The 230,686-nt window shown below is 37.6% G+C and carries 215 protein-coding genes, 1 tRNA gene and 1 pseudogene (2 of these 217 cut by a window edge); 101 read left to right on the top strand and 116 right to left on the bottom strand.

Annotation, left to right across the window (positions count from 1 at the left end; translation table 11 throughout):
- Positions 1-373, bottom strand: the 5' end (the start) of a protein-coding gene (locus B5488_RS11365; protein ID WP_079735370.1) for a UvrD-helicase domain-containing protein. The gene continues 2,759 nt to the left of window position 1, outside the view; 373 of the gene's 3,132 nt are visible here — the first part of the coding sequence; the start codon lies at positions 371-373; its stop codon lies beyond the left edge, outside the window.
- A gap of 166 nt (positions 374-539) precedes the next feature.
- On the opposite strand from B5488_RS11365, the gene B5488_RS11360 reads away from it, so the two are divergent.
- On the top strand, positions 540-1,148 hold the full coding sequence (locus B5488_RS11360) for a superoxide dismutase (protein WP_079735369.1): 609 nt from the start codon (positions 540-542) through the stop codon (positions 1,146-1,148).
- A gap of 467 nt (positions 1,149-1,615) precedes the next feature.
- Here the strand turns inward: B5488_RS11360 and B5488_RS11355 are convergent, their stop codons facing one another.
- The 4 genes from B5488_RS11355 to purN form a co-directional block, all read right to left on the bottom strand.
- On the bottom strand, positions 1,616-3,514 hold the full coding sequence (locus B5488_RS11355; protein WP_079735368.1) for an amidophosphoribosyltransferase: 1,899 nt from the start codon (positions 3,512-3,514) through the stop codon (positions 1,616-1,618).
- 61 nt (positions 3,515-3,575) lie between these two features.
- Positions 3,576-4,499, bottom strand: a complete 924-nt coding sequence (locus B5488_RS11350; RefSeq protein ID WP_079735367.1) for a PfkB family carbohydrate kinase — start codon at positions 4,497-4,499, stop codon at positions 3,576-3,578.
- Positions 4,500-4,671: 172 nt separating this feature from the next.
- Positions 4,672-5,139: a ribonuclease HI gene (rnhA, locus tag B5488_RS11345; protein WP_079735366.1), complete on the bottom strand. Its 468-nt coding sequence runs from the start codon at positions 5,137-5,139 to the stop codon at positions 4,672-4,674.
- Entirely contained in the window at positions 5,139-5,738 is a 600-nt protein-coding gene (gene purN / locus B5488_RS11340; RefSeq protein ID WP_079735365.1) for a phosphoribosylglycinamide formyltransferase, read from the bottom strand. The genes rnhA and purN overlap by 1 nt, the downstream gene beginning before the upstream one ends.
- 148 nt (positions 5,739-5,886) lie before the next feature.
- On the opposite strand from purN, the gene B5488_RS11335 reads away from it, so the two are divergent.
- From B5488_RS11335 to pyk, 5 genes are all read left to right on the top strand, one after another.
- Positions 5,887-6,123, top strand: coding sequence for an acyl carrier protein (locus B5488_RS11335; protein ID WP_013069791.1), 237 nt, complete (start codon positions 5,887-5,889; stop codon positions 6,121-6,123).
- 16 nt (positions 6,124-6,139) lie between these two features.
- Positions 6,140-7,393: a beta-ketoacyl-ACP synthase II gene (gene fabF / locus B5488_RS11330; protein WP_079735364.1), complete on the top strand. Its 1,254-nt coding sequence runs from the start codon at positions 6,140-6,142 to the stop codon at positions 7,391-7,393.
- A 9-nt stretch (positions 7,394-7,402) separates the two neighbouring features.
- Positions 7,403-8,134, top strand: a complete 732-nt coding sequence (gene rnc / locus B5488_RS11325) for a ribonuclease III (RefSeq protein WP_079735363.1) — start codon at positions 7,403-7,405, stop codon at positions 8,132-8,134.
- A gap of 113 nt (positions 8,135-8,247) precedes the next feature.
- Positions 8,248-8,736, top strand: coding sequence for an IPExxxVDY family protein (locus B5488_RS11320; protein WP_079735362.1), 489 nt, complete (start codon positions 8,248-8,250; stop codon positions 8,734-8,736).
- On the top strand, positions 8,736-10,166 hold the full coding sequence (gene pyk / locus B5488_RS11315; protein ID WP_079735361.1) for a pyruvate kinase: 1,431 nt from the start codon (positions 8,736-8,738) through the stop codon (positions 10,164-10,166). Before B5488_RS11320 ends, pyk begins: the two co-directional genes overlap by 1 nt.
- A gap of 124 nt (positions 10,167-10,290) precedes the next feature.
- Here pyk and dinB read toward each other — a convergent pair whose 3' ends face one another.
- The gene (gene dinB / locus B5488_RS11310; RefSeq protein ID WP_079735360.1) at positions 10,291-11,397 is read right to left on the bottom strand and encodes a DNA polymerase IV; all 1,107 of its coding nucleotides are present in this window, start codon (positions 11,395-11,397) and stop codon (positions 10,291-10,293) included.
- 164 nt (positions 11,398-11,561) lie between these two features.
- Between dinB and B5488_RS11305 the strand changes: the two genes are divergently transcribed.
- From B5488_RS11305 to B5488_RS11290, 4 genes are read left to right on the top strand one after another with little or no spacing between them, the layout of a single operon-like run.
- Positions 11,562-12,227 carry an NAD(P)H-binding protein gene (locus tag B5488_RS11305; protein WP_079736595.1) on the top strand — a complete coding sequence of 222 codons (666 nt, stop codon included), beginning with the start codon at positions 11,562-11,564 and terminating at the stop codon, positions 12,225-12,227.
- Positions 12,228-12,695 carry a CYTH domain-containing protein gene (locus B5488_RS11300; RefSeq protein WP_079735359.1) on the top strand — a complete coding sequence of 156 codons (468 nt, stop codon included), beginning with the start codon at positions 12,228-12,230 and terminating at the stop codon, positions 12,693-12,695. It begins immediately after the preceding gene.
- A gap of 9 nt (positions 12,696-12,704) precedes the next feature.
- On the top strand, positions 12,705-13,205 hold the full coding sequence (locus B5488_RS11295; RefSeq protein WP_079735358.1) for a YciI family protein: 501 nt from the start codon (positions 12,705-12,707) through the stop codon (positions 13,203-13,205).
- 31 nt (positions 13,206-13,236) lie between these two features.
- Positions 13,237-13,518: a GNAT family N-acetyltransferase gene (locus tag B5488_RS11290; protein WP_079735357.1), complete on the top strand. Its 282-nt coding sequence runs from the start codon at positions 13,237-13,239 to the stop codon at positions 13,516-13,518.
- A 31-nt stretch (positions 13,519-13,549) separates the two neighbouring features.
- On the opposite strand, the gene trxA is transcribed toward B5488_RS11290, so the two are convergent.
- From trxA to B5488_RS11255, 7 genes are all read right to left on the bottom strand, one after another.
- On the bottom strand, positions 13,550-13,849 hold the full coding sequence (gene trxA, locus B5488_RS11285) for a thioredoxin (protein ID WP_079735356.1): 300 nt from the start codon (positions 13,847-13,849) through the stop codon (positions 13,550-13,552).
- A 233-nt stretch (positions 13,850-14,082) separates the two neighbouring features.
- Entirely contained in the window at positions 14,083-15,489 is a 1,407-nt protein-coding gene (locus B5488_RS11280; protein ID WP_079735355.1) for an efflux transporter outer membrane subunit, read from the bottom strand.
- A 2-nt stretch (positions 15,490-15,491) separates the two neighbouring features.
- Positions 15,492-18,653, bottom strand: a complete 3,162-nt coding sequence (locus B5488_RS11275) for an efflux RND transporter permease subunit (RefSeq protein WP_079735354.1) — start codon at positions 18,651-18,653, stop codon at positions 15,492-15,494.
- 9 nt (positions 18,654-18,662) lie between these two features.
- Complete coding sequence (locus B5488_RS11270; RefSeq protein WP_079735353.1) at positions 18,663-19,796, bottom strand: efflux RND transporter periplasmic adaptor subunit; 1,134 nt, start codon at positions 19,794-19,796, stop codon at positions 18,663-18,665.
- Between the two features lie 16 nt (positions 19,797-19,812).
- A complete protein-coding gene (locus B5488_RS11265) occupies positions 19,813-20,301 on the bottom strand; it encodes a GbsR/MarR family transcriptional regulator (RefSeq protein ID WP_079736594.1) in 489 nt (162 codons plus the stop codon).
- Between the two features lie 70 nt (positions 20,302-20,371).
- A complete protein-coding gene (locus B5488_RS11260) occupies positions 20,372-21,214 on the bottom strand; it encodes a phospholipase A (RefSeq protein WP_079735352.1) in 843 nt (280 codons plus the stop codon).
- Between the two features lie 132 nt (positions 21,215-21,346).
- Positions 21,347-22,423, bottom strand: coding sequence for an isoaspartyl peptidase/L-asparaginase family protein (locus B5488_RS11255; protein WP_079735351.1), 1,077 nt, complete (start codon positions 22,421-22,423; stop codon positions 21,347-21,349).
- A gap of 199 nt (positions 22,424-22,622) precedes the next feature.
- Here B5488_RS11255 and B5488_RS11250 point away from each other — a divergent pair, with 199 nt between their 5' ends.
- From B5488_RS11250 to B5488_RS11235, 4 genes are all read left to right on the top strand, one after another.
- On the top strand, positions 22,623-23,165 hold the full coding sequence (locus tag B5488_RS11250; protein WP_079735350.1) for a 3-hydroxyanthranilate 3,4-dioxygenase: 543 nt from the start codon (positions 22,623-22,625) through the stop codon (positions 23,163-23,165).
- 60 nt (positions 23,166-23,225) lie between these two features.
- Complete coding sequence (amaB, locus tag B5488_RS11245) at positions 23,226-24,779, top strand: L-piperidine-6-carboxylate dehydrogenase (RefSeq protein WP_079735349.1); 1,554 nt, start codon at positions 23,226-23,228, stop codon at positions 24,777-24,779.
- A gap of 256 nt (positions 24,780-25,035) precedes the next feature.
- Entirely contained in the window at positions 25,036-25,899 is an 864-nt protein-coding gene (locus B5488_RS11240) for a tetratricopeptide repeat protein (protein WP_079735348.1), read from the top strand.
- A gap of 73 nt (positions 25,900-25,972) precedes the next feature.
- Positions 25,973-26,365 carry a YkvA family protein gene (locus B5488_RS11235; protein ID WP_079735347.1) on the top strand — a complete coding sequence of 131 codons (393 nt, stop codon included), beginning with the start codon at positions 25,973-25,975 and terminating at the stop codon, positions 26,363-26,365.
- Between the two features lie 189 nt (positions 26,366-26,554).
- Here B5488_RS11235 and B5488_RS11230 read toward each other — a convergent pair whose 3' ends face one another.
- The 3 genes from B5488_RS11230 to B5488_RS18185 all read right to left on the bottom strand — a co-directional run bounded on the left by B5488_RS11230 (position 26,555) and on the right by B5488_RS18185 (position 28,551).
- Positions 26,555-27,559: an acyl-ACP desaturase gene (locus tag B5488_RS11230; protein WP_079735346.1), complete on the bottom strand. Its 1,005-nt coding sequence runs from the start codon at positions 27,557-27,559 to the stop codon at positions 26,555-26,557.
- Positions 27,560-27,722: 163 nt separating this feature from the next.
- Positions 27,723-28,451, bottom strand: coding sequence for a metallophosphoesterase family protein (locus B5488_RS11225; RefSeq protein ID WP_079735345.1), 729 nt, complete (start codon positions 28,449-28,451; stop codon positions 27,723-27,725).
- 1 nt (position 28,452) lies between these two features.
- Complete coding sequence (locus B5488_RS18185) at positions 28,453-28,551, bottom strand: DUF5929 domain-containing protein (RefSeq protein ID WP_317041986.1); 99 nt, start codon at positions 28,549-28,551, stop codon at positions 28,453-28,455.
- Between the two features lie 117 nt (positions 28,552-28,668).
- Between B5488_RS18185 and B5488_RS11220 the strand changes: the two genes are divergently transcribed.
- Positions 28,669-29,916 carry an IS4 family transposase gene (locus tag B5488_RS11220; RefSeq protein ID WP_079736478.1) on the top strand — a complete coding sequence of 416 codons (1,248 nt, stop codon included), beginning with the start codon at positions 28,669-28,671 and terminating at the stop codon, positions 29,914-29,916.
- Here the strand turns inward: B5488_RS11220 and B5488_RS11215 are convergent.
- Both B5488_RS11215 and B5488_RS11210 read right to left on the bottom strand, forming a co-directional pair.
- Positions 29,871-30,986, bottom strand: a complete 1,116-nt coding sequence (locus tag B5488_RS11215; protein ID WP_079735344.1) for a DUF5929 domain-containing protein — start codon at positions 30,984-30,986, stop codon at positions 29,871-29,873. The two genes, B5488_RS11220 and B5488_RS11215, sit on opposite strands and share 46 nt — an antisense overlap.
- A gap of 164 nt (positions 30,987-31,150) precedes the next feature.
- The gene (locus tag B5488_RS11210; RefSeq protein ID WP_079735343.1) at positions 31,151-31,900 is read right to left on the bottom strand and encodes an SDR family NAD(P)-dependent oxidoreductase; all 750 of its coding nucleotides are present in this window, start codon (positions 31,898-31,900) and stop codon (positions 31,151-31,153) included.
- A gap of 154 nt (positions 31,901-32,054) precedes the next feature.
- On the opposite strand from B5488_RS11210, the gene B5488_RS11205 reads away from it, so the two are divergent.
- The 11 genes from B5488_RS11205 (at position 32,055) to B5488_RS11155 (ending at position 44,312) form a co-directional block, all read left to right on the top strand.
- Complete coding sequence (locus B5488_RS11205; RefSeq protein ID WP_079735342.1) at positions 32,055-32,873, top strand: DUF4382 domain-containing protein; 819 nt, start codon at positions 32,055-32,057, stop codon at positions 32,871-32,873.
- 135 nt (positions 32,874-33,008) lie between these two features.
- Positions 33,009-34,013 carry an AAA family ATPase gene (locus B5488_RS11200; RefSeq protein WP_079735341.1) on the top strand — a complete coding sequence of 335 codons (1,005 nt, stop codon included), beginning with the start codon at positions 33,009-33,011 and terminating at the stop codon, positions 34,011-34,013.
- A 68-nt stretch (positions 34,014-34,081) separates the two neighbouring features.
- Positions 34,082-34,948: a DUF58 domain-containing protein gene (locus B5488_RS11195; protein ID WP_079735340.1), complete on the top strand. Its 867-nt coding sequence runs from the start codon at positions 34,082-34,084 to the stop codon at positions 34,946-34,948.
- Positions 34,949-34,954: 6 nt separating this feature from the next.
- Positions 34,955-36,589, top strand: a complete 1,635-nt coding sequence (locus tag B5488_RS11190; protein WP_079735339.1) for an LPXTG cell wall anchor domain-containing protein — start codon at positions 34,955-34,957, stop codon at positions 36,587-36,589.
- Positions 36,589-37,593, top strand: a complete 1,005-nt coding sequence (locus tag B5488_RS11185; RefSeq protein WP_079735338.1) for a vWA domain-containing protein — start codon at positions 36,589-36,591, stop codon at positions 37,591-37,593. The genes B5488_RS11190 and B5488_RS11185 overlap by 1 nt, the downstream gene beginning before the upstream one ends.
- Before the next feature lie 20 nt (positions 37,594-37,613).
- Positions 37,614-38,660, top strand: a complete 1,047-nt coding sequence (locus B5488_RS11180; protein WP_079735337.1) for a VWA domain-containing protein — start codon at positions 37,614-37,616, stop codon at positions 38,658-38,660.
- Between the two features lie 4 nt (positions 38,661-38,664).
- Positions 38,665-39,648, top strand: coding sequence for a tetratricopeptide repeat protein (locus B5488_RS11175; RefSeq protein WP_231919728.1), 984 nt, complete (start codon positions 38,665-38,667; stop codon positions 39,646-39,648).
- A 59-nt stretch (positions 39,649-39,707) separates the two neighbouring features.
- Positions 39,708-41,462, top strand: coding sequence for a BatD family protein (locus B5488_RS11170; protein ID WP_079735335.1), 1,755 nt, complete (start codon positions 39,708-39,710; stop codon positions 41,460-41,462).
- A 1-nt stretch (position 41,463) separates the two neighbouring features.
- The gene (locus tag B5488_RS11165; RefSeq protein WP_079735334.1) at positions 41,464-42,213 is read left to right on the top strand and encodes an SH3 domain-containing protein; all 750 of its coding nucleotides are present in this window, start codon (positions 41,464-41,466) and stop codon (positions 42,211-42,213) included.
- Positions 42,214-42,291: 78 nt separating this feature from the next.
- On the top strand, positions 42,292-42,582 hold the full coding sequence (locus B5488_RS11160) for a hypothetical protein (RefSeq protein ID WP_079735333.1): 291 nt from the start codon (positions 42,292-42,294) through the stop codon (positions 42,580-42,582).
- A gap of 170 nt (positions 42,583-42,752) precedes the next feature.
- Entirely contained in the window at positions 42,753-44,312 is a 1,560-nt protein-coding gene (locus B5488_RS11155) for a SulP family inorganic anion transporter (RefSeq protein WP_079735332.1), read from the top strand.
- Between the two features lie 45 nt (positions 44,313-44,357).
- Here the strand turns inward: B5488_RS11155 and B5488_RS11150 are convergent, their stop codons facing one another.
- Complete coding sequence (locus tag B5488_RS11150; protein WP_079735331.1) at positions 44,358-44,903, bottom strand: CvpA family protein; 546 nt, start codon at positions 44,901-44,903, stop codon at positions 44,358-44,360.
- 213 nt (positions 44,904-45,116) lie between these two features.
- Between B5488_RS11150 and B5488_RS11145 the strand changes: the two genes are divergently transcribed.
- From B5488_RS11145 to B5488_RS11135, 4 genes are all read left to right on the top strand, one after another.
- A complete protein-coding gene (locus B5488_RS11145; RefSeq protein ID WP_079735330.1) occupies positions 45,117-45,473 on the top strand; it encodes a hypothetical protein in 357 nt (118 codons plus the stop codon).
- A gap of 66 nt (positions 45,474-45,539) precedes the next feature.
- Entirely contained in the window at positions 45,540-46,559 is a 1,020-nt protein-coding gene (pheS, locus tag B5488_RS11140) for a phenylalanine--tRNA ligase subunit alpha (protein WP_079735329.1), read from the top strand.
- 42 nt (positions 46,560-46,601) lie between these two features.
- Complete coding sequence (locus tag B5488_RS17885) at positions 46,602-46,769, top strand: hypothetical protein (protein WP_154045352.1); 168 nt, start codon at positions 46,602-46,604, stop codon at positions 46,767-46,769.
- Positions 46,769-47,164 carry a hypothetical protein gene (locus tag B5488_RS11135; RefSeq protein WP_079735328.1) on the top strand — a complete coding sequence of 132 codons (396 nt, stop codon included), beginning with the start codon at positions 46,769-46,771 and terminating at the stop codon, positions 47,162-47,164. The genes B5488_RS17885 and B5488_RS11135 overlap by 1 nt, the downstream gene beginning before the upstream one ends.
- On the opposite strand, the gene B5488_RS11130 is transcribed toward B5488_RS11135, so the two are convergent.
- Positions 47,165-48,160: an NAD(P)H-dependent glycerol-3-phosphate dehydrogenase gene (locus B5488_RS11130; RefSeq protein ID WP_079735327.1), complete on the bottom strand. Its 996-nt coding sequence runs from the start codon at positions 48,158-48,160 to the stop codon at positions 47,165-47,167. It lies immediately after the preceding gene.
- Positions 48,161-48,605: 445 nt separating this feature from the next.
- Here B5488_RS11130 and lysM point away from each other — a divergent pair, with 445 nt between their 5' ends.
- Positions 48,606-49,109, top strand: a complete 504-nt coding sequence (gene lysM, locus B5488_RS11125; RefSeq protein ID WP_079735326.1) for a peptidoglycan-binding protein LysM — start codon at positions 48,606-48,608, stop codon at positions 49,107-49,109.
- A gap of 152 nt (positions 49,110-49,261) precedes the next feature.
- Here the strand turns inward: lysM and nadD are convergent, their stop codons facing one another.
- The 4 genes from nadD to B5488_RS11105 all read right to left on the bottom strand — a co-directional run bounded on the left by nadD (position 49,262) and on the right by B5488_RS11105 (position 52,339).
- The gene (nadD, locus tag B5488_RS11120) at positions 49,262-49,846 is read right to left on the bottom strand and encodes a nicotinate (nicotinamide) nucleotide adenylyltransferase (RefSeq protein WP_079735325.1); all 585 of its coding nucleotides are present in this window, start codon (positions 49,844-49,846) and stop codon (positions 49,262-49,264) included.
- The gene (gmk, locus tag B5488_RS11115) at positions 49,839-50,432 is read right to left on the bottom strand and encodes a guanylate kinase (RefSeq protein WP_079735324.1); all 594 of its coding nucleotides are present in this window, start codon (positions 50,430-50,432) and stop codon (positions 49,839-49,841) included. The genes nadD and gmk overlap by 8 nt, the downstream gene beginning before the upstream one ends.
- Positions 50,433-51,290 (bottom strand): YicC/YloC family endoribonuclease, encoded by an 858-nt coding sequence (locus tag B5488_RS11110; protein WP_079735323.1) that lies wholly within the window; start codon positions 51,288-51,290, stop codon positions 50,433-50,435.
- A gap of 62 nt (positions 51,291-51,352) precedes the next feature.
- A complete protein-coding gene (locus B5488_RS11105) occupies positions 51,353-52,339 on the bottom strand; it encodes a YheT family hydrolase (protein ID WP_079735322.1) in 987 nt (328 codons plus the stop codon).
- 55 nt (positions 52,340-52,394) lie between these two features.
- On the opposite strand from B5488_RS11105, the gene B5488_RS11100 reads away from it, so the two are divergent.
- On the top strand, positions 52,395-52,919 hold the full coding sequence (locus tag B5488_RS11100; RefSeq protein ID WP_079735321.1) for an acyl-CoA thioesterase: 525 nt from the start codon (positions 52,395-52,397) through the stop codon (positions 52,917-52,919).
- Between the two features lie 144 nt (positions 52,920-53,063).
- The gene (locus B5488_RS11095) at positions 53,064-53,519 is read left to right on the top strand and encodes a hypothetical protein (protein ID WP_106197162.1); all 456 of its coding nucleotides are present in this window, start codon (positions 53,064-53,066) and stop codon (positions 53,517-53,519) included.
- Here B5488_RS11095 and B5488_RS11090 read toward each other — a convergent pair.
- The 4 genes from B5488_RS11090 to B5488_RS11075 form a co-directional block, all read right to left on the bottom strand.
- Positions 53,516-54,511: an IS1595 family transposase gene (locus tag B5488_RS11090; RefSeq protein WP_079733415.1), complete on the bottom strand. Its 996-nt coding sequence runs from the start codon at positions 54,509-54,511 to the stop codon at positions 53,516-53,518. The genes B5488_RS11095 and B5488_RS11090 overlap by 4 nt on opposite strands.
- A gap of 167 nt (positions 54,512-54,678) precedes the next feature.
- A complete protein-coding gene (locus tag B5488_RS11085; protein WP_079735319.1) occupies positions 54,679-55,578 on the bottom strand; it encodes a DMT family transporter in 900 nt (299 codons plus the stop codon).
- The gene (locus tag B5488_RS11080) at positions 55,571-55,924 is read right to left on the bottom strand and encodes an arsenate reductase family protein (protein WP_079735318.1); all 354 of its coding nucleotides are present in this window, start codon (positions 55,922-55,924) and stop codon (positions 55,571-55,573) included. Before B5488_RS11080 ends, B5488_RS11085 begins: the two co-directional genes overlap by 8 nt.
- Before the next feature lie 12 nt (positions 55,925-55,936).
- Positions 55,937-56,728 carry a DUF3298 and DUF4163 domain-containing protein gene (locus tag B5488_RS11075; protein WP_170065328.1) on the bottom strand — a complete coding sequence of 264 codons (792 nt, stop codon included), beginning with the start codon at positions 56,726-56,728 and terminating at the stop codon, positions 55,937-55,939.
- Positions 56,729-56,816: 88 nt separating this feature from the next.
- Here B5488_RS11075 and B5488_RS11070 point away from each other — a divergent pair, with 88 nt between their 5' ends.
- On the top strand, positions 56,817-57,959 hold the full coding sequence (locus B5488_RS11070) for a trans-sulfuration enzyme family protein (protein ID WP_079735316.1): 1,143 nt from the start codon (positions 56,817-56,819) through the stop codon (positions 57,957-57,959).
- A 688-nt stretch (positions 57,960-58,647) separates the two neighbouring features.
- On the opposite strand, the gene B5488_RS11065 is transcribed toward B5488_RS11070, so the two are convergent.
- Positions 58,648-59,874, bottom strand: coding sequence for a cysteine desulfurase-like protein (locus B5488_RS11065; protein ID WP_079735315.1), 1,227 nt, complete (start codon positions 59,872-59,874; stop codon positions 58,648-58,650).
- On the bottom strand, positions 59,874-62,267 hold the full coding sequence (locus tag B5488_RS11060) for a S9 family peptidase (protein ID WP_079735314.1): 2,394 nt from the start codon (positions 62,265-62,267) through the stop codon (positions 59,874-59,876). Before B5488_RS11060 ends, B5488_RS11065 begins: the two co-directional genes overlap by 1 nt.
- 142 nt (positions 62,268-62,409) lie before the next feature.
- On the opposite strand from B5488_RS11060, the gene B5488_RS18290 reads away from it, so the two are divergent.
- Positions 62,410-62,544, top strand: coding sequence for a hypothetical protein (locus B5488_RS18290; RefSeq protein ID WP_262507322.1), 135 nt, complete (start codon positions 62,410-62,412; stop codon positions 62,542-62,544).
- Here B5488_RS18290 and B5488_RS11055 read toward each other — a convergent pair.
- A complete protein-coding gene (locus B5488_RS11055) occupies positions 62,530-63,525 on the bottom strand; it encodes an IS1595 family transposase (RefSeq protein WP_079733415.1) in 996 nt (331 codons plus the stop codon). The genes B5488_RS18290 and B5488_RS11055 overlap by 15 nt on opposite strands.
- A gap of 22 nt (positions 63,526-63,547) precedes the next feature.
- On the opposite strand from B5488_RS11055, the gene B5488_RS11050 reads away from it, so the two are divergent.
- A complete protein-coding gene (locus B5488_RS11050; protein ID WP_231919834.1) occupies positions 63,548-65,017 on the top strand; it encodes a M20/M25/M40 family metallo-hydrolase in 1,470 nt (489 codons plus the stop codon).
- Between the two features lie 164 nt (positions 65,018-65,181).
- On the opposite strand, the gene B5488_RS11045 is transcribed toward B5488_RS11050, so the two are convergent.
- The 4 genes from B5488_RS11045 to B5488_RS11030 are packed head-to-tail and all read right to left on the bottom strand — an operon-like array spanning position 65,182 to position 67,685.
- Positions 65,182-65,553, bottom strand: a complete 372-nt coding sequence (locus B5488_RS11045; RefSeq protein ID WP_079735313.1) for a hypothetical protein — start codon at positions 65,551-65,553, stop codon at positions 65,182-65,184.
- 43 nt (positions 65,554-65,596) lie between these two features.
- Positions 65,597-66,586: a DUF1028 domain-containing protein gene (locus tag B5488_RS11040; protein WP_079735312.1), complete on the bottom strand. Its 990-nt coding sequence runs from the start codon at positions 66,584-66,586 to the stop codon at positions 65,597-65,599.
- Positions 66,587-66,637: 51 nt separating this feature from the next.
- Positions 66,638-67,333 (bottom strand): DUF2490 domain-containing protein, encoded by a 696-nt coding sequence (locus tag B5488_RS11035; RefSeq protein ID WP_079736592.1) that lies wholly within the window; start codon positions 67,331-67,333, stop codon positions 66,638-66,640.
- A 52-nt stretch (positions 67,334-67,385) separates the two neighbouring features.
- A complete protein-coding gene (locus B5488_RS11030; protein WP_079735311.1) occupies positions 67,386-67,685 on the bottom strand; it encodes a hypothetical protein in 300 nt (99 codons plus the stop codon).
- A 120-nt stretch (positions 67,686-67,805) separates the two neighbouring features.
- Between B5488_RS11030 and B5488_RS11025 the strand changes: the two genes are divergently transcribed.
- From B5488_RS11025 to B5488_RS10975, 11 genes are all read left to right on the top strand, one after another.
- Positions 67,806-67,877: transfer RNA gene (locus tag B5488_RS11025), tRNA-Arg, on the top strand.
- Positions 67,878-68,135: 258 nt separating this feature from the next.
- Complete coding sequence (pnuC, locus tag B5488_RS11020) at positions 68,136-68,741, top strand: nicotinamide riboside transporter PnuC (RefSeq protein WP_079735310.1); 606 nt, start codon at positions 68,136-68,138, stop codon at positions 68,739-68,741.
- Positions 68,710-69,723: an acyl-CoA dehydrogenase family protein gene (locus B5488_RS11015; RefSeq protein WP_079735309.1), complete on the top strand. Its 1,014-nt coding sequence runs from the start codon at positions 68,710-68,712 to the stop codon at positions 69,721-69,723. The genes pnuC and B5488_RS11015 overlap by 32 nt, the downstream gene beginning before the upstream one ends.
- A 129-nt stretch (positions 69,724-69,852) precedes the next feature.
- The gene (locus B5488_RS11010; protein ID WP_079735308.1) at positions 69,853-70,521 is read left to right on the top strand and encodes a hypothetical protein; all 669 of its coding nucleotides are present in this window, start codon (positions 69,853-69,855) and stop codon (positions 70,519-70,521) included.
- A 297-nt stretch (positions 70,522-70,818) separates the two neighbouring features.
- Positions 70,819-71,022 carry a dodecin family protein gene (locus tag B5488_RS11005; protein ID WP_079735307.1) on the top strand — a complete coding sequence of 68 codons (204 nt, stop codon included), beginning with the start codon at positions 70,819-70,821 and terminating at the stop codon, positions 71,020-71,022.
- Between the two features lie 113 nt (positions 71,023-71,135).
- Complete coding sequence (gene aceE, locus B5488_RS11000) at positions 71,136-73,799, top strand: pyruvate dehydrogenase (acetyl-transferring), homodimeric type (protein ID WP_079735306.1); 2,664 nt, start codon at positions 71,136-71,138, stop codon at positions 73,797-73,799.
- A 13-nt stretch (positions 73,800-73,812) separates the two neighbouring features.
- Complete coding sequence (locus tag B5488_RS10995; protein WP_079735305.1) at positions 73,813-75,192, top strand: 2-oxo acid dehydrogenase subunit E2; 1,380 nt, start codon at positions 73,813-73,815, stop codon at positions 75,190-75,192.
- A gap of 18 nt (positions 75,193-75,210) precedes the next feature.
- On the top strand, positions 75,211-76,620 hold the full coding sequence (gene lpdA / locus B5488_RS10990) for a dihydrolipoyl dehydrogenase (protein ID WP_079735304.1): 1,410 nt from the start codon (positions 75,211-75,213) through the stop codon (positions 76,618-76,620).
- 269 nt (positions 76,621-76,889) lie between these two features.
- Positions 76,890-77,150, top strand: a complete 261-nt coding sequence (locus B5488_RS10985; RefSeq protein WP_079735303.1) for a hypothetical protein — start codon at positions 76,890-76,892, stop codon at positions 77,148-77,150.
- 60 nt (positions 77,151-77,210) lie between these two features.
- Complete coding sequence (locus B5488_RS10980; protein ID WP_079735302.1) at positions 77,211-79,352, top strand: glycoside hydrolase family 97 protein; 2,142 nt, start codon at positions 77,211-77,213, stop codon at positions 79,350-79,352.
- A 218-nt stretch (positions 79,353-79,570) separates the two neighbouring features.
- Positions 79,571-80,140 carry a GIY-YIG nuclease family protein gene (locus tag B5488_RS10975; protein ID WP_197686252.1) on the top strand — a complete coding sequence of 190 codons (570 nt, stop codon included), beginning with the start codon at positions 79,571-79,573 and terminating at the stop codon, positions 80,138-80,140.
- Here the strand turns inward: B5488_RS10975 and B5488_RS10970 are convergent.
- Positions 80,085-81,323, bottom strand: a complete 1,239-nt coding sequence (locus B5488_RS10970) for an IS256 family transposase (protein WP_079733433.1) — start codon at positions 81,321-81,323, stop codon at positions 80,085-80,087. The genes B5488_RS10975 and B5488_RS10970 overlap by 56 nt on opposite strands.
- Positions 81,324-81,418: 95 nt before the next feature.
- Between B5488_RS10970 and B5488_RS10965 the strand changes: the two genes are divergently transcribed.
- The 3 genes from B5488_RS10965 to B5488_RS10955 all read left to right on the top strand — a co-directional run bounded on the left by B5488_RS10965 (position 81,419) and on the right by B5488_RS10955 (position 83,781).
- Positions 81,419-81,820 (top strand): DUF4357 domain-containing protein, encoded by a 402-nt coding sequence (locus B5488_RS10965; RefSeq protein WP_079735301.1) that lies wholly within the window; start codon positions 81,419-81,421, stop codon positions 81,818-81,820.
- 34 nt (positions 81,821-81,854) lie between these two features.
- The gene (locus B5488_RS10960; protein WP_079735300.1) at positions 81,855-83,222 is read left to right on the top strand and encodes a short-chain fatty acid transporter; all 1,368 of its coding nucleotides are present in this window, start codon (positions 81,855-81,857) and stop codon (positions 83,220-83,222) included.
- Positions 83,223-83,310: 88 nt separating this feature from the next.
- Positions 83,311-83,781, top strand: a complete 471-nt coding sequence (locus B5488_RS10955) for a hemerythrin domain-containing protein (protein ID WP_197686250.1) — start codon at positions 83,311-83,313, stop codon at positions 83,779-83,781.
- 22 nt (positions 83,782-83,803) lie between these two features.
- Here the strand turns inward: B5488_RS10955 and B5488_RS10950 are convergent, their stop codons facing one another.
- From B5488_RS10950 to B5488_RS10940, 3 genes are all read right to left on the bottom strand, one after another.
- On the bottom strand, positions 83,804-85,033 hold the full coding sequence (locus tag B5488_RS10950; protein WP_079735299.1) for a hypothetical protein: 1,230 nt from the start codon (positions 85,031-85,033) through the stop codon (positions 83,804-83,806).
- Positions 85,034-85,235: 202 nt separating this feature from the next.
- Positions 85,236-88,823: a BamA/TamA family outer membrane protein gene (locus tag B5488_RS10945; RefSeq protein WP_079735298.1), complete on the bottom strand. Its 3,588-nt coding sequence runs from the start codon at positions 88,821-88,823 to the stop codon at positions 85,236-85,238.
- 127 nt (positions 88,824-88,950) lie between these two features.
- The gene (locus tag B5488_RS10940; RefSeq protein ID WP_079735297.1) at positions 88,951-89,400 is read right to left on the bottom strand and encodes a nucleoside deaminase; all 450 of its coding nucleotides are present in this window, start codon (positions 89,398-89,400) and stop codon (positions 88,951-88,953) included.
- Between the two features lie 95 nt (positions 89,401-89,495).
- Between B5488_RS10940 and dxs the strand changes: the two genes are divergently transcribed.
- Complete coding sequence (gene dxs, locus B5488_RS10935; RefSeq protein WP_079735296.1) at positions 89,496-91,274, top strand: 1-deoxy-D-xylulose-5-phosphate synthase; 1,779 nt, start codon at positions 89,496-89,498, stop codon at positions 91,272-91,274.
- A gap of 31 nt (positions 91,275-91,305) precedes the next feature.
- Positions 91,306-92,328 (top strand): DUF3078 domain-containing protein, encoded by a 1,023-nt coding sequence (locus B5488_RS10930; protein WP_079735295.1) that lies wholly within the window; start codon positions 91,306-91,308, stop codon positions 92,326-92,328.
- Between the two features lie 29 nt (positions 92,329-92,357).
- Here B5488_RS10930 and B5488_RS10925 read toward each other — a convergent pair whose 3' ends face one another.
- The 7 genes from B5488_RS10925 to B5488_RS10895 form a co-directional block, all read right to left on the bottom strand.
- The gene (locus B5488_RS10925; RefSeq protein ID WP_079736590.1) at positions 92,358-93,707 is read right to left on the bottom strand and encodes a deoxyguanosinetriphosphate triphosphohydrolase; all 1,350 of its coding nucleotides are present in this window, start codon (positions 93,705-93,707) and stop codon (positions 92,358-92,360) included.
- Between the two features lie 222 nt (positions 93,708-93,929).
- A complete protein-coding gene (locus B5488_RS10920; protein WP_079735294.1) occupies positions 93,930-94,862 on the bottom strand; it encodes a ribonucleotide-diphosphate reductase subunit beta in 933 nt (310 codons plus the stop codon).
- Between the two features lie 248 nt (positions 94,863-95,110).
- Positions 95,111-95,848: a hypothetical protein gene (locus B5488_RS10915; protein WP_079735293.1), complete on the bottom strand. Its 738-nt coding sequence runs from the start codon at positions 95,846-95,848 to the stop codon at positions 95,111-95,113.
- Positions 95,849-95,851: 3 nt separating this feature from the next.
- Positions 95,852-96,208 carry a DUF4870 domain-containing protein gene (locus tag B5488_RS10910; RefSeq protein WP_079735292.1) on the bottom strand — a complete coding sequence of 119 codons (357 nt, stop codon included), beginning with the start codon at positions 96,206-96,208 and terminating at the stop codon, positions 95,852-95,854.
- 11 nt (positions 96,209-96,219) lie between these two features.
- The gene (locus B5488_RS10905) at positions 96,220-97,035 is read right to left on the bottom strand and encodes a DUF4412 domain-containing protein (RefSeq protein ID WP_079735291.1); all 816 of its coding nucleotides are present in this window, start codon (positions 97,033-97,035) and stop codon (positions 96,220-96,222) included.
- Between the two features lie 209 nt (positions 97,036-97,244).
- Positions 97,245-97,808 carry a DUF3109 family protein gene (locus B5488_RS10900; protein WP_079735290.1) on the bottom strand — a complete coding sequence of 188 codons (564 nt, stop codon included), beginning with the start codon at positions 97,806-97,808 and terminating at the stop codon, positions 97,245-97,247.
- 158 nt (positions 97,809-97,966) lie between these two features.
- Positions 97,967-98,566, bottom strand: coding sequence for a hypothetical protein (locus tag B5488_RS10895; RefSeq protein ID WP_079735289.1), 600 nt, complete (start codon positions 98,564-98,566; stop codon positions 97,967-97,969).
- 353 nt (positions 98,567-98,919) lie between these two features.
- Between B5488_RS10895 and B5488_RS10890 the strand changes: the two genes are divergently transcribed.
- Together B5488_RS10890 and B5488_RS10880 are read left to right on the top strand one after the other, a co-directional pair.
- Positions 98,920-99,501: a MarC family protein gene (locus tag B5488_RS10890; protein ID WP_172840001.1), complete on the top strand. Its 582-nt coding sequence runs from the start codon at positions 98,920-98,922 to the stop codon at positions 99,499-99,501.
- A gap of 195 nt (positions 99,502-99,696) precedes the next feature.
- Positions 99,697-100,302 (top strand): FAD-dependent oxidoreductase, encoded by a 606-nt coding sequence (locus B5488_RS10880; protein WP_079735287.1) that lies wholly within the window; start codon positions 99,697-99,699, stop codon positions 100,300-100,302.
- Here the strand turns inward: B5488_RS10880 and B5488_RS10875 are convergent.
- The 4 genes from B5488_RS10875 to B5488_RS10860 all read right to left on the bottom strand — a co-directional run bounded on the left by B5488_RS10875 (position 100,297) and on the right by B5488_RS10860 (position 103,277).
- Positions 100,297-100,599 carry a hypothetical protein gene (locus tag B5488_RS10875; protein WP_079735286.1) on the bottom strand — a complete coding sequence of 101 codons (303 nt, stop codon included), beginning with the start codon at positions 100,597-100,599 and terminating at the stop codon, positions 100,297-100,299. The two genes, B5488_RS10880 and B5488_RS10875, sit on opposite strands and share 6 nt — an antisense overlap.
- Positions 100,600-100,611: 12 nt before the next feature.
- Positions 100,612-102,198 carry a S41 family peptidase gene (locus B5488_RS10870; RefSeq protein ID WP_079735285.1) on the bottom strand — a complete coding sequence of 529 codons (1,587 nt, stop codon included), beginning with the start codon at positions 102,196-102,198 and terminating at the stop codon, positions 100,612-100,614.
- Positions 102,195-102,626, bottom strand: coding sequence for a deoxycytidylate deaminase (locus B5488_RS10865; protein WP_079735284.1), 432 nt, complete (start codon positions 102,624-102,626; stop codon positions 102,195-102,197). Before B5488_RS10865 ends, B5488_RS10870 begins: the two co-directional genes overlap by 4 nt.
- A 63-nt stretch (positions 102,627-102,689) precedes the next feature.
- Positions 102,690-103,277, bottom strand: a complete 588-nt coding sequence (locus tag B5488_RS10860; protein WP_079735283.1) for a HupE/UreJ family protein — start codon at positions 103,275-103,277, stop codon at positions 102,690-102,692.
- 401 nt (positions 103,278-103,678) lie between these two features.
- Here B5488_RS10860 and B5488_RS10855 point away from each other — a divergent pair, with 401 nt between their 5' ends.
- Genes B5488_RS10855 through pncA form a run of 4 tightly spaced genes read left to right on the top strand, consistent with a single transcriptional unit; the run spans position 103,679 to position 106,852 of the window.
- Positions 103,679-104,242: a PAS domain-containing protein gene (locus B5488_RS10855; RefSeq protein ID WP_079735282.1), complete on the top strand. Its 564-nt coding sequence runs from the start codon at positions 103,679-103,681 to the stop codon at positions 104,240-104,242.
- A gap of 52 nt (positions 104,243-104,294) precedes the next feature.
- Positions 104,295-104,822, top strand: coding sequence for a macro domain-containing protein (locus tag B5488_RS10850; protein WP_079735281.1), 528 nt, complete (start codon positions 104,295-104,297; stop codon positions 104,820-104,822).
- A 12-nt stretch (positions 104,823-104,834) separates the two neighbouring features.
- A complete protein-coding gene (locus B5488_RS10845) occupies positions 104,835-106,238 on the top strand; it encodes a nicotinate phosphoribosyltransferase (RefSeq protein ID WP_079735280.1) in 1,404 nt (467 codons plus the stop codon).
- A 2-nt stretch (positions 106,239-106,240) separates the two neighbouring features.
- Positions 106,241-106,852 (top strand): bifunctional nicotinamidase/pyrazinamidase, encoded by a 612-nt coding sequence (gene pncA, locus B5488_RS10840; protein WP_079735279.1) that lies wholly within the window; start codon positions 106,241-106,243, stop codon positions 106,850-106,852.
- On the opposite strand, the gene B5488_RS10835 is transcribed toward pncA, so the two are convergent.
- Positions 106,839-107,618 (bottom strand): THC0290_0291 family protein, encoded by a 780-nt coding sequence (locus B5488_RS10835; protein ID WP_079735278.1) that lies wholly within the window; start codon positions 107,616-107,618, stop codon positions 106,839-106,841. The genes pncA and B5488_RS10835 overlap by 14 nt on opposite strands.
- Positions 107,619-107,821: 203 nt before the next feature.
- Between B5488_RS10835 and gdhA the strand changes: the two genes are divergently transcribed.
- From gdhA to B5488_RS10800, 6 genes are all read left to right on the top strand, one after another.
- Entirely contained in the window at positions 107,822-109,165 is a 1,344-nt protein-coding gene (gene gdhA / locus B5488_RS10830) for an NADP-specific glutamate dehydrogenase (RefSeq protein ID WP_079735277.1), read from the top strand.
- Between the two features lie 83 nt (positions 109,166-109,248).
- Positions 109,249-109,968, top strand: coding sequence for a DNA repair protein RecO (gene recO, locus B5488_RS10825; RefSeq protein ID WP_079735276.1), 720 nt, complete (start codon positions 109,249-109,251; stop codon positions 109,966-109,968).
- Positions 109,969-112,374: a TonB-dependent receptor gene (locus B5488_RS10820; RefSeq protein WP_079735275.1), complete on the top strand. Its 2,406-nt coding sequence runs from the start codon at positions 109,969-109,971 to the stop codon at positions 112,372-112,374. It abuts the gene before it with no gap.
- Between the two features lie 145 nt (positions 112,375-112,519).
- Entirely contained in the window at positions 112,520-115,921 is a 3,402-nt protein-coding gene (gene ileS / locus B5488_RS10815; protein WP_079735274.1) for an isoleucine--tRNA ligase, read from the top strand.
- 4 nt (positions 115,922-115,925) lie between these two features.
- Positions 115,926-116,309 (top strand): TraR/DksA family transcriptional regulator, encoded by a 384-nt coding sequence (locus B5488_RS10810; protein ID WP_070053052.1) that lies wholly within the window; start codon positions 115,926-115,928, stop codon positions 116,307-116,309.
- Between the two features lie 160 nt (positions 116,310-116,469).
- Complete coding sequence (locus B5488_RS10800) at positions 116,470-117,093, top strand: lipoprotein signal peptidase (protein ID WP_079735272.1); 624 nt, start codon at positions 116,470-116,472, stop codon at positions 117,091-117,093.
- On the opposite strand, the gene B5488_RS10795 is transcribed toward B5488_RS10800, so the two are convergent.
- Genes B5488_RS10795 through B5488_RS10770 form a run of 6 tightly spaced genes read right to left on the bottom strand, consistent with a single transcriptional unit; the run spans position 117,090 to position 121,870 of the window.
- Positions 117,090-117,512 (bottom strand): response regulator, encoded by a 423-nt coding sequence (locus tag B5488_RS10795; protein WP_079735271.1) that lies wholly within the window; start codon positions 117,510-117,512, stop codon positions 117,090-117,092. The genes B5488_RS10800 and B5488_RS10795 overlap by 4 nt on opposite strands.
- A 20-nt stretch (positions 117,513-117,532) precedes the next feature.
- A complete protein-coding gene (locus tag B5488_RS10790) occupies positions 117,533-118,981 on the bottom strand; it encodes a sensor histidine kinase (RefSeq protein WP_079735270.1) in 1,449 nt (482 codons plus the stop codon).
- Positions 118,982-119,029: 48 nt separating this feature from the next.
- Positions 119,030-119,599, bottom strand: coding sequence for a 5-formyltetrahydrofolate cyclo-ligase (locus tag B5488_RS10785; protein ID WP_079735269.1), 570 nt, complete (start codon positions 119,597-119,599; stop codon positions 119,030-119,032).
- Positions 119,592-120,572 (bottom strand): succinylglutamate desuccinylase/aspartoacylase family protein, encoded by a 981-nt coding sequence (locus B5488_RS10780; protein WP_079735268.1) that lies wholly within the window; start codon positions 120,570-120,572, stop codon positions 119,592-119,594. Before B5488_RS10780 ends, B5488_RS10785 begins: the two co-directional genes overlap by 8 nt.
- Before the next feature lie 3 nt (positions 120,573-120,575).
- Complete coding sequence (gene rimK / locus B5488_RS10775) at positions 120,576-121,448, bottom strand: 30S ribosomal protein S6--L-glutamate ligase (protein ID WP_079735267.1); 873 nt, start codon at positions 121,446-121,448, stop codon at positions 120,576-120,578.
- Entirely contained in the window at positions 121,445-121,870 is a 426-nt protein-coding gene (locus tag B5488_RS10770; RefSeq protein ID WP_079735266.1) for an ATP-dependent zinc protease family protein, read from the bottom strand. The genes rimK and B5488_RS10770 overlap by 4 nt, the downstream gene beginning before the upstream one ends.
- Positions 121,871-122,048: 178 nt before the next feature.
- Here B5488_RS10770 and uvrC point away from each other — a divergent pair, with 178 nt between their 5' ends.
- From uvrC to B5488_RS10715, 11 genes are all read left to right on the top strand, one after another.
- Entirely contained in the window at positions 122,049-123,854 is a 1,806-nt protein-coding gene (gene uvrC / locus B5488_RS10765) for an excinuclease ABC subunit UvrC (RefSeq protein WP_079735265.1), read from the top strand.
- Positions 123,855-123,875: 21 nt separating this feature from the next.
- Positions 123,876-126,104: a patatin-like phospholipase family protein gene (locus tag B5488_RS10760; RefSeq protein WP_079735264.1), complete on the top strand. Its 2,229-nt coding sequence runs from the start codon at positions 123,876-123,878 to the stop codon at positions 126,102-126,104.
- Positions 126,105-126,295: 191 nt separating this feature from the next.
- Complete coding sequence (locus tag B5488_RS10755) at positions 126,296-127,462, top strand: homogentisate 1,2-dioxygenase (RefSeq protein WP_079735263.1); 1,167 nt, start codon at positions 126,296-126,298, stop codon at positions 127,460-127,462.
- Positions 127,463-127,499: 37 nt separating this feature from the next.
- Entirely contained in the window at positions 127,500-128,642 is a 1,143-nt protein-coding gene (gene hppD, locus B5488_RS10750; RefSeq protein WP_079735262.1) for a 4-hydroxyphenylpyruvate dioxygenase, read from the top strand.
- A gap of 299 nt (positions 128,643-128,941) precedes the next feature.
- Positions 128,942-129,721: a DUF3108 domain-containing protein gene (locus B5488_RS10745; protein ID WP_079735261.1), complete on the top strand. Its 780-nt coding sequence runs from the start codon at positions 128,942-128,944 to the stop codon at positions 129,719-129,721.
- 4 nt (positions 129,722-129,725) lie between these two features.
- Positions 129,726-130,694: a tryptophan 2,3-dioxygenase family protein gene (locus B5488_RS10740; protein WP_079735260.1), complete on the top strand. Its 969-nt coding sequence runs from the start codon at positions 129,726-129,728 to the stop codon at positions 130,692-130,694.
- Between the two features lie 4 nt (positions 130,695-130,698).
- Positions 130,699-131,943, top strand: a complete 1,245-nt coding sequence (locus tag B5488_RS10735; RefSeq protein WP_172840000.1) for a M23 family metallopeptidase — start codon at positions 130,699-130,701, stop codon at positions 131,941-131,943.
- Between the two features lie 122 nt (positions 131,944-132,065).
- A complete protein-coding gene (pgi, locus tag B5488_RS10730; RefSeq protein WP_079735258.1) occupies positions 132,066-133,697 on the top strand; it encodes a glucose-6-phosphate isomerase in 1,632 nt (543 codons plus the stop codon).
- Between the two features lie 190 nt (positions 133,698-133,887).
- Positions 133,888-136,434 carry a TonB-dependent receptor gene (locus tag B5488_RS10725; RefSeq protein WP_079735257.1) on the top strand — a complete coding sequence of 849 codons (2,547 nt, stop codon included), beginning with the start codon at positions 133,888-133,890 and terminating at the stop codon, positions 136,432-136,434.
- A gap of 10 nt (positions 136,435-136,444) precedes the next feature.
- Entirely contained in the window at positions 136,445-138,160 is a 1,716-nt protein-coding gene (locus B5488_RS10720) for a hypothetical protein (protein ID WP_079735256.1), read from the top strand.
- A gap of 252 nt (positions 138,161-138,412) precedes the next feature.
- The gene (locus tag B5488_RS10715; protein WP_079735255.1) at positions 138,413-140,053 is read left to right on the top strand and encodes an Ig-like domain-containing protein; all 1,641 of its coding nucleotides are present in this window, start codon (positions 138,413-138,415) and stop codon (positions 140,051-140,053) included.
- 176 nt (positions 140,054-140,229) lie between these two features.
- Here B5488_RS10715 and B5488_RS10710 read toward each other — a convergent pair whose 3' ends face one another.
- From B5488_RS10710 to B5488_RS10700, 3 genes are all read right to left on the bottom strand, one after another.
- A complete protein-coding gene (locus tag B5488_RS10710; RefSeq protein ID WP_079735254.1) occupies positions 140,230-140,991 on the bottom strand; it encodes a TrkA C-terminal domain-containing protein in 762 nt (253 codons plus the stop codon).
- 247 nt (positions 140,992-141,238) lie between these two features.
- Positions 141,239-143,017: a vWA domain-containing protein gene (locus B5488_RS10705; RefSeq protein ID WP_079735253.1), complete on the bottom strand. Its 1,779-nt coding sequence runs from the start codon at positions 143,015-143,017 to the stop codon at positions 141,239-141,241.
- A 34-nt stretch (positions 143,018-143,051) separates the two neighbouring features.
- Positions 143,052-143,768 (bottom strand): energy transducer TonB, encoded by a 717-nt coding sequence (locus tag B5488_RS10700; RefSeq protein ID WP_079735252.1) that lies wholly within the window; start codon positions 143,766-143,768, stop codon positions 143,052-143,054.
- Between the two features lie 223 nt (positions 143,769-143,991).
- Here B5488_RS10700 and B5488_RS10695 point away from each other — a divergent pair, with 223 nt between their 5' ends.
- Entirely contained in the window at positions 143,992-144,429 is a 438-nt protein-coding gene (locus tag B5488_RS10695; RefSeq protein ID WP_079735251.1) for a hypothetical protein, read from the top strand.
- Positions 144,430-144,461: 32 nt separating this feature from the next.
- Here B5488_RS10695 and B5488_RS10690 read toward each other — a convergent pair whose 3' ends face one another.
- Positions 144,462-144,938 carry an endonuclease/exonuclease/phosphatase family protein gene (locus tag B5488_RS10690; RefSeq protein WP_317041985.1) on the bottom strand — a complete coding sequence of 159 codons (477 nt, stop codon included), beginning with the start codon at positions 144,936-144,938 and terminating at the stop codon, positions 144,462-144,464.
- Between the two features lie 31 nt (positions 144,939-144,969).
- Between B5488_RS10690 and B5488_RS10685 the strand changes: the two genes are divergently transcribed.
- Positions 144,970-145,965 carry an IS1595 family transposase gene (locus tag B5488_RS10685; RefSeq protein ID WP_079733415.1) on the top strand — a complete coding sequence of 332 codons (996 nt, stop codon included), beginning with the start codon at positions 144,970-144,972 and terminating at the stop codon, positions 145,963-145,965.
- On the opposite strand, the gene B5488_RS10680 is transcribed toward B5488_RS10685, so the two are convergent.
- On the bottom strand, positions 145,951-146,511 hold the full coding sequence (locus tag B5488_RS10680) for an endonuclease/exonuclease/phosphatase family protein (protein WP_146128731.1): 561 nt from the start codon (positions 146,509-146,511) through the stop codon (positions 145,951-145,953). The genes B5488_RS10685 and B5488_RS10680 overlap by 15 nt on opposite strands.
- A gap of 195 nt (positions 146,512-146,706) precedes the next feature.
- On the opposite strand from B5488_RS10680, the gene B5488_RS10675 reads away from it, so the two are divergent.
- From B5488_RS10675 to B5488_RS10665, 3 genes are read left to right on the top strand one after another with little or no spacing between them, the layout of a single operon-like run.
- The gene (locus B5488_RS10675) at positions 146,707-149,520 is read left to right on the top strand and encodes a carboxypeptidase-like regulatory domain-containing protein (protein ID WP_079735248.1); all 2,814 of its coding nucleotides are present in this window, start codon (positions 146,707-146,709) and stop codon (positions 149,518-149,520) included.
- Positions 149,521-149,530: 10 nt separating this feature from the next.
- Complete coding sequence (locus B5488_RS10670; RefSeq protein WP_079736588.1) at positions 149,531-150,913, top strand: DUF5689 domain-containing protein; 1,383 nt, start codon at positions 149,531-149,533, stop codon at positions 150,911-150,913.
- Between the two features lie 31 nt (positions 150,914-150,944).
- The gene (locus tag B5488_RS10665; protein ID WP_079735247.1) at positions 150,945-151,445 is read left to right on the top strand and encodes a hypothetical protein; all 501 of its coding nucleotides are present in this window, start codon (positions 150,945-150,947) and stop codon (positions 151,443-151,445) included.
- Between the two features lie 26 nt (positions 151,446-151,471).
- On the opposite strand, the gene B5488_RS10660 is transcribed toward B5488_RS10665, so the two are convergent.
- The 13 genes from B5488_RS10660 to B5488_RS10600 form a co-directional block, all read right to left on the bottom strand.
- Positions 151,472-152,200 carry a hypothetical protein gene (locus tag B5488_RS10660; protein ID WP_079735246.1) on the bottom strand — a complete coding sequence of 243 codons (729 nt, stop codon included), beginning with the start codon at positions 152,198-152,200 and terminating at the stop codon, positions 151,472-151,474.
- Positions 152,201-152,360: 160 nt separating this feature from the next.
- Positions 152,361-153,581, bottom strand: a complete 1,221-nt coding sequence (hflX, locus tag B5488_RS10655) for a GTPase HflX (RefSeq protein WP_079735245.1) — start codon at positions 153,579-153,581, stop codon at positions 152,361-152,363.
- Between the two features lie 164 nt (positions 153,582-153,745).
- Positions 153,746-154,639, bottom strand: coding sequence for a DUF3078 domain-containing protein (locus tag B5488_RS10650; RefSeq protein ID WP_079735244.1), 894 nt, complete (start codon positions 154,637-154,639; stop codon positions 153,746-153,748).
- Positions 154,640-154,738: 99 nt separating this feature from the next.
- Positions 154,739-155,251 (bottom strand): DUF2480 family protein, encoded by a 513-nt coding sequence (locus B5488_RS10645; RefSeq protein WP_079735243.1) that lies wholly within the window; start codon positions 155,249-155,251, stop codon positions 154,739-154,741.
- Positions 155,252-155,340: 89 nt separating this feature from the next.
- Entirely contained in the window at positions 155,341-155,664 is a 324-nt protein-coding gene (locus tag B5488_RS10640) for an iron-sulfur cluster assembly protein (RefSeq protein WP_079735242.1), read from the bottom strand.
- A gap of 1 nt (position 155,665) precedes the next feature.
- Positions 155,666-156,043: a SufE family protein gene (locus B5488_RS10635; protein ID WP_079736587.1), complete on the bottom strand. Its 378-nt coding sequence runs from the start codon at positions 156,041-156,043 to the stop codon at positions 155,666-155,668.
- Positions 156,044-156,086: 43 nt separating this feature from the next.
- Positions 156,087-156,515, bottom strand: coding sequence for an META domain-containing protein (locus B5488_RS10630; protein WP_079735241.1), 429 nt, complete (start codon positions 156,513-156,515; stop codon positions 156,087-156,089).
- 10 nt (positions 156,516-156,525) lie between these two features.
- Positions 156,526-157,764 carry an aminotransferase class V-fold PLP-dependent enzyme gene (locus tag B5488_RS10625; protein WP_079735240.1) on the bottom strand — a complete coding sequence of 413 codons (1,239 nt, stop codon included), beginning with the start codon at positions 157,762-157,764 and terminating at the stop codon, positions 156,526-156,528.
- A 48-nt stretch (positions 157,765-157,812) separates the two neighbouring features.
- A complete protein-coding gene (gene sufD / locus B5488_RS10620) occupies positions 157,813-159,129 on the bottom strand; it encodes a Fe-S cluster assembly protein SufD (RefSeq protein WP_079736586.1) in 1,317 nt (438 codons plus the stop codon).
- Positions 159,130-159,238: 109 nt separating this feature from the next.
- Positions 159,239-159,991: a Fe-S cluster assembly ATPase SufC gene (gene sufC / locus B5488_RS10615; protein ID WP_079735239.1), complete on the bottom strand. Its 753-nt coding sequence runs from the start codon at positions 159,989-159,991 to the stop codon at positions 159,239-159,241.
- A 43-nt stretch (positions 159,992-160,034) separates the two neighbouring features.
- The gene (locus B5488_RS10610; protein WP_079735238.1) at positions 160,035-160,436 is read right to left on the bottom strand and encodes a hypothetical protein; all 402 of its coding nucleotides are present in this window, start codon (positions 160,434-160,436) and stop codon (positions 160,035-160,037) included.
- Between the two features lie 9 nt (positions 160,437-160,445).
- On the bottom strand, positions 160,446-161,891 hold the full coding sequence (gene sufB / locus B5488_RS10605; RefSeq protein ID WP_079735237.1) for a Fe-S cluster assembly protein SufB: 1,446 nt from the start codon (positions 161,889-161,891) through the stop codon (positions 160,446-160,448).
- A gap of 90 nt (positions 161,892-161,981) precedes the next feature.
- Entirely contained in the window at positions 161,982-162,311 is a 330-nt protein-coding gene (locus tag B5488_RS10600; RefSeq protein ID WP_079735236.1) for a HesB/IscA family protein, read from the bottom strand.
- 274 nt (positions 162,312-162,585) lie between these two features.
- Here B5488_RS10600 and thiL point away from each other — a divergent pair, with 274 nt between their 5' ends.
- Positions 162,586-163,650, top strand: a complete 1,065-nt coding sequence (gene thiL, locus B5488_RS10595; protein ID WP_079735235.1) for a thiamine-phosphate kinase — start codon at positions 162,586-162,588, stop codon at positions 163,648-163,650.
- Positions 163,651-163,681: 31 nt separating this feature from the next.
- On the opposite strand, the gene B5488_RS10590 is transcribed toward thiL, so the two are convergent.
- From B5488_RS10590 to B5488_RS17880, 6 genes are all read right to left on the bottom strand, one after another.
- Positions 163,682-163,933 (bottom strand): hypothetical protein, encoded by a 252-nt coding sequence (locus B5488_RS10590; protein WP_079735234.1) that lies wholly within the window; start codon positions 163,931-163,933, stop codon positions 163,682-163,684.
- Positions 163,934-164,005: 72 nt separating this feature from the next.
- Positions 164,006-164,776 (bottom strand): alpha/beta fold hydrolase, encoded by a 771-nt coding sequence (locus tag B5488_RS10585; protein WP_079735233.1) that lies wholly within the window; start codon positions 164,774-164,776, stop codon positions 164,006-164,008.
- Positions 164,777-164,937: 161 nt separating this feature from the next.
- Positions 164,938-166,230, bottom strand: coding sequence for an aminopeptidase P family protein (locus B5488_RS10580; RefSeq protein ID WP_079735232.1), 1,293 nt, complete (start codon positions 166,228-166,230; stop codon positions 164,938-164,940).
- A 199-nt stretch (positions 166,231-166,429) separates the two neighbouring features.
- Positions 166,430-166,720, bottom strand: coding sequence for a chaperone modulator CbpM (locus B5488_RS10575; protein ID WP_079735231.1), 291 nt, complete (start codon positions 166,718-166,720; stop codon positions 166,430-166,432).
- The gene (locus tag B5488_RS10570) at positions 166,717-167,646 is read right to left on the bottom strand and encodes a DnaJ C-terminal domain-containing protein (protein WP_079735230.1); all 930 of its coding nucleotides are present in this window, start codon (positions 167,644-167,646) and stop codon (positions 166,717-166,719) included. Before B5488_RS10570 ends, B5488_RS10575 begins: the two co-directional genes overlap by 4 nt.
- Positions 167,647-167,702: 56 nt before the next feature.
- Entirely contained in the window at positions 167,703-167,840 is a 138-nt protein-coding gene (locus tag B5488_RS17880) for a hypothetical protein (protein WP_154045351.1), read from the bottom strand.
- A gap of 325 nt (positions 167,841-168,165) precedes the next feature.
- Here B5488_RS17880 and asnB point away from each other — a divergent pair, with 325 nt between their 5' ends.
- The 7 genes from asnB to B5488_RS10535 all read left to right on the top strand — a co-directional run bounded on the left by asnB (position 168,166) and on the right by B5488_RS10535 (position 176,871).
- On the top strand, positions 168,166-169,836 hold the full coding sequence (asnB, locus tag B5488_RS10565; protein WP_079735229.1) for an asparagine synthase B: 1,671 nt from the start codon (positions 168,166-168,168) through the stop codon (positions 169,834-169,836).
- A gap of 327 nt (positions 169,837-170,163) precedes the next feature.
- Positions 170,164-170,826 (top strand): succinate dehydrogenase cytochrome b subunit, encoded by a 663-nt coding sequence (locus B5488_RS10560; RefSeq protein ID WP_079736585.1) that lies wholly within the window; start codon positions 170,164-170,166, stop codon positions 170,824-170,826.
- A gap of 12 nt (positions 170,827-170,838) precedes the next feature.
- A complete protein-coding gene (locus B5488_RS10555) occupies positions 170,839-172,842 on the top strand; it encodes a fumarate reductase/succinate dehydrogenase flavoprotein subunit (RefSeq protein WP_079735228.1) in 2,004 nt (667 codons plus the stop codon).
- 68 nt (positions 172,843-172,910) lie between these two features.
- The gene (locus B5488_RS10550) at positions 172,911-173,657 is read left to right on the top strand and encodes a succinate dehydrogenase/fumarate reductase iron-sulfur subunit (RefSeq protein ID WP_079735227.1); all 747 of its coding nucleotides are present in this window, start codon (positions 172,911-172,913) and stop codon (positions 173,655-173,657) included.
- Between the two features lie 152 nt (positions 173,658-173,809).
- A complete protein-coding gene (locus B5488_RS10545) occupies positions 173,810-174,985 on the top strand; it encodes a methionine aminotransferase (protein ID WP_231919726.1) in 1,176 nt (391 codons plus the stop codon).
- Between the two features lie 457 nt (positions 174,986-175,442).
- A complete protein-coding gene (pdeM, locus tag B5488_RS10540; protein ID WP_079735226.1) occupies positions 175,443-176,078 on the top strand; it encodes a ligase-associated DNA damage response endonuclease PdeM in 636 nt (211 codons plus the stop codon).
- 1 nt (position 176,079) lies between these two features.
- Positions 176,080-176,871, top strand: coding sequence for a hypothetical protein (locus B5488_RS10535; RefSeq protein ID WP_079735225.1), 792 nt, complete (start codon positions 176,080-176,082; stop codon positions 176,869-176,871).
- A 36-nt stretch (positions 176,872-176,907) separates the two neighbouring features.
- Here B5488_RS10535 and B5488_RS10530 read toward each other — a convergent pair whose 3' ends face one another.
- The 3 genes from B5488_RS10530 to B5488_RS10520 form a co-directional block, all read right to left on the bottom strand.
- Entirely contained in the window at positions 176,908-178,266 is a 1,359-nt protein-coding gene (locus B5488_RS10530; protein ID WP_079735224.1) for a dihydrolipoyl dehydrogenase family protein, read from the bottom strand.
- A gap of 108 nt (positions 178,267-178,374) precedes the next feature.
- A complete protein-coding gene (locus B5488_RS10525) occupies positions 178,375-178,800 on the bottom strand; it encodes a putative toxin-antitoxin system toxin component, PIN family (protein WP_079735223.1) in 426 nt (141 codons plus the stop codon).
- 73 nt (positions 178,801-178,873) lie between these two features.
- Entirely contained in the window at positions 178,874-179,089 is a 216-nt protein-coding gene (locus B5488_RS10520) for a hypothetical protein (RefSeq protein ID WP_079735222.1), read from the bottom strand.
- Between the two features lie 185 nt (positions 179,090-179,274).
- On the opposite strand from B5488_RS10520, the gene mfd reads away from it, so the two are divergent.
- Positions 179,275-182,748 (top strand): transcription-repair coupling factor, encoded by a 3,474-nt coding sequence (gene mfd / locus B5488_RS10515; protein ID WP_079736583.1) that lies wholly within the window; start codon positions 179,275-179,277, stop codon positions 182,746-182,748.
- 189 nt (positions 182,749-182,937) lie between these two features.
- On the opposite strand, the gene B5488_RS10510 is transcribed toward mfd, so the two are convergent.
- Together B5488_RS10510 and B5488_RS10505 are read right to left on the bottom strand one after the other, a co-directional pair.
- Complete coding sequence (locus B5488_RS10510; RefSeq protein WP_079735221.1) at positions 182,938-183,738, bottom strand: NAD(P)H-binding protein; 801 nt, start codon at positions 183,736-183,738, stop codon at positions 182,938-182,940.
- A 151-nt stretch (positions 183,739-183,889) separates the two neighbouring features.
- Positions 183,890-186,205 carry a M28 family peptidase gene (locus B5488_RS10505; protein WP_079735220.1) on the bottom strand — a complete coding sequence of 772 codons (2,316 nt, stop codon included), beginning with the start codon at positions 186,203-186,205 and terminating at the stop codon, positions 183,890-183,892.
- 135 nt (positions 186,206-186,340) lie between these two features.
- Between B5488_RS10505 and B5488_RS10500 the strand changes: the two genes are divergently transcribed.
- A complete protein-coding gene (locus B5488_RS10500) occupies positions 186,341-186,808 on the top strand; it encodes a CBS domain-containing protein (RefSeq protein ID WP_079735219.1) in 468 nt (155 codons plus the stop codon).
- A 62-nt stretch (positions 186,809-186,870) separates the two neighbouring features.
- Here the strand turns inward: B5488_RS10500 and B5488_RS10495 are convergent, their stop codons facing one another.
- The 10 genes from B5488_RS10495 to B5488_RS10450 all read right to left on the bottom strand — a co-directional run bounded on the left by B5488_RS10495 (position 186,871) and on the right by B5488_RS10450 (position 193,183).
- On the bottom strand, positions 186,871-187,296 hold the full coding sequence (locus B5488_RS10495) for a putative quinol monooxygenase (RefSeq protein ID WP_106197084.1): 426 nt from the start codon (positions 187,294-187,296) through the stop codon (positions 186,871-186,873).
- Between the two features lie 61 nt (positions 187,297-187,357).
- Complete coding sequence (locus B5488_RS10490; protein WP_079735218.1) at positions 187,358-187,705, bottom strand: hypothetical protein; 348 nt, start codon at positions 187,703-187,705, stop codon at positions 187,358-187,360.
- Positions 187,706-187,823: 118 nt separating this feature from the next.
- A complete protein-coding gene (locus tag B5488_RS10485) occupies positions 187,824-188,249 on the bottom strand; it encodes a DUF4174 domain-containing protein (protein WP_079735217.1) in 426 nt (141 codons plus the stop codon).
- Positions 188,250-188,271: 22 nt separating this feature from the next.
- Positions 188,272-188,889, bottom strand: a complete 618-nt coding sequence (locus B5488_RS10480; protein WP_079735216.1) for a DEAD/DEAH box helicase — start codon at positions 188,887-188,889, stop codon at positions 188,272-188,274.
- A gap of 143 nt (positions 188,890-189,032) precedes the next feature.
- Positions 189,033-189,398, bottom strand: coding sequence for a cupin domain-containing protein (locus tag B5488_RS10475; protein ID WP_079735215.1), 366 nt, complete (start codon positions 189,396-189,398; stop codon positions 189,033-189,035).
- Between the two features lie 34 nt (positions 189,399-189,432).
- Complete coding sequence (locus tag B5488_RS10470; RefSeq protein WP_079735214.1) at positions 189,433-190,068, bottom strand: hypothetical protein; 636 nt, start codon at positions 190,066-190,068, stop codon at positions 189,433-189,435.
- Positions 190,069-190,147: 79 nt separating this feature from the next.
- Positions 190,148-191,347 carry a vWA domain-containing protein gene (locus B5488_RS10465; RefSeq protein ID WP_079735213.1) on the bottom strand — a complete coding sequence of 400 codons (1,200 nt, stop codon included), beginning with the start codon at positions 191,345-191,347 and terminating at the stop codon, positions 190,148-190,150.
- 67 nt (positions 191,348-191,414) lie between these two features.
- A complete protein-coding gene (locus B5488_RS10460) occupies positions 191,415-192,029 on the bottom strand; it encodes a hypothetical protein (protein ID WP_079735212.1) in 615 nt (204 codons plus the stop codon).
- A 95-nt stretch (positions 192,030-192,124) separates the two neighbouring features.
- Positions 192,125-192,529, bottom strand: a complete 405-nt coding sequence (locus B5488_RS10455; protein ID WP_079735211.1) for a hypothetical protein — start codon at positions 192,527-192,529, stop codon at positions 192,125-192,127.
- Between the two features lie 90 nt (positions 192,530-192,619).
- Positions 192,620-193,183, bottom strand: coding sequence for a sugar O-acetyltransferase (locus B5488_RS10450; RefSeq protein ID WP_079735210.1), 564 nt, complete (start codon positions 193,181-193,183; stop codon positions 192,620-192,622).
- Between the two features lie 184 nt (positions 193,184-193,367).
- Between B5488_RS10450 and B5488_RS10445 the strand changes: the two genes are divergently transcribed.
- Positions 193,368-193,700, top strand: coding sequence for a single-stranded DNA-binding protein (locus tag B5488_RS10445; RefSeq protein WP_079735209.1), 333 nt, complete (start codon positions 193,368-193,370; stop codon positions 193,698-193,700).
- A gap of 194 nt (positions 193,701-193,894) precedes the next feature.
- On the opposite strand, the gene B5488_RS10440 is transcribed toward B5488_RS10445, so the two are convergent.
- The 4 genes and pseudogenes from B5488_RS10440 to metG form a co-directional block, all read right to left on the bottom strand.
- Positions 193,895-195,664, bottom strand: coding sequence for a glycoside hydrolase family 9 protein (locus B5488_RS10440; protein ID WP_079735208.1), 1,770 nt, complete (start codon positions 195,662-195,664; stop codon positions 193,895-193,897).
- A gap of 152 nt (positions 195,665-195,816) precedes the next feature.
- On the bottom strand, positions 195,817-196,719 hold the full coding sequence (locus tag B5488_RS10435) for a histone deacetylase family protein (RefSeq protein ID WP_079735207.1): 903 nt from the start codon (positions 196,717-196,719) through the stop codon (positions 195,817-195,819).
- An 81-nt stretch (positions 196,720-196,800) separates the two neighbouring features.
- Positions 196,801-197,116, bottom strand: a pseudogene (locus tag B5488_RS10430) (GIY-YIG nuclease family protein).
- A gap of 108 nt (positions 197,117-197,224) precedes the next feature.
- Positions 197,225-199,312, bottom strand: a complete 2,088-nt coding sequence (metG, locus tag B5488_RS10425) for a methionine--tRNA ligase (protein WP_079735206.1) — start codon at positions 199,310-199,312, stop codon at positions 197,225-197,227.
- 157 nt (positions 199,313-199,469) lie between these two features.
- Here metG and B5488_RS10420 point away from each other — a divergent pair, with 157 nt between their 5' ends.
- Positions 199,470-200,039, top strand: coding sequence for a hypothetical protein (locus B5488_RS10420; RefSeq protein ID WP_079735205.1), 570 nt, complete (start codon positions 199,470-199,472; stop codon positions 200,037-200,039).
- Between the two features lie 58 nt (positions 200,040-200,097).
- Entirely contained in the window at positions 200,098-200,460 is a 363-nt protein-coding gene (locus B5488_RS10415) for a YraN family protein (protein ID WP_079735204.1), read from the top strand.
- Between the two features lie 289 nt (positions 200,461-200,749).
- On the opposite strand, the gene B5488_RS10410 is transcribed toward B5488_RS10415, so the two are convergent.
- The 3 genes from B5488_RS10410 to B5488_RS10400 form a co-directional block, all read right to left on the bottom strand.
- On the bottom strand, positions 200,750-202,819 hold the full coding sequence (locus B5488_RS10410) for a M13 family metallopeptidase (protein WP_079735203.1): 2,070 nt from the start codon (positions 202,817-202,819) through the stop codon (positions 200,750-200,752).
- A 137-nt stretch (positions 202,820-202,956) separates the two neighbouring features.
- Positions 202,957-203,439 (bottom strand): nuclear transport factor 2 family protein, encoded by a 483-nt coding sequence (locus B5488_RS10405; protein ID WP_079736581.1) that lies wholly within the window; start codon positions 203,437-203,439, stop codon positions 202,957-202,959.
- Between the two features lie 67 nt (positions 203,440-203,506).
- On the bottom strand, positions 203,507-204,067 hold the full coding sequence (locus B5488_RS10400) for a hypothetical protein (RefSeq protein ID WP_079735202.1): 561 nt from the start codon (positions 204,065-204,067) through the stop codon (positions 203,507-203,509).
- 221 nt (positions 204,068-204,288) lie between these two features.
- Between B5488_RS10400 and B5488_RS10395 the strand changes: the two genes are divergently transcribed.
- On the top strand, positions 204,289-205,248 hold the full coding sequence (locus B5488_RS10395) for an NAD-dependent epimerase/dehydratase family protein (protein WP_079735201.1): 960 nt from the start codon (positions 204,289-204,291) through the stop codon (positions 205,246-205,248).
- Between the two features lie 56 nt (positions 205,249-205,304).
- Here the strand turns inward: B5488_RS10395 and B5488_RS10390 are convergent, their stop codons facing one another.
- The 3 genes from B5488_RS10390 to B5488_RS10380 all read right to left on the bottom strand — a co-directional run bounded on the left by B5488_RS10390 (position 205,305) and on the right by B5488_RS10380 (position 209,956).
- On the bottom strand, positions 205,305-206,444 hold the full coding sequence (locus B5488_RS10390; protein ID WP_079735200.1) for a PepSY-associated TM helix domain-containing protein: 1,140 nt from the start codon (positions 206,442-206,444) through the stop codon (positions 205,305-205,307).
- 89 nt (positions 206,445-206,533) lie between these two features.
- The gene (locus B5488_RS10385) at positions 206,534-207,877 is read right to left on the bottom strand and encodes a hypothetical protein (RefSeq protein WP_079735199.1); all 1,344 of its coding nucleotides are present in this window, start codon (positions 207,875-207,877) and stop codon (positions 206,534-206,536) included.
- A gap of 21 nt (positions 207,878-207,898) precedes the next feature.
- Positions 207,899-209,956: a TonB-dependent receptor plug domain-containing protein gene (locus B5488_RS10380; RefSeq protein WP_106197085.1), complete on the bottom strand. Its 2,058-nt coding sequence runs from the start codon at positions 209,954-209,956 to the stop codon at positions 207,899-207,901.
- A 479-nt stretch (positions 209,957-210,435) separates the two neighbouring features.
- Here B5488_RS10380 and B5488_RS10375 point away from each other — a divergent pair, with 479 nt between their 5' ends.
- Entirely contained in the window at positions 210,436-211,410 is a 975-nt protein-coding gene (locus B5488_RS10375) for a helix-turn-helix transcriptional regulator (RefSeq protein WP_079735198.1), read from the top strand.
- 66 nt (positions 211,411-211,476) lie between these two features.
- On the opposite strand, the gene B5488_RS10370 is transcribed toward B5488_RS10375, so the two are convergent.
- The 4 genes from B5488_RS10370 to aspS form a co-directional block, all read right to left on the bottom strand.
- Complete coding sequence (locus B5488_RS10370) at positions 211,477-211,671, bottom strand: cold-shock protein (protein ID WP_037318850.1); 195 nt, start codon at positions 211,669-211,671, stop codon at positions 211,477-211,479.
- Between the two features lie 105 nt (positions 211,672-211,776).
- On the bottom strand, positions 211,777-212,016 hold the full coding sequence (locus tag B5488_RS10365; protein ID WP_079735197.1) for a hypothetical protein: 240 nt from the start codon (positions 212,014-212,016) through the stop codon (positions 211,777-211,779).
- Positions 212,017-212,020: 4 nt separating this feature from the next.
- Positions 212,021-213,811 (bottom strand): chloride channel protein, encoded by a 1,791-nt coding sequence (locus tag B5488_RS10360; protein ID WP_231919724.1) that lies wholly within the window; start codon positions 213,809-213,811, stop codon positions 212,021-212,023.
- Positions 213,812-213,980: 169 nt separating this feature from the next.
- Entirely contained in the window at positions 213,981-215,726 is a 1,746-nt protein-coding gene (gene aspS, locus B5488_RS10355; RefSeq protein ID WP_079735196.1) for an aspartate--tRNA ligase, read from the bottom strand.
- 229 nt (positions 215,727-215,955) lie between these two features.
- Between aspS and B5488_RS10350 the strand changes: the two genes are divergently transcribed.
- Entirely contained in the window at positions 215,956-216,315 is a 360-nt protein-coding gene (locus B5488_RS10350) for a toxin-antitoxin system YwqK family antitoxin (protein ID WP_079735195.1), read from the top strand.
- A gap of 57 nt (positions 216,316-216,372) precedes the next feature.
- On the opposite strand, the gene B5488_RS10345 is transcribed toward B5488_RS10350, so the two are convergent.
- The 5 genes from B5488_RS10345 to B5488_RS10325 all read right to left on the bottom strand — a co-directional run bounded on the left by B5488_RS10345 (position 216,373) and on the right by B5488_RS10325 (position 223,607).
- Positions 216,373-216,837, bottom strand: a complete 465-nt coding sequence (locus tag B5488_RS10345; protein ID WP_079735194.1) for a cupin domain-containing protein — start codon at positions 216,835-216,837, stop codon at positions 216,373-216,375.
- 132 nt (positions 216,838-216,969) lie between these two features.
- Positions 216,970-220,443, bottom strand: coding sequence for an efflux RND transporter permease subunit (locus tag B5488_RS10340; protein ID WP_079735193.1), 3,474 nt, complete (start codon positions 220,441-220,443; stop codon positions 216,970-216,972).
- 6 nt (positions 220,444-220,449) lie between these two features.
- Positions 220,450-221,622: an efflux RND transporter periplasmic adaptor subunit gene (locus tag B5488_RS10335; RefSeq protein WP_079736579.1), complete on the bottom strand. Its 1,173-nt coding sequence runs from the start codon at positions 221,620-221,622 to the stop codon at positions 220,450-220,452.
- A 22-nt stretch (positions 221,623-221,644) separates the two neighbouring features.
- Positions 221,645-223,000, bottom strand: coding sequence for a TolC family protein (locus B5488_RS10330; RefSeq protein ID WP_079735192.1), 1,356 nt, complete (start codon positions 222,998-223,000; stop codon positions 221,645-221,647).
- Entirely contained in the window at positions 222,990-223,607 is a 618-nt protein-coding gene (locus B5488_RS10325; protein ID WP_079735191.1) for a TetR/AcrR family transcriptional regulator, read from the bottom strand. The genes B5488_RS10330 and B5488_RS10325 overlap by 11 nt, the downstream gene beginning before the upstream one ends.
- Before the next feature lie 141 nt (positions 223,608-223,748).
- Here B5488_RS10325 and B5488_RS10320 point away from each other — a divergent pair, with 141 nt between their 5' ends.
- The 3 genes from B5488_RS10320 to odhB all read left to right on the top strand — a co-directional run bounded on the left by B5488_RS10320 (position 223,749) and on the right by odhB (position 229,060).
- The gene (locus B5488_RS10320) at positions 223,749-224,723 is read left to right on the top strand and encodes a polyprenyl synthetase family protein (protein ID WP_079735190.1); all 975 of its coding nucleotides are present in this window, start codon (positions 223,749-223,751) and stop codon (positions 224,721-224,723) included.
- Positions 224,724-224,940: 217 nt separating this feature from the next.
- Positions 224,941-227,709 carry a 2-oxoglutarate dehydrogenase E1 component gene (locus B5488_RS10315; protein ID WP_079735189.1) on the top strand — a complete coding sequence of 923 codons (2,769 nt, stop codon included), beginning with the start codon at positions 224,941-224,943 and terminating at the stop codon, positions 227,707-227,709.
- A 64-nt stretch (positions 227,710-227,773) separates the two neighbouring features.
- Positions 227,774-229,060 carry a 2-oxoglutarate dehydrogenase complex dihydrolipoyllysine-residue succinyltransferase gene (gene odhB / locus B5488_RS10310; RefSeq protein ID WP_079735188.1) on the top strand — a complete coding sequence of 429 codons (1,287 nt, stop codon included), beginning with the start codon at positions 227,774-227,776 and terminating at the stop codon, positions 229,058-229,060.
- Positions 229,061-229,311: 251 nt separating this feature from the next.
- Here odhB and B5488_RS10305 read toward each other — a convergent pair whose 3' ends face one another.
- A complete protein-coding gene (locus B5488_RS10305) occupies positions 229,312-229,749 on the bottom strand; it encodes a retropepsin-like aspartic protease (RefSeq protein WP_079735187.1) in 438 nt (145 codons plus the stop codon).
- A gap of 52 nt (positions 229,750-229,801) precedes the next feature.
- Here B5488_RS10305 and B5488_RS10300 point away from each other — a divergent pair, with 52 nt between their 5' ends.
- Together B5488_RS10300 and B5488_RS10295 are read left to right on the top strand one after the other, a co-directional pair.
- The gene (locus B5488_RS10300; RefSeq protein WP_172839999.1) at positions 229,802-230,569 is read left to right on the top strand and encodes a TatD family hydrolase; all 768 of its coding nucleotides are present in this window, start codon (positions 229,802-229,804) and stop codon (positions 230,567-230,569) included.
- Between the two features lie 49 nt (positions 230,570-230,618).
- Positions 230,619-230,686, top strand: the 5' end (the start) of a protein-coding gene (locus tag B5488_RS10295) for a 1-acyl-sn-glycerol-3-phosphate acyltransferase (RefSeq protein WP_079735185.1). Its footprint extends 1,075 nt past the window's final position; 68 of the gene's 1,143 nt are visible here — the first part of the coding sequence; its start codon is at positions 230,619-230,621; the stop codon falls past the right edge of the window.

Below are 230,686 nucleotides of genomic sequence, written 5' to 3'. Positions count from 1 at the left end.
AAGTTCTAAGCACCCTGTGTGTAAATCCGTCTATGGTAGAAACTTCAAAAGCTGCGTAATTATGGATAATACTTTTTAGGATCTTCGCAGCCCTGGTTTTAAGCTCTGCTTCAGATAAACCGATTTCCTCAGCAATAATTTTAAAAAGTGGGTTGTTTATAGACGAGGTTTCTGCTCCAGTAAAATCCCTTAGACTGCTTATAATTCTGGACTTCATTTCATCTACCGCTTTATTAGTAAAAGTGATAGCGAGAATATTTTTGTAAGCATCGGGCTTTTTGCTTTTAAAAAGCAGTAATAAATATTCTTTAACCAGGGTAAAGGTTTTACCCGATCCCGCAGAAGCATTATAAATAGTGAAATTATTAGTCAAAAAAGCTAGATTTTTAGGAAGATTTTGAATTTTAAAGGTAAAATAAAAATGTTTTGTATTCTCTCCCGGCTTTTAAGTATTTTATAACATTAAATTGTTTCTATTAAATAGCTTAATACCTAAATTTGAGTGAATTTTATTACTAATCACTAAAAAATATATACAAATGGCTTTTGAGTTACCAAAGTTAAAATATGCATTTGATGCATTACAACCACATATAGATGCGAAGACCATGGAAATTCACCATGGAAAACACCACGCAGGTTACACTAAAAAATTAAACGCTGCAATAGAAGGCACCGATCTTGATGGAAAAACCATTGAGAATATCCTTGAAAATCTTGATAAATCTAATACCGCTGTAAGAAATAACGGTGGCGGATTTTATAACCATAGATTATTTTGGGAAGTGATGTCTCCAGATGGTGGCGGAAAACCAGAAGGTGAACTTGCAAAAGCAATTGATACCGCATTTGGTTCTTTTGAAGCTTTTAAAGATGAATTTTCTAAAGCAGCTGCGGGACAGTTTGGTTCTGGATGGGCCTGGCTTTGTGTTCACGAAGGTGGAAAAGTAGAGATTTGCTCTACAGCAAATCAGGATAATCCATTAATGCCTGGAATTGGCTGTGGAGGAACTCCTATTTTAGGGCTTGATGTTTGGGAACATGCTTATTACCTAAACTATCAAAACCGTAGACCAGATTATATAGATGCATTTTTTAATGTAATAGACTGGAAAGAAGTAGGAAGCAGATATGCAAAGCAGAAATAATAACTAAGTTATTATTCAATATATTAAAAAGACCGCCATTTGAGCGGTCTTTTTTTTGCAAGAATGTTAAATAAAAAAAGGCGGATTTTTAGATCCACCTTTTTTTGCCCCAAATCTACCATGAACTTAACCTACTTATGTTATGGTGAGTCTAAAGTATGTTGAATAAATCTTGCTCGCAAATTTTTTAGATTAACGGCGTAATTACCTGTTAAAGTATTGAAATTCAATATTTAATGTAAGAAAAATTGGGTTTTTAGATTTGTTGGCTGTGGGAATTGTTTATTTCTGAAGAATTTCAAAATCGGGTAAAAATAAAAAAAGGCGGATTTTTAGATCCACCTTTTTTTGCCCCAAATCTACCATGAACTTAACCTACTTATGTTTATGGTTCTGCTAATGTATATAATCTTAATCCTCTAAAAAATCATTTTAGACGAACGGCAGAAAAACTTGTTAAAGTGCACTTAGTAGGCTCTCCCTTCGTTTCCTTCGTAAAAATTAATAAAAGCTCTATTCACTACCCGGTTACCACCAAATGTGGGATAATTGCCTGTGAAATACCAGTCACCCAGGTTCTTAGGACAGGCGGTATGCAAATTATCTACCGTTTGGTAAATCACTTTTACTTTAGCTTTTACATCGGTATCACAAAGTAGTTCTGAAATTTTATCTGAAATTTGCTCATTGGTAAAAGGTTCGTAGATTTCTTTTACGAAATTCTTTACATCCACATCGGCGAGATCTACCTGTAATTTACATTTGTCGTAAACCTTTTCTACAATATCGTATTGGTTGTTATCTTTTAAAAGCTCCAGCGCTGCCCTAAAAGCAACGAGACCTTCCAGGCGCGCCATATCAATCCCGTAGCAATCGGGATAACGAATTTGCGGTGCAGAAGAGACTACCACAATTTGTTTTGGGTTTAACCTGTCCATCATTTTAATGATGCTTTTCTTTAACGTGGTTCCCCTAACAATACTGTCATCTATAATTACCAGGCTATCTTCTGGTTTAACCACCCCGTAGGTCACATCATAAACATGGGCTACAAGGTCGTCCCTGCTGCTGTCTTCGGTAATAAAGGTTCTAAGCTTTACATCTTTGATCGCAATTTTCTCGGTGCGTAAACGGTGAGCTAAAATTTCCTTTAGTCGTGCATCAGTTAACGTATCTTTTTCAGCAAGAATCGCGTCGTTTTTCTGTTTATTCAGTTCATCCTGAGCCGCTTCAACCATTCCGTAGAAACTGGTTTCCGCAGTATTTGGAATAAACGAGAAAACCGTATTTATGGTATCGTGCTCTATAGATTTCAGGACTTCAGGCATCAATAAACGCCCAAGCATTTTTCGTTCTTTATAGATTTCGGCATCGCTTCCACGGGAAAAATAAATACGCTCAAACGAGCAGGCTTTTCGTTCCAGAGGTTCCAGGATTTGGGTAATATTTACCTCTCCGCTTTTTTTGGTGATAATGGCGTGTCCTGGCGGAAGCTCATGTACTTCATCAAAATCTACATTAAAAGCGGTTTGAATTACCGGTCTTTCTGAAGCTATAACTACCACTTCATCATCTTTGTAATAATAAGCAGGCCGTATGCCCGCAGGATCACGCAGTACGAAAGAATCGCCGTGCCCCAGTAAACCGGCCATGGCATAACCACCATCCCAGTTTTTAGACGATTTTCTAAGAATTTTAGCAACGTTTAGTTTTTCTGCAATTATTGGCGAAGCAGAAACTTTAGAATATCCCTCTTTTTTTAATTTCTTGTAAAGCTTTTGCACCTCAGAATCTAAAAAGTGCCCAATTTTTTCCATTACCGTAACGGTGTCGGCTTTTTCTTTTGGATGTTGACCTAATTCTACCAGGTTATTAAAAAGCTGGTTTACATTGGTCATATTAAAATTCCCTGCCACAATAAGATTACGGTGCATCCAGTTATTTTGCCGAAGAAATGGGTGTACACTTTCTATGCTGTTTTTGCCAAAAGTGCCATAGCGAACGTGCCCAAGGTAAACTTCCCCTACATAAGGAAGGTTTTTCTTCTGAAGCGAAACATTATCGGCATATTCAGGGTTGGCTTTAATCTCGTCGTTGATTCTACCATTTATCTGCTCAAATATATCCTGGATGGGTTGCGCCGCATTAGATCTTATTCGGCTTATATAGCGATCTCCGGGAGCTGTATTTAATTTAATGTTGGCAAAACCGGCGCCATCCTGGCCGCGGTTATGCTGTTTTTCCATCATTAGATACATTTTGTTAATCCCATAAAAGGCGGTACCATATTTTTCTTTATAGTATTCCAGGGGTTTTAACAATCGTATTTGGGCAATTCCACATTCGTGTTTTAAGGCGTCACTCATAATAAAAGGATTTTCAATCCTGCTTTATATAAAAAATGCCCTGAAAATTCAGGGCATAAGTTTAGGTTAATGCTATTTCAAATTGAGTTAATTTCTTAAACTCTGCGAGGCGCGAATTAACTTCCTCGCCCGAAAGCTCCTCCATCCTTTCGGTTCCAAATTTCTCTACACAAAAAGATGCGAGATTGGAGCCGTAAATAATGGCATTTTTCATATTTTCAAAGCTAATGTTTCCGGTTTTTGCGAGATAACCTGCAAAACCGCCTGCAAAAGTATCCCCGGCGCCGGTTGGGTCAAAAACTTCTTCCAAAGGAAGGGCGGGCGCAAAAAACACCTGCTCTTCGTGAAATAATAAAGCGCCGTGTTCTCCTTTTTTAATCACTACATATTTTGGTCCCATAGTAGCGATCTTTTTAGCAGCTTTTGCTAAAGAATATTCGCCAGAAATTTGTCTTGCCTCTTCATCGTTAATAGTGATTACATCTACTTTGGCAATTACTTTCATTAAATCTTCCAAAGCATTATCCATCCAAAAATTCATCGTATCCAGGATAGCAAGTTTCGGAGATTCAATTTGTGCTAGAACGCTAAGTTGCACCAAAGGATGCAGGTTGCCCAACATCACAATTTCAGCATCTTTATAAGCATTTGGTACTACCGGGTTAAAATTGGCAAGTACATTTAATTGGGTATCTAAGGTATCTCTGGAATTTAGATCGTTATGGTAACGGCCGCTCCAAAAGAAGGTTTTTCCGCCGGGAACCACTTCAATTCCATCAATATTTATATTGTTTTTCGTAAGCAGGTCAAGGTATTTTTGTGGAAAATCGTCTCCCACAATAGATACCACTGCGCTGTCTACATTAAACTGTGAGGCCGAAAGCCCAATATAGGTGCCTGCACCTCCAAGAATTTTATCGGTTTTCCCAAATGGGGTTTCAATTGCATCAAAGGCTACCGTGCCTACAATCAGTAATTTACTCATAAATTGGTTTAAAAAATGTGCTGCAAATATACAGTTTGTTTTTCAAGGGTTCAATCAAAATTACTCGATAATCGAGATTTAAATACTGCGAGACTTGCCTCGAAATCAAGATTTATTTTTCAACCATTCCTGGGTCTCGCTTCGAGATAGTTTAATTTAATAGGAAGATGTTTTAACTTTGCTGAAAACCTTCATCTATTAAAAGTCTTTTTTCTTTTGAAGCGGCCACCGCTAAAGCGTCGCAGCGTTCGTTTTGCGGATGGTCATTATGTCCCTTTATCCACCTAAAACTTACAGTATGTTTTCTAATTTCTTTTAAAAACTCTATCCAGAGATCGGTATTTTTTCGGTCTTTAAAATTTTTCTTTTCCCAGCCAAAGACCCATTTTTTGTTTACCGCATCAGCCACATATTTTGAATCGGTAAAGACAATGGCAGCAACGCCGGGCTTTTTCAGCTTTTTTAGTGCGTCAATTACTGCTAGTAGCTCCATCCTGTTATTAGTGGTGTGTTTAAAGCCTTTTGCGAATTCTTTGCGATAGGATTTGCCTACCCATTCCATCACAATGCCGTAACCGCCGGGGCCGGGATTTCCTCTCGCGGCGCCATCGGTATAAATGTGTACCTGGGCTGTTTGCACTACTGCGGTTTCTTTTGAAGTAATTGCTGAATAATTTCAGGGAAATGTTTGTATTCCAGCTTATGAATTTTTTCTGCGAGCGTTTCAGGCGTATCTTCTCCTAAAATTTCTGTTTTTGCCTGGAAGATCACTTCGCCTTCATCATAATTTTCATTTACAAAATGAATGCTAATCCCGCTTTCTTTTTCTTTATTCTGAATAATGGTTTTGTGAACATTCATGCCATACATTCCTTTTCCGCCATATTTTGGAAGTAGCGCGGGATGTATGTTTACAATCTTATTTGGAAATCGGTTTAAAATGTCTTGAGGGAAAATCAACATAAATCCGGCTAAAACAATTAAATCTGGATTTATATCTTCTAAAATATGCAGAACTTCGTTACTATTATAAAGTGCATCGCGATCAAAATGAAGAGCTTTAACATTTAGATCATGTGCTCTTTGGAGCACTTTGGCCGATCTTTTATTCGAGAACACCGCCACCACACTGGCATCTGGTAGTTTTTGAAAATATTTAATGATATTTTCGGCATTTGTTCCAGAACCGGAAGCAAAGACAACTATTTTTTTTTTCGTGGTATGGGTTGGATGGCTCAAAATAAGCTTGTTAACAATTATTAGAATGTAAAATTAAGTCCTTTCAACTAAATTTATGTAAATTACGATCACATTTTTAAAGTAAAAATCGGTTTTAAAATAAAGTTTTTTATTTTTGCCACCTAATCAAAATTAAAATAAAAGTATTATGTCAGACATTGCATCAAGAGTAAAAGCGATTATCGTTGACAAGTTAGGTGTTGACGAGAACGAGGTTGTTAACGAAGCAAGCTTCACAAACGATCTGGGTGCTGATTCATTGGACACTGTGGAATTGATCATGGAATTCGAAAAAGAATTCGACATCCAGATTCCTGATGACCAGGCTGAGAACATTGCCACAGTAGGTCAGGCAATTTCTTATATTGAAGACGCAAAAAAATAAAAAGAGTATAGACCATATGGAGTTGAAGCGAGTTGTAGTAACGGGCTTGGGAGCCCTAACCCCCATTGGTAACAATATTGAAGAATATTGGGAGGCTTTGGTAGCCGGAAAAAGTGGTGGTGCACCTATTACCTATTTCGATACTGAAAAATTCAAAACCAAATTCGCTTGTGAACTCAAAAATTTTGACCCGCTCGATTTCTTTGACCGTAAGGAAGTAAGAAGGCTGGACAGGTTTGCCCAATATGCCATTGTAGCTTCAGATGAAGCAATAAAAGATTCCGGCATCAACCTGGATACTGTAAACAAGTATCGCGTTGGTGTAATATGGGGGGCCGGAATTGGTGGATTGGAAACTTTTCAGAACGAAGTGATAAACTTTGCGACGGGAGATGGTACACCAAGGTTTAATCCTTTCTTTATTCCTAAGATGATTGCAGATATTGCCCCCGGTAATATCTCTATTCGTCATGGGTTTATGGGAGCAAATTATACTACCGTTTCAGCTTGTGCATCTGCGGCTAATGCCATGATAGATGCATTAAATAATATAAGACTGGGACATAGTGATATTATTGTTTCCGGAGGTTCTGAAGCTGCGGTAACTATGGCTGGTATGGGTGGCTTTAATGCTATGCACGCTCTCTCTACACAAAACGATAACCCCGAAACAGCTTCAAGACCTTTTGATGCTACACGGGACGGATTTGTATTAGGAGAAGGTGCTGGTACACTTATTCTTGAAGAATATGAACATGCCAAGGCCAGGGGAGCTAAAATTTATGCTGAAGTACTTGGAGGAGGTTTATCTTCTGATGCTTACCATATGACGGCACCACATCCTGAAGGAAATGGAGTTGTGGCAGTTATGGAAAATTGTCTTCGAAATGCAGAAATGAAACCCGAAGATGTAGACGCCATTAACACTCACGGAACTTCTACTCCATTAGGAGATGTAGCCGAATTGAAAGCGATAAGTAAGGTTTTTGGCGAACATGCCAAAACAATGAACATCAATTCAACAAAATCAATGACCGGGCATTTGCTTGGTGCTGCGGGAGCTATAGAAGCAATTTCCGCAATTTTGTCTATGAAACATGGAATAGTACCACCTACTATTAACCACGAACACAAAGACGAAAATATTGATCCTGAATTGAACCTTACCTTAAACAAGGCCCAGGAACGTGATGTAAAGGTGGTAATGAGCAACACGTTTGGATTTGGAGGTCACAACGCTTGTGTATTGTTTAAAAGATTTGATGAATAACCTTTAATTATGGGCGTTCTTCGAAATATATTAAATTCCCGTTCTGATAAAGGCGGGAATTTTTTTTCAGTTTTATACAAAATACTGGGGTTTAAGCCTAAAAATATTCTTCACTACCGCAAAGCATTTACCCACCGTTCCCTCAATATTAAAGATGAAAAGGGAAATGCCGTGAGTTTTGAACGTCTTGAGTTCCTTGGTGACGCGATTTTAAGCGCTGTAATTGCATCGCATCTTTTTAAAGCAGTTCCCGGCGGTAACGAAGGTTATCTTACCAAAATGCGCTCTAAAGTGGTTAGCCGAAAGCATTTAAATGAACTTGGAAAAGACCTTAAACTTATAGATCACGTTCAAACCAATATTCCAAAAGATCAATTTGGATCCAATATTCATGGAAATTTATTCGAAGCTTTAATTGGCGCAATATATCTGGATAGAGGTTATAAATATTGCAAGCGTTTTATTTACGAAAGAGTGATAGATCCTTATGTAGATATAGAGCAATTAGAAGGGCAGGTAATAAGCTACAAAAGTTTGTTTATAGAATGGTGCCAAAAAGAAAAGCGTGAGTTTGATTTTGAAGTTTATGAAGATACCGGGAACGACGAGATAAAACATTTTGCCGTAAAATTACGCTTAGATGAGAAGGTGGTGGCAAAAGCAAGAGCAACCTCAAAAAAGAAGGCCGAAGAAAAAACCGCAAAAAGGGCCTATTATGCACTTCAAAATAAAATCACTTAAAATTGTGAAATTAGCGCAAACTATAACGTTTTCGTAGATAAATATGAAGTTTCGGCAGGATAAACCTTCATTTTTCTCAATCTTATCTTATCTTTAACCTTAAATTAAAAGCTATGCAATCTCATAAAATGCTGCTTGAGGATGTAGAAGAAGATGATTTTGGCTTAATAGCACTATATGGTGATTTAGAAGAATTTAAGATGGCCTATTTATTAAATATGCATCTTAAACTTCAATTAAAGAGAGAACGCAGGGATATAGACTTCAACCATAAATCGGTAGAAGCATTCTACGCCCATTATACCTTTAAAGACTTGGCAAATTTCAGGTCTTATCACCTTGTTGCCAATAAATTTAAAGGAGAACCTAAAAAAATATTGAGTTCTGGTTCTTTATTTGAAGAAGAAGAAGTTAGACCCTTGCAGGTAAACCTGGTACCTGAATATAAAAAGGTAGATTTCTTTCTTAAAATTGATGAGGACCTAAATCAAAAAGACCTCAATTTGCTAGTAAATGCCATAAGCCAGATACCGCAGGTAATAGCAGTTTATAAAATTGACACAGATTTATTAAAATCTAAACAAAATTTAATTTTTGAATAATGCCAACAAATAAGAAGACTAAAATAGTTGCAACCTTAGGGCCAGCGACGAGTTCTAAAGAAACCCTAGATAAAATGCTCCAGGCTGGAGTAAACGTTTTTAGAGTTAACTTTTCCCATGCTAATTATGACGATGTAAGAGAACGCATTAAAATGATTAGAGACCTGAACAAAGAAAAAGGCTACAATGCCGCAATTCTTGGAGATTTACAAGGTCCTAAACTTCGGGTAGGAGTAATGAAAGATGAGGTAGTAGTTTCAGAAGGTGATGAAATTATTTTTGCTACTGGAAAAGAATTTAAAGGAACCGCAGAACGCGTTTATATGAATTACGAAACTTTTCCGCAAGATGTATCAGCGGGAGAGCGTATTCTTTTAGACGATGGTAAACTTATTTTTGAAGTAGTAAGTACCAATAAAAAAGATGAAGTTAAAACCCGGGTTATTCAAGGTGGGCCTTTAAAATCTAAGAAAGGTGTAAACCTTCCAAATACCAATATTTCCCTTCCTGCTTTAACCGAAAAAGATGTAAATGATGCCATTTTTGCCTGTGAAATGCAGGTAGACTGGATGGCACTTTCTTTTGTGCGACACGCCGAAGATTTAAAAGAACTTCAGGATCTAATTAAAAAGCATAGCAAATATAAAATCCCAATTATAGCTAAAATTGAAAAACCAGAAGGTGTGGCCAATATCGATAAGATTGTGGCTTACTGTGATGGTTTAATGGTTGCGCGTGGAGATTTAGGAGTAGAAATTCCTGCACAGGAGGTGCCATTAATTCAAAAGAAATTAGTGCTTACCGCCAAAAAAGCAAGAATTCCTGTAATTATCGCTACGCAAATGATGGAAACGATGATTACCAGTCTTACACCAACCAGAGCCGAAGTTAACGACGTTGCAAACTCTGTGATGGATGGTGCCGATGCGGTAATGCTTAGTGGCGAAACTTCAGTAGGGCAATACCCGGTACAGGTGATTGAAAAAATGACTCAAATTTTGGAAACTGTTGAAAACTCTCCACTGATTAAAGTTCCTCACGATCCGCCACACGTACGCACCAAACGCTATATTACCAAGGCGGTTTGTTATCACGCGGCCCATATGGCTAATGAAATTAAAGCTAAAGCGATTTGTACCCTGACCAATAGTGGGTATACAGCATTTCAAATTTCAGCCTGGAGACCGGAAGCTCATATTTTAGTGTTTACTTCTAATAATAGAATCCTTTCACAACTAAGTTTATTATGGGGTGTAAAAGCTTTCCATTACGATAAGTTTGTAAGTACAGATGAAACTATAGACGATATTAACCGAATTGCAAAAGAAAAATCATTTGTAGAAATCGGCGATTATACCATTAACCTGGCCGCGATGCCAATTGGTGAAAAAGGTATGGTAAATACTTTAAGAGTTTCAGAAATAGAATAATTTATATTTTTATAAAGAATAAAGCCACGACAGCACTAATTTTAGTGTATTCGTGGCTTTTTTTTTGTAATTGAAAATGTTATCCTAAACTTGTTTCGGGACCTAAGAATTAGAAGTTCTCACTTCAAAACTCAAACTTCAACTGCACCTCAATTTCTTTTTCCTCTTTTGGTTTCTTTTCGCTTTTATCGGTGTTTAAATTAGAAAGAGAAATTCCCAAAAGGCGAACCGAATTTTTCATTTTTTCCTGGTACAATAATTCTTTTGCGTTTTCTAAAATAAGCTCCTTGCTCGAAATGTAGAATGAGATGGTTTTACTGCGAGTCTGCAGGGTGAAATCACTGTATTTTATCTTCAGGGTAAGGGTTTTGCCGGCAACGTTGCTTTTTTTGAGCCGTCGTTCTATTTCTTCGGCAATATTTTCGAGTCTTTCCAGCATAAAAATTTCCGAAGAAATATTCTCGTTAAACGTACGTTCAGCTCCAAGCGATTTGCGTATTCGGTTTGTTTTTACCTCGCTTAAATGAATACCGCGCACCACATTATAATAATGAGCACCGCTTTTCCCGAATTTTTCAGTTAAAAACTCCTGGGATTTCTGCTTTAGATCCTTTCCGGTAAAAATGCCCAGCATATACATTTTTTCTGCAGTAACTTTTCCTACGCCGTGAAATTTTCTGATATCCAAAACTTCCAGAAACTCTTCAACTTCTTCAGGATTTACGGTTTTTTGTCCGTTAGGCTTATTAAAATCGCTGGCAATTTTGGCTATAAATTTATTGATAGAAATTCCCGCCGAAGCATTTAAGCCTGTTTTTTCTTTAATTTTCTCACGAATTTCCTTCGCAATAAGACTTGCGCTGGGATTTCCTTTTTTATTTTCTGTAACATCAAGATAGGCTTCATCTAAAGAAAGTGGCTCTACAAGATCGGTGTATTCAAAAAAAATTTCCCGAATGCGCTGTGAAATTTCCCGGTACCGTTCAAAACGTGGTTTTACAAAAATTAGGTGCGGGCAGTTGCGTTTGGCAATTACGCTACTCATGGCACTTTTAACGCCAAATTTACGCGCTTCGTAGCTGGCGGCACTAACTACGCCTCTTTGTGAACTTCCGCCCACAGCAAGAGCCTTATCGCGTAAATCGGGGTTGTCCAGTTGCTCTACCGAAGCGTAGAACGCATCCATATCTATATGAATAATTTTACGAAGAGGAAGTTTTGCGTTCACCATACAAAGTTAAAGAAACGAATATAGTTTTGGTATGCTACATTGCGCAAGCTTCTTAAAATTTCGTTAGTGCGTACATCTGGGCGACTTATTTTGTTTATATTCTTTACCGAAAGTTAGTATTATTGATTCTATCAATTAATAACGACCCAAAAAATAAAAAAAGAATGCCAAAAACAGCAATAATTTTAGGAGCTACCGGCCTAACCGGAAGAATGTTACTTCAACAGTTACTTGAGGATGACAGGTATGAAAAGATCAAACTTTTCTCAAGGAATTCAGTAGAAATAAACAATCCTAAAATCGAAGAACACTTAATAGATCTCTTTAAATTAGAAGACCACAAAGATAAATTTACCGGAGATCAGGTTTTTTGTTGTGTGGGAACTACAAAAAGTAAAACCCCAGATCATGAAACTTACACAAAAATTGATCGCGGAATCCCGGTTACCGCGGCCAAACTTTGTAAAGAAAACAATATAGCCACTTTTCTGGTAGTTTCCGCACTTGGTGCAAATCCCAAAAGCCGCGTATTTTATAACCGTACGAAGGGGAAGATGGAAAAGGAAGTTCTAGAACAGGAAATTAAGCACACCTATATTTTACAACCTTCCCTTATTACTGGTGAGCGAAAAGAGAGCCGAAGTTTTGAAAAAGTAGGGAAAATAATGCTCAATTTCATCAACCCTTTTTTCCTGGGAACTTTAAGAAAATACAAATCTATTTCGGCTGAAAGTATTGCAATAGCAATGGTTGCTATTGCAAATAAGCCAGAGTTAGACGTAAAAAGAATTCCTTCAGATGAAATTAAAAATATAGCACACAATAATTAAATGCAGGAAATTGAACGTAAATACCTTGTGCTGTCCCAGGATTTTAAAAAGGAATCTTATGAGAATTTCAGTATAAAACAAGGTTTTTTGAATACCGATCCAGAGCGTACAGTTCGCTTAAGAATTACAGGAAATAAAGCTTTTATAACAATTAAAGGGAAATCTTCTAAAAACGGACTTACACGTTTTGAGTGGGAAAAGGAAATTGATATAAAGGAAGCCGAAGCGCTATTTAATCTCTGTGAACCGGGAATTATAGAGAAAACCCGCTATTTGGTGAAATCAGGAGATTTTGTGTTTGAAATTGACGAATTTTATGGTGAAAACGAAGGTTTAACCGTTGCAGAAATTGAATTGAATAATGAAACCGATACTTTTCAAAAACCGGAATGGTTGGGAGAAGAAGTAACAGGAGATATAAAATATTACAATTCACAATTAAGTAAAAATCCTTATGAAAACTGGTAAAGCTTTAATATGAAGAAACTAATTTTTGTGCTCGTTTTCCCAATTTTACTAATCTCCTGCAAAGAAATTCCCGATCAGGAAAGAGGCATTCCCGGGCCTGAAGAAGTAGAAGCGAAAAAACCTGAGATGAGTGTGGATTCGGTAGAAAATGATTTAAAAGAGAAAGGTTATCAAACCTTTAGATATGAAGCCGGCGATAGCACTTATCTTATGCAACAATATTATATGGTTTTTCTGAAAAAAGGTGAAAACCGCAGCCAGGATTCTACTGAAGCGGCAAACCTACAAAAGGAACACCTGGCTTATTTAAGCAGAATGGCAGAAGAAGGCTACGCAAGCTTAATTGGTCCCTTTGGTGATGACGGGGATATTCGGGGAATTGCTGTTTATAATACGGCTACGCAGCAAGAAGCCGATAGTTTGGCAAACCAGGATCCTATGGTAAAAGCGGGCAGATTAAAAGTTGAAGTTCATCCCTGGTGGACCGCAAAGGGAGGAAAACTCGATTAAATCCAGACGAAAAAACCTAAATATTCGAATTATGAAGATTGAACAAGTTGATGAAATTAAGAAAGGCTTTTTTCAAGCTTTAGAAAATGAAAAAATAGCTGGAAAAATAGAATATACCTGGGCAGGACAAAGTAAATTTATAATAGACCACACTGAAGTTGAGCCTGACTTTAAAGGACAGGGTGTGGGCAAGAAATTAATAAAAGCCACCGTAGACTTTGCAAAAGAAAATAAGCTAAAAGTAATTCCGCTATGTCCTTTTGCTAAAAATGTAATAGAAAAAACCCCTGAATTTCAGGAAGTGCTTGCCTGAAAGTATTAGGTTAAATAGTTTCTTCTTTGCTTTATGATTTAGAATTAATCACTTCAATAATTTCAGCTTTTTGCAAAACCCCAGATTGTCTCCAAAGTTGTTGTCCATTTTTAAAAAGCATCATTGTAGGAACACCGCGCACCTGGTATTTTCCTGCCAGCTCCTGGTTTTTATCTACATCTATCTTTACAATTTTCACTTTGTCACCTAATTCTGCCTTTACGTCTTTTAAAATTGGCGCCAATGTTTTGCATGGACCACACCAATCGGCATAAAAGTCTACCAAAACAGGTGTTTCGTTCTTTATAATTTCACTAAAACTACTTTTCATTTTTATAAATTTTATGCTTTCTTAAAGTTACTGAATTTACTCGATAATTGAGATTTAAATGCTTCGAGGTTTGCCTCAAACCAAAATATTTTTCTTATAAATGCCTCGTGGGCTTGCCCGGAGGGAGTTTACTGGCTTAGTCGAAAATAAATTTCAATATCAACAAAAAACAGCCCCAAAATTTAATTCTGGAGCTGTTTATTCAACAATTAACAAAACAAATTCAACACAACTTATTGCCAGCCTCCACCAAGGGCTTTATAAAGATTTACGATGGAATTCAATTTATTGTATTCAGCATTTATAAGGTTTAGCTGAGAATTTAAAGCATTTTCCCTTGCGGTTAAGACTTCCAGGTAATTTATAAGACCGTTATTCAATAATTCTTCTGAATAGCCTGAAGCCTTATTGTAAGCTTCATATTCGTTTTCAAGAATATCTATGCGCTCGGTACTTGCCTGGTAATTAGAAAGTGCATCTGAAACTTCCCTGCCGGCCACCAAAATGGCTTGTTTAAAGTTTAGCAATGCTTCTTCTTGTTGTGCCTGCGAAACTTCATACTGGGTTCTTATTTGCCGCTTATTGATAATTGGCTGCAAAAGTGAAGCCCCTAAATTGGCAAAAAGGGAATTGGCATTTAATAATTTATCCAGTTCTAAACTTTGAAAACCACCTGAAGCGGTTAACGTAAGCGAAGGATAGAAGTTAGCGCGAGCCGCATTAGTAAGTTCAAAAGCATTTATAAGTCCGTACTCGGCGGCAATCACATCTGGCCTGTTTCTTAGCAGTTGTGAAGGCACTCCTGTATTCAACGGACTTACAATATTTTGTTTTGCTAAGTCAGTTCGTTCTATTTCCTGTGGCCCTGCGCCCAATAATATTGAAAAAGAATTCTCCAGCAGGCGTATTTGGTTTTTAAGCTGTACTACCAAAGCTTCGGCCGTATGCAACTGGGCTTTGGTTTGCTGTACCCCAACTTCAGTCACATTCCCGGCATCTTTAAGAGCCTCTGTAGTTTCCAAACTGCTTTTCCTGGTCTCCAGGGTTTCCTGGGCAATTCTAAGCTGCTCGTCAAGACTAAGCAATTGATAATAATTATTAGCAATATTGGAAATAAGCTGAGTCTTTACCGCTTTATGGGCAGCTTCACTTTGTAGGTAAGCTGCGGTAAAAGCGCGGTCGTTACTTCTTATTTTTCCCCAGATATCAGCTTCCCATGAGAGGTTTCCGGTGATATCGTATTGGGTAATACTTCCGTCAAAGAAAGAACCAAATTGGCTGTTTGGAGATAGAATTTGATGGCTTACAGACGGTCCCGCATTTAAAGTGGGAAAATAACTTGCTTTCCCTTGTTTTACGTAAGCTTCGGCTGCCAGCATTTGTTGTATGGCAATGCGGATGTCTATATTATTCTCCAGCCCCTCTTCAATATGGTTTTTCAGAATAGGATCGGTAAAAATTTCGGTCCAGGAAATAGTTGCCATATTTAAGGAATCCTGCGGAAGATTATCTGTTCTATACAATTCTTCAGAAATCTCTTCTATTTCGGGACGTTCATAATCTTTGGCTGCAAAGCAGGAAACCAGTAAAAATGGTAGGGCTCCCCCAAGCAAAAGTTTATATATACTGTTCTTTCTCATTGTTATTCTTTTTCAGAAATTGATTTATTTTCTGTTTTAGCTGCTTCGGGCACACCGGTTATTTTTTCCTCTAAATGTTGGAAAATGATATAAAGAATTGGAATAATAAAAACTCCAAGAATGGTACCTATTAATAAGCCTCCTACAGCTCCTGTACCAATAGAACGGTTACCAGCTGCTCCTGTGCCTCCTGCAAAAACCAAAGGCAATAAACCAATAATAAATGCAAAGGAAGTCATTAAAATGGGCCTTAAACGAACCCTGGCGCCATCCAGGGCAGCATCTACTATAGACAAGCCGGCCTTTCTACGTTGCATGGCAAATTCTACAATAAGAATTGCGTTTTTAGCCAGTAGTCCTATCAGCATTATTAAAGCAATTTGGAAATAAATATTTGCCTGAAGTCCTGTAAATTTAGTGACCAAATAAGACCCCATTACTCCAACCGGCAGTGAAAGTAAAACTGCGAAAGGAATGAGGTAACTTTCATATTGAGCTGAAAGAATAAAGTAAACAAACAGGATACTTAAAATCAAGATAAAAGTAGTCTGTGAACCTGCAGAAACTTCTTCCCTGGTAAGTCCGCTATAATCTACGCTAAAATTAGAGGGTAGCGATTCTGCACTTACTTCCTGCACTGCTGCAATAGCATCTCCCGAAGAATAGCCCGGGGCAGGCGCACCGTTTATGGTGGCCGAGTTAAACAGGTTAAACCTGGTTACCGATTGCGGACCGTAAACACGTTTTAAGCTTACAAATTCGCTTAAAGGCGCCATTTCTCCATTAGAATTTCTTACAAATAAAGAATTCAAATCATCGGTAGTCGCACGGTCTTCTGGTAAAGCCTGTACATAAACGCGATATTGCTTACCAAATCTAGAGAAATCTGCTGCGTAAATACTTCCAATATAACCTTGCAGGGTAGAGAAGATGGTAGAAATATCCACGCCCGCTTCTTTGGCTTTCGGAATATTTAAATCCATTTCATACTGCGGATAGTTTGTATTGAAAGAACTTTGAGCATATTTAATTTCTGGTCTTTGGGAAAGTGCTGCAATATAATTTTGGGTTTGGTTGTCCAGTTCCTGGAAACTACCACCCGATCTATCTAATAATTTGGCTTCAAAACCTCCTGAAACTCCAAAACCTGGAATACTGGGGGGAGAGAAGAATAACATTTCGGCATCAGTAAATGAAGCGCCAATCTGGAACAATTGTCCCTGTATAGATTCTACCGATAGGTGATCTTCTTCACGTTCACTCCAGTCGTCTAATTTAATAAAACCAAGTGCATAGTTACTACCTGCTCCACCAATTAAACTATAACCATTTACTAAAGAAACACCCTGTACACCTTCTATTTGTTGTGCTTTTTTCTCTAATTCTGAAGTAATTCCCACGGTTCTGTCTAAAGATGCACCGGCAGGTAATTCAACATTTACAAATAATATTCCACGGTCTTCATCTGGTACAAAACCGGTTGGAGTAGTCTTAGCTCCCCAAAATATAGCAAGTACCGCAGCTACAAGAATTAGCCCTGTAATCCACTTATGTTTACTTAAAAATGAAAGGGAATTCACATATTTATCAGTAGTTACTTTAAAAGCGGTATTAAACGAACTAAAAAAGCGCTGTAAAAAATTATTTTTCTTATGTTCTTCATCTTCACGATGTGGTTTTAAGAAAATGGCACAAAGCGCAGGACTTAAAGTTAAAGCGTTAACTGCTGAAATTGCAATAGCTACAATTAAAGTCACACCAAATTGTTCGTAGAAAACTCCTGTGGGTCCTGTGATAAAAGTTACGGGAATAAATACCGCACCCATTACCAGCGTAATAGAAATAATCGCCCCGGTAATTTCGTCCATCGCTTTTCTTGTACCGCTTATGGCATCTTTAGCTCCTTCCTCCATTTTAGCGTGTACGGCTTCTACTACTACAATGGCATCATCTACCACAATACCAATAGCGAGTACCAGCGCAAATAGCGTTAGTAAGTTTATAGAGTACCCAAACAGGTTTAAGAAAAAGAACGTACCAATTATGGAAACTGGTACCGCAATGGCAGGAATAAGGGTAGACCTAAAATCCTGAAGAAATATAAACACTACAATAAATACCAGTATAAACGCTTCAATAAGCGTTACAACCACTTTATCTATAGAAGCTGTAAGAAATTCATTGGTATCAAAATTTATATATACCGAAAGCCCGGTTGGAAAGTCTTCTTCCATTTCGTCCAGCTTCTGGTGAATATTTTCAATAATTTCCTGGGCATTAGAACCTGGCGTTTGGTACACAGCCATATTCACCCCGGGTTTTCCGTTGGTATAACCTATAACATTGTAACCTTCGGCATCAAGTTCAACTTCTGCAACATCATCTAACCTTAGGTATTGCCCGTTATCCAGGGCTTTTATAATAATATTTCGGTATTGGTCTTCGTCCTGGTATCTTCCGCTATAGCGCAGTACATATTCAAAAGCTTGAGCATTATTTTGGCCTAAAGATCCTGCTGCGGCTTCCTGACTTTGTTCATTAATCGCCCCAATAACATCTGAAGGAATTAAATTATAAGCCGCTAATTTTTCAGGCTGAAGCCAGATGCGCATTGCATATTTCTTGGCACCGAAAACATTTACGTTACCAACCCCGTTAATACGCTGTAATTCGGGAATAACATTAATATTCAAATAATTCTGAATAAAAGTTGCGTCATATTCTTCGTTGTCTGAAACAACAGTAAAGAACATCAAGGCACTGGTTTGTTCTTTTTGAGTTGTTACCCCAGATTGTGTAACCTCCTGCGGCAGTAAAGGCGTAGCCCTCGCCACACGGTTTTGAACGTTTACCGCGGCAATATCTGGATCTACTCCCTGGTCAAAAAACACCTGTATGCTGGCGCTACCGTTGTTACTGGCCGTTGAGGTAATATAATCCATTCCCTCAACCCCGTTAATTTGCTCTTCAATAGGAATAATTACACTTTCCAATACTGTTTGAGCATTGGCCCCCGGGAAGTTGGCTGAAACCTGAACCGTTGGAGGTGCAATATCTGGATATTGCGTTACGGGAAGTGTTGAGATTCCCAGCACACCCAATACCACAATTATGATGGAAACGACCGTGGATAATACCGGTCTTTCAATAAATTTCTTTAGCATCTTAAAGTCTTATTTAAATACTGTATTAATAGAATTCGCAATACTATCAAAAGGAATTTCTTGCGGTTTTATTGGAGTGTTATTTCTTAATTTTGCTACGCCCTGGGCAACAATTTTATCGCCTTTCTCAAGGCCGGAATCAACTACAATAAGATTATTTACTCTTGAAGTTTCTGTAATTGGTGTAGAAACGGCCATACTATCGCCCTGAACCTTGTAAACGTAAGTTCTACCCTGTTGTTCAAAACTTGAAATTTCGGGAACAACAATTACGTCTTCATAAATTTGTGGAATACGAACCTTACCACTATTCCCGTTGGATAATAGTTGATTTGGATTAGGAAATTTCGCCCTAAAGGTCACTGTACCTGTAGAGGGATCAATTTGTCCTGATATTGTTTGTATTTCCCCTTTTTCTTTATACTCCTTACCATTGGCTAGTATTAAGCTAACCTCTGGAAAATTTGCTATCTTTTCTTCTATACTACTGCCAGAAGTTTCCTGGAGAAAATTCATATAATCTTTTTCGTTCATAGAAAAGAAGGCATAAACCTCGTCGGTTTGCGAAACCGTGGTAAGGGGAGTGGGATCGCCAGGTGAAACCAAAGCGCCATTTCTAAAATTAATGTTCCCAACATACCCGTCTACCGGGCTTTTAATATTTGCGTAATCAATATTGGCCGTGATACTGTTGTAGTTAGCCTGGGCCTGGGAAAGTTGTGCTTTTGCAGTTTCAAGTTGCACCTCACTAATAATATCTTTTTCTACCAGAGGTTTTAGTTTTTCAACTTCAACCCGAGCTACGTTCACGTTTGCCTGTGCGGCTTCAGCATCGCCAGATAAAGATTCGGTTTCAAGCTTAAAGAGCCTTTGTCCTTTTTTTACTTTCTCACCTGCATCTACCAAAACATCTGTTATATAACCAGAAACTTTTGCTCTCACTTCACTGTTTACAACACCTTCTATGCTGGTGGGATAAGAAGTATAACCGGTAACTGTCTTTGTTTGTACTGCTAATACCGGATAAGGTTGTGGGCCTTGTGCCTGTGCCGCCGCCTGCGCTTGTTGTTCTTCTTTCCCGTTGGAACACGAAGTGAAAATGGCAGCGCTTATAAACAGACTGAAATAAATTATCTTTTTCATTGCTTTTTAATGTATATTAATGGTTGTTGATGTTCTTCTTTAATTTATTAAGCGCTGCGGTGGCTTCATCTAAAAAGTCTAACAGGCTTTGCTGAAATTCCATATCAAAAGGTGGATTTTCTTTATTCAATTCGTTGCTTTTCAGTTTGTATTCCAACACTTCTTTATGAATGCATTTTTGTGCTTCCCACTTTGCGGTTACCTCATCGATATGATTTTCCATCAGGTCCGGTTTCACTATAAAATACCGCTTTCTATCTCCAGATTTGGTGTAATATTCAATGCGATTTGTGGTTTGCAAATGTTCTAAATGAGTAGAAACTGTACTTTTACCCGCATTTAAATCGTTTACCAGTTGGTCAAAAGTGATTCCTTTCTTACCGGTAACAATAAGCGTGGCAAAGATCCTGGCTGCGACTGGAGCTAACTGATGCTCTTTTTCAAACTGAACACCCAATTTTTCAATTAACCGTATTTTTTGTGCTTCTAAGTCTGTTTTATTCATTTTCATAAATTGAAGGCGCGAAATTAATGTTTAGTTCCGAAAAAACCGAACTAAGAAATTAAAAGATTTGTTAAAATGCATCCGGCAATGATTTGAGAAAATTTAACTCGTCTGACTTTAATACAAATCCGGCGCGAATCATACTCCGGTTCTCTTCAAAGTTGATGAGGCTTTCAGCATTTCCTTTATACCACTCCAACATTAAATGTAAATTAGAGGAATCAAAGGGTTTGTAAAGCAACCTGGTTCGCAAGGTTCCATTCCAGTCTTTTATTCCTTTTCTAAGCATAAGGTCTACGAGTAATTTATCTGGAATTAAGTTATAAGTAAGGCTTAATTTACCATAGCCAACATAATCTATTAGCTCGGGATTGTCTTTTTTGTATCGAAATGGCAACCAGCCTTTTACGCTAAGCAACAGGTTTTTATTTATCGCGGTATGGTAACTTAGCGAAAGGGAATTCCAGCTGCGGGAATAAATACTATCCCGCCCGTTAGATTCGTGCTCCAGCTGTAAATACGCCATTCCTGCCAAACGATCTTTTTTATTATAAACAGGTTTTCCTAACCCTATACCCGGATTAAAATTAAGTTCGCGAAAAGGACTTGAAAACTCATAAACATTCCAAAAAGCCTTTTGGGTATACGTAATAAACAAATGCGTATCGAATGGCAAAGTATTACGCGTCACCAGTGCTTTAAAGCTAATTTGATATTTTGCATCTGCAGTTTTAGAAGCGATGTCCTTATTTGTGGGAATTCCGGTAATAAAATAGTTGTCCTTATGAATAGAAAGAGTAGGCATTTTCTCAATTGTATCGTTTATTTTTTCTCGTGATAAACGTTGGGAAAAAACCTGCCCACAGCAAAAAGTGAATACCAATATTAAAATTACCTTGTACTTATTCCTCATTTTGTAATGCATTTAGGAAAATGCAAAACTATAATTAGTTCGGGAATTTCCGAACTAACAAAATTTAAAATTGCGTTAAAAAGAAAAAGCCCAACTTTTTTGGTTGGGCCTTAAAAAATGTGAAAGAAAAATTTATTCGCTGTAGATTCCTATTTTCAATTCTCCGTCTTTATTCATTTTTGCACGGTACATCCCGGCGGTATTAAATTCCATAGAAACATTCCCCTGATGATCTATTGCGATGATCCCGCCGCTACCGCCGAGATCGGGATTTTTATTCTGGATTACTTCTTTTGAAGCTTCGGCAAGGCTCATTTCTTTATATTCCATTAATGCTGAAATATCATAAGCCACAACTCCTCGTATAAAAAACTCGCCCCAGCCGGTGGCTGAGATCGCTGCGGTTTTGTTGTTGGCATAAGTTCCGGCTCCAATTATTGGAGCATCGCCTATACGCCCCCATTTTTTATTCGTCATTCCGCCGGTAGAGGTTCCTGCGGCCAGGTTTCCGTTTTTATCTAAAGCGGCGCAACCCACCGTGCCGAATTTAGAATCTTTTATAAAAGGATCTACAAAAGCAGTTTTCCCGTCGTGATCCAATTCTGTTTTTTCCGATTTTCTTGCTTTTAAACGTTCTAAACTTTTGAATCGGTTTTCGGTATAAAAATATTCAGGATCTACAATTTCTAAATTGCGTTCTTCAGCAAATTGCTCAGCGCCTTTTCCTGAAAGCATCACGTGCTCTGAATTTTCCATCACTTCCCAAGCTAAATTTATTGGATTTTTAACCGTGGTGACTCCAGATACTGCACCGGCATTTAAAGTTTCGCCATCCATAATAGAAGCGTCCAGCTCATTTTTGCCTTCGTTGGTAAAAACGGCTCCTTTCCCGGCATTGAAAAGTGGTGAATTTTCCATCACATTTATAGTTCGCTGTACGGCTTCAATTGCAGTTCCGCCATTGGCAAGAATTTCGTGACCTGTTCTTATGGCTTCTTCCAGTTTTTCTTTATAAGCCTGTTCTAAAGAGTCGCTCATATTTTCTTTAAGTATAGTCCCGGCACCACCGTGAATTACAATGCCGAAATTTTCTACGGAATCCTGAACTTTTTCGGCTTCGGAAGTTTGATTTTTGTCTGTTTCTGTTTCAACTGAAATATTGCAGGCTAAAAAGAGAGATAAGCTGAATAAAAAGAATATTTTTTTCATAAAATGTGATTTTAAGCCGAAGATAAGCATTTTGTAAAGTTTTTCATTTTGCGCCAGGGATAGCAGCGTAAAGCCCACAGGAGCCAATAGGCGACGAGGACTTGCAGCGAATAGCCCGTTAAGGCGCCCAAAAAGATAAGAAAATGGCTCTTTTGTCTAAGCTTTAAGTTGTAATTTTAAGGAATATAAATATGAAATCATGGCAGTAAATAAACCTTTTAATCTTAACAAATGGATTGATCAAAACCGGGAATCTCTTAAACCGCCGGTGGGAAATCGAAATCTCTACAAAGAATCTGAAGATTATATTGTGATGGTAGTGGCCGGTCCAAATGCGCGCAAGGATTATCATTATAACGAGACTGAGGAGCTTTTTTACCAGTTGGAAGGTGAAATAGAAGTGCATATTCAGGAAGATGGTAAGAAAAAAACGATGCAGTTAGGCCCGGGCGATATGTATTTACATCCCGGCAAAGTGCCACATTCACCGGTTAGAAAAGAAGGTTCTATTGGGCTGGTTGTGGAGCGAAAAAGGCTTCAGTTAGAGGGTAAAGACGGGCTTTTATGGTTTTGTGACAATTGTAACCATAAATTGTATGAAGTTTATTTCCCGCTGGAAGATATCGAAAAAGATTTTTTAAAGCATTTTAAACATTTCTACGGAAGTAAAGAATTACGAACCTGCGATAATTGCGGGGAGGTAATGCCGGTAGATGAACGTTTTGTAGCCGAAACGGAATAGATTAAATTTTTTATATTTTAGCATAAAACACACAAAAGAACAGATAAAATTTACAAATTAATGAGTGAAGTAGCAGAAAAATTCGGAATTAAACAAGCTTTGAAAGATCTTGGTTTGCAGGAAACCAATAATGGAACTTCTACCGGAGAAGATTTTTTTAGTAGTGGTGAAGTAATTGAATCTTATTCTCCTGTAGACGGGGTTTTAATAGGAAAAGTAAAAGCAACAACAAAAGAAGATTACGAAAAAGTAATTACTACCGCTGAAGCAGGTTTTAAAGAATGGCGCACCTGGCCAGCACCTCAACGAGGTGAAGTGGTTCGGCAGTTCAATGATGAATTAAGAAGACTAAAAGAACCTTTAGGGAAATTGGTTTCCTACGAAATGGGAAAATCTTACCAGGAAGGTTTGGGTGAAGTCCAGGAAATGATAGATATCTGCGATTTCGCAGTGGGACTTTCGCGGCAGTTACACGGATTAACCATGCATTCTGAACGTCCCGGGCATAGAATGTACGAGCAATACCATCCGCTTGGTGTGGTTGGGATTATCTCGGCATTTAACTTTCCGGTTGCAGTTTGGTCGTGGAATACGGCTTTAGCCTGGGTTTGTGGTGATGCCTGTATTTGGAAAGGATCAGAGAAAACTCCATTAACTTCCGTAGCATGCCAAAATATCGCCGCGCGCGTTTTTGCTGAAAATAATGTTCCGGCAGGGATTTCTTCATTAATCACCGGTGATTATAAAGTGGGTGAAATGATGTCCAATGATAAACGAGTGCCTTTAATTTCGGCTACCGGTTCTATTAGAATGGGAAAAATAGTTGCCCAGGCCGTAGCCGCAAGATTAGGAAAATCGCTACTTGAATTAGGAGGAAATAACGCAATAATAGTTACGCCAGATGCCGATATTAAAAATACGGTAATTGGTGCAGTTTTCGGTGCCGTGGGTACTTGTGGACAGCGTTGTACTTCTACCAGGCGGGTAATTATTCACGAATCTATTTACGATAAAGTAAAAGATGCTATTGTAAAAGCTTATAAGCAGTTGCGTATTGGAAATCCATTAGACGAAAATAATCACGTGGGGCCGCTTATCGATAAAGATGCGGTAAAAAATTATCAAAGTGCTTTAGATAAAGTTGTGGAAGAAGGCGGTAATATCTTAGTTGAAGGTGGCGTTTTGGAAGGCGAAGGTTATGAAAGCGGATGCTATGTAAAACCAGCCATTGCCGAAGCAAAAAATGAATTTAAAATCGTACAGCACGAAACTTTTGCACCGGTGCTTTATATTATGAAATATTCTGGAGATGTTTCTAACGCCCTGGAATTACAAAACGGCGTAGTGCAGGGGCTTTCTTCAGCAATAATGACCAACAATTTAAGAGAAGCCGAACGTTTTCTTTCGGTAGAAGGTTCAGATTGCGGGATTGCGAATGTGAATATTGGAACATCTGGTGCTGAAATTGGTGGTGCTTTTGGCGGTGAAAAAGAAACCGGTGGAGGAAGAGAATCTGGGTCTGATGCCTGGAAAGTCTATATGCGCAGACAAACAAATACTATTAATTACACCACTGAATTACCATTGGCGCAGGGAATCAAATTCGATTTGTAGCTTTTTAAGGCTGTTATAATCGTCACCCTGAACTTGTTTCAGGGTCTAACATGTAGATAAAAACAACTTAAATTCTGAAATAATCCCGAAGCTTTGGGACAGAATGACGGAGTTGGCCTAATTGGAAGTCTTAATTCCTAAAATCTCAAAACCTCATAGCATTTAAAAATCTGTGAGGTTTTTTTGATTTTCAAAATGTAACATCTAAATTTTTATATCGTATTTATTATAAAGTAATCTTTTCAAATTATAAATTATGAGATATTTCTACAGTATCATGTTTTGTACATTCTTTGTCTTTAATTCTTTAAATGCACAGCATAACGAAGAATTACAGGAAATGGCCAATGCCGACCAGGAGGAGCGTTTGTCTGGGACTGACTGGAAAATAATTAATGCCAACGATAGTATTAGGCTGGCCAAAGCAACCCAATGGTTTGAGAATGGAAATTTAAGTACGGCAAAAGATTATTTTAATGCGGGCATTATTTTTCAGCACGGCAGGGATACCATGGCTTCTGGTAGGGCGGTAGAAAGTTTTAAAAAGGCCATAGCATTAGATTCTACCTTAAACCGCTGGTGGTATGCTGCTGCAGTAGATCGTGATTTGATGCGACGGGGAGAACCGCAAATTTACGGCACCCAACACGTGGTGGAAAATGGTAAACCAAAGAAATATAAAATGGATACTACCAAAGTTACTGATACAGAGCGAAGCTATTACCGTGTACCAAGCCTTGCCCAGCAACGTGAAAATGCCAGGCTAAAAAGTTTGAAGCAGGTATCTTTGTTTTATACCGATAATTTGGATATTGATAAGACGATCTCTTTAATTGAGTCACAGTTTAAAAAAGGAAAACAAAGTGATTACAATGTGTCTGAAAATACCATTAATAGTTTTGGCTACCAGTTAATTGCAGAGAACAAGCTTAAAGAGGCTTTAAAAGTGTTGCAGCTAAATACAGAGTTATATCCCAAAGCTTCAAATACCTGGGATAGTTATGGCGAAATTTTACTGAAATTAGATGAAGAAAAAGCAAGTATAAAAGCTTATCAAAAATCTTTAGAGTTAAACCCAGATAATGAAAATGCGAAAAAAGTTTTAGAGGATTTAGAGTAAATTATAATTCGGTCTTAATTTATGGTATTTATACTCGAAATTTTATATTTTGCTGTTATTCAAAAATAGAGTTATGAGCAAAATAGATAAAGAGACAATTAAGAAAGAACATAAAAAACGGCAGGACGAATTTGAGGAAGGTGATATAGATAATGTACTGGAAGATGAAGAAGCTATAAAATCTAAATTCGAGAATAAAGGAAAGTTACAGCGTTATTTAGATGATGCTATGATACTTTTTAGTTTACTTAAAGATTATGCCAATGGAAATTACAGGGAAGTTCCATTTAATGTAATTGCCGCTATTGGTGGCGCTCTTCTTTACGTGCTGTCGCCAATAGATCTAATCCCCGATTTTATTCCAATTATCGGTTATTTAGACGATGCTGCGGTGATTGCTTTTTGTTTAAATCTTATTGAGAAAGATTTAATAACTTATAAAGTTTGGAAGAGAGATGGCGCTTAAAATCTATTGGTCACTAATTGTAATAGCTCAATAAAAAGAGGCTGTTTGAAAAGTTATAAATCGTCATCCTGAATTTATTTCAGGATCTAATTTGTTGATAATTAAATAACATGTTAGAAGCTGAAACGAGTTCAGCTTGACGAGAACAAACTTTTCAGACAGCCTCTTATTTTATAATATTTTCGGTAATTACAACCTTCCGTTAGCTTCAACCCATTTAAAAGTATGTTGATCTTGCGGAATGGCCATACGGTCTGCAATTCTTCGCATTCTATCTGGTAATTTCATTAAATAATCCCTGGCTTTTTCAGCTTCATCAGTTAGGGAGCGCATTTTATCTATTTCCCAGTAGCTATTAAGTTTTTCAAGAATCTCTATATAATCGTAAGTAGTATATACGCCAAGTCTTTGCGCTGCATTAGAGAAGTTCTCAAAAGCTTCAGCAATTCCCTGTCCGCTTTCACGCAAAAACTGTGCGGGCATAACGATCTTTTTTTTCATCATATCGTGAAAAGCCAACATCATTTGGCTGGGATCGTGTTCAAAGATTGTTTTTACAAATTCCCGGTAAGCCATATAATGCCTCATTTCGTCTCCGGCAATAATATTACACATTTTCCCGAGCATTTTATTGCCTTTCTTTTTGGCCAACTGGCCAACACGTTTGTGTGAAATATTGGTAGCTAATTCCTGAAAACTGGTATATACAAAGTTTTTATAAGGATCACGACCGGTTCCAATATCAAAACCATCACTTATTAAATATTGCGTAGTTTTTTCGATTTCACGCATATTTACCCGGCCCGAAAGATAAAGGTACTTGTTAAGTGTGTCTCCGTGTCGGTTTTCTTCTCCCGTCCAGTGGCGAACCCATTTAGACCAGGCGTTTTCTTCCCCACGGCTTTTGCCGTGTTGCTTTACACCTTCCATATCCATAAGCCAGGACTCGTAGGTGGGCAAAGCTTCTTCGGTAACCATATCGGCAACTAAAACCACCCAAAAATCGTATTCAAGTTCTTTAGCTTCTTCCCTAATTTGGGTAAGTTCATTCATATAATCTTCTCCCTGTAAATTGGGAAGCAAATCTGTAGGTTGCCAGATTTCTTCTACCGGGATAAGGTATTTTTCTATGAAACCGTCTACCTCTTTCTCAACGGTGTTCATTACTTCTAATCTAATATTGTCGAGGGCCATTTTATATTTATTGGAACAGGCATTTAGGGATCCTGCTATATTTATAATTATGCTACAAAAATTATGCTTAAAGTTTTCACTAATATAATTTAGCTTAAGTAAAAGTCAAAATCTTTAAAGTACAAAGATATAAAGAGTAAAGGCGTTTTCTGGTAAAATCGTCTTAATTTCTACCTTCCTCATCAGGATATAGTTTAAAAACCGGCTCACTTTGCCAAATTTCCTTTGAATTTACATCTATAGCCGATAATTTCCCCATAAAAGCGGCACCGGTATCTACATTCCAGATGTTTGCCCGTTTTACCGGGGCATCTTTATTAATTCGGGTTACCGGGGTATGCCCAATAAAGATTTCATTAAAAAGCCTTAAGCGTTTTGGATAATTTATATCATCTGGTTTTATATTTTTATCTAAAGAAAGTACCATTTCCCATAAGGTTCTATCCCAATAAAAACCAGTGTCATGATATTCCTGTTCGGGCCCGTGTTGGTTGGTGAAGCCGGCGTGCACAAAGAGCCTGTTTTTCTTATCGATATAATAATTCACCATTTGATTAAAAAACTCGATATGTTTTTCTATTTCTTCCGAAGAAAAATTTCTATACGCATCAATACTTGATTGGCCGCCATGTTCGAGCCATTTTTCGTTAAGTTCACCTGATTCAAGCCAACGATGGGTAAGATCGTCGTGATTTCCACGGATGAAAATACAGGTGTTTTGCCTGGCAAATTCTATAAGATAAGAAACCACGTTAGCAGAATCACTCCAGCCGTCTACATAATCACCTAGAAAAATTAACTCATCATCTGGGGTGACTTCAATTTTTTCAAGGAGTTGTATTAAAGCTTTTAATCCGCCGTGAATGTCTCCAATAGCAATACTTCTGCCCATATTAATTGTATTTTACTTTTCTTAAAATTCGCATACTTTCTTTGTAATAGTTATAAACTTCCTGACTGTATTCTTTTAAATATGGTTTTGCTTCTTCCAGTTTTTCTATCGCCTGCTCAAAATTATTTAAATAACAAAGTCACAACCATCCGAAAGTTGAAAAATAAAATAGCCTGAGAATCCCTTATTTTTGTTTTGGACAAAAAAAATAATTTTTATGGGACTCTTCAGGCGCACTAAAAATACAAACAAACCTCTTCTTCGACAAATAATTGACCTATGTCCTCGCTGGATGCTCACGCGTTGTGCCGATGAGCACAATGGCGACAAGGGGTGCAGCAGATATAAGACCTACGATCAATTCGTTGCCCAAACTTTCGGACAGCTGAATAAATGCTACACTCTTAGTGACATTTCCACTGGTATCGGGGTCAGCGAAACATTTATTTCGGATTTGGGTCTTGAGCAGAGCCCAGCGCGTTCTACCATGAGCGATGGCAACAAAAAGAGGAGTTATAAAGTCTTCGAGAGCTTATATTACCGGTTGTTAGGGCACTATGGCCGACTATTGTCGAAGCACGGACAGTCTCATATAATCAAGGAAATCAAAGACCGTGACATAAAATTGATCGACAGCACCACGATCAGTCTATGTCTGTCCATGTTCGATTGGGCAAAGTTTCGGACAGCTAAAGGAGGTATAAAAATACATACCTGCTGGGACGATGCCATGATGATCCCCGATATGGTCAATATAACAGAGGCAAAGCTCCATGACAGCAAAGGACTGGCCCAATCCGTTTTCCGAAAGGGAACGGTCATCGTGGAGGACAGGGCGTACTTCGATTTTCTGTTGATGCGCCAGAGGATCGCGGCAGAAAATGTTTTTGTCACTCGCATCAAGATCAATACGGTCTATCAAACCTTGGAAGAACTGGAGCTCCCCGAAGGTAGCGATCAGGATATCCTAAAAGACGAGATCATCGTTTTACCAAGCAAGAAGGCCGTGGAAACAGGCATTGCGGAACACCCTCTCCGGTTGGTGCACGTTTATAAGCAGGACGAGAACAAAGTGATAGAAATAATCACCAACAACTTGGATTGGAGCGCCAGGACCATCGCGGACCTTTATAAAAAACGATGGGATATTGAACTTTTTTTTAAGGCGATAAAACAGAACCTCCAAATAAAGACCTTCCTTGGAACCAGTGAGAACGCCGTAAAATCACAAATATACATCGCGCTCATAACCTATTTGCTGCTCCAGATAATTGTGAGGACAATAGCCAAAAAAGAACATGCATTTTCCAATTTCGTGGAAAAGATCAGGATCTGTCTATGTTTTTATCTTACCCTCGATTATGCCTGCAATACCGTAGGAGAAGGGGCGAAAAGAATAAGGGGTCAGACCAAACTCCACTATAGGGTAGATCCAGACTTATTTTCTCCCATTAGCCCTAATTGAAGCCTGAAAATAGGGGTGGCCGAAGGTTTTAGGTTTAAAGTCAAAAACTTTCGGATGAGTGTGTAACAAAGTAAATAAGTTGAAGGCAAATTTTTAAGATCTTTTGTTTGTTGTTTGTCTAATGGAAGTTTCTTTTTAAGCCTTTCCAAAAGCTTGCTGTTTATGTTGTAAATATGATAAAGCGTTTTTTTGTCGAATTCGGGTGGTTCAAATAACAACTTGCTTTCAATATCATAACTTACACTGTCTTTAAAACGAATAATTACCTCTTCTAATGGATAAAATCGATATTTATCGTGTAGTCCCAATTGCACATATTCCAGGATTTTAAATTGCTCCTCGGTAAGACTGATGCTTACCTGGTCAAGATCTGAATAAAATAACTTTACCTGCTCATTTATTAATTCTATATCTACGCGGGAATAAAATGTTTCGTTTTTTGCCTGAATCTTTTTTCCTGCCCAACACACTACAAAATATTCTTTAAAAACCTTATAAGTGGCGTTGTAATCTTTTCTTTTCTGAAGAAAATCGAAGACCCCGTCCAGGGTTAATTCAATATTATTATGGGAATGTTTTTCTATAGAATTTACTATTTCTGAATTCACATCGGTAATTTGAATGTCAAAAACTTTTGGCATACTAATGCTGCCATCTCGAAGAAAAACCGAACCACCATAATATTTCCAGATATTCTTTCTAAGCGAACATATTTTCCCGTGATTGGGTCTTATACTTACCAAACCAACCACGAGATTCCCCGGCAAATGTGGAAAGGGAATATTTTCATAAGAAATTAACGGCGGATTGCTTAAATAAGCATTTACGAGATTCTGAATTTTGCTGTCATCAAAAAAGTCGGTGCCTACAATGCTATTGTCTTCATCCTGAACCCCAATAACGATATAAGAATTGTTCTCGGGATTAGAATTGGAGAGTGCGCAAACGTGTTTTAAAAACTTGGCTTTTCCTTCTCTTTCGCCAATATTAAGCTTTAGCTTTTTGTCGTAAAAGCTGTTCTCGTCATTGTGGGCGAGTAGGTTTTTTATTAAAAGCCGTTTGTTAATCATATTACCTTTGTCATTTCCGCGAAGGCGGAAATCTCTCTTTAGTTATTCCTATTACGCATCTGCGTTAAACCGTATCACTTTTCAATATTTTTATTCCTAAGGTATTCCAAAAACTAAACCTACAAGGTTTTTAAAACCTTGCAGGAAGTAAATCTCAAGAAATATTAATTCTTATTCACCGTAGTGCTATTCGCCTGCGCCGTAGGCATCACCACTAAATCTGCAATATTTACATGATAAGGTCTTGTGACCACAAACCTGATTATATCGGCTATATCTTCTGGGCGTAGTGGTTGAAAACCATCATAAACACTTTTCGCCTTTTCGGAGTCGCCTTTAAATCTCACTTCGCTAAATTCTGTTTGGGTAAGTCCGGGGTTTACGGCGCCAACTCTAATTCCATGTTTGTTGAGGTCTATTCGCATTGCCTGGTTTAGGGCATCTACTGCATATTTACTGGCGCAGTAAACATTACCGTTTGGGTAAACTTCTTTCCCGGCGGTAGAACCAATATTGATGATATGCCCACTACCCTGATGTATCATCTTAGGGAAAATCGCTTTGCTCACGTAGAGCAAGCCTTTCACGTTAATATCCAGCATTGCATCCCAATCGTCTATATTTCCCTCCTGGATTGAGTCTAAACCGTGGGCATTTCCAGCATTATTTATAAGAATATTTATTTCACTAAATTTCTCTGGAAGACTTTTTATTTTGTTAAAAACCTGTTCTCTATCCCGAACGTCAAAGCAAAGTGTAGAGACAGCCACCCTTTTAGATAATTCTTTCTTTAACTCATCCAGGCGTTCTTCTCTTCTTCCGCAAAGAACAAGATTAATGCCCTCTCTTGCGAGGGCTCTGGCGGTAGCTCTTCCAATTCCGCTGGTGGCGCCGGTAATTAATGCTGTTTTCATAAATTTTTTTGTGTCAATTAAGTGTCTACAAGAAACTAGGTTGTCCTTACATATCCAATTTAAAATCCTGTTAAATTTAGTTAATCTCAGTACTTGTATAAAATTAAATCGATTATGCTGCGTTTTCCTCTCTAAACAATTAATAAACCTATTTATGAAAAGAACGATGAAGAACCTTAAATTAAAAAGCTTATTGCTTGCAGCAGTAGTTGCTTTTGGATTTACCAGTTGTAGTGATGATGATGAAAATGGAGTAGAAGAAGGAAACGCCCAGTTAACGGTTAGAATGACAGATGCTCCCGGAGACTACGATCAAGTTTGGGTAGATGTTCAGGATGTAATGATTAAAGCTGAAGCCGAAGTTGGTGAAGAAGAAGGAGCGTGGGAAAGCCTTGCTAATGTAGAAACAGGCCGTTATGACCTGTTACAATTAACCGGAGGAGTATCACAATTATTAGCCGATGTTGAAATTCCTGCAGGTTATCTTGATCAAATAAGATTGGTTTTAGGACCTGACAATGCTGTAGTAATAGATGGAGACGAAATCCCTATGGCTACGCCAAGCGCACAACAATCTGGATTAAAATTAAATGTACAAAAGGAATTGGAGGCAGGAGTAAGTTACGAATACCTTCTGGATTTTGATGTAGATGAATCTGTTGTGGTAACGGGAAATTCAGGATATATACTAAAACCTGTAATTAGAATGTCAGCTATGGCTAATACCGGTTCCATTGTTGGTGAAGTGCATCCTAACGAAACTAGATCTTTGGTAAAAGCCCAGAATGCAAGTAATACTATCTCAGCTTATACCGATGAAGGTGGGAATTTTGCGCTACACGGTGTTCCTGCAGGAACCTACCAGGTAACCATCACACCAGATGCTGAAACCGGCCTGGAAATGATAACCGAGGACAATGTAGAAGTAGAACAAGGTGAAGTAAACGATCTTCAAACTATTTACTTAGAATAATTAGAATAAATACCTCATAAAAAAAGAGCGGCTATTTTTGGCCGCTCTTTTGTTTTTTAACCATACATTAACAGCCTAAACGCTAATAATTTTCCAATTTGCGGCCACGAATTTAAGGTCTTAAATACGCATAAAATGATAGATAACAACGCCTCTGTAGATATTGCAAGTTTAAATGAAAAAATAGAGAGGGAAAGTGCTTTTGTAGATTTACTTAACACAGAAGTCAATAAGGTTATAGTAGGGCAGAAGCATATGATCGAGCGCTTGCTTATAGGTTTATTGGGGCAGGGACATATTTTGCTTGAAGGTGTTCCCGGTTTGGCAAAAACCCTGGCTATTAATACACTTTCCCAAGCCGTTCACGGCAGTTTTAGTCGAATTCAGTTTACACCAGATCTTTTACCTGCAGATGTTGTGGGAACCATGATTTATAATATGAAGCTGAATGATTTCAGCATTAAAAAAGGACCTATTTTTGCGAATTTCGTCCTGGCAGATGAGATTAACAGGGCCCCTGCAAAAGTACAATCGGCTTTACTGGAAGCTATGCAGGAAAAGCAGGTGACCATTGGGGAAGAAACTTTTATTTTAGATAAGCCGTTTTTAGTAATGGCTACGCAAAACCCGGTGGAGCAGGAAGGGACTTATCCTTTGCCTGAAGCTCAGGTAGACCGTTTCATGTTGAAAACCGTTATAGATTATCCCGAAATTAACGACGAGCAATTAATTATGCGAGCTAATCTTAGAGGAGAATTTCCAAAGGTAAATCCTGTGGTGAGCATCGAGCAAATTTTACGTGCTCAACAAGCCGCCAGGGAAGTTTATATGGATGAAAAGATTGAAAAATATATTCTCGATATTATTTTTGCAACTCGAAATCCTGAAAAATATAATTTAAAAGATCTAAAACCTTTAATAAGTTTTGGCGCTTCGCCAAGGGGAAGTATAAACCTGGCAAGAGCTTCAAAATGTTATGCTTTTATAAAACGCAGGGGATATGTAATTCCTGAAGACGTTAGAGCGGTGGTTTTAGATGTACTTCGTCACAGAATTGGAATTACCTACGAGGCTGAGGCCGAAAACGTAACTTCAGAAGATATTGTGCATAAAATAGTAAACGAGATAGAAGTACCATAAATCTCATTTTTTCACCTAATTTTTGCATTTTCCAATTATTTGCTGTGTAAAAACACAACCGCTTCCTAATGGACACCAAAGAGCTTTTAAAAAAAGTAAGAAAGATTGAAATAAAAACCCGGCGTTTGAGCGATCACGTTTTTGGCGGGGAGTATCATTCTACTTTTAAAGGCCGTGGGATGACTTTTAGCGAAGTGCGACAATACCAATTTGGCGATGATGTTAGAAATATAGACTGGAACGTAACTGCACGCTACAGCGAACCCTTTATAAAGGTTTTTGAAGAAGAGCGCGAGCTTACCATGATGCTTATGGTAGATGTTTCGGGTTCAGAATTCTTCGGAACACAAAATCAGCTCAAAAAGGATGTAATTACCGAAATTGCGGCTACTCTGGCTTTTTCGGCTACTCAAAACAATGACAAGATTGGGCTGATGCTTTTTTCAGATCAAATAGAACTTTATATTCCGCCTAAAAAAGGACGTTATCATGTATTGCGCATTATAAGAGAGCTAATAGAGTTTAAGCCAAAGTCTAAGAAAACCGATATAGCTGTCGCTATAAAATATCTGTCTAATGTGATGAAGAAAAAGGCGATTGTCTTTATGCTTTCAGATTTTATGGACGACGATTATCAGCAAACTTTAAAGATTGCAGGCAATAAACACGATGTTACGGGAATTAGGGTTTACGATTCGGCTGAAGAAGAGATTCCCAATTTAGGTCTGGTACAAATGTTGGATGAAGAAACAGGCGAGTATGTTACTGTAAATACCGGCTCAAAATCGGTTAGAAAAAATTATGCTGAATATTATCGCGGAAGAGCAGCTTATTTTAACGAAAGCTTTACGCTTAGCGGTGCAGGGGTGATCAATAATCGCGTAGACGAGAGTTACGTAAAAAAATTACTGGGCTATTTTAAAAGAAGAGGTTAAAAACAAATGAATAATAGATTAACAACAACATTAAATATTTATAAAGCGGCAGCCTTGCTGCTTTTTCTGTTGTTATCTTTTCAGGCTTTTGCCCAGGAACCTCAAATAAATGCTAAAATAGATTCTTCTTCCATCAAAATCGGAGAGCAAATTATTTTTAGTATTGAAGTAGAAACCGATTCAACCAATCTGGTGGTTTTTCCTGAAGGGCAAACTTTTGATCCTATGGAAATGGTAGAGTCTTTAGGTTCCGATACTACTACGGTAGAAGGCCGTTTTAGACTTTTAAAGAAATATTCGCTTACCCAGTTCGATTCAGGAGCATATACTATTCCGCAGCAAAAAATTATTATTCAAAACCGGGAATACTTAACCGATTCTTTTAGGGTTGAGGTTGCCGATGTAAAGGTTGATACCACCCGGCAGAAAATGTATCCTATAAAACCGGCGGTAGATGTACCAAAACCTTTTAGTATTCCAAACTGGGTTTGGTGGTTACTTGCTATATTGGCTTTGATTGGGCTTGCATTTTATTTCTTCAAAAGAAGAAAAAAGAGAAAAGAAGCCGAGCCAGAATTACCGCCTTACGAGCAGGCTATGTTTGAGCTGAAACAGCTGGACAATTCATCTTTACTGCAAGACAGAGAGATTAAAGAGTATTATTCACAACTCACCTTTATTGTAAGGAAATACCTGGATAGGAAAATCTATGACAGGGCGTTGGAAAGCACAACTTCAGACCTTATCGCTTATTTGGAGCTGAAAAAACAGGCTGGGGAGTTAAGCCTGAAAGATAAATCTATAGACAATCTTCAGCAACTATTAAGACGAGCCGATTTGGCCAAATTTGCCAATTCGCGACCCGATGTAATTACTGCAAAAAGCGATCGCACCAAAGTCGAGCATTTAATTAAAGACATTAGGCAGGTGGTTCCTGAACCTACCGAGGAAGAATTGATGCAGGATGAAAATTATCGCAGGGAAATACTTTTAAAGAGAAGAAAAAGAAGAATTATTGCGGTTATAGGAGGCATTCTTATTCTGGGAATTATAGTGGTTGCTATTTTAGTAAATACTAAAGGTTTCGGTTTCGTAAAAGATTCAGTATTTGGGAATGAAACCAAGGAATTGCTTGAAGGCGATTGGATTAAAAGTGAGTATGGAACTCCCACCGTTACAATTACCACACCCGAAGTTTTAATGAGGCACGATGTAAAAAGAGGAGACGAGCTCCAGGAAATGTTGTTGGGCAGTGAAACCTTTGATTCAGGCACCCTGGAAGGCAATCTATATATTTTACTTATTACAGGGCCGGTTAACCCACAAGGCGATTTTGATTTGGAAAAAGCGGTAGACGGAATTTATGAAAACCTGGAGAGTCAGGGTGCCCGTAATATTATTATGAAAGAAGAAGAATTTTCTACTATAAATAACGCCAAAGGAATAAAGGTTTTTGGAACTTTTGATCTTGAAAACCCAATTACCGGCGGCCCAATTAAAAAGGAATATGCTATACTAAACTTTGGTGAAAATAGCGGTTTTCAGCAGGTTATGGTAGTTTTTGACGAAGACGATGAGTATGCCGAAGAAATTTTACAACGAGTAGAAAATTCTATAGAATTAAGAAATCAGTCTAATTGATGTTTGCTAACCATACATTCGAAAATCCAGAATTTTTCTGGCTGTTATTGCTGCTTTTGCATGCAACGGCCTGGTATTTCTGGAAACGAAAGCAGCAAACTCCAGAACTTAGAATGTCTAGCGTTAAAGGTTTTAAAGTAAAGCAATCGCTGCTTTCAAAATTAAAACCCATACTTTTTGTACTGCGGTTACTGGCTTTAGCTTTATTAATTGTAGCAATGGCGCGGCCAAGAACGGTAGATGTGACCACACAAAGCAGCAATATTAGGGGTATAGATATTGTAATGGCCATAGATGTTTCAGCAAGTATGCTGGCCAGGGATTTTGAACCTAATCGCCTGGAATCTGTAAAAGAAGTAGGTGCTGAATTTATAGAAAATCGTCCTACAGATAGAATTGGTCTTGTACTTTTTGCGGGGGAAAGTTTCACAAAAACGCCTATTACCAGTGATAAAAGTATTGCTTTAAGAGCAATTGAAGAAATTGAATACAGTAATATTTTGCAAAGTGGGACGGCAATCGGCTCAGGCCTGGCAACTTCGGTAAACCGCTTAAAAGATAGCGATGCTGAAAGTAAGGTGATAATTTTGCTGACTGATGGTGTAAATAATTCCGGGTTTATAGATCCAAAAATCGCCAGTGAGCTGGCCGTAGAATTTGGGATAAAAACCTATACCATTGGCGTGGGAAGTAATGGGAATGCGCTTACACCGGTAGGAGTTTTACCTAACGGAAGGTTTCAATATGGGGTTCAAAAAGTTGAAATAGATGAAGCTTTATTACAGCAAATCGCTGCAGATACCGGCGGAAAATATTTTAGGGCAACTGATAATGAAACTCTCGAGGAGATTTATGAAGAAATAGACAGCCTCGAAAAATCTGAAATAGAAGAATTCAGATACTATAATTATACCGAAAAATTCAGGCCTTATGCTTTACTGGCTTTAGGATTATTGCTTTTTGAAATAATCTTGCGGTATACGGTATTTAGAGGCTTTATTTAAAAATTGGAAAAGAAGGTTTAATGATCTTAGAAGAGAAAATATATTTATGGCTTTTACTGCTTATTCCGGTGGTAATCTTGCTATACCTTATTTTTAGGCTTTGGCAGAAGCGCGCACGCTCCAGGTTTGCCAAACCTGAACTTCTAAGTTTTTTATCACCAAACAAATCGGCATTTAAGCCTGTTTTAAAGTTATTGTTCATTCTTGGCTCACTTGCCAGCTTAATTTTTGGGCTTGTAAATCCTAAGCTAGGTTCTCAGTTAGAAACCGTAAAACGCGAAGGGGTAGACATTGTTTTTGCTGTAGATGTTTCAAAAAGTATGGAGGCCGAAGATATTGCACCCAATAGATTAGAGAAATCGAAGCAATTGGTTAGACAAATAATTGGAAATTTGGGAAGTGACCGGGTTGGAATTATAGCCTATGCAGGGAGCGCTTTTCCGCAGTTGCCAATTACCACCGATTACGGATCGGCAGAAATGTTCCTGGAAAGCTTAAATACCGATATGATTTCGTCGCAGGGTACAGCGATTAGTGAGGCCATAGAGTTGGCAACCGGTTTTTTTGACGATAACCAGCAAACTAACCGGGTGATGTTTATTCTAAGTGATGGAGAGGATCACGCAGGGAATGTTGAAGATATGGCCGAACAGGCAGCTGAAGCCGGAATTAGAATTTACACCATAGGAGTAGGAACCACCAAGGGAGGCCCAATTCCTATAAAACGGAATGGAGTGGTTCAGAATTATAAAAAAGATAGCCAGGGAGAAACAGTAATTACAAAACTTGACCCGGCAATACTTCAGGAAATTGCTAAAGAAACAAATGGCGAATATATAGATGGAAGCGTAACTGCTGAAGTAACCAAAAAAGTCCAGGAAGAGTTGCTTACTATTGAAAAAACAGAATTTGAAGCCAAACAATTTGCCGATTATAAATCCCAGTTTCAGTGGTTTGTAGGTTTGGCAATCCTATTGCTATTGCTGGATGTATTTATGCTAGAAAGAAAAACCAGCTGGATAAGAAAGCTGAATTTATTCAACGAAAAAAGAAAAATAGAGGAGTGATTCAATGAGAGGTTTTTCAGCAAACATATTACTCGATAATCGAGATTTAAATACTATGGGGTTTGCCGCCAAATCCAAATATTCACCTGGCTCTCAATTCTTTTTGAGCTTTCTTCGAGTTAGTTTATGTGTGTTTTTTGGGTTGGTACTTGGATTTCCGGTAATAGCCCAGCAACAAAGTGATAAAGAAAGAGAAAAAGCCCAAAAGGAAGCACGGCAATTTATGCAGGATGCTGATGTAGCTTTAGGAGAGAATAATTTTCCTGAAGCTGAGGCTGCATATAGAAAAGCAATCGCAAAAGATCCTGAAAACAGCGATGCGCGATATAATATGGGTAATATGTATTATACCCGGGAGAATACACCGCAGGCGGCTCAACGCTATAAACAGGCGGCTGAGGTTGCTGAGAACAAAACTACCAGACACAAAGCCAACCATAATTTAGGGAATGCTTATATGAAGCAAAAAATGTATCAGGAAGCGGTAGATGCCTATAAAGATGCATTGCGAAATGATCCCACCGACGATGAAACCCGGTATAATTTAGCGCTGGCTAAAAAAATGCTGGAAGAGGAACAGGAAAATCAGGACGAAAACCAGGACGGTGGCGATGATGAGAATGAAGACCAGGACGAGCAGGATCAGGAAAATCAGGATCAGAATCAGGATCAGGAAAACGAAGATCAGCAGGATCAAAATGGTGAGGGAGATAACGAAGGTGACCAGGATCAACAAGATCAGGAACAGGAGGAACAGGAAGGCGACCAGGATGAGCAGGAGCAACAAGATGGCCAGGGTGATCAGGAAGAAGAGCAGCAGGAACCAGAGCAAGGCCAGCCCCAACCCCAACCGGCTCAGGGACAATTGTCACCAGAACAAATTCAAAGTTTGCTGGAGGCGATGAATAATGAAGAAAGAAAGGTGCAGGATAAAATAAATGCGGAAAAGCAAAAAGGTGCCAAAGTGCAATCTGAGAAAGATTGGTAAAATTTTTGATACATTTCTTTCCCAAATCATACTTATCCTAAAGAAAGGAATTTTTATAGATGAAGTTGAAATTTTTAATACTTAGCATTTTATTTTTTACCGGCTTTGGTTTACAGGCCCAGGTGAAGTTCGAAGCCAAAGTGAGCAAGGACAAACTTGGGGTAAACGAACGCCTTAGGGTAGATTTTGAAATGAACCAGGATGGCGATAATTTTCGGCCTCCTTCTTTTGATGGTTTTACCGTTGTAGGTGGCCCAAACCAGTCGGTGAGCAATCGTTGGATTAATGGTGACCGTACTTATTCTAAAACCTATTCCTATTACCTACAGCCCATTTCTCGTGGCAGTAAAACCATTACCCAGGCAGAGATTACCATAGACGATAAAATTTATAAAACAACCCCTATAGACATTCAGGTTACCGCTGCGGTAGATCAACCTACCGATGGTGATAATTCAGATCTAATTGCTTCAGACAACCTTCATTTGGTGGCCGAAATTTCTAATCCCAATCCTTATTTAAATGAAGGAATTACCGTAGTTTATAAGCTATTTGTAAGTCCGCGAATTAGCGTGAGCAATTTTAGGGAAGTAGATAGTCCTAAGTTTTCAGATTTCTGGAGTCAAAATATCGAAATAAGGGAGTTAAGGCCTGAAAATGGCGAGTACAAAGGGCAACCTTACCGCTACGTAGTACTTAAAAAAGCGGTGCTATATCCGCAGAAAACGGGAGAGCTGGAACTGGAACCCCTTACCTTGTCAGTTTCGGTAGATGTGCCCAGTGACAGGCGGGATATTTTTGGTAGTAGAATTTACAAAACCATAAATAAAACAGTCGCTGCCGGTACCAGGACTATAGATGTTAAGTCTTTACCCGATGGTAAACCTGCAGGATTTACCGGCGCGGTTGGAAAATTTAGCATGGATGTGAGTACTACTAAAGAAAAGCTAAAATCATCAGAATCATTGGAGGCTAAAGTGGAAATTAGGGGAAATGGGAATTTAAATTTATTTGAATTACCCGCGCTAGAAGTGCCATCTTCATTAGAAATGTATAGCCCTGAAAGAATAGAAAACGTTACCACAACGCTTAACGGGAAACAGGGGAGTATTATAGACAACTACACTATTGTGCCAACACGCAAGGGTCAGTATCCAATTAAGCCGCTAAATTTCTCTTATTTTGATCCGCAGAGCGAAACTTATAAAAGCCTGTCTTCTCAAGAAATTGTGATAGATGTAGAAGAAGGTCCGGTTAATACTTCTGGAGGCGGAATTGCAGAAAATAATAAACAAGCGGTTAATTTACCTTTAGAACAATTTAGGTTTATAAAAACTCAAACCAATCTTAAGCCATTAGAGCAGCAAGCCTTTTTTAGGTCATGGACTTATTGGGGTTCTCTTCTTTTACCATTTGCCGTGATTCCACTCTTTATTTTATTCGGAAAAAAGAGAGAAGCTATTGCTGCAGATGTTCAGGGAAATAGACTTAAAAAAGCGAATAAACTGGCGAGAAAATATCTTTCTGAAGCGAAGAAGAACCTTGGCGATCAGCAAACTTTTTATGAATCCCTGGAGCGGGCAATGCACAATTACCTAAAAGCGAAACTCCATATTCAAACTTCTGAAATGAGTAAAGATCGTATTTTAGAAATATTGAAGGAGAAAAATGTTCCTGATGAAACGTCTACTGATTTTATTGAGGTTTTAAAAAGTTGTGAGTTTGCCAGGTACACGCCGGCATCAAATTCTGCGCAGCAGGAAGATTACGATAAGGCTGTAAAAGTAATTTCAAAACTGGATAAAGAGATTTAGTATGAAAAAGCTGGTATTAATTTTCCTAATATTTGTTTCGGCTGCAACTCAGGCGCAAAACCCAACGCTTTTTGAGGAAGCAAATGAAGCCTACACAAACGATGATTTTGACACGGCCATAGCCAAATATGAAGAAATACTCGAAAATGGGAAAACTTCAGTAGCAACCTATTATAATCTTGGAAATGCACATTATAAATTAAATAATGTGGCCCCAAGTATCTATTATTACGAGAAGGCTTTGCAGTTAGATCCTACCGATGAGGATGTGCAGAATAATATAGAATTTGCGCGTAGCATGACTATAGATGATATTCCGGTTATTGAAGAAACGGGTTTTGAAAAAAGAATTAATCAATTTCTTTCTACCTTTTCCTATAATACCTGGGCTTACTTTTCAATTGCGTTATCAGTAATTTTTGCGGTACTTTTCATATTCTATTATTTTAGTAGAAAACCTCTTATAAAGCGGGCGTTGTTTGGATTTGCGATCTTTATATTTTTATTAGGCGGAATTTCAGTATTCTTTGCATTCCATCAGCAGGAGATTCAATTCAACAATCAATTCGCTATTATTTTTACTGAAGAAGCAGCCATAAAGAATGAACCTTCCCAGCGGGCTGATACCGCTTTTAACTTGCATGAAGGCACAAAAGCCAAAGTACTGGAAGATTACCAGGGATGGGTAAAATTAGAGCTGTCTAATGGAACACAGGGATGGACAGAGAATAATAATTTGAAGCGACTATAAGAAATATTGATATTAGTTTAACATTAAAGTATGAGTATTTCTTGCTAGTTAGAAGCATTTCTTGTTATTTTTGCCGCTGTGAAAACACCGGTCTACATACTAACATTTATTTTTCTGGCATTTATAGCAACGCCTAGCATTGTTGCCTACATAGATAATTCTGTAGATGTTTCTTTTGCCTTTAATGTAAATGAAGAGGAAAGTTCTTCAAAAAACCAGATTAACCTGGAATTTAATTTTGAAGAGCAACATACCAATTATGCCAGTATACATTTTCTTCAGGAACAGGATTATACCGGAGATTTTTATACCGAAAGTTATCCTGTGGTATTTTTAGACGTTATCTTCCCGCCACCCAAGAACGCTTAATCTAATTTAACTTTTTCTGAATTTTTATGAACTTTCTGCACCTTCTGCAGAATCTATGGCATTCGTATTTAGAATGTTATCAAAAATTCTATTCAACATTTTTAGAAATTAGATTATAGAGACACTTCTAAGTTAAAATTTTACTTAGGTCTCAATTAATAAAGCGTCATATGTTTAAACATCTTAATAAAGATTTCCCGGCAAGTATTGTAGTATTTTTTGTAGCCATTCCGTTGTGTTTGGGAATTGCACTTGCCAGTGGAGCCCCATTGTTTGCCGGTTTAATTGCCGGTATGGTTGGAGGTATAGTTGTAGGGAGTATTTCAAATTCTCAATTAGGGGTAAGTGGTCCTGCTGCCGGCCTTGCAGTTATTGTTTTAGGAGCCATTCAATCACTTGGTAGCTATGAAATATTCCTGGTTGCCGTTGTAATAGCCGGGCTTCTTCAAATTGTAATGGGAGCTTTAAAAGCCGGTATTATTGGGTATTATTTCCCTTCATCGGTAATTAAGGGTATGCTCGCCGGTATAGGTATTACCATTGCTATTTCACAAATTCCAAACGTCCTGGGCTTTTCCAGTGATTTAGAAATTTTCTCTATCGACGGCGGAATTGGTTCTGCATTTGGTAAAATAGCTAATAACCTTCATTATGGTAGTATATTAATCACTCTTGTTGCCCTGGCAATCTTACTATTGTGGGAAAAAGTGCTTACAAAAAAGAGCAAATTATTCAGCATTGTTCCAGGACCTCTAGTAGCCGTTGCTATGGGGGTAGTTTACTATATTGTAGTAGATGGTCCTGCTTTTGGGATCCAGGATTTTCAATTAGTAACCGTACCTGTACCAGATAGTGCTGCCTCTTTCTTTGGGCAATTTTCTATGCCTAACTTTGCTGAGATCGCTAATTCTGAAGTATGGATTGTTGCAATAACCATTGCCATTGTTGCCAGTTTAGAAACTTTATTAAGTGTTGAAGCCATAGATAAAATAGACCCTTTAAAAAGAACCACAAACACCAACCGTGAGCTTTATGCACAGGGAGCTGGTAATATGATATCTGGACTTATCGGTGGTTTGCCGGTTACACAGGTAATTGTAAGGAGTTCTACCAATGCACAATCTGGTGGTAGAACAAAATTGTCTGCCATTTTACACGGTTTTCTTATCCTTTTCTCCATTATCGCTATTCCAACAGTCTTAAATATGATTCCTTTGGCCGTACTTGCCGCAGTTCTTCTGCTGGTAGGTTACAAGTTGGCTAAACCGGCTTTATTCAAGCAAATGTTTAAATTAGGAAAAGGGCAATTTCTTCCTTTTATAATTACCATTCTTGGTGTTGTATTTTTAGATCTTTTAATGGGTATAGGACTTGGACTTGCAGTAGGTATTGGGGTTATTTTAATTAATAGCTACAAAAACTCTCACTTTCTGCATAAAGAAGGGTACGATGTTAATGATGGCCAGTACAAGATTACTCTCGCAGAAGAGCTATCTTTCTTAAACAAAGGCGCCATTCTAAGAGAATTAAATGAAATCCCTGATAACTCTACGGTAATTCTTGATGTAAGAAAAACCAGGGTGCTGGATTATGATGTTTTAGAAATTTTAGATGAATTCGCTGTAAAAGCAAAACGTAAGGATATCACCATTAAACTATTGTCCGGTAAAGGGGAAGTGACAAACCCTGATAGTTTCAGGAGATACTTTGGCTTAGATGTTCCGCTTTAAACCTGTAAGTTAAAAACTAGTTTTTAAAAAGAGGAAGTCTACACGTTAGACTTCCTCTTTTTTATTTCCGAAGAAATCATTTTCTTCATTTAATATATCCCTTTCTCTGGCTTCTCTTATAATAGAAGGGAGTATTGCCGGAGCTATAGTTTTTACAGGAGCATATAATTTAGATTCCTCCAGGCTTTCTTCACTTACCAAATCTATTTCTTCGTTTGTAGCGCCAAAAAACATAATAACCACACTCGCTAAAAACGCCATTTTTAATAAGCCAAAAGCAGCGCCAAGCAATTTATTCACAATGCCAAGGGCGGCAAAACCGGCCATTTTAGTTAAAATCTTTCCGGCAAGGGAGATTAGAAAAACAATAAGCACAAAAGTGATGGCGAAAGCGATAAGGTTAACATAATCTGAATCCCAATTCATATTTTCAGAAAAGAAATCGCTTAAAATATGCGAAAAATGAATGGCCCCATAAATACCGGCTACAATACCTACCAGGGAAGCAATTTCGGCCAGTAGGCCTCTAAAAAAACCTCTAACGAGTCCGTAAAGCAGGATTAAAGCCAGGACAATATCTACTGTGTTCATATTTCAAATATAGGTAAACTACCTCGGAGCAAGGTTACGAGGCATTCATTGAAAAAAAAAATTCAATTTCGAGGTATCCCGAAATGTCGGGACAAAGCATTAAATCTCGATTATCGAGTAAAATACCTTAGGTAAGTTTTTAGCAGCTAAAATTGAAAGAAATCAAATCTGTTAGGGGAGTATTTTCAAATACTAAGACATTATCTTTGCAGCATGACACGAGACGAAAATTTGAAAGGCAGGTGGGAAGGTTTGCAAAAGAAACTTTCTAACCAGTTTGCCGATGGAGAATCAATGGAGCTGGATGCGATAATTTATGTAATTGGCGTTCAGGAATTGGGCCAGCCTCACAAGAAATTCAAAAAAGACCATAAAATTGATTTAATGCATATTGCTATTTGCCGTTTGCTGGAACCTTACGGATATTATGAATTTGATTATTTTGATGAAGAAGGATGGCCGCATTATAAAATTTTAGAACAATTACCCACCTTGAAGGCCGGTGAGCAATCGGTTTTAATGAAAGAAGCCATTGTAAATTATTTTATCAATAACGAGTACATAGATTAAAGGCGCCACGTGCTGCCTAAAACTACATTTTTACTAAATTTGCCCTTCTGAAAAGAACAGGATCTCATGATAGATAAAATAAAGCAACATATTGGTGAAGTAGAAGCTTTTAAAACCGAATCGGCGAAAGAAGTAGAAGCTTTCAGAATAAAATATCTTGGTAAAAAAGGAATTTTAAACGATTTCTTCGCTTCATTTAAAGAAGTGCCTAACGAGCAAAAAAAGGAATTTGGCCAGGCAGTGAATTCCCTTAAAAAAGCTTCTGAGGCTAAAGTTGCACAGCTTAAAGAAATGCTGGAAAGCAAACAGGAAGAAAGCGGAGTTTACGGCGACCTTTCCAGACCGGGAGAACCTGTAGAGATTGGTGCGAGACATCCTATTTCTATTGTAAAAAACCAGATTATTGAGATCTTTTCAAACATTGGTTTTAATGTTTCTGAAGGGCCCGAAATGGAAGACGACTGGCATAATTTTACAGCACTAAACCTTCCGGAATATCACCCGGCTCGTGATATGCAGGATACTTTTTTTATTCAAACAGATCCAGATATATTATTGCGTACGCACACTTCTTCGGTGCAGGTGCGTTATATGGAAAATAACAAACCCCCAATTAGAACAATTTCTCCTGGAAGAGTTTTTAGAAACGAGGCAATTTCAGGACGTTCCCATTGTATTTTTCACCAGGTAGAAGGACTTTATATTGATAAAAATGTAAGCTTTGCCGATCTTAAGCAAACTTTGCTTTATTTTACAGAACAATTATTCGGAAAATCAAAGATTAGGTTAAGGCCTTCTTATTTTCCGTTTACCGAGCCAAGTGCCGAGGTAGATATTTACTGGGGCCTTGAAACCGAAACCGATTATAGAATTACCAAGGGAACCGGTTGGCTTGAAATTATGGGCTGCGGGATGGTAGATCCCAATGTGCTTAGAAATTGTAATATAGATCCTAAAGAATATTCGGGATTTGCTTTTGGAATGGGAATAGAACGCATCGCGATGTTGCTTTATCAAATAGGCGATATAAGAATGTTCTATGAAAACGACCTAAGATTCCTTGAGCAGTTTAAATCGTCGTTTTAATTAACCTGCCTTGGCCGAAAGCTAAAGCAAAATAACATTCTTATGAAAAAAATTGGTTTGGTCATTTTCGGGATTCTTGCCCTTGGGGTAATTATTATTTTGGTTGCAGTAGAGATAATTGAACTGGCTTTAGGTGCCATTTTATTAGTTATTGCCGCACTTATTCTTTGGGGATTATTCAAGTGGGCTAAAAATAAGATTGAAGATTAGTGAAGAAAGACATTGATATACCAAAGGTTGAAAAAGTTTATGTAGCGGCTGTAAAAGTCTATAACGAGGCTTTTAAAGTAGATGAGTGGAATGCATATCTTATAAACGATAGGGATGAAGCTATTGAAATGGCTTTAATTGTGAGTAAGGGATTTGATAAAAACAAAGAAACTTCTACTATTCGCCATAAACTGGAACATTTACCGGCCAAATCTTTCGCTAAAATCGAATTTATCCAGGAGGAAGTGCTTGCCCTGAATAATCAATTTCAGGTGACTTTCTTTTCTGAAGGTAAAATGTACGAGAAGAAATATGTTTTCAGACAAAACAGCGTAAACGAAAAAGCTTTGCGCGAAATTTCAATTATCCCAAATAAAGGAATTTTAGCCGAATAATTATGTCAGTTTTTCTGCTAGTTTTTTGATCACTTTTTTAGGATTTTTTCCTTCGTAAAGAATTCCGTAGACAGCGTTTATAATAGGCGTTTTTGCACCTTTATCTTTGTTTATTTTATATGCACTTTCGGTAGCATAATAGCCTTCTGCAATCATACTCATTTCCATTTGTGCACTTTTTACGGTGTAGCCTTTTCCAATCATATTTCCGAACATACGGTTTCGGCTAAATACAGAGTATCCTGTTACTAAAAGGTCTCCCAGGTAAGCAGAATCGTTTATGTTACGCTTCATACTATGTACTTTCTTAATAAAGCGTTTCATTTCTTTAATGGCATTGCTCATTAACACACTCTGGAAGTTGTCTCCATAACCCAATCCGTGGGCAATTCCGGCAGCAATGGCGTAAATATTCTTCAGCATTGCGGCATATTCGGTACCGGTAACATCATCGCTTATTTTGCATTTAATGTATTCACTATCCAGGTTTTTAGCTACAATTTTTGCTTTTTCCTCGTCAGTACAAGCAATAGTGAGATAAGAAAGTCTTTCCAGGGCTACTTCTTCGGCGTGACAAGGACCTGTAATTACTCCAATATTATCGGCGGGAACGTGATGAAATTCTTCAAAATGTTCGCCTACTATAAGGCTGCTCTCTGGCACAATTCCTTTAATGGCAGAGAATATAATCTTATCTTCCAGGGAAACCGTTAAAGCGTCTAATTCGCGCTTTAAAAACGCCGATGGGATAGCGAAAATAATATAATCGGCAGCTGCAATTGTTTTATTAATATCACTGCTTAGTTCTAATTGATCGTTATCAAATTCAACAGAGCTAAGGTAATTAGGGTTATGCTCTTGTCTTTTAATATGCTCAATAGCGTAGGTGCTACGCATATACCAATAAATGGTATCTACATTTTCACTTAGCATTTTTACTATTGCAGTAGCCCAGCTACCGCCGCCAATTACGGCAAACTTTGGAGACTTATCCATAGGTTGGTTTTCTGTAATTCAAAAATAAGCAATTTTCTAAGTATATCTAAAAAGACTGTGTTTATAAACCAGAATCTTAATGAATAAACAAAGAAATGAAGACAAAACTTTAACATCTATAAAATTAACCATTTTACAATTCCAGGTAATTTTTTGCGTTCTCCTATAGACGACGAAGTCTTCTTTTAAATGAAGACAGATTTTCTTAGTTTTTTTGGTTGGTTATTTAGTTGAAAACCGCAAACTCACAATTTCTATTGTAGTTTGCGGTTTTCGTTTTAATTGAGATCAGCTTTTCTTCGAGCAGTAAATACATCTGGGCAAGCCCCGGAAGATTTATATCTCAATTAGTGAGTGAAAATCTAACAAAAATTTAGGACTAAGAGTAAGGAGAATACAATTTTCGTTTTGTACTTTTCTTTTCACTAACTTAGTAATCAGCGACATGGGAATATTTTCATTTATAAAAGATGCCGGGGAAAAAATCTTCGGAAAAGAAAAGGAGCAGGAAGAAGAGAACATAGAAATTTCTGAAGCGAAGAAAGAAATAATACGAAAAGAGAATGCAAAAGCAGCAGAAAAGCTCTTAAATACAATAAAAGAGCTGGATTTAAAGGTGGAAAACCCGGTAATTGATATTGAAGATAATACGGCTATAGTTTATGGCCTGGCAGATTCACAGGCTGTGCGTGAAAAAATAGTACTTGTAATTGGTAATTCTCACGGAATTGCGAAGGTAGACGATAGATTGGCCGTGAAGGTTGAAGAGCCAGAATCTGGTTTTCATACGGTAGAAAGAGGGGAAAATTTAAGCAAAATAGCCAAAGAACATTATGGCGATGCCAATAAATACACCATGATTTTTGAAGCCAATAAACCAATGCTTAAAGATCCCGATAAAATATTTCCGGGGCAGGTTTTACGAATTCCGCGCCTGGATAAGAAATAAAGATTAAAGACTGTTTAAAGTTTTTGAGGTTGTTACATTGAGGGCAGACGACGTCCTATAGCTTGTAGTTCCACCATGAAAAAAGTAGGTTCAATCAGCTAACCAGAACAGCTAACATAAGATTTTTTAAACAGTCTTTTGTTTTATTCAGGCTATTTAAAAAAATTCATCAGTTGAATGTAATCCCAAACCGCATCGGGCAACATGGGTTTTATAAATTTTCCTTCTTTTACCGCTTTTCTAATAAAAGTTGAAGAAATTTCTACCACCGGAGCCATTATCCGGGTAATTTTTGGATGATCTTTAAATTCATTCTCCACCTTTCCGCCAGAAATTCTAGGGTAAACGTAAATTTGATGATTTTCTAAAATCACCTCGTAATTCTTCCACTTATGGAAAGTTTTCAGGTTGTCTTCTCCCATGATTGGGCAAAACTCGTTGGTAGGATATTTCTCCTGAAGATGCGCCAGGGTAGTACTGGTGTAATTGGGTTGAGGTAAACTAAATTCTACATTAGAAGCCGTTAAATGCTCATAAGCTTCACAGGCTTTATAAACCATTTCCAGGCGATGATGGTTTTTCAAAAGCGTGCTTTTAATTTTATGCGGATTATGCGGCGTCACCACCAACCAAACTTCATCTAAATCTGAAAATTCAGCCATGTGGTTGGCAATAATAAGATGCCCGATATGAATTGGATTGAAAGTCCCAAAAAACAAACCGACTTTCCTATTCATTTTTAGCCGAATTTTTTACGCCTACATAAGAAGCCACAAGGTCGTAAGCTTCCTGAAGCGCGGTATCTAAATGATGATTTTCAATAATAAAATCGAATTGCGGAGCCGTTGCCAGTTCAATAGAGGCTTTTGCCACACGCATATTAATTTTATCATCACTCTCAGTCTTACGCTTTTTCAACCTGATTTTTAACTCTTCAATACTAGGTGGCTTTACAAAGACAGCCAGGGTTTTTTCTGGATAGATGTTTTTTATATCCAGCCCGCCTACCACATCAATATCAAAAATCACGTTTTTTCCGTGAGACCAGATGCGTTCTACTTCACTTTTTAAAGTTCCGTAGAAATTATCGCGGTAAACTTCTTCCCATTCCAGGAATTCGTCGTTTTTTATCTTCTTTTTAAAGTCTTCTAAAGAAAGAAAGTAATAATGCTGGCCGTCTTTTTCCTCGCCTCTTGGTTCACGAGAAGTGGCAGAGATAGAAAACTCAAGATCTAATTCTTTGTGCTTTAATAAATGTTGGACTATCGTGGTTTTTCCCGATCCTGAAGGTGCCGAGAATACGATAAGTTTACCATCGCTCATTTAGAGTACGTTTAAAAGTTGTTCTTTAATTTTTTCAAGCTCATCCTTCATTTGCACCACGAGCTGTTGCATAGGGGCAAAGTTAGATTTACTGCCAATTGTATTGATCTCCCGACCCATTTCCTGGGAAATAAAACCAAGCTTTCTCCCGTTGGAATCCTGGGAATTTATGCTTTCGTTAAAATAAGAAAGATGATTTTCCAGTCTTACTTTTTCTTCGGTAATGTCAAATTTTTCAATATAGTAAACCAATTCCTGTTCAAAACGGTTTTCGTCTACATTCTCTTTAAGATCGGCCACTCCTTTTCTTAGGCGTTCCTTTACTGCATCAACCCTTTCCGGATCAATTCTTAATACTTCCTTTAGCAAAGCAGCAATATTATTCACCCTAAGTTTCAGGTCTTTTTCCAAAGCTTCACCTTCGTCTGTTCTAAACTGGTTAATCTCTTCCAGGGCTTCAATCACCGCGGCTTCTATTGCTTTAAACTCAGATTCGTCTATTTCTTCTCGTTCTGTAGTTACCGCATCTGGCATTCTTACTGCCATTTTAAGCAATTCGGTATCGTTACCTTCAACAATACTTTTTAATTGTTGCATATAATTTTTTACTACGCCTCTGTTTACAGAGGCCGTAGTTTCTTCACCGGTTACTTCCACAAAAAGGGAAAAATCCACTTTTCCGCGGGTAAGCGATTTAGAAATTGTATTTCTTAGTTGAAGTTCTTTTTCGCGGTATTGCGAAGGAATCCTGGCGTTTACATCAAGGTTTTTGCTGTTTAGCGACTTGATCTCAACGGTTACTTTTTTGGATGGAAGTTGCGTTATGCTTTTTCCAAAACCTGTCATTGACTGAATCATGCGTGATTTTTAAGCTTGCGCAAAGATAATCAATTCTGTAGCAGGGCAAAGCCGGCCAAAGGCTATTTTCCAGATTTTGAATTTGTTGATTCCCTTTGGGTTATAAATTCCAATGCTCGCTGTTCGTGGTAATAAGGTTTTTTACGCTGAAAAAACCCCACGTGGCCACCGTGTTTAGGAATTTCAAGATGAAGAAATTTAGAATTTTTTGCAACCTCTACCGGATAGGAATTTGATGAAAGAAAAGTATCATTTTTTGCATTAAGCAGAAGCGTGGGGATATTAATTTCGGGTAAAAAGCCTATACAACTACACTTTTTATAATAATCTGAAGCATCTTTAAAGCCGTGGGCTCTGCTGGTGTAAAGTTCGTCTATGGCGAGCAGCGAGTTACATTGGGTGATCTCCTCTTTGCTTATTTTTGAAGGAAAATGAGTTTGTCTAAACTGTAATTCCTTTTTCAGGTTTTTTATAAATCGTTTTGAATAGATAAAATTATGGGTTTTGTTGAGTTCTTCCAGGGAAGCTCCCAGGTCGCAAGGGGTAGACACCGCCACTGCCGATTTAATTTCTGAAGGAATATTGTTTTGTTCTCCTAAGTATTTTAGCATTAAATTACCACCCAAACTAAAACCTACCAAAGCGATTTTTTTATACTTCTGTTCCTGCTGAAGATGGTTTATCACCGCTTCTAAATCTTCGGTAGCTCCAGCGTGGTAACTGCGGTAGAGTCGATTTATTTCACCACTGCAACTTCTAAAATTCATGGAAGCTATATCCCAGCCGTTTTCCTGAAAATGCTTTGCCATCCCCAGCATATAAGGTCTATTGGCATTTCCGGCAAGCCCGTGCAACAAAATGATTATTTTATCATTTTTAGCCGAATAAAAGCTACGTTCCAAATCCAGGAAATCACCATCGCTTAATTCTATGCGATCTTTTGCACTAAAACTAAACTTTACTTTTCGTAAAGTAGCAGCAAAAATACTGGATACATGGGCGTTTTTAAAAATTCCCGTTGCTATATATTTGGTTTTAGTTATAGGCATATTAGGCAAAGTTAAGGATGTAAAATTTTAAAATAATTATGCGTGCATAATATTTATGCTTAATTTTATTAAAAAAATAGATAGAATGTATACCAAAGAATTTGAAATACGCTGGAGTGATATAGATGCAAACAGGCACTTGGCCAATACGGCTTATGTAAATTTTATGAGTCATACCCGAATGGCATTTTTAATGGAAAACGGTTTTGGCCAGGAGGATTTAGCAAAGAATAATATTGGCCCGGTGGTTTTTTACGAGCACGTTTATTATTTTAAAGAAGTTTTTGCTGGCAAGCCAATAAAGGTGACATTGCAATTAAAGGGGCTGGCTGAAGATGGTATGTACTTTGAATTTTTGCATAATTTTTATGATGAAAAAGGCCGAAATTTTGCCAGTTGTGAAATGATGGGTGCCTGGATAGATTTAAAGGAAAGAAAACTCACCAAATTGCCTAAAGCCCTGCGTGATAATTTAGATAGTTTAGACCATACCGATGATTTTAAAATCTTAACCAAAGAAGATACCAGGCGATTTGGAAAAAGACCCCAACATTTGGATCCTGAAAAGTTAGGATTTTAAACACTTCTTCACCAGAATTGCTTAAATTCCCACATCGAAAAACATCAATTTTATATAAAACCACAAAAAGAACAAACCCGGGAAATCCTTAGATTTTCCGGGCTTGCTTTTTTGATATTTCTGGGATTTATAGTTATTGCACTAATGCTGGAATGGTATTTTCTGCCTTTACTTTTAGCACCACTAATCCTATCTGTTCTAGCTCCGTTTATAGATACGCCACAAGGAAAAAAGCAGGGGAAATTAATCTATTATTCCCCGCTTTTTATTACTGAAAAAGAGAAAAATGGGAAGATCATAATCCACGGTGGAACTTTGTTTGATTATTATTACGTGATTGATAAAAACTGGAAGGCTAAACAACGAATAAGATATATTTTAAGACAATATATTTTAGGCCTTATAAAACTCACAGAATCTTATAATGAAAAAGAAGCTGCAGAGATCACACTTGAAGGCACAAGTTATATCTTAAACGATAGAACTGCTGAAAAACTGGGTTTCAGGAGAAAAAGAACCGATTTACTTCAGCAAATTATAATCACTTATAATTATTTACAAATACTTCTGGCAAATTCTATTGCAAAAGGAAAAGGCTAAGTTCTAATTAGCATATTGAATAGTTGTTGTTTGTACTCGTACCATGCGCTATTTGAAGCAAAGGCAATGGCTGTAACTGTTGCCATTTTACTGGTTGAGTTCTTGATTTTTTCAAGTACCAAGAACCAATTCAAGTAATTCTGTAAGTATTTTGTAGCTACCCCATTGAAAGAATCCATGAACTTTCTCAATCTCATATCCATATTGTTTACATTCTGGACATGGTACACCTTATCTACGGTTCGCTGTCCCTTTGAGGTGTTGAACTTTTTATGGGCAATTGTGTTGGCTTTTGCAAAAGCACCATAACTTCTATGGCTGTCGCTGCAGAGTACGTCAGCTTTATCAAGTTTCCCTTTAAGTATTCTATTCAGATCCTCTTTACTGATACGACCTCTTGTGGCCACTTTAAAGTCTTTGTTTCCAGATCTATCACAAGTTGCCACTACAGCTACTTTTTCATCACTTATGCCTGCTTTGCTTGCTTTTTCTCCTCGCATTTTCGGTTTTCTACCTAAATGACGTCCTCCTTTTTCTGAGTAGGCAAAGAACAGGTCATCGCTTTCGACTATGCCCTGAAACTCTTCTACCGAAACACTGGAAAATGACGTGAGCAATTTATGTCTCCAATCAAAGGACGTTTGAATTGATATCTCCGTCTCTTCTGCACTTTTCCTGATACTGTAGCCCGACAACAAACAGTATAAATACCGATTTAACTTCTCTTTCTTTTTTATATTATACCAAAACTTACCTGTGGTCTCACTGAAATTCTTCTTACAGCCATTGCAAACATAGCGTTGAACGCCTTTGAGCTTGCCATTGGCACGAACACGCTTTTCTGAGCAATGAGGACAGGTAACTGCTTTTGCCTCGTTGCTGTCCTTTACTTCACTTTCTTGCAAAGACAATGATAGCAACGAAGCCACTATCTCTTGTTGAACAGTCGCTGGACTATTAACGAAAAAATCCCTGAAATCTGAAGGTATCATATCTATATAGTTTTACACAAATATAAGACATATTCATCTTAGAACAAAGCTAAGGAAAATTGAGTTTTCCGGCTGTGGGAATGGTGAATACTTATACCGCTTCACTTTCGGCAATTAAAAAGAATAAGAATTATCTACAAAAACTCGCTGAAAAACTGGAAGATTAATTAAGCCCTTATTTCAGTTTTCTTTTTAGTTACCATATACACTCCTACAAATACCAGGATTGCCGCTACTACTTTTACCATATTCAGTTCATCTGCGCCGGTTAAAATTGCATAGGTAATTGCAATAAGTGGTTGCATATAAATAAAAACGCTTATGGTAGAAGCTGAAAGTTGTTTTAGCGCATAAATATTCAGCAAATAAGTAGAAAAGGTAGTTCCCGCCACTACAAAGGCCATTTTCCAAATAGCATCAAAAGGTAAACTCGTCCAGTTTACTTCGGTAAATTCGCCAATAGTAATAGGGAAATTGATAATTACAGCGATAAAAAATAACCACTTCATTAAGGTAAGCGCGTGATACTTTTTGGTTAGTGGTTTTACCAGGATAAGGTAGAGGCCGTAGCTAAAGGCGTTTACTATAAAAAGCACATTTCCCATAGGAATATTGGGTGCGTTGCCGGTGCTAGCGGCGCTAAAAAGCACCAAAACAAGGGCACCCGCCAGGCCTACAATAATTCCGAGGGTTTTAAGCAAAGTAATTCTTTCCCGAATGAGAATAGAAGCTAGAATTAGCACCATAACCGGCGAAAGCGTGACAATTACCGAACTATTTATTGGGGTAGAGAGACTTAAGCCTTTAAAGAAGAACAGCATATTAATGACCATTCCAAAAATGGCACAACCTAAAATCCGGGGCCAATCTGAAGTAGCGATCTTTTCTTTAGGACCTAACCAGCTAATTCCCCAGAATAGAACGGCCGCACCAAAAACGCGTAAAAAAATAAACCCGAAAGGTTCAATATAAGTGGGCATAACCCCTTTGGCGATGGTATGGTTAAGTCCGTAGATCGCACTTGCACCAATGGCCGCTAAAATGGCCAGAATACGTTTGTTATCCATGTACCGCTGCTTTGGCCGCCGCGACGGTTTTCTTAGAATTTCCTATAAAAATTTCTTCGTTATTAATAATTACCGGTCTTTTAAGGAACGTATAGTGATCTAGGATCAGTGCTTTATAATCGTTTTCAGAAAGCTCTTTTTTATTAAGATCTCTTTCGCGATAAAGACGCGCCCTTCGGCTAAATAAAGCTTCATAACTTCCGGCGAGTGCTTTCATTTCTTTCAGTTGATCTGCAGTAATTTCTTCTTCTTTTATATCCTGAAGTTTAAAGGAGTCTGGTAATTCCAATTCTTTTAAAATCTTTTGGCAGGTGTTGCAGGTAGAGAGATGATATACTTTTTTCATAACTATTTTTAATTAGTAGTTAAGCCATTCGTTTACTTTATTCTTCGGAATAGATAATTTTAATTCCCCTTCGGCATAACTGGCGGCTTCATAACGATTATAAACCAAAATCACCCGGTTTTTAGTAACGGCAATGTTTTCCGGAAGCGCAAATTTATCCTTTTCAAAGAAAAATCCTTTGGAATTTATATTTTCTCCTTCCAGAATTTCATATTTCTTTCTGAATTCTTTTTCAGCAAAATCCGTAAATGCATTCAAGTCTGAAAATAAATCGTTTTTGTATAGTAATTCCCCTGAAGTGATATCATAATTAGCATAGCGCGTGGCACCATAACCGTGGGCGCCCCCGGTAAACAGGTAGAAATTGGTTTCCAGGACTAATAATTTTTTCGTCTGGCTTAAAACCGATTGGGAAATTTCAACTTCGTATTCAGCTTGAGATTCAGGGAAATCTTTTTTAAAATTCTGAAAATCCTGGATAAATTCATTAACCGCTGCCTTTACATTTTCAGCTTCAGAAGCTACTTCAGTATTATTAAAGATTTTAATAAGTCTTTTCTCATTGTAGCCATTCATTTCTTTCGCAGCCTCCCGGTCTTCCCTGAATTTTAAATAATTCACCCTAATTTTAGGACATTTTTCGGTTTTACAGGCTTCAAAATCTTTAGGCAGAAAACTCTCTTCGTAAAAACTCAACGCTTCAGTGTCACCCTTAACTTGTTTTACGCCGGCATCAGATTTTTCATCACGACATGAAGTGAATATTAAGAAAATAACCAGGAGGGAGAAGATTTTTTGAGACATATAAAAGGCTGTTAAATACGCGAATAAAGATAAACCTATTTTGCGTAAAGACAATGAGCACGCTACATTTGCTATAAATGCAATAATTATGAAATTTAATACTAAAACCATCCACGGCGGACAGGAAAATATAGATCCTGCATACGGTTCTGTAATGCCGCCTATCTACCAAACTACAACATATTCACAAAGTACGCCGGGTGGCCATAAAGGTTTTGAATATTCCCGAAGCGGAAATCCAACTCGTTCTGCTTTGGAAAAATCTTTAGCCAGTATTGAAAATGGAAAATTCGGACTTGCTTTTGGTTCCGGACTTGCCGCAATAGACGCAGTGATGAAGCTTTTTAAACCCGGAGAAGAAATAATTTCTACTAACGATCTCTATGGAGGTTCTTATAGATTGTTTACTTCCATTTTTGAAAATATGGGGATTAAGTTTCATTTTATTGGAATGAATGAAGTTGGTAATATTGAAAAATACATCAACCAAAACACCAAATTGCTTTGGATTGAAACACCAACCAATCCAATGATGAATATTATTGATATTGAAGCAGTTTCTAAAATTGCAAAATCACATAATTTACTACTGGCGGTAGATAATACTTTTGCTACACCTTATTTACAACAACCTCTTGATTTGGGAGCCGATATTGTGATGCATAGCGCTACAAAATACCTGGGAGGCCATAGTGATGTAGTATTAGGTGGATTAGTGGTAAAAGATGAAAAATTAGCTAAAAAACTATATTTTATTCAGAAAGCCAGCGGTGCTATTTGTGGGCCGCAGGATAGCTTTTTGGTATTACGCGGAATTAAAACCCTGCACCTTAGAATTCAGCGACATTGTGAAAATGGGGAAGCAGTTGCAAAATTCCTAAGATCACATCCAAAAGTAGGAAAGGTTTACTGGCCTGGATTTGAAGATCACCCAAACCACGATATCGCAAAAAAACAAATGAAAGATTTCGGCGGAATGATCTCTTTTACCACAAAGGAAGACACTTTAAAAAGTGCGACAAATCTTGTTGAAAAACTTAAAGTTTTTACTCTGGCCGAATCGCTTGGCGGCGTAGAATCCCTGGCCGGGCATCCAGCCAGTATGACGCACGCCTCTATCCCAAAAGAAGAAAGAGCTAAAACCGGGGTTGTAGATTCCTTAATTAGATTAAGTGTTGGAATTGAAGATGAAGAAGACCTGATAAACGACCTGAAGCAAGCTTTAGGATAGCTTAGTTTTTCTTAGATAAACTCAAGAGTCGTAAAATTGTTAGCATCGTCATTGCGATCCCGGTTTTTAGCGGGAGAAGCAATCTGCCGATTTGTAGTAATGGATATAGAGATTGCTTCACTCCGTTCGTAATGACGCTTTTAATTTTAAGAAAACTATTTTAGTCGTTCCTATCAGGCAAATATTCCAAAAAAGAAACCGTCATTCTGAGACCCGTGATAAAAAAATTATCATAGCGTAGGAAATTGACGTTCGGCGAGCTTAGCGAGTTTTAAAATCCGTGTGTGAGTGTAGCAAATCAGCAGCGTGAATAATTTTTGAAGCCCTGTAAAAAATTTAGCTGCTGATTTGCGATTTTTTGGCCTTGTAGCCAAAAAATCACCTCCACATAGGACGCCCTTTTTTGTTTCGTTTTAATTGTATCCGACGAACGCAGTGAGAGGAATACACGCAAAAAATGAAAAAAGAACCTTCCAAATTAGGCAAGTTTCGATTTAAATTATAGTAGATAATAAGCCTAGATACTAGTATTTTAAAAATACGTCAATTGTAATTTATTTCAGAATCAAACATGTTAGAATCCCGAAGTTCATTCGGGATAAAGTCTGAAACACGTTCAGCTTGATGAAAATACCTAAATAGAGATTTATAATTGTAATCTCTTAGAAATAAGCTTACCGCGAATTTGCTAAATCACCTTCTTTAAAATCCAAATTAATCGTTGCACTTCATCAAGGGTGTTGTAATGCACTAAACTTACTCTCACAACGCCGTTTTTCTCTTTTAAACCTGCATCTTCAATAAGTTTTTTGGCATAGAAATCACCAAATCTTATTCCTATTCGATAATCATCAACCTTTTCAACTATTTGATCGCTAGAGAGTTCACTATGCACAAACGAAATTGTAGGGACTCTTTTTTCTCTTTCTGCAGTATTTCGGCCAATTATTTTAATGTCAGGATGTTCAGCTAAATAATTTATTAAAGGCTTGCTTATTCGCTCTTCGTGCCGGCCAATAAGCTCAAATATCTTATCCATTTTCACCTGAAAATCGGCTTTCTTTTCCTTTGGAAATTCGTGTTTAAATAACTGATCAAAATATTCGATAATTCCCAGTAAACTATAAGTCAGTTCAAAATTGAAATTTCCTGGCTGAAACTTATAAGGCACATCCTTTTTAGTAAAAAAGTAGTGGTTAAACCCTTCCATTTTGTACAACTGATTGTATTTGCCATACATCACAGCCAAATGCGGTCCGTAGGTTTTATACCAGCTAAAAACATAAAAATCTACATCGAGTTTGCGAACATCTACCCTTCGGTGTGGTGCATAGGCAACCCCATCTACACAAATAAGCGCACCAGCTTTATGCACAGTTTTCGCAATTTCTTTGATAGGGTTTATGCTTCCAATAATATTTGATGCATGCGTTACCGCAACCAGTTTCGTACGATTCCCCAAAAGCTTTTTTAAGTCGCTTATTTCCAGCTCAAGGCTTTCGGGATTGGCTTTCCAAACCTTTATATTAATCCCTTTTTCCTTTAAATCGGTCCAGGGAGAAACATTGGCTTCGTGATCGGTATTGGTGACAATTACCTCATCTCCTTCCTGCCATTGCTTGCTTATGCAAATGCTTAAAATTCGCAAGAGCATAGAAGAAGAAGGGCCTATTACCACTTCTTCCGGTTTCCCGGCATTTATAAATCTGCTCACCTGTTTGGTGGAGTAATTAAGTTTTTCTCCAGCTTCCCTGGAAACTTTATACGAAGCACCCAATTGCACATTATGGTGCAATAAATACCCGCTAATACGTTCGGCAACCTTCTTTAGTGTTTGGGAGCCACCTGCATTATCCATAAAAGTAAACTCCCTTTCAAGCGCGGGAAACTGACTTCTTACAAATTCAATATCCATTAGTCTAAAAGGCTTTCGTTAAACAATTCCAGGATTCTGCGGTACTCATCGGTCCAACTGCTGGGTTCAACAAAACCGTGATCTTCTACGGGATAAATTGCCATTTCCCAATTTTCTTTGCCAAGTTCAATTAAACGTTGGGAAAGCCTCACCACATCCTGAAAATGAACATTTACATCTACCATTCCGTGGGCGATCAATAAATCTCCTTCCAGCCCTTCAGCAAAATAAATTGGGGAAGAGCGTCTATAAGCAATAGGATCTGCCGCAGGTTCATTTAAAATGTTAGAAGTATAGCCGTGATTATAATGCGCCCAATCGGTAACCGATCTTAAAGCAGCGCCGGCTTGAAAAGTTTCGGGTTCGTTAAACATTCCCATAAGGGTAATAAAACCTCCGTAACTGCCTCCGTATATTCCAACTTTTTCAGGATTTATGCCGTGATTTTCAACTAAATACTCTACTCCGTCAACCTGGTCAGAAAGGTCTTTTCCACCCATATGGCGGTAAATTCCTGTACGCCAGTCCCGGCCATAACCTGCACTTCCGCGGTAATCAATATCGATTACAGTGTAACCAAGATCGGTTAATAAATTATGGAACATATATTCTCTAAAATAGCTGCTCCACCATTTGTGAGCGTTTTGCAGGTAACCCGCACCGTGCACAAAAACTACCGCAGCATCATTTTTAACATCTGCTTCTGGCTTGTATAACCTCGCCGGTACCATCGCGCCATCTTCGGCTTCAAATTCTATTAATTCTGGTTCGCGCCAATCATAATTGCTAAATGCTTCAGATTGTCCTTCGGTTAATTGTTTGGCTTCAGCATTTGCCCTGGTTTTCTTTAAATATAATTCCCACGGCTTGTTGCTGTAGGAATGTAAAATGGCCATATTTTTTTCATCGGGAGAAAGGTAGACATTGTTATTTCCTTCCATTTGGGTAAGTTTTTCCATTTTTCCGCCCATAACCGGCATTTTATAAAAATGACGTTCGCCCGGTCCAACTTCAGAAGTTGTTAAGAACCAATGCTTTTTATTATTGGAAAGTTCGGGGTCAAAAACTTCAAAATCACCTTCGGTTAGCGCTTTTTTATTACCCGTAGTTACGTCTAATAAATACAAATGCGAATACCCGGTTTCTTCACTCTGAAAATAAATATGTTTATTATCGGGCAACCAACCCATTTCTTCACCTCCATAATATGCGTAACCAATTCCCGGTCCTGCAATCCAGGCTTCGTCCCGCTGGCGATTTAAAGTATTTAACGCTCCGGTTTCTAAATCAATTTTAGCAATCCAGCGGTCTTTATTGTCTTTAGAACGAAGGTTTACCACCGCGTGTTCGCCATTGTCTGAAAAGTAAACCGTGGTAGGAGCCACCTCCCTTTCGGTTTCTTCCCATTCTTTATCGGGATAATCTTTTACGTAATCGGGTAAATCGGTGATTCCTGGTAAATCGTCTGTTTTTATAGTATAAACCGTATCCTTTTCAAAATTGTAGATAGCCAGTTCGATACTGGTTTTATCTTCGCCAACTTTACTTCTGGCAGGCAGATTAGCGGTATAGCCAGACTCGTCTACATAATTGGGTACATCGGTACTACCATTTCGCTCGCGGGTAATAAGCTTAAATGTGGCGAATTTGCCATTGGGAGAAACCTGTAGATTACTTAGATCCCGATCTTCCAGGTAAAAAGTATAAGCCTCTTTTTTAGCCGTGGCTTCGCGGTAGGCCTCCCTGCTTTCTTTTTCGGTTTTACGTTGATTTACAACTTCCAGAAGTTCCAGATTTTCATCTTTTACCCAGGTATCTTTTTCAGAGGTTTTATCTTCTTTTTCTTCTTCAGCCTTGCCGTCAGCGATATTGGTGAGTTGTTTTATACTTCCCGATTTACTGTCGTATATAAAAGCATTATCACTGGCGTTAAAGCTGATTTTATTTTCGTCTGCTAAAAATTCAGCATTACCAATAGCTTCTGAAAGGTCTAATAGTTGTGTAGTTTCACCAGATTTTACATCGTAAATTACCAGGTTTCCATCTTTGCTAAAAATCTTTTTGCTTCGATTTTTATTGAATTCGCCGTATGAAGGAATTATTTCTCGTTCTTCTTCCAAACTCACTTTACTGATTTTTGAAGAATTTTTCAATTCAATTTTATAAAGCGAATCCTGGGCATTTTTTTCAGGATTATAATCAAAATAGATGGTTTCGCTATCGGCGCTCCATTTCACGTTAGATGGGAAAGTGCCCATCCAATTAGGATCCTGCATAATTTTTTCTACGGAAAGTTCACTTGTTTGCGAAATTCCGGTAAAACTGAAACTGATAAATAGTAAAAAGAAAAGCTGAAATTTAAAATTGAAGAGATTTTGTAGCGGTTTTTTCATCGATTTAAGGAGTTGTGGGTTTATTTTTTAAAAACACTGCCAATATAGTTAAATAGATAACACCTGTAAAGAGCCTCTGGAAAATCCCCACACAGATTTAATTAATATCTTTATGCTGAAATATTAAAATTAATAATATAGAATGAAGAAAAATTTACGCACACTTTTTAGTTTATTCCTTGTTGCCGGGGCATTGCAGGTGCAGGCACAGAAAGAAATGGTCGACAAAATTGTTAATGAGGCCAATGATAATTCAAAATGGCTAAGTTCTAATTAGCATATTGAATAGTTGTTGTTTGTACTCGTACCATGCGCTATTTGAAGCAAAGGCAATGGCTGTAACTGTTGCCATTTTACTGGTTGAGTTCTTGATTTTTTCAAGTACCAAGAACCAATTCAAGTAATTCTGTAAGTATTTTGTAGCTACCCCATTGAAAGAATCCATGAACTTTCTCAATCTCATATCCATATTGTTTACATTCTGGACATGGTACACCTTATCTACGGTTCGCTGTCCCTTTGAGGTGTTGAACTTTTTATGGGCAATTGTGTTGGCTTTTGCAAAAGCACCATAACTTCTATGGCTGTCGCTGCAGAGTACGTCAGCTTTATCAAGTTTCCCTTTAAGTATTCTATTCAGATCCTCTTTACTGATACGACCTCTTGTGGCCACTTTAAAGTCTTTGTTTCCAGATCTATCACAAGTTGCCACTACAGCTACTTTTTCATCACTTATGCCTGCTTTGCTTGCTTTTTCTCCTCGCATTTTCGGTTTTCTACCTAAATGACGTCCTCCTTTTTCTGAGTAGGCAAAGAACAGGTCATCGCTTTCGACTATGCCCTGAAACTCTTCTACCGAAACACTGGAAAATGACGTGAGCAATTTATGTCTCCAATCAAAGGACGTTTGAATTGATATCTCCGTCTCTTCTGCACTTTTCCTGATACTGTAGCCCGACAACAAACAGTATAAATACCGATTTAACTTCTCTTTCTTTTTTATATTATACCAAAACTTACCTGTGGTCTCACTGAAATTCTTCTTACAGCCATTGCAAACATAGCGTTGAACGCCTTTGAGCTTGCCATTGGCACGAACACGCTTTTCTGAGCAATGAGGACAGGTAACTGCTTTTGCCTCGTTGCTGTCCTTTACTTCACTTTCTTGCAAAGACAATGATAGCAACGAAGCCACTATCTCTTGTTGAACAGTCGCTGGACTATTAACGAAAAAATCCCTGAAATCTGAAGGTATCATATCTATATAGTTTTACACAAATATAAGACATATTCATCTTAGAACAAAGCTTTCAAAATTAGAAGAACTTGCCCACGAACTTGTAGACGTGGTAGGCCCAAGATTAGTGGGAACACCACAAATGAAAAACGCGCACAATTGGGCGGTAAAGAAATATGATAGTTGGGGAATTTCAGCGGAAAATGAGGAATATGGCACCTGGCGTGGCTGGGAGCGGGGAATTACTCATATTGACCTTGTAGAACCAAGATTGCGAACACTACAGGGGCGACAATTGGCCTGGAGCCCTTCCACAGGAAAAAAAGGAGTGACCGCAGAGGTGGTTATTTTACCGGAAGCTTCAGATTCTACAGCTTTTGCCAATATGCTTTCTTCAGTTAAAGGAAAATTTGTGATGATCTCGGTAAACGAGCCTACCGGAAGACCTCCATACAACTGGGAAGAATGGGCAACCGAAAAATCCTGGGAAAATATGCAGGAAAGTATAAAAGAAGCCGATTCTTTGTGGAGAAACCGAATTGAAAAAACCGGTTATGGTTACCGGGAATTGCCAAAAGCACTTGAAGAAGCAGGTGCAGCCGGAATTGTAACTTCTAACTGGTCTCACGGGTTTGGTGCTAATAAAGTTTTTGGCGCGTATACCAGTGAAATTCCAACTATAGATCTTAATTTGGAAGATTACGGCTTGCTATACCGTTTAGCTGAAAATGATAATGCTCCTAAAATTAAAGTGGTTGCTCAATCTAAAGATCTTGGAGAAGTACCTACGCTTAATACTATTGCCAGAATTGAAGGCAGCGAAAAACCTGAGGAATATATTATTCTTTCAGCGCATTTTGATTCCTGGGATGGTGGAACCGGCGCTACCGATAACGCTACCGGAACTATCGTAATGATGGAAACTATGCGGATTCTTAAAAAACTTTATCCAAACCCAAAGCGTACTATTATCGCAGGCCATTGGGGAAGTGAAGAGCAGGGGCTTAATGGTTCTCGCGCTTTTGTAAAAGATAATCCGGAAATTGTGGCTAATGTGCAGGCTCTATTTAATCAGGATAATGGAACAGGGAGAGTGAAAAATATTAGCGGACAGGGATTTTTGCACGCTTACGATTTTATTGGAAGTTGGTTAGAACCTGTTCCGCAGGAAATTAAAGGAGAAATTGAAACTTCTTTTCCGGGAACACCTTCCAGCGGTGGAACTGACCATGCTTCTTTTGTAGCTGCTGGTGCGCCTGCATTTATGCTTAGTTCTTTAAGTTGGTCTTACTGGAATTATACCTGGCACACTAATTTAGATACGTACGATAAAATTGTTTTTGACGATGTGAGAAGCAATGTGATCTTAACCGCCATTATGACCTATATGGCCAGCGAAGATCCTGAAACTACATCGAGAGAGAAAGCTGTTCTACCAATTAGCAGAAGATCTGGCGAGCAAATGACCTGGCCAGAACCAAGAGATGCCGAGAGAAAAGGTGGGTTGGATTAAGTTGCTAACTATTAAAAAGGTTGTTTGAAAAGTTTTAAAGCGTCATCCTGAACTTGTTTCAGGATCTAAGATGTTGATAATAAACACAAGTTAGAAGCTGAAACAAGTTCAGCTTGACGGAAACAGAAGTTTTTCAAACAACCTTTATTCTTTTTATAAAAAACCTATCCTTTCAAATCACCTCCTACAGGAATAGAGCAATCGTGGTAAGGCTCACCGTGTGGAGGATTTTTAGAGGGTTTTGATTCTTTCAACCTAATAGGAGAAGTATTCATTTCTGAGTCTGAACCTGCATTGGTAGTATTTGCTCCGCTTAAAGAAGCACCAACCGGCATATCGCAACGATGACCCGGTTCTCCATGTGGAGGATTCACATCTGGGGTTTCTGCACTTCCAGACGTATTTCCAGTCATTTGAGTATTGGTTGTAGTTTGGGTTTCTTCAGAAGTTTTTTCTTCTGCGTCTTTACAGGACGTAAAAGCGGTAAGTGATACAACCGCAATTCCAAGAATAACTTTATTAAAGGTGATTTTCATAACAGCATTATTTTAAGGTTTAAAGATACTAAATCTGTGAGGATTACTTTGTAAGCGTCTCCAATTCCTCTTTGGTGACATCTATAAGTCCGGCTTTTGGCAAACGCTTCAGCATTGTTCTCCAGTTTTCGTCTTCATCAAAGATTCTATCAAATATTTGTTTAGCTTCTTGTAAACGATCGCTATTGGCTAGTGCCACCGCTTTCCAGAAACGCATTTCCAGGTTATCAGGAAACATACTTTCTGCAGTTCCATATTCTTCCAAAGCTTTCTCTACATTACCTTCTTCCATAGCGAGATCACCACGGTTCATAAATTCGTAAGCCCTGGCGGTTTTTAACAAACGATCTAATTCTTGTATGGGATTTTCGTGATCATCTACTCTAAGATCTATTTTTTTGTCTTTCCAGATTTCTTCAACTTTATCTGGTCCCACCACAATTAATGCCGCCGATTGCTTCCCGCGGATATCTCCCCCTGCGTTCTGTGCAGCTTTTAAAACCGCTACAACTCTTTCGGCTAAAGGTAGGTTCACATTTTCGGTAAATGCCTGGGCCATCGCCGGTACAACGTCGTCATTAAGCATCATATTGGCCTGAACCGAAAAATTATCTCCGTTCAGGTGGTCAGCTTCTGCTACACATTTTTGACCGGTATAGGCTGCATTTTCTCCAGATTTCCCCAGGATGGCTAATTGCCTAAAATCACGACCTTCATCATTATTAATAAGTGTTTCTATAGCTTCTTCTGGTGTGTAGCCTTTGTTTAAAAGTTTAAGTCCTTCGGGTCCAAAAGCGGGATTTACAAAAGACTGCGTGGCAACTACGCCAACTCCCGATTTTCCCCAGGCTACCAATGGTCCTACCGAAAACCAGTGACTTTGCACTCCAACAGCCATTTCTCCGGTTTTGGCATCGCGAGCTACAATAGAATAAGTATGTGCAAACGCGTCTCCGCTAATTTTAGAAGTTTGGGCTTTGCTATTTAAAGTTGAAATAAATATTAAAGTGAAAAAAAGTAAAGATTGCTTCATAATCCAGATTTCTGATTAGAAGCTAAAGATAGCGAAACTCGGCTGAATTATTTAAAAAGTATGATGCAGACTAAGCTGAATTTGTCCTTTGCTTACCGCATTTGTAGTTTGTGTCATATAACCGGCCTGGACTTTTAAATTGTCTTTTAGGGCATAACCCAACGCAGAATAGAAACGGTTACGATCAAATAATTCTACACTTCTGCCATCGCCAATTTCCCGTTCGCCGTTGATGAAAATCTCGTTATAGAACGCTAGATAAATAGCATTTTTGTTGAGGTTTTTCTGATTTAAAGGTACATTTAGAAATAAATTATAGCGATAACGAGTTCTAAAATCCTGGTCTTCTACCCAGCGTTGTTCGTACCTAAAACGGTGGGTAAGGTAAAATCTGTCGCTCAATTTATGCGCAAGTAAAGCTTCCTGGTAAATCCTGCTTTCGCCCGAGGTATTGTTGCCTTCACCAAATTCCCCGGAGGTAATATTTCCGTATCCTAGCGTGAATTTTACATCGGCATTTTTGGGTGAATAGGTGAGTCCGCCACGAATAAGCAATTGCTCTAAATCTCCACCAAGATCCCAGTTTCTATATTGAATATCTCCCTGCACGCCCCATTGACTTTCACCAAAATTGGTGTTCCAAAAATACATATACCAGGCTCCGGTTTGATCTTCATCAATTTGAGCATTGGCGGAAAAGGATATAAACAGACTAAATAGAACTACGGAAAGGAGTGATTTTTTCATTTTTGCTTTTTTTCGCAAATATAACATTCCGCATTAAAAAAGTATTGATTTCCTATTTTTTCACTTCGGTGACAAGAATATAATCTGGACCACCGTCTACGGGGTAACCCTCTATTTTTGATCCTGAAATAGTGATTTCCATACCAACATAATGGTCAAGTTCTACTTTTTCACTTTTCAAAGCATAAAATTCATCTTCAGTATTTAAGGTATGCGTGCCATATTGGTAGGAAGTTATTCCCTGGCTTTCTATGGTTCCTGTAAGCTGCATTTGTTCTTCTGAATTTTCCCTGTCACAATTTGTACTCAAAAAAATAAGACCTGTAACCAGGCTTAAAATAATAGCTTTCATAAAATTTCATTTAAAAGTAAGTGCTGAAATAAAGTTAATAAAAGGAAAGAAACCCGCTGAAGTTTTAGGTTATATTATGATGAATTTCTGAAAACATTATTATTTTTGTTTCGCTTAAATGGCCTCGTAGTTCAACGGATAGAATAGAAGTTTCCTAAACTTTAGATCCAAGTTCGATTCTTGGCGAGGTCACTTTACTGAAATGGGGTGCTTGCCACAAGGCAGGCTGAGATGATACCCGGGAGTTTTTACTCGATAATCGAGATTAAAATATTTAAAATGTTTTGTCTCGAATAAGATATATTTTCCAAAAATGCCTTCTGGGTCTTGCCCCGAGGTTGTTTACTCCAAACCTGATCCGGATAATGCCGGCGTAGGGATTTTCTAAGCTAAGTTACATTCCTAACTTTAGCTACTTCATCACCTCATTTCATTGAATAATTTAGAACAATGATAGAGGATTTCTTTACACAACTTACCTGGCTGCAAGCCCTGGGGACTACTTTTGGCGTAGTGCAGGTTTTGCTGGCACGAAAAAACAACATTCATAATTACTTATTCGGGATTGTCTGCATTCTTATAAGTCTGTTTGTAATGTACCGGTCAAAACTTTATGCCGATATTATTTTAAACCTTTATTACCTTGTCATGAGTATTTATGGCTGGTTTTACTGGAGATATGGCAAGAAGCAAGAAGAAACCCCAATTTCTTATTCCAGTAAATCTGAACACCTTAAAGCCCTGGGAATTGTATTGAGCTGTTTTACAGTAATGAGTTACTGGCTTCGCTTTCATACCGATTCTGATGTTCCTTTTTGGGATGCGGCGGTAAGCGGATTCGCATGGGCGGGGATGTGGCTTATGGCTAAAAGAAAAATGGAGAATTGGATTTTTCTTAATATCAGCAATAGCATCGCTATTCCTTTGCTTATTTATAAAGAATTATACATATATGCCGGCTTAACCGTTTTCCTTTTTATCGTAGGAACTTCGGGGTACTTTAAATGGCGAAAAATTATAAAAAATGAAAAAAGACAACAGGCAGCAAGCGCTTAGAGAGCTTTGTTTAGGTGCAGATATATTTCCTGAAGAAGTTTTAACCTGGATCACAGGGCAAAATTTATGGAATATATGGGTTCCCAAAAGTTATGGCGGATTAGAATTAAAACTATCGGACGGACTTTTAAAATTACAGGAACTAGCCAGGATTGATGGCAGCCTTGGCTGGACGGTTACTTTGTGCAGCGGCGCCAACTTTTTTATAGGAAACCTGGAACCTGAACCCGCGAAAGAGATTTTTGAAAAACCAAAAGCTACAATTTTGGGAGGTAGCGGTGGCGTTTTTGGAACTGCTGAAAAAATTGGCGATAATTATAAAATTTCCGGGACCTGGCGGTATGCCACCGGCGCACCTTATTTAACCCATTTTACATTGAATGCTGAAATTTTTGAAAATGGCAAGCCTTTATTGAATAAAGATGGTTCGCCAAAAGTACGCTCGTTTATATTACCCAAAAATCAAGTTCAAATTATTGAAGATTGGAATACTATGGGGTTAAAAGCCTCGGTTACACATTCATTTAAAGTTGAAAATGTTCTGGTTCCCGAGCGTTTCAGTTTTATTTATAACAATTTTTACCAGCCGCAGGATATTTTTAAGATTCCATTTTCAGTCTTTGCCGATCTAACACTTTGGGTGAATTATGTTGGTATGGCCCAGCATTTCCTGGACGAATCCCGGCTTGTGACTTCTAAAAATATTCTGAAAAACTTAGAAAAAAGTATCGCTATTTCTAAGGATCAAATTTCAACGTATTCAGAAAGTATTGAAGAAAAAATTTCTGCTGAAAATAAAGTTTTAGATTCTTACACCGAAGAAATTCATACTTCAGCTTCAAATTCAGTAAAAAAAATCTCTGAAAAAATTATTGAAATCTATCCCTATTTAGGTGTAAAAGCCAGCCAGAAAGACCATCCTTTAAACCAGGTTTTTTGCGATTATTTTACAGCTACGCAACATCATATTTTTACAAAGTAAAGCTTTTTAAAGTTTGGTAAATGGGAGTAAAATTAGGCTAAGATTTAAAGTTAATTCATCTAATTAGTGGTAGAAAATGATTATCATGAAAAATAGGTAAATTATTTAAAAACCGCCTAAATACTTAAGATGAAATATAAAATAAACATAGAGAAAGTCAATACTGTTGATGAAGTCAAGGCATATTGGACGAACGAGGATTACATTCAATTGCTAAAAAGGTTTGATTATCCAGATGCAGAAGATTCCGACGCTGAAAGTTTAAGAGAGCTATTATTTATGGCCATAACAGATTTTGAACCTGGTGAAGCAGCGAAATTGGTGTTAGATTATAAGTTGGGTGAGGAATTATCTGAGGGACAAATTGAGCAAATATCTAATGATATGTTGATTGATACAGTTTGTGAAGAGTATCCCGAAATGGAATTGCAATCCAGATTATTCCACGTAAATCAATTGCTTTTTAAAGCCTACAATGGGAAATTCCCGAGTTCTAGCGCAACAATTATTCATTGTTCTATAACCTCATCAAACACCGATTCCAACTTAAACAAAGCCACGGTTTTGAGATTATTAAACGATGGCCTTTCAGACAGGAATATCGTTAAAAGATTGTTTGAAGAGCAAATGAATGGCGATGCTGAATTCCCAGAGGCTGAATATATTATCTGGAATTTAGAAACTTCAGAAAATAATCATTTCAAAATAACTACTTCCGGGAACCTAATTAAAAAAGAAGAGGTGATAGCTTCAGAATGGGAGAAGGAAATAGAAGACGAGGATGATTCAGATAAATAGCTGAATTGAAAAATATATAGAATACCAAATGCTGCCATTAACGAGCAGCATTTTTTTTTGAATTTTGATTTGATCCGGTAAAATTTCTCCGCCATTTCTTCAGGGGAAGAATAATTCAAAAATATAAATGACTGGAATTTTATTTTTCAGTTTTTGAGATCAGTTTTTCGCTGATTAGTGCTTTACGACTTCTATTCTTTCAATTCTTTAACATCTGGCGATAATCTTATGTTAATCAATTGAAGTTAAACCTGTTATTTTTTAAATTGAGGGTAAACATTAACCAAAAATAAAATTATGAGCATTGTAAAAGTAATTGAGATAATAGCCACTTCAGAAAAAAGTTTTGATGATGCAGTTCAAAATGCACTTAAAGAAGCAAGCAAATCGGTGAGTAACATACAATCTATTTATGTGAAAGAGATGCACGCCAATGTAAGTAATAATCAAATAACAACCTATGCGGTAAACTCAAAAGTCTCATTTACCGTGAATAAATAGTTTCGTTTAAATAGAAATTATTGAAAGAGGGAGATAAATTTTTCTTGAGTTTATCTTCCTTTTTTAATTACCCATCAAGGCTTCAACTACCTTTTAAATTAATGATATAACTTATGGCGAATAGTAAGAAAGACAGTACCCAACAGGAAAATCAGGAATGGATAGACTCACTTACCTGGATCATTGAGAATAAATCTACTAAAAGGGCAGAGGAGCTACTTAACATCTTACAGAAAGAAGCCAAAAAACATAATGTAGAGCTGCCTGAGACACTAACTACAACCTACCACAATACCATTTCACAAGACAAAGAGGAGGATTATCCCGGCGATTTAAAACTGGAAGAAAAGATCCTGGCTTATATTAGGTGGAATGCCATGGCTATGGTTGTAAAAGCCAATAAGGCTGATGCCGGAATTGGAGGCCATATTTCTACATATGCCTCTATTGCGCAACTTTGGGAAGTAGGTTTTCATCATTTCTTTAAAATTGAAAATGATGTGCCAGATCAAATATATTTCCAGGGTCACGCTTCTCCAGGTATTTATGCGAGGGCTTATATGGAAGGGCGCTTAACTAAAAAGAACCTTGAAAATTTTCGCCACGAAGTACAATCTGATAAAGGCCTTACCTCTTATCCACACCCACATTTAATGCCCAATTTTTGGAGCAACCCAACGGTTTCGATGGGCTTAGGTCCTATCCAGGCTATTTACCGTGCCCGTTTTAATAAATACTTACATAACCGCGGACTTATAGACGAAGACAAGAGTAAAGTCTGGGCGTTTATTGGTGATGGGGAGATGGACGAGGTAGAAGCCCGTGGAGCTATTAATATCGCATCCAGGGATAAACTGGACAACCTCATTTTTGTGATAGATTGTAATTTACAACGTTTAGATGGTCCTGTTCGTGGTAATGCCAAGCTTATTCAGGAATTGGAGGGACTTTTTAAAGGTGCCGGATGGAATGTAATTAAATTGCTTTGGGGTAAAGAATGGGACAAACTCATTAAAAAGGATAAAACCGGAAAACTCCTAAAGAAACTAGGCGAACTTACAGATGGTCAGCTTCAAAAATACGCTTATAGCGACGGAGAATTTCTGCGGAAGGATTTATTTGAAAGTGATAAGGATCTAAAGAAGTTAGTTGAAGATTATTCCGATGAAGAATTGGAAAACCTGAAACGCGGCGGTCACGATTCAGAAAAAATATATAATGCTTATAAAGTTGCGTTAGAAACAAAAGAAAAACCCAGTATCGTTTTGGCACAAACCGTTAAAGGTTATGGCCAGGGCAGTGCCGGCGAGGCTAGTAATATTTCGCATAAAACTAAAAAATTCAACAAAAAGCAGCTGGAAGAATTTAGAGACTTTTTTAAGGTGCCGGTTTCAGATAAGGATATAGAAAAAATTCCATTTATCAAACCAAAGAAAGATAGTGAAGAGTTAAAATACCTTGAGGAAAGGAGAAAAAATCTTGGTGGTTATATTCCGCAGCGAAAAGACAGAAGCTCAAAATTAAAGGCTCCAGATGTAAAAATCTTTGAAAGTTTTTTAGAAGGATCGGGCGAAGATGATGCGGCAACCACTATGGCTATGGTTCAAATTCTAAGCAAGTTGATGAAGGATAAAAATTTAGGAAAATTGATCGTGCCAATTATTCCTGATGAATCCCGAACTTTTGGAATGGAATCCCTTTTTAGACAAGCCGGAATATACGCTCCACACGGGCAAAAATATGACCCGGTAGATGAAGATAGTTTGCTCTATTATAAAGAAGCCAAAAATGGCGCTATAATGGAAGAAGGTATTACCGAATCTGGTTGTATGGCCGAGTTTATTGCGGCAGGAACAACTTACTTGACCCACGGCATCAATACCATTCCGTTTTACTTCTTCTATTCTATGTTTGGTTTTCAAAGAACCGGTGATCTAATGTGGGCTGCGGCAGATGCAGGTGCAAAAGGTTTTCTTATGGGCGGTATTTCTGGAAGAACCAGTATTCCCGGGGAAGGTTTGCAACACCAGGACGGGCAAAGTCATTTATATGCGCTGGCATTTCCTAATTTAAGAGCTTACGATCCCGCTTTTGCTTATGAGCTGGCGGTTATTGTAGAAGAAGGAATTAAGAATATGTATATAGAGAACAAAGACCTGTTTTATTATATCACCATTGGTAACGATACTTATCCTATGCCTAAAATGCCCGAAGATGTGGATAGGGAAGCCATTATTAACGGACTTTATAAATTCAGGAAATCGAAATCACGTAAAAAGAAAAAGAAGGCGCATTTATTTGGGAGCGGTGCTATTATGAAAGAGGTGCTGAAAGCTGCAAAAATCCTGGAAGAAAAATTTGATGTGGGCGCCGATATTTGGAGCATTACCAGCTATAAAACTTTATATGATAATGCTATTGATACCGAACGTGACAACCGCCTAAAAGGCCAGGTAAATAAAGAAGAAAATTATATAGAACGACAATTGAAAGATGAAAAAGGCACTTTCGTAGCCGCTTCAGATTATGTGAAAGCCCTTCCCGAAAGTCTTGCCTCCTATTTCCCCGGTGAGCTTATTAGTTTAGGGGCCGATGGTTTTGGTAGAAGTGATAATAGGGAAGCCTTGCGTAGTTTCTTTGAAATAGATGCTCCGCATATTGCTTATGCTGCCTTGTATGGCCTTGCTAAACAGGAGCAAATTAGCATGGAAGAATTGAAAAAAGCAGCTAAAAAATTAAAGATAGATCCACAAAAGACCAATCCAAGAACGGCTTAAAAAAAATTGAATTATGGCAAAAGAGATAAAAATTCCGCAAATATCTGAAGGCGTAGATATCGCTGTTATTTCTGAAATCCTGGTTTCTGAAGGAGATAAAATAGAAGAAGATCAGTCAGTAATTTCAGTAGAAACCGATAAAGCTACAGCTGAAGTTCCAGCTACTTCAGGAGGAACAATTAAGGAGATAAAAGTTAGCGAAGGTGATGAGGTGAATGTAGGCGATGTGATTATTATCCTGGAAGATGATGATGAGGATTCAGAAGAAAAAGAGGAGGAGAAAACTACAGATAAAGAGGGAGACGCTTCAGAAAATAAAAAAGAAGAAGCTGAAAAGGACGAAGAGGAATCCGATTCTGATGAAAAAGAAAAAGAGCAGAAAGATGATGAGAAAACCGATGAGCCGGAAGAAGATAAAGAAGATGATGACGAAAAAGATGGAGATGATGAGGAAAAGAAAAGTAAAGACACCAAGTCTAAAAAAGATAAAGGTACCGATAAAGCATCTTCAAAAGAAGTCTATGCTTCTCCGGGAGTAAGGCGATTAGCTCGTGAACTCGAGGTTAATATAAAAGAAATAAGTGGTAGCGGCGAGAGTGGAAGAATCACTGAAAAAGACGTTAAAGAATACAAGGAAGGCGGTAGCAAAAAGAGCAGTTCTGGCCAGGCTGAATTACCCGATTTTAGTAAGTGGGGAGCGGTAGAAAATAAACCGCTAAATAGTATTAAAAAAACCACGGCCAAAAATGTATTGGCCTCCTGGCAATCTATTCCGCATGTGTTTCAGTTTGGAGAAGCCGATATCTCTGGAGTTGAAACTTATATAGAAGATCATAATGAGAAGGTCGAAAAAGCCGGTGGTAAACTCACGCTAACAGCGATACTTACCAAGATTGTTGCCACAGCCTTGCATAAATTTCCAACATTCAATGCAAGTATAGATATGGATAAGGAAGAAATGATCCTTAAAAAATATGTGAATATCAATATTGCGGTGGCTACAGAAGATGGGCTTTTAGTTCCTGTGATTAAAAATGCAGATCAAAAAAGTATCAAGGATCTATCGGTAGAAATTTCAGAAATAGCAGAGAAAGCACGGGAACAAAAACTATCTAAAGAAGATATGGAAGGAGGCAATTTTTCTATCTCAAACCTTGGCGGTATTGGCGGCACTAATTTTACGCCAATAGTCTACCATCCGCAGGTGGCGATTCTTGGTATTTCACGGGCAACTACCAAACCGGTTTATATAGATGGAAAGTTTGAACCTCGCAGTATACTTCCTCTAAGTTTATCTTATGATCATCGCTTAATAGATGGTGCAGATGGAGCTGGTTTTATGAATTGGCTGGTAAAAGCACTGGAAGATCCATACGAAGCGCTTTTGGGTTAATCTTAAATCTTAGAAACAATGGCAAAAAAAGATAGAAAAGAACTCGTAATTATTGGTGCCGGTCCCGGAGGCTATGCCGCAGCCTTTCACGCAGCAGATCTTGGAATAAAAGTAACGCTTATTGATCCGGAAGTTAATCCCGGCGGAGTTTGTCTCTACCGCGGTTGTATTCCCTCCAAAGCACTTTTGCACCTGGCAAAAACCAAAGAAGAGGCTATGCATGCCTCAAAATGGGGGATGAAATTTGAAGAGCCTAAAATAGACATTAAAAAAGTTGCAAGCTGGAAAGAGAAGGTGGTTAAAAAACTTACAGAAGGCTTAGGGCAATTAAGTAAAGCCAGGAATATTGAATACATCCAGGGAAAGGCCAAATTTACCGGTGAGAATGAACTGGAAGTAACCGATAATAAAGGAAAAACTTCAGGTTTAAGTTTTGAAAAAGTGATAATTGCCACCGGTTCCTCTGCGGTTGGTTTACCTGAGCTCGAGATAGATCATGAAAAAATCTGGGACGCTACCGATGCCCTGGAGCTTAAGGAAATTCCCAAAAAAATGTTAGTCGTTGGTGGCGGTTATATTGGCTTGGAGCTTGGAAGTGTTTATGCTGCTTTGGGAACAAAAGTTTCCATAGCTGAAATGACATCAGGATTTTTACCCGGAACAGATCGGGACCTGGTTAAAATTTTTGAGAAAAATGAACCCTTTAAAAATGTCTTTTTTGAAACTAAAGTAGAGAAAGTGAAGATCACCAAAAAAGGGGTGAAGGTTTCCTTAAAAGGAAAGAAAGAAGAACAGAGCAAAAAATATGATTGTGTGTTGGTAGCTGTTGGGAGAAAGCCAAATACTCAAAATCTGGGTTTGAAAGAACTTGGAGTTTCGGCCAATGAAAAAGGATTCCTGGAAGTAGATGATAAACGCCGAACAAAATTGGAGCATGTTTTTGCGATTGGCGATATTACCGGTGAACCTATGTTGGCACATAAAGCAAGTCATGAAGGCCGAATTGCTGCAGAAGTGATCGCAGGGAAAAAAGGAGCCGCCTATGATCCTAAAGTTATTCCCGCAATTGTATTTACTAATCCTGAGTTGGCTTGGTGCGGCCTCACTGAAGAAGAGGCAAAGGAAAAAGAGAAAAATGTAAAAGTTGTAAAATTTCCCTGGTCAGCTTCGGGAAGAGCTGTTGCTATTGGGGAAAATACGGGCTTGACTAAACTTTTAATAGATAAGGAAACCGAAGTGATTTTAGGTGGTGCCGTAGCCGGGAAAAATGCCGGGAGTTTGATTCCGGAGATCGCTTTGGCTATTGAAATGGGCAGTACAGCCAGTGATTTATCGCTAACTATTCATCCACATCCTACTCTTTCAGAAACTATAATGGAAAGCGCCGAGCTATTTTACGGAGGCGCTACACATTATAAAAAGTCGTAGCTGTTTAAAAAACTGCATAAAAAAAGGGGGTTTGACGCTCATTTCAGAATTGCCCCCTTCTTAACCCGTTTTATATTTCAAAAATAGATCAGTTCAATTCTATTTAAGTTAATTGAAGGTCAAGGAACTACTAAGAATTTATTATGTAAGGATAACAATTCTCAATTTAACATTCAATTAAAAACCAGGGGCTAAGGCTTAATTTTTAAATAACCTATCCCAGGATGTTTGCGTCTAATTTTGCTTAAAATAATAGTAAAAACTTAGTTATGAATTTAAGTGAAAACAACAATTTAGCCCTGGAAACTTTAAAATTTCCTGTGCATTACGATGCGAAGGAACAAACAATTTGGGACGCTAAAGGGATGATGGTTTGCGATATTCGCGGCTGGGGAAAAATCCAGTTTATGAATAAATCTGAAGATCGCCAGGATGCAATAGGCGAATTAATAGCTAGTTTGCTCAATAAATATCAACGAAATGAAAATGCCAAAATAGACGAAGAGCTTTTTAGAATGTTGGCTTCTTAATTTCCTCTAAAATACATAAAAACGTACTTTTGTAAATTCACACACTTTAAAGTAGAATTTATGAAAAGTCGATTAATATTAAGCTTGTTTTGCCTGGCTTTATTTGGGAGTCTGCAGGCGCAAAACCTCGAATCTCCCGATGGAAATTTAGAGATGAATTTCTCCCTTCAGCAAGATGGCACCCCGGTTTATAACCTGGAGTTTGAAGGACAAACTATTATAGAAAAAAGTAAGCTTGGCTTAGAGTTAAAAGAAGGGCAGCCTCTTACCTCCAATTTTAGTATAAAAAACACCGTAAAATCTACTTTTAACGAAACCTGGACACCGGTTTGGGGTGAAGAAAGTGAGATTAAAAATCATTATAATGAACTTGTGGTTCATCTGAATCAGGAAGATTCAGAACGAAAAATGCTGATTCGTTTCCGTTTATTTAACGACGGACTCGGATTTAGATATGAATTTCCGCAGGAATCCAACCTAGGGCATTTCGTGATTTCAGATGAAAAAACCGAATTCGCCATGACCGGAGATCACACCGCTTTTTGGATCGCCGGCGATTACGACACCCAGGAATACGATTATACCGAAAGTAAACTTTCAGAAATAAGAACTTTGATGGAAAAGGCGGTAACCGCCAATGTTTCCCAAAAATCATTTTCACCAACCGGTGTGCAAACTTCTTTGATGCTTAAAACCGAAGGCGGCCTGTATATTAATCTTCACGAAGCCGCTTTACTGGATTACCCTGCGATGCACTTAAATCTGGATGATGAAACTATGGTTTTTGAATCCTGGTTAACACCAGATGTAAATGGGGATAAAGCCTATATGATCGCTCCCGGAAAAACGCCCTGGAGAACTATAATTGTAAGTGATGAGGCGAAAGATATACTTTCCTCAAGAATCACTTATAACCTGAATGAACCCAGTAAGATTGAGGATACCTCGTGGATCAAACCAATGAAATATATGGGTGTTTGGTGGGAAATGATCACGGGAATGAGCTCCTGGGATTACACCGATGAATTTGCAGCGGTTAAACTCGGTGAAACCGATTTTGAAGCCGCTGAACCTAATGATACCCATGCAGCAACTACCGAAAATGTAAAATACTACATAGATTTTGCATCAGAACATGGCTTTGACGGATTGCTGGTTGAAGGCTGGAATGTAGGCTGGGAAGATTGGTTTGGAAATTCTAAAGATTATGTCTTCGATTTTGTAACGCCTTATCCAGATTTTGATGTAGATGAGATTAGGGAGTATGCAAATTCCAAAGATGTGGAAATGATTATGCACCACGAAACTTCGGCTTCAGTTAGAAATTACGAAAGGCATTTAGACACGGCTTACCAGTTTATGAAAGCCAATAATTATAACGCGGTAAAAACCGGTTATGTAGGGGATATACTTCCGCGAGGAGAAAATCATTATAGCCAGTGGAGTGTAAATCATTATCAATATGCGCTTGAAAAAGCTGCGGAATACGAGATTATGATCAACGCACACGAAGCCGTTAGACCAACCGGAATCGCCAGAACCTGGCCAAACCTTATCGCAAACGAATCGGCTCGTGGAACCGAATATCAGGCTTTCGGCGGAAATAAACCAAATCACGTTACCGTTTTGCCATTTACGCGTTTAATTGGTGGGCCAATGGATTACACTCCGGGAATCTTTGAAATGGATATTAGTAAGCTGAATCCGGACAACAATTCACATGTAAATAGTACGCTGGCTAATCAGTTGGCTTTATATGTTACGATGTATTCTCCATTGCAGATGGCGGCCGATTTACCTAAGCACTACGAGCAGTTTATGGATGCATTTCAGTTTATAAAAGATGTAGCGATAGATTGGGAAAAAAGTGTTTACCTGGAAGCCGAACCCGGAGACTACATTACCATCGCCCGAAAAGAAAAAGATGGAAATAACTGGTTTGTAGGAAATGTAAACGGGGAAACTTCAAGAACTTCAGAAATTGAATTCGATTTTCTTGAAAAAGGAAAAACTTATATCGCCACGGTATATGCTGATGCCGAAGATGCGCACTACAAAGAGAATCCGCAGGCTTATGAGATCAAGAAGTATAGCGTGAATAGCAAGTCTGAACTTTCTCAAAAATCTGCTCCCGGCGGCGGTTACGCGATAAGCATTATGGAAGCTGATAAAGATGAAGTAAAAGATCTTGAAAAACTGTAAGTCAAAAATGTATAGTGTATAATGTAGATTGTATACTGTAAATGTTTTGATAACGAAACCCTCGTCAATTTGGCGGGGGTTTTTATTTTAAAGGTTTTCAATTATAAACCTTATTTCAAAAGAAATTAATAAATAATTTATAGTTTTAAGCAGTGTTAATAGATCATGCCCATTCAAGCCCTACTTTGGGATGGGATTTTTTGGAATTCACTTTTTATATGGGAAAGAAACTTACAATCTACATGATTGATGGGACAGAGTACGGTCCTAGATTGGGCGAAATTGGGAATTGGGTAGGGAAGGCCTTATATGCTCAAAGAGCTTCACTCACGAAGATAATTAATCGCGAGGAATTCAATAATCCTGGAATATACTGTTTAAAAGGTGATCCTTCCTCTGAAAGCTATGAAGAAAAAATTTATATAGGAGAAGCCGAAAATGTAGGGAATAGAATCAAGCAACATTTAGTTGATTCTAAAAAGGATTTTAAAGAGATAATATTCTTTACCAGTAAAGATGAACTTCTTACTAAAACCCAAATAAAATACCTGGAATCTCGATTGATTGTAATGGCTATTAAAGCTAAAACAGCTGAGATTGAAAATGGTAATTCCCCTTCATTACCAAGGCTTCACGAAGCTGATATTTCCGATATGGAATATTTTCTTGAGGGAGTGTTAGCTCAACTCTGTCTGCTTCTTCTCCCGGGGGTACCCCCGGGAGAAGAAAATTTTAGTTTTTCGTTTCATTGGTGGCTAAGTCCAACTCTAGCCGACCTTCAAATTTAATAGCTAATTGTTGAACTACCAAACCCCAGTTCTGCAGTGGGGCGTTCCATTTCTTTTCAATTCTTCTGGTAGCTAGGTAAACCAGCTTCAATAGTGCCATATCATTGGTAAAAGCGCCTTTGGTCTTGGTTACTTTTCTTACCTGCCGGTGAAAAGCCTCTACGGCATTTGTGGTGTATATGAGTTTTCTAATGGGTGCGGTATATTCAAAATAAGCACTCAATCGGTCCCAGTTATCATTCCAGGAACGGATCACTATGGGATATCTTTTGCCCCATTTTTCTTCCAGATCCAGTAAAGCCGATTCAGCCTGGTCTTTGGTGTCAGCCTTGTACACCAGTTTAAGGTCTTTCATAAAATCTTTTTGATCCTTACTGGCCACATACTTCATACTATTGCGGATCTGGTGGACAATACATAGCTGAATATCAGTCTTGGGATAAACAGAATGAATGGCTTCACTAAAGCCCGTAAGATTATCCGTACAGGCAATCAGAATATCTTTTAAGCCACGGTTGTTTAATTGGGTCAGCACCTGAAGCCAAAAATTGGCCCCTTCACTTTCCGAGATATACATACCCAGCACTTCCTTTCTTCCAGCTTTATTTATTCCTAAAATATTATACAAGGCCTTGTGCTTTACTTTGCCTTCTTCGCGTACCTTGAAGTGCATCGCGTCGAGCCATAGGATGCAATATACCGGCTCCAAGGGGCGATCCTGCCATTCCTTAACCTTGGGAATCACCCGGTCCGTAATATCACTTAGAACGTGTGTGGATATCTTGGAATCATACATTTCCTCTATATGAGCTGAGATATCCCGCAGGCTATTGCCCATCCCGTACATGCCTATAATCTGCTTTTCTAAATTATCGGCCAGGATACGCTGGCGTTTCGCTACGATCTCCGGCTCAAAGGTACTGTTACGATCCTGGGGCGTGTTAATGGTGACGTCCCCTTGGCTGCTCTTTAGGGTCTTTTTGCCTTTGCCATTACGCTTATTACCTGCTTTTGAGCCTTTTTCTTCATCGGAAAGGTGCGAAGACATTTCTGCTTCCAGGGCCTCTTCCATAAACTCCCTAAGCATTGGAGCAAAAGCGCCGTTTTTGCCGGTTAGGGATTCTCCTGATAAAAATTGTTTTAATGCTTTTTCCTTTAATTCCTTAATCTCTTCTTGTGTCATAATCTAGTCTAAAAATTTTAATTTAATTTTCAAAGTCTAGACAGACTTGAGATTACACCCTCTTTCTTGAACAAATAAAGCTTATACTTCCGGTAATGGGATTTCGTTTTCTAATCTCTTCTACTGCTGAAGATCGATCAGAATCAAATGAGAAATCGGATAAATTAATTAAAGATTCGTTTTTTATAAAATCCAGAAATTTTAATGCCGAAATGTATGAAGATAATCAAGGCTATATTATAAGGAAAGGCTCCCAGGCGAAAAAAAATCTATCTAATTCAATAACTGAAACTTATAGAAAATTAAGAGAAAAACTTATTGATAAAGGTTTGCTAGTATTAAACGGAGATTACTATATTTTCTCTGAAGACACGGTTTTTAATAGTACCAGTGCAGCTTCAAATATTATTCTGGGAAGGCAATCAAACGGACTTGTAGAATGGATCAATAAAAATGGAATTACTTATAAAGACGTGGAGGAAGTGATGAATAATTAATTTGTTCAATTAGCATAAATAAATATCTTATAATTTGAACCTTAGTAATTTCATAGAAAATACTTTAAAAAAACTTATCCCGGCGCCATTTACTTTGGCGGTGCTACTTACTTTAATTACGCTTTTTGTCGCGTTCTTCTTTACGAGAGAAACCAATACTAATTCTGCAATTCAAATCCTTGATTTCTGGCAAACCGGGATGTGGGATCCCGCCCTTATTGTCTTTATGGTGCAAATGATGCTCATTTTGGTTTTGGGACACATTTTAGTACTTAGCAAACCAGTTTCCTGGCTTACAAGCCAACTAACCAAAATTGTGACGAACAATGCAACTGCAGTAATTATCGTATCGGTTTCTACAATGCTGGTGGCATTTTTTAATTGGGGACTGGGATTGATCTTTGGAGCAATTATGGCCAGGAAAGTAGCCGAAGCAGCTTCTGAGCGAGGTTTCAAAATTAATTATCCGTTAATAGGTGCCGCAGGCTATGTTGGTTTGATGGTTTGGCACGGTGGAATGAGCGGAAGCGCACCACTAAAAGCCGCTGAAGACGGCCATTTGGCCAGTCTTTTCCCGGGTGCAGATGCTGCGTTTCTTTCCCAATTACCGAACAATCTTCCTACAGCAAGCACAATTTTTTCTCAATGGAATTTATTGATTTTCGCCGCTTTGTTAATGTTGATTCCACTAACGCTCTATTTACTTTCCAGAGTAAGTGGAACGAAAACTGTGAAAATAGAAGCTGAAACAAAAACTACAAACTTTGCAAAAATCACCGGGGCCGAAAAATTAGACCATTCAAAATGGCTAAGATTAGTATTCGGATTTTTACTACTAGCCGCCTTTTTTGCCAGTTATTCCGAAGAACTTTTAATAGGAAATCTAACTCCAAATATGCTGAATTTCCTAATGCTTTGCTTATGTATTTTGCTGCACGAGTCTTTCGCCTCATTTTTAAAAGCTTTAGAGGAAGCCATTGGGGGAGCGGCGGCAATTTTGATCCAGTTTCCGTTGTATTTTGGGATTATGGGCGTGATGCGTGAAACGGGTTTGGTGAGTGATATTTCAGGGTTTTTTGTAAGTATAGCAACAGATGTTAGTTTACCTGTTTACAGTTGCTTTAGCGCAGGTTTGGTGAATATTTCTGTTCCCAGCGGTGGCGGTCAGTGGGCGGTGCAGGGGCCAATAATTTTAGAAAGTGCTTTAAAACTGGGAGTGCCACTTAATAAAGCCGTTATGGCGCTGTCTTATGGAGACCAGATCACCAATATGTTGCAGCCTTTCTGGGCTTTACCATTACTTGCTATTACAAAACTAAAAGCCCGGGAAATCCTTCCCTATACATTGGTGATGATGGTGGTGGGAACGCTGGTTTATATTACAGGGTTATTATTGGTTTGAGTAATTGAACAAATTGAGAATAACTTGAAAAAACCGATAAAATCAGCTTAAGATTTCTTATTTTATATAAGTATTAAATTTTCTCATTATGGTACCACCACAGAAAAATCCGATAAAAAGACATAAGGCCATGCAGCCTTTAAGTCGTGAACATCACCAGGGGCTTTTGCTTTGCTGGAAGATCAGAAAAGGTTTCGAAACCGGCGTGGAACTTCAACGTATAAAGAATTATACCGATTGGTTCTGGGAAAACCAGCTACAGGAACATTTTAAAATTGAAGAAAAATATGTTTTTCCGGTTTTGGGTGCTCAAGATGTATTGGTAAAACAGGCGCTGGAAGAACATGAACATCTTGCCGCGTTATTCTCTCAGGATACCGAGATATCGTTTGCTCTTGAGATGATTAAAAACGATCTGGAAGGCCATATTAGGTTTGAAGAGCGGGTGCTTTTTAATAAAATCCAGGAAAAAGCTTCAGCAGAAGAACTTCAGCATATTCAGCAACACCACGACAAAGAGATCTCTTGCGGAGTGTGGGAAGATGAATTCTGGAATTAAATTAATCTAAATTGCCGAAAAGTTATGCAGCTTTTTGCAAAGATTGGCTACCTGTTACTTCCTGTTTAAGCCTAAAAACTGTATCTTTTTCGTATGCCATAAAATAATAGATCACAAAAAACAAGAAATACATGATCATTGATTTTTGTCTAAGTATTATCCCAAGATTAGACATTACAAAAGTCATTGCAAAAGAAGTGGTAAAAAATAAGATTAGACTAAGTTTTACGTGACCAGGTGCGGTTTTTAAGAAGCCGAAGAAACTCTTTTTAAACAATTTCCCGAATAGCAATAAATAGATTAGATTTTCTATAGAAACGATTACGCCAAGAATTCCCGGGGCATCAAAAAACAGTGGTCTAAACCAAAAAGTAAAGAATTTCTCTAATAACGAGTAATCTGTCATTGGTACGCCAGAGGTGGCATTATCGAGGCTATTAGAGCGGGTTTCGGTAAAAGAAAGAAAATCGGCAATTAGGTTTTGAGAATTCCCGAGGTTTACCACTTCTAGAATTTGTTTATGAAAAAGCAATAAAATACCGGTAATAGCACCTACAAAAATGGCTTTTTGTTTTAAACTAATCTGATTTTTATTAATAAATATACTCAGCATTCCGGCGCCTGCCAGTAATAAAAACATATGTGGTCTTATAGCAAAAACCAGTAATGATCCTAAAGTTAGACTGTATATTCTGGTTTGAGGTTTTCTAAGTGCATAAGCGAATAACATTAAGCCTAAAAAGATAGGTGCTCCTTTGCCCAGAGATGCCGTCCAGAAGTGCATATTTGGTAAAAAAAGAATCAAAATCAGGAGATCTATTTTCTTAAAGATCTTGATATTTATAGCAATATTTTCTTTGAAAAAGAGGTAAGCATATACAAAGCCCATAAAACCAATCCAGCTGAACAGCAACATCATCATTTCGTAACTGAAACCAAGAAAATTAATAAAAGGATAGGATAGAAAATCTATAAAAGAGGTTCCGGTTTCTAAAAAGCCACTCCAGGTTTTACCTTCCTTTCCCGGTACGCTGAAATAGCGCTTCGAATCTGAAGGGTTAAAAAAGGCATAGGTATAATAAATTCCGGCAAAGATTAAATGATAGTAGAACAGTTTATTCATCAGGGTTGCTGAGAAAAAAGAGTGTTTTTTACTAATCTTTTTAAAAATATACTGATTTACCAAATGAAGAAACGGAATAAGCATTACCGCCTGCAGTAGGTTATGAATTAGGTTTAAATCTGGGGTCATTTTTAAAATCTATTTATCCCCTTAAAACCAATTTTCTTACCTAAAATATTTAATTATGATAGCTTTAAGTTTTATGCTAATAATTAACTGAATTTAAACCTTTTGTGGCACTATATTTTTAAGTTAACAATATTTTCAAAATTAAATACTGTGATATTCTACAGTAGTGTTTCCACAGGTCTGTGGATTTCAACACTAGAATTTAGAATTTAAACCCAAACGTAAAGGTTAACCTTCCGCCATCGTCGCCGTAATAATAGCCTGTATTGGCGGTAAATGCACTAAAACCATTGATCCAGATAGATCCGCCATAGTTGTTTCGCCATTTATCTGAAGTAGAATCTTCAGCCCAAACCCGGCCGTAGTCAAACCCGGCGCTTACTCCAATTTGCAGTGGAATAAAATTAGTTTTAAATCGGCTTATTCCAACTCTAAGATCGGTAGAGTGGTAGAAAGATTGTTTCCCGTTGAAACGTTCCCAACGGTAGGCTCTCAGGTTTTCATTGCCACCAAGGATAGCACCATCATAGTATTCATAATTATCCCCAAAAATAGCTTTACCGCCAACTTTAGTAGCTAAAACGGCAATGCCACTTTCGTGTAACGGATAATCTATAGCCAAAGTTGGACTTACATAGGCAAATTCATTATTGTGCCCGTCAATATTGGTTTTATACCCAGTAGTTATATCAGCTTCAAATCCGCGAGAAGGATAGGCAGGATTATCCCGGTTCTCGTAGTGATAATTTACTTCCCCGCCGGCATAAAGTTGCCGATCAAAAAGATCGTTTTCTTCAGAAAAAGTATTCGCTATAAATCGTTCTTCATCATAAGATACTTCTCTAGACTGTAGCATTGGCTTTGCATAAAAACTTCCACCTGAATTTCCGCGCCAAATTAGGGAAGGGGCAATTTCCCATTGTTCTATTCTAACCCGGTTATAATCCCGGCCATTTTCATCGCGATCGTATTTAGAATTTATTCCTTCCCCAAAATAATTAACTGCAAAATTAGGACTGGTATAGCGAGCCGAAATTCCCAGGTTCCAGTTATAAAAAATATGGGCAAATTCCCCACGGTATCCTACTTCAAATCCATTTGTGGCAAAATAATATGCGGCATCAAAAGTATGTTGCGTATTAAAAGGATTATTGGTGAGGCCATAAGTTGTAAAAGTATCCTTAAGCCCCAGAGATAGACCTTCATCTCCATTATAATCTACCTGCGGCATAATTTTATTCTCACTTTTTTTACGTTTATCGGGATTAAAAGTGTTTATTTCATAATCATCTACCAACCACTTTTTGGAAGCGGAGTTTGTAATCGTATTTTCCTTGCTTTTATGATCAAATAATTTGATCTTTCTCGTATTTTCAAAATCGTAGATATCGTTTTCCTCCCCGCCAATTACATTTATTTTAATCGGTCTATTTCCTTCACCAGTTACTTTGAAGGTATCATCGCCATCAAATCCGTAGATCCAAATTTCTTCGGTAGCTTCAGAATTATATGTATTTCTGAAGTCTTCTTTTCCATCTTCATTGATTAATATAATCTCGGTAATCCCATTCTCTTTTCTTTCAATATTGAAAATATCATCTTCTTCTGTTCCGGTTAATACCTGGAATTCCAAAAGATAATTGTAATAGCGCCTGGCGATATCTTCTAAATTATCTCTTCTCGCTTTTAGATTTGCTTTAATATTTTCGATGGTTTTATCCTGGGCTTCTTCGGGCAAAGCTTCAAAAGCAGTTTCTATTTCTTCGTTGGTAAGTTGAGTTTGAATAAAGTTTAACTGTTCCTGCCAGTCTTCCCAATTTGAATTTTTTAGCAATCTTTGGTCTAACGGATATCCTGAAAGATTAAACCATTTTACATTATCTACGTTATCATCGTAGGTTTCCATCTTTCTCACTAATGGTAAGCCTAATTTTACTAAATCTGGCAGGAAACCATCGTAATTGGGGAATGCAAAATCGCGGTCGCGGGGTATTGGTTTGTAAAGTTCGGTTCCGTCATTCTGGGTATGTAAGGCCCATCGCCATTGGTCGTAATGCCTATCCCAGTCGCCAATTAACATGTCTACTAACCTGTTTTTTATAAATTGCGATTCATCGGCCTGGATATTCTTAGATTCTTTCATTTCTTCCAGAAGGTCCCGGGTGCTAATAATATCTTCGGGAGAGCCAAATCTTTCAAACTCTTTATTTTCATCGCCTACGTGGGCTTCAAACATATAGAGTTCATCCCCGTATTCATCATTATTAAGTCCCAGGGCTTTTTGTTTTGGAATATAGAATATTTGCGGTTTTCCCGCATAAATATCCAGTAAATCGTTGATGTGTTTTAAAGAGTATCGTGCATAGGGGTGCGCACTGGTAAAGAGATCCATCGCATAACGTTGTGCTACGGTATTCTCTATATAATCTTTTATATAATGATCTTTTATTGTATTGGCTTGTAAAAACCGGGTAGCGCTTTTTCGTAAAGCGCGAATGGTAAATTCATTTTCATCATCAGCAATAAAACGCAGAGAGCGAGATTGCATCCCGCCACCTTCTTTTAAAGGTTCGAGGTTTCCCTCCAGGCTATCCAGAAATAGCACGGGAGCTTTTATTTTTGTACTATAAACGTCTCTGTAGAAATCGCCTATAAGAGCTTTGTAAATGCCAGATTTATCGGTTTCTTCCTCAGTATAAATGGAAGCGCTTATGGTGTCGCCAATTTCCTCTTTGGTTTTAAAATCAATTTCACTCCAGTTTGGTTCGTCGCTTTTAAGAGTTTTACTAAAAATTGGATGGTCTGAATCTTCAACACTGAAAAATTCAATAAGCGTTTCATTCTTTTTATAGGCTTTTATTTTAGCATAGCCGCTTTGGGTACTTCCAAAATGTTCATTTTCTTTTCTAATACTTAGTTTTTTGGCTTTTCCGGTGGTTCCGCTTATAATTTGGGGAATGCCGTCGTCTTCTAAATATTGAAGATTTTTATCCAGCCCCGAAAGAAATATTACATTATCGAACTGGCTTGCGAGGGTTTCCAGTCGGCCTCTTAGATAACTCTGTTCTTTACTTTGATAGTCTTGCGAAGAAAAACCGCCAATTTTTTCGAAGAAAGATCTTTTAGAATTGCTCATTACCGGGTGCTGCAGGGATACTATAATAGTTTTTCCGTGGGCATCTTTTATATCGTCTTTAAACTCAGCGAAAAAACGTTCTCTTGTTTTTATATCGCATTTAGAATTCATATTTGGGTGATCGTCCCAGTCTTCTAAATACCAGTGGGTATCTACGGTAATAAGAATAAGATCATCGGTAATATCTTCCTGCTCGATAGGGCAACCATCATCGGGCCAAACTTCTATGTTAGATTGGTTGTCCTGAAGAAAGGACTCGAGGTCGTCTATTCGGTTTTGGCCACCTTTTGTCCATTCGTTACGTCCGGGAGTAAGTACTACTTTACCATTAAATTCACGAACCGCATCTAAAAGATTCTTTTTTAAAAATTGTTGTTGTGCTTCCCTTTCTCCTTCTTCCTCATAACCCTTTGGGGGAAGAAAATTTCCCGGAATTAATAAGGTGGCGTTTTCGTCTTTTTGCGAAGCCTTTACAAGAGCACTTATAATTTTTTGACCTTCACCGGTAAGATCGTTACCAATATTACCCGCCAGGTAAAAAGTATGCTCCAGGGTTTTAGGCTCTGCGGCGCCCGGAGTAACCTGGGCAGTAGCCGATAAAACCGGAATTATAAAAAAAAAGACGAATTTAAAAACACTTGGAATATTTCCCATAAATGCGTAAAACAAATTTTAGTTTGACCAAACATCAAATTTTTGGAAAAAAAGCCATTTAGCAATAGCTTTTAACGCATTATAACAATTGTCTTTAGTAAGTCTTTAACGTTGGTTAACCCGGGAACTAATTTAAATTTCGCTTCTCTATAAAAAAGCGCTTTAGTAATGCTGAAGCTTCTTTTGCTAGTATCCCAGTTTTTACTTCGGTTTTGGGATGCAGTTTTACGCCGGTTTTTCGGTAACCGCGTTGCTCATCTTCCGCCGCGAAAATAAGTTTTGAAATCTGACTCCAATATAAAGCACCCGCGCACATCTGGCAGGGCTCCAGGCTAACGTACATGGTGCAATCTTTAAGATATTTGCCGCCAAGGTAACTGGCAGCTGCGGTTATGGCCTGCATTTCGGCATGAGCGGTAACATCGTTAAGGGTTTCGGTTAAATTATGTCCGCGAGCGATTATTTGATTATTGATTACTACTACAACCCCAACCGGAATTTCGCCTCTTTCAAAAGCTTTTTCGGCTTCCTCCAGGGCTTTTCGCATAAAATATTTGTCGTTGTATGGCTGTAGCATTAAATATCTTTTCTGCGGAAAGATAAAAATTATAAAATTAGGTTCTGAATAAATCCTTGTAAGAAATAACTTTTCAAAGCTTAACTTTGTGCACTATGAACCTCAAGATTTTAGAAGATATTAATTCACCTGAAGACCTGCGGAAACTTCCGGCTGAAAAGTTACAGGAAATTTCAGCAGCGCTCAGGAAATTTATTATAGATATAGTAGCTACTAAAGAAGGCCACCTTGGCGCCAGCCTTGGCGTGGTCGAATTAACAATTGCCCTGCATTATGTTTTTAATACTCCTCAGGATCTTTTGGTATGGGATGTAGGTCACCAGGCTTACGGCCATAAAATTTTAACGGGAAGGCGGGAAAATTTTCATACTAACAGAAGGCTAAACGGAATTAGCGGATTCCCAAAAAGGGAAGAAAGTGAATACGATACTTTTGGGGTAGGGCATTCTTCTACCGCGATCTCAGCAGCCCTGGGAATGGCTATAGCTTCAAACCTGAAAGGTGAATTTAAAAAACACCATATTGCGGTGGTGGGAGATGCATCTATTGCCAGTGGGATGGCTTTTGAAGGATTAAACCACGCGGGAGTAACAAAAGCCAATTTATTGGTGGTGCTCAACGATAATGCTATTGGGATAGATCCCAGCGTTGGCGCTTTAAAACAGTATTTAACTAAAGCGCGAGTTGGTTTTAAGCCCAAACAAAGCAATATTATTGAAGCGCTTAATTTTAAATATTTTGGGCCGGTAGATGGACACGATATTGCGGGATTGCTTGAAGTTTTTGAACAAATGAAACAAATTGAAGGTCCAAAATTCCTTCACGTAATTACCATTAAGGGGAAAGGTTTAAAAAAGGCTGAAGAAGACCAGGTAAAGTATCACGCGCCGGGAAAATTTAAACCCGATACCGGTGAACTTTTACCTTATGATACTGCCGGGCTCCCTTTAAAATACCAGGATGTTTTTGGACTTACTTTGGTAGAATTAGCCAAAAACAATGAAAAAATTATAGGAATCACGCCTGCAATGCCAACCGGGAGTTCTTTAAAATTTATGATGCAGGCTTTTCCAGAGAGGGCGTTTGATGTTGGTATCGCCGAGCAGCATGCAGTAACACTTTCTGCAGGAATGGCTACCCAGGGTTTTAAAGTTTTTTGCGCAATTTATTCAACTTTTTTACAGCGTGCTTACGACCAGGTGATTCACGATGTGGCCATCCAGAAATTGCCGGTAGTTTTTTGCCTGGATAGGGCCGGGCTGGTAGGGGAAGATGGCGCGACACACCACGGAGTATTTGATATTGCTTATTTAAGATGTATTCCAAATATTATAATTGCCGCGCCCAGCGATGAAACCGAACTTAGAAACCTGCTTTATACCGCCCAGCTTGATCTAAAACTCCCAATGGCGATAAGATATCCACGAGGGAGAGGCGTTAAAATAGACTGGGAAACACCTTTTGAAGAAATAGAAATAGGAAAAGCCAGGTGCCTGAAAGAAGGCGATGAAATAGCAGTTTTAAGTATTGGAAATATGGCGCAGAATGCAGCTGAAGCCATAAAGAATATAAAAACAGAAAAAATTGGGCATTTTGATATGCGTTTTGTAAAACCACTGGATGAAGAGCTACTGCATATAATCTTTAAAAAACACAAAGCCTTTATCACTATTGAAGATGGGACGGTAACTGGCGGCTTTGGGAGTGCGATTTTAGAATTTGCTGCAAAACACGATTATAAAGCTAAAATTAAGAATTTAGGTTTGCCAGATGAATTTATTGAACAGGGAAATATTAATGAATTACAAGAAATTGCGAAAATTAGCGTTGAATATATTGAGGAAGAAATAGTGTCTCTTCTTCAAAATCTTTAATTTTACCATTCCGAAAAATCTAAATTAACTAATGAAAACCAAAGTCTTATGTCTTTTAGCCTGTTTAATTTACTTAACAACAACCGCCAACAATTCCATTTCCGATTACTATTTTGACATTTATAGCGATACTATAAAACCTTCAGATTCTATTAAAGTGGTACAGGATACTACCGAGGTAGATTCTATTGTAGTGACGTTTTGGACAGAAAAGAATGAAGTTGGAGTGAACTTAAGCGAGGTTGCTTTTATTAACTGGAACGCCGGTGGGAATAATTCAATTTCGGCATTGGTACACGGTAATGTAGAGCGCAATTATAAAAAAGATGATCTTTATTGGCGTAACCGAGGCACAGTGCGGTATGGTATAAATTCCCAGGAGGGACAGAAGCTTAGAAAAACCGAAGATGAGTTGCGTTTAAATTCATCTTTTGGATATAGAAAAGATTCGGTTTCCAATTGGTTCTATTCAGCAAAATTCAACTTTAACACGCAATTTACAAACGGTTATAAATATCCTGACACCGATAGTCCTATCTCTAAATTTATGGCTCCTGGTTATTTATTTCTTGGTATTGGTACTGAATATTCAGATCCCGTAGAAGATTTTATGGTATATATTTCACCCGTAACGCAAAAATCAACTTTTGTACTCGATCAAAGATTGGCTAATGAAGGTATGTTTGGTGTTACTGGTGCCGTAAGGGATACACTAGGAAATATTATAGAAGAAGGGGAAAATGTGAGAACTGAATTTGGTTTTCTGGTAACCAGTGATTTTTCAAAAGAAGTTTTTGAAAATGTTGAGCTAGACAATCAATTAAGCCTGTATTCAGACTATCTCAATAAATTTGGGAATATTGATGTGGAATGGCAGTTAAACGTGAATCTAAAAGTAAACGATTTTATAAAAGCTAATGTTGGTTCTCATTTGCGTTATGACGACGATGTGAAATTTAAGGAAGACACCAATGGCGATGGAGAATTGGAAACCACAGGACCCCGCGTGCAGTTTAAGCAAATGCTGGGGGTGGGACTCGTCTATGAGTTTTAAAGAGGCCGGCTGTTTAAGCCGGCATTTTCTTATAATTTAATTCCTCCTTTATATTTTTCAAAAGAAGCAACGGTAAAACCATCAGTCAACGAAGCGGTGTGCGAGCAAATTTCCAATAAGCGCCGGTAAACCGAATTCTCATCCTGTAGATAAGCTAAATTTGGAACCGATTTTAATACCAGTTTATTAAAATTAGAATTTTCTTCTGCTTTGTGCGAAAGTAAAGCTTCGGTATAAGTATCTAAAAGGTGCGAAAGCATTTTATAGCCGGCAATTTCTTTGCTAATTACCTCTTCACTCTGGTAGATTTTTTCAATACTAATTTTAATAATATCGTCTATTTGAGCTTCGTATTTGCTCTTATCTAATAATCCCTGATGAAAATTTCCCGCAAGAATTGCATCTTCATTCTTTAAAAAAGTTTCTACCGCTTCGGTAATTAATGTATTTATGGCCAGGGCTCTTAGGTAACTTAACCTATCTGCTGTATTGGTGAGGCTATTATATTTGCCGGTGTTTATATTGTCTTTTACCAGTTTTATAAGATATTCCAGCGCATAATCTTCATCTATAAGTCCCAGGTTAATACCGTCTTCAAAATCTATTATGGTATAACAAATATCATCGGCTGCTTCTACCAGGAATGCCAGCGGATGCCGGTAATAACTCACATCGCCGTCTTTTCCGGTTTTTAGTAAGCCGAGTTCGGTAGCAACCTCTTCAAAAATTTCTTTTTCGGTCTGGAAAAACCCAAATTTTTTATCGGCTATATTTTGCGTGGGTTTATGTGGTAAAGATTCTTTAGGATACTTTATAAAAGCTCCCAAAGTAGCATAAGAAAGCCGAAGCCCCCCGGCGATGCCCGGTTTGTTTTGGGTAAGGATTTTAAAACCGTTGGCGTTCCCTTCAAATTTTACAAGATCCTGATATTCTTTTGGGGAAAGTTCATCTTTGAAGCGTTTTCCATTACCGTGACTAAAATATTCCCCGATAGCTTTTTCTCCTGAATGGCCAAAAGGCGGATTCCCAATATCGTGAGCCAATGCCGCAGCGGCAACAATAGCTCCAAAATCATTCATTCTATAAGCGTGGCTTTTTTCAAGTTGCGGATGTTTTTCCAGAATTTTTTGTCCTGCCAGTCTACCTAAAGATCGGCCAACTACTGAAACTTCCAGGCTATGCGTTAAGCGGGTATGCACAAAGTCGGTTTTAGAAAGCGGAATTACCTGAGTTTTATCCTGCAAACTTCTAAAAGCCGATGAGAAAATAATACGGTCGTAATCTACCTCAAAACCTAATCGGGTTTCGTTTTGCTCTTTTCGTAAACGTTTATGAGTGTCTCCAAAACGTTTTAAGGAAAGAAGTTGCTCCCAGTTCATCATAATTTAGTGTTGTTTAAAATCGAATTTGTAATTCCTCTTCAAAAATAGAAAAAGCCTTAAGAATATTGGCCGGTTGAGGAAACTTTGCTGGAAGTACTTTCCTGAAGAGTTTATTTCAGGCTGGGGAAGATTTAAAAATTGTATAAGGGTAATAAAGACGCCGGTTAATAAAAAACTGAAACAGCGTCACATTGGGGAGCATGACGCCGGTTCCAGTTTCTACAAATCAGTTTTTTTACTGATTTTATTAAAATCTTTATCTGTTTTATTAGTTTGAGAAAAATCTTTTGCTCGCTTATTTACTAAGTTTTCTTTCGCTAAATGTTCTTCTTTTAAGCTTCGGTTTAGCATTAAATCGGTAAACAACCTTCGGCCTTCATACTCCAGGTATTCGGTTAGAGATTTCGTTTTTAGCCCAATTAAATCTAAAGGAAGATATTTAGCAATGAATTCTTTTTCTATAGCTACGGCTTCACCAATAATTTGCTGTATTTTTTTATCTGAAATTTCCTCTAAAAGATGATCTCTAAATAATTGCGTTGTGAAATCGCGATGCAGGGCTTTATCCCGGTAAATCGTTTCGTAGGTGTAACAAAGCCCCGGTATTAAACCGCAATTTTTTATCCAGAAAATAGTAGCAAAACTACTGTAGGAAAAGATACTTTTTGCTGTGGCAAGAGCTACTAATTTTTCAGCAAAAGAAGTACTGTTTGACCATTTTTGTATCCATTCTTCCCTGGCAGCAGTAGCAGGGATTTCTTCAATTTCTTTAAAAATTTCTTCTTGTTGGGTTGTATTAAAAAGGGAATTTAAACACATACTATAAGCTTCTGTATGTGTATTTTCCATGACGAGTTGCAGATCGAGAAAGGATCGGGCTTCAGGAAAATTAATTTTTTTGCTAACTTTTCTGGTTAACCCACTTAGGTTTTTTTCTGAAGAAAGTATTAAACAGAGTATTTTATTTAGAAACAGGCGTTTTTCATCATTTAATTCCTGCCAGGCTAATAAATCTTTTTGAATATCTATTTGTCCCGAAGTCCAGAAGTTAGCTTCAATAGCTTTATAGGCATCCCAGATATCGTTGTGTTTCACAGGAAATATTACAAATCTGTCTTTGTTGTCCCGTAGCAAGGGTTCCTGTTTACTCATTTATGTGGGGGGTTACTGTTTATTTTATTAATTCAGTAACAAATATTAGAAAAATTTATCGTTCTGCTAATATGCTTTGTTTAATTTTTTTCTAAAGTTTTCAACACAAAAAACTAATTACAAGCAGTTTGTGTAGCCTGATACTACTAGTGCCGCGAAATTTATAAATTATGAATGTTGAAAAGTAGGTGATAAAACAAATGTTAAATTTTACAAGCGAAAGACTTCCCGTGGTATAAATTAGAATATTATTTTTCGGCTGAAAAATACCAGTTTATTTCTGATGGGATATTTTTAATGAGTTGAATCTCGGTTGTTTTAGGATAGATTTGTCCGGTAGAATCTTCAAAAACTTCAGTAATGTGATATTCAATAAGATTCCAGCCTTTTTTCAAATCTAAAGAGTAAGTTTTTGCAGCTTTAAAACTTTCATTTTCGGCTTGTGTGAAAGTAGTGGTGTTACAAGTACCTTTTACCGTTGCAGGTTCATCGAGATATGTCCACTCCAAATATTTGCCGGTGGTGCTATTTTCTTCGCTATTTGAAAAGAAAAAATCTGCAATAGCTTTATTGGAAGCGGGCATAAGTATGCCCAAAATTTCTTTCTCATTTTTAAACACCACAAGCTGTTTGGGTAAACTGCTAAGATTGGTGTCCCCATTTTTATAGGTTAAATCGCCAGAAAAGCAGGAGAAAGTTTTGGAAACGGTTTTTAAGGAAGCCTTCCAACCTTCAGGGGATTTTTCCTGTTCTTTCTCCATTTGTTCTTTCATTTTTTGAAGAAAATTAGGCTGCAGTTCAATGCTTAGATTTCCGTTTTTATCTATGCTGCCAAATTTTTGGGTGCTTCCGGATATAAAATCCAGCACTCCAATTTTGGCAGTGCCATATTCCCAGTTTTCAACATTAGCTTCAATGGTATTTTGAGAAATAGCATTGAAGCTAAATAGAAAACAGGTAAATAAGCTTATGGTTAATGCTTTCATTTTTTAGATATTGGCAAACCATTTCTCAAACTGGTGCCCTAAAATGGGAACCGTTTTTGTTTTATGATTAACGGCATTAATAAGCCCCATAATCCATAAATACAGCAAGAAAATTGAACCGAGAAAACTTAGAATCCATCCAAGAATTGGGATCATTCCAATTATAAAAAGTCCTAAACTAATTATTACCAATCCCAGGGATTGTTTAATATGAAATGCTGCAAATTCGTCTTTTTTATCATTGTTTAAAACAAAAGCTACCACCAGGCCGATAATGGTTAAATAAGCAATAATAGCTATCGTTTTAGGATCAAAAGTGCTGTTCGCTTCGTGGCTGTGGTGTGTCTCTGAATTTTCCATAATTCTATTTTTTATTTCGATGTGCCAAGGGCATTATAGTTTTCCTTGTTTATTGTAAAAGATTTTTTCTCCAGTCCGGTACATCGCATATTGGTGTTATGATCGGGATTATTTTTATCTACCATTAGCATTTCCATCATTAAAGCATCGCCATCCTCCAGCCAGTCTGCATTCCAACCTTTTGGAATATTGCTTTTCTTATCACTATACATATTTGCGAAGCTAATGGGAGCTTCCCTGGTAAGATAAAAGGTGAATTTGTGTTCTTCTGTTTCGGTTTCATAACCCTGGCATTCGTAACCCAGGATATTTTTTGTCCCTATTTTCTTTAATTCTGAATTTTCATAAGGATTCGTTGCTTCTTCTTCTGTATTGGTTTTACTGGCGGTAATAAAATTCGTGTCATCAGAAGATAGATACATAACTGTGAGTTTCCTATCCATATCCAGCACCATAAACATACCTTCAGCTTGCGGCACCCGCATTCCGAAATAGGGAGCATCCTCCTTAAGAAGGTAAGTCATATCTACCTTTCCATCTTTAGTTTCCATATTCAACTGGTATTCCCAGTTAAAATCGTAAGATTGTGGAACCTCACTAATATCTACACGGTTTGCGCCCATTGGGATAGGGCTGTTTTTGAGATTGGTTTCCCACATTTTGTTGAGGGACTTGTTGGCTTCATTAGCAGCTTTATCTGAAATATTTTCGGTTACTGCGTGTTCAACTTTTTTTTCTACTTTTTCTTTTAATTTCTTTAGAAACTGGGCCTCTGTAGTAGAAATACAAAGTAAAAGAGAGCACCCTAATAAGATGAGTTTTTTCATAATATAAATTTTAGGTTATAAAATAAACTGTAAGCGAAAGCTTACGGGTAGGGGCGAAATTGAAAATAATGTAGGGAATAATTAACTACCGGTTTTAGGGATAATACCGATTTATTTCGGGGCGAAATTCAAAATTGAAGTTACAAAATCTTTTAGAATATTTAAAATAATATCCTGAAAATCAATTGTGTGGGTGGGAATCCCAGTGTTTAAAGGTCTTTTGCAGCTGCTTCTAATTGATTGTACCAATCTTCGCCAAATTTTCTTATAAGAGCGTCTTTAGTGAATTTATAAACTGGCACCTGAAGTTCGGCTCCCAGGCTACAGGCATCATCACAAATTTGCCATTTATGATAGTTTACTGCAGAGAATTCTGTGTATTCCTGGATTCTTATGGGGTATAAGTGGCAGGAAATAGGTTTTTTAAAATCAATATCGCCCTGGTTGTAAGCTTCTTCAATTCCGCATAGGGCAATGCCATTATCATCAAAAGTGACGTAGGCACAATCGGCGCCATCTATTAACGGGGTTTCAATTTCATCAAGATCAGTGGTGATGTAAGTGCCTTGTTTTTCTATGGCATCTATTCCTTTTTGCCTCAAATAAGGTTTTACTTTTGGGTAGATTTCGTCTAGAATTTGACGTTCCTCTGGAGTTACCGGCGCACCGGCATCGCCATCTACACAGCAGGCACCTTTGCAGGCCGAGAGGTTACACACAAAATCTTTGGTTAAGATCTCTTCTGAAACTATGGTTTTTCCTATTTGAAACATGCCGCAAATATAAATTTAACTTGCTTGATAGGGAAAGTTTTACGCAATAATTCTATTATGAATTTTTTAAATTGAAATTTATTTTATCCAGAGATAATTGCAGAAATGAATAACCGAAATTATAAATCCCGGTATTACTAATGAAAAAGCTGAGGTTTTTAAAAAGCAAATCCGATCCCTATGTTTGCCATAAGACCAGAGAATAGTAAATTGTAAGGTGTTACTTCAGAATCAAATTCGAATTTTATGGTTTCCCGACTGCCATCATTATAAACTTTTGTAGCTTCTACATTCTCGGGTAAAGAGGAGAAGGAGTAACCCACTTCTGGTCTAAAGTAGAATAACCCACCGAGTTTCGCGCCTAGCTTAATATTTATTGATCCATGTGAGCTATCTATAATGTCCCTGGAATCTTCATAATGAACTGTTCCTTTAATATTGATATTTCCATAGCTCAAACCGCCGTATAAACCTCTGCCTGGTTTAAATAAGTAGTAATTAAGTCCACCTTCAATATAAGTATAATCAAGTTCATTGTTTTCAGAGGCGTTTTCTTCTTCAATTAGCCAATCAGATTTTATAGTAGAATAATCTATACTAACCGCCAGTTTTTCGTTAAGAAGGGGCGTGACATATTCGAGATTTCCGCCTATAATATTTGGAAATCCAACTTTTGCTCCAATCCTAAACGGTCTCAGCTTTCTTTCCTTTGATGAATCTTCATTTATAGATAGATTCCTGCGCGTTGATATTTCCACTACCGAGCATAATTGCGCAAATAATTAGAATGTTTAAACTTGTTTTCATCTTTAAAAATTTACAGATATAATTAAAAGAATGTCTTCCATATTAATCAGAAAAAAAGTACTCGAATCAGGGGATTTGGTGTGGGGATATTTAAAAATATGCTGATCTGTAAATTGTTACAATACCTGATAATGAGTATTTTTTGACAAATCTTATGCAAAAATTTCAGCGGTTTTATTTAATAGCAATTAGTGTTGAGAGGCTTAAAAAAATTAGCTCAATTTTAATAAAAATTTTACTTGTTAATTCCTTGATGCTGTGTTTTTAAAATTTAATTTTGCGCAAAATTTTCAAAAAGTGAGTTATGTGGAAATTGCTCGACGCAAAACAGATTTTTACCGCCGGAATGATTCTTTTCGCGGTAATTGATATTATTGGAAGTATCCCTATTATTATAGACCTGCGTAAAAAAGTAGGTCATATTCAAAGTGAAAAGGCTTCAGTGGTCGCGGGAGTGATTATGATTGTTTTCCTTTTTGTTGGAAAAGAGATTTTGAATCTAATTGGAATAGATGTAAACTCTTTTGCCGTGGCAGGAGCGTTTATCTTGTTTTTCCTTGCCCTGGAAATGATATTGGGGATTACACTTTATAAGGATGATGAACCAGAAACCGCCTCTGTGGTGCCTTTGGCATTTCCTTTAATTGCCGGGGCAGGTACACTTACCACCCTTGTTTCGCTTCAGGCAGAATATGAAGCGGTAAATATCATTGTAGCTATACTTATCAATATTATCTTTGTATACATTGTACTAAAATCTTCTACCAAAATGGAAAGAGTTTTAGGCAGCCAGGGAATTAGTGTAATTAGAAAAGTATTCGGTGTAATTTTATTGGCTATTGCCGTAAAATTGTTCGCCACTAACATTCAGAGTTTATTTTCATGAAGTTATTTATTTATACCGTAATTTTTTTAGCTGTGGTCGTTATTGGCTATAGCACAACTGTATTGAATTTTGATGATCTTTTAAAAGGAGATAGCGGGATCGGAGTGCTTGTTATTGTAGGAAGTCTTTGCATTATTATTCTAATGGGGATTTTATTAACCTCAAGAAGTATTGCGAAAAAACATAATTCTTAATATGAAATTTGACGTACTCATTCTTGGCGGGGGCGCTGCTGGAATGTCTTGTGCACTTATTTTGGGATCGGCACTTCATAATAATATTGTCTCTAATAAAAAGGTGGGAATACTTATTCATCAAAAAGCTTCACATTTAAACTCGGCGCTTTTAAATAATGTTTTGGGTGTTGTACCAGGAACTTCAGGGCAACAAATTCTAAAAGAAGGAATTTTGCATTTAGAGGAACAATATCCTGAAATTGAACAAATAGCCGCGGAAAAGGTAAAAGAGATTATTCAGTTACAAGAAGGTTTCAGCGTAGTTACCAATAAAAACACTTACGAAGCTGAAAATGTAGTAATGGCAACTGGATATGCAAGTCCCTTCAGGATAAAAGGTTTGGAAGATGAAGTAATTCCGCATAAAAAAGCGAAAGTTTCCAAGGAGCGTATTCAGTTAAAAAATGAAGATCATTTAGTAAAACCGGGATTGTACGTAGCCGGTAGTCTTGCTGGATGGCGCAGTCAATTTTCTATAGCCTGTGGGAGTGGCGCAAGTGTAGCTACAGATATTTTAAGTTGGTGGAAAGGAGAGCACACTAAGGTGCACGACAAGCTGCTATAACATAAAATAACCGGTGAACATTAATGGGATTGAAAGTAACATTAAAATGAGGCAGGTGCGGTGCAATCTTCTGTAAAGCAGGGCAAGTCTTAACTTCTCTTTAAATTCTTTATCATCGGTTTTATTAATCTGATTTTTAATAGAGGTAACCGAAACATTTGCAGAAGTAACAAGAATATCTTTTTGTAAAAAGAGTAGTGCGCTGTTGTCTAATAGCCTAAAGCTCACCGCTATTATAAAGAAGAAAAGCGGGGAAACGGTTAAGAAAATGATAAGATTTTCATGATACGCACTCACGAATGCAAGCTATTAATTTTTCTGGGATAATTCAAGAACTTTCTCTATTGCAGGATCATTTTCATTAATTAATTTCTCGAAAGCCGTGGTGCCGTAGAGTTGTTGGGCGATCACTGCTTTTAGATATTGCTTTAGTAATGCGGTATGACTATTAACATTAAGCCGAATATTTCCGTTCCCAATAAACCGAACAAAATCCTGCACCATTTTGTTTGAGATGCTAACTTTTTCATCAAAATCCTCGCGTTTTACATTGTTGTAAAAAGCACGGTTTTCTTCGAGTACGTTAAAGATGAACCGACTCATATAACCGCCGTGTAATAGGAGTTTAATGTTGTTTCTCTCGTTATCGCTATCAAGTGGAATAAAGATATCTGGAATTATCCCGCCGCCACCGTAAACTACTTTGCCTTTAGGAGTTTCGTACCTAAGTGAATCATCTACATTTATACTGTCGGCGCTATTGAGTTCCCCATTTTTATAACGGCGCATATAATCTTTAAAATAGCTCTCGTTTCCGTTGTCATAGGGTTTTTGAATAGATCGGCCTGTTGGGGTATAATAACGCGCTATGGTTAATCTAACCGCGCTGCCGTCTCCCAGATCCATTTCTCGTTGTACTAGACCTTTTCCGTAAGACCTTCTTCCCACTATGGTGCCGCGATCATTATCCTGTAGTGCGCCGGCCACCACTTCGCTGGCAGAAGCCGAATTTTCGTTTATTAGCACAAAAAGATCGCCTTTTTCTAAAAGACCTTTTCTACGGGAAAAAGTTTCTTCAACCGAGCCGCTTTTATTTTTGGTATAAAGAATTAATTTATCATCTTCTAGAAATTCATCTACAATCTTAATCGCTTCAGAAAGATAACCGCCGGGATTTTCTCTAAGATCTAAAGCTATTTGATTGGCTCCTTCTTTCTTAAGTTTTTTTAAAGCAGCTTGAAATTCTTTATAGGTAGTTTCAGAAAATCTATTCACTTTAATATAGCCCAAATCTGGAGATAACATATAAGCTGCATCTACACTTTTTAAAGGTACACGGCCACGTTTCACTTTAAAGGTGAGCAGGTCCTTGATTCCTTTTCGTTTTACTTTAAGCGTTACGCGAGAATCTTCTTCTCCTTTTAGATGTTTGGTGAGCGAATCGTTGGTGATGTCTTTATTAAAAAGTGGAGTGCCATCTGCATACAAAATGCGGTCGCCGCCCCGAATTCCTATTTTTTCGCTGGGACCGCCTTCCAGGGCCTGTATTACAACTACGGTATCGTTTACATTATAAAAACTAACACCAATACCCACAAAATCGCCCTGCATATTTTCTATTACTCCCGCATATTCTTCCTTTGGAATATATACAGAATGAGGATCCAGATTTTCAAGGATTCTATTTACCGTAATATCAACAATACTATCGGTATTTACGTCGTCTACATATTCATAATCTATGTAGTCTATAAGTCGGTTGAGTTTTTGTTTTTTCGGATTGGAAGAAAATAAGGCATCAGAAGAAGAAAAATCCAGTTTTCCGCCGAGCAAAACACCTGCGGCGCAAGCTGTAGCGAGAAGAATAGGGATTAATATTTTTTGCCTGGTATTCAATCTTCTAAATCGTTTATTTGTTCGAGGGTTACCCCTGCTTTTTCAAGAAAATCCAGTCCGGAATTATCTTTATAATCTATATGATACACCAACCTGGTAATTCCTGCCTGGTGAATTAACTTGCTGCATTCTTTACAGGGAGACATGGTAATGTAAAGTGTAGCACCAGTACAGGATTGCGTAGATCCTGCAACTTTTAAAATAGCATTTGCTTCAGCGTGTAGCACATACCATTTGGTGTAGCCCTCATCATCTTCACAATAATTTTCAAAACCTGTAGGAGTGCCATTAAAACCATCAGAAATTATCATTCTATCTTTTACAATAACTGCGCCAACCTGCTTTCTTTTGCACTGCGATAATTTACTCCATTCACGGGCAATTCTTAAATAAGCTTTATCGTACTTTAATTGTTTTTTCTTATCCATATTATCGGTATAATCCGGCTTTTTTAGGCGTGGTTTTCGCTTTATTTTTAATTCACTAAGTTATTAAATAGCCTGAAAATTTTCCTGAAGAATTGGTAAAATAATACCGATTACTAAGGCTGAAGTTACTAATATCCAGTCCCTTTTGGAAACCGAGAAGATATTTTGGGCAATAAAACCAAAAATTATTACAGCAATTACTACAATAACCTGCGCGGTTTCTATACCGAGGGCGAATTCTAAAAGTGGTAGAAATTTGCTTTCTGTATTTGAAGCCACCATTTTAAAATAGGAAGAAAAACCAAGCCCGTGAATTAAGCCGAAAAAAACGGTGGTAAAATACAACGGATTATGATTTTTGTTGCGTTCTTTTTTACTTGCAGTGACTATATTATATAAAGCTGCAATAATTATAGTAACAGGAATAAGCAATTCTACCCAGGCTGCATCTACTTTTACAATTTCATAAACCGAGAGAAATAAAGCTAAGGTGTGGCCAATAGTAAATAAAGTAACCAGCCATAGAATACGTTTCCAGCTGCTAAAAGTATAGGCTGCAACCAGTACAATTAGAAATAAAATATGGTCGTAAGCCTGCCAGTCTAGAACGTGTTCCAGACCTAATCTAAAGTACAGCCAGAATTGGGACATATCAAAAATATTAGAAAAACCCGAAAGTACAACTTATTCAGAATATTGCAAAAGCTTTTACGGCTCTTAGTTTTAGGGGTAAATATGCATAAAATGGTATTCTGGGAGCGGTTTTTAAGTCTTAGGTATTGCCGGTTTTTGTAATTTTTTACTAAATTTTTTTTAAAAATTATAAGCCCCTATAATTTCTCATTTTTAAAATTTAAATGAAAGAAATAGAATACGATTTATTGTTTAGGTATTTCGGTGAAATCCCAATATTAACGTTGGTTTAAAGAGTGTTGAATAAGATTTTAGGTAGTTTTGCTTGTTAAGTAGATTATGAAAATATTGGTTTTGAAAGTTTAAAAGGAGCTTTCCATAATTAGAACCCGATTTGTTTCACCACTAAAAAAATAATTATGAAGAAGAATCTAATGAATATGCAGTGTCTTGATATCTATCTTTCCTCTTTAAGCAAGGAAGAATATGAGAAAATTGAAGACGAAATTACTGTTTCTGATATTAAGGCGATGCCTCTTCGTAGCTGGGATATTTATAATGAGCATTATGCGAATCAATTATTGAGTTTAAAGCAACAAAAAGCAATTAATTCATTTAAAGAATTGGCGAAGAAATTCGAGTGGAAAAACAATTGGAAAGAGATATTTGAAGACAAAACTTTTGATGCTCTGGTTTTAACCAATCAGGAAGCTAAAATCCAATGGGTGAGTGAAGGTTTTACTGATATGACCGGCTATAGCAGCAGATTTGCGATAAATAAAACACCTCATTTTTTACAGGGAAAGGAAACCGACAGGGCTGTTTTAAACCGAATTAAACGCAAATTATCACGAGATGAGCCTTTTACTGAAGTTTTAGTAAACTATAAAAAAGATCAAACACCTTATAAGTGCGAGATTAGCGTCATTCCCTTGATAAATGACAGAACCACCCATTATTTAGCCCTGGAGCGGCAGGCATAAAATCTTTCGACTTTCCTTGATTTTTTGTAATTTCTGATGATAAATCAGAATTATGAAAAAAACCATCCAGAATATTGAAATCGAAGTTTCCCGGGGAGACATAGCCAATCAGCCCGGGATCGAAGCGGTGATAAATGCTGCCAATGCTCAACTTGCCACTGGCGGAGGAGTGGCAGGGGCAATTCATAGGGCTGCCGGGCCGCAACTTTATGAAGAATGTAAATCTCTTGCTCCCATTGCTCCCGGCGAAGCAGTGATAACCGGTGCTCATAATTTACCCAATAAATTTGTGATTCATTGTTTAGGGCCGGTTTATGGTCGTGACAAGCCCGAAGATAAGCTGCTGGAAAATTGCTATAAGAATGCTTTAAAACGTGCCGAGGAGAAAAATCTGAAGTCGGTTGCTTTTCCTTCAATTTCTACCGGCGCTTTTGGTTACCCAATAAAAGAGGCGACAAAGATTAGTTTTAATACAATTTTAGCCGAAATCCCAAAGCTTAAACACTTGCAAAAGCTTAAATTTGTGCTATTCAGTGAAGCAGATCTCGAGATTTACGAAACTATGCTTGCTGAAATGTAAACCAACCAAGCTATGCTAGATTTCTCCGCTACTTATACCGATCAGTATCAACTGGCGATGTCGCAGGTGTATTTTAAAAAAGGCCAAAAAGGCCATACCGCAATTTTTGATTATTATTTCAGAAAACTTCCTTATAACGGTGGGTACGCGATTTTTGCCGGACTTCAGGATTTACTGAAGATCATTGAAAACCTAAGATTTAATGATAAAGATCTGGAATACCTTAAAAAACAGGATTTTGATGATGATTTCCTGGAGTATCTAAAAGAATTTAAATTCCGTGGAAATATTTATTCAGTACAAGAGGGCGATGTGGTTTTTCCTACCCGCCCTATTTTGCATGTAGAAGCTAATATTATTGAAGCGCAAATTATAGAAACAATTCTCCTTAATTTACTCAATTTCCAAACCTTAATAGCTACAAAAGCCAGCCGAATTAAACTGGTTTCGGGGGAAAGAACTTTACTGGATTTCGGTCTAAGAAGGGCGCAGGGCCCCGGAGGTTATTATGCAACTCGTGCCGCAATTATTGGTGGTTTTAACGGGACAAGTAATGTGATTGCCGGGAGAGATTTTAATATTCCTGTTTCAGGAACAATGGCGCATTCCTTTATTCAAAGTTATGATGATGAAATCACGGCATTTAGGGATTTTGCCGAAGGCAGGCCAAAAGATTGCGTCTTGCTGGTAGATACTTACGATACGCTCAAAAGTGGTGTTCCTAACGCGATTAAAGTAGCGAAAGAGATGGAAGAACGCGGCCAGAAATTAATGGCAATAAGACTTGATAGTGGTGATTTAGCTTATCTCTCAAAACAAAGCAGGAAAATGCTTGATGCCGCTGGGCTCGATTATGTGAAAATAGCTGCTTCCAATCAGTTAGAAGAAAATGTAATTAAAAGTCTGCTGGAGCAGGGCGCCAGAATAGATGTTTTTGGTGTGGGTACTAACCTGGTAATCGGTAGTCCCGATGCTGCTTTAGACGGAGTTTATAAACTGGCCTATTCTAACGGAAAACCAAGAATTAAAATTTCAGAAAGTATTGTAAAGGTTACCCTTCCGCATAAAAAACAGGTGTATCGGTTAAGAGATACAGAAGGTAATTGCGTTGGTGGGGATCTGGTTACTCTTTTTGAAGAAGAAAATGTTGAAAATATGATTCATCCTTTTGAGCCTTATAAACAAATGAAAGTTGATGGTGTAGAAAAGGAACCGCTACTCCAGCCGGTGATGAAAAACGGACAAGACCTATTGAAACATAAATCGCTTCAGGAAATCGCCGAATATAGCAAAAACAGGCTTGCAGAGCTTTCTATAGAATATAAACGCTTTAATAATCCGCATATTTACAAAGTGGGAATTAGTGAGGCCTTAAAAGCCGAACGCGATAAATTAATTGCATCTTTTAAAAATTAGTTATGAAAACCTTGATTATTATAGATCCTCAAAACGATTTTATGCCCGGTGGCTCACTTGCCGTTCCTAATGGAGATGAGATTATCCCTGTAATTAATAAGCTACAGGAGAAATTTGATTTGGTAATTGCTTCCCAGGATTGGCATCCAACCGGCCACGCCAGTTTTGCCAGCAGCCATAAAGGAGAAAAGGAGTTTGAAACTATAGACCTAAATGGAATTGAACAAGTAATGTGGCCCGAGCATTGTGTTCAAAATACCGAAGGCGCTGAGTTTCATAAGGATTTGAAAACCTCAAAAATTGAAGCCATCTTTAGAAAAGGAACCAATCCTGAAATAGACAGCTACAGCGCTTTTTACGATAATCAACATCTAAAATCTACGGGACTTTCGGGCTATTTAAAGGAAAAAAAAGCAGAAGATCTCTATTTCTGCGGGCTAGCGGCTGAAATTTGTGTTCATTTTACCGCTAAAGATGCTATAAAAGAAGGTTTTAAAGCTACAATAATAGAAGATGCTACGAGGGCTCTAAATAAAGAAGATTTCGAAAAAGCAAAAGCTGAATTAAAGGAATTGGGAGGAAAAATTATTGCTTCAGGAGCTATTGAAAATTAATATAATACACATAGCCTACATTAACCCAAAAAATATAATCATTGAATTTATTTTGTGGTGCGGCAATATTTAATCCGTCAAGCCAGTCGCTTCCATAATATTGCCCACGGGCTTCAATTAAAAGATCATGCCTAAATCCCAGGCGGTACCGTACACCCAGTCCGCCAATTATAGAATAAGTGCTGCCACGGTCAAAGTTCATCCCGTCTACAAAAGTAGGAAATACATTTTTTTCGTTTTCTAATGATCCTAAATCAGAATAGGCGTCAGCTTTATAAGAAACAAAATGGCCGCCCAGGCTTATATAAGGAGAAAACATATAACCCGAATGCGTAAAATCGCGAATTCGAAAAGGGTGATATTCCAAATGTATTCCGCCTTCAATAATTTCACTTTCCCCGTGCATTGCTCTTAGTAATTGGCCGCCAAGGGTGGGTTTACTGGCAACAGGACCATAATGCTCTAATTTGGAGTAGAAATAATCCAGTTCGTTCCTAATTCTAAAGTGATTGGTAAAAAAAGAAGTGGCTTGCGAATAATGGCAATCGGTTTTATATGCGAAATTCATATAATGTGAAATTCCAATTCCGTAGCCCGCATTGTTAAGGTTATTTCTTACATTCCAGCGTTCCCCGTAATCAGTAAAAAATGAAGCAGGCCCGGCTTTTACGCCAATTTCATGCGCAATACCAAACTGGGCATAACCCTTTCCCTGAAAGAGGTATGTAAAAACTATAAAAGCTATTAATATCTTGCAATTATGCATTAGTTCAGGCTTGGAGGGTGCAACAAATATATAAAAACTACTTTAACAAAAAATTAGATAAAATATTTGATTTATAAATCGTTGAAAGTAAGACGTTAATTTTATATGAAAACATAAAAATTTGAGGTCGTTTTTTATAGAACTCATATATTTGCAGTACAAAACACAGCTTTTTTTATAAACTATTTGAAGTATCACATAATATGGAACAAAATATTCAAGATTTCCTAGATAAAGTATCAAAAAGGAATCAAAATGAACCCGAATTCATGCAGGCCGTGCACGAAGTTGCTGAAACAATTATTCCTTTTATAGAAGAGAATAAAAAGTATCAGAACATGCAGCTTTTAGAGCGTATGGTAGAGCCAGAACGTGTAATTATGTTCAGGGTTTCCTGGTTAGATGATGAAGGTAATATTCAGGTGAATCGTGGCTTTAGAATTCAAATGAATTCAGCAATCGGGCCTTATAAAGGTGGCTTGCGTTTTCACCCTTCCGTAAACCTTAGTATCCTTAAATTCCTTGCTTTTGAGCAGGTGTTTAAAAACAGCCTTACTACTTTGCCAATGGGTGGTGGAAAAGGAGGGTCTGATTTTGATCCCAAAGGAAAATCAGACAATGAGGTAATGCGTTTCTGCCAGAGTTTTATGACAGAACTTTATCGCCATATTGGAGCAGATACCGATGTTCCTGCGGGAGATATTGGTGTTGGTGCACGTGAGGTTGGTTATATGTTTGGCCAGTATAAAAGATTGCAAAATGAATTCACAGGAATTTTAACCGGAAAAGGACTTTCTTACGGAGGTTCTCTTATTCGTCCTGAAGCTACAGGCTATGGGAATGTATATTTTGCACAAAATATGCTAAAAACAAGAGGCGAATCTTTTGAAGGGAAAACAGTAGTGGTTTCAGGATCTGGAAATGTAGCGCAATATGCTGCCGAGAAAGCCCTGGAATTTAAAGCGAAGATTTTAACAATGAGTGATTCTGGAGGTTATATCTATGATGAAGCCGGAATTGATGCAGAAAAACTTCAGTTTATCATGGATCTTAAAAATGTAAGACGTGGTAGAATTAGTGAATATGTAGATCAATATCCTTCAGCTAAATATTTTGAAGGAGAAACCCCATGGGGCGTGAAATGTGATGTAGCGCTTCCTTGTGCAACGCAAAATGAACTAAAAGAAGCTGATGCTAAGAAATTAGTTGAGAATGGCTGTATGTGTGTTGGCGAAGGCGCTAATATGCCCTGTACTCCAGATGCCGTAGAGGTATTTAAAGAAGCAAAAATTCTTTTCTCTCCTGGTAAAGCTTCTAACGCTGGTGGTGTGGCAACCTCTGGTTTAGAAATGAGTCAGAATTCTATGAGATATAACTGGACTTCGCAAGAAGTAGATAGCAAACTTCACGCGATTATGAACGATATTCACGATCGTTGTGTTGAGTTTGGAACCGAAGAAGATGGTTATATAGACTACGTGAAAGGAGCAAATATTGCCGGTTTCGTAAAAGTTGCCGATGCCATGCTTGCCCAGGGAGTAGTTTAATTTATGCTATTTATTGATAAAATTAAGGTCGCTTTTTTAGCGGCCTTTTTTAATTATCTTCGGAAGAAATAATTTTCTAAAAAATGCTTGTTACCACTCCGGCCATTGTAATTAGTGCTTTAAAATACGGCGAGGCCGATTTGATCGTGAAAGCCTATACCTATAGCGATGGCTTAAAAACCTATATGCTTAAAGGAGTGCTGAAATCTAAAAAAGGAAAATTTAAAGCTTCGCAGTTCCAGTTGCTTACCCAGTTAGAGATCGTGGCGAATCATCGCAACCAGGGGAAAATGGAGTATCTTAAAGATGCTAAGGTGCTGCATACTTATACCAGCCTACATACCAATATGGTGAAAGGCGCGATGCTTATGTTTTTGGCTGAAGTTTTAAAAAATGCCATTCGGGAAGAAGAAACTAATCCGCAGTTGTTTAATTATCTTGAAAATTCACTGATGTGGCTGGATCTGCACGATAAAATCGCTAATTTTCATCTTTTATTTCTGCTAAATTTAACCCGTTATCTTGGTTTTTACCCCGATGCTTCTTCTAAAGAACTCACTTACTTTAACCTTTTAGATGGGGTTTTTGAAATAAATAGCATCAATAATTACTGTATAGAAGGCCAAAATGTTGCGGTTTTACGCCAGTTATTAGGCATAAATTTTGATGCCCTGAATATGGTAAAACTAAATCAGCAAAGTCGGTCGAATTTTCTAAGTATGCTACTTTTATATTATGAGCTGCATATTGAAGGTTTTAAGAAACCAAAATCGCTTGCTGTGCTTAACGAAATCTTTAGCTAAATGCGAAGTCTAACAGGAGTAATTCTCCTTTTTTTTATGGTTAATAGTATCTACGCCCAGCAGATACAGGTTTTGGATGAAGATAACCAGGAACCTCTTGCCAGCGTGGCCATTTACAATGAATCAAAGACCAAAAGTGCACTTACTAATTTTAGTGGTAAAGCCGATATTTCAGCATTTAACCGCGATGAAATTATACATTTTTCGCACGTAAATTATTCTAATAGAAGTCTCAAGAAATCCCAGGTTATTCAAAACCAAAATAAGGTCTATCTAAAAAGCAATGATAATGAGTTGGAGCAGGTAGTACTTTCGGTGGCGAAATTTGAAATGAATAAAGATGAAATTCCGCAGAAGATAGTCAGTTTTTCAGCAAATGATATTATTATGGCCAGTCCGCAAACTTCAGCCGATCTTTTAGAAAGCAGCGGACAGGTTTTTATTCAGAAAAGTCAACTAGGCGGCGGGAGTCCTATGATTCGTGGTTTTTCAACCAACAGGCTTTTAATTACCGTGGATGGAGTACGAATGAATACTGCCATTTTTAGAAGCGGAAATCTTCAAAATATAATTTCTATAGATCCACTTGCGGTAGAAAAGACCGAAGTAATCCTGGGGCCGGGCTCGGTAGTTTATGGAAGTGATGCCATTGGCGGTGTGATGAACTTTTATTCTTTAAAACCGAAGTTTTCTTTTGGTGAAAAAGCCGCGGTTTCAGGGAGCGCATATTCTCGTTACGCTTCTGCCAATAACGAAAAAACTGTTCATGCCGATGTGAACATTGGATTGGAAAATTGGGCGTTTTTAAGCAGTGTTAGCTTTTCAGATTTCGATGATTTGAGAATGGGATCTCATGGCCCCGATGAATATTTGCGAAACGAATATGCCGTGCGAAGAAATGGGGAAGATGTAATAGTTCCAAATGATAACCCACAGATGCAAAAACCAACTGGATATCAACAGGTTAATTTACTGCAGAAAGTAAAATTTATGCCTCACAAAGATTGGGATCTAAATTTAGGTCTTATCTATTCTACAACATCAGATTTTCCAAGATTTGACCGTCTTTACCGAAAGCGTGATGGTAATTTGCGTTCGGCAGAATGGTATTATGGTCCTCAAGAATGGTTTATGGGGAATTTTAAGATCAATAAAAAGGGAGACGGAGCATTGTATGATAAAGCCCAAATGACAGCTGCTTATCAATTTTTTGAAGAAAGCCGTCATAATCGTGATTTTGGCGAGGATTGGTTATACAACACCAAAGAAAATGTAGATGCGTATTCGGTTAATTTTGATTTTGAAAAGACTTTTGAGAAGAGCCGTTTATTTTATGGAGCCGAATATGTTTTTAATAAGGTGAATTCTACAGGATTTACAGAAAATATTTTAACCGAAGAAGAGAACATCACTGCTTCACGATATCCAGATGGTTCTACCTGGCAATCAATTGCGGCGTATACAACTTATCAATGGAAAATTCAGGAAGATCTTTCTTTTCAATCTGGACTTCGGTATAATCATATTTTGGTAGATGCTGATTTTGATGAGAATTTATATGATTTTCCATTTCAGAAAGCCAATATTAATACCGGAGCTTTAACGGGGAGCGCGGGAATTAACTGGCAGCAAAATAGGTTTATTGGTTGGCGATTAAATCTTTCTACAGCTTTTAGGGCGCCAAATATAGATGATGTGGGAAAAATTTTCGATTCTGAACCTGGTGCCGTTGTTGTCCCAAATCCAGACTTAAAACCTGAATATGCCTACAGTAGTGAACTTGGTTTTGACTGGAAGCCTGCCGAAAATATTAGTTTTATCGCGACCGCATTTTATACTTATTTAAATGATGCTATGGTGCGCAGGGATTTCAACTTAAATGGAGAAACCGAAATAGATTACCAGGGAGAACCAAGCCGGGTGCAGGCGATTCAGAACACAGCGAAAGCGCACGTTTATGGTTTTGAGAGTGGGATAGAAATTGATTTATCGGTCGCGCTAAGATTCAGTTCCCAAATAAGTATTACTGAAGGAAAAGAAGAGCAGGAAGATGGTTCTACCGCGGCATTACGCCACGCAGCTCCCATATTTGGAAATACACATTTAATATGGCACAAAAAAAGATTGAAATTCGACCTTTTTGCTGAATATAATGGGCAATTCGATTATGAAGATCTAGCTCCCTCAGAACAGGGCAAAGCCTATTTATACGCCATAGATGACAACGGGAATCCTTATTCGCCTTCCTGGTATAGCCTAAATTTAACCGGCCAATACGAGTTTAGTAAAAACTTGCTGGCAACCGCTTCCTTAGAAAATATTACCGACCAGCGTTACCGAACTTATTCTTCTGGAATTGCTGCTGCAGGTAGAAATTTAATTTTAGCACTGAGGTATAGTTTTTAAAAAGAACTCTAAACCTCACAGGTTTTCAAAACCTGTGAGGTTTTTATACTGATTAGTTTTCTTTTGGGTTAGCTTTTTCCGTTTTTCTAACCCGCTCTTTTCTTAAAATTGATTATTTTCGCGACTCATTGGAAATTTTGAAAAAATGAGCAATAAGTTCCCTGAATATAAAGGACTTGACTTACCAAAAGTAGCTGAAGAAATCTTAAGTTACTGGAAGGAGAACGATATTTTTGAAAAAAGCGTTTCTACACGGGAAGGCAAAGAACCGTTTGTGTTTTTTGAAGGGCCACCTTCTGCGAACGGGCTTCCAGGAATTCACCACGTGATGGCGCGAGCCATTAAAGATATTTTTTGTCGTTATAAAACCCAGAAAGGATACCAGGTAAAACGTAAGGCCGGTTGGGATACACACGGGCTGCCGGTAGAACTTGGAGTTGAAAAAGAGCTGGGGATTACCAAAGAAGATATTGGGACCAAAATTTCCGTAGAAAAATATAACGAAGCCTGTAAAAATGCGGTAATGCGTTACACCGATGTGTGGAACGACCTTACCGAAAAAATAGGCTATTGGGTAGATATGGAAGATCCATACGTTACCTATAAATCAAAATATATGGAAACAGTTTGGTGGCTGCTTTCTGAAATTTATAAAAAAGGCCTTATTTATAAGGGCTACACCATCCAGCCGTATTCGCCAAAAGCAGGGACGGGACTAAGTTCTCACGAACTTAACCAACCTGGAACTTACCAGGATGTTACCGATACCACAGTTACGGCCATGTTTAAAATTACTGATGCTTCAGCGGCTTCGGTTGAAAAGGGCCTGGAAGGGGCCTTTTTAATCGCCTGGACCACCACGCCATGGACCTTACCTTCTAACACCGCATTAACTGTAGGGCCAAAAATTGAATATGTTTCAGTAAAAACTTATAATCAGTACACTTTTAAGCCAATCACTATTTTGGTTGCGAAGGCACTGGCTAAGGCTCAATTCGATAAAAAATTTACAGAAGTTGAAACCGAAGAGGAACTTAAAGCTTATAATGAAGGCGATAAAAAGATCCCATTTTTAATCGGGGAAACTTTCACAGGAAAGGATCTTGTTGGGATAAAATTTGAACAGTTGTTGCCTTATGCATTACCTGCAGAAAATCCTGAAAATGCTTTCCGCGTTATTTCAGGAGATTTTGTGACTACAGAAGACGGTACCGGGATTGTGCATACTTCACCAACTTTTGGTGCAGACGATGCGATGGTGGCTAAACAAGCTACACCTCAAGTTCCGCCATTATTGGTGAAAGATGAAAATGGAAACCTTGTTCCGTTGGTAGATCTTCAGGGTAAATTTAGACCAGAAATGGGCGAATTTGCCGGGAAGTATGTGAAGAACGAATATTATGACGAAGGGCAGGCGCCAGAGAAATCTGTAGACGTTGAATTGGCTATTAAACTGAAAGAAGAAAATCGTGCTTTTAAAGTAGAAAAATATGTTCACAGCTATCCAAATTGCTGGAGAACCGATAAACCTATTTTGTATTATCCGTTGGATTCGTGGTTCATAAAAGTGACCGAATTCAAAGAGCGCATGCACGAATTGAATAAAGGCATTAACTGGAAACCAAAATCTACCGGTGAAGGCCGTTTTGGAAATTGGCTTGCCAATGCGAACGACTGGAATTTATCCAGAAGTCGTTATTGGGGAATTCCGTTGCCAATTTGGAGAACCGAAGAAGGGAAAGAAGAAAAGCTAATTGGTTCTATTGCAGAATTGAAAGAAGAAATGGCGAAGTCGGTTAAAGCCGGCTTTATGGATAAAGATATTTTTGAAGGTTTTGAGCCCGGAAATATGAGTGAAGAAAACTACGATCTGGTAGATCTTCATAAAAATGTGGTTGATGAAATTACGCTTGTTTCAGATTCCGGAAAACCAATGAAACGCGAAGCCGATCTTATAGATGTTTGGTTCGATTCTGGTTCTATGCCTTATGCGCAATGGCATTATCCATTTGAAAATAAGGAAAAAGTAGAAGAAGGAGAACGCCAGGCCGATTTCATAGCCGAAGGCGTTGACCAAACCCGCGGATGGTTTTATACCCTACATGCTATTGCTACGATGATTTTTGATGACGTAGCCTATAAAAACGTTGTATCTAACGGACTCGTTTTAGACAAAAACGGACAAAAAATGTCCAAACGTCTTGGGAACGCGGTAGATCCTTTTGAAACATTGGCTGCTTTTGGTCCCGATGCGACACGTTGGTATATGATCTCTAATGCCAATCCCTGGGATAACTTAAAATTTGATATTGAAGGAATAGCTGAGGTGCGCCGTAAATTTTTCGGGACACTTTACAACACGTATTCTTTCTTCACTTTATATGCGAATATTGATAATTTCACCTATAAAGAAGAGGATGTTCCGTTGGAAGAAAGACCAGAGATAGATCGCTGGATCCTTTCAGAATTACATACTTTAATCGAGAAAGTAGATAAATTCTATGCCGATTATGAACCAACCCGTGCAACCCGGGCTATTTCAGAATTTGTTCAGGAAAATCTTAGTAACTGGTTTGTGCGTTTAAGCCGAAGAAGATTCTGGAAAGGCGATTATCAGCAAGATAAAATTTCAGCATATCAAACCCTTTATACCTGTTTAGTTGAAGTGGCTAAACTGGGAGCGCCGGTGGCGCCGTTCTTTATGGACAGGCTTTACAAAGACTTAAACAAGAGTACACAAAAAGAAAACTTTGAATCGGTACATTTGGCTGAATTTTCAAAGTATGATGATAAGTTTGTTGATAAATCTTTAGAGCGAAAAATGGAGAAAGCTCAAACCATTTCTTCATTGGTATTATCGCTTAGAAAGAAAGAAATGATAAAGGTAAGACAACCGCTGCAAAGAGTAATGATTCCGGTGCTTGACGAACAGCAACGTGAAGAAATTCAGGCGGTTGAAGACTTGATAAAGTCTGAAGTAAATGTAAAAGAACTTCAGCTTATAGATGATGCTTCAGGATTGCTGGTTAAGCAAATAAAACCAAATTTTAAGGTTCTTGGCCCAAGATTTGGAAAGGATATGAAGCTGGTAGTCAATGAGATAAATAAATTGACTTCCGAAGATATTAAAATGATAGAGCAGGATGGCAATATTGCGATAAACCTTAACGGAGAAATGATTAAATTAGCTGCTGAAGAAGTAGAAATTACTTCCCAGGATATTGAAGGCTGGTTAGTGGCAAGTAGTGGTAATATTACCGTAGCTTTAGACGTTAGTATCTCTGAAGAATTGAAAAAAGAAGGAATTGCCAGGGAATTGGTAAACAGAATACAGAATATGAGAAAAGATTCTGGCTTTGAAGTTACCGATACTATTGAAGTGACCCTACAAAGAGACGGTATTGTCGAGGATGCCGTTAACCAAAATATAACCTATATTAAGAATGAAACATTAACTGCAAGTCTCGAATTTGCGGAGGTGGTTACTGAAGGAGCCGAGGTGGCTTTTGACGATATTACCACCAAAATGTTTATTAAAAAACATTAGAATTATGGCAACTGAAGTAAAAGAACGGTATAGCGATGCCGAATTAGCTGAGTTTAAGGCCCTGATTAAAGGCAAAATCGCGAAGGCGCAGGAGCAATTGGAAATTTACCAGAATGCTTATAAAAATGATGGAAACAACGGTACAGACGATACCGCACCCACATTTAAGGCTTTTGAAGAAGGTAGTGAAACGATGAGTAAGGAAGCGAACTCTCAATTGGCTATTAGGCAGGAAAAATTTATTCGTGACCTCAAAAATGCATTAAACCGTATTGAGAATAAAACCTACGGAATATGCCGTGTAACCGGGAAATTAATCGCTAAAGAGCGTTTAAAACTGGTACCGCACGCTACCTTAAGTATTGAAGCTAAAAATATGCAGAAATAATAGCTTTCTGGATTTTATGTATACAGCGTCCCTTTGCTTATGCTTTGGGGCGTTTTTATTTGAATAATTAATGAATTTGCTTACGATAAGCTGATTTTTAGCCGCGTAAAAACTAAATAATATTAGTATTTTAGCGGCGTTCTTAAATTCCACAGAGTTCATGTCCTTAAAAAAAGCGAGTGTTATAATCGTTTTGGTACTTTTAATAGACCAAATTTCAAAATTTTATATCAAAACAAATTTTTCGCTTGGCGAGGAAGTACCGGTTTTTGATTGGTTCAGGATTTTATTTGTAGAGAATGAAGGCATGGCCTGGGGAACCAAGATCCCTGGCGAATATGGAAAACTTTTTCTTACGCTCTTTAGATTGGTAGCAATAGTTGGTATTGGCTACTGGTTATGGGATTCGGTTAGAAAAAATGGTTCCAGGATTTTAATAACCGCGATAGCCTTAATTTTCGCAGGTGCTTTTGGAAATATTATAGACTCTGTTTTCTACGGAATTGTATTTAACGATAGTTATGGTCAAATAGCTGAGTTCATGCCGGCACACGGCGGCTACGGCACCTTATTTCACGGTAAGGTGGTAGATATGCTTTACTTCCCGCTATGGCAGGGCAATTTACCCGAATGGATTCCTTTCTGGGGTGGTAATTATTTCACATTCTTTGAACCGGTCTTCAATATAGCCGATACCGCAATTAGCGCGGGTGTGATTTTACTGCTGCTTTTTAATAAGCGTGCTTTCCCCAAAGAAGAGGAAAACACTAAAGAAAATAATTAAGCGGCTGCATGACCGTTCCGGTCAAAAATCTTTTCAAATTTCTTCAATTCTATTGGTTTAATTAGGTAATCGGTAACCAAATTAAAAGATTTTGCGCGTTCCAGATCTCGTGGATCTATAGAGGAACTCACCACGTAAAGCGTGATTTTCTTTTCGAAGTTATTCTTTATCTTAATAAATTCATTTAGAAATTCCCAGCCATCCATAACCGGCATATTAATATCAAGAAAGATAATGTCTGGAAGTTTTTCTTCGGAAGCATTTTCCAGGATCAATTTAAAATGATCTAAGGCTTCCATACCGTTTTTAAAAATGAGAAGATTGTTAGAAAGTTTTTTAATTTCAATAATCTTCTTAACCAGGTTCACGTATATTTTGTCATCGTCAATAATACACGCCAATTCTACTTTTTGCCCCATGAGAATTAGTGTTTTGTTTTTTAAAATTTAATTTTAAATGTAGTGCCTACATCTACAGTGCTGGTTACCGAAATTGAACCTCCAAGTGTTTCCACTTGATTTTTAGTAATAAAAAGTCCAATTCCACGGGAATCCAGGTTCTCATGAAAGGTTTTATACATCCCAAACATCTTGTCACCATATTGATCCAGGTCAATGCCCAAACCGTTATCACTAACTTCCAAAAATGGAGTGTCATTCTTCACATAGGTCTGAATATAAATTACCGGTTTTCTACCCGGATGTTTATATTTAATGGCATTTGTAATTAAATTTAGTAAAATACTTTCAAGATACTCAGGGATATAGCTAATTTCTTTTAGGGCGTGAAATTCAGCTACAATTTTTGCATTTTCTCGATTAATTAAAGATGAAGTTGAAGCCATTACCCCACTTAATGCATTTTCAAAGGAAACAATTCTGCGTTCTTTGCGTAAAATTGATTGTTTATTTACAATATCATTCAGTTGATTTATAGCCAAATCCAGATTTTCAGAAATATCGGCTACATTGGGGATTAATTCAATTTTATCTCTATCGGTTTTGGCGTCTTTTAATAGATCTACAATTAGACAAAGGTTGCTGCTGTGGGAGCGTAAATGGTGGGAGACAATATGTGCGAAATTAAATAAGCGGGAATTTTGAGTGGCAATAATATCCAGGGAATTCTGTAAGTTCAATTCATTTATTTTCTGGTCATTAATATCCTGAAAGACTCCCCTGATTCCTACAATATTTTGCTCTTCGTCATAAACGGGTTTTCCGGTGGCTCGTACCCAAAAATCTTTATTGTAAAGATTTCTCATTTTTAATTCAACCTTAAACGGAATACCGTAATTCTCACATTTACTGAAAGCCGAGGTGACTTCTGGGTGATCCTCGGGAGCATAAAATCGTAAATGTTCGTCATAGGGTGGTTGATAGTCCAGGGGGCACCCAATTATTTTTTTGGTCACATTGTCCCAATAAATATTTTTATTCTGTGTGTCTATGTACCAACCCCCGGTATTGGTCATTTGCGCGGTTTCGCGATAATAAAAGAAGTTTTCTTCAATGGTGTACTGATCGCGTTTATTCTGATGAATATTAACGAAAAGAAGCACTGCGATTTCCTTATTATTTTCTTTATTCTTTAAGTTGCGACATTCAAACCAACGGTATTTTCCATTGTTCAGCTTTAATTTAAGTTCAATGCTGAAAGCTTCATTTTCTTCGGTAAGTTTATCAAAATAAAGCCTGAAATCGTAGCGATAATCCTGGTGCAGAATTTCTTTTAGAAAATATTCAAAATGGGATTCAGAAAATTCGGGTGTACCCACAAGGGTGTCAAAATGTTCTGACCAGCTCACCTCTTTGTTCAGAAGATTGATCTTCCAGTAGGCGATATCAAAATCTTCAAGAATGCTGTTTAATTGAAGGTCGTTTAGCATTAAAGGGGCGAAAGTTTTGTTAAAAATAACAGAATACTTCCTAATTCCCTAATTTTTAAAGCTATATATTTTATTTGGTGTAACGCAGAAATCTAATGGAATATCACTGCTAAAAACTTCTTTAAATTTGGGCTCGGCCTCAAAAAATGAAAGACCAATCTTAACCACATCGGCATTACATTCATTAAGAAAATTATCGTAAAAACCCTTGCCATAGCCAATACGATGACCGTGCTCGTCAAATGCCAGAAGCGGAACAAAAACCACATCTATTTGTTGGGGCGGGATTGGAATACCACCTTCGGGTTCAGGAATATTCCATCTATTTTTTCTAATTACGCTGGTATCGGTAAGTAAAAAATGTTCCAGTTTATGTTCCTTGATATTGGTTTTAGACAGTACCACATTCTTGTCTTTGCCCTGGAGAATATGCAAAATATTTTCGGTATCAATTTCTTTTTGCTCGGCAATGCTTAAAAAAAGATGGTAGAATTCTTTTTCCCAAACCGGGAGTTGTAGTAACTGATTTGCAATTTCCAGGCTAAGCGCTTCTATTTTTTCTTCGGAAAGTTCTAGACGTAAAGCTTTGTATTTTTTTCTTAATTCGGCTTTATTCATCTTTTGGTGGTGCTGAAATATGAAAAATTGCATCGCCCTGGTAAACAATAGGAGATTCGTTTATGTTGATCACATAACCGGTATTCACTGCTTTAATCTTATGCCTGAATTTTCCGTAGGGATCGGTAATAGTGCCAATATATTCTCCTTTTTCCACGTGTTTTCCGCAGGGAATTTTTATATGCAGGAGTCCGCTATATTTTGCGCGCATCCAGTTGGTATTTTCAATCACTACCGTTTCAGTAATGGCATCTGGATATTCGAATTTTGGATTGAGCATTTCCAAAAAGCTTAAAATACGCATCGTGCCTTCAACGCCATGTTTAGCTATATCGCGATTGCTATTCATAGATTTTCCGCCTTCAAAAAGCAATACGGGAACACCATTTTTAGCACAGGTTTCGCGATAAGATTTGGTGATTGTTTTGGAGTAAATAGTAAACGGCGCACTAAAAATTCTAGCGTATTTAAGACTTTGTTCGTCACCGCGTTTCACCCTAATTTGTGGTGCGTTAAACCTGCTGGCACCGCCGGTATGAAAGTCTAAACAGAAATTAGCCAGTGGCAATATTTTCTTTACAAACTGAAATGCAAATCGGCTGGCCAGGGAACCGTGTTTTGTTCCGGGAAACATTCGGTTAAGGTCACGACCATCTGGAAATTCCCGGCGTAAATTTAGAAATCCGAAAATATTAACCACGGGAATACAAATAACAGTTCCTTTTTGAGGTCTGTTAATTCCTTTAGAGATAATTTGCCTAACAATTTCTACCCCGTTAATTTCATCGCCGTGAATTCCTGCAGTTATTAACACTACGGGGCCGGGCCTTTTAGAACGTTCAATAATTACTGGTACCTCCACCGAGGTGGTGGTGTAAAGTTTAGCCATATTAAAATTAATAGTGGCGCTTTTTCCCGGTTTTACCTTTTCACCGAGTATTTCCAGAACATTGTCACTGGTTATTTTTGCCATAGGCTAAATGTTCCGTTCTATATATCTTATGATGGATTTGGCAATATCTTTACCTGTAGCTTTTTCAATGCCTTCTAATCCCGGAGAAGAATTTACTTCAAGAATTAACGGCCCGCGGGCACTCTGTAGCATATCTACCCCGGCAACACCAAGTCCCATTGCTTTAGTAGCTTTTACTGCTGCAATTTCCTCTTCATCGGTAAGTTCAAAAACTTCAGCAGTCCCTCCTCGGTGAAGATTAGATCTAAACTCGCCTTCTTTACCCTGCCTTTTCATCGCACCAACTACGTGGCCATCTACAACAAACGCTCTAATATCGGCACCTTTAGCTTCTTTAATAAACTCCTGAACAATTACGCGAGCTTGTAGACCATTAAAAGCTTCAATTACAGATTCGGCAGCGTTGTTGGTTTCAGCAAGTACAACGCCTACTCCCTGTGTTCCTTCTAATAATTTTATTACTAAAGGTGTCCCGCCCACTTGTTTTATAACTCCGGAAACATCCCTGGAGTAATTGGTGAAAACTGTTTTTGGCAACCCGATTTTTGCGCGGGAAAGTACCTGTAAACTTCTCAGTTTATCTCGGCTTCTTACCAAAGATTCAGATTCTGTAGTGGTAAATGCTCCCATCATCTCAAACTGTCGCACCACCGCGGTACCATAAAAAGTTACCGAAGCCCCAATTCTTGGGATTACTGCATCTACGCCTTCTATATAACCGCCTTTATAATAGATATTTGGTTTACGCTTCTCAATAACGATATCACACTTTAAAGGATCTATTACTTCTACTTCATGTTTGCGTTTGGTAGCGGCTTCTACAAGTCTTTTTGTAGAATAAAGATGACTATTACGCGAAAGGATTTTTATTTTCATTTTTGTTTAAGATTGTAAGAAACGTCAGTTAATTCGGTGTCCACGATAAATTTTTTGGTAAGGAATTTTCGGCCAATTAGTACCGGAAACCTCATCTCCTGTCGGGAGGACAAAGAAAGGGAAATTTTATAGACCTTATTAAAAATTTTAATAGTAGATATTACCTGATATCTTTTTTGAATAATTCCGTTACTGCTGCGCACAAAAACGATATCATAATCCGTAAAAGTAAATTTTTTTCCGTTGTATAAAGGATGCTCTTCATCGAGAAAGGTACATTCTAAAATCCCATCTTTTTCAACAATATTTTCACAGTGAATAGATGAAGTATAGGCACCGGTATCAATTTTAATAGCTATATCATTTAAATGTAGTGCAGGGAAATCTGCTTTATCAAAACGCCCAATTACTGTTTTCTCCATACTGCAAGGTAGTAAAATACCTATCTAATTTTTTTATAGAAATTATAAAATTTAAAGCGTGTTAAGCCCATAGCTAAGCTAGTAGACCAAATTTTAGGATTCAAATTAATATAAATTTAACATTTACTGGCGCTATCAATTTTTACAGCTCCGCATAATAAATTCTACCTTTGGGGAAATGGAAACGCCAGCTTTAGAAGTACAAGTACAAACCCTCCCAAATAGTCCTGGAGTATACCAGTATTACGATAAAAACGGGAAAATCTTATATGTAGGGAAAGCCAAAAACCTTAAAAAAAGGGTGACTTCCTATTTTACCAAACGCCACGACAGTCACAGGATTGGCGTAATGGTAAAAAAGATAAAGGAGATAAAACACATTGTAGTAGAGTCAGAGACCGATGCTTTACTTTTAGAGAACAATCTTATTAAAAAGCATCAGCCGCGTTTTAACGTGATGCTTAAAGATGATAAAACCTATCCCTGGATTTGTATTAAAAATGAACGCTTTCCAAGGGTTTTTCCTACCCGTAAATTAATAAAAGACGGCAGCGAATATTATGGCCCGTTTACCAGTTTTAAAACGGTAAATACGCTGCTTGATCTAATAAAAGGTCTTTATAAGCTTAGAACCTGTAATTATGATCTTTCCGAAGAAAAAATAAGGAATGGGAAATATAAGGTTTGTCTGGAATATCATTTAGGCAATTGTAAAGGCCCCTGCGAAGCAAAGCAGCCTGAAGCAGAGTACAACAGCAATATTGAAGCAATTCGGCAAATTGTGAAAGGGAATTTTAAAGATTCTTTACAGCAATTTAGAGAGCAGATGAAGACGCACGCCGAAAAAATGGAGTTTGAAGATGCTCAGCGTATTAAAAATAAGATTGATGTTCTCGAGAATTACCAGTCTAAATCTACCGTGGTTAATCCAAAAATCACCAATGTAGATGTGTTTTCTATAGTTTCAGATGAAGGCTATGGCTATGTAAATTTTCTTCAACTATCCCACGGCGCCATTATTAGGTCGCATACCATAGAAATGAAGAAAAAGCTGGAAGAAACCGATGAGGAATTGCTGGAACTGGCAATTACCGAGATACGGCAGCGCTTTAGTTCGAATTCAAAAGAAATTTATGTGCCTTTTAAGGTTGATGCCGGCGAAGAAGTGAAAGTGATTATCCCAAAGTTGGGCGATAAAAAGAAGATTGTAGACTTATCACTTCGGAATGCGAAATATTACCGCCAGGAACGTTTTAAGCAAATGAAGATCGTAGATCCAGACAGGCACGTGAAGCGTATAATGGCACAAATGAAAGAAGATCTTCGACTAAATGTAGAACCCAGGCATATAGAATGTTTTGATAATTCTAATATTCAGGGAACAAACCCGGTGGCGGCTTGTGTGGTTTTTAAAAACGGAAAACCAAGCAAGAAAGATTATCGTAAATTTAATATCAAAACCGTTGAAGGGCCCGATGATTTCGCATCTATGGAAGAAGTGGTTTTTAGACGCTACAAACGTTTGCTGAATGAAGGGGAAGACCTGCCTCAGTTAATAATTGTAGATGGCGGGAAAGGCCAGCTTTCTTCAGGAGTAAAAGCATTGGAGGCTTTGGATTTACGAGGAAAAATAGCCATTATTGGGATTGCGAAACGCCTGGAAGAGATTTTTTATCCGGGAGATACTATTCCGCTTTATTTAGATAAAAAATCTGAAACTTTAAAAATTATCCAGCAGCTTAGAAATGAAGCGCATAGGTTCGGGATTACTTTTCATCGTAACAAAAGAACTAAAACCGCGTTAAATACAGAGCTGGAAGAGATTACTGGGATTGGCGAAAAAACTGTGGTAGAATTATTAAAACAATTTCGATCGGTAAAACGAATAAAAGAAGCTTCAGAAAAAGAACTCACCGAGGTTATTGGAGTTTCTAAAGCGGGAATAATTTTCAATCATTATAAATCAGAGAATACACCGGAATAAGCTCTCAAAAATTATGAATAAATGAAAAAACTACTGCTTTTACTTTTTCTGTTTGTAATGGTTCCGGGTATTTCCCAGGAGCAGGAAGATTTAAAAGTGGGCCTCGTTTTAAGTGGAGGTGGTGCAAAAGGCCTTGCTCATATTGGTGCGCTAAAAGTAATTGAAGAAGCAGGAATTAGAATAGATTATATTGGAGGGAGTAGTATGGGCGCGATTATTGGCGGTTTGTATGCTTCCGGGTATACCGCGCATGAGTTGGATTCGATTTTTCACGAGACCAATTTCAATATTTTAATTCAAGATAATATTCCGCGTAGCGCAAAATCTTTTTACGAAAAGGAAGATGCCGAAAAATATGCAATTAGCCTGCCTTTTGATGATTTTAAAATTGGCTTTCCCGCAGGACTTTCCAGGGGCCAAAATATTTATAATTTAATGTCCCAACTTACCATGCACCTGGGAAATGTAGATGATTTTAAAGAATTGCCTATTCCATTTTTTTGTGTTGCTGCCGATGTGGAAACCGGGGAAGAAGTGATTTTAGATGAAGGTTCCCTTGCACAAGCTGTTTCTGCCAGTGGAGCAATTCCTTCTATTTTTAGCCCCGTGAGTTTAAACGGAAGACTGCTTACCGATGGCGGAGTCGCTAACAACTACCCGGTAGAAGAACTTAGAAAAAGAGGCGCTGAGGTAATTATTGGCGTAGATGTGCAGGACAGTCTTGTAAATAAAGACAATTTGCGGAACGTTTTTGATATTCTTGCTCAAATAAGCAATTTCCGGACAATTAGTGATATGAAGGAAAAAATTCCTAAAACCGATATTTATATCAAACCCGATATTAGTCCGTTTTCGGTGTTATCATTTGAAGAAGGAGAAGCAATTATAGATTCGGGAAGGGTTGCTTCGCTAAAAAGGAAAGATGATCTTGAAAATCTTGCGGCCCGCCAAAACAGCGCTCCCCGAAATATTGTAATTCCAGAAATGGATACCTTGCAAATAAGTACCCTTACTTTAGAGGGCAATAATACCTATCCGCGTTCCTATATTTTGGGAAAATTAAGGTTAAATTACTTTACAGATTTCACTTTTAAAGATCTAAACGAAGGCATAAACAATCTTTCTGCCACCGGAAACTTTAACCGAATTAATTACAGGTTAATTCCCAATAATGATGATCGCCTTTACACGTTAAGCCTGCAAATAGAAGAAAGCGAAAATAAGAGCCTGCTGCGATTAGGAGTGCATTATGACGAGCTTTATCAAATTGGGGCTCTTATTAATTATACCCACAAAAGTTTGTTGTTTTCTAACGATGTAACATCTTTAGATGTTGTGGTTGGAGATCAATTTCGATATAATTTTGATTATTATATAGACAAAGGTTTTTACTGGAGTATTGGTGTTAAATCTAGGTATAACAATTTTGATCACCCGGTTTCTTTTGATTTTGCTAGTGAAAACGCCGAGTTGCAGGATATTGGAGTAAACAGGATAGATATAGATTACCGTGATTTTACCAATCAGTTTTATGCTGAAACTTTATTTAAGCAGGTTTTTTCCTTCGGACTGGGAGCCGAACATAAATTTTTAAAAATTGCTTCTGAAACTTTAAATAATCCAAATCCGGAAATAAGTGATACCAGGCTTTTTGAAAACAGCCATTATTACAGCGCTTTTAGCTATTTAAAATACGATTCTTACGATAATAAATACTTTCCGTCCCGTGGCGTTTATTTTGACGGGAATTTTCATCTTTACTTGTTTTCTTCAGATTTTAATAATGATTTTTCTGAATTTTCTATCGCAAAAGGAACTTTAGGTTATGCTTTTTCTCCCATTAATAGATTTTCTACCCGAATTGTAACTGAAGCAGGATTTAAAATTGGAAATGACGGAGTAAACACGCTAGACTTCTTCCTGGGAGGTTATGGTAATAACCTTATCAATAATTTTGTTCCGTTTTACGGATACGATTTTATAAGTCTTTCAGGCGATAGTTATATAAAAGGACTCGTGGAATTTGATTATGAAATTTTCAGAAAAAACCACGTGATCGCGAGTGCGAATATTGCCAATGTTGGGAACAAATTATATTCATCGGGCACTTGGCTTTCGATGCCAGATTTTACCGGCTATGCGCTTGGTTATGGCATAGATACATTTATTGGCCCTTTAGAGGTGAAATACACCTATTCGCCTGAGATTAAAGCCAGCCAATGGTTTTTTAGTCTTGGCTTTTGGTTTTAGTAAATCAGTGATTTTAATTCTCTCAGGTTTCGTCGGGAGGTTTTAGATTTCCTTCCCGGTTTTTAGAGATGTTTTAAGAATGTTTCCTTAAAAATTCCCGATATTTGTTTTAAAGTAAAATAACACCGAAAAAAATAACAAATTCTCAATATTCTTTCAGAAATTGGGAGTTGAATTAAAAATATCAGATTATGCCTTTTTATCATAAACTCGGTAAGATTCCCCATAAACGCCATACGGTTTTTAAAAAGCCAGATGGCAGCCTTTATTACGAACAACTTTTTGGGACGATTGGTTTTGACGGGATGTCTTCTAATCTCTATCACGAACACCGCCCAACGCAGGTTAAAGAAGTGAGAGGGAGTTATAGCGTAAAGCCGAAAATCGCTGCGGAAAACAATATAAAATCTTATCGCTTTAAAGGATTCCAGGTAAAACCCAATCCCGATTATCTTGAAAGTCGAAAAGTGGTTTTAACCAATAGTGATGTAGATATCACCCTGGCTTCTCCTCAAGGTTCTACAGATGATTATTTTTATAAGAATTCAGATTCAGATGAATTGCTTTTTATACATAAAGGAACCGGGAAATTAAGAACTCATCTAGGAAATCTGGATTTTAAATACGGCGATTATTTATTAATTCCGCGAGGAACTATTTATAAAATAGATTTTGACGACGAAGACAATCGCTTATTTATCGTGGAATCCAGAAGACCAATTTATACGCCTAAACGCTATAGAAATTGGTTTGGGCAATTGTTAGAGCACTCACCATTTTGCGAGCGCGATCTTAGGCAACCGCACGAATTGGAAACCAATGACGAAAAAGGTGATTTCCTGATTAAAATAAAAAAGCAGGGCGAAATATTTGATATGGTATACGCTACGCATCCTTTTGATGTGGTAGGTTACGATGGATATAATTATCCGTATGCATTCTCTATTCACGATTTTGAACCTATTACCGGTAGAATTCACCAACCACCACCGGTGCACCAAACTTTTGAGACCGATGCTTTTGTGGTTTGCAGTTTTTGTCCGCGTAAATACGATTACCATCCAGAGAGTATTCCGGCACCATACAGCCACAGTAATATTGATAGTGATGAGGTATTGTATTATGTGGATGGCGATTTTATGAGCAGGAACGATATTGAAGCCGGCCATATTTCTTTGCATCCGGCGGGAATTCCGCACGGGCCGCACCCGGGAGCTGTAGAACGTAGTATTGGCCAGGTAGAAACCGAAGAATTAGCGGTTATGGTAGATACATTTAAGCCGTTAATGCTTACTGAAGACGCGATGGAAATTGCCGATGAAACCTACCATACATCCTGGTTGGATGAAAATCATTAAAACTTATAATTAAAAATTAGCAATAAAAAATATTAAAATGAGTACTGATAATACATCACTAAAATTAGAAAAGGTAATGCAGGATGCTGAAGATTTTCTTCCAATTCTGGGTACCGATTTCGTAGAACTTTATGTAGGCAATGCCAAGCAGGCAGCATATTATTACCAACACGCCTGGGGTTTTCAGCCTGTAGCCTATGCAGGATTGGAAACCGGAAGAAAGGATAGTGTTTCTTACGTTTTGCAACAAGGCAAGATTAGAATTGTGCTTACTTCTCCGCTTCAGCCAGAAGGTGATATTAATGCCCACATCAACAAGCACGGAGACGGTGTGAAAATGGTAGCGCTTTGGGTAGATGATGCCAGGAAGAGTTACGAAGAAACCACAAAACGTGGTGCTGAATCTTACGTAGCGCCTTACGAAATGGAAGACGAACATGGGAAAGCTGTGATTTCGGGAATTCATACTTACGGGGAAACCATTCACCTGTTTGTTGAGCGAAAAGATTACGAAGGGCCATTTCTTCCCGGTTATAAAACCTATGCTACCAAAGTACAGGCTAAAGATACCGGTCTAAAATTTATAGACCATATGGTTGGAAATGTAGGATGGAACGAAATGAATAAATGGGTAGAATTCTATGGCAAAGTCATGGGCTTTGCGCAAATGGTGTCTTTTGACGATAAAGATATTTCTACAGATTACACGGCTCTAATGAGTAAAGTAATGAGTAACGGAAATGGTAGAATTAAATTCCCGATCAACGAACCTGCTGAAGGAAAGAAAAAATCTCAAATAGAAGAATATATAGATTTTTATAACGGCGCTGGTGTGCAGCATATCGCACTGGCAACAGATAATATTATTGAAACCGTAACTCAGCTTAGAGATCGCGGGGTGGAATTTTTATATGTGCCAGAGACTTATTATGATACGTTATTGGATAGAGTAGGAAAAATAGATGAAGATCTTGAACCTTTAAGAGAGCTTGGAGTATTGGTAGATCGTGACGACGAAGGTTACTTATTACAGATATTTACCAAGCCGGTTTTAGACCGTCCTACAATGTTCTTTGAGATAATTCAGCGAAAAGGAGCACAATCTTTTGGAAAAGGAAACTTTAAAGCGCTTTTTGAAGCTATTGAGAGAGAACAGGATTTGCGAGGAACCTTGCAATAAGTTTCAAAATAATTAAATAAACTAAATCATATAGTTAAAAAATTAAATTACTGAAAATTATTGTGTTAAAGTCAATTTTATGATTGTAATAACTCTATTAAATGCAGAATTTTGCGCTCGCATTTTTGGAGTGGTTACCAATAATGTATTTAATTTTTCATAATTTAAGTTTTAGTTGGTTAATAAGACAAAAACCCCTTCATTAATTTGATGGGGTTTTTTGTTTTAATACATTTGGAATAGAAATTGTAAATATCCATAGCCCAAGCATTCTGTAAATCAGTATTTAAAAATTTGGTATGAAAAAAAGTGTATTTACAATATTTCTTCTTCTTTTAACCGGTTTCGCGCTTCAGGCTCAATCTCAAAAAGCATTTAGTGCGGGAGAATGGTTTAAATTCCGCATACATTATGGTCCTTTTAATGCCAGTTTTGCCACGTTAGAGGTAGATGAAACCAGTATAAACGGGACACCGGTTTATCATATTGAAGGTAAAGGAAAATCTACCGGGTTACTACATTGGTTTTTTAAGGTAGATGATACGTATCGTACTTATATTGATAAACAGGATGGAAAACCTTATAAATTTATTAGAAAAATAGATGAAGGCGGCTATACCAAAGACCTGGAAATAGACTTTGATCACAGCGATAATAAAGCTTACGTTTTTGATAAAAAACACAACGAAAATCATACCTATACCACCAAGCCGAATGTGCACGACATGTTATCGGCATTTTATTATATTCGCAACAATATAAAAACCGATGAGCTTAGCCCGGGAGATGAAATGCGTCTCAATCTATTTATAGATGATGAGAACATGGATTTTAAATTGAAGTTTTTAGGAAGGGAAGTGATAAAAACCAAGTTTGGTAAAGTTGCGACTTTAAAATTTAGGCCGTATGTTATGGCCGGAAGGGTTTTTAAAGAAAAAGAAAGTCTTACTTTTTGGGTAAGTGACGATGCTAATAAACTACCAATTAAAATTGAAGCAAATCTCACTGTGGGATCTTTAGATGCCGATTTAGACGAGTATAAAGGCCTGAAGCATCCGTTTAAAATAATTATGGAATAAATACATGGAAATAAAGCCGGAAATTGCAGAACGTATTTTTGCATTAGAGGAAAAGTTTAAAAATTCAGGTCAGGATCTGGCTTCCTATTTAGACGGACTTTTATATGATAGGTATCTCACGTATTGGGATTATTTGAGTATCGATACCTTATTAAGTCTGCAGAAAACCCTGACTCATTTTCCAGACGAAAAAATCTTTATTTCCTACCATCAAATAACCGAGCTTTATTTTAAGCTCATTATCCATGAGCAGAAACAAATAATTGAGGCTGAAGCTCCTGATGCCAACTTTTTAATTGAAAAATACAATCGTTTAAATCGTTATTTTAGAATTCTAACCGATTCTTTTGATGTGATGATAAAAGGAATGGAAAGAGAGCAATTTCTTAAATTCCGAATGTCTTTATTGCCTGCAAGCGGATTCCAATCTGCGCAGTTTAGAATGATAGAGATTTATTCAACCCCTTTAGAAAATTTGGTTTCATTTAAAATAAGAGATCAATTTTCAGAAGAGAATCGGCTGGAAGACTTGTACGAAAATATTTACTGGAAAAAAGGCGGGATAGACTTAAAAACCGGGGAAAAAACTTTAACCTTAAAACAGTTTGAAAAACGCTATACAGCGCGTTTTCTAAGAATAGCTTCAGAATATAAAGGAAGAACCCTTTTTCATAAATATCAACAACTTCCAGATTCGGTTAAAAATAATAAGGTATTAAAAGAAGCATTACGTAATTTTGACGCCAATGTAAATATAAATTGGCCCCTTATGCATATGGGTGCTGCTTACAGGTATTTAAATAAGGATAAAGAAACTATTGCAGCGACGGGAGGAACGAATTGGAAAGAATTTTTACCCTCCGGATTTCAAAGAATTAGTTTTTTCCCTTATGTATGGAATGAAGAAGAATTAGAGAATTGGGGCAAAGAATGGGTAAACCATATGTTTAACACACAGAAAGAAAATTGCTAAAAAATTGAAGAAAATAAGTTTCCTACTGGTATTGATGTTGGCTTTCGTAGCCTGTGAAGATGACGCAAAAGAAACCGCTCTTAATAAAGAAAAGGTAGAAAAGAAAGTGCCTAAACCTGTTAAAAAGGAATTCGGTTTTATTCTGGATGATTTTAAGGTTGTAGAGGGGACGGTTGAATCTGGAGATAGTTTTGGCTATATTCTGGATCAACACGGGGTAGATCGTGGTAAGATCTACCAGATTTCAGAAAAAGTAAAAGATACATTTAACCCTGCTAGAATTACTGCCGGGAAGAAATACAAAATTCTTAAAGCAAGAGATTCGGCTAATACGCCGCAATTTTTCATTTATCAAAATGACAGGGTGAACTATACTGTGCTGGGAATTGGAGATAGCATAAGTGTAGAGCGAAAAAAGAAGCCGGTAAGTGTAAAAAGAAGGGAAGTTTCGGGAGTAATTACTTCTTCACTTTCAGAAGCTGTGCAGGCGCAAGGTTTGAGCAATCTTTTGGTTTATGAACTTTCAGATATTTATCAATGGAGTATCGATTTTTTTAAACTTCAGAAGGGAGATCAGTTTAAAATGATTTATTCTGAAAAATATATAGATGACACTACCTTCGTTGGGATTGAAAATGTTGAAGCCGCGGTTTTTAAGCATGGAGATAAACCTTTTTATGCTTTTGAATACGAAACCGATTCACTAACCGGGCAACCCAGTTTTTATGATGAAGAGGCAAAGGCACTACAAAGTTTCTTTTTAAAAGCACCATTAAATTATAGCCGAATTTCATCTAGATATACCAAAAGAAGATTTCATCCGGTTCAAAAACGATGGAAAGCTCACCTGGGAACCGATTATGCTGCTGCCCACGGAACGCCAATTGTAAGCACTGCCGATGGAACCGTAATCGCTTCCAGTTACACTTCTGGAAACGGAAATTATGTAAAAGTTAGGCATAACGATAAATACACCACGCAGTATTTACATATGAGTAAGCGAAATGTACGTAGCGGCCAGCGCATAAAACAAGGGGATGTAATTGGCTATGTAGGAAGTACGGGACTGGCAACAGGTCCGCACGTTTGCTATCGCTTTTGGGTTCACGGGAAGCAGGTAGATCCTTATCGCCAAAATTTACCCACAGCAAAACATATAGAACCAGAGCATAAGGAACAGTATTTTGCTGCGATAGAAGATTTAAGAACTTCGTTGGATGATATTCCGTATAAGGACTATAAAAATTAAACTCCAAAAGGGAGCACACAAAATTTTTAGTTGAGAAAAGATTCATTAGATCTTGAAATCTCACAGGTTTAATAAAAAAGAATTATAAGTTTTAGGCCAAGGCCAGGAAAAGAAAAAATTAAATGAAAAGTATTAATCCAACCCAAACAACAGCCTGGAAAAAATTAGAAAAGCATTTTAACGAAGTGCAAAAATTGCAGCTTAAAGATCTTTTTAAAAAAGATTCTGAAAGGGCTTCTGCATTTACCATTGCCTGGGAGGATTTCTACCTGGATTACAGCAAAAACCGAATTACTAAAGAAACCCGTGATTTACTTCTCGAGCTTGCTGAAGAATGTGATTTAAAATCGGCAATAGACTCTTATTTTAATGGAGATGCGATTAATCAAACCGAAAATCGTGCTGTTCTACACACGGCCCTAAGAGCTCCCGCCGATGCAAAAATTACGCTAGACGGCGAAAACGTTGTGCCTGAAGTACAGGAGGCAAAAGAAAAGATTAAGAAATTTTCTGAAAAGATAATCAGCGGGGAGAAAAAAGGTTTCACTGGTAAAGCGTTTACCGATGTTGTAAATATTGGCATTGGAGGTTCAGATCTTGGCCCGGTGATGGTCACAGAATCACTTCAGTATTATCAAAACCATTTAAATGTTCATTATGTTTCCAATGTAGATGGTGATCACGTTCAAGAAATCCTAAAACATTTAAATCCTGAAACCACTTTATTTCTTGTAGTTTCCAAAACTTTTACCACCCAGGAGACACTTACAAACGCTACAACAATAAGAAACTGGTTTAGAAAAACAGCTCCCCAGGAAGCAGTTGCCGAGCATTTTGCGGCAGTTTCCAGCAATTTAAAAAATGTTGAAGAATTTGGTATTGCCATAGAAAATGTGTTCCCTATGTGGGATTGGGTTGGCGGTCGTTTTTCCCTATGGAGTGCGGTTGGACTTTCTATAAGCCTGGCGGTAGGTTATAATAATTTTGAAGCGCTATTAACTGGCGCCCATAAAATGGACGAACATTTTAAAACGTCAGATTTTAAAGAAAATATTCCGGTACAACTGGCTTTACTAAGTATTTGGTACAATAATTTTTTTAAAGCTGAAAGTGAAGCGGTAATTCCCTACACGCAATATTTGCACAGGCTTCCGGCATATTTGCAACAGGCAATTATGGAAAGCAATGGGAAAAGCGTAGATAGAAATGGGAATAAAGTAGATTATCAAACCGGAACCCTTATTTGGGGTGAGCCGGGAACCAATTCCCAACATGCTTTTTTTCAGTTAATTCACCAGGGAACCAAATTAATTCCCGCAGATTTTATAGGATATAAAACATCACTACATCAAGACCAGGATCATCATAATAAATTGATGGCAAATTTCTTTGCGCAAACTGAGGCCTTGCTTCAGGGGAAATCTAAAGTGGAAGTGAAGCAGGAGCTTGAGACCCAGGGATTGTCTAAAGATGCGGTTCGGAAGTTATCAGCATTTAAAGAATTTGACGGTAATAAACCTACGAATACACTGCTTGTAAACAAACTTACTCCTGAAAGTTTAGGGAAGCTTATCGCGATGTATGAGCATAAGATCTTTGTGCAGGGTGTGATTTGGAATATTTTTAGCTACGATCAATGGGGTGTAGAATTAGGTAAGCAACTTGCTAGCAATATTCTTGCTGAAATCGAAAATAAATCGATAAATAACCACGATTCTTCTACTAAAAGTCTTTTAGAATTCTTTTTAAAGTAAAAATAGACATTTTGTTAACAACCTGTGAAAATGAATAGTGAGCAGGAAATCAATTAGTTAAAAATTTGTTTTAGTTTTGCAGCGAACAAGGTGTTAAAGTTAAATTTCTTAACATTCCGGTAAACTCTGGGAAGTAGTATTTAGCTTCATTTGCATCGAAAATTAAACTCAAAACAAACAAATTTTAAACATGAGGAAATTATTACTTCTGGCCCTGTTTTTAACATCGGCTACGATTTTTGCTCAAGGAACTCTTACCGGTACGGTGATTGATTCTGAAATGGATGGACCCCTGCCAGGTGCAACTGTAATGGTAGAAGGAACAAACAATGGAACCACAACAGACTTTGATGGTAACTTTTCTTTGAATGTAAATTCAAATTCTGGAAAAGTAAAAGTTAGCTTCGTTGGGTACACAACAAAAACTTTAGATTTTAACCTTACCAATGGTACGCAGAATTTAGGTGAAATAGTCCTTAATGCTGATGCTGGAGCTTTAGAAGAAATTGTTATTACAAGTTTTTCTTTAGCAATAGATAGAAAAACGCCAGTTGCGGTTTCTACTATTAAAGCTGAAGAAATTGAATTGAAATTAGGTAACAAGGAATTCCCTGAAATCTTACAATCTACTCCTGGTATTTTTGTTCACAAACAAGGTGGTGGATTTGGTGATGCAGAACTTAGATTAAGAGGTTTTGATTCTGAAAATGTTGCGGTAATGATTAACGGTGTCCCTGTAAATGATATGGAAAACGGTAACGTTTACTGGAGTAACTGGGCAGGACTTTCTGATGTTACTCAAACTATGCAGGTACAAAGAGGTCTTGGAGCTTCTAAAGTAGCTGTACCTTCTATTGGAGGAACTATAAACATTGTTACAAAATCTACCGATTCTGAAGAAGGTGGAAGCATCTTTGCTACTACCGGTAATGATGGGTATCAAAAATATGGTGGAACGGTTTCTACAGGCTTGTTAGATAATGGTTTTGCTGCTACGGTTTCTTTATCTAAAACTACAGGTAATGGATATGTAGATGGAACTGAGTTTGAAGGTTATTCTTATTTTGTAAACCTTGCAAAAAGATTCAACGATAATCACGAATTGTCTTTTACAGCTTTTGGAGCGCCACAAAGACACGGGCAAAGAGAAACTTCTCATTTAATTGAAACTTTCCGTCAGAGTGAAAGAGGAAGAAAATTTAACGGGGATTGGGGTTATTTAAACGGTGAGGTTACTCACGTACAGGATAACTTCTACCACAAGCCCCAGATGTCTTTAAATCACTACTGGGATATTTCAGATAAGACTGAATTGTCTACAGCTTTGTATGCATCTTTCGGTACAGGTGGTGGCGGTGGCTACGATGGTGCTGCTAACTTAAGAAGTATTGATTCTCCATATAGAAATGGATACCTACAGCCTTTTAATTTAGACCTGGTAGTAGATGAAAACGTTGCAAACGGCGCTCTTGGTTCTGAAACCATTCTATATAATTCAAGAAATGACCATAACTGGTATGGTGCCCTTTCTACTTTAACTACAGAAATTACTGAGGATATCGATTTGTTAGCCGGTATAGATCTTAGGTACTATAAAGGAGAGCACTTCCAGGAAGTGAAAAATCTTCTAGGTGGTACTTACTGGTTAGATGATAGTGATGCGAACAACCCGGTAAATGTTGCACGAGTAGGAGATAAAATTAACTATCACAATGATGGTTTAGTACATTGGGAAGGTGGATTCCTTCAGGCAGAGTATTCTAAGAACGATCTTTCTGCATTTATTTCAGGTGCTGCTTCAAATACTTCTTATAAAAGAGTTGATTACTTTAACTATCTTGACTCTGATGATTTGCAGAAAACAGATTGGGTAAGCTTTTTTGCACCAAGTATAAAAGGTGGGGCAAACTATAACATTAACGACACACACAATGTTTTTGTAAATACTGGTTATTTTGAAAGAGCTCCTTTCTTTGACCAGGTTTTCCTAAACTTTGTTAACGATGTTAATGAGGATGCTGAAAATCAAAAGATATTTAGTGCCGAGATTGGTTACGGAATTAGAAGTTCAAAATTTAGAGCTAACCTTAACGTGTATAGAACAAGCTGGCAAGATAAGCCCTTTACACAAACTATTTTTGATACTGAATCAGGAGAAAATTACACTGCTAATATTCTTGGGGTTGATGCATTGCACCAGGGTATTGAATTCGATTTTAGCTATAAACCTATAGATAATCTTACTATTAATGGTATGGCTTCTATTGGAGACTGGAAATGGGATAGTAACGTACAGGATGTAATGATCTTTGATGAAGAGCAAAACCCAATTTTAGAAGAAGGTATAGATCTTTTCCTTAAAGATATCCCGGTAGGAGGTAGTGCGCAAAATACATTTGCTCTTGGTGGAGATTATGAAGTACTTGCTGGGACTACTATCCGTGCCAACTGGACATATATAGATAAATTATACACTCAATTTGATATACTTGGGGTAAGCTCAGGTGATGACTATAGCCCTTGGGAAATCCCATCTTATGGTTTGTTAGATGCAGGTCTTACTCACAAATTTGAATTTGGAGGTTTTGAAGCTACATTAAACAGTAACGTGAATAATGTGCTGGATACAGAATATGTAAGTTTCGGTTTTGATGGTTCTGGCTCTAATGCAGGAACTGCTTCAGTATGGTATGGGTTTGGACGCACCTATACGGTAGGAATGAAAATAAATTTTTAAAAATATAAAGATGAAAAATACTTTTTACCTTTTAATGCTTTTCATAGGGATTGCCATCACAGGTTGTGAGCCTATGGAGGACATCCATGACGACATTGATGAAAAAATCAGCAATATTCAGGCAGCCGAACAATATACTTTACAAGAGGAAGATTATGAATTTTTGGACCTGCCGGAAGATCAGTATGAATTTGATACAGAAGATGAGGCGCGCGAACTAATTCCTGTATTGTTATCAGAAGTTTACCCTGCTCTGGGCGAAAATTCTTCGGTAAATGTAACTTTTAATGTTTTCGACTCTATCAGGGTAGAGGAATATATGGTTACTGCCGATGATTACCCATCTGAAGATTATTTTTCAGGATTAGATGATATCCAGGATTTTCTTGATGTTAAATTTCCAAGGGCAGAAGAGGGAAAGTTTGTTGGGCTTACCTATAATACTGTTGCCAATGAGGAATCATTTACATTTAACGATTCACATTTTAATTTTGTAGTTGAGGAGCTTGAAGATATTTATCCGGCACAAACCGGTAATATGAACCAGCACGGGAATTTTGAAAGAAGGGAAGGTAATAATGCATACTGGAGCAACGAAATGATCCTTGAAGCAATCAATATTGTGCTCTTAGAGAATCAAGAAGGTGTAGAGGGACAAAAATACAATGTTTCTTATGATATCTATAATGGGAATCCAGGAACAGAAAGTATGACTGTTCAGTTTAATGGCAATGCTTACGTAAGCGTGGGCGGTACTGCTTATGAGCTAACTACCGATGATTACGATTTAGTAGGTGCAGAATTAAGTGAAACTTATTCAGGACCAGCAGGAAATACGGCACAGTACCACAGTTTTGATGTTGGTGAAGGCAGCGATAATTTTTGGAGCATGGATATGCTTTTAGAAGCTTTTAATATTGCGTTGATGGAAAACTATCCTGATGCTGTAGATGGTGATAAGTTTGAATTAACTTATGATGTTTACAGTGGTGGTGTTTCTACCAGGGTACAGGCGCTGGTTTTAGAAAACGGTTCTTATGTTGTGGATACCGAAGCTGCCGTATCAACTATTGAAGTAACAAATGTATTCGCCCTTACCAACGGGACCTGGGCTATGCCAATAACCCTGGAGGAAGACGATTATACTGAAATGGGACAAAGCTATCCAAACTTCGATGATGAAGAAGAATTGGCTTATAAACTTTCAACTTTTTTAGAACCTCAGTTTCCTTATGCAGTAGAAGGGTTTATGGTACCTGTAGCTTTTGATTTTTACAATGGTACTTCTACAAACACTGCCTATGGAATTTTCGTTTTCGAAGATGGGGAATTCAATTATGTCCCAAAAGTTGCTGAACGAAGCCTTCAGTTTGGGAATAATGGAACAGAGTGGGTGCCAGATAATACAATTAGATATACCTTAAGTGGTAGTGATTATGGTATTATTGCTTCAGTTTTGGAAGATCAGTATCCAACTCAAGTAGGTAGTATGGAACAATACAACAACTTTGATCGCAGGGAAGGAAATTCAGCTTTCTGGAGTGATGAAATGCTTGTGGAAGCAATGCAGGCACTTCTAAATGAAATTGCCCCAGATGCAGAAGTTGGTCAGCCGTATGTCTTAACATTCGATATCTACAATGGTACGAATACTACAGAATCATTAAGCCTTATTAAAGATGAAAGCGGGGCCTGGGTGGTTCCTAGTGATGAAGATGAAGAATAAATTTCAAGTTTCATAGTAAATAAAAAACCTCTTATCGATCTTAAAATCGGTAAGGGGGTTTTTATTTTAGTATAATAATTATGCTTAACCGTTTAAATAACAAAAGAGGTTTTTGTCTCCTGGGCAAAGTCTAAGGGTTAAACCAAAAAGTCTCAACTAAGAGGTAAAGTAACATTTTTAGTTAAATTCCTCCTTTTAGGCATCTTACAGATAAATAATTAATTACCTAATTTCAATTTTTAAAATTTATAAATGAAAAAGTTTCTTTTTTCTGCTTTGACCATTTTGCTTTTTGCAGGATGTAGTAGTGATGACGACAGTGTAAACCCGGAAATTCCCGAAATAAAAAACCCTGTTGCCGTAGCTGATGCGGTAACAACTTCAGAAAATCAGGAGTTAAAGATTTCAAAAGATTTTTTGCTGGAGAACGATGAGGTTGTAGACCATTCCCGTATTAGTTCTTTCGATTCAGAAACTGCTGAAGGGGGACAAATAAAAGATAACCGTGATGGTACTTTATCTTATTTTCCTGCTGAAGGTTTTGAAGGGGAAGACAGTTTTTCCTACGAGCTTTGTGTGCCCGCTAGTGAGGGCCGCTGTGCTTCAGCAGTAGTAACCATTAATGTTGGCGATGCCGGTGCGCCCGTTGCCCAAGACGATGCTTATGAAACTGATGAAGATGAAGTGCTGGTGATTCGCAACTATGGGGATAATGACGATATGATTGATAATGCCGAAATTTCTTCGGTTAATTCAGAAAGTCCTAATGCAACAGTAGAATTAGACGACGAAAATAACATAGTATATACCCCAGCTGAAAGTTTTTCGGGAGAAGATACTTTTACTTATACTATTTGTGATAAAGACGAAGAGCCCGAATGTGCCACGGCTACAATAACTATTAATGTAATAGATGAAGGTTCGCCGGTAGCCAATGATGATACTTTGGTGATAGATATGAACACTTCAGCATTTACCATTAATAGTTTGTTGAGTAACGATGAGGTTATAGACGATGCCGTAATTTCTTCAATAGATGATACCGATAGTCGCGGCACTATTGTTCTAAAGGAAGACGGAAGTATTTCTTATACTCCCGAGAGTGGTTATATGGGAGAAGATACTTTTACCTATTCCCTTTGTGATGACGACCAGCCTGATGCAACTTGTTCTACCGCTACGGTAACAGTAACGCTTGTAGACCCGGTTAGTTTTAATATTCCTTCAGAACTGGAAGATTATTATGATGGTCTTGCGATTTCCCAGAACGAAGATCTTAATTATAAGGTAGTATCAGACCTTACCAGAGAAATGCATACTACTATTCTTTCTTATGGCCAGCGTCACGAATATCTTTACAATGCCGATGAAGATTTGGAAAATGCTGACAATGTAATTCTTATGTATTCTGGAGAAAGCAGGTATTGGGAAGAGTATACATCTGGAAGTAATTCTTATTCACCTCAAACTTTTAATACAGAGCATGTTTTTCCGCAGTCACTTCTATCAAGTGAAGAGGCAAGAACAGATTTACATCACCTAAGAGTTGCAGATGCTGATGTAAATGAGCTGCGTTCTAACAACCCTTACACAGATGGTAGCGGAGACTACGAATCTGTAGACGATAGCGCGTTCTTCCCTGGCGATGAGTGGAAGGGAGATGTAGCACGTATGATCCTTTATTTAAATGTGCGATATAATGAAGATATCACCAAAGTTGGTAACGTAGAACTTTTCCTTAAATGGAATAGAGAAGATCCAGTATCAGCTTTTGAAATCCAGCGAAATAATGTAATTGAAGGGGCTCAGGGAAACCGTAACCCGTTTATTGATAATCCATACTTAATTAGTTTAATTTGGGGTGGTGAAGCTGCAGAAAATACCTGGGAATAATTTTATCTCAAAAAATGAAAGAAATAACCACCTCAATTCGGGGTGGTTTTTTGCGTTTTAAACTATTGAAATCAAAAATCTACTAACTCCACCGATAGGTAGAATATATCTAAAGGATAAAAGCCTCATGGGGCGTATCGAAAAATTTAATTTGAAAATAATAAATTAATTCATTTTTATTTCTCTGTTTTGGACTGATCTTTTTTTCTCTCGGCTTCTTTTTCAACAAATTTTTTATGTTGTACTTCCCCGCCAAAATCACTGGTTCTCTTGTAAATACTTTCAAAAACCTCTGCTTTGCCATAAAGCGTGATGACATCGTGGGGCAAAATTTTTGAATTTCCCGAAGGAGAACCCAAATAGTCTTCACCTTTTCTGTCTATTCCCAGTACAGTTATGCCTTCTTTTCTAAGATCTAATTCTATTAAAGTCTTATTGGCCAGCCAACTGTCTTTCTCTACCCGCATTTCACTTACATGGTAATTGTCGTGTAAGTGCAATACAGCGGCATAATCCTGTACATTTATATCGGTATATTTTTTTAGCATTTTGCTAATCAATTTTGACAGTCCGCGGTCTACCCAATCACTTCTAATGGCCCACCATAATATGGCAAGTCCTACCACAACTATAAGCAACCCATACAGCTTAGCTGCATTGCTATCTGGCAGCACAAAAGTTAGAATTAAAGAAGACATAGCGGTTACTATACCGGCATTACCTATAAGCATAAGGCTGTATATAATTTTTCTACGAACCGGGTGGTTCATTATTTTTTCAGTTTCAGAAGAAGTATAGCCTGAGCCGGTATATGCAGAACGAGCCTGGAACCTTGCGCTTTGGGTAGAAAGTCCCGTGTGAGCCAAAGCTATGGCCGCAACCCGTGTAATCAAGGCTGAAAGTGTGATAATAAAAAATAGCGTAACAGCGGCAATCATAAGAATTCATTTATATGACTATGTATCAATAAAAGATAAACTAATTTCTGTATTTTTTATATTATTTAGAAGTTTATGTTTTCTAATTGCTTGTTGCTATTTTTAAGTTCTCTGGCCCTGGCTTTTTTGCCGGATATGAGTGTTTTGTCTTTAAATTTAGAGGCTCCAAAAATTATAGGAATAAAATTAGGTTCCATAGCTAATGAAACCTAATTAATTGTTTTGAATCAATACAAAAACCTTAGAGCTACTGCACCGTACTTTTTACGAGTCTTATAAATTCTGCTCTGTAACCTTCCTTATCATTTCCACGACCTTTTTCGGCGAGTTCCAAAATCAATTCAGTATTATGATTTTTCACAAATTCTGAATCGGTTAATTTCATTCCATAAAGTGCTACAGCAGCAACAAACTTAAAATCGGTGCTGACTTCTTCAAAATCCTTTTCTGTATCCTGTACCGTCTTTGTAATAAGCTTGCTTTTTGCACCCTCTGGATCCTTATACCTGAATTTCACCGTAAATAACTCATCGCTATTATTTTTTATTTCGGTGTTAGTATACTTCAGTGAGTCTATTCCTTTTAAATATTCACTTTCCACTCCTACAGGAATTAATTCATAAAGAGCTGTAACGGTGTGGCCACTTCCAAGTTCGCCGGCGTCCTTTTCATCATCATTAAAATCTTCTGCATTCAGCAGTCGGTTTTCGTATCCAATTAAGCGGTAAGCTTGGATTTTTGCGGGATTGAATTCTACCTGGATTTTTACATCTTTGGCAATGGTGTGAAGTGTTCCGCCAAACTCGGTTCCCAGCACTCGTCTGGATTCCTGCATGCTATCTATATAAGCGTGGTTGCCATTCCCGGACTGGGCAAGGCTTTCCAGTTTTGAATCTTTATAATTCCCCATTCCAAAACCTAAAGCGGTTAAAAATACACCGCTTTCCCTTTTTTCTTCAATTAATTCCTTCATTGCGCTATCACTGCTGGCGCCAATATTAAAATCACCATCTGTTGCGAGAATCACCCTGTTGTTTCCCCCTTCAATAAAGTTCTCTTTTGCAATTTTATAAGCTAATTCTATGCCTTCACCTCCGGCTGTGGAACCTCCGGCATTTAGATTATTAATAGCTTCCAAAATCTTTATTTTTTCACTGCCCTGTGTGGATTCTAAAACTACCCCCGCAGCACCTGCGTAAACCACTATGGCTACTCGATCTTTTTCCCGTAACTGGTTAACCAGAATTTTAAAAGAAGATTTTAATAAAGGTAATTTGTTGGGGGAATTCATAGAGCCTGATACATCTAATAGGAATGTAAGATTAGATGCAGGGATATCTTCAGTAGGAATGTTTTTACCCTGCAACGCTATTTTGGCGAGTTTTGTCTGGTGGTTCCACGGAGATTTGGCTACCTCTGTATGTATCGCAAATGGATGTTCATCTTTAGGCCCCGCATAATCATAGTTGAAATAATTTACCATTTCTTCTATTTTAACGGCATCTTTTGGGATCTCCTGCCCATTGTTAATCATTCTCCTAATATTGCTGTAGGAAGCGCGGTCTACATCTATAGAAAAGGTAGAAAGTGGTGCGGTCTTAACACTTTTAAAAATATTCTCGTTTCGTTCTTTATAAGCTTCTTTGTTAGTTCTATTGTTATAGCCATAGCCAGTCTGTAAACTTGAAGTTCCTCGAATTCTTATCGTTTCTGAAACCGCAACTACTTCTTCGTCCAAAGAAACATTGTCTGGCTCTAAAGAGACGTTAATTACTTTCTTATCCTTTACCTTAATCTCTTTGGTTTTATAACCAATATAGCTGAATGTAAGAAGATCTCCTTTTTCAGCTTTAATGCTATAATTTCCATCGAAATCGGTTTGTGTCCCGGAATTTGTGCTCTTATTAAGGATGTTAACGCCGGGAAGTGGTGTAGAATTTTCATTGCTTACTGTTCCGGTTATTGTTTGTGCCGAAATCGAGTTGCAGAGAAATAGGCTTAAAATAAATAGTAAATTATACTTCATAAATTGAATTTATAGGTGTTGAAGAAGTCGATTTTTATTCCTGAACCTGGAAAATTATGGGTAGAGCATAGTTTACATTAACGGGCTTTCCGCGTTGTTTCCCTGGTTGCATTTTTGGTAAAGCTTTAATGAGGTTTTTAGCTTCTTCTTCAAGCTTAGGATGCGGTGCTCTTGCCTGAATATTTACAATTTCTCCTTCAGTATTTATTTGAAAAAGGATATTAATGCGGTTAACGCCTGATAGTCCTAATTCACTTCCTAACTCTTTATTAAAGTTTTTGTTCACGTAAGCGGTAATTTTTTCGCTCATACAGGTTTTTCTCGCTGCATTATCATTTAGCTGCTCACAACCGGGAAATATAGGCACATCTTCAATTAAGGTAAAGGGTACTGTTTCTGGTTCTTCATCGGGTTTATGATCAATTATTTCATCTGGTTCCACAATGTTGTCAAGGTTTATTTCGGTAGACTCAATTTCGTCTTCTTCAAGATCTGGATCATCTTTAATGATATCTATTGCATCTGGAATTACCGGAGGTTTAGGGGGCGGTGTGTTTACCAATTCAGTAATGGGAATTACTTCTTCTTCAGGAGCATCTAAATAAACCTGCTCTTCTTTAAATTCTTCCTTGTCATAGGTTTTCCATTCTATTAAAATTAAGCTGGCCAGCAAGGCTACAATAAGTCCGAATGATAAAAATAAGTTCGATTTTTTCCGAAGATCGGCTTTGACATTTTTCTTAGGTTTCATAAGATATTAGATTAATAGTTAGTAATTAAATATTTAAAAACTTAATAAAATGGTTGGTATTTTGAATAACTATCAATTAAAATGCCAAAATTCAGAAAAATACATATATTATATATGGTGTGAGAAAAAGTATAAGGCGTGAAATTATACCTGTTACAAACTTAAAAGTACAATGCAGCTGCATTTTTATAGAAAATCCTATCTTTACTAAAAATTTACTTTTATGTATCCAACTATACAATTCATACATTCTTATTGGGCTTATTTAGTATTAATAGTTTTATTCGTGGCCTCTATAAATTCAATTATTGGTTATGCTTCTAATAAAGAATATGGAGCGACTAATTTTAGGATTGCACTTTTCACACTTATCACCTCGCACATTCAGCTTTTAATAGGAATTGTTTTATATTTTGTATCTCCTTATTTTTCGGTACTTCTGGAAGAAGGAATGGGTACAGTAATGCCAGATCCAACACTAAGGCTTTACATTCTGGAACATCCACTAATGATGATTATTGCTCTAGCTCTAATTACTATTGGCTATTCAAAACATAAGAGTAAACTTACTTCAAAACCAAAATTTAAAATCCTTGCTATATTTTATACCCTTGGTTTATTAGTTATGTTATCTCGTATACCTTGGAACGCCTGGTTCTAAAAAAGGCGTAATAAATTTAAATTTTGATGGTTTTACTCTCCGGCATCGTGGGAGTTTAAAGAGACTTCCTTGACCAGGTAAATATATACCGGAAAATGGTCACTGTAGCCACCCTGGTAACCCGAATAACCATAACTTCGGAAAGGATAACCTTTATATTGGCCGTCTTCAGTGATGAGGTATTTCTTATTAAAGATTCCTGCTTTATAAAATTGAAACCTGGAATAATCTTTCCCAGTTAAAATTCCTGAAACCAGGATTTGATCAAATAAATTCCAGCCATCACGATACGCCAGTGTACCCATTCCTTTTTTCAACATACGCTCCATAGGATTATATAATTGATGCGGATTTAGATCCTTTAGATTTGCGGCTGTTTTTAGTATCTCTTTGAAACTTCTGTTGATAGGATCGTCATTAAAATCTCCCATACTTATTACCCTGGCTAAAGGTTCACGTTTAAATATAGAATCCAGGATAGTTTTATTAAGCTTTGTTCTAAGATGAATATGTCTTATATTTGTGTAAAACTATATAGATATGATACCTTCAGATTTCAGGGATTTTTTCGTTAATAGTCCAGCGACTGTTCAACAAGAGATAGTGGCTTCGTTGCTATCATTGTCTTTGCAAGAAAGTGAAGTAAAGGACAGCAACGAGGCAAAAGCAGTTACCTGTCCTCATTGCTCAGAAAAGCGTGTTCGTGCCAATGGCAAGCTCAAAGGCGTTCAACGCTATGTTTGCAATGGCTGTAAGAAGAATTTCAGTGAGACCACAGGTAAGTTTTGGTATAATATAAAAAAGAAAGAGAAGTTAAATCGGTATTTATACTGTTTGTTGTCGGGCTACAGTATCAGGAAAAGTGCAGAAGAGACGGAGATATCAATTCAAACGTCCTTTGATTGGAGACATAAATTGCTCACGTCATTTTCCAGTGTTTCGGTAGAAGAGTTTCAGGGCATAGTCGAAAGCGATGACCTGTTCTTTGCCTACTCAGAAAAAGGAGGACGTCATTTAGGTAGAAAACCGAAAATGCGAGGAGAAAAAGCAAGCAAAGCAGGCATAAGTGATGAAAAAGTAGCTGTAGTGGCAACTTGTGATAGATCTGGAAACAAAGACTTTAAAGTGGCCACAAGAGGTCGTATCAGTAAAGAGGATCTGAATAGAATACTTAAAGGGAAACTTGATAAAGCTGACGTACTCTGCAGCGACAGCCATAGAAGTTATGGTGCTTTTGCAAAAGCCAACACAATTGCCCATAAAAAGTTCAACACCTCAAAGGGACAGCGAACCGTAGATAAGGTGTACCATGTCCAGAATGTAAACAATATGGATATGAGATTGAGAAAGTTCATGGATTCTTTCAATGGGGTAGCTACAAAATACTTACAGAATTACTTGAATTGGTTCTTGGTACTTGAAAAAATCAAGAACTCAACCAGTAAAATGGCAACAGTTACAGCCATTGCCTTTGCTTCAAATAGCGCATGGTACGAGTACAAACAACAACTATTCAATATGCTAATTAGAACTTAGCCTTTTATTAAGGGTTGCTGCTTTTTCTCTTTTATAGCTGCTGGCTGCTTCACCGCCACTCCTGGATGGCCAATGGTTAATAATAAAATGAAGTTTCTCTCCATCTATTTCTCCACTCACTACCAATTGATCTCGGGTGTAAACACGCTTATCGGGTTCTTTACTGTTATAAATCAATAACTCGTGAGAAACCGAGTTTTCCAGTCTAAAAACATCTTTTCTATATAATAAGGCCACATCAATACCACGGCGATCGGGAGAGTCATAATGCACTATACCGTAGTTGTATGGTTTCAGTTTGGGTTCATTTATTAGATCTTCTAATACCTTCCGGTTTTCAATTTCACAAACACCTACAATTGCAGGAGGTTGTTGTGTGGTTTCAGAACCTATTTCAGCAATAACTCCAGCCAGTTTTTGCAGTTTATCGCGGTATTTTTCCTGGGTCCAGACATCGTCTCCTTCAGGCGTACGATCGTCATCAAAAGTGAACGGATTATTTTCTGTGTCAAATAGATTCTCAACATTATAAAATGCAATACTCACAATTTTATATTCTTTTTTTACCTGTGAGAAAACACTTTCAGTACTCAACAGAAATAAAAGATAAACGCATAAAAAGGGAAAAATACGGGTAATCATAATCTTACAAATTCTTTAAAATATTCACATAAAATACTGATTATTTGCTTCTTATAGCTAATTTATCTAAACTTATAATAAATATGGAAATAAAACTCGATGAAATTTTTCTTTTTTCTTCTCGTTGTGGGACTGGAATTCTCAGCCTCATTTGCCCAGGAAATTTCCCTGAGTGGAAAATTGGTAGATGCCCAAACCTATAAAGAATTATCCGGGGCTAAATTGCTTATTGAAGGAAGCGTTTTTGAAACAATTTCTAATGAAAACGGTGATTTCATTTTTACTTTAGAAGAGCTTCCGCTGGGAGAACAGGTTTTAAAAATTTCCCTTCCCAATTATAAAGAACTCAGGCTTCCGGTAGTTATTGAAGCCAAAACCAACAAAGATCTCGGGTTGATTCTTATGCAACCTATTTTAACAGAATATGCGAACCAAATAAGCACCATTAGCCTTTCAGATGCTGAACTGGATGATGATGAAGCGCATATTGATAATCTTTCTGGCCTTCTGCAGGCCTCGCGTGATGTTTTTCTTAACGCCGCTGCTTTCGATTTTAGTCAGACGTTCTTTAGACCACGGGGGCTAGACAGCGAACATGGAAAGGTTTTGATTAACGGTGTAGAAATGAATAAAACTTATACCGGCCGGCCGCAATGGAGTGCCTGGGGCGGGCTAAACGATGTGCAGCGAAACCAGGTTTTCTCTATGGGTTTAAGTCCGTCTCAGGTTAGTTTTGGAGGTTTGGCGGGCACTACAAATATCATTATGCGCGCTTCAAAATATGCTAAAGGAGGAAAGGCATCTATTGCCGCCGCCAACCGAAGTTATAACGGCCGGTTAATGGCCACTTATGGTTCCGGGGAATTAAATAATGGTTGGGCTTATGCAATTTCAGCTTCCCGAAGGTTTGCGAAAGAGGCCTATGTGGAAGGCACTTTATACGATGCAAATGGATTTTTTCTTTCTGTTGAAAAAACCTTTAGTGAAAAGCATAGTCTAAACTTTACCGGCTTTTATACGCCAAATATCCGCGGAAAATCATCTCCAAATACGGCGGAAGTCTTTGAGTTAAAAGGAAGAAAATACAATGCTTATTGGGGCTATCAGGATGGGAAATTGAGAAATTCCCGAATAAGGGAGATTAAAGAACCAATATTAATGCTGAATCACTTTTGGAAGTTTTCAGAAAAAGTAAGTATTAGTAATAATTTCGCTTTTCAATTTGGAAAAACAGGAAATTCCAGGATTGATTTCGGAGGAACCCGAATGGCTGAAATTAATGATCAGAATAGTTATGTGGGTGGTGGCACGAATCCAGATCCAACCTACTATCAAAAACTACCCAGCTATTATTTGCGCTTTGCAGACAATCCAAATTATGAAGCGGCTTATCTCGCCCAACAGGATTTCAAAGAAAAGGGGCAATTAAACTGGCAGCAGCTATACAATGCTAATAATGCAGCGGGCTATACGGTTTATGCCTTAGCCGAAGACCGCAACGACGACCTCAAATTTGATTTGAATTCCATCGTTTCAGCCAAAATTAATGACAATATAGATCTGGATGGAAAGTTGGCATTTTCCTATTTAAACTCTCATAATTTTGCTTCCATTAAAGATATGCTGGGAGGAAATACTTATCTCGATATCGATTTTTTTGCTGAAGGCGATGAGGAAACTTCCCTGGAACAAAGAGCGCAGAGTGATTTGCGAAATCCAAATAGAAGTGTTTCAGAAAATGAGCCTTACAAATATAATTTTCGGCTATATGCCAACACCATCAAAACTTTTGGCCAGGTGAATTTCGATTACGACAGACTTGATTTTTATTCCGGAATTACTGCTTCTCAAACGGCTTATCATAGAGACGGATTATTTCAAAATGGAAATTATCTCGATAACTCTCTCGGGAAAAGCGAGCAATTAAATTTCACCGATTTTGGAGGAAAAATTGGAGCAAATTATAAGTTAACCGCAAAACATTTATTGGGTTTTAATGCAGCCTGGTTTACTAAACCGCCGAACCTGCGAAATTCCTTTTCTAATTCCCGCCAGAATAATGAAGTAGTAATTGGACTTACAAGTGAGCAAATTCAAAATGTAGATTTAAGTTACCGGTATAGGTCTTCAAATATTAAAGCCAGGTTTTCGGCATATTATACCCAAATTAAAGATGCTACCGAAATCTCTTTTTATTATGCCGATGGCCTTTCAGGCTTGGGTAGAAATAGTACTACTGCTTTTGTTCAGGAGGTTTTAAGTGGAATCGATAAACAACATCTTGGGGTGGAAATGGGAATTGAAGCGCAATTAACTTCCGCCATAAAAATAAAAGCCGCTGCAGCATTGGGGCAATTCACCTATAACAATAACCCAGAACTCTATTTAACTTCCGACGATTTTAACGAGATAGTAGATTATGGAACTTCTTATCTTGAAAATTATCGAATAGCCGGTGGTCCGCAAAGGGCGGCTCAAATTGGGTTTGAATATCGAGATCCCGATTACTGGTGGTTTGGAACTACGCTAAATTTTTTCTCCCAGGCTTTTTTAGACATTAGTCCGTTGACCAGAACTTCAAATTTTCGCAGCGATACCGATGGCTTGCCTATTCTTGATTATGATGAGAGTACTGCCGCAAAACTTCTAAAACAGGAACAATTTCAAGATTATATGCTGGTAAATGCTATTGGCGGTAAGTCCTGGTTAGTAAAAGGTAAGTTTATCGGTTTTTTTATTAGCCTCAATAATATTTTTGATAAACTCTATAAAACCGGCGGTTTTAAACAGTCCCGAAATGCTAACTACCGCACCCTTAAACACGATCGAGAGAGGGAAACCCCCATTTTTGGTCCTAAATACTGGTATGGCACCGGAGCTTCCTATTTTGCTATGGTTTATGTTAGATTTTAAAACAAACTCAATGAAAAATTTCAACGTATTACTAATCCTAATTTCAGGCTGTTTGGTATTAAATTCCTGTGTGAAAACTGAAGATTTTCAGCTGCCTGAATCTAAATATCAAGAGATAAATATTGAAGGAGATATTACGGGTATTTCAGCGGTTAAAAGCAATTTTAATCCTGAAACTGAAGAAATCTATGTTTTTTCTGAAACCAATACTTTAATGGAGGCCTATGTGGTCTCCAGCGATGAGGGCGGAAATTTTTATAAAGAACTCGTGTTACAGGATAAACCCGAAAACCCAACAGCGGGAATATTGCTTCTGGTGGATGATAATTCACTTTTTGAAACTTATAATTTCGGTAGAAAAATCTATGTGAAGTTAGACGGGCTCGCATTATGGTCTAATAACGGGGTGCACCAATTAGGAGTTCGAAATAGGGGAGACGTGGTAGCCATCCCCCCTTCCAGGATAGACGATCATATAATTAGAACTATGGAAGCCGCTGAAATTGTTCCACTACAATTAGAAATTTCAGAATTTAATGAAAGGCACGAAAACTTATTTATTGAAGTTAAAAATGTCCAGTTCAATCGAAACCTGCTTAGGGAACAACATCATTATACTTTTGCGGGAGAAGTTACCGATGAATATGATGGAGAGCGGCAGTTGGAGAGTTGTAGTACCGGCGCCAGTGCGATGTTAAGCACCAGTACTTTTTCAGGGTTTAAATCTTTGTATTTACCTCAAAATTCAGGAAGTGTAAAAGGCGTTTTAAGTCGTAATTTTTACGACGACTATTTTGTGATCGCGGTAAATTCTCCAGACGATTTCAACTTTGATGGAGAACGTTGTGATCCCGACTTTTTAAACTGCGGAAATAATAATGATAGAGGCAGTATCGTAATATTTGAAGAAGACTTTACTGGAATCACAAGCCAAACCGCATTGAAAGAAAAAGGTTGGACAAACTTAAATGTAAACGGCGGCAAAGCATTTGAACCGGGAACTTTTGATGGTAACCGGTATATTAGGGTTTCAGCATTTAATACTGAAGAAGCACCTATGGAAGCCTGGCTGGTAAGTCCATCCATAGATTTAGATAGTACTTCAGGAGCACTATTATCTTTTGAGATTATGTCTTCTTACGATAACGCAACCATCCTAAGTGTATTAGTTACTGAAGAATTTACCGGAAATGTACTAACCACAAACTGGACTCCTTTAGACGCTGTAATCCCTATTGGCCCTACTAATCAATACGGAAAACGCTTCGAGAAAAGTGAAATAGATATTTCCTGTTTAAAAGGTGATATTCGTTTTGCCTTTAGATATTTAGGGGCTGCCCCAGATAAAAGCACGACTTATGATATTGATAACATACGCGTAAGCGGGAATTGAGTAAATTGGAATACTATTTTAAAACTGTAGAATGAAGCAAACTTTACTCGATAATCGAGATTCAAATGCTCCGAGGCTTGCCTCGAATCAAAATATTTTTCTTTTAAAATGCCTCGTGGGCTTGCCCCGAGGTAGTTTACTCTTTCTTTTTCTATTTTCTACATCTTTAGGTTTTGCTCAACATTCCCAGGATTTTGCCGGGAATTGGTTTTGGCAATCTCCAGACGGACAAAACTCTATGGAGTTGGAGCTGGAGTATGAAAGCCAGGGAAGTATAAAAGGGAATCACTGTGTGATCTTCTCCCAGGGAGAAAATACCGATTGTAAAAGAAAGAATGGAAATGCTTTCACCCTTAATCTTGTGAAAATTGCAGAAGGAGTTTACGATGGCACTATAGAAAGTGCTGTGAGTTTTACTTCAGGAAAAATACGTTTGCAGTATATAGACAGCGAAAAAGCCATCCGGTTTTATCTAAAAGAAGTTCCTCCCGGAGAATTCTATATGCCCAAGGAGGCTTTTTTAGTGAGATGATTTTGAAATATAATAGTTTTAGACAACTATTTTTGATAAGCTTCACTATATGGTGACCAGATTTCATAAATAGGATCGCCTTTAGAACTTTTTCCTTTATGATGCCAATTGCCATCTTTTACTTCATATTGAAATTCCAAACTGGCGCCTACACGGCTGGCATCTCTGGAAAAGAATTCAATGTTCTCAGTATATGTGCCGTTTTCTGCAGAATAAGTTCCTCCGCCGGTTCCGTTAAATTCTTTGGTAGCCGAATTAAAAGCAATCCATTGAAATCTACCGCCGCTTAGAATTTTCGCCGTGCGCCTGTCGCCGGGTGTCATCGTATTCATTTCGTCTTTTCTCTCACGACCTGTTATTACCCAGGTACCGGTTAGCGCATCAGATTTGTCTGAAACCCGTTCCCATACTTTTGTAGTAATTCCGTCAGAGATTTCCATCTTGTTTTCCCCTTCCCAGGAAATATTATATTCATGCTCAGTCCCGATGTTTTCAGCATTATAGGTGTCAAAATCCCTTATTTCGGTAAGGGTTTCATCTTCCAGGCTAAGTTCTCCTCCTGCGGCGCCTAAAAATTTATCGTCGCTTAAATTTTTGGAACCCAATGCAAAATAACCATCCTGAACTATTTTAATCACTTCACGGTCATTAACAGCTTTACCATCTTTTTGGGTTAATTTCCAGGCTCCATCCAGTTCCTGAGCTGTCATTATTCCGAAGAAAAAAAGCAAGGGTAATAAGATTAGTTTTTTCATTTCAGTAAATTTTGATTCCCTCTAATTTACTAAAAAAACATATCGGTTTGTGAAGATTCTAGGTCGTGACCCTGAATTTATTCCAGGGTTTAAGTATTTAGCTATTATAGCAAAATAGAACCTAAAATTAATTCAGTTTGAAGTAACAAAGTTCTTTTTCTTATTTTTCTTCTCCGTATTTATCGTATTCCGGATAAAGGAAACTGTTGTAAGGAAAACGAGTTACATGAATTTCACGAACTGCTTCGTAAACTTTTCTTCTAAAATCTTCCATATTTTCTTTATTCAAAGCTGAGATGAACAACACATTATCTCCCATTTTGTTCATCCAGGTTTGCTTCCACTCTTTTAAAGTGTAGTGTGCTTCGGTTCTTTCGGTCATTAAATCGTCATCTTCAATTTCTTCAGCTTCGTATTGATCTATTTTATTGAAAACCATTATAGTTGGCTTATCATTGCTTTTAATCTCACTCATAATCTGGTTTACAGATTCTATATGATCTTCAAAATTGGGATGAGAAATATCTACCACATGTAGTAGTAAATCGGCCTCTCTAACTTCATCTAAGGTAGATTTAAAAGACTCTACCAATTGTGTAGGTAGCTTCCTTATAAATCCTACTGTATCGGTTAATAGGAATGGTAAATTGCGAATTACTACTTTTCTAACCGTAGTATCTAAAGTTGCAAAAAGTTTATTTTCGGCAAAGACCTGGCTTTTACTAATGGTATTCATTAAAGTAGATTTTCCCACATTGGTATAACCTACAAGAGCTACTCTAACCAATTGCCCGCGATTGCCACGCTGCACTTCCATTTGTTTGTCTATGGTTTCGAGTTTTTTCTTTAAAAGCGAAATTTTATCTCTAACGATCCTACGGTCAGTTTCAATTTCTGTCTCCCCGGGACCACGCATTCCAATACCTCCACGTTGGCGTTCAAGGTGAGTCCACATACCCGCCAATCTGGGGAGTAAATATTCATATTGTGCCAGTTCTACCTGTGTCCTGGCGTAACTGGTTTGTGCTCTTTGTGCAAAAATATCGAGAATAAGCGTAGTCCTATCCAGGACTTTACACTTTAGGATCTTTTCTATATTTTTTTGCTGTGCAGGAGAAAGTTCATCATCAAAAATAGCGGTACCTACATCATTTTCATCAACGAATTCTTTTAATTCGTTCATCTTCCCGGTCCCGATAAAAGTTTTGGGATTAGCTCTATCCATATTCTGGCTAAAACGCTTAATCACTTCCCCACCGGCGGTGTAGGTAAGGAATTCTAGTTCGTCCAGGTATTCTTTTAATTTATCTTGCCCCTGCTCTTTGGTAACGATACCAATTAGAACAGCTTTTTCGTGGGTTAGGTCGGTTTTTTCAATCATAACTACAAAGTTACATAATAGATTGCTACTGCGATTTTTGCTGAATTCATTTCAACATATATTTAACTAAAAAACTCATAAAATAAAAAACCTGCCGGTAATTGGCAGGTTGTATGTAATTTATTGATTCTGAAACGAGCTCAGCTCGCCGTTCTTAAATTGAACTAAAAGCCATAATTAATTCCCAGTCCGAATACTTCTCTTATTTGAAATCCTTTTACAGCATTATCATCATAAATAGCCTGGAAAATAAGATTGGTAGAAAGATAATCGTTAATTTTCATTTTCACGTTCATAGTATAATCTATATCTACATTCTGCGGATCTTCAAGGTAATTGGAGTAAAGGTTAATTAAGTTCTCCATCTTTACATTTTCAAGAATGTCAAATTTTGCATATCCTGAAACCGAGGCCCCAAGCTCAAAGCGCATCGCTTTATTGGCATCTACACCAAAATAATCTCCATCTACATAACCTGGTCCTGATGTGAATTCTTTATCTACGAAAACCATTCTGCCTGTAGCCGGTGCAATATTTACATAGAAATTTTCACTTTTTTTCCACATCATCCCAGGGCCAAATTGAAGGTATGCAGGAGATAAAAAGTTAGTATACTCTGTTCGGGTAGTCTGACCGGTTTCAGCATCTTCCCCAAACTTATACCCTTTAGTAATTTGTGTTCTGAAATTAAGAAAAAGGGAATAAAACCAGTTTGAATCCTGTACTTGTTTCCCTGCGATTGAATTAAACTCTAATCGGTCACTTGTTTTTCTTGCAAACTCGTCGCTGCGTTGTTTTGTCATTCCGTAATCAAGAAGGAATTTATTATCCCAGGTAAAATCATCTTTCAAATAATTAAAATCGTAATTAAAAAGAAGATTTCCTGCAATATTGGATGTTCCTCCGCCGGTCCATTCTTCATTAAAAGCCGACTGATTAAAAAGTAACGAAATGTTTCCTTCTTTAGTCCATCCTTGTTTTTGTTCTTCCTCTTCTTCCTGGGCATTAACGCTAAAAACCCCGCTGATCAAAGCGAGGGCAAGTACTAATTTTTTCATTATTTAAAATTTTAAATCCCAACCTGGACGCTCTTCACAGGTATATAATCATTTCCTGAGTGATGCTAATTTTGGCGCCCAGCATAACGCTGGTTCATCTTATTTTTTTGGTTTTTTATACAAAGGCACTGATGAGCAGGCCTCACCATACATTAAACTTTTAACTACGGGTTGCAGTTTTTCTATTAAAAGCAAATAGGCATTTTTAGGTACCGGTTTGTGGGAACAACCTTTAATAATTACGGGTTTATCTGTAAGATCACTAACATCCATTTTGTTGATAGCGTCTGTGTAAAGAACTGTTTCCAGGGTTTCCAGGTTGCCGGTAATTACTTTTTTGGCAAAAGGCTGTAAATAAGTGGCCAATAACATATATGCCCAGGCGGGGATTATTGCATCGCTGGAGCAGGTGAGGGCTATAAATTTACCTTCATATTGGCTCCAATTGTGATTTTTGGCCTGTTCTCTAAATTCTCCTTCTCGCAAAACAAAACCTTCCAGAAGCCAGTCTTTAACATCAAACACAACGCGTTCTCCTTCAGGATAATAATCCTCAAGGTTAAAAGTGATAAGTTTGCTGTTGGCTATCCGGTTTACAATTTCTTCAGCCATAATTAAGTTAAGTGTTAATGGTTTAAAAGTTAATTGGCAATAAACATTTAAAGGAAATGTTCTGATTTCCCCTTCGGGGGATAGGGGCTCTATAAAAGTCCCAATTCTAGTTTTGCTTCTTCGCTAATAAGATCCTGGTTCCACGGCGGATCGAAAGTAATTTCTACTTCGGCGTCTTTTACCGTATCTATAGATGCTACTCTTTCCTTTACTTCCTGCGGTAAGCTTTCGGCTACCGGGCAGTTTGGTGTAGTTAGGGTCATTAGTATTTTTACTTCCTGTTCGGTATTCACCATTACGTCGTAAATAAGGCCTAATTCATATATATCTACTGGAATTTCAGGATCATAAATGGTTTTTAAAACCTTTACTATCTTTTCTCCTAATTCCTGAGTGTCTATTTCTTGTTCCATTTTAATTAAGTTGTGTTTGGTATGCCACAGCATACATTTTAAGTTGTTTGATCATACTCACCAAACCATTGGCGCGGTTAGGAGATAAGTGCTCTTTCAGCCCAATTTCATCAATAAATTTAGTGTCGGCTTCAATAATTGCTGAAGGATGATGATTTGAAAATGCTCTAATTAAAATAGCCACAATTCCTTTGGTTATTATCGCATCGCTATCTGCCGTAAAAACCAGTTTTTCATCTTCAAGTTCGGCGTGTACCCACACTCTACTTTGGCAACCTTTAATTAGGTTTTCGTCTATTTTATATTTTTCGTCTATAAGCGGAAGTGCTTTTCCAAGCTCTATCATATACTCATAACGCTGCATCCAGTCCTCGAACATTGCGAACTCGTCTACAATTTCTTCCTGTATTTCCTGTATCGTCTTACTCACTGTCTTCTGTTTTTTGCAGGTTTAAAAGCTCCTGATTTTCTCCAGATAAAAATATTAAATCTTTATCGCTAATTCTAACATTTCGAATCTCCGGAATTAGTTCATTCAAAATCTCTTCATATTCCATCTGCCCTTCACAGTACATTTTTGTTCCCAACGGCGGATTGAATTTCACTATGGAATCTTCAATTTTATAAGTTGCTACAAAATTGTTGCAACCGGTTTTTCCAGAAAGTCGTTGTTCTGTACCATTAAAATTTAAAATAAAACCTTGAGCAGAAATATCTTCCCCATCCAATTCCAGCAATTCGTAATTGCCGTTAAGGGATTTTAGATCTGCAGGATCTTCTGAAATTTTATCTTCTGAATTTCCGCAGGAAATCATTAAAAATACGCTGAATATAAATAAGATCTTTTTCATTCTTTATTATTTAAGAAAGCATCATTTTAGCTTTTTTAACAGCTTCAATAAACCGTTCAATTTCATCTTTTGTGTTATAAAACGAAAAAGAAGCCCTTACCGTACCCGGGATTTTGTAAAAATCCATAATAGGCTGTGCGCAATGATGGCCGGTTCTAACTGCAATTCCCATTTTGTCTACAAGCGTGCCAATATCATACGGATGCAGCCCTTCAATATTAAAAGAAATCACAGCGGTTTTTTCTCTCGAAGTTCCGTAGAGTTTCATTCCCTCAATCTCCTGAAGTTTTAAAGTAGCGTAATCCAGCAATTCCTCTTCGTAGCGGGAAATGGCTTCAAAACCTATAGCGTTCATATAATCTATAGCCGCACCAAAAGCAATACCGCCACAAATATTAGGCGTGCCGGCTTCAAATTTATGCGGGAGTTCAGCATAAGTTGTTTTTTCAAAACTTACTGTTGCTATCATTTCACCACCACCCTGGTAAGGCGGAAGTTTGTTGAGCCATTCTTCTTTTCCATATAAAACGCCAACTCCTGTTGGGCCGCACATTTTATGAGCAGAAACCACGTAAAAATCAACATCCAGTGCCTGTACATCGGCTTTAATATGCGGGGCGGCTTGTGCGCCATCTATTAAAACCGCTGCGCCTTTTTCGTGGGCTTTATCTATAATTTTTTTAATAGGATTAATGGTTCCCAAAGCGTTTGAAACGTGATTTAGGAAAACCATTTTTGTGTTTTCTGAAAGTAAATCCTCGAAGGCTTCATAAATAAGTTCGCCTTCCTGATTCATGGGAATCACCTTCAAAATTGCTCCTGTTTTTTCGCAAAGCATTTGCCAGGGCACAATATTGGAATGATGCTCTAATGCTGAAACAAGGATTTCATCTCCTTTTTTTAGAATAGAAGCAAAACCGCTTGCCACAAGGTTAATGCCGTGTGTGGTGCCTGAAGTAAAGATGATTTCGTGCGCTTTTTCAGCATTAAAATGTTGCTGAATTTTCTTTCTCGCACCTTCATATTTATCGGTAGCTTCCTGGGAAAGACTATGTACACCGCGGTGGATATTCGCGTTATAATTAGAGTAATATTCTACAATAGCATCCATTACCTGCTTTGGCGTTTGCGAAGTTGCCGCATTATCCAGGTAAACCAGGGGATAACCATTAACTTCCCTATTTAGAATAGGGAAGTCTTTTCTAATTTCGTCAACGTTAAAAGCTATATTATTAGTAGCAATGCTCATTTTTATACTGATTTGAGGATTCTTTTTAATGCTACTTTAGATAGCAATTTACAGGTTGAATCCTAATTCTACACCCAATTTATGGGCTATAAGTTTGTTGATTCTCTTTTTGATTTCCGGAATTTTTACACTTTCCAAAACGTTGTTGGCGAAAGCGTACATTAAAAGTCCGCTGGCCTCTTTTCTTGGAATTCCGCGTGATTGAAGGTAAAATAAAGCTTCTTCATTTAACTGGCCAATTGTACAACCGTGGCTACATTTTACATCGTCTGCAAAAATCTCCAGCTGGGGTTTTGAATTGATTGTCGCCTTATCGTTTAAAAGAACGTTATTGTTAGATTGATAAGCGTTTGTTTTTTGGGCTTCTTTTTCTACAACTACTTTCCCATTAAAAACACCAACCGATCTTTCATCAAAAATACCTTTGTAATCCTGGTGAGATTCGCAATTTGGTTCAATATGATGCACTAGCGTGTTGTGGTCTACATGTTGTTTTCCCTCAATTATAGTAATGCCCTTCATGGTAGAATCTATGCGCTCTCCTCGTTGATAAAAGTTGAGGTTGTTTCGGGTTAATTTTCCGCCAAGGGAAAACGTATGTACCGAGCAGAAACTTTCAGATTTTTGTTCTATGTAAGTATTGTCAATTAAAGACGCTGAAAGTTTATCATTCTGAATTTTGTAATAATCTATGATTGCGCGTTTATCAGCAAAAATTTCAGTAACCGAATTGGTAAGCACCGGCTGATCTGTTAAACTCTGGTGGCGCTCAATAATTTGGCAGTGTGAATTCTCGTCTACCACGATTAAATTACGAGGCTGTACCAACAAAGAAGATTCATTTCCGGTAGAGAAATTAATGATCTGGATTGGCTTATCGGCCAGCGTATTCTTGTTAATATGAATAAAAGCACCTTCCTTGGTAAAAGCCGTATTCAACGAATTTAGACCATTTTTTGGAGCCAGTTTGTTGAAATAATTATCAATTACCGGCTTGTAAAGGTCTTTGTTTAGTGCTGAAGACATAAGGCAAACATCAATCTTATCGTGCGTGGTGCTGGATAAGTGAGAGGAGTAAATACCATCTATAAATACCAGATCGTAAGTGTCTATCTCGTGGATAAGGTATTTTTTAATGTCTTTGTATTCTATAGCGTTTTCCTTCTTCGGAAAAAGACTGTAGTCTTCTTTCAAAATCGATTTCAAAGAAGTGTATTTATAATCTTCTTCTTTTCGACTTGGGAAACCCATAGTTTCAAAGTCCTTAATCGCCTGGTTTCTTATTTTATGAAGATCATCATTAGCTCCTGTGTACTCTTCTTCAAAAGCCAGGAATGATGATACTAATTTTTCTTTTAATTCCATCTTTAATTCTTTTGTCATTTCCGCAAAGGCGAAAATCTTCTTATTTGAAAAGGCTTAATTATTCTTTTCAGTTTTCATTCTAAAGTTTTTAAACCTTAATCTGAAAACCTTAAACCGCTTTCTCGGCCTTCACCCATTCGTAACCTCTTTCTTCTAGCTCGAGTGCAAGTTCTTTGCCGCCAGATTTCACTATTTTACCGTCTATCATTACGTGAACCACATCTGGTACAATATAGTTAAGCAAACGCTGGTAGTGCGTAATTAGCAATACCGCATTGTCTTTGCTTCTTAGTTTGTTCACACCATCGGCCACAATTTTAAGCGCATCAATATCTAAACCTGAATCGGTTTCATCAAGAATAGCTAGTTTTGGCTCTAACATGGCCATTTGGAAGATCTCGTTTCTTTTCTTCTCTCCGCCAGAAAACCCATCGTTTAAAGATCTTGACAAAAATTTACGGTCAATTTCCAGGCTTTCAGATTTTTCGCGAATCTTTTTCAGCATTTCATTTGCGGGCATATCTTCCAGTCCGTTAGCTTTTCTATGCGCGTTGATCGAAGTTCTCATGAAATTTGTAACTGAAACCCCCGGAATTTCCACCGGATATTGAAAAGAAAGAAAGATACCTTTATGCGCTCTTTCTTCAGGATCCATTTCTGAGATCTCTGTATTTTCAAAAAGTATTTCTCCCTGGGTTTGTTCAAATTCCTCTTTCCCTGCAATTACCGAAGAAAGTGTGCTTTTACCTGAACCGTTTGGTCCCATAATCGCGTGAACTTCTCCCGGATTAATTTCAAGATTAATTCCTTTTAGGATTTCTTTATCTTCTATACTCGCGTGTAAATTCTTTATTTTTAGCATAAATTATCTGTATGCATCCCGAATTAATATTGGGATTGGTTTATTATTCTTCTTGTTGGTCTAAAGCCTTCTCAGACTCCAGAATCTCTATAATTTCTCTTATTTCTATATTCTCGTGCCAGCCTTCCTGTCTTGGGTTGGGAACAATTTTTCCTCTTACTCTTACAGGAACCATATCAAATTCTTCTTTTTGAAATGCTTCTACCTGCTTTGCCAATACTTTAGACATAGAGTCTATAGTTACCCCATAAACAAAATCACTTCCTCTTAATATTGCTGCATCCCCAGCATAGATAAATTCCCCTGTTAGCGTTTGAATGCTATCGGGAACTTTTTCTGTTTCGTTTTGATTCATGAGATCCTGGCGGCCTTCGTCCTGGCAGGAAAAAGCCGTAACAGCAAGAGCAAGAATTAGCAAAAACTTCTTCATTTTTTCAATCTTCATTTTCCCTTCTTATCCTACAGATCCTTCAAGAGAAATTTCTAATAGTTTTTGTGCCTCCACTGCAAACTCCATAGGTAATTTATTCAATACTTCTTTGCTAAAACCATTAACAATAAGGGCGATAGCTTTTTCGGTATCAATTCCACGTTGATTACAGTAGAAAATCTGGTCTTCACCAATTTTACTGGTGGTAGCTTCGTGTTCTACCTGCCCGGTTTTATTTTTAACTTCAATATACGGGAAGGTATGCGCGCCACATTTATTCCCCATTAAAAGAGAATCACATTGAGAAAAATTACGGGCATTTTCGGCTCTGCCGTTTATTTGTACAAGTCCGCGATAGGAATTTTGCGATTCACCCGCAGAAATACCTTTAGAAATAATGGTACTCTTGGTGTTTTTACCAAGGTGAATCATTTTTGTTCCGGTATCTGCTTGCTGGAAATTATTGGTAACCGCGATAGAATAAAATTCACCAATAGAATTATCTCCTTTTAAAATACAGGATGGATATTTCCAGGTTACTGCAGACCCTGTCTCAACTTGAGTCCAGGAGATCTTAGCTGCTTTTTCACAAATTCCACGTTTGGTCACAAAATTGTAAACGCCACCTTTTCCTTCTTTACTTCCCGGGAACCAGTTTTGAACGGTACTGTATTTAATTTCAGCCTCGTCTAAAGCAACCAGTTCTACAACAGCCGCGTGCAATTGATTTTCATCACGGGTTGGTGCAGTACAACCTTCAAGGTAACTTACGTAACTTCCAGGTTCTGCAACTACAAGTGTACGCTCAAATTGGCCGGTACCGGCCTGGTTGATCCTAAAATATGTAGAAAGTTCCATTGGGCATCTAACACCTTTTGGAATGTAGCAAAATGAACCATCACTAAATACTGCGGAATTTAATGCCGCGTAAAAGTTATCGGTTGTGGGTACTACCGAGCCAATATATTTTTTAACAAGTTCCGGATGTTCTCTTATCGCTTCGGAAATAGAACAAAAAATAATTCCCTTTTCGGCTAGCGTTTTCTTAAAAGTAGTTGTTACCGAAACAGAATCCATAACGATATCAACTGCAACTCCTGCAAGTTTTTTCTGTTCATCTACAGAAATTCCCAGCTTTTTGAAAGTATCCAGTAATTCTGGATCTACTTCGTCTAAGCTATCGTACTTAGGTTTTTTATTAGGAGCCGAATAATATGAAATATTCTGAAAATTAGGCTTTTCATAATGTACGTTCGCCCATTCAGGTTCTTTCATGGTTTTCCAGTGGCGGTATGCTTCCAGTCGCCATTCAGTCATCCATTCTGGTTCTTCTTTCTTTTTAGAGATTGCTCTAACAATATCTTCATTTAATCCCACGGGAAATGTATCCGATTCAATATCGGTATAAAACCCGTACTCATATTCTTTAGTTTCGAGCTCTTTTTTTAAATCATCTTCAGTATATGCCATCTCAATTTTATTCTAAAATTATTTAAGGTTCAACGTCTAAAAATTCAAGGTTTAATTTCTGTTTTTAAACTTTGTCCCTTTTAAATTATTTTACAGAGAAAAACTTTCTCCGCATCCGCAGGTTCTTTGGGCGTTGGGATTGTTGAATACAAATCCCTTGCCGTTTAAGCCGCCAGAAAATTCTAAAACCGTTCCGGCCAGGTATAAAACACTGCGTTTATCTACTACTATTTTTATATCGTTGTCTTCAAAAAGTTTGTCGTCTTCAGCTTTAGATTTGTCAAAATTTAATTCGTAAGACAAACCAGAACAGCCTCCGCTTTTTACACCCACGCGAACAAAGTCTTGCATATTATCAAAACCCCCTTCACTCATAAGTGCGGCAATCTTTTTTTTAGCGCTTTCGCTTACTTTTATCATAGCTTAAAAAGATTAATTCTAAATTGGATACAAATATACTATAAAACAAGCGGTTTACCATAGCACTGGTATATGTTTTAAGAATACATTGATAAGTTCTGCCAATTCTAATTCTATAAGAGCTAAGAACTTCTAAATAACTGAGGTTTAATTACTTTAGCATTGTTTTATGCTTCTGATTAAATAGGCAAACCAGCGTTTTTTTAATCTATGCTCATCTTTATAATGGCAGTTGAATAATATTCAGTTATTTTGCAAAATAAAATAATTAGTTATGTTTCAGGATAGTCAGGATATGCGTACAAACCTTTCAGAATTGGGTGAATTTGGATTAATAGATCACCTCACCAAAGGTTTTGAACCCAAACTTTCTTCAACCGTAAAGGCGATTGGCGATGATGCCGCGGTATTAAATTTTGAAAATATGCACACTGTAGTTACTACAGATCTTTTGGTTGAAGGCGTGCATTTTGACCTGGCATATATGCCCTTGAAACACCTTGGTTATAAAGCCGTAATGGTAAATTTGTCTGATGTTTATGCAATGAATGCCAAGGCTACTCAAATCACCGTTTCTATAGCTGCTTCCAACCGATTTCCGGTAGAGGCTTTGGAAGAATTATACTCAGGTATTGAACTCGCTGCTAAACTATACAATATTGATGTTGTTGGCGGCGATACCACCTCTTCAACTTCTGGATTATTTATAAGTATTACCGCCCTTGGTGTTGCTGAAAAAGAAGATGTTGTTTACCGAAGCGGAGCAAAACCCAACGATCTTTTAGTGGTTACCGGCGATCTTGGTGCGGCCTATATGGGCTTGCAAATTTTAGAACGTGAAAAAGAAGTTTTTAAGGCAAACCCAAATGCACAACCAGATCTTGATCCTTATACTTATTTGATTGAAAGACAGTTAAAACCAGAAGCCAGGAAAGATATCGCGCCTTTGTTGAAAGAACTCGGGGTGAAACCAACTTCGATGATAGATATAAGTGACGGACTTTCTTCTGAAATCATCCATTTATGTAAAAACTCAGAAGTTGGAGCGAATTTATTTGAAGAGAAAATTCCGTTAGATCCTGCCGTGATTTCAGTGTGTGAAGAGTTTGATATAGATAGTACCACTATCGCGTTGAGCGGAGGTGAAGACTATGAACTACTTTTTACTATTTCGCAAGATGATTTCGAAAAGATAAAGGCGAATCCTAATTTAAGTATAATTGGGCATATGACCGAGGAAAAAGAAGGGATGCATCTAATTACACGCGCCAACCAGAAACTACCACTTATTGCGCGAGGTTGGAATTCTATGGATGCTAAGGATTCTGAAGAAAAATAAAGTTTCGGAAAATTAATTCCAAATTAAATGATTAAGAGGCGTGAGCGTAATGCTTGCGCTTTCTTTTTTGGTGAATTTTAGAAATATAATCGTTGGTTTCTTTAAATTTTGGGGTTAAGCGAGCCAAAAAACCATTTGCGGTATCAGTCATTTCCATGCCGCATTTCTCGCATTTATATTCGTGTACGTGATCTGTTACATTTTTGGAAACTCTTAGTTTGTGTCCAAAAATGTTACAAAAAACTTTAGCGAATGAAAATCTTGTAGGGTGTTTTTCTTTCATAAAAGCTTGATTTTCTTGTTTCTGAAAGTCTAAAGTATAAAAAAAAGTTAAACTTTCGACAAAAAGTTAAAATTAATCGATAAAATGCAAAATTCTTAGGAGTTCCATTTTATTTTCCATAAAGGCTAAGTGCCCGCCAGGAAAACCTTCAAACTCACTTTCACAACGTTTAGCTATTACTTTTATTGTGTTAAAATCCATAACAGGATCCTGTTGTCCTGCTACGATAATTTTTTGACCATTAAATTTTGCAAAAAGCCCGGAGTGATCTGTACGAATTTTCATACCCATAATAGCAGCGTAGATTCCTTCAGACGAAAACTTAAGGGCGCGATTTTTTAATTCTTCAATTTGGGATTTGAAGATCTTATTGTTTTCAGGCGTCAATAAATTGGAAATCGCCATACTTACAAAAGCCCTTTTATTTTTTAGAACCAAAGCTGCCGCGCGATCGCGGTTAACTTTGCGTTCCTCAGAATCTGCCTGTGGGGTAGAATTTACCAATACCAAGCTATTGACTATAGTAGGAAAAATATTTTGGAATTCCAAACTTACATAACCACCCATAGAATGGCCTGCGAATGAAGCTTTTTTAATATCTAGTTCATCTAAGACCGCTTTTACGGCTTCGGCCATATCAGCCATAGTGTGAATTTCTGCGAAATTTCCAGATCCTCCGTGCCCGGGGAGGTCTATACAAATAACCTGTCGCTTTGCTGAAAGTTCTTCAGTAAAATCTTTCCATATCTCTTTAGATTCTAAAAAGCCGTGCAAGAGAACTAGGGGATTTCCTGTTCCCTGTGAGGTATAAGAAATAGGTGTGTTTTTATAAGTTGCTTTCATTGTTATTTAAAATAGAAAAAGCCACGAATTCACAAAATAATTCGTGGCTTTAAAAAAACGTCTTCCTGAATTTATTTCAGGATCTAATTTCATTATCAAAGGTCTCATACTAGAATCTGAAACAAGTTCAGATTGACGTAAAAAATAGTTAACCTATTCTATTAAGAATTCATAATCTCTTCAATCTCCTCAACTTCAATAGGGATATTGCGCATCAGGTTAAAAGGTTCTCCTTCTGGCTGAATTACCACATCGTCTTCCAAACGAATTCCGAAACCTTCATCGGGTAGATAAATTCCCGGTTCTACCGTGAAAACCTGGTTGGGTTTCATGGGTTCGGTTAGAATCCCGTAATCGTGAGTATCTAATCCGATATTATGTGCGGTACCGTGCATAAAATATTTTTTATAAGCAGGCCATTTTGGATCTTCATTTTGAACATCGGCTTTGTCCAGCAATCCTAGATCTAATAATTCAGAAGTCATTAATTTACCGACTTCCTTATGGTATTCTGCCCAAATAGTTCCTGGAACCAACCATTTTGTGGCTTCTTTCTTTACCTTATTTACCGTATTGTAAATCTGTTTCTGACGATCGGAAAACTTTCCTGAAACCGGAATTGTCCTGGTCATATCGCTTGAATAATTAGCGTATTCTGCACCCGTGTCTATAAGGATTAACTCTCCTTCTTTACACTGCTGGTTATTCTCGGTGTAATGAAGCACATTTGCGTTATTTCCGCTGGCAATAATTGGGGTGTATGAAAATCCGCGGCTACGGTTTCTTATCATTTCGTGCCAGTATTCGGCTTCAATCTCGTGTTCCCAAACTCCGGGTTTGGTAAATTTTAAAGCTCTGCGAAAAGCTTTTTCGGTAATATCGCAGGCTTTTTGCATCAAATCCAGCTCAATAGGATCTTTTACGGAACGTAGGCGCTGCAAAATAGGGTTGCTTTTTGCCACCTGGTGCGCCGGATATTTATCTTTGCACCATTTTATAAATCTTTCGTCGCGGGTTTCGGTTTGTACATTCGCTCGGTAGTGTTCGTTGGTATTGAAATATATTGTTTCACATTGCGACATTACTTCAAAAAAGATCTTCTCAAAATCCTGGAGCCAGTAAACGGTTTCTATACCACTAACTTCGAGTGCTTTTTCCTTGTCTAATTTTGCGCCTTCCCAAACTGCGATATGCGGATTGGTTTCGGTAAGAAATAAAATTTCACGATGTTCTGGTTTTGGAGCGTCCGGGAAAAGTACTAGAATTGCCTCTTCCTGGTCAACACCGCTTAAATAAAATAAATCCCGATTTTGCTGAAAAGGCATGGTGCTATCTGCACCAATAGGGTAAATATCGTTAGCGTTAAAAACCGCAAGACTGTTGGGTTTCATTCCCGCCGTAAAGCTCTTTCGGTTTTTTATAAATAATTTACTGTCTATTTGATCGTATTTCATGTGGTTTTATTTAAAACCTCACAGGTTTTCAAAACCTGTGAGGTTTGTTCGTTAAAAGTGTTGTGTCGCAAAGTTATCAATATCTAACAGAGGAAAAAACCTCTCGGCAAGCCTATAAGTTATTATCTGAGAACTATAATTTGATTTCGAGACAAGTTTTAGTGCATTTAATCTCGATTATCGAGTAAAAGTTCCTGACTTATTCATATAAACCAAGACGATTTTTAAGCTTTTGATTCTGCTTCTGTAATTTCTTTACCTGCCCAATTAAGTGCTGAATCGCTTCCAATCCTTCCACATTAATATCCAGATCGTAATGCAACCGCCTTAATCTTTCAAATTCTGAAATCTCATCGCAATGCACATATTCAGTTTCTTCTACGGTTACAATTTCAATTAAACCGCTTTCGTAAAGTGAGCTTACAAAAGTTCGTTCAATCTTATATCGGGTGCAAATCTCATCGGTGGGAATTAAATCTTCTAAATTCATGAGCGTAATTTTTGAAGTTCTTGAAACAGTTCTTTTTCCCGGGCGTTTAAGTTTGTTGGCATTTTTACATCATAAGTGATAATTAAATCCCCAAACTGGTTTTCTTTTTTGTATTTCGGAAAACCTTTGCCTTTTAATTTCACTTTGGTTCCGGGTTGGGTTTCAGGTTTCACCTTTAACTTTACTTTCCCGCCAAAGGTCTCTGCGGTAATTTCTCCACCGAGTAAAGCAGTGTAAAAGTCAAGGTCTATCGTACTGAATAAGTTTTCTTTTTCTCTTTTGAATTTTGTGTTGTTTATAATATTAAAAGTGATAAAAAGATCGCCCTTTGGCCCGCCCTGAACGCCCGGCCCACCGTGACTTTTTATTTTAATGGTTTGCCCGTTTTCAACGCCCGCCGGAATAGTAAGTCGAATATTTTTTCCGTTTACCGTAAGGGTTTGTTTGTGACTGGTGTAAACATCGCTTAGGTTTAGCTGAAGTTCAGCATTAAAATCCTGGCCTTTAAAATGCCGCCCGCGGCCCGAGCCGTGAGCCCTGGCACCGCTTCCAAACATCTCTTCAAAAAAGTCTGAAAAAGTATCGTCCTCAAAATTTCCTGAATAAGAATAGCCAGTTTGGCCACCCCCAAATCCGCCGCCCGAATAAGCTCTACCGCCAGAAGCTTGCTGTTGTTTTTTGGCTTCTTCGTAAGCATCGGCGTGTTGCCAGTCTTTTCCGTATTGGTCGTATTTTTTTCGTTTTTCAGGATCGCTTAAAACCTCGTTGGCTTCATTAATTTGCTGAAACCTGAGCTGCGCTTCTTTGTCGTTAGGGTTAAGATCTGGATGATATTTCCTGGCCAGTTTGCGGTAGGCTTTTTTGATATCGGCCTGGCTGGCAGATTTATCTATTTCCAGCAATTTGTAGTAGTCTATAAAAGCCATGAAAACTTATGAATTAGTGTTGAAATTCTAACTCCTGAAATTACTAAAAAGCTGGCTCAATTCCCGTTAAGTTTATGCAAAATCGGGTATATATCATTAGCATTAAAAACGGCAAGGCTGTTAGGTTTCATTCCCGCCATAAAGTTTTTGTGGTTTTTTATAAATAATTTACTGTCTATTTGATCGTATTTCATAATATATTTTTCTAAGATTAGCCCAAAATATGGCTATTAAGCGATGACTAATATTTTAATTTTAGAGAGATTCTTAGTTGATTGAAAGCTGACTATGAAAAAATGATGGAGATTATTTCCCGGCGATCTTTAATTTTGGAAATAATCTATTTAACGCTTCCTGAAAATTTTACTGCTGAAATTAAATCGTAATTCTTATTAAATTTAATTTTTAATAAGAAGTTAATATAAAGTTTTTAATTTTCATATGTAACCAAATATCCTTTATTAGCTTTTTTTATGAAATATTAATTCAATATTTGTTTCAACTTTAAAACTTAATACTGTGTGTGGAATTGTTTGTGCTTTCGATTTAAAAGAGAGGTCTGAAGTCTTAAGACCTCAAGTATTAGAAATGGCTAAATGTTTAAGACATCGCGGCCCAGACTGGAGTGGAATTTATAGTGATGAAAAAGCGATTTTGGCGCATGAGCGCCTGGCAATTGTAGATCCTATTTCTGGTGGACAACCTTTATTATCTGACGATAAACAGCTTGTGCTTGCTGCAAATGGAGAAATCTATAATCATAAAGAATTAAGAAGTCAGTTTCCAAATTATAATTTTCAAACAGAATCTGATTGTGAAGTTATCCTTGCGCTTTATAAAGAAAAAGGAGATAGCTTTTTAGATGAATTAAACGGAATTTTTGGTTTTGCTATTTATGATGCCGAAAATGATGAGTATTTTATTGCTCGAGATCATATGGGAATTATTCCTTTATATGTAGGCTGGGATCAAAACGGAACATTTTATGTAGCTTCAGAACTTAAAGCTTTGGAAGGAAAATGTACTAAGATTGAATTGTTTCCTCCCGGGCATTACTTATCTAGTAAAAAGCAAGGTTTTCAAAAATGGTATGAGCGGGACTGGATGGAATATGATGCCGTAAAGGATAATGAAACCAGTATCGAAGATTTAAAGGAAGCTCTTGAAAAAGCGGTACACCGGCAGTTAATGAGTGATGTGCCTTATGGTGTTTTACTTTCAGGTGGCTTAGATTCTTCAATTACTTCTGCAGTTGCCAAATTGTATTCAGAAAAAAGAATAGAGAGTGACGATAAAGATGCGGCTTGGTACCCAAGATTGCACTCTTTTGCCATTGGGTTAGAGGGTTCGCCGGATCTTGCTGCTGCACAAAAAGTGGCCAATCACTTAGACACGGTGCATCACGAAGTGAAATTCACTATACAGGAGGGATTAGATGCGATTAAAGATGTAATTTATCATTTAGAAACTTATGATGTAACAACGATTAGGGCGTCTACTCCTATGTATTTAATGGCTAGAACTATCAAATCTTTGGGGATCAAAATGGTGCTTTCGGGTGAAGGTGCAGATGAATTGTTTGGTGGGTATCTTTACTTTCATAAAGCTCCTAATGCTAAAGAATTTCACGAGGAGACTGTTCGAAAACTAGATAAATTACATCAATATGATTGTTTACGGGCTAATAAATCTCTTTGTGCCTGGGGCATAGAGGGGCGTGTTCCATTCCTGGATAAAGAATTTATGGATGTTGCCATGAGAATAAATCCTAAAGATAAAATGATTACCGGCGAACGTATTGAAAAGTGGGTTTTAAGAAAGGCATTTGAAGATTATTTGCCAGAAAGCGTAGCCTGGAGACAGAAAGAACAATTTTCGGATGGCGTTGGTTATAGTTGGATAGATACTCTTAAAGAATTGGTTAATGCAGAGGTGAGCGATGAACAGCTTAAAAATGCACACTTCAAATTTCCAATTCAGCCACCATCTAGCAAAGAAGAATATTACTACCGATCTATCTTTACCGATCATTTCCCAAGCGATGCGGCAGCAAAGTCAGTACCATCTGTGCCTTCTGTAGCCTGTAGTACACCAACTGCTTTAGAGTGGGATGAATCTTTTAAAAATATGAACGATCCATCAGGTAGAGCAGTGGCAAATGTTCATTCCGATAGTTATAAAAAATTTTAGAAAGACTAATTAAGAAAATTAAATTTTATTAAAAAGCTACCTAAATCTATGGGTAGCTTTTTTTATGGAGTTTTCACTCTCAACATGGTTTGTGAATTGTGTAACCGTAATCTATATGAATTTTCACCAAAAAAAACTATAAGTACTTTGAAAGATAGTGGTTAGGTAAAGGTTTTAACCTCGGGCGATGTGTGAATAATTATCTTCAACAAAATTATCGCTTACTTATATTTGTTCTAAATAGCCCTATAAACAGGCTTGAAAGTTTGTCAGTAAGTGATTTGGAGTGTATTTTTGCTGTTAAATTTCTATAAAATTATCAAACCAATGGGTGGATTTCTAAATTCAACCATAGCAAGAAAAGTTGCTATGGCCTTATCGGGACTTTTTCTGGTCTTATTTTTAGCTCAGCATTTTACCATTAATTTTCTTTCAGTAATTAGTAAAGATTTGTTTAATGAAGTTTCTCATTTTATGGGAACCAACTTTTTTGTACAGGCTTTATTGCAGCCGGTTCTAATTTTTGGAGTGATTTTTCACTTTGTGATGGGGTTTATCCTGGAAGCAAAAAACCGGGGAGCAAGGAACATAAAGTATGTTAAGTTTGCCGGAAATGAAAACTCAAGCTGGGTTTCAAGAAATATGATTTACTCCGGACTTGTAGTTTTAGCTTTTTTAGGACTTCACTTTTACGATTTCTGGTTCCCGGAAATGGTTCATAAATATTTAGAATCGCATCCAGAAGATGTAGCCCGATACTATGATGAGTTAATAGCAAAATTCCAAAGCCCGGTTAGAACAATATTATATGTAATTTCATTTGTATTTTTAGCCCTTCACCTTTACCATGGTTTTTCTTCTTCTTTTCAATCTATTGGTTGGAGAAATAAATACGCTAAAGGACTTAGAGGATTCACCAAGGCTTATGCGATTATCATACCGCTAGGATTTATTTTTATAGCCCTTTTTCACTATATTAATAACCTTTAATACGTAAGATTTATGTCAGTTTTCGATTCAAAAATACCTAAAGGGTCTCTCACAGAAAAGTGGACCAATCATAAAAACAATATCAATCTTGTTAATCCTGCCAACAAACGTAATATAGACGTTATTGTAATAGGAACAGGACTTGCCGGAGGTAGTGCAGCTGCAACTCTTGCGGAATTAGGTTATAATGTAAAAACATTTTGCTACCAGGATTCTCCAAGACGTGCCCACTCTATCGCGGCCCAGGGAGGTATAAATGCTTCAAAAAATTACCAGGGAGACGGCGATTCAGATTACCGTTTGTTTTACGATACCGTAAAAGGGGGCGATTATCGTTCTCGTGAAGGTAACGTATATCGTTTAGCTGAAGTTTCCGGAAATATTATAGATCAATGTGTGGCTCAGGGAGTACCTTTTGCCCGCGAATATGGTGGTTATTTAGATAACCGTTCTTTTGGTGGGGTTTTAGTATCCCGTACTTTTTATGCCAAAGGACAAACAGGACAGCAGTTATTACTGGGAGCATATTCAGCAATGAACCGCCAGATTAACCGTGGAAAAATCAAACCTTATAACCGTCATGAAATGATGGATTTGGTATTGGTAGATGGTAAAGCCCGTGGTATTATTGCGAGAAATATGATTACCGGTGAAATTGAACGCCACTCGGCTCACGCCGTGGTTTTGGCTTCCGGTGGTTATGGTAATGTTTTCTTCCTTTCTACAAACGCGATGGGAAGTAACGTAACGGCCGCCTGGAGAGCACACCGTAGAGGTGCATATTTCGCTAACCCTTGTTATACACAAATTCACCCCACCTGTATTCCGGTTTCCGGAGATCATCAGTCAAAACTTACGTTGATGTCAGAATCTCTACGGAATGATGGCCGAATCTGGGTGCCTAAGAATGAAGAAGATGCGAAAGCAATAAGAGAAGGAAAGAAAAAGCCAACTGAACTTTCAGAAGAAGACAGAGATTATTATTTAGAGCGTCGTTATCCTGCTTTTGGTAACCTTGTGCCTCGAGATGTGGCTTCAAGGGCAGCTAAAGAGCGTTGCGATGCCGGTTATGGAGTAAATAAAACAGGACAGGCAGTTTACCTTGATTTTGCCAGTGCCATAGAGCGTTACGGAAAAGAGAAAGCTTTTACTTCAGGTAATAAAAATGCTTCAAAAGAAGAAATTACAAAACTTGGGAAAGAAGTAGTTGCTTCTAAATATGGAAACCTCTTCGATATGTATCAGAAGATCGTAGACCAGAATCCATATGAAACCCCTATGATGATATACCCTGCTGTTCACTACACTATGGGCGGACTTTGGGTAGATTACAACCTGCAAACTACCATTCCTGGTTGTTATGCTGCCGGAGAAGCAAACTTCTCAGATCACGGCGCTAACAGGCTTGGTGCTTCTGCATTAATGCAGGGACTGGCAGATGGTTATTTCGTATTGCCTTATACCATTGGCGATTATTTATCTGATGATATTCGTACCGGTGCTATCTCTACAGATTCTCCTGAATTTGCTGAAACCGAAAAAGCGGTAACCGAACGTATTGATAAATTAATGAATGCGGGCGGAAAAAAATCGGTAGATTCCTATCACAAGGAATTAGGACTGATTATGTGGAACAAATGCGGAATGGCGCGTAATGCAGAAGGCTTAAAAGAGGCAATTGAAGAAATTGCAGCTTTAAGAGAAGATTTCTGGAAAAACGTAAAAATTCCCGGAAGTGCAACTTCTAAAAACGCCGAGCTTGAAAAAGCAGGTAGAGTAGCCGATTTCCTTGAACTTGGGGAATTGTTCGCTAAAGATGCACTACATAGAAATGAATCTTGTGGAGGGCATTTTAGAGAAGAATACCAAACCGAAGAAGGAGAAGCTTTAAGGGACGATGAGAACTTTAAGTATGTTGCTGCCTGGGAATATAAAGGAAAACCCGCCGATGCCATTCTTCATAAGGAAGACCTGGTATTTGAAAATATAGAATTGAAAACAAGAAGTTATAAATAGAATTGAGATTTAAGTATTGAGTATTAAGAGCTCAATACTAAATACTCACTACTCAATACTTTTAAGATATGAAGCTTAACTTAAAAATATGGCGTCAGGAAAATGCCACTGCTAAAGGAAAAATGGTAGATTATCCTGTAGATGGAATTGATGGAGATATGTCTTTTCTTGAAATGCTGGATATACTTAACGAGCAGTTGGTAGAAAAAGGAGAAGACACTGTTGAATTTGATCACGATTGTCGTGAAGGAATTTGTGGTTCCTGTTCTTTGCAAATTAACGGTGAGCCACACGGGCCAGATAAATTAATCGCTACCTGCCAGTTGCATATGCGTTCTTTTAAAGATGGCGATACTATTTATATAGAGCCATTTAGAGCGAAAGCTTTTCCGGTTATAAAAGACCTTATTGTAGATCGTACCGCATTTGATAGGATTCAACAAGCATGGGGCTATGTTTCGGTAAATACTTCGGGGAATACCATAGACGCCAATACTATGCCTATTGAAAAAGAAAAAGCCGATGAATCTTTTAACGCGGCAACCTGTATTGGTTGTGGAGCTTGTGTAGCTGCTTGTAAAAATGCGAGTGCTATGCTGTTTACTTCAGCAAAAGTTTCTCAATATGCTCTACTTCCGCAAGGTCGCGTAGAAGCTACCGAGCGTGTTCAGGCAATGGTTAGACAAATGGACGAAGAAGGATTTGGAAACTGTAGTAATACAGGAGCCTGCGAAATTGAATGTCCTAAAGGAATTTCTTTAGAAAATATCGCACGAATGAACCGTGAATATCTTGCGGCTAGTGTAAAAGGATAAAACTTCCTTAAATAAAATAAATCAATCCCAAATTCTTTTTGAATTTGGGATTTTTTATGCAAATTAATCAACTATCTCGAGGAAAGCCCAGGAGGTATTTAAAAAAGACAAACTTTACCCAATTTCGAATATCGGGTAATAAAACCCATTCAATGGGATTTAAAAATAAAGCGATGCCAGATTTCAAGAATCTTCCTTCAAAACTTCCCGCCGGTAAAACCAGTATATTTTCTGTGATGAGCGGTTTGGCGAGAAAACACGATGCGATAGATCTTTCCCAGGGTTTTCCGAATTTTGAAACCGATAATCATTTAAAAGAGCTGGTTTGTAAAGCTATGAAGGAGGGGTATAATCAGTATCCACCAATGAATGGCATTCCCGAATTGCGGGAACAAATAGTTTCCAAAATTGAAAATCTCTACGGAAAGAAATACGATGAGGCTTCGGAGATTATTTTTACCGCTGGAGCAACCCAGGCCTTATATTGCGCTATTAACGCTTTTGTGCATCCTGGAGATGAAGTAATTGTTTTTAAACCGGCTTACGACTCTTACGAACCTGATATTAAACTTGCCGGTGGCAAACCTGTTTTAATTGAATTAAAAGGGAGAGATTTTAAAATTGACTGGGAAGAAGTTGAAGAAAAAATCACTTCCAAAACAAGGATGATCGTAATCAATACTCCACATAATCCTACAGGCACTGTTCTTTCGAAAAGCGATATGCAGCGCCTGGAAAAATTGCTGAAAAACACCAATATCATTTTGCTGAGCGATGAGGTCTATGAGCATCTTATTTTTGATAAGGAAGAACATCAAAGTGCTTCTAAATTTCCTGGTTTGGCCGAAAGAGCCATTGTTTGTGCTTCCTTCGGCAAAACTTTTCATAACACCGGTTGGAAAATGGGTTACTGTGTGGCTCCTGAAGTTTTGATGAAAGAGATCATCAAATTTCACCAGGCTACGGTGTTTTGCGTAAACCACCCTATGCAGCGAGCTTTTGCTGAATATTTAAAAAATCCAGATCATTATTTGAGTTTGGGTGATTTTTATCAGCAAAAACGGGATAAATTCCTTGAGCTAATGGAAGGCTCAAAATTTAAAGGAACACCATCAAAAGGAACTTATTTTCAGGTTATGGATTACTCTGAAATTACCGATGAACACGATGTAGATTTTGCAAAAAGATTGATTACTAAACACGGCCTGGCCAGCATTCCGGTTTCCGTATTTCATAAAGATGGAAAAGACCACAAGCAATTGCGTTTCTGCTTTGCCAAAAACGATGAGACCCTGGAAAAAGCTACGGAGATTTTGCATAAATTATAACAACGAGGTTGTCTGAAAAGTCTAGTTTCGTCAAGCTGAGACCCGTGATAAAAAAAATATACTAGTGTAGGAAATAGACGTTCGGCGAGCTTAGCGAGTTTTAAAATCCGTGTTTGAGTGTAGCAAATCAGCAGCGTCAATAATTTTTGAAGCCTTGGAAAAAATTTAGCTGCTGATTTGCGATTTTTTGGCCTTGTAGCCAAAAAAACACCTCCACATAGGACGCCCTTTTTTGTTTCGTTTTTTGGGCGAGCAAAAAATGAAAGAAGAACATTCTAAATAAGGCAATTTTCAATTTAAATTATAGTAGATAATAAGCCTAGATACTAGCATTTTAAAAATACGTAATGGTAACTCGTTTCAGCTTCTAACATGTTTTTAGTTATCAATATCTTAGATCCTGAAATAAATTCAGGATGACGATTTTAATTTTTTTCTGAGTTGCTCAAATAAACCAATGACCATAAACCTCCAAAACCAAACCTTTGAACTTCACCCCAGCGGTGCCGCTTTCTGGAAGGAAGAAGAAATCCTGCTGATAAGTGATGTTCATTTAGGAAAGATCTCGCATTTCAGGAAGTTTGGAAGTGCGGTGCCTCATAAAGCGATCAATGCAAATTTTTTAAGACTGAGTGAAGTAGTGGGGAAATTTCAGCCTAAAATTGTCTGTTTTCTAGGCGATCTTTTTCATAGCGATCTAAATAGTGAATGGAAATTATTCGAAAATTGGCTAGATGCTGTCGAAGCCGAAGTCATTTTAATTGCTGGAAATCACGATATTATTTCTCCTTTAAAATATGAAGAACTGGGCGTAAAAATTCATTCTGAATGGATTTTAGGTGGTTTTTTATTAATCCATCATCCTGAAACCCGGGAAGGGTTCTTCAATATTTGCGGACATATTCACCCGGGTTACCGATTAAACGGAAAAGCAAAGCAAAGCCTTAAATTGCCTTGTTTTTTTCGAAGAAAAGATCAATTGATTTTTCCTGCTTTTGGAGAATTCACCGGGAATTTTATGATGAAGCTAAATGAAGAGGAAAAAGCATACGCGATTACCCAAAATGAAGTAATTTTAATAGAAAACATCTAAGATGGAAAAACGACTTGCGGTACTCAATTTTATCTCGGTAATTTTAATCATTGCGGTTAGTTATATTTCCCAAACGGGAATCATCAACGGGAATACTATGGGCAGCCTTAGCGCCGAATATTATAATCTTTTTACCCCTGCCGGTTATGCTTTTGCGATTTGGGGAGTAATCTTTCTTGCGCTTTTGGCCTTTTCTGGTTATCAACTTTTCCAGGCATTTTCAGCAAAAAATGATCTGGAGTTTTTAAGAAATTCCGGTTACTGGTTTTTAACAGCAAACCTGGCCAATGCTGCCTGGGTTATTGTGTGGCTGTATGAGTTTACGGGAGTTTCAGTATTGCTAATGTTTTTAATTCTTTTCTCTCTTATAAAAATCATCCTGAACACCAATATGGAACGTTGGGATGCACCATTAAAAATCCTGGCTTTTAGCTGGTGGCCTATTTGTCTCTATTCAGGATGGATCGCCGTTGCCAGTATTGCCAATGTTTCAGCTTATCTTTCTAAAATAGGCTGGACAGCGCCGTTTTTCGGTGAAGAAATTTGGACGGTAATTATGATTGCAATAGCTGTTTTCCTTAATATCGCTATGATTTGGCGCAGAAATATGCGTGAATTTGCTGTGGTTGGGGTTTGGGCACTAATCGCTATTTATTTTAGACATTTTGGTGAAATTCCGCTTATCGCATATTCAGCCTTAATTGGTGCAGTTGCTATATTTTCCAATATTATTTATCACGGTTGGCTAAATAAAGAAACAAATCCTATGACCAGACTCTTCAAAAAAACCTAGGTTGTCATCTCTTCTTAGGATACGTCGGGGAGACTTTTAAACCATTCCCTTAATATCACTTGCCCAGCTGGGATAAGTAAAGATCATCTTTTTTAAAGTCTCGCAATCCAGCTTTCCACACATAGCCATCACAAACATATTAATGATCTCTGAAGCTTCCGGGCCTACCAAATGAGCACCGAGTACGAGTCCGGTTTTTTTATCTACCAGCGTCTTATAAGCATAAATCTTTTCATTTATATGTTTTGCATTAAACCAATCGGGAACCAATTTATGTTCTAAGGTATAGTCGTATCCTTTCTCCTTAGCTTCTTTTTCTGAAAGTCCTACGGAAGCCAATTTTGGTAAGGTATAGACAACGGTGGGTTGAGGTGGATATTCGGCTTTTTTAGGTTCTTTTCTGTTTAATAAGTTTGCTGAAACCACTTTAGATTCCTGTGAAGAAAGCGGGGTTAAAGGCAGACCTTCACTGTCTGAAACATCGCCACAGGCATATACATTTTTGTTCGTAGTGTTTTGAAGAAATTCGTTAACAGTAATTCCTTTTTTAGAAAAAGCCACATTACCTTTTTCCAGCTCCAGATCTTCAATGGAAGGGACACGCCCTGCGGTATTAAAAACCATTTCAGCTTTTGCCGAAACTTCTTTCCCGTCCTGAATAGCTTTTACCCTAAAGTTTTTTTGCAGTTTTTCAATTTCATTTACTTCGGCATTAAAAATAAAATCGATACCTAATTCTTCTTCCGAAACCTGCTGGATGTAGTTTACCATATCTTCATCAAAATTGGAAAGTGAGCGCGGCGCGAAATCCATCATCGTTACCTTTACTCCAAAACGGGCTGCGATATGGGCGAACTCCATTCCAATATAACCGGCACCTATAAAAATCATAGTTTCTGGTAGTTCTTTTAAATCCAGAAAATCTTCGCTTAAAAGGGCGTACTCTTCGCCAGGTATTTTTAAAGGCATAGCTTTTTGCCCGGTAGCGATCACGATCTTATCGGCAGTTACCGTTTTGCCTTCTACAGAGAGCGTATTTTCATCTAAAAATTTGGGAGACTGGTGGTACATTTTGATATCCAGCGCTGCAAGGTCTTTTTCGGTAGCGGCGGGAATGGCATCTACAAAAGTTTTTTTAAAAGTCATTAGATCGCTCCAATTTGCCTCGGGCATTCTGGTAATTCCCTTGCCCTGCATTTTAGTGGAGCGATCTATAATTTCGGTAAAACCAACCAATACTTTTTTGGGATCACAACCACGATTTGGGCAGGTGCCGCCATACTCTCTATTATCGGCGATGGCAACTTTCCATCCCGCGCTAGCGCAGTCTTTGGCAACACCTTTCCCGGCGGTACCGGTTCCTATTACAAATACATCAAAATGCTCAAATCCCATAATAAATTGTTTCTATCAGCAAATTAGCCAACCAAACGCGTTTTTGCTGTTATGGAAATGGTAAATTCTAACCATAAAAGGATACTTGAAGAAGAATTCCTATGAATCCTAGGAGATATTAGTTTTAAGAAGTATTTCGAGCAATTCAGAGTAAGTCAGGATCTTTGTTTTATTTACTTTCTTGAGAATTAGTAAATCTTTATCTCCCGTAACTAAATAGTCTGCATTTCCATCTATCGCGAGATTTAATAGAAAATCATCCTTCTCGTCCCGACAAATTTTTGATTTTGAAGTAATATTAATCAAATCAGCAAATTGATCAAACATATTTAAGAGCTTTTCAACATCTTTTTTAGCAAAGAATTTCTTGAATTTTGGTCGTTTTACAACTTCTATAAATTCTTCTAGTAATTCATTTGAAAAGATTAAAACCACTTTTTCGGTTTTAATCAATTGATCAATTTCCATGTGATTTTTTGAAATCAAAAAGCTAATCCAGAGATTTGTATCGAGGATTATTCTTTTACTCTTCATCTATGCATAAATTCATAAACCATTGATATGGTTTTTTATGTTAGTTGGTATTGCCATTCTTTTTAAATGCCCATTATGGGCTTTCATAGCGTGATCTTCTCAAGGCTTCTACCTCTTTAGTTATGTCTTCCAGACTTAATTTTTCGGTCGATTTAGATCTTAGTTTAGTAAGAAGAGTAGAGAAATCGGTTTTTTGCGAAGGCTTAATTTTTATCAAATTAAGATCGGCCAAATCTTTAAGTAGTTTCTTGGCTTTTGGATTTAATATGTCAATTTGAAAAGTTTCCATTTCCTCTTTTCGTAAAGCTAAGCATTATTTTTCATTTCAGTAATGAATAAATTTTGAGTCAGGTGCTAATTTATCCCCTATTTAATTCTTGGAAATATCCCGCAAAGAAAAAAGTATAAATCAACTAACGTTAAAAAAATGTTGAGGGGTTGCGGGACAATATTTCTGCAATTATCTTTGCGCCAATGAGTAAAACTATTATCGCCCAAAGCTTTGCACAATCCCCGCAACAGCAGGAATTGAGGGATTCCCTTGTCTCTTCTGAAAAAAATCGTACTAAAATTCAACTAAAAGGCCTTGTTGGTTCTGCTTTTTCTTTTGTTGCAGCCAATGCATTTAAAGAAGCGGAAAAACCCTTTTTGCTGATTTTTAACGATAAAGAAGAAGCGGCTTACTACCTAAACGACCTTGAGCAATTGGTAGGGGAAAAAAATGTGCTTTTCTATCCAGGTAGTTATCGCCGCCCTTATCAAATTGAAGAAACCGATAATGCGAATGTATTATTACGGGCCGAGGTTTTAAACCGAATTAACTCCCGTAAAAAACCGGCGATAATCGTTACTTATCCCGACGCTTTATTTGAAAAAGTAGTTACTCGAAAAGAACTGGATAGAAGCACGTTGAAAATTTCTGTTGAAGATGAACTTTCTATAGATTTTATAAACGAGGTTTTATTCGAATATAAATTTAAACGGGTAGATTTTGTAACTGAACCGGGTGAATTCTCAGTGCGTGGCGGAATTATAGATGTATTTTCCTTTAGTAATGATGAGCCTTATAGAATTGAATTCTTTGGCGATGAAGTAGATAGCATTAGAAGTTTTGATGTAGAAACCCAGCTTTCTACAGATAAGGTGAAGAAAATTTCGGTGATGCCGAATGTTGAAAACAAGCATTTGGATGAAATACGGGAAAGTTTTCTAAAATATATTTCAGATAAAACGGTGGTTTTCGTTAAAAACCTGGACTTGCTTACCGCGCAGGCCGATAAACTTTTTAGCAAGGCAGAAGAAGCTTTTGATAAGCTCTCTGAAGATGTAAAACACAGCAAACCAAAAGAGTTGTTTTGTGATGGTCAGTTAATTAAAAGTCAGCTGGAAGAATATGCCGTTGTAGAGCTGAGTAATCAATCCTATTTTCGTCATCCTGAACTTGTTTCAGAGCCTGCCCCGATTTTTGATCGGGGATCTAAGTCGAAAGAGACTTCGAATCAAGTCGAGGGTGACGCTGGGGTTAAACTTATCGAGTTTCAAACAAAACCCCAGCCTTCTTTCAATAAGCAATTCGATTTACTGATCGATAACTTAATTGAAAATCAGGAAAACGGGTATACTAATTATATTTTCTGCGTAAGTGAACAGCAAGCGAAGCGATTCCACGATATCTTTGATGACCAGGAACGTAAAGTGAAATACCAAACAATTACTTTGGCTTTATTCCAGGGATTTATAGATGAAGCGGGGAAAAACATTTGTTATACCGATCACCAGATCTTTGAGCGCTATCATAAATTTCATTTTAAAAATGGTTACGCTAAAAAACAGGCAATTACGATTAAAGAACTTAGTAATCTTGAAGTCGGTGATTATGTGACGCATATTGACCACGGAATAGGGAAATTTGGCGGACTTCAGAAAATTGACGTAGAAGGCAAAAAACAGGAGGCCATTAAGCTGTTTTATGGCGAACGCGATATTTTATATCTCAGCATTCATTCGCTACATAAAATTTCAAAATATAACGGAAAAGATGGCAAAGAGCCCAAGATCTTTAAATTGGGCAGCAATGCCTGGAAGAAATTAAAGCAAAAGACCAAAGCCCGGGTTAAGCATATTGCCTATAATTTAATTGAACTTTACGCAAAACGTCGCTTGCAAAAGGGTTTTGCCTTTGGGCCGGATTCTTACTTACAGCACGAGCTGGAAGCGTCTTTTATGTATGAAGACACGCCAGATCAAAGCACCGCGACCCAGGCGGTAAAGGAAGATATGGAAAACGAGCGCCCTATGGATCGCTTGGTTTGTGGTGATGTTGGTTTTGGAAAAACCGAGGTTGCCATTAGGGCAGCTTTTAAAGCGGTAGATAACGGCAAGCAGGTTGCGATTTTAGTGCCTACCACTATTTTGGCGTTTCAACATCATGAAACTTTCACTGAACGTTTAAAAGATTTTCCGGTTACGGTAGATTATTTAAATAGGTTTAGGACCACCAAAGAACGCCGGGATACTCTAGCCGATCTTGAAAGCGGAAAAGTAGATATCGTTATTGGAACACATCAACTGGTTAATAAAGCGGTGAAATTTAAAGACCTGGGATTACTAATTGTAGATGAAGAACAGAAATTCGGAGTTTCGGTAAAAGATAAGCTGAAGACCATAAAAGAAAATGTAGATACGCTTACGCTTACAGCCACACCAATTCCGCGAACCCTTCAGTTTAGTTTAATGGCTGCGCGAGATTTATCTACCATTACCACACCGCCACCAAATAGATATCCAATAGAAACCAATGTAATTCGTTTTTCCGAAGAAACTATTCGGGATGCGGTTTCTTATGAAATTCAGCGTGGCGGGCAGGTTTTCTTTATTCATAATAGAATTGAAAATATTAAAGAAGTCGCGGGGATGATTCAGCGCGTAGTGCCTGATGCAAAGATAGGCGTGGGTCACGGCCAGATGGAAGGAAAGAAACTGGAAAGATTGATGCTGAGTTTTATCAATGGCGAGTTTGACGTTTTGGTTTCTACTACAATCGTGGAAAGCGGACTCGATGTCACCAACGCGAACACTATTTTTATCAATAACGCGAACAATTTTGGGGTTTCAGATTTGCACCAAATGCGGGGTAGGGTAGGCCGAAGCAATAAAAAAGCATTCTGTTACTTTATTACGCCGCCGTATTCGGTAATGACCGAAGATGCGCGTAAGAGAATTAGCGCTTTAGAGCAATTTTCTGAATTGGGAAGCGGAATAAATATCGCGATGAAAGATTTAGAAATTCGTGGCGCCGGTGATTTATTGGGCGGCGAACAAAGCGGATTTATCAATGAAATTGGCTTTGATACTTATCAAAAAATCCTGAATGAAGCGATTGAGGAATTAAAAGAAAACGAATTCCAGGAATTGTACAGCGAATCTGAAAATATAGAGGATAAAACTTTTGTAAAAGATGCGCAAATCGATACCGATTTTGAGATTCTTTTCCCTGATGATTATATAAATAATATTACCGAAAGGCTAAATTTATATACGCAGTTAAACAAAATAACTTCGGAAGAAGACTTGAAAAAATTCGAGGCTGAACTTGTAGATCGCTTTGGGGAATTACCAATCCAAGCGGTAGATTTACTTAATAGTGTGAGAATAAAATGGATCGCGGCGAGTATAGGTTTGGAAAAAATTATCCTTAAACAAGGAAAATTGATAGGTTATTTTATATCCGATCAGCAATCCAGGTTTTACCAAACCAATACGTTTACCAAAGTGCTGCAATATGTGCAAACGCATAAGCATAAATGTACAATGAAAGAGAAGAAAACCCGAAACGGTTTACGTTTGCTCTTAACTTTTGAAAAGATTACCTCTATAGAAAGTGCTTTAAAAGTTTTAGAGCCTTTGGATTTTAGGGTGAAGGAAGAAGAAGTAGAAAAGACTGCTTAAATGTTCCCATTCTTTTTAAGGAGGGTGGCCGAAAGGCCGGGGTGGTTGAACCCTTCCGTCATTCCTTCGAAATGCCACCTTCCCTTAGAAAGGGAAGGAGCTTTTGATATATCAGACCTCACAGGTTTTTAAAACCTGTGAGGTCTTTCTTATTTACGTCATTCCGAACTTGTTTCGGAATCTAAGCCGTTAAATAGCTTCCTTAAACTCAAACCCTAAAACCTCTTTTAAATTTACCGAATTTATCTTCTTCCCTTTAGAAACACTATTTGGATCAAATTCGGGAATATTTAAGTTCTTTTCTTTAGCAGTTTTGGTGTAATAATCTTCTTTACTGGGATGTTTAGGATAAACAGCATTGAAAGTTTTTCCCCAGGCTTCTTTTTTAATGATCTGGTTTATAATTTCTATACAATCTTCCTGCTGAATCAAGTTTACCGGGGCTTTCGGATTTTTAATCCCCGTTTTGTTGGCGAGGTGATTTACGGGATGTCTCCCGGGACCAATTAATCCACCGAATCGGATAACTGTGGTTTGAAAATGTTCATTTTTTAACAGCATTTTTTCTGAAGAAATAAGTTGTTTAGCGGCTTCAGAAGTTCCGTTAGCTTCGTTTTCTTCGGTGTATTCAGGGAAGTTTTCTTCGTCTTTATAGACTGAAGTAGAACTCACAAAAATCACTTTTTCTACCGGAGATTTTTCTATATAATCTTTAATCCGGCCTATCTTACCTACAAAATCTGCCTCAGGATCGCTACGTAAACCCGGGGGAATATCAATGATTAGTATTTCAGAATGCGCCAGAAACGAAGTTAGATCGCCCTGAACGCCTTCAGTAAAAATTTTAATTTGATAGGGAGTAATTTCAGCATCACGCAATTCCTGCATTTTTTCCTGGCTGGTCACAGAGCCCTTTACGGTATGCTCTTCCTGCAGTTTTTTTGCCAGCGGCAATCCCAGCCAGCCTGTTCCTAATATTGATATGTTCATAATTACTCTTATATGAAAGTGTCTAAGAAGCTTTATAGAACGTCATCCTGAATTTATTTCAGGATCTAATTTGATTAAAATTAATATCATGTTAGAAGCTGAAATAAATTCAGCTTGACGACCAATAAGCTCAAAGCTACAAAACCAAAACCTACTCTGGGCTTATGGTTTTCTTAAATATTACTGCGTCGTTGAGTACAAAAGGCCGCGGCATCATCGTATTTGGTCTTGGCGGTACATTTAAAGCTTCGTTTTCTAATAAATCATAGCTGGATTCATAAAGTGTAAATTCCGGTTTTTTATCCTTTTTTAAACTAAATTCCAATCTTAACGTATCCCGACTGGAAACGTGGTAAGTTAGCAGGCGTTCGTGCCAGCGGCGGGTATGGATATGGAATTTATTCTGACCCAGATAAAGGCTATCGGCAATTTTATTATTGACTTTAAAAGTTTCAAAATCGGTTCCCCGGTCGGCAAAAAGTTCTATACGGTTAATGTTTCTATTGGGTGCAATCTTTAGGAGATAAGAATTTATAGTTTCAGAAGAATCTGTTTTTTTCCAAATAATGGAAGGTTCTTCCAGATCAATTTCAGGCGCATTGGTTTTCCAGGTAAATTGTGATCCATATTTACTGCTAAGCGTATTGATTTCTGCCGGAGCAATAAGCGGTTCTTTACCAAAGTATTTTTCAGTCCATTCGTCTGGCATTTTATCGTAAGAATACCAGTTAGTAGTATTATTATCAGCATCGGCTAAATAAACCAGAGAATTTGGCTTGGGATGCTCTTCGGTAAAATCAGCTTTAAAATGAGCTACAATCAGAAGAATATTGAAAATTAAAAAGAAGAAGACTGCAATTTTTTTATTACTTCTGAAATAGGCGAAAACGGGTAACAGCAGTTGAAATAATAAAACGGTAAGTAAAGCTGAGACAAACAATATTTTCAAGCCCAAGGCTACCGGGAACATCTTTATAAACGGCACTAGAATGAATACCGCAGGAAGGCTTAAGAAAGCCATTAGTAAGGTATTTGGATTTTCCTGTCTCATCATCACAAAAAGTTGCAGTAGCGCAAAGAATGCCGGAATAATAAAATAGGCCGCACCTTTTAAAAAGAATGCGAGCAAGGTGCAAAGCAGCAACCAGAAAAATAAAGGTACCACGAAGAGGTTGGCTTTATTTTCTATATGCCGAAAACGATAATAAGAAAAAAAAGCAATTAATAAACTCAGCGAAATAAAGGCTGTGATATAATAGTAGCCGTTATAGGTGAAGCCGTGTTCCATTTCAGAATATTCGGCGTAGCTGAAAAGGAGAAATTTCCAAAGCAGAAAAACCAATAAGCCGGAAAAGGCTAAACTCACTACAAACGGAATAATACTTTTTAAAATTGGTTTAAGCTGAAGTCGGTTTTGTGAAAATCCGTAGCCTATAATTATAAAAAACAAGATAAGAGCTACGATAAGCATTGGGAAAATCCAGGAAAACGGATAACTAATTATTTCGCCGCCAGGAATATTGAAAAATAAAACTTCTTCTTCGGCTTTAACTTCACTTAATTCTGCATCTTTAAAATAGTCAAGTAATGGCATTAAATAACTGCCCTGGTGTGCGAGAGTTTTTTTATCTAAATTTTCGGGAGTATCAGTCGCAGTGTGATAATCAAAATGATCGTCTATAAACGCAAAATTATAACCCGGAATATCACCCTGCTCTCTAAGAACAGTAAGATCGGTATCGTTGGGCAGCATTTTATAAACGCTATAAACGAGCGAATTTGTAACTGGGAATTCAGGATTTGCTTTTTTAAAGGAATTTATAAGTCCGGCATTTCCAGAATTTGTTTCCAAAAACATAAAAGAATCGCCATCGCTGCCGCGGGCTTCGAAGTTAAGCGCCAGTTTAGCATCTTTTGCCCAGGGATGGTCTTTTATAAAAAGTTCGGCGCCATTTAAACCGAGTTCTTCAGCATCGGTAAATAGAATGATAATATCATTTTTGTGCTTTTTATTTTCAGCTAAAAATGTGCGAATTCCTTCCAAAATTGTTCCCACGCCGCTGCCGGCATCACTGGCGCCGGGAGAAGAATGCGGATTGCTGTCGTAATGCGTCATAATTACAAGGGCTTCACCATTTCCGTTACCTTCTAAACGCGCCAGGATATTTTGGGGACGAACCAGGTTTCCGTTTTTAGTAAGGCTGTAATCTTCGTGAGTTTGTGCTTGTAAGCCCATTTTCTGCAACTCGCCAACAATATAATTTCTAACTCTGCTATGCGCTTCAGTCCCTACATAATGGGGTTTTTGTGCAATTGCTTCAACGTGTTTAAAGGCGCGTTGGGTAGAAAAAGTAGTTTCAGGCGCATCTTCAGCTTCAATATTTTTTGGTTGACTGCTGTAAAGGCTAAACCAAACAGCAATAGCAATAAAAATGAAAGAGAAAAAGCGAGGTATATTTTTCAGCATAATTCAGAAAAAACAAAAGGGTTACAGGATTTAAAGATACTTAAGATTTTAAGGAATAGTAATACAGGAAAGCAGGCTTTCAGAATAATTAAATTTTACCTATATTTAAGTTATTAGTAATCAAAAAATTAAGTTATGGGTATTAAGAGTTTTCAGGGAAAAAGGGCGGAACCGGAGAAGCCGAAGAGCGCACCCATGTTGGTTAGAGATTATATGAGTACCTCACTGGTTACTTTTAAAGAGCACGAAAATATTTTGGATGTTGCTGAAAAGCTAACTAAACATAAAATATCTGGTGGGTGTGTTGTAGATGAAAATAATAAGTTGGTAGGTCTTATTTCTGAAGGAGATTGTATGAAACAAATTTCAGACAGCCAGTATTACAATATGCCCTTAGAAGATACTACTATTGGTAAGCGAATGACTTGTAATGTGGAAACCATAGACGGAAATATGAATGTTATGGATGCCGCAAAACTCTTTATTGAAAAGCGGTTTAGGCGTTTTCCAATTGTTGAACACGGCAAACTTATAGGGCAAATTAGTCAGAGTGATGTGCTTAGGGCAGCGGTGCGTTTAAAAAGTAATAATTGGGGAGATTAAGGCCTTTGCTTAAACTCGGTAACAGAGATTTAAATGCTTTGAGGTAAATTGCTTGATTTTAATTATTCAAGCTTTTTAAAAATCTTTGACATGGTTTCACCGTCGATTGCTTCCATATCTATAAGCTTTAAGGATTCTACCATATTAAGTGTTGAAGATTTATATTCTTTGAAATGTGGTGTTTCTAGATGGGCTTTGTAGGCTTCGTTATCTGCATATATTTCTAATATTCTTATCTCGGTGGGGTTTTCTTTTTGAAACATGGGGTAGATAGAAATAACGCCTGGTTCTAACCTAACAGAAGCTTCAGCTTCATATTTTAAAATTTTTATATACTCTTCGAGATACTGCTCTTCTATTTTAATTTCAGAAATCCTGATAAGCATTTCATCTCTTGGTGTAGTAGTTTTCATCTTGTTTTGAACGCCACAAGAGTAGGTTAAAAAGATTAAGGCTAGAATCGTAAAAGCTGATTTTATAAATTTCATTTAGTATTAATTTTTGATAAAATCCCCTTTCGGGAAATGTGCTATGTTTTTGATTTTAGTGTCAGCCACGTTTAACCAGAGCGTAAATTCCATTTTCTAGAGGAAGATATCCCTGGTCGTAAACAAAATAATAGACTTTACCGGTTTTGGTTGTATAGATGCTGGTAAAGTATTCAAAATTGAAACCACGTGCGAGTAATTTATTTTTACTAATCGTGGTTTTTTCGTTTGGATTGAATTCTTCTAAAATGCGATAATTCTTGCGAAGCAGGTTATTTACATTTCTAACCAGATTTTTCCTGTCTTTGTTGAGGTTGTTGTGATGTGCATTGCGGCAATAATCGCTGCAGAATTTCTTATCTACGCGACCTACAATTTTTTCGCCACATTCCAAACAGGATTTTTGCATACAACTCGATAATCGAGGATTAAGTATTTTTAAGGCTTTCCTCGAAATTAAAATTTTGTTTTCACAATAAATATAAAGAAAAAGCTGAAGAATTGCTGAAATTCAGGTTTTTGTAGGGTTACCTGTTTTTCCTCATTTCAGATTGGCGCATCGGCATACTATCTATGGTATTAAAAAGTTTTTCTGCGGAAAGTATTTCGGTTTGTTCCAGTTTTTCGCCTCCATCTAAACCAATTAGAAGTACCCGAAAATCGCTTTTTTCATCTTTATATTTTTGAAAGAGTTCATTTGAATTCTTCCAGTTTTCTTCTTTAAATCCGGTGGTAAATGTTTCGGGCAGAATTTGGTAAACGACTAGTTTTCTATCGTCAAGCCCATTTTGATGGTTTTGAAGTTCGATAAGTTGTTGCTGGAATTTTTCGTTTTTCTCTTCAGCAATAATCAAAATTAGTCGGTCTTTCCATTGGTGTTTAGAAAGATCTTGCGCATTTAAACTCATAGCAAAAGAGAAAATTAAGATAAAACAACTTATAGATTTTAGCATATTCTAAAATACAAAAAATCTACTATACCTTTAGTCTAAGCATTTCGGCGCGAGCCATAAAAGAATCTTTTAAGCGTTCAATTTTTGGATTCATCGTAGAGGCAAAAACAAGGTATTGACATTTTGTGATATGCTGCGGAATTCTAATTAAATCGTGATAATCGCTGTTTTTGGTTAAAAATTCTGCGTCTTCTACCGCAAGGATCTTTAACTGACTTACATTGATCCCGGTAATTTTAAAAAGTTTAAATAGTTTCTTCGGGGTGGCGATAACGATATCTACCCCGTCGTAAATTTCATTTTTCTGTTTTTCTATATCTGGTGCATCAAAAGCGCTAAAGATTCGTAAATCCATATATCTAGTGAATTTGTTGAATTCTTCTTCCAGTGCCAGGGCAGCTTCTTTATCTTGTATAAAAATAAGTGCACGGGGAGCATCTTCAAAAGCAGCACTTTCCAGTTTTTGGATGGTGCTTATTACCAGCGCCGTGGTTTTTCCTGAACCTTCAGGAGCAATGATAAAAAGATCTCTTCCGCTTTTAATTTTGGGTAAAATTTGTTTCTGAAAAGGAAGCGAACTTTCAATTTCCAGCCTTTCCAGGGCTTCTTTAAGCGGGATATTCAGTTTTTTAAAGGACATAAGGTTTATTTTAAAGCTCCTGATTTAATTTTTCAATAAGAAATTAAAAAGCTTCTGAAGTTTACAAAGATAGCTTTCCCAATAATTAAAGTGCTATAATCCTATTATTGCTTTTAGAAAATTTGGGAATAGATATTGAAGCCTTAAATCCAATCCGGGTCTTCAATAGTTAGTTTATCTTTTACTTCACCGGTGTGCTTCGTTGTCGCCGGTTCAAAAAGTAAAACCCAGGCTTCCTCGGTCGCTACAGGATTATGTTCTACACCTCTTGGAACAATATACATTTCGCCTTCATTTAAGGTTATTGTTTTGTCTCTAAACTCAATTTTCAAACTTCCTTTAATAACCAGGAACATTTCATCTTCTTCTTTGTGATCGTGCCACACAAATTCTCCTTTTAATTTCGCGAGTTTTACCTTTTGACCATTGAGTTCGCCAATAATTTTAGGGGTCCAATGTTCATTAAACAGTTCGAATTTATCTTTAAGGTTTACTTTCTTATCATTCATAATTGGTGAATTATAGCTATAAAATACGGAAACTTTAGCCTTTAATCAGCTGTGGTAATTTATCTTCAATGGGGAAACCTTTAATTCCTTCTTTGTTCTTTAAATAAGTTTCAATTTCTTCATCAGTCATTGTATAGGTTTCTTTCAAACCTTCAATTATAATCTTTAGGTAGAATTCGTGTGGGGAATTTATTTCATCTTTTAAATAATCTTCATTGGTAAAAGTGAAGATAGGACAGTCTTCATCTTCGCCCAGGTAAATGATCTTCCCGTACCAGGAATTATTTTTCATATCCAGGCTACGATTTTTAATTACGTGTTTGAGATCTATATCAAAATCACCTTCAAATTTTATTTCCTGTTGGACCAAATCAATAAATTGCTGCTGGGTAATGAGGTACATTCTTCCCAGGGTTTTAATGTTTTTATCGAAGTCTGATTGAATGAAACCTGCGCCTCCACCACTCCAGGTTTTGGAAGATTTAGCGAAATAAAGTTCGCCGTTTATAGTAATTCCTTTAGATTTTTCGGGTAGGGTTTTATTGCTGCAACCGGGATAAACGCGTTTGGCATTGGCAGGGCGACCGCCGCCAATATAACAGCTAAAGCGTTCTTTTAATAAATTGGAGCCGTAACAGGCATACCAAACTTTGGGTTCTTCTTGTGGCATTTTTTTCTACAAGAAAAGCTTTCTCATAGAGAATAGCAACTTTAGTCATCTAAGGAATTTTATGAAAGTTTGGATTTAATTATTCAGAATACTTAGTAATTAATCTTACTAATAATTCATTTAAAAATTCTACTTCATATTCGCCTATAGAAGGTTCAATATGGTCATTTCCAATACCACTGTGATCGGTTATAAAAACATAAGTGCTGTTGGTAGCCATTGAAAAGTAACGCATCAGGAATTCGGTTTCTTTATCAATTCCGCTTGCGGTAACAGGTATAAGTTTAATTCCTTTTTCAGCTGCTTTTTTTATTGAATTTTGAATATCAGAAATAACCTGTTGATTGTGATGTGGTGGGGCATCTAATATTAAGAAAGCTAAACGTGTGCGAGCATTGGCAGACCATTGCAAATCATTTAATGCTGTGTTCAAGGCTGTGTGAACTGCTTCAGGAAAATCGCCGCCACCTGCAGCAGATTGTTTATTAATAAAATCTAGAGTGGTATTTATATCGCTTGTAAAACCTGAATGTCTAACAACGTATTGGTCTTCTGTATCGCGATAGAAAACCGATGAAGTTAAAATAGTAAGATTTGAATTTGAGCCTTCAACTTTTTGAATAATACTCTTCAGATCATCTTTTAGAAATTCCAATTCATCAGACATTGAGCCGGTAGCATCAACAATAAATGCTATTTCAACATTGGTGGGTGTGTCATTAGTATGTTTTATTTGCACTTCATTTGTACCCTCACCAATTCCTTTTAATGTTGTATTAATCTTTTCGCCATTTACCCATAGTGAATAATTGTTTAGATCGAAATTAGAGGAATTTTCAAAAGGATTTATCCATAACTCAGCTTTTCCATTATTATCAGATTTTGCAGACCAGGTTGTATTAGCCTGCTCATTTTTTAATTCTAAAACGGCATCTATAACAGGCAATGCACTCATGTTTTGTATGGAAATAGAAATCCGGTTATTAAAGAAAAATTCCCAGTGATTTATTTTTTCAGCAAAATCCTGGTTATTATTTAAATCAAGCCAAAAGTTCCAGTTTTCCAGATCGTTCCATTCTCCCGCAGTAATTAGTCCCGATGAATCAGAATCGCCATTTCCGGTATTAGGATTTTCAGCCGAAGGGTCTCCGGAGGATTCACCGTAAGAATTACGAAGGGCATCACCCGTTTCATCTGTTGATTCACTTAAAGGGTCTTCACTACATCCAATAATGATGAAGAGTGCAAACAGTAAGCATATTTTAATAAATTTTCCCATCTTATTTGAATTTAGTAGTTCTTTCTTTAATTAGATGCGAAAATCATAAAAAGGTTGCGTGGGTATGCTAATGAATTTTATATTTAATTCCTATTTGAAGTAAAATGCTTAGGTCTTCCCCGGCAATTTGCCATTTATCTCTTTCTCTGAGCGAACCTACAGGATCAGTCCAGAATAAAGTGGGTTCTAATTGCAAGGCTAAATTTTCACTTAGTTTAGAACTGATAATTCCGGAAAAATTGATACTCATAAAATTATGATCAACTACTGGTGATAAATTAATTAAATCCTGTCTGAATTCCTGGTGGGTATAACCAAACCCAAAGTTATAACCAAAATTCCATTTGTTCTTTTCTTTTAGATGCTCTAATAAAATCATAGAAGTTAATGAAGTGACATCGCCATCAATGGGCTCATTAGAACTTTTCCAATTTCTTCCTTTAATTGCAGCGTTTAAATATTGGAATTTAATTTTAAGTCCAAAATAAGAATCAGGTTTTGAATATTTTAAATCAAGATATGAACTAAATGGTAGCGAGTAATCAATATCAATACTGCTATCAGAATTTTCATACATATACGCAGATCCGGTTCCAAGTCCAAACCCTACTTCTAAATTTTGTGATTTCCCTTCAAGTGTAGCAAATAGAATAATTATGGCAATCAACGTAATATTTTTCATGTTTTTTAATAATGGAGATTTGAATGTATTTAAGCTTGTCTCTTGAGCCTGCTCAGAGATAGTATGTAGTCTTTCGAAGTAAGAATTGTAAGGGTTTAAAGAAAGCGGTAGTGAATTCCAAAACTCCCTCTAAGAATATCTGCATCAAGCAGAATAGGAGCTGCTTCTATGTGAAAACCGAATTTCTTTTCATTAAACGGATAAAAGTTAAGGCCCACTGGCGCTACAAGTCCTTCAAAAGCATTGACTCTATATCCCAGGCCACCATAAAAATCGTAATCTTCTTTTTTAATGAATTTATAGGTTAAAACTGCTTCTAGGGACATATCTGAAATAAACTGATCGGTGCCCAGTCTTAATTCTGGAGTAAGGCGTTGATTTATATCGTAGCCTACACCAATAAAAGGAAGGTTAGATTGATGGTAGCTAACATTTAACTGACTATAAGAATTTGCCACGAAAAAAATGGTAAAAGCTAAAAAAAGTAATTTTTTATACATGATATTTGATTGATGAATTTTCTAAAATTAGAACGAGAATGATGATTTATTAATAATGATTACAATAATAAATAAATTTTATATAGAATTCTATTGATTATTATCTAATGTTTTGATGATTTTAGCAGGATTACCACCAACCAATACATTTGGAGGAACATCTTTGACCACTACTGCTCCTGCTGCAATCACGCTTCCGTCACCAATACTTACTCCCGGGCAAATAATAGCGCCGCCACCTATCCACACGCTATTGCCAATAGTAACCGGTTTTCCATATTCTAAAAGCGAATCCCGGGTTTTGGCATCTAAGGGATGCGTTGCGGTATAAATATGTACGTTTGGTGCTAAAAACACGTTGTTTCCAATATTTACTTCCACAACATCCAAGATGCAGCAATTAAAATTCATAAAAACCTGGTCACCCATTTTTATGTTATATCCGTAATCACAATAAAATGGAGGCTCTATCCAAAGATTTTTACCGGCTTTTCCAAATAAGGAGTAGAAGAGCTTGATTCTTTCATCTGCTTTTTCTTCTCCCATCTTATTTGCTTTTTGAAAAATAAGTCTTGCATTATACCTGTCTTTTGCGATTTCTTTTTCTGAACCCAGGTATAATTGGCCTGAAAGCATTTTTTCTTTTTCGGTCATGGTAAGTCCTAATTGTTAAATCTAATATTACGAAAAATTTCCGATTACATAATTCATTTTTAAACGTTTACAAACGTCTTTAAACGTAAACAAATAATTCCCAACCGATTACTGGTTTAGAACCGTGCTATGTTTGTCCTGTTGAAATGAACTAACGATTTTCAGCTTTTTAAATTAATACGTTATGAGCACTATTAGAAACAAAGTACAGTTGATCGGGAATGTGGGAAGAGAACCTGAGATCGTAAACCTGGAATCTGGCAAAAAATTAGCTAAATTCTCTGTAGCTACCAATGAGAATTACAAGAACGGAAACGGCGAGCGTATAACCGATACCCAATGGCACAATATCGTGGCCTGGGGGAAAACCGCAGAGCTGGTAGAGAAATATGTAAATAAAGGGAAAGAAGTTGGAGTAGAAGGCAAACTTACCAGCAGAAGTTGGGATGATAAAGACGGTACTAAGCGCTATATTACTGAAGTGATTTGCAACGAGCTACTTTTAATGGGGAAGTAAAGTGATAATTACTTTACCGAAAGTTCTAACCCGGTTCTGAAAAATATCCAGATGCTAAGGTTCAGTTTAAAGGTGGTTTATCCTTCTTAATCAGATGATAAACCACCTTTATTTCGTATTATAAATTAGTCCAATCCAGAACCTCCAAAAAGAACCTAAAGGGAAATTTCGGTTATTTACCACTCATACCATATCTATCTTATTGCCTCTATCGCATTGGCGAGATATACAAAAGGCGCATTCCAGTTAATCGCGATCTCATTACTGGCATAACTGCAGCGATCATCTATATAGGAAGTTGCCGGATGTTTATGCGCATCAGTATATTTATTTCCGCAGCCTTCTTTGTCCTGTTGTCCCGGGTTTGGACCACCAGCCAAAAGCCCCGGTACTGGATCTTCATTATGGTCAGATTCCGAAGGTCTGTGATGCGGATCTCTCGTGGCTTTTTCGCCAAAACCGGTTAAAAAGGAATAGCCCGTAGCATTCCTGCCCAAAAGGTAATCAAGATTAGCATTTGCAGCATCAAGATATTTCTCGTCACCGGTTATTTTATACACGTTTAAAAGAAGTATACCCTGATTTGCTGCTTCTGAATTACTTCCCCAGGCAAAGTCAGACTCATTGGTTCCCATTGGGATTGCATAAGCTGAAGCTTTTGAAGATGTCACCAAATCATCGGCCATTTTGTTAAGCTGCCCTAATATAGCGTCTATAGCTACGAGCTTACTATTCTGATATTTGTCCCTATGCCTTGCGAGCGAGTAGAGTGCAAGTGTATTCACATTTGGCCAGGCGGGAATGCCAAAAGAGGTTTCTAAAGAGCTTTCTAAATTAGCGTCTTTGTAGTAGTTTTCTTTTCCCGTTGTTATAAAAAGTTCTGTAGCGGCCCACTGTAATTCATCTTTAAAATTCTGGTCTCCGTAAGCACCGGTACTAATTTCAGGGTCTTTTAGTTCTTCCTGGCGGTAAATTACCTCGGGGTTTTCTTTAGCCCAGTTATAAGCTTTTTCGCTCATTACAAGCAGAGAATCTGATAATCCGGGCAATTCATTTTTATAGTTAGCGAATATTCTTGCTGCCTGGGCGGTTACTGCAGCAAAATCTAAAGTGGCGGCTGTTCCTTTTTGCACGGCCCATCGCTGGTAGGTGGCATCCTTTGGTGCAACTGCACCATGAAAGTTTGCGCTGGTAAGTTTGTGGTAAACACCACCGTCTTCGTCCTGCATCGTCATCATCCATCTTAGGTTGTAAAGTGTTTCATCGAGAAAATCGGGGATGTTGTTTTGACTTTCGGGAATATTCAAATTCAGGGTGTCGAGATAGTCAGGAAAATCTTCATACAGGGAAAACAAAGTTCCCATCGTGATTCCGCTGTTTACGATATATTTTCCATAATCACCTGCATCATACCAGCCTCCGGGACTCGAAATCGTAGATCCTGCAGGGCGATTCTGTGAGGCGGCAGAATTATGGATTTTCACCTCGTCGTCTGGATGTCCTGCTTCCCTTGCCCATTTTCGGGCATATTCTTCTGGTAAATCTGTGGAAGCTCTTTGATAATAAAAAGCTTTCATGCTTGCTTTTGCCGGCTCAAAATGCACATTTTTATTTATTTTAAAAGGATGGCTGGTGCCAATGCCCGGCACATGAATTACATATTCACCTGAACTTTCCACGGAAGAAAAATCAGCTTGTTTTACGGTTTCTTTACTATGTGACCATTCTTGAGCATCGCTGAGTTTGCCTGAAAATACTTCAGTTTTTTGATCTGATGTAAGAATAGAAAAACCTATGGCCTCTGAAGTTACAATAATTGCCTTTTTGGGGCCTTCAGGATAAAAGCCTATCTGATTTATCCGGATTTTCTCCGAACCTGAACTGTCCTCTTTGGTTTGAGCATTGGCGGTAAAATTCAGAACAAAGCATAGAAAAGAAAACAGGAATATAGTTGAAGACTTCATAAAATTAATTTTTCGTTTTGAATATTGTTGACAATTTTAAATAGCCGGATTTAAAGTTAATGTTCCTGAAATGTTTTTCCGCATAAGTCTGTGCTTTTTAGAAGGGAAAATTTTCACTCGATAAAATAGATTAAATGCTAAATGGGAATAGATCAGAAATAAATTTCCTTTGCTAACCTGTAAGTATTAGCGTGGGCTTCAATAATCACCCTTATTTCTTTAGAATATCCGCCGCCCATACTGCATTGCACGGGAATGTTTAGATCGTGGCAGGTTTGCAAAACGAACCTGTCTCTTTCTTTACAGCCATTTACCGTGCAGGAAAGTCGGCCCAGTTTATCAGTTTCTAAAATATCTACACCGCATAGGTAAAAGATGAAATCGGGTTTTTGTTTTTCGATTAAACCAGGTAAAGTTTCTTTTAACAGTTTTAAATAGTGGTCGTCGCCACTACCATCAGGGACTTCAATATCGAGATCTGATTTTTCTTTTTTGAAAGGGTAATTCCCTTTTCCGTGCATAGAAAAGGTGAAAACTGAAGGATCGTCCTGAAAAATCTCAGCAGTGCCATTGCCCTGGTGAACGTCCAGATCTACAATGAGAATTTTTTCCGCTAACTTTTTCTGCTGAAGATACCTTGCGGCAATCGCCTGGTCGTTAAGCAAACAAAAGGCTTCTGCACGGTTGGAATAAGCGTGATGAGTGCCACCGGCAATATTAAATGAAATTCCATTTTCTATGGAATAATGTACGCCTTTCATCGTACCATCGGCAATGATCATTTCCCGTTTTACTAAAGCTTCAGAAAGTGGAAATCCACTTTTTCTAATTTCTTTTTTACTAAGGTTTAGATTGCCTAAACGTTCAAAATAATCGGCGTCGTGAACATTGAGAATGTATTTTTCCTCTGGAAATTCGGGTTCAAAAAAATTATCTTCACTACAAGTCCCTTCGTGAAGTAACTGCCTGGGAAGCAATTCATATTTTTCCATCGGGAAACGATGACCTTCGGGCAGCGGATGTTTATAGATGGGATGATAGGCGATTTTTAGCATTTAATAAAATTAGTAATGCAAGTACCCCTCGACTGCGCTCGGGGAAACATTGGAGTTTGTCAGTTCGAGCGCAGTCGAGAACTAATCTTCTGGCTTATATTTAGAATGAGTTGCATTTCGACATTCCGCTAAGATTTGCAAGAGTTCATAATCGCCATTTATTAAAGCTAACTTTTTCTTTGCATTCCATTTCTTGATTTTCTTTTCAAAATAAATTGCCTGATTCACATCATTAAATTCCTGGTAAAATTTTAAAATTACAGGTCTTCTTTTAAACGTAAAACTATTCGAATTAAGATCAGAATTATGTTCTTCCAGCCTTCTGGAAATATTATTGGTAAACCCAATATAAGAGACCATCTGAACATTCAACGATATAAATGTAATAAGCTTTCATACTGAGACTTATAGTTTTTCAATATACCCCTCGACTGCGCTCGGGGTGACATTCAGGTTTTGAAACCCTGGAATTTTATGTCAGTTAGAGCGCAGTTGAGAACGAGATCTAATTTATCGTAGTCCCGGGTTCTACACCATCTTCATCTGGATTTACAAAAACCAGTTTTCCAGCTGAATTCTCTGTCATTAAGATCATTCCCTCGCTTTCTACACCGCGCAGTTTTCGTGGGGCTAAATTGGCTAAAACAGTAACTTTTTTACCAATAATTTCTTCGGCTTTGTAATGCTCTGCAATGCCCGAAACTACAGTTCTTTTATCTAAACCGGTATCTACTTTGATCACCATTAATTTTTTCGTTTTGGGCATCTTGTGGGCTTCAATAATAGTTCCCACGCGTAAATCCATTTTGGTGAAATCTTCAAAAGTAGCGGTTTCCTTTTGTGGTTCTACTGCTTTATCCTCGGCAGCATTGGCTGTTTTAGTAGCTTCCAGTTTCTCTAATTGCTGCTGAATTTGCTCATCTTCAATCTTGCTGAAAAGCAATTCGGCTTTGCCTATTTGATGGCCTCCCGGAAGTAAAGAATCTCGGGTTGCGATTTTATTCCATTGCGAATACTCTTCCCCAGAAAGTTTGTTTTCAGCATCGGTAAAATTCAGCATTTTTTGAAGTTTTGCTGAAGAAAAGGGCAAAAACGGTTCGGTTAAGGTTGCCAAAGCCGAAGCGATTTGTAAAGCCACATACATTATGGTTTTCACCCTTTCCTCATCAGTTTTTATAAGTTTCCAGGGTTCTTCATCTGCTAAATATTTGTTTCCTAAACGAGCCAAATTCATCAATTCGCCCTGTGCTTCGCGGAAACGGTATTTTTCAATAGAACTTGCAATAACCGCGGGATAAGCTTTAAGTTCAACAATGGTTTGCTCGTCAACTTCAGAATAATCATTCGGTTCTGGAACAATTCCGGAGTAATATTTATTGGTAAGTACAACTACACGGTTGATAAAGTTTCCGAAAACGGCCACTAACTCGTTATTATTCCTGGCCTGGAAATCTTTCCAGGTAAAATCGTTGTCTTTCGCTTCAGGTGCATTTGCGGTTAATACATAACGCAAAACATCCTGCTGATTTGGAAATTCCTCAAGATATTCGTGTAACCAAACTGCCCAGTTTTTGGAGGTAGAAAGTTTTCTGCCTTCCAAATTGAGAAATTCGTTTGCCGGAACATTCTCTGGGAGAATATATTCACCGTGCGCTTTAAGCATCACGGGGAAAATAATACAATGAAATACAATATTGTCTTTTCCTATAAAGTGTACCAGCTTGGTGTTTTCATCTTTCCAGTATGGCTCCCAGTCTTTGCCTTCGCGCTCGGCCCATTCTTTAGTAGAAGAAATGTAACCAATTGGTGCATCAAACCAAACGTAAAGCACTTTGCCATCGCCACCTTCAACAGGAACAGGAATTCCCCAGTCTAAATCGCGGGTTACGGCTCTTGCGCGCAAACCATCATTTAACCAGGATTTTACCTGCCCGTGTACATTGCTTTTCCAGTCGTGGGCGTGGCCTTTTACGATCCACTCATCCAGCCATTGCTGGTATTGGTCTAGTGGTAAAAACCAGTGGCGGGTTTCTTTTAAAGTGGGTACTTCGCCGGTAATCGCCGATTTTGGATTAATAAGATCTGTTGCGTTTAGCGAAGTTCCGCAGCTTTCACACTGGTCACCATAGGCCTCTTCGTTTCCGCATTTTGGGCAGGTTCCGGTTACAAACCTATCGGCCAGGAATTGTCCTGCTTTTTCGTCGTAAAGTTGTTGCGTAGTCTCTTCAATAAACTTCCCATCTTCATACATCTTTTTGAAAAATGCCGAAGCGGTGTCGTGATGTACTTTGGCTGAAGTTCTTGAGTAATTATTAAAAGAAACGCCAAAATCTTCGAAAGATTTTCTGATAATTCCGTCGTATTTATCTACGATATCCTGCGGCGTAACGCCTTCTTTCTTTGCTTTTATGGTAATAGGCACTCCGTGCTCATCACTTCCGCAAACAAAAGCCACATCATTGCCCTGCATTCGTAAATAACGGGCATAAATATCGGCTGGAACATAAACACCGGCAAGATGGCCAATATGTATGGGGCCGTTGGTGTATGGTAATGCTGCGGTAATAGTGTATCGCTGTGGAGTATTATTCATTTATCTTAAAATTTATTGAGGGCGCAAAGGTAAGCAACTCCTTAAAAATACGCGTTAAATTCTTGTAAAACAGAAGGCGTCTGTAGGAAATGTTCCTCAATTTAGCCTTTAAATTTAATTCGAATACCAAAAGTTTTAAATCAATAAAAATTAACCAATGAAAAAATTAAGCTTAATAATTATTGTACTTAGTCTTGCAGCCTGTGGAAGTTCTAATAGCAAAATGTCTAAAGATAGATTTGTGGTTGAAAACCTTACAAATTATGATACAGAAGAGTTAGCTGAAACCTACCCTGAAGCAAATATTCAGGAAGACACCGGTATGTTTGAGGAGGGTACTGTAGAAAGAGCCTATACCATAATGTATCCCGATACTCCAGATGAACTACATATTACCTGGAAGAGTGAAGAGCGCGAGGAAATCTATGATATCCGATTTTCAGAAAATGGAAAATGGAAATCTGCTGAAGGCATTGAAATTGGAACTACTTATGAAGCTTTGTATAAATTAAATGAAAAGGAAATTTCGTTCTACGGATTTGGATGGGATTATGGCGGTGCTGTGATGTGGAATGATGGTAAGTTTGAAAAATCTAAACTTCGAGTGTTTCTGGCTCCGGATGGCGAAGTTTCAGATAAATTTTATGGAGACCGAATTATTGAAGCGAGTGAAGAAGAAATTGAACGCTTAGATTTAAAGGTAACCAGCATCATGTTGGTGAATTAGCTGTGTTTTACAGGAAATCCCTCTGTATAAAAATCTGGAATAAATCCTAATTTCACTTATGGCTCAGCATAATGCTTTAGGGGAATTGGGTGAACGCCTCGCTTTAGAATACCTTTTAAAACAAGATTATGAAATTCTGGCTAAAAATTATGTTTATAACAAAGCGGAAATAGACATTTTAGCCCGGAAACATAACACTTTGGTAGTAGTAGAAGTTAAAACAAGAAGCACACCCGATTTTGGGGACCCACAAAGTTTTGTAAAGCCTAAACAAATTCGGCAGCTTGTAAAGGCTGCCGATTTCTTTTTAAATGATAATCAGTTGGACCTGGAAGTAAGATTTGATATTGTTGCGATCATAAAAAATAAAGCAGGAATACAGGTAGAGCATCTCGAAGACGCTTTTTTACATTTCGAGTGAAATTTTTCATCCTAAACTTTATTCCAACCGCATTGTTTCAGTTGCTAGTGGTCAGAAAAACTATCTGAAAAGTTCTAAATTCGTCAAGCTGAACTTGTTTCAGCTTCTAACTTGATTTGAATATCAATATCTTAGATCCTGAAATAAATTCAGGATGACAATAAAACAAAAAGACCTCACAGGTTTCCAAAACCTGTGAGATCTACTTTTTGGTAAAGAAAAACCTCAAAACCCCAAAATGAATCGGGACTTTGAGGTCTATTTCTTTATCAAATTTCCGAAGAAATTTTTACCAGATTTTTACTCGATCTTCAGGAGCAACATACATTTTATCACCTTCCTGAATATCAAAAGTGCTATAAAAAGCATCGATATTTTGAAGCGGTACATAAGCTCTGTACATACCTGGAGAATGAGGATCGGTCTTGATTCTGTTTTTCAAGGCTTCATCACGCATTTTTGTTCTCCATACAGTTGCCCAGGACATAAAGAAACGTTGTTCTGGTGTATAACCATCTATTTTACCCGGGTTTCCATGTTCTTCAAGATGAATTTGAAGACCATCGTAAGCAGCATTTACACCACCAAGATCACCAATATTTTCACCTAAAGTAAATTGACCGTTTATGTAAACGCTATCCAATACTTCAATGTCGCTATATTGGTTAGCAAGGTCTTTTCCAAGTGCTTCAAATTGTTTTAGGTCTTCGTCTGTCCACCAGTTATTAAGGTTTCCTTCAGCATCAAAACGAGATCCACTATCATCAAATCCGTGCGAGATTTCGTGACCAATTACCGCGCCAATTCCGCCGTAATTTACAGCAGCATCAGCTCTATAATCGTAGAATGGAGGTTGAAGAATAGCCGCAGGGAATACAATTTCGTTATAGCTTGGGTTGTAATAAGCATTAACAGTTTGTGGAGGCATAAACCATTCGGTTTTGTCTACCGGCTGGCCAAGATCGCTCATATTATCGGCAACTCTCCATTTGCTGGAGTTCATCATATTCTGAAAATAAGATCCGCCATCTTCAACATTTACAATTTCAAGATCGCTGTAATCTTTCCACTCATCTGGATAACCAACTTTAATAGTTGTAGTGCCTAATTTTTCCTTAGCTTTTTCTTTGGTGTCTTCACTCATCCAGCTAAGATTATTTATTCTATTCTCATAAGCTTTAACCAGGTTGGAAATCATTTCCTGAGCTTTTTCTTTAGCCTCAGCCGGGAAATGTTCGTCTACATATAATTTACCCAGTGCTTCTCCTAAAGTACCGTTTACAGTTTGTAAAGCGCGTTCTTTTCTTGGACGTTGCTCTTGTGCCCCTTGTAAAGTTTTGCTGTAAAACTCCCAGTTTGCAGTTTCAATATCTGTAGAAAGTGTGCTGGCTGCATCATTAAAAATGCTCCATTTTAAGTAATCTTTCCAATCTTTAACCGAATTTTTAGCAAAAACATCCTGAAGGGATTCCATATAATTTGGTTGAGAAACAATAATGGTATCAAGATTTGTAGCGCCAATTTCTTCAAAATAAGCATCCCAGTCTATCGCTGAAACCATATTTTTAAGTTCGGCTACAGTTTTAGGGTTATAGGTATTACGGGCATCACGACGCTCAACCTTATCCAATTGAGGTTCTGCCAGGTTAGTTTCAAAAGCAAGAATACGCTCTGCAGCATTTGCAGCTTCTTCTTCAGAGTAATCAATATACTGAAGCATCCTGGTGATATGCGCTTCATATTTTTCTCTCTTTTCTTTTGAATCTGAATCATCTGCAACGTAGTAATCACGATCTGGTAAACCCAATCCTGCAGGATAAAGGTAAGCAGCATTCATATTGCTGTTTTTAGCATCTGCACGAACCCCGAAAGAGAAAAATCCCGCACCGCCGTATTGTTGCATTTCAGTAAGGAATTCCTGAAGGTCTTCTTTATTCTCGATAGAATCTACCTTTGCCAAATATGGTTTTACCGGTTCCACACCTTTTTCATTTCGGGCAACGGTATCCATAATTGTTTTGTAAAGGTAAACCGCTTTGGCCTGGTCGCTTGCCGGGTCTAAACTATCGTTGGCAGAAGCACCTTCTAGAATCGCCATCGCATCCTCATCGGTACGTTCGCGCAATTCCATAAAACTTCCCCAGGTAGTCTGGTCTGAAGGGATTTCGGTAGAATCTACCCATTTCCCGTTTACATATCTAAAGAAATCTTCCTGGGGAGTAACGGTAGTATCCATATAGGCGAGGTTAATACCGTGAACCTCTTCTTTTTCTTTACTTTCTTTATCGTCGTTTTGGCAACTTGTAATGCTTGCAGCTCCCAAAATCGATAAAAAGAGCACATTCGTTATTTTTTTCATATGTGGTTTGAATTATTATGAATTCTCGCGCTAAAGTACTAAAAAGTAGCATATTTAGCTGAAGATTATTTGAAACCAAAAAATAATTGCATTTTCCCTAAAAGCAAGCTTAGGAAAGTTTGATTTTTATTGAAGGTTTAATCAATTTGGTTTATCAATTTTTGATCGTATTCTTTTTTTAACTGTGTTACTTTTTCCACATTTTCGTTGGGGACAGTTATGGAAAGCACATAATGCGCAATTTTCCAACCGTCTTCGGTTTTTTGTAGTACTCCAGAGCCACGACAAATTCCCATTTGTGTATTCAGCAATTCATCAAACCAGGCGGTTTTGCTATTTTTTTGCGTATAAATATTTCGTTCCAAGCTTGTGAAACTCCAGGCATTCCCACGATCAAAATAAGGTTTTGAAAATTCACGGAAATCATCATTTTGCCAGTTTTCAGAAGCATCTGTTCCTATAAAAACACCGTCTCTGGTCATTAACCTAAAATATTTCTCAAAGTTGGCTTCGGCTGCGGCCATGTGCCATTCGGTTAAAACCTTATCGATTTTAGATTTTTCCTGCGCAGTTATATTTAAACTGAAAATCAAGAAAAGCAGTGTAATAAATTTTTTCATTTTGAAGAATTTTAATTGAAGATACCAATTTTTCAGCATTAAGATTTAGAAAAAATAGCGATTGCAATTATGCTTCGGGAAGGGAATCTATAGAAATTGTATCTCTTTCGGCTTTAAATTCATCAAGTTCCTCTTCAAAATCTTCCAGCGTTTTAAGGAAAAGTTCATTAAGCTGAATTTTAAAATTATTGAATTCTTCAGGGATTTCACGAGCAACCTCTGTAATGGCATTGGCGTCTAATTGCCGGCGGTGAGAAAGTTGTTCTAAAACCTTTGCTTTAGTAGTTAAAACGTTGGCGCGGGCCCTAACCGCATTAGAACTTAAAGAATCGGGAATGCTGGTAGATAGTGATTCCATAACCTGGGAAATTGGACTGGAACTTTCTATAGTTTGCTGTAGATTATAATTTCTTAACTGGTCAACTTCATTTTGGGCTGCGATATAAGCAAGCCAGTTTATAGCGTGCTTTCTTGCCTCAGGCAGTAAGATTACTTCTTCGTTTGTAGTTTCTATGGGTTGGTTTAAGGTGATAGAATCTAATTGCCGGCCGTTAGTATCCTCGGTTTGAGATTTCTCTTTGCAGGCCCAAAAGAGTAAAATAACTATTATAAAAACCGGTTTTTTCATACACAAACAAAGTTAACCTAAAAATTTTCAATTTAAATAATTCCCGAAGGAAGTATTTGCGAACCAAATAAGCATAAAATTTTCTTTATTTTCACCGCATTAGTTGAAGTATTATCAAAATACTTCGCGCAATAAAAGATTTCTAATAAAAGTAAAGGTTTCGCCTATTTCATTGCGAAAACCTCTATATAAATAAATATATTTGCGGAAAAATCAATACGATGGCCGGGAAAATTTTAATTATTGGGGCTTGCGGGCAAATTGGAACCGAGTTAACGCTGAAATTACGCGATCTCTACGGAAATGAAAAAGTAGTTGCCAGTGATATTAGGGAAGGCAACGAAGACTTGATGAGTTCTGGACCTTTTGAAATTGCCGATGCCACCGATTCTTCTTTAATAGAATCGATTATTGATAAACACGAGGTTTCTGAAGTTTATCTTATGGCAGCCATGCTCAGCGCCACTGCAGAAAAAGCGCCGATGAAGGCCTGGAACTTAAATATGGATTCCCTTTTTCATATTTTAAATTTCGCAAAAGATAAAAAAATTGAAAAAGTATTCTGGCCTTCGAGTATTGCGGTTTTTGGTCCTACCACGCCCAAAGATGATACGCCACAAACCACCATTATGGAACCTTCTACCGTTTACGGAATTAGTAAACAAACCGGTGAAAGATGGTGCGAATATTTTCACGATAAATATGGCGTAGATGTAAGAAGCTTGCGCTACCCCGGTATTATAAGTTACAAAACCCTTCCCGGCGGCGGAACTACAGATTATGCGATTGAGATTTTTCACGAAGCACTAAAAAATAAAGCCTACACTTCATTTTTAGCCGAAAATACCGGCCTCCCAATGATGTATATGGACGATGCGATTAAAGCTACCGTAGATATTATGGAAGCGCCTGCAGAAAAAATAAAAGTGCGGTCTTCTTACAATCTTTCAGCATTGAGTTTTACTCCAAAAATTCTTGCTGAAGCTATCCAAAAGGAAATTCCGGAGTTTAAAATTGCTTATGAACCAGATTTTAGACAAAAAATTGCAGATTCCTGGCCTTCGAGTATAGATGATTCTGAAGCTAGAAAAGATTGGCAATGGGAACACGATTTTGATCTGCAAAGCCTGGTTAAGGAAATGCTCAATGGCGTATCTGAACAATTAAAAACCACGAAATAATCGTGGTTTAATATTCTGAGACATTACCATCGAAAATAATTCTTTTGAGAATTAGTTTACTTCTTCTTTTTCTTCATTTTATTAAGCCAAATCAATGTGCCGGTAATTGGTAAACTGGTTGCGATTAGGCAGGCGAGAAAATAAATTATTTTAGAAAAAGTTCCAAAAATCTCCCCGGTATGAATGGGTTTGATCAAAGAAGCTACTTGTACATTTGCCGGTTTTTCTGAAAAAAGCTCCTTTTTAAGAATTTTACCGTCGCGATCTATAACCAACATATCGTAAGTATTGGGCGACCAATTTCCAGATTCATACTTCCTAATGGAAAAAAATCCATTTTCGTCTTGCGGAAACGAAATTGAAGTTTCTCCGGGATAGTCAAGATTTTGATTTGAAATATTAATAATTTGAGCAAGCTCCAGGGTTTTAGAATCTGCATTAGCTTCTGAGGCAACTTTGGGACCGCCGCGACCACCAAAAACCTGGGTTCCCAAAACCTGGCTACCCAGGTCTTTATACCAATCAAAAGACCAGAATAATCCGGTGAGGGTCATGACAATTAATACTAAACAGGAATAAAAACCAAAGGTGTTGTGTAGATCGTGGTTAATTCTTTTCCAGTTGGCCGACCATTTAATTTTAAAACCAGGTTTTAAAGTTTTCCACTTTATTTTTTTCTTCGGAAACCAGAGTACGACTCCACTTATAGATAAAAAGAGAAAGATTATCGTAGCAATTCCTACAATTGGTCTTCCAATAGCAGAATCGAATAACAACCAACGGTGCATTCTAAACATGGTAAAGAAGAATTCATCTGCGGGATTCTCACCAAGCTGCTGATAGTCGCCAGTATATTGATTTACATAAAACGTAGTGCCGCGTCTATCTTCCGGAGAAGTTTTTACCTTAAACTCATAGGCCTTTTTACCATTTTCAGATAGTGTAACACCTGTAACAGTGCCTAAGCTCTCGAGGTTTTGTTGAAGGCTTTCAATAGCTTTTACTTCTCCCTGCCCGGGGTCTACTTTTAATTCTTCAGCAAAAAGAGATTTTATTTCGGTTTCGAATGTTAAGATGGTTCCGCTTAGGCAAACAAGGAATAAAATAATTCCGCTGCCCAGCCCTAACCATAAATGCAAATCGTTCAGTAATTTTCTAAACGTATATTTTTTCTTTTTTTGCTTTTTCTTTGTCATGGATTCTGGTATAAAACTTAAAATAAGACTGACCGGAAACAGAATTCCCGGTCAGCCTCTTTTGGCAAATTCAAATATTATTTAGTTGCTTAAAATGCTCCTATAAAGTGACTTCCTTCTACATTTACCAGCTCAGCTCCTTTAGTTACCTCACCAGTTTCTGTATCTATAATGTAAATATTTCCGTTTTCTCCTACGGGAGCTTCGGTTACGTATACTTCATCACCATCAACTACAAAGCCTTGATATTGGAATAAGTAGAAATCTTCAGTATATGGGATTGCGTCTATTTTATGTGCTGTTCTTGCTTCTAAATCTACAAGGGCGAAATATCCTTGTGCTCCAGCTACGCCTTCAGCAGAACCTGCGTGACTATAAGCTACAACTGCTTTTCCGCTTGCGGTAGGTCTCCAGGCAAGAATATAAGCGTCTTCTACACCTAATGCTTCATCTAAGTTAAATACGTATGAATCATCATATTGGTTGTTGCTATCTATTTTTAAGATATGAGAACCATTTGGATCTCCCTGGTTTGCCTGGTAAACACTTCCATTTACTAAGAAAGCATTAATGCTACGGTATCCATTGGTGTTTCCTTTCCCTACAGATGATGTTATAATAGTTGGATTTTCTAAAGAAGGGTAGTCTAATACAATGGTTTTAGATCCTAAAACTTCACCATCCCTATCTGTTTCTCCGGTTTCTGGGTTTACTTTGCTTAGACGTGCGCCAATGTATATTTTATCTTCCGCAGCATTTAATGTTGGCATATCAATCCTACCAATGTAATACCCTTGTGCTTCCAGTTCTTCGCTTAGTGGAAGGCTCGATTCTTTAAATTCTTTTATTGCCGAATTCTGTAAATCTAAGGTAACAATACCCATGGTAGCCTGAGTTCGAAGATAGGTATCGTTCTCATCAAATTGGTTCTCGGTATCTACATAAACAGCAGCTCCTGTTTGGTCTCCATCAAATAATTTAATCCATCTTGGAGCAGAACCTACATAAGGAGCAATGCTAATTTCACTACCGGTTTGTTCAAAATTTTGGCCTCCATTGACATTATATTTAGTGTAATTGCCACCGGTATCACCTGCGTAGCTAATATTAAATATAGTACTACCGTCTTGAGAAGATTGTAATCTTGCAGTTCTGTTTGAAGGTACTATAAATCCGTTGTCAAAAGGTTCTATAGATACTGTTGGATCTTTAGCATCTTCACTGCTTAGTGAATAGATTAATGTGCCTCCATTACCATCCCCGGGATTTTCTCCCATTCTGGCGGCGACCACAGTAATCCATCTGCCATCTTCATTTTCGCCTGGTTCCTGGCCGTTGTCAATAGGAGTGTCATCGCTACTACAAGAAGCTAGTAAGCCTGTTGCCATTGCAATCGTTGCTAAAGTTTTAATGCTAAAAAAATTACGTTTCATACTATTGTTTTTTATAATTGGTTAAAATTTATTGATTGAATAATTTAATTTTAGGTAAAAAGCCCTTCCCGGTTTTTGTACTGATAAGTTGTCGTAAACAGGCTTGTCAAAAATGTTTTTTACATCAAAACTCATTACAAAATTTTGACCTGGGAAGGTGTAGCTAAGTCCAATATCTTGTGCAAATTGTCGGGGTACTTTAAAGAAATCGTCTCCCACGGTATTGGATCCCTGCGGAACCAGGTATGAAAATTCATCGGTAAAGTACATGGTATAGAATAGGTTTAGCCGGGAATTTTTCTGAATTAAACTCTTGATTGAGTAGCGTAAGTTGCCATTCATTGTAAAAAATGGTGTGTTGGGAACATCTATTTCTACACCTCTATTTTCAATTTTTAAATCGAATCTGGATATGTTGAAATTAAGTCCGAAATTGTTATTATAGGTATAACTTAACTGTGCGTCTATACCTTTTGAAGTTCCGCTTCCCTGGTTTACGTAAAGAATTAATTCTTCATCTACATTTAAAGAAGTTTCGATAGGTAAACCAATTCTATCTTTAATATTTCTTGTAAAAAGATTGGTTGAAGCATTAAATTGATGCTTCTTAAAGTTAAAAGTACCTAGTTTAACCCCTAAATTATAATTGTTACTTTGCTCTGGATTAATGCTTGCGTTGGCTACAACATTATCACCATCGTTACCAAAAATTTCGGTTTCGTTGGGCAAGCGTACGGCTTTTTCGGCCGAGGCTAATATGGTAATAGCGGGGCTAAGCTCGTAGGAAGCTGCAAAACCATAACCTTCATATTTTTTGTTGCTGTTTACTACTTCATCTACAATTTGCCTGCTTCCATCTGGATTTCTTTGAATTTCAGGATCTACACTTATTGTTTTTTGTTGATAATATTTCCCAAATAAATTAGTTTTTAACCTATCATTAAAAGCATTTAATTCATAGGTTAGCGAAAGTATATTCTTGTGTAAATCTCTAGTTCCTAAGAAAGTGTTTTCTAAGACCGATTGTAATTCGTCACTGTCTTCCCTATCAATTCCGCTATATACATGGTTTGCCAGGACTTTGTGATTTTCGTTAATAGCGTAGGCCAAACCTGTTCTAATGGAGGCAACATTTCGGTTGATTTTTGCAAGCGTTGGGCCGCCCTCTTGCTGTGATCCCCAGGTATATTGATATTCATTACCTCTAAAATCAATTGCCCTTTCGCCGTTCCAGCTATAAGCCCATGGTACCGTGTCATTTACCTGGCGATTGCGCTTCCCGTAGTATCCGGTTACATTCACCTCTAATCCTGGAGTAAATAAATCTCTCTTTTGGTAAGTTAAATTGGCTAGAGATGCGTCTGATTCAAGAAATCTTCCTTCGTATGGCATAATAGTCATAAATGCGCCATGTTGGACTTCTTTATAATCATCAGAACCTGTAAAGCCTACAAAAAACCGGTCGGCCCATGTTACATCGGTATATCCTACCTGAACCATACCTCCGGTAGACCTGTAGGCGTCATTAAACCGTCTTGCGGTAATTGGGGTTTGTTGACCACCTAAACCTGTTACTACAACACTTCGGCCTGAAACTTCGTAATCGTTGTCAGAATAGTTATGAAAAGCAGAAGCTTTTACGGTAAAACCAGATTTATCGAACCGGTATAACCCATTCACATTGGCTTGAAAAGTATTGAATGATCCGTAAGAAACGGAAGCGTTAATATTTTCACTCGATTGATTATTAAGCACAATATTAATAGCGCCGCCAAGCGCATCGTCGGCTAAATGGCCGGGAACAACGCCTTTGTAGACTTCAATTCGCTCGATCATTGAAGGCGGAATACTGTTTAAATTATAAGAAGAACCAAATGTGGAAATCGGAATTCCGTCTATAAAAATGCGTACGGCGCTGCCCGATAATCCATTCAAACTGTATTCTGCACGAGAGCCTAAACCACCATTCTGGCGAATTTTAACCCCAACGGTTGTGTTTAGTAATTCGTTAGTTTGAATATTTCTAATACTCGCTTCTTCGGTTTCAATTACATTAACCGCAAAACCTTTTTTCTCCATTTTAGATTTGAATGATTCTGCCTGGAGGTGAACTTCGTCTAATTCGTTATCAGTTTTATTTAAAACTACGTGAAGTTGTATATTTTTATTAGTGATTGCGATTTGCTGATGATCGAGGAAATTTCCCGATTGAATCTCCAGAATATAAATACCAGCTTTAAGATTATCTAATCTATAGTGCCCTAGTGAATCGGAAATTGTGCTAAAATTTTATCAATACCCGTCGCCCGAATTTGAGCTCCTTTTAAAACCTCCTGGTTATGTGCCCTCACTACCCCAGATACAGAAAAGGTCTCCCCGTTCGCCTGGGATAAGAGGTTAATTGAACTCAAAAATAAACAAAGCAAAAAACAGGCTCTAATCACAATTATAATTTATTATTCTTATTTAAACTAATTTTAAATAACTTGCAGCAAATTTATATTTTGAAGCTGTAAGCCTGTTTCGGTTTTGGAAATAAAAATTACGGAAAACGTATTATGTATATTGAGTCTAAATTAGTAGAGGTAAATGAAACCTTATTTTCCCAGGATCTTTCAGAAGAAATAGATCCAAATATTATTAAAGAGGAGATAGGTATTCCATCGTGTTCCTGGTTAAAAGCGAAAAGCAAAATTCAGTTTAAAAAGGGCTTGTTTATCGTGGAAAGCTTCTTTGAAAATGAGAAAAATCTTACAGATATCTTTAGTATTCGGGGGGAGTATATTCAAATATCTTATTTAGGGAAGGGAGATTCGCATTTAGTTTCTTTAAAGGACAAAAAACCTATTGAAATGGGCCGAATTAATTGTTGTTATCACTGCGATACTGTTACTACTATAGAGATGCCGGCAAATAAACCTACTCATTATCAGGCGATTTATTTGTCAAAAGAATATTACCTGGAATTATTAAAAAATGAGGCCTGGGTAGAAAATAATTCTTTTTATAAGCATATTATTCAGGGTGATTTCCAAAAATGGGGAACCTGTAAATTTCCCATAGATTATAATTTGTATCATATTTTAAATGAAATTACCAAAAGCGATTGGAATAACGATTTTAAGAAATATTATCTCGATCTAAGACTCAAAGAACTGTTTCTTTCATTACATTTTTGCCAGGAGGAAGTGTGTAATGGGGTAATAAAAGGGATTAGCAAGGAGAACCTTGAAAAAATAAGAACGGCTCACGCGTATTTGATTGAAAATTTTAAAAATCCGCCGACTATAAAAGTACTCGCCAGAAAAATTCTTTTAAATGAACTTCAGCTAAAGAAAGATTTTAAAAAGATGTATGGTAAAACAATTAGGAGTTTTATTATAGAACTGCGAATGGAAAAGGCTAAAACCTTATTAGGAAAACATACGGTAAGTGAAATGGCTGGAATATTGGGATATAAGAGCGTGCCCCATTTTATAAACACTTTTAAAAAGTGTTACGGCTATACCCCAAAACAGGGTTTAAATCAGTAAAATTTAGGTATAAAAAAAGCCGCTTTTATAGCGGCTTTTCAAGTTCTTGAAATAGGATAATATATATTATTCTATAACGCGTACTTCCGCAGCGTTAACTCCTTTTCTACCTTCTACTTCAACGTACTCAACTTTATCACCTTCGTTCAAGCTCTCGCCATCTAAACCAGTAATGTGTACGAAGATGTCTCTTCCTGTTTCGTCGTTGGTAATGAATCCGTATCCTTTTGATTCATTGAAAAATTTAACTGTACCTTCCATTGTAATAATAAAATAAATAATTAATAAAGCGCAAAGTTAGCACAATATTATTGAAGACAATGCAATATTTTCGATTTTCTTTTGAAAGTATTCTAAAACAGGCAATTAATCTATTCCCTTATCCCGCATTCTATCCATGTTCTCTTTAGTGAGAGTGTAGTCTTGCAGCCGTTTTCCTTTCCATCTCACATAGAGAAAAATAGGCATTAAAATAAATGCACTTGCTAAAACTGCGATGCCAATTATTTGGTCTCCCAGCACAACATCTTCAAAAGTGCGGTAATAAAATCCCACTCCAATGGCAATTAATATTAATATGCCTAAAAGTTTTAAAATAGTATTCATAAATTTAAACAGTTACTTCTATTAGTTTTTGACGGTAGGCGGTTAATAGTTTAGATTTAGAAATAAATCCTACATATTTCTCGTCATCTACCACAGGTAGATTCCAGGCATTTGTTTCCTGAAATTTGGTCATTATGTCTTTTGGCCGGTCTTTTCTAAGGTCAATTATTTCAGGGGCTCGTTGCATAATGTCGCTCACTTTTACCTCTTCATACATTTTCTGGTCAAACATTATCGGTCTAATATCATCTAATAGAATAATACCCAGGAATTTACGATTTTCATCGATAACGGGAAAAAGATTTCGGGAAGATTTTATTACGCCTTCGTGAATAACATCTCCAAGATTCATATCTATATTGAGGGTAACAAAGTTTTTTTCTATAATCTGCTGAATATTCAAGAGGGTTAATACGGCCTGATCTTTATTATGAGTTAACAAATCGCCACGTTTTGCGAGTTCCATGGTATATACCGAGTGTGGCTGAAACTGGTTGGTAATCATATAAGAAATAGCAGCGGTAATCATTAGGGGGACAAAGAGTTCGTAGCCGCCGGTGAGTTCTGCAATAAGGAAAATGGCGGTAAGTGGTGCGTGCAAAACCCCGGCCATTAAACCGGCCATCCCAACCATCGTAAAACTACTTACCGAAATTGGGTTTTTTAATATTCCCAGATTGTTTACAATTAGGGCAAAGCAATGTCCCATGGCACTTCCCATAAACAATACCGGCGCAAAAATACCGCCAACACCTCCGGCTCCAAAAGTGAGGGAAGTAGCCAGGATTTTAAAAATCACAAGTCCGGCCAGGAGGATTATTACAATCCAGATATTATCAAGGTAGTCATTAAAAAAATTGGTTCCTAAAGCTTCCAAATAATCTTCAGCCAATAGGTTATTTATAACATTATAACCTTCGCCATAAAGTGGAGGAATTAAATAAATAAGGATTCCAAGACCAAGGCCGCCAATAAGCAGCCTGTAAAAAAGGGAATCTATTTTTTTAAAAGCATCTCCAATTTTAAAATAAATACTTGTAAAGTACATAGAACAACCTGCGGCAAGAACTCCAAGGATTATGTAAAAAGGCACTTCAGAAATAGTGAAATTATCCTGAAGATCAACAGGTAAAATAATATCAGAGCCAAAGAAAAAATAAGAGGTGAGAATCGCTGAAACCGAAGCAATAAGCAATGGAACCATGGAGATTAAAGTAAGGTCCAGGCTAAAAACTTCAATAGCAAATATAATTGCCGCTATAGGCGCTTTAAAGATAGAAGACATAGCTCCGGCGGCTGCACACCCAATTAATAAAGTACGGGAGCTTTGGTTCATCTTAAAAAACCGGGAAATATTAGATCCCAGGGAAGCACCGGTGGCCACCGTTGGTCCCTCCAATCCAACAGATCCTCCAAAACCAACTGTTAAAGGAGCTGTGATTATAGAAGCATACATTTGGAAAGAACGCATAATTCCTTTTCGGCGGGAGATTGCATAAAGCGTTGAAGGAATCCCGTGACCAATCTTTTTCTTTAATACCACTTTAATTACCAGTAGCGTAAGGCTTAAACCTATAAGCGGAAAAATAAAATAAAATGCGTGATGGTAATTTATAATTAGATTTCCTTCCAGCAGGCGCTGAATAAAGTGCGTAAGGTTTTTTATGACCACTGCGCCTAAACCGGCGGTAAAACCAATAATAGCACTTAAAATCATCAAAAATTGTTGATGGCTCAAATGCCGGTTACTCCAGTCTGAAAACCGGATTAGTAATTTTGTAGCTTTATTGCCCACTCAAAAAATTTTAAGTGAAGATAAAAAATTCCCGATGTGAAACCGGGAATTTTTATCAATTATAGTTTTACTCGATAATCGAGATTTCAATACTGAGTCCGGATAATTATGTGGATGGCTTGAATTTGAAAAACTATTTCGCATACATCCCTTTTGAATTTGCTTCAAGCTATTTTACCTGAAGATGAAGTTCTTTAAGTTGCGCTTCATCTAGTTTGGCTGGAGCATCTATCATCACATCCCGGCCGTTATTGTTTTTAGGGAAAGCAATAAAATCCCTGATGCTTTCCTGTCCGCCTAGAATGGCTACCAATCTATCAAAACCAAAAGCAAGCCCGCCGTGAGGTGGAGCGCCATATTGAAAGGCATCCATTAAAAAGCCGAATTGTGCTTTGGCTTCTTCTGGCGTAAAGCCAAGATAATCGAACATTTTAGCCTGGGTTTCTTTGTCATGAATTCTAATAGAACCACCGCCAATTTCATTTCCGTTTAATACTAAATCGTAAGCATTGGCGCGTACCTCTCCCGGTTTTGTTTCAAGAAGTGCAAAATCTTCTTTTTTCGGCGAAGTAAAAGGATGGTGCATGGCGTGAAAACGCTTTGTTTCTTCATCCCACTCCAAAAGTGGAAAATCTACCACCCAAAGTGGAGCGAATTCATTGGCTTTTCTCAACCCTAATTCGTTTCCTAAGTGCATTCTTAATGCGCTTAATTGAGTTCTTGTTTTGTTGGCATCGCCGGCCATAACGAGAATAAGATCGCCCGGTTTTGCATTAGTAGCTTCAGCCCAGGTTTTCAGATCTTCTTCAGCATAAAATTTATCTACTGAAGATTTTAAAGTTCCATCTTCATTATATTTTGCCCAAACGAGTCCGTTGGCGCCTACCTGTGGTCTTTTAACCCAGGATATTAATTTGTCTATTTCTTTTCTGGTGAAAGAAGCCGCTCCCGGAACCGCAATTCCCACAACTAATTCCTGCTGATCGAAAACATTGAAGCCTTTATTTTTGGCAAGTTCGTTTAATTCGGCAAACTCCATCCCAAATCTAATATCGGGTTTGTCGTTTCCGTATTTTTTCATCGCCTCAGCATAAGTCATTCTTGGAAATTTCTCAACTTCCACATCGTTGATCTCTTTTAGTAAATGGCGAGTCAAACCTTCAAAAATATTCAGAATATCTTCCTGTTCTACGAAAGCCATTTCGCAGTCAATTTGCGTGAATTCTGGTTGCCTGTCGGCTCTAAGGTCTTCATCTCTAAAACATTTTACGATCTGGAAATATTTATCCATTCCGCCAACCATTAGCAATTGCTTAAAGGTTTGTGGCGATTGGGGTAGAGCATAAAACTGACCTTCATTCATTCGGCTTGGTACCACAAAATCACGGGCACCTTCAGGAGTAGATTTTATTAAATACGGAGTTTCAACTTCAATAAAATCCTGATTAGAGAGGTAATTTCTTACTTCCATTCCTACTTTGTGGCGAAATTTCAGCTTGTTTTTTACCGGATTTCTTCTAATATCAAGATAGCGATATTTCATTCTAAGATCTTCGCCACCATCGGTTTCATCTTCAATAGTAAAAGGAGGCGTAAGGGAAGTGTTGAGGATATTAACTTCATCAACTAAAACTTCAATTTCACCTGTTGGAATATTTGTATTCTTAGATTCCCGCTCAATCACTTTTCCGCTAATTTGGATTACAAATTCGCGGCCAAGTTTCTGGGCTTTTTCCATAAGTTCTTTCGAAGAACGCTCTTCATCAAAAATAAGCTGGGTGATGCCATAGCGATCGCGTAAATCTACCCAAACCATAAATCCTTTGTCCCTTATTTTTTGAACCCAGCCGGAAAGTTTTACTTCCTGGCCAATTGAAGCTGCATTTAATTCCCCGCAGTTATGACTTCTATACATATTATTCCTGATAATTTTAAGTAACGCAAAAGTAAGAAGTTCTTGTGGGTTTCCCGGTAAAATAGGCTTATAAAATAAGGGATAAGATGTTGTGTTTTGTAGGGGATTTATGATTAAATATTTGTCTGGCAGTCTTTTTGCAATTTCAATGTTAACTTAATGTTATGTTATTGTTGCTTTAAAGTAAACTTTTAGTTATATTTGGGAAGTAAGGATTAAAGAAAAGACTATGAAAAAGATAAAAAATATATTGATGGCTGCCGTTTTCACCTTTGGAGCAGCTGCTATGGCACAGGAAAGCCCAGAACCAAAGTTTGAAAAAGAAGGAGACCTTATTAAGGGAACTTTTTATTATGAAGATGGAACTGTTCGGCAGCAAGGAACTTATAAAAACAGGGAATTGCACGGCGAATGGATTGCTTATGATGCTGAAGGCGAAAAGCAAAGTATGGCTAACTATACCGAAGGTAAAAAAACCGGAAAATGGTTCTTTTGGTCTTCAGATAAACTAACTGAAGTAGATTATGATAATAACAAAATCGCCGGCGTGAATACCTGGAAAAGCGATGGTACTTTAGCTGATAACTAAAAGCTGAATTTCGAAATAAACAAAAAGGCTGTCTGAAAAGACGGCCTTTTTTATGATTTAATCTTGCTCTACTTCTACTGCATCTATAGGCTCTTCAAAAGCGATAAAAAGAACACAAGGGGCATCTCCACATTGTGCTGAATGAGGTTTGTTGGCAGGCCCATAAGCATAAGAGCCTTCTTTTAAGGTTTGAGTTTGTTCTCCCTCATAAGTTACTTCTAGCTCACCGGAAACAAGAACCATTCGTTCCGGGGAAGTGTGGGTGTGTGTCGGGATAAAGGCGTTGGCTGGAACTTTAAAAAAAATGTCGGCATTCTTTTCGGCAGGATTTCCATGTAATACGGCAATATTACAACCTTCAGGCATAAATTCAGGGCAGGGTCCCCATTCCAGGTTTTTATCGCTTTTTGTAAAAGCTATTGAGTTTTCAGCATTTTCCTGGGCGTAAATTCCGCAGGATAATAGAAAAACAAGCAAGAAGCAATAATGTTTTAGTCCGATAAATTGGTGTTGAATTTTCATAATTTCCCGGTTTTTTTAGGTTAGATGCGTTTTAAAATTAAGTTAGCTTAAATAAGCCGAGGAGGATATGAGGGTAATTCTGTAAACTTGAGAAATAAAAAACCCCGAAGTGTACACTTCGGGGTTTTGGTTTTAAGCTTTTGCTTCCAGCTTTCTTTGTTTTCGCTCTTTTCGTTTATCGGCGGTTTTCACCTTGGCTCTATTTACCAGGTAAAACATTACCGGAACTACAACCAGCGTAAGGAAGGTGGCAAACACCAACCCAAAGATCACCGTCCATGCCAGTGGCCCCCAGAAGATCACGTTGTCACCGCCAATAAATATTTTTGGATCGTAGTCTATAAACAAACTAAAGAAATCTATATTTAATCCTACCGCCAGTGGAATTAAACCAAGAACAGTAGTAATCGCAGTAAGCAATACAGGTCTTAACCTCGATTTTCCACCTCTAACGATACAATCAAAATACTGGGCACGAGTAAGTAATTCATCATCATCTATATTAAGCTCCCGCTTTTTACGGTCAATAAGGATTTGGGTGTAATCAATAAGCACGATGGCGTTGTTTACCACAATTCCAGCCAGGGAAATAATTCCCATCATCGTCATAATAATAATGAAATCCATCTGGAAGATAATCAAACCAAGGAAAACTCCCACCAAACTCAATACTACTGCCATAACAATGATAATTGGTTTTGACAGTGAATTAAATTGAGCAACAAGAATAAGCAGGATACCGCCCATGGCGATTAATAAAGCTTTTAATAAGAAAGCCATATTTTCTTCCTGTTCTTCCTGTTCCCCGGTAAACTCTAAAGTAATATCCTTAGGGAGATCGTAACTTCTAAGTGCGGTTTTTAACTGGCCTACAATCTCATTACCATTGTAACCCTGAAGCACGTTAGAGTAGAGGGTGATCACCCTTTTTAGATCTTTCCTTTTAATAGAACTGAAAGAAGAGGCAGATTCTGTAGTGACCAGAGATGAAATTGGCACCTGAATTATTTCGCCTGTGTTTTGGTCTTTAAAAGTAACCGGTTGATTGAATAATACATTTTCATTATAGCGATATTCATCAGCAAAACGCATATTTATCTCATAATCATCATCACCATCTTTATAAGTAGAAACCTCTTCGCCGTAGATTGCCCGTCTCAAGGTTTGACCTACCTGCGAAGTTGATACTCCAAGTTGTCCTGCTTTTCTTCGGTCTACTTTTACACTTAATTCAGGTTTAGATTTGTTAACGTCTATTTTGAGTTCTTCTATTCCCGCAATACTAAGATCGTTAACATAGGATCGTAAGTTTTCTGCTTCTACGAGCATTTTCTCGTAGTCTTCACCTTTAAGCTCCATATTAATAGGGTAGCCTGTTGGTGGTCCTGCAGCATCTTTTTCAACAACAATAGAAGCACCTGGAAATCCTTGTACGGCTTCCCGAACTTCAGATAAAACTTCGCTACTGCTCACACCGCGCCTTTCAGTAAACTCGCGCATAGAGAGTGTTACCTTGGCTTTATGTGGCATTTCATTTTGCTGGCCACCATCGGTTTGCGGGTTTCCTGCACCTTCCCCAACCTGGGAAATAGCCGACTCTACCATAAAATTATAGCCATCTTCATCTTCGTATTGCTCTATAGCTTCAAAGATGCGTTGCTCTACTTTTTTAGTAAGCGTGTTGGTTTTATGAATATCGGTTCCTTCCGGGTATTCAATATAGGTGATTACCTGGTTGGGTTCATTTTCAGGGAAGAACAATACTTTTGGTTGTACCAATCCAATTAATACAAAAGAAAGGAATAGCAAGAGTAAAGTTCCGAAGAAAACTAAATAGGCTTTTTTTCCGCGTAGCGAATACTTAAGGGTTTTTTCATAAATATTCTCCATCCATTTAAGCGCGGTATATTGAAAATAATCTACACCTTTTGAAATAAAATATTTATAAGCCCAAAGCAGGATAGCCGCCAGGATTAATATATTTCCAAAGGCTCTTAGCGCCCCGGCATCAACTACAAATCCTACAATTAACAATAATGCCCCAAAACCAGCAAGAATAGAACTTATTCTAATAAGTTTTTTCTTAGTGAATTCGCCTTCTTCTGTTTTCATAAACTGAGAAGTAAGCATCGAGTTGATGATCAAGGCTACAAAAAGGGAAGAACCTAAAACGATAGAAAGCGTAATAGGGAAAATTACCATAAAGCTTCCTATAATTCCCGGCCAGAGTCCCAGTGGGAAAAATGCAGCTAAAGTAGTTGCTGTTGATGCTATAATTGGCCAGGCAATTTCGCCTAAACCTTGCTTGGCAGCCTGTTTTCTTGGCATCCCTTCGTCCATTAACGTATAGACGTTTTCTACCACTACGATTCCGTTATCTACAAGCATCCCAAGACCCATTACCAGGGCAAAAAGCACCATCGTGTTTAGGGTGTATCCCATACTGGACAGGATAATGTAAGAAAGAAACATAGATAAAGGGATCGCAATACCTACAAATAATGCATTTCTAAACCCGAGGAAAAACATTAAGACCAAAACCACCAGGATCACCCCAAAAATAATGTTGTTAACCAAATCATCTACCTGGCTTTCGGTGTTGGTAGAAAGGTCGTTAGTAAGACTTACTCCCAGGCTTTCAGGAAGATACTCTTCCTGTTCTTTTTTTACAATTTCTTTGATCTGGTCTACAGCCTCGATCATATTCTTACCGGCACGTTTTTTTACGTCCAGCATCACTACAGGTTTACCGTATTCGCGAGCAAAAGTGGTAGCATCTTTTTCCCTGAAATTAATATCAGCAATGTCTTTTAGGAAAATATTACCGCCATCGGTTTTCACCACAACGTTTTGAAGTTCTTTTGGATCTTCAATTTCTCCAACGATTCTTATATTTTTCTGAACCCCGCTGGTAATCACATTTCCACCCGAAATGGTTCTATTTTCAGCACTAACCGCGCTTACAATATCTGAGAAACTAACTTTAGAAGCCGTCATCTTATAGATATCTACCGCGATCTCAACTTCCATTTCTTCAGCACCACGAATACTCGCTTCTTTTATTTGCGGAAGCAACTCGATGCGCTCCTGAAGATATTCTGCATATTCTTTTAATTGCTGAACGGTATAATCTCCCGTTAGGTTAATGTTTAGAATAGGTTGTTCTTCTGAAATATTAAGGTCGAATACATTGGGCTCTACCTTGGCGCCATTATCTAAAGTAGGCCAGGTGGTTTCGGCTTTCACCATGTCTACCTTGTCTTTTACTTTTATCTTGGCACTTTCAATTTCTACATCTTCTTCAAACTCTACAATTACCAGCGAATAATCCTGAAACGTAGAAGAAGAAATTTCTTTTACACCGGCAACATCGTTAAACTCTTCTTCCAGGGGTTCGGTAATGAATTTCTCAACATCTTCGGCTGAGTTTCCGGGGTTAATTGAGCTAACATAAATTTTGGTTTCCACAACCTCGGGAAAAGTTTCCCGGGGCATATTGTAGTAAGACATGAGTCCGCCAATCATCACAATGGCGATAATTACATATACCGTCATTTTGTTGTTAATGGCCCAGGACGAAAGCTTAAATTCTTTATCTAAATTCATTGTAGCTTAGTTTCTTATTTTAACTTCCTGACCATCTCTAAGGTTTTTAGCACCTTCTACGATCAGTGTTTCTCCGGTTTCCAAACCGCTGGTTATTTCTATTTTGTTCTTATAGGAATATCCTGTTTCTACAATTTTTCTTTTTGCAGTACCAATATTGTCTTCGCCTTCTTTTTCCTGAAGCGTAAATACTACACTTTCACCCTGCGAATTTTTAAGCAAAGCATTCTCGGGAATTATTATGGCGTTTTCTGCTGTATAATCGTTTAATCTAATGGTAGCGATTTGGTTGGGTTTTATCATTCCGTTTTCGTTAGGAACTGCAACCTGAATATTGAACGAGCGGTTATTAGGGTTAATGGTATTTCCCACTCTTCTAATTTCACCTTCAAATTCGCGATTCAACGAGCTAATTTCTACGATTACATCAGTGCCTTTTCTCACAGTGTTTAAATAATTTTCAGGCACAGCAGCTTCTACATACATATTTTTTAAACTCACTAAGCGTAATATCTGGCTTTGCCCCGGGCTTACTACTTCACCCTGTTCGGTAAGGACTTCGTCTACAATTCCGCTAAAAGGTGCTCTAACAATAGTTTTGTCTAATTGAGATTTTAACCTGTTTACCGAATTCTGCATAGATTCATAATTGGTTTTAGCTTCTAAATATTGCATTTCTGATCCAATATTTTGTTCCCACAAACGCTTTTGCCGCTCAAAAGTGGTTTTAGCCAGAGTGGCCTGGGTTTCCAATTGTGCTAATTCGCTCGAAAGTCCGCCGTCATCAATTTTGGCAAGCACCTGTCCTTTATTAACCTGTTGTCCTTCTTCTACCCGAAGATCTTGCAAGATCCCTGAAAATTCAGAATAGATTACAATGTTCTCATCGGTAGCGACATCACCCTGTACTTCGGCATAATGCTTAAATAAGGTGTCGCTAATTTGCTGTATTTCTACCAGGTCTAAACGCCGGGTTTTGTCTAATCGATCTATAGCCTGATCCAGTTTGTCCAGCTTCTCAGTAAGGTCGCTTTGTTCTTTGCTTAATTCTGTTTTTCTGGCTCTAATTTCCGGGAGGTTTTCGCTTTCTATAAGTTCTTCTATAGATTTTCCTTCCACATTATTTCCACACGAAAGCAATAACAGCGGAATACTTAATAAAACAGCTAACTTTTTCATTGTTGTTATTTGATGGGTGTATTTAATCTTCATTGTTATATTTTCTGGTGTCCAACAGGTTTTCTAATTCTACTTTAGCAGTTATTACATTAAGCATAGATTGTAAAAAATCTTGTTGTGCCTGGTAAAGTTGGCGTTGGGCTTCACTTAGCTCAAAACTGCTGGCAATTCCTTCAAAAAACTTGATTTGATTTTTGTTCTCTATCCTTTCTGCGAGTTCAAGGTTTTTCTTTTGATTTTGATAATTCTCGAGGCTAAACTCATAATCGCTTTTAGCCGAATTAATTTGGCGTTTTACCTCATTTTCGGTTTGCTCCAGTTCTACCATCGCCTGTTCATAAGCAATTTGTTTTTGCTGAGTTCTGGAGTTTCGCATACCGCTGCTGAAAATTGGGATATTTAAGCTCACCCCTAAAATAGACTGGCCAAAATATTCCTGGTCTTCATCAAAAAAAGTGAATTCCTGGCTGAAGCCCTGAACCCCATAATTTAGAAATCCGCTTAAAGAAGGAAGCGCTTTAGATTTCTCCAGTTTTACTTCAATTTCCCGCGAAGCTGCCGTATTTTCTGCAATACGATAATCTATGTTTTCTTCAACCGGAATTTCTTCCTGTAAGAGTTCCAGGTCAAAATACTGCATTGCCAGTGTGTCTAATTCTTCGGTTAGGTTGACAGGTATTTCTACCGGAATCCCAAGCGTTAAATTGAACATTTCGTAAGCGATGTCACGCATACGGCGACTTCGGCTTAAATTGTTTTTTAGGTTTAGCAAGGTGATTTCCAGCTGTTCTACATCTTCCTGTTCTGCAAGCCCGTTTTTATAGATCTCGTTGGTTTCATCGTAATTCTTCTGAACGTTTTCTACGTTTTTCTGAAGAATCGCTACATTTTCTTCTGCCAGCAAAACATTTCCGTAGGCATTAATTACGGCTTTCTTTATTTCGAGATCGGTTTTGGTTTTTGCATTTTCAGAAATTTGAAGCAAAGTTTTAGCCGATTGGATACCTACAATATAAGAACCGTCAAAAATTAGCTGGTTCCAGGTGGCGGTGGCGTTCATATTTTGTTCCGTTCCAAAAGTAACCGGGGTAAAGGTGCCGGGTTCGCCGCCAGTAATTTCAGCAGGAAGTAAAGTAACCGGCTGTTTAAGGTAATTTTGATAATCTGCCGTAGCGCTTACCTGTGGTAATCCCTGGGCGATAATTTCCCATTTTTGTTTTAAGGCAATTTCAACATCTTTTTGAGCATTAATTGAAGAATAATTATTCTCCAGGCCAAACTGTATAGCTTCTTCCAGCGAAAAACTGTAATCTTCCGGAGTTTCCTGAGCTATGCTGCTTAGCGAAATCAGTAAAATTAGCAGGTATCTAAATTTCATTTTTTTGCTTATTAGATTTTATTAATTCATCTAGCGTGTTTAACCCTTTCTCAGTGCAAATTGAGTTGAGGTGGTATCTTAAAAAATAGTCCATCAATTTTGCATTGCTGTATTCATCTTCTGGGAAGAGGTTTTTATCTTTTATACCCAGCATTCCCACAAAGTAAATTCGGCTCACAAAAGAAATAGGAATATCTCCTTTGTAATGGCCGGTAGTAATGCCCCGCTCCAGGTTGTCAATCACAATTCGTTGTACAATCTCAAATTGTTTGTCCCGCAAAGGATAATAGACCTCCGGATAATACTTTTTTAGCTGAAACTGGGGAGAGCTTTTCTCGTTTTTCAGCATCTGCATGGCAAACTTTTTCATCTCGTAAGATTCAACAATAGGATTTAATTTTTTTGCACTTAGAACGGTAATTCCTTGTTCTATTTCTTTAATTAAATAATCTACCGTTGCCATCACTAATTTGGTTTTAGTACTAAAATGAGCATAAATGGTTTTCTTAGAGATAGCCATTTGTTGGGCTATATCATCCATTGTTACACTTTTAAAACCGAGTCTTAGAAAGAGGTCTGCTGCATTCTTTAAAATATCTTCTTTCACTTTTTCTATAAATTTCGTGCAAAACTAACCTAAGGAAACTTAAAAAACAACAAAAGTTTCCTTAGTTTTTATTAATTTAACTTCTCTTATAGAATTTGAAGTACGCTCAATTATGTATTTTAGCCGGAAAAATTTTTTGGTATGAAGTCCATTGCTCAATATAGAGAAGCTTTTCAGGAGTATTTAGATCTTAAAGTGCAGGTAAAAGAGCCTAAAAATCTTTATGAACCTATGAAGTATATTCTTGGCCTGGGCGGAAAACGCTTAAGACCGGTTTTGGTACTTATGGCTACCGATATTTTTGATGCTGACTATAAGAAGGCTTTAGATGCGGCGCTTGCGATAGAGGTTTTTCATAATTTCTCTTTGGTTCATGACGATATTATGGACGATGCGCCCTTGCGCCGGGGCAACGAAACCGTACACGAACGTTGGGATATAAACACCGGAATTCTTTCGGGAGATGCTATGCTGATAAACGCGTACCAGCTTTTTGAAAATTATGAGGGCGAAACTTTTAAAGAATTAGCGCGTTTATTTACCAAAACGGCTATTCAGGTTTGTGAAGGCCAGCAGTATGATATAGATTTTGAGACCCGCGACGATGTAGCTATTGAGGATTATATTAAAATGATAGAATTTAAAACCGCTGTACTTGTTGGGGCTTCCCTGCAAATGGGAGCCATCGTTGCCGGTACTTCTACACAATGTAAAGAGGCGGTTTATGAATTTGGGCGCTTGTTAGGAATTGCTTTTCAGCTTCAGGACGATTATTTAGATGCTTTTGGAGATCCCGAAACTTTTGGGAAACAACCCGGCGGGGACATTATTGAAAATAAAAAGACCTTTCTTTATTTAAAATCTTTAGAGACTTCAGGAAAAAGCGAGGCCCAGCAGTTGGAACATTTATACACGATTAATCCTGCAGAAACTTCAGGAAAAATAGAAGCGGTTAAAAATCTTTTTGAAAGTAGCGGGGCTGCAGAATTAACCCGGCAGGAAATAGAGAAATACACCAATAAAGCTTTTGATGTTTTAGATAAAATTGAAATTTCTGACGAGAAAAAACTTCCGTTAAGAGAATTTGGGGAAATGCTTATGAATCGTAACGTATAATTTCTGGCAAAACTCCAATTGAGAAATTCTTAATTTTTAGGTGGTTACACCTTATACATTTGCAAACAATAAACAATTTTGGGCACATCCTGAAGTTTCTACTATGTTAAACTTCTTATAATTCATAAGATAAAAATATAGTTTGCTGCCGCCTGTTTTTTCTAAAAATTGTATTTTTGCTGTGTTTTACACTCAAAAGAAACATTAGTTTCAACTTATGGATAGATTTTCATTTTTAAATGCTGCACATACGGCATACTTCGCCGAACTTTACGATCAATATCTCCAGTACCCCGATAGTGTAGAGCCCAGTTGGAGGGCTTTTTTTCAAGGTTTTGACTTTGGAATGCAACAAAACGGAGTTTCTGCAGAAACCCTGGAAGAAGCACCTGTAGATTTTCAGGAGGGAGAAATTCCAGAACACGTTACAAAAGAATTTAAGGTAATTAGACTTATAGATGGTTACCGAACCCGCGGGCACTTGTTTACCAAAACAAACCCGGTTAGAGAGCGCCGTAAATACCGGCCAACTTTAGATATTGATAATTTTGGACTGGAAGAAAGCGACCTGGACACTAAATTTAATGCCGGGGATATGCTGGGCATTGGCCCTAGCAAACTTCGTGATATAATAAAACACCTGGAGAAAGTTTATTGTGAATCTATCGGGATAGAATATATGTTTATTCGGAAGCCGGAAGAAATTCAATGGATTCAGGATAAATTGAATAAAAATGAGAATCATCCAAATTTTAATGATGATGAGAAAAAGAAAATCCTGAAGAAATTAAATCAGGCAGTTTCTTTTGAATCATTTTTACATAGAAAATATGTAGGGCAAAAACGTTTCTCACTGGAAGGTGGAGAAAGTTTAATCCCGGCCTTAGATGCGCTTATAGAAAAAGCAGCAGATTATGGCGTAAGAGATTTCGTGATGGGTATGGCCCACCGGGGGCGTTTAAATACCCTTACCAATATATTCGGCAAAAGCGCTAAAGATATTTTTAGTGAGTTTGATGGTAAAGATTACGAACAGGATATTTTTGACGGGGATGTAAAGTATCACCTGGGTTGGACTTCCTGCCGCCTTACCGATAATGGTAAAGGAATAAATATAAATATTGCACCAAACCCTTCGCATCTTGAAGCGGTGGGTCCTGTTGTAGAAGGTATTGCAAGAGCCAAGCAAGACAGGCATTACGATGGTGATAATATGAAAGTGCTTCCTATACTTGTACATGGTGATGCTGCTATTGCAGGCCAGGGTGTGGTTTACGAATTAGTACAAATGGCGAAGCTGGAAGGTTATCAGACTGGTGGAACCATTCATATTGTGGTGAATAACCAAATAGGTTTTACTACAAATTACCTTGACGGGCGTTCTTCAACGTATTGTACCGATGTAGGGAAGGTAACCCTTTCCCCGGTATTACACGTAAATGCTGATGATGCCGAAGCCGTAGTTCACGCTATGATGTTCGCTCTAGATTTTAGAATGAAATTTAAGCGAGACGTATTTATAGATTTATTAGGCTACAGGAAATATGGGCATAACGAAGGTGATGAACCTAAATTTACCCAGCCTAAGTTATATAAAGCTATTTCCAAGCATGAAAATGCGATGGATATTTATGCCGAAAAGCTTAAGTCGGCAAATATTATAGACGACGATTACCTTAAAAAACTGGAAGAAGAGTATAAGGCAGATCTTGAAGAGAATTTAGAAGATTCCAGGAAAGAAGAAACCACTAAGATCACCCCGTTTATGTACGATGAGTGGGAAGGTTTTGAGAATGTGAGGGAAGAAGAAATGATGAAAGAGTTTGATACCACCTACAAGATAAAAGATCTTGATACAGTGGCTGAAGCTATTTCAAAACTTCCGGAGGATAAGAAGTTTATGCGTAAGGTGAAAAAGATCATAGATCTACGTCATCAATTATATTTTGAAGATAATAAGCTAGATTGGGCTATGGGCGAGCATCTTGCTTATGGTTCTTTAATGAAAGAAGGATATAATATTAGAATTAGTGGGCAGGATAGTGAAAGAGGTACTTTCTCCCACCGTCACGCAATTGTAAAAGTAGAAGACAGTGAAGAAGAAATTATTCTTCATAATAATATAGAAGGCAGGGATGGCGATTTCTTCGTCTACAACTCTCCGCTTTCAGAATATGGCGTAATGGGATTTGATTATGGTTATGCCATGGCAAGTCCTAAGACCCTCGTTATTTGGGAAGCCCAGTTTGGGGATTTCGTAAATGGCGCACAAATAATGATAGATCAGTATATTTCTGCTGCAGAAGACAAGTGGAAATTACAAAACGGTCTGGTGCTTTTCTTACCTCACGGGTACGAAGGCCAGGGAGCAGAACACTCTTCAGCCAGGATGGAACGTTTTCTTCAGCTTTGTGCAAAAGATAATATGTATGTGGCAGATGTTACTACACCGGCCAATATGTTTCATATCTTACGTAGACAGATGAAAGCCGGTTTTAGAAAACCATTGGTAATTTTTACACCCAAAAGTTTGCTAAGACATTCTAAAGTGATTTCAACTAAAGAAGATTTTGCTGAAGGAAGTTTTCAACCAGTATTAGACGATCCAAAAGCAAAAGCTAAAGATGTAAAATCTTTAGTTTTTTGTACCGGTAAATTTTACTACGATTTATTGGAATATAAAGAAGAAAATGATCGTGATGATGTAGCTTTAGTTCGTGTGGAGCAATTGTTCCCGCTTCCTATTGAAAAGATGCAAAAAGCGATCAAAAAATATAAAAATGCAGACGATATAGTGTGGGCGCAAGAAGAACCAAGAAATATGGGGGCTTACGGGCATATGTTGCTTCATTATGACGAAGCTAAAAAGTTTAGAGTTTGCAGTAGAAAATTCTATGGATCGCCGGCTGCCGGAAGTTCTGTAAGATTTAAGAAACGTCACAATAAAGTGATAGCAAGTGTTTTTGACAAGAATTTAGAAGAATAAATTAATAAAGAATTAAAGGTTTTCGCTTTCGCGGAAATGACAATAAAAAATAAAAACAAAGATCATGGCCTTAGAAATGAAAGTTCCTTCTCCGGGAGAATCTATAACCGAAGTTGAAATAGCCGAGTGGTTAGTTGAAGACGGCGACTATGTAGAAAAAGATCAGCCAATTGCAGAAGTAGATAGTGATAAAGCTACATTAGAGCTTCCAGCTGAAGCCAGCGGTATTATCACGCTCAAAGCCGAGGAAGGTGATGCTGTGGCTGTGGGAGAAGTTGTTTGTCTAATCGATACTGAGGCTGAAAAGCCGGGTGGAGGTGATGATAAAAAAGAATCTAAAGAAGAGAAAGATGAATCTTCAAAAGATGATTCTTCAGATAAAAAAGAGAAAGAAGATAAGGATAAGGCTGAGGCTGAGGCTAAAACCCAGGAATCTTCTAAATCTTCCACACCTTCTCAAAAACAGGATTCTCATGCAAAAGGTAGCCCGTCTCCTGCTGCTAAAAAGATCCTTGACGAAAAAGGCGTTGATGCTAAAGATGTAGAAGGAAGCGGAAAAGATGGCCGAATAACTAAGGAAGATGCAGTACAGGCAAAAGCTTCTATGGGTAGTCCGGGGAAAGGAAAACGCGGAGAATCTAAGAAGAAAATGTCTATGCTACGTAGAAAAGTAGCTTCGCGTTTGGTATCGGTTAAAAATGATACCGCGATGCTTACTACTTTTAATGAAGTAGATATGCAGCCTATCTTCAACTTAAGAAAAAAATACAAAGAAGAATTCAAAGATAAACACGGGGTAAGTTTAGGCTTTATGTCTTTCTTTACGCTGGCCGTAGTGCGTGCACTAGACCAATATCCCGGTGTAAATTCCATGATAGATGGCGATCACCAAATTACTTTCGATTATAAAGATATTAGTATTGCGGTTTCAGGGCCAAAAGGTTTAATGGTTCCTGTAATAAGAAATGCTGAAAACCTTAGTTTTAGAGGAGTAGAAGATGAGGTAAAACGTCTGGCTACAAAAGCCCGTGACGGGAAAATTACCCTAGATGAGATGACCGGTGGTACTTTTACCATTACTAATGGAGGAGTGTTTGGTTCTATGCTTTCTACACCAATTATTAATCCTCCGCAAAGTGCGATTTTAGGAATGCACAACATTGTAGAACGTCCGGTGGCTATAGATGGTCACGTAGAAATTCGTCCTATTATGTATGTAGCACTTTCTTACGATCACAGGATTATTGATGGTAAAGAATCTGTTGGATTTCTTGTAGCGATTAAAGAAGCTATAGAAAATCCTGAAGAATTATTGATGGATAATGATGTTAAAAGAGCTCTTGAGCTTTAAACTTCAGACTATTTATAAAGCAAAAAAGGCAGCCGTTAGGCTGCCTTTTTAATTTCAAATAAATAAATCAAAACAAAAACAAGTTCAGTATGTTCAAAAATAAAACGCCTACAACGAAAATGCTTAATATTACATAAAGGAGTTGATGGCGGAGTTTATTTTTAGACACTGTAGACATTACTAACATTAATTTTATCAAACTTAATTAACATCAGTCCGCGAATCAAGGGGATATTTCCCCTTTGTAAAAGCTATTTTAAATAAAGTGCAGGAGCTTTGTAGTCTATAACGGCTTTTCCTTTTCTTAAAAGATCGGCGCCAATAATTCCGTGAACCTTTTCGGCTTCGTGGTTTACCAGGGCTTCGTTTACGTGTCTTAAGTCAAAAAGTACGAGATCTACTTTTTTCTTTTTCCAGCCTTTTATTTCTATCCGGTTCTTTTGGGCGATTTGTGTTAGCATATTGGTGGCGCCGGCGCCTGCAGCTTTTATATCACTATCTTCTGCAAGAAGTTTAAAGTGTTCTACGGCTTCCAGGCCCACGCAGGTGCTGGAGGCTCCTGTATCAAGAATAAAGTTTCCTTCAATATTATTAATTTTGGCTACCAATTCCAGGTGTTGGGTTTTGGTGTATTTCAATTTAATGCGTTTAAAGCCTTTTTCTTTCAGTAATTTTTTTAAAGATGACATTCTTTATGTTTTTCGCAAAGATAGGTCTTCAAAATAAATTATTTTTGCTTTTATGATTTTAACCGATACGCACATACATCTTTACAGCGAAGATTACGAAAACGACAGGGACGAGCTTATAGAAAACGCCTTTCAGCAAAATATAGAACGGTTTTTTCTACCTGCCATTGATTCTGAAACCACAGAGGCGATGTACGAGCTGGAAGCTCGTTATCCCGAGAATGTTTTTTTAATGATGGGCTTGCATCCAACTCATGTTCAAGAGCATTTTGAGGAAGAATTAAAACATGTAGAAGAGCAGTTTGAAAGAAGAAGGTTTTATGCGGTGGGTGAGATTGGTATAGATTTGCATTGGGATAAAAGTACCCTGGAAATTCAGCAGGAAGCTTTTAGGTGGCAAATAAAACTCGCAAAAAAATACAAGCTTCCCATTGTAATTCATTGTAGAAAGGCTTTTGATGAAATTTTTGATATTTTAGAAGAAGAAAAAAATGATGATCTTTTTGGCATTTTCCATTGTTTTACGGGAAACCTGGAGCAAGCCAAACGTGCCCTTTCTTATAATCTAAAACTTGGAATTGGTGGTGTGGTTACTTTTAAAAACGGAAAAATTGATAAATTTCTGAATGAAATCCCGCTTAGCGAGATCGTACTGGAAACCGATGGGCCGTATTTGTCCCCAACGCCTTTTCGTGGGAAGCGCAACGAACCTGAGTATCTTATAAAAGTAGCAGAAAAACTTGCTGAAATATATGAAAAACCACTGGCTGAAATCGCTGAAATAACCACCCAGAACTCAAAAGATATATTTGGGATATAAAGAAGGTTATAATTAAAATTTGTTCATTTGCCTAGCTAACACAATTTGCGTGAAAGAATTCGAAGACATAAGGTTTTATAAGGATGAAGAGGTGCAACCTGCCTTGCAGGAGTTCAT

This window comes from Salegentibacter salegens (genome assembly GCF_900142975.1).
Classification (GTDB): Bacteria; Bacteroidota; Bacteroidia; order Flavobacteriales; family Flavobacteriaceae; genus Salegentibacter; species Salegentibacter salegens.
This window is presented reverse-complemented; position numbering and strand designations above follow the sequence as displayed.

Coding starts and splice junctions, on each gene's coding strand:
- B5488_RS10415 (WP_079735204.1), top strand. CDS start 200,098: ATGGCTCAGCATAATGCTTTAGGGGAATTGGGTGAACGCCTCGCTTTA.
- B5488_RS11075 (WP_170065328.1), bottom strand. CDS start 56,728: ATGTCTCAAAAAATCTTCTCCCTCCTGGTTATTTTCTTAATATTCACT.
- amaB (WP_079735349.1), top strand. CDS start 23,226: ATGAGTGAAGTAGCAGAAAAATTCGGAATTAAACAAGCTTTGAAAGAT.
- rnc (WP_079735363.1), top strand. CDS start 7,403: ATGGGCGTTCTTCGAAATATATTAAATTCCCGTTCTGATAAAGGCGGG.
- B5488_RS11305 (WP_079736595.1), top strand. CDS start 11,562: ATGCCAAAAACAGCAATAATTTTAGGAGCTACCGGCCTAACCGGAAGA.
- B5488_RS11150 (WP_079735331.1), bottom strand. CDS start 44,903: ATGAACACAGTAGATATTGTCCTGGCTTTAATCCTGCTTTACGGACTC.
- B5488_RS11055 (WP_079733415.1), bottom strand. CDS start 63,525: ATGATACCTTCAGATTTCAGGGATTTTTTCGTTAATAGTCCAGCGACT.
- pgi (WP_079735258.1), top strand. CDS start 132,066: ATGAAAAGTATTAATCCAACCCAAACAACAGCCTGGAAAAAATTAGAA.
- B5488_RS11335 (WP_013069791.1), top strand. CDS start 5,887: ATGTCAGACATTGCATCAAGAGTAAAAGCGATTATCGTTGACAAGTTA.
- B5488_RS10370 (WP_037318850.1), bottom strand. CDS start 211,671: ATGGAAGGTACAGTTAAATTTTTCAATGAATCAAAAGGATACGGATTC.
- B5488_RS10335 (WP_079736579.1), bottom strand. CDS start 221,622: ATGAAAAAGTTAGCTGTTTTATTAAGTATTCCGCTGTTATTGCTTTCG.
- B5488_RS10995 (WP_079735305.1), top strand. CDS start 73,813: ATGGCAAAAGAGATAAAAATTCCGCAAATATCTGAAGGCGTAGATATC.
- B5488_RS10645 (WP_079735243.1), bottom strand. CDS start 155,251: ATGGCTGAAGAAATTGTAAACCGGATAGCCAACAGCAAACTTATCACT.
- B5488_RS10390 (WP_079735200.1), bottom strand. CDS start 206,444: ATGACAAAGAAAAAGCAAAAAAAGAAAAAATATACGTTTAGAAAATTA.
- B5488_RS10810 (WP_070053052.1), top strand. CDS start 115,926: ATGGCAACTGAAGTAAAAGAACGGTATAGCGATGCCGAATTAGCTGAG.
- B5488_RS10845 (WP_079735280.1), top strand. CDS start 104,835: ATGCTAGATTTCTCCGCTACTTATACCGATCAGTATCAACTGGCGATG.
- B5488_RS10405 (WP_079736581.1), bottom strand. CDS start 203,439: ATGAAAAAATTTATTACACTGCTTTTCTTGATTTTCAGTTTAAATATA.
- B5488_RS11360 (WP_079735369.1), top strand. CDS start 540: ATGGCTTTTGAGTTACCAAAGTTAAAATATGCATTTGATGCATTACAA.
- B5488_RS10385 (WP_079735199.1), bottom strand. CDS start 207,877: ATGAAACGTAATTTTTTTAGCATTAAAACTTTAGCAACGATTGCAATG.
- B5488_RS10660 (WP_079735246.1), bottom strand. CDS start 152,200: ATGAAAAAACTAATCTTATTACCCTTGCTTTTTTTCTTCGGAATAATG.
- B5488_RS11185 (WP_079735338.1), top strand. CDS start 36,589: ATGTTTGCTAACCATACATTCGAAAATCCAGAATTTTTCTGGCTGTTA.
- B5488_RS11320 (WP_079735362.1), top strand. CDS start 8,248: ATGCAATCTCATAAAATGCTGCTTGAGGATGTAGAAGAAGATGATTTT.
- B5488_RS10315 (WP_079735189.1), top strand. CDS start 224,941: ATGGATAGATTTTCATTTTTAAATGCTGCACATACGGCATACTTCGCC.
- trxA (WP_079735356.1), bottom strand. CDS start 13,849: ATGAAAAGTAGTTTTAGTGAAATTATAAAGAACGAAACACCTGTTTTG.
- B5488_RS10930 (WP_079735295.1), top strand. CDS start 91,306: ATGAAAACCAAAGTCTTATGTCTTTTAGCCTGTTTAATTTACTTAACA.
- aceE (WP_079735306.1), top strand. CDS start 71,136: ATGGCGAATAGTAAGAAAGACAGTACCCAACAGGAAAATCAGGAATGG.
- B5488_RS10505 (WP_079735220.1), bottom strand. CDS start 186,205: ATGCTGAAAAATATACCTCGCTTTTTCTCTTTCATTTTTATTGCTATT.
- B5488_RS11270 (WP_079735353.1), bottom strand. CDS start 19,796: ATGAAAAAGATAATTTATTTCAGTCTGTTTATAAGCGCTGCCATTTTC.
- B5488_RS10530 (WP_079735224.1), bottom strand. CDS start 178,266: ATGGGATTTGAGCATTTTGATGTATTTGTAATAGGAACCGGTACCGCC.
- B5488_RS10400 (WP_079735202.1), bottom strand. CDS start 204,067: ATGAAAAAACCGGTTTTTATAATAGTTATTTTACTCTTTTGGGCCTGC.
- B5488_RS10535 (WP_079735225.1), top strand. CDS start 176,080: ATGGAAAAACGACTTGCGGTACTCAATTTTATCTCGGTAATTTTAATC.
- B5488_RS10495 (WP_106197084.1), bottom strand. CDS start 187,296: ATGAAATTTATAAAATCAGCTTTTACGATTCTAGCCTTAATCTTTTTA.
- B5488_RS11205 (WP_079735342.1), top strand. CDS start 32,055: ATGAAAAGAACGATGAAGAACCTTAAATTAAAAAGCTTATTGCTTGCA.
- B5488_RS10850 (WP_079735281.1), top strand. CDS start 104,295: ATGAAAAAAACCATCCAGAATATTGAAATCGAAGTTTCCCGGGGAGAC.
- B5488_RS11280 (WP_079735355.1), bottom strand. CDS start 15,489: ATGAGAAAGAACAGTATATATAAACTTTTGCTTGGGGGAGCCCTACCA.
- B5488_RS10890 (WP_172840001.1), top strand. CDS start 98,920: ATGTGGAAATTGCTCGACGCAAAACAGATTTTTACCGCCGGAATGATT.
- sufC (WP_079735239.1), bottom strand. CDS start 159,991: ATGCTAAAAATAAAGAATTTACACGCGAGTATAGAAGATAAAGAAATC.
- B5488_RS10915 (WP_079735293.1), bottom strand. CDS start 95,848: ATGAAAGCATTAACCATAAGCTTATTTACCTGTTTTCTATTTAGCTTC.
- pnuC (WP_079735310.1), top strand. CDS start 68,136: ATGATAGAGGATTTCTTTACACAACTTACCTGGCTGCAAGCCCTGGGG.
- B5488_RS10600 (WP_079735236.1), bottom strand. CDS start 162,311: ATGATAAAAGTAAGCGAAAGCGCTAAAAAAAAGATTGCCGCACTTATG.
- B5488_RS10555 (WP_079735228.1), top strand. CDS start 170,839: ATGTCAGTTTTCGATTCAAAAATACCTAAAGGGTCTCTCACAGAAAAG.
- B5488_RS10705 (WP_079735253.1), bottom strand. CDS start 143,017: ATGAAGTATAATTTACTATTTATTTTAAGCCTATTTCTCTGCAACTCG.
- B5488_RS10700 (WP_079735252.1), bottom strand. CDS start 143,768: ATGAAACCTAAGAAAAATGTCAAAGCCGATCTTCGGAAAAAATCGAAC.
- B5488_RS10980 (WP_079735302.1), top strand. CDS start 77,211: ATGAAAAGTCGATTAATATTAAGCTTGTTTTGCCTGGCTTTATTTGGG.
- B5488_RS10520 (WP_079735222.1), bottom strand. CDS start 179,089: ATGGAAACTTTTCAAATTGACATATTAAATCCAAAAGCCAAGAAACTA.
- B5488_RS11145 (WP_079735330.1), top strand. CDS start 45,117: ATGACACGAGACGAAAATTTGAAAGGCAGGTGGGAAGGTTTGCAAAAG.
- B5488_RS11030 (WP_079735311.1), bottom strand. CDS start 67,685: ATGAAAGCTATTATTTTAAGCCTGGTTACAGGTCTTATTTTTTTGAGT.
- B5488_RS10905 (WP_079735291.1), bottom strand. CDS start 97,035: ATGAAAAAACTCATCTTATTAGGGTGCTCTCTTTTACTTTGTATTTCT.
- B5488_RS10380 (WP_106197085.1), bottom strand. CDS start 209,956: ATGGAGAAAAAAGGTTTTGCGGTTAATGTAATTGAAACCGAAGAAGCG.
- B5488_RS10590 (WP_079735234.1), bottom strand. CDS start 163,933: ATGAAAGAAAAACACCCTACAAGATTTTCATTCGCTAAAGTTTTTTGT.
- B5488_RS10855 (WP_079735282.1), top strand. CDS start 103,679: ATGAAGAAGAATCTAATGAATATGCAGTGTCTTGATATCTATCTTTCC.
- ileS (WP_079735274.1), top strand. CDS start 112,520: ATGAGCAATAAGTTCCCTGAATATAAAGGACTTGACTTACCAAAAGTA.
- hppD (WP_079735262.1), top strand. CDS start 127,500: ATGAGTACTGATAATACATCACTAAAATTAGAAAAGGTAATGCAGGAT.
- gmk (WP_079735324.1), bottom strand. CDS start 50,432: ATGAGCGATGGTAAACTTATCGTATTCTCGGCACCTTCAGGATCGGGA.
- B5488_RS10345 (WP_079735194.1), bottom strand. CDS start 216,837: ATGAAAATTCAACACCAATTTATCGGACTAAAACATTATTGCTTCTTG.
- fabF (WP_079735364.1), top strand. CDS start 6,140: ATGGAGTTGAAGCGAGTTGTAGTAACGGGCTTGGGAGCCCTAACCCCC.
- B5488_RS11105 (WP_079735322.1), bottom strand. CDS start 52,339: ATGCCTATAACTAAAACCAAATATATAGCAACGGGAATTTTTAAAAAC.
- B5488_RS11060 (WP_079735314.1), bottom strand. CDS start 62,267: ATGAAAAAACCGCTACAAAATCTCTTCAATTTTAAATTTCAGCTTTTC.
- B5488_RS10375 (WP_079735198.1), top strand. CDS start 210,436: ATGTATATTGAGTCTAAATTAGTAGAGGTAAATGAAACCTTATTTTCC.
- B5488_RS10800 (WP_079735272.1), top strand. CDS start 116,470: ATGTCCTTAAAAAAAGCGAGTGTTATAATCGTTTTGGTACTTTTAATA.
- B5488_RS10900 (WP_079735290.1), bottom strand. CDS start 97,808: ATGTTTCAAATAGGAAAAACCATAGTTTCAGAAGAGATCTTAACCAAA.
- B5488_RS10435 (WP_079735207.1), bottom strand. CDS start 196,719: ATGCTAAAAATCGCCTATCATCCCATCTATAAACATCCGCTGCCCGAA.
- B5488_RS10965 (WP_079735301.1), top strand. CDS start 81,419: ATGGGATTTCGTTTTCTAATCTCTTCTACTGCTGAAGATCGATCAGAA.
- dxs (WP_079735296.1), top strand. CDS start 89,496: ATGAACCTCAAGATTTTAGAAGATATTAATTCACCTGAAGACCTGCGG.
- B5488_RS11240 (WP_079735348.1), top strand. CDS start 25,036: ATGAGATATTTCTACAGTATCATGTTTTGTACATTCTTTGTCTTTAAT.
- B5488_RS11110 (WP_079735323.1), bottom strand. CDS start 51,290: ATGATTCAGTCAATGACAGGTTTTGGAAAAAGCATAACGCAACTTCCA.
- B5488_RS11165 (WP_079735334.1), top strand. CDS start 41,464: ATGAAAAAGCTGGTATTAATTTTCCTAATATTTGTTTCGGCTGCAACT.
- B5488_RS10410 (WP_079735203.1), bottom strand. CDS start 202,819: ATGAAAAAAATAACGAATGTGCTCTTTTTATCGATTTTGGGAGCTGCA.
- B5488_RS10475 (WP_079735215.1), bottom strand. CDS start 189,398: ATGAATGATAAGAAAGTAAACCTTAAAGATAAATTCGAACTGTTTAAT.
- lpdA (WP_079735304.1), top strand. CDS start 75,211: ATGGCAAAAAAAGATAGAAAAGAACTCGTAATTATTGGTGCCGGTCCC.
- B5488_RS10745 (WP_079735261.1), top strand. CDS start 128,942: ATGAAAAAAAGTGTATTTACAATATTTCTTCTTCTTTTAACCGGTTTC.
- B5488_RS10330 (WP_079735192.1), bottom strand. CDS start 223,000: ATGAAATTTAGATACCTGCTAATTTTACTGATTTCGCTAAGCAGCATA.
- B5488_RS10925 (WP_079736590.1), bottom strand. CDS start 93,707: ATGAACTGGGAGCAACTTCTTTCCTTAAAACGTTTTGGAGACACTCAT.
- B5488_RS11225 (WP_079735345.1), bottom strand. CDS start 28,451: ATGGGCAGAAGTATTGCTATTGGAGACATTCACGGCGGATTAAAAGCT.
- mfd (WP_079736583.1), top strand. CDS start 179,275: ATGAGTAAAACTATTATCGCCCAAAGCTTTGCACAATCCCCGCAACAG.
- B5488_RS10450 (WP_079735210.1), bottom strand. CDS start 193,183: ATGACCGAAAAAGAAAAAATGCTTTCAGGCCAATTATACCTGGGTTCA.
- B5488_RS10725 (WP_079735257.1), top strand. CDS start 133,888: ATGAGGAAATTATTACTTCTGGCCCTGTTTTTAACATCGGCTACGATT.
- B5488_RS11190 (WP_079735339.1), top strand. CDS start 34,955: ATGAATAATAGATTAACAACAACATTAAATATTTATAAAGCGGCAGCC.
- B5488_RS10490 (WP_079735218.1), bottom strand. CDS start 187,705: ATGCAAAAATCCTGTTTGGAATGTGGCGAAAAAATTGTAGGTCGCGTA.
- B5488_RS11215 (WP_079735344.1), bottom strand. CDS start 30,986: ATGATTAACAAACGGCTTTTAATAAAAAACCTACTCGCCCACAATGAC.
- B5488_RS10675 (WP_079735248.1), top strand. CDS start 146,707: ATGAAATTTTTCTTTTTTCTTCTCGTTGTGGGACTGGAATTCTCAGCC.
- B5488_RS10975 (WP_197686252.1), top strand. CDS start 79,571: ATGGGAAAGAAACTTACAATCTACATGATTGATGGGACAGAGTACGGT.
- B5488_RS10940 (WP_079735297.1), bottom strand. CDS start 89,400: ATGCTACAGCCATACAACGACAAATATTTTATGCGAAAAGCCCTGGAG.
- B5488_RS11100 (WP_079735321.1), top strand. CDS start 52,395: ATGCTTAATTTTATTAAAAAAATAGATAGAATGTATACCAAAGAATTT.
- B5488_RS10550 (WP_079735227.1), top strand. CDS start 172,911: ATGAAGCTTAACTTAAAAATATGGCGTCAGGAAAATGCCACTGCTAAA.
- B5488_RS10755 (WP_079735263.1), top strand. CDS start 126,296: ATGCCTTTTTATCATAAACTCGGTAAGATTCCCCATAAACGCCATACG.
- B5488_RS11250 (WP_079735350.1), top strand. CDS start 22,623: ATGGCAGTAAATAAACCTTTTAATCTTAACAAATGGATTGATCAAAAC.
- B5488_RS10445 (WP_079735209.1), top strand. CDS start 193,368: ATGAGCACTATTAGAAACAAAGTACAGTTGATCGGGAATGTGGGAAGA.
- B5488_RS10785 (WP_079735269.1), bottom strand. CDS start 119,599: ATGAATAAAGCCGAATTAAGAAAAAAATACAAAGCTTTACGTCTAGAA.
- B5488_RS11290 (WP_079735357.1), top strand. CDS start 13,237: ATGAAGATTGAACAAGTTGATGAAATTAAGAAAGGCTTTTTTCAAGCT.
- B5488_RS10985 (WP_079735303.1), top strand. CDS start 76,890: ATGAATTTAAGTGAAAACAACAATTTAGCCCTGGAAACTTTAAAATTT.
- B5488_RS10570 (WP_079735230.1), bottom strand. CDS start 167,646: ATGGCTTTTATAGACTACTACAAATTGCTGGAAATAGATAAATCTGCC.
- B5488_RS11095 (WP_106197162.1), top strand. CDS start 53,064: ATGCTGGAATGGTATTTTCTGCCTTTACTTTTAGCACCACTAATCCTA.
- B5488_RS10525 (WP_079735223.1), bottom strand. CDS start 178,800: ATGAAGAGTAAAAGAATAATCCTCGATACAAATCTCTGGATTAGCTTT.
- B5488_RS10650 (WP_079735244.1), bottom strand. CDS start 154,639: ATGAAAAAATTAGTACTTGCCCTCGCTTTGATCAGCGGGGTTTTTAGC.
- B5488_RS11070 (WP_079735316.1), top strand. CDS start 56,817: ATGAAATTTAATACTAAAACCATCCACGGCGGACAGGAAAATATAGAT.
- B5488_RS10560 (WP_079736585.1), top strand. CDS start 170,164: ATGGGTGGATTTCTAAATTCAACCATAGCAAGAAAAGTTGCTATGGCC.
- B5488_RS11085 (WP_079735319.1), bottom strand. CDS start 55,578: ATGGATAACAAACGTATTCTGGCCATTTTAGCGGCCATTGGTGCAAGT.
- B5488_RS11005 (WP_079735307.1), top strand. CDS start 70,819: ATGAGCATTGTAAAAGTAATTGAGATAATAGCCACTTCAGAAAAAAGT.
- B5488_RS10625 (WP_079735240.1), bottom strand. CDS start 157,764: ATGAGCATTGCTACTAATAATATAGCTTTTAACGTTGACGAAATTAGA.
- B5488_RS10300 (WP_172839999.1), top strand. CDS start 229,802: ATGATTTTAACCGATACGCACATACATCTTTACAGCGAAGATTACGAA.
- B5488_RS10790 (WP_079735270.1), bottom strand. CDS start 118,981: ATGCTAAACGACCTTCAATTAAACAGCATTCTTGAAGATTTTGATATC.
- B5488_RS11045 (WP_079735313.1), bottom strand. CDS start 65,553: ATGAAAATCACCTTTAATAAAGTTATTCTTGGAATTGCGGTTGTATCA.
- B5488_RS10795 (WP_079735271.1), bottom strand. CDS start 117,512: ATGGGGCAAAAAGTAGAATTGGCGTGTATTATTGACGATGACAAAATA.
- B5488_RS10305 (WP_079735187.1), bottom strand. CDS start 229,749: ATGTCATCTTTAAAAAAATTACTGAAAGAAAAAGGCTTTAAACGCATT.
- B5488_RS10695 (WP_079735251.1), top strand. CDS start 143,992: ATGTATCCAACTATACAATTCATACATTCTTATTGGGCTTATTTAGTA.
- B5488_RS10460 (WP_079735212.1), bottom strand. CDS start 192,029: ATGAAAAATATTACGTTGATTGCCATAATTATTCTATTTGCTACACTT.
- lysM (WP_079735326.1), top strand. CDS start 48,606: ATGGGAATATTTTCATTTATAAAAGATGCCGGGGAAAAAATCTTCGGA.
- B5488_RS10760 (WP_079735264.1), top strand. CDS start 123,876: ATGAAAAAACTACTGCTTTTACTTTTTCTGTTTGTAATGGTTCCGGGT.
- dinB (WP_079735360.1), bottom strand. CDS start 11,397: ATGGTGAACGCAAAACTTCCTCTTCGTAAAATTATTCATATAGATATG.
- B5488_RS10720 (WP_079735256.1), top strand. CDS start 136,445: ATGAAAAATACTTTTTACCTTTTAATGCTTTTCATAGGGATTGCCATC.
- B5488_RS11260 (WP_079735352.1), bottom strand. CDS start 21,214: ATGAGGAATAAGTACAAGGTAATTTTAATATTGGTATTCACTTTTTGC.
- B5488_RS10665 (WP_079735247.1), top strand. CDS start 150,945: ATGAAGCAAACTTTACTCGATAATCGAGATTCAAATGCTCCGAGGCTT.
- B5488_RS10910 (WP_079735292.1), bottom strand. CDS start 96,208: ATGGAAAATTCAGAGACACACCACAGCCACGAAGCGAACAGCACTTTT.
- B5488_RS18290 (WP_262507322.1), top strand. CDS start 62,410: ATGAAGAAAAATTTACGCACACTTTTTAGTTTATTCCTTGTTGCCGGG.
- B5488_RS10440 (WP_079735208.1), bottom strand. CDS start 195,664: ATGAAGTCTTCAACTATATTCCTGTTTTCTTTTCTATGCTTTGTTCTG.
- sufD (WP_079736586.1), bottom strand. CDS start 159,129: ATGGAATTAAAAGAAAAATTAGTATCATCATTCCTGGCTTTTGAAGAA.
- pdeM (WP_079735226.1), top strand. CDS start 175,443: ATGACCATAAACCTCCAAAACCAAACCTTTGAACTTCACCCCAGCGGT.
- aspS (WP_079735196.1), bottom strand. CDS start 215,726: ATGTATAGAAGTCATAACTGCGGGGAATTAAATGCAGCTTCAATTGGC.
- B5488_RS11195 (WP_079735340.1), top strand. CDS start 34,082: ATGGACACCAAAGAGCTTTTAAAAAAAGTAAGAAAGATTGAAATAAAA.
- B5488_RS10770 (WP_079735266.1), bottom strand. CDS start 121,870: ATGGAGAAAACAGTAATTGGGCGTTTTGATAAAGCAGATTTCCCTGCA.
- B5488_RS10670 (WP_079736588.1), top strand. CDS start 149,531: ATGAAAAATTTCAACGTATTACTAATCCTAATTTCAGGCTGTTTGGTA.
- B5488_RS10820 (WP_079735275.1), top strand. CDS start 109,969: ATGCGAAGTCTAACAGGAGTAATTCTCCTTTTTTTTATGGTTAATAGT.
- B5488_RS17880 (WP_154045351.1), bottom strand. CDS start 167,840: ATGAAATACGATCAAATAGACAGTAAATTATTTATAAAAAACCACAAA.
- B5488_RS10500 (WP_079735219.1), top strand. CDS start 186,341: ATGGGTATTAAGAGTTTTCAGGGAAAAAGGGCGGAACCGGAGAAGCCG.
- B5488_RS11080 (WP_079735318.1), bottom strand. CDS start 55,924: ATGAAAAAAGTATATCATCTCTCTACCTGCAACACCTGCCAAAAGATT.
- sufB (WP_079735237.1), bottom strand. CDS start 161,891: ATGGCATATACTGAAGATGATTTAAAAAAAGAGCTCGAAACTAAAGAA.
- B5488_RS10865 (WP_079735284.1), bottom strand. CDS start 102,626: ATGGATAAGAAAAAACAATTAAAGTACGATAAAGCTTATTTAAGAATT.
- pncA (WP_079735279.1), top strand. CDS start 106,241: ATGAAAACCTTGATTATTATAGATCCTCAAAACGATTTTATGCCCGGT.
- B5488_RS10860 (WP_079735283.1), bottom strand. CDS start 103,277: ATGTCCCAATTCTGGCTGTACTTTAGATTAGGTCTGGAACACGTTCTA.
- B5488_RS10950 (WP_079735299.1), bottom strand. CDS start 85,033: ATGACCCCAGATTTAAACCTAATTCATAACCTACTGCAGGCGGTAATG.
- B5488_RS17885 (WP_154045352.1), top strand. CDS start 46,602: ATGAAAAAAATTGGTTTGGTCATTTTCGGGATTCTTGCCCTTGGGGTA.
- B5488_RS11200 (WP_079735341.1), top strand. CDS start 33,009: ATGATAGATAACAACGCCTCTGTAGATATTGCAAGTTTAAATGAAAAA.
- pheS (WP_079735329.1), top strand. CDS start 45,540: ATGATAGATAAAATAAAGCAACATATTGGTGAAGTAGAAGCTTTTAAA.
- B5488_RS10835 (WP_079735278.1), bottom strand. CDS start 107,618: ATGCATAATTGCAAGATATTAATAGCTTTTATAGTTTTTACATACCTC.
- B5488_RS10685 (WP_079733415.1), top strand. CDS start 144,970: ATGATACCTTCAGATTTCAGGGATTTTTTCGTTAATAGTCCAGCGACT.
- nadD (WP_079735325.1), bottom strand. CDS start 49,846: ATGAATAGGAAAGTCGGTTTGTTTTTTGGGACTTTCAATCCAATTCAT.
- B5488_RS11040 (WP_079735312.1), bottom strand. CDS start 66,586: ATGAAGCAATCTTTACTTTTTTTCACTTTAATATTTATTTCAACTTTA.
- B5488_RS10955 (WP_197686250.1), top strand. CDS start 83,311: ATGGTACCACCACAGAAAAATCCGATAAAAAGACATAAGGCCATGCAG.
- B5488_RS11235 (WP_079735347.1), top strand. CDS start 25,973: ATGAGCAAAATAGATAAAGAGACAATTAAGAAAGAACATAAAAAACGG.
- B5488_RS10485 (WP_079735217.1), bottom strand. CDS start 188,249: ATGCTAAAATCTATAAGTTGTTTTATCTTAATTTTCTCTTTTGCTATG.
- B5488_RS10970 (WP_079733433.1), bottom strand. CDS start 81,323: ATGACACAAGAAGAGATTAAGGAATTAAAGGAAAAAGCATTAAAACAA.
- B5488_RS10455 (WP_079735211.1), bottom strand. CDS start 192,529: ATGTATAAAAAATTACTTTTTTTAGCTTTTACCATTTTTTTCGTGGCA.
- B5488_RS11035 (WP_079736592.1), bottom strand. CDS start 67,333: ATGAAAAAATCACTCCTTTCCGTAGTTCTATTTAGTCTGTTTATATCC.
- hflX (WP_079735245.1), bottom strand. CDS start 153,581: ATGATTGAAAAAACCGACCTAACCCACGAAAAAGCTGTTCTAATTGGT.
- B5488_RS10640 (WP_079735242.1), bottom strand. CDS start 155,664: ATGGAACAAGAAATAGACACTCAGGAATTAGGAGAAAAGATAGTAAAG.
- B5488_RS11175 (WP_231919728.1), top strand. CDS start 38,665: ATGAGAGGTTTTTCAGCAAACATATTACTCGATAATCGAGATTTAAAT.
- B5488_RS11090 (WP_079733415.1), bottom strand. CDS start 54,511: ATGATACCTTCAGATTTCAGGGATTTTTTCGTTAATAGTCCAGCGACT.
- B5488_RS10920 (WP_079735294.1), bottom strand. CDS start 94,862: ATGAGTAAACAGGAACCCTTGCTACGGGACAACAAAGACAGATTTGTA.
- B5488_RS10580 (WP_079735232.1), bottom strand. CDS start 166,230: ATGAAATACGATCAAATAGACAGTAAATTATTTATAAAAAACCGAAAG.
- B5488_RS11275 (WP_079735354.1), bottom strand. CDS start 18,653: ATGCTAAAGAAATTTATTGAAAGACCGGTATTATCCACGGTCGTTTCC.
- B5488_RS11255 (WP_079735351.1), bottom strand. CDS start 22,423: ATGAAAAAAATATTCTTTTTATTCAGCTTATCTCTCTTTTTAGCCTGC.
- B5488_RS10715 (WP_079735255.1), top strand. CDS start 138,413: ATGAAAAAGTTTCTTTTTTCTGCTTTGACCATTTTGCTTTTTGCAGGA.
- uvrC (WP_079735265.1), top strand. CDS start 122,049: ATGGAAACGCCAGCTTTAGAAGTACAAGTACAAACCCTCCCAAATAGT.
- B5488_RS10510 (WP_079735221.1), bottom strand. CDS start 183,738: ATGAACATATCAATATTAGGAACAGGCTGGCTGGGATTGCCGCTGGCA.
- B5488_RS11355 (WP_079735368.1), bottom strand. CDS start 3,514: ATGAGTGACGCCTTAAAACACGAATGTGGAATTGCCCAAATACGATTG.
- pyk (WP_079735361.1), top strand. CDS start 8,736: ATGCCAACAAATAAGAAGACTAAAATAGTTGCAACCTTAGGGCCAGCG.
- B5488_RS10585 (WP_079735233.1), bottom strand. CDS start 164,776: ATGAAAGCAACTTATAAAAACACACCTATTTCTTATACCTCACAGGGA.
- B5488_RS10635 (WP_079736587.1), bottom strand. CDS start 156,043: ATGTTCGAGGACTGGATGCAGCGTTATGAGTATATGATAGAGCTTGGA.
- B5488_RS10780 (WP_079735268.1), bottom strand. CDS start 120,572: ATGGCAAAAATAACCAGTGACAATGTTCTGGAAATACTCGGTGAAAAG.
- B5488_RS11230 (WP_079735346.1), bottom strand. CDS start 27,559: ATGGCCCTCGACAATATTAGATTAGAAGTAATGAACACCGTTGAGAAA.
- B5488_RS11210 (WP_079735343.1), bottom strand. CDS start 31,900: ATGAAAACAGCATTAATTACCGGCGCCACCAGCGGAATTGGAAGAGCT.
- recO (WP_079735276.1), top strand. CDS start 109,249: ATGCTTGTTACCACTCCGGCCATTGTAATTAGTGCTTTAAAATACGGC.
- B5488_RS10350 (WP_079735195.1), top strand. CDS start 215,956: ATGAAAAAGATAAAAAATATATTGATGGCTGCCGTTTTCACCTTTGGA.
- B5488_RS10395 (WP_079735201.1), top strand. CDS start 204,289: ATGGCCGGGAAAATTTTAATTATTGGGGCTTGCGGGCAAATTGGAACC.
- B5488_RS11010 (WP_079735308.1), top strand. CDS start 69,853: ATGAAATATAAAATAAACATAGAGAAAGTCAATACTGTTGATGAAGTC.
- metG (WP_079735206.1), bottom strand. CDS start 199,312: ATGAATAATACTCCACAGCGATACACTATTACCGCAGCATTACCATAC.
- gdhA (WP_079735277.1), top strand. CDS start 107,822: ATGGAACAAAATATTCAAGATTTCCTAGATAAAGTATCAAAAAGGAAT.
- B5488_RS10740 (WP_079735260.1), top strand. CDS start 129,726: ATGGAAATAAAGCCGGAAATTGCAGAACGTATTTTTGCATTAGAGGAA.
- B5488_RS11015 (WP_079735309.1), top strand. CDS start 68,710: ATGAAAAAAGACAACAGGCAGCAAGCGCTTAGAGAGCTTTGTTTAGGT.
- B5488_RS11350 (WP_079735367.1), bottom strand. CDS start 4,499: ATGAGTAAATTACTGATTGTAGGCACGGTAGCCTTTGATGCAATTGAA.
- B5488_RS10470 (WP_079735214.1), bottom strand. CDS start 190,068: ATGCCACAAGAAGAACCCAAAGTTTGGTATGCCTGTTACGGCTCCAAT.
- B5488_RS10480 (WP_079735216.1), bottom strand. CDS start 188,889: ATGTCCTTTAAAAAACTGAATATCCCGCTTAAAGAAGCCCTGGAAAGG.
- B5488_RS11295 (WP_079735358.1), top strand. CDS start 12,705: ATGAAGAAACTAATTTTTGTGCTCGTTTTCCCAATTTTACTAATCTCC.
- B5488_RS11300 (WP_079735359.1), top strand. CDS start 12,228: ATGCAGGAAATTGAACGTAAATACCTTGTGCTGTCCCAGGATTTTAAA.
- B5488_RS10630 (WP_079735241.1), bottom strand. CDS start 156,515: ATGAAAAAGATCTTATTTATATTCAGCGTATTTTTAATGATTTCCTGC.
- B5488_RS11265 (WP_079736594.1), bottom strand. CDS start 20,301: ATGAATAAAACAGACTTAGAAGCACAAAAAATACGGTTAATTGAAAAA.
- rimK (WP_079735267.1), bottom strand. CDS start 121,448: ATGAAAATAAAAATCCTTTCGCGTAATAGTCATCTTTATTCTACAAAA.
- B5488_RS10420 (WP_079735205.1), top strand. CDS start 199,470: ATGAAAAAATTAAGCTTAATAATTATTGTACTTAGTCTTGCAGCCTGT.
- B5488_RS11065 (WP_079735315.1), bottom strand. CDS start 59,874: ATGGATATTGAATTTGTAAGAAGTCAGTTTCCCGCGCTTGAAAGGGAG.
- B5488_RS11155 (WP_079735332.1), top strand. CDS start 42,753: ATGTTTAAACATCTTAATAAAGATTTCCCGGCAAGTATTGTAGTATTT.
- B5488_RS10945 (WP_079735298.1), bottom strand. CDS start 88,823: ATGGGAAATATTCCAAGTGTTTTTAAATTCGTCTTTTTTTTTATAATT.
- B5488_RS10710 (WP_079735254.1), bottom strand. CDS start 140,991: ATGATTGCCGCTGTTACGCTATTTTTTATTATCACACTTTCAGCCTTG.
- B5488_RS10545 (WP_231919726.1), top strand. CDS start 173,810: ATGGGATTTAAAAATAAAGCGATGCCAGATTTCAAGAATCTTCCTTCA.
- B5488_RS10880 (WP_079735287.1), top strand. CDS start 99,697: ATGAAATTTGACGTACTCATTCTTGGCGGGGGCGCTGCTGGAATGTCT.
- B5488_RS10320 (WP_079735190.1), top strand. CDS start 223,749: ATGAAGTCCATTGCTCAATATAGAGAAGCTTTTCAGGAGTATTTAGAT.
- B5488_RS10610 (WP_079735238.1), bottom strand. CDS start 160,436: ATGAAGATTGAAAAAATGAAGAAGTTTTTGCTAATTCTTGCTCTTGCT.
- odhB (WP_079735188.1), top strand. CDS start 227,774: ATGGCCTTAGAAATGAAAGTTCCTTCTCCGGGAGAATCTATAACCGAA.
- B5488_RS11220 (WP_079736478.1), top strand. CDS start 28,669: ATGGGACTCTTCAGGCGCACTAAAAATACAAACAAACCTCTTCTTCGA.
- B5488_RS10340 (WP_079735193.1), bottom strand. CDS start 220,443: ATGAATTTAGATAAAGAATTTAAGCTTTCGTCCTGGGCCATTAACAAC.
- thiL (WP_079735235.1), top strand. CDS start 162,586: ATGTTTCAGGATAGTCAGGATATGCGTACAAACCTTTCAGAATTGGGT.
- B5488_RS10365 (WP_079735197.1), bottom strand. CDS start 212,016: ATGAATACTATTTTAAAACTTTTAGGCATATTAATATTAATTGCCATT.
- B5488_RS10465 (WP_079735213.1), bottom strand. CDS start 191,347: ATGGGAAAATTTATTAAAATATGCTTACTGTTTGCACTCTTCATCATT.
- B5488_RS11170 (WP_079735335.1), top strand. CDS start 39,708: ATGAAGTTGAAATTTTTAATACTTAGCATTTTATTTTTTACCGGCTTT.
- B5488_RS10575 (WP_079735231.1), bottom strand. CDS start 166,720: ATGAATTTAGAAGATTTAATTCCCACCGATGAGATTTGCACCCGATAT.
- B5488_RS11130 (WP_079735327.1), bottom strand. CDS start 48,160: ATGGATAAGTCTCCAAAGTTTGCCGTAATTGGCGGCGGTAGCTGGGCT.
- B5488_RS11180 (WP_079735337.1), top strand. CDS start 37,614: ATGATCTTAGAAGAGAAAATATATTTATGGCTTTTACTGCTTATTCCG.